Consider the following 226,879-nt stretch of genomic DNA (forward strand, 5'->3'; position numbering starts at 1 on the left):
CAGCCAGGATGCGCCCATGCCTCATCACTCCCGAATCGTCAGCCTGATGCTGCAAGTGGCCGTCTGGTTGGTGCTGCCGTTCGCCGCCCTGCAACTGGGCCTGGTATTGACCCGCGCCGTCGCCGCGCCCTTTGTCTCGGCGGTGGCGGTTCCCACCGGGGTCCTGTCCCTGGTGCTGATCCAGATCAGCCTGGTGTATGCCGCCGCCAAAGGCTGGCACGCCTGCGGCATGCCTACCCACTATCGCTGGCTGGGCCTGTGGCTGGGTTGCGTGCTGGTGCTGTATGCCGTGCCGCAGTTCATACCATCGGCGGGGAGCGGCCCATGAATCACAACGGATTCACTCGGGATGAGTGGCTCCGCCTGCTCACGGCCCTCTTCGCCCACTCGCTGGCGGTACTGGCCTTTCTCCTGGCCAATCGCTACGGCATTGCGCTCGATAACAGCCCGTAAGCCCGTTTCGAAACCCGCCCCCGCCTACTCCAGACCACGCGCCAATACCTCGATCAGATGGTCCATCACCCGCCGCACGGCCGCTGAGCGACGGACATCGGCATGCACCGAAAGCCATAGCTCGCGAGCATCGCCAGCACGCAGTGGCGCTACCCGGACCAACCCGGAGTCGGGGCTGGCGACAAAACAGGGCAACAACGCGACCCCAACAGCGGCCCGTGCAGCCGCCTGCTGGGTGTTGACGTCATTGCTACGCAGAACGATCGGGCGCCGGGCAGCGAAATCCACCAACCAACGGTGCTGCGGGATATGTTCCAGCGACTCGGCAAAGCCGATGAATTCCCAGTCGGCCGGCGGCGCCGAGGCATAGGCAGGACTGGCATAAAACCCGAACTGGACCTGACCGACCCGACGCACGACGCGCCCCGCTTCATCGGGGCGTACGTAGCCGATGGCGATGTCTGCCTCTCCGCGCTCCAGCGAAGCCACACTGGAGGTCGTATCCAGCACGATTTTCAGATCCGGATGGGCGGCACGCAGCGCCGGCAGGCTGGGTACCAGCAACATGCTGGCCAGCAATGCCAGGGTGCTGACGCTGACCGTACCGGACAGCCCCACGGCACCTCGGGCATAACGATCGACCTCGTCGACCAGCCTCTCCATAGGCTGAGCAATGGCCGCCAACGCTACCCCGGCTTCGGTCAAACGCGACGAACGTGGCAAGCGCTCAAGCAGTTTGAGTCCCAGGCTCGCTTCAAGACTGGACACCCGTCGCCCTACCGTTGCGTGATCGACGCGCAAGGCATTCGCGGCGGCGGTCAGGGAACCCAGCCGAGCAACGACGATGAAGTGATGTAGATCCTGCCAATCGGTCATGGGTGCATATTCGCAGCCTTGGTGTGCGCAAGCACGCGTTTTTTCCTTGATAGCGCCATCGTATCGTGATGTCTACCGCGGCTACATCGGCCAGCGATTGCTGAAGGAGAAACACGTCGATGATTCTGTTTTATGCCCCTGGAGCCAGTTCGCTCGCTCCGCATATTCTGCTTCAGGTCAGCGGGTTCGGCTTTACCCTGGAAAAGGTCGACCTCACGAACAAGCGCTGGGCAGGTGGTGACTTCAACCTGATCAATCCCAAATCCTACGTACCGGTGCTGCAACTGGAGAACGGCCAGCGACTGACCGAGTGCAGCGTCATCCTGCAGTACATTGCCGATACCGTGCCTGAACAGGCGCTGCTGCCAGCCGTCGGCAGCTTCGCTCGCTACGAAGCCCTGCAATGGCTGAGCTTCCTGGCCATGGAGGTACAGAAAAACTTCATCACCCCGGAACGTCACGGCGGCGTCAGCGCCAACTTCCTGGCCCGCACCGAGGCCGGCCAACAACAGACCCGGGAGCGGGTGAGCCCGCGGCTGGCGTTCATCGATCAACACCTCGCTGGCCGGGAACATGTGCTGGGCGACGGTTTTTCAGCACTGGACGCCTATCTGTTCACCCTGCTGACCTGGGCTCGGCGGCTGGCCATCGACCTCGGACAATGGCGCCAGCTGGATCGCTACTTTGCCAGCCTCAAGGCCCACCCCGCGATCCACCAGGTGCTTGAAACGGAAGGTCCACCACATGCCTTGCGTCCTGCCGAGTGATTATTTCTGCGGATGAGACTTGCCAAATGCGGGCCGGAACCCTCCTCGCCTGGCCGGCCTGGCGCAAAACCCGCTGAAGATCAGGCCAGCCTGAGGTACAGATGAATATCCTCGGGCTCCAGGCGATACAGCTCTGGATCGGGGGCCGCCAACAGCTCGCAGCCCAGGCGGCGGTAGAAATCCACGGTGTTGCGCGACGGCGTGGCCGAGACATACAGCCCCTCGCCGCCCATGCGCCGTGCCTGCTCGGCGGCCAGGCCGAACAACCGTTGGCCCAGGCCGCGCCCGCGATACGCCTGGCTGACATGCAGGAACTTCAGCTGCCGCAACCGCAGGCCGGCGTTGTGGATCACCAGGCAATCGACCACCGCCGCGGCCACCAGCCGGTGTTCGTCGAACACCCCATACAGCCAGCCGCCGCGCTGTTCACACGCCTGCAAGACCCGCGCGTCATGCTCGGCTTCGCCGGGCGGCCAGCCGGTCACCACCTCGCGCTGGGGATAACCCAGCAGTTGCCCGTCCTGCAGGCGGTAGAACGCCTCGATCAGCTCTGCACGGTCAATCAGTTTGAACAGCGGGATGTCTTGCGAGGTCAAAAGGCGTTCATTGAGCATGTGGGTTTTCCTGAAGCCGTCCGTGGTTTTACGTATCGGTACACGCCGGGCATTTTTTGCCTCGAGCGAACCGATTATTCTATCCGCCCGCTGTTAAAAGTCCGTTGTGTTTGGCCGAAGGCATGACCGAACCTCCATTTCCGATCCAGCGCAGCCAGGAAGGGCTGGGGATCTCCTGACAAGGTTCACTTATGCATCGCAGGCATCTTCTGAAAGCATCCATGGCGCTGGCCGCCTACACCGGCCTGTCGGCCACGGGTCTGCTGGCCTCCCGGGCCTGGGCGGGCGCCGCCGACGGCGAGGCGCAGGCTTTCGATTTCGAGATTCTCAAGGCCCGGGCCAAGCAGTTGGCCGGCAAGCCCTACGTGGACACCAAGCAGGTACTGCCGCCGACCCTGGCGACCATGACCCCGCAGAACTTCAACGCGATCCGGTACGACGGCAACCACTCGCTGTGGAAGGAGCTGAACGGCCAGCTGGACGTGCAGTTCTTCCATGTCGGCATGGGCTTCAAGCAGCCGGTGCGCATGCACAGCGTCGACGCCAAGACCCGGCAGGCGCGGGAAGTGCATTTCCGCCCGTCGCTGTTCAACTACCAGAACACCAGCGTCGACACCGCGCAGCTCAAGGGCGACCTGGGTTTTGCCGGCTTCAAGCTGTTCAAGGCCCCGGAGCTGGACAGGCACGATGTGGTGTCCTTCCTCGGCGCCAGCTATTTCCGCGCGGTGGACAAGACCGGCCAGTACGGCCTCTCGGCCCGTGGCCTGGCGATCGACACCTACGCCAAGAAGCGCGAAGAATTCCCCGACTTCACCCAGTTCTGGTTCGAGACCCCGGACAAGGACAGCACCCGTTTCGTGGTCTATGCCCTGCTCGATTCGCCCAGCGCCACCGGCGCCTACCGCTTCGACATCGACTGCCAGGCCGAGCGCGTGGTGATGGACGTCGATGCGCACGTCAACGCCCGCACCGCTATCGAACAGCTGGGCATCGCGCCGATGACCAGCATGTTCAGCTGCGGCACCCATGAGCGGCGCATGTGCGACACCATCCATCCGCAGATCCACGACTCGGACCGCCTGGCCATGTGGCGCGGCAACGGCGAGTGGATCTGCCGTCCGCTGAACAACCCGGCAACCCTGCAGTTCAACGCCTTCGCCGACAAGGACCCGAAGGGTTTCGGCCTGGTGCAGACCGACCATGAGTTCGCCAACTACCAGGACACCGTGGACTGGTACAGCCGGCGCCCGAGCCTGTGGGTCGAGCCGACCACCGCCTGGGGCGAAGGCTCGGTCGACCTGCTGGAGATCCCCACCACCGGCGAGACCCTGGACAACATCGTGGCCTTCTGGACCCCGAAAACACCGCTGGCCGCCGGGGATTCGCTGAACTACGGCTACAAGCTGTACTGGAGCGCCCTGCCACCGGTGGGCACGCCGCTGGCGCGGGTCAACGCCACCCGTTCGGGCATGGGCGGCTTCGTCGAGGGTTGGGCGCCGGGCGAGCATTATCCGCCGGTCTGGGCCCGGCGCTTCGCCGTGGACTTCAACGGCGGCGGGCTGGAGCGGCTGCCGGAGGGCACCGGCATCGAGCCGGTGGTCACCGCGTCGAATGGTCAGGTCAAGGATTTCCACGTGCTGAAGCTGGACGAGATCCAGGGTTATCGCGTGCTCTTCGACTGGTACCCGACCAACGACAGCGTCGACCCGGTGGAACTGCGGCTGTTCATCCGCAGCAACGATCGCACCCTGAGCGAAACCTGGCTGTACCAGTACTTCCCGCCGGCGCCGGACAAGCGCAAGTACAGCTGATGCAGCACCATCTGTAGCCGCTGCCGTAGGCTGCGATGGGCCGCGCAGCGGACCCAGGCTCTTCAGTCGATCCGCGTCGCCTGATTTGCGACCGGTTCCCGGTCGATCGCAGCCTGCGGCAGCGGCTACAGCTCGCGGCTGTACGCCACGGCACAAAAAAACCGGCCCTCACAGGCCGGTTTTTTTATGCCTACGCGCGGCTCACTCGCGCAGATCCGACTCGTGAATCGGTTGGTCGCGATGGGTCGCGCGCTGGTACTGCGCCGGCCAGATCGCCTTGTGCCCGCTCAGGTCGTCGTCGGCATGCAGCGGCCAGTACGGGTCGCGCAACAGCTCGCGGGCGAGGAAGATGATGTCGGCCTGACAGGTGCGCAGAATATGCTCGGCCTGGGCCGGCTCGGTGATCATGCCCACGGTACCGGTGGCGATCCCCGACTCCTTGCGCACCCGTTCGGCGAAGCGGGTCTGGTAGCCCGGGCCGGTGGGGATTTCGGCATTGACCGCGGTACCGCCCGACGAGACATCGATCAGGTCCACCCCCAGTGCTTTCAGGCGGCAGGCCAGCTCGACGGTTTCGTCCGGATTCCAGCCGTCCTCCACCCAGTCGGTGGCCGACACCCGGACGAACAGCGGCAACTCTTCCGGCCAGACCGCCCGCACCGCCTCACACACCTGCAGGACCAGGCGAATGCGGTTATCGAAGGAGCCACCGTACTGGTCGCGGCGCTGATTGCTCAGGGGCGAGAGGAATTGATGCAGCAGGTAGCCATGGGCGGCATGCACTTCGACCACCTTGAAACCGGCGACCAGGGCGCGTTTGGCCGAATCGACGAAGGCCTGGACGATCGCGGCGATCTGTCCTTCGTCGAGCTGGGTCGGCGGCGTATGTTGCGGGTCGAAGGCAATCGGCGAAGGGCCAACCGGGACCCAGCCGCCCTCCTCGGGCTTGACGCTGCCATGCTTGCCCAGCCATGGCCGATGGGTGCTGGCCTTGCGTCCGGCGTGGGCCAGCTGGATACCGGCGACCGCGCCCTGGGCGGTGATGAACCGGGTGATGCGTTGCAAGGGTGCGATCTGTTCGTCGCTCCACAGGCCGAGGTCCTGGGCGGTGATGCGCCCGTCGGCGGTGACCGCCGTGGCCTCGGTGAAAATCAGTCCGGCGCCGCCCACGGCACGACTGCCGAGGTGCACCAGGTGCCAGTCATTGGCCAGTCCATCTACGCTGGAGTACTGGCACATGGGCGATACCGCGATGCGGTTGAGTAAGGTCAGTTGACGAAGGGTATAGGGCTCAAGCAGCAGACTCATGGGGCACCTCTCGATCAGTGGTCAGGCTCCAGGGTTCTGTTTGAAAAGTCGACGAGTGACTGGAAAGGAACAGCGCCCGCCCCCGCGGGAGAAAAAGGACAAAACGTCACAAGGCCAATCAAGCAGTGTTTAGAGCCTAGTCGACAACGGCGCGACCAGCAGGGTTCCGACACATTTTGCCGAGGAAGGTAACGGTGGCCTGGCGTTCTTTCGCGAGCACGCTCGCTCCTGCAGAAGCAACACAATCCCTGTAGGAGCGAGCTTGCTCGCGATAGCGCCAGCAGCCTTAACGCGGTTCGATATGGGCGATCATCAGTTGCACCGTTTCCTGGCCACGGAACTCATTGAGATCCAGCTTGTAGGCCAGCTCCACCCAGCGGATGGTCGGGTTCGGCCAGATATCGCGGTCGATGCCGAAGGCGATGCCGTCGAGCTTCACCGAGCCGCATTCGCTGCGCAGGACCACCTTGAGGTGGCGCTCGCCGACCACGCGCTGCTCCACCAGCTGGAACACGCCATGGAACAACGGCTCGGGAAAGTGCTGGCCCCAGGGCCCGGCATGGCGCAGGGCGCGGGCCAGTTCGAGGTGGAACTCTTCCACCGCCAGGGTGCCGTCCGACAGCAGGCGCCCGGTCAGGTCTTCCTCGCGCAGCTGGCGGCGCACCTCGGCATCGAAGGCCTCGGCGAAGGCCGGGAAATTCTGCTCCGGCAGCGACAGGCCAGCGGCCATGGCGTGACCGCCGAACTTGCTGATCAGGTCCGGATGTTTGGCCGCCACCGCGTCCAGGGCATCGCGGATATGAAAGCCCGGCACCGAACGCGCCGAACCCTTGAGCATGCCTTCGCCGGCGTCGGCAAAAGCGATGGTCGGCCGGTGGTAACGCTCCTTCAGCCGCGAAGCGAGAATCCCGATCACTCCCTGGTGCCAGTCGGGCTCGAACAGGCACAGGCCGAACGGCATCGATTCCACCGGCAAGTCCTTGAGCTGGGCCAGGGCTTCGCGCTGCATGCCTTGCTCGATGGATTTGCGGTCCTGGTTCAACTCGTCCAGCTGGCTGGCCATTTCCCGCGCCAGGGCCATGTCATGGCTGAGCAGGCATTCGATGCCCAGGCTCATATCGTCCAGGCGACCGGCGGCATTCAACCGTGGGCCAAGGATGAAGCCCAGGTCGGTGGAGGTGATGCGCGACGCCTCGCGCTTGGCCACTTCGAGGATCGCCTTGATCCCCGGGCGCGCGCGCCCGGCGCGAATCCGCTCCAGCCCCTGGTGCACCAGGATGCGGTTGTTGGCGTCCAGCGGCACCACGTCGGCCACGCTGCCCAGCGCCACCAGATCCAGCAGCTCGCCGATGTTCGGCTGTGGCTTGGCTTCGTACCAGCCAAGGCTACGCAGGCGGGCCCGCAGCGCCATCAGCACATAGAAGATCACCCCGACCCCGGCCAGCGCCTTGCTGGGGAACTCGCAGCCGGGCTGGTTCGGGTTGACGATGGCATCGGCCGCCGGCAACTCGTGGCCCGGCAAGTGGTGGTCGGTGACCAGCACTTTCAACCCGGCCGCCTTGGCCGCCGCCACGCCCTCGACACTGGAAATGCCGTTGTCCACGGTGATCAGCAGCTGGGGCTTGCGCTCCAGGGCCACCGCGACGATTTCCGGAGTCAGGCCGTAGCCGTATTCGAAACGGTTCGGCACCAGGTAATCGACATGGGCCGCGCCCAGCAGGCGCAGGCCGAGCATGCCCACGGTACTGGCGGTGGCGCCGTCGGCGTCGAAGTCGCCGACGATCAGGATGCGTTCGCGCTGCTCCAACGCCGTCACCAGCAGGTCCACCGCCGCCTCGATGCCCTTGAGCTGCTGGAACGGGATCAGCCGCGCCAGGCTCTTGTCCAGCTCGGCCTCGGACTGCACGCCACGGGCGGCGTACAGGCGGGTCAGCAACGGCGGCAGATCACCGAGAAACGGCAGGGTGGCGGGCAACTCACGAGGTTCGATACGCATGGGGTGACAGAAGCTTCTCTTCGATACGGGGGATACGGCGAAACAACGCGGCGTGGCGAACTCAGCGTTCGCCCAACAGCCATTCCAGCTGGACTTCGTGCTGGCCGCGATCGTCGGTGACGAAGATCGTGCCTTCGCTGATCATCACGTCCCACTTGATAACGCGCGGCATGTCCTTGGCCAGGACTTCCAGGACGTCCTGGGGCACGCCGGCGATATTGAGGTTCTTCAGGTTCTTCACCGCGTCCACTACGCGGGTCTGCCACACGCGCAGGCTGCCGTAGGCCAACAGGCTGGTGCGCTCGGTACGGCGCGAACACCAGGTCAGGCGCTCGGCGTCCGGCTGGCCGACTTCGATCCAGTGCAGCACGCGGTCGTCCAGGCTTTTTTCCCACAGCGCCGGCTCATCCACTTCCGACAGGCCACGACCGAACGACAGGTGTTCGTTGTACCAAAGGGCGTAGGCCAGCAGACGCACGGTCATGCGCTCTTCGGTTTCCGACGGATGGCGGGCGATGGTTTGCTTGACGCTTTCGTACACCCCGCGATCGAGGTCAGTCAGGTTCAATTCAAACTTGTAGGTGGTAGACGGCTGGGCCATGGACGGGGCTTCTTGATACGAGGAAAGGCGGCAAGTCTAACCGATGCACGAGCCAATCCACGAATCGCGCACCATCATCCTTTGGCGAGGGAGCGCCGGGCTATGTTAAAACGCTCTACCGTCCAATCTTTGTCCTACAAGGATCTTCCATGCCGCTTACCGCCAAACCCCTTGCCGGCCTGAAAGTCGTCGAACTCGGCACCCTGATCGCCGGCCCGTTCGCCTCGCGCATCTGCGCCGAATTCGGCGCCGAGGTGGTCAAGGTCGAATCGCCGGACGGCGGCGACCCGCTGCGCAAGTGGCGCAAGCTGTATGAAGGCACGTCCCTGTGGTGGTTCGTCCAGGCGCGCAACAAAAAGTCCCTGACCCTGAACCTCAAGCACCCGGACGGCCTGGAGGTGCTGAAGAAGCTGTTGGCCGAGGCCGACATCCTGATCGAGAACTTTCGCCCCGGGGTCCTGGAAAAACTCGGCCTGGGCTGGGACACCCTGCATGCGCTCAATCCCAAGCTGGTGATGGTGCGCCTGTCCGGCTTCGGCCAGACCGGGCCGATGAAGGACCAGCCCAGTTTCGGCGCGGTCGGCGAGTCCATGGGCGGGCTGCGCTACATCACCGGTTTCGAGGACCGTCCGCCGGTGCGCACCGGCATTTCCATCGGCGACTCGATTGCCGCCCTGTGGGGCGTGATCGGCGCGCTGATGGCCCTGCGCCACCGTGAGGTCAACGGCGGCCAGGGCCAGGTGGTGGACGTGGCGTTGTACGAAGCGATCTTCGCCATGATGGAAAGCATGGTTCCGGAGTTCGATGTCTTCGGCTTCATCCGCGAACGCACCGGCAACATCATGCCCGGCATCACGCCCTCCTCGATTCACACCAGCGCCGATGGCAAGCATGTGCAGATCGGCGCCAACGGCGATGCGATCTTCAAGCGCTTCATGCAGGTGATCGGCCGCGACGACCTGGCCAACGACCCGGCCCTGGCCAGCAACGACGGCCGCGACAGCCGGCGCGACGAGCTGTATGGGGTCATCGATCGCTGGGTCAACTCGCTGGCGCTGGAGCGCGTGCTCGAATTGCTGAACCAGGCAGAAGTCCCCGCCAGCCGCATCTTCAGCGCCGAGGACATGTTCAGCGATCCGCAGTTTCTCGCCCGGGAAATGTTCCTCCAGGCCAAGCTGCCGGACGGCAAGGCATTCAAGATGCCCGGCATCGTGCCGAAACTCTCGGACACCCCGGGCTCGTCCGAATGGGTCGGCCCCGCGCTCGGCGAGCACAATGCCCAGGTGCTGGGCGCCCTGGGCTACGACGAGCAGCAGATCAAAAGCCTGCGTGACAACGGCGCGATCTAGTTTTGAAAAACGATGCCTTTTACCGACAAGGATCAGCAGCCTGATGACCCCATGCCGTAGCAGGCGAATGATTCGTGGCATACGCCTGTTGTCGATGCTGCTGGCGCTCGGCGCCTGGTCACCGGCCAGCCAGGCCCGGGACACGCTGATCTGGGTGTTGCGCGACCTGCCGCCAACGACGATTTTCGAAGGTCCGCAAAAAGGCCGTGGGGTGATCGATCAGGCCTTGCCTGTGCTGATGGCCAGCCTGCCGGAGTACGACCATCAGGTCGTGCACGTCAACCGCGCCCGTGGCATGCAGATGCTCCGGGAGCAACCCTTCGTTTGCGATCCGGCACTGATGTTCAACCTGCAGCGGGCGCAGTGGATCGCGTTTTCCATCACCAGTTTTCGCGTATTCAGCAACGGCCTGGCGGTGCGGCGCCAGGACGGTGACAGCCTGCAGCCGTTTATCCACGATGGCCAGATCGACTTGCGCGCACTCCTGGCCAGCGCCCCGCACAACGTTGGCGTGGTGGCCGAGCGCAGTTATGGCGAGCCGATCGACAGCCTGCTCGCACAGGCGCCGCCCGGAGCCCTGATGGCCCACTACGGCAACAGCGCCATCGGCAACCTGCTGCAGATGCAAAGGCGCGGACGCCTCAAAGCCCTGATCGGCTACCAGCCGGAGATTCGCTTCCAGGCACAACAGCAAGGGATCGACCCGAACGAGCTGGCGTTCTACCCGATCCAGGGCATGCCCAGGTATCAGTCAGTAAACGTCGGCTGTTCGAATACGCCGCAGGGTCGGCAGGCGGTGGAACGCATCAACCGGGCGCTGCTCGAACTGCGCCCGGACACCTTGCTCAAGCTTTATGCCCAGTGGCTGGAACCGTCGCTGCGCGAGCAATACCGCAGCGATGCCCTGGCATTTTTCCACGACGCGCCGCAGCGCTAAAAAATCCGGGCAAAAAGAAACCCCGAGCAGTGGGGAGACAACTCGGGGTTAAACGTGGTCTGCAACCAGACCCGTGCAACAAGCGACAAGCACCGGAGCACAATGCTCGATCCTGTTGCCAAGGGTCTGACCGATGGGCTGAAGCGAAGGTTCCCGAAATTTTCCAATCAGCGTGCGCTGTCGAACGCCTTCTCTTGGGCCACATTGCGCAAGGCCGCGATGACACAGGGTTCCAGGCGACCTTCGGCGATCAATACGTCGCGATGCAGACCGTCGACGACATCGGTCAACTGGCGCTTGTCGGTCAACTGGGCCTGGCTGAACTCGCGCTCGACCACGATGGCCCCCAAGGCATTCTTCAGGGTCACCAGGCATTCCCCCTGCGCGCGCGGGGTCAGAGTTACCTGATACGGGCTCAAAGCTTCACCCAACAATAGGCTGATACTTTCCATCTCGATCACCACTCAATAGCTGGAATTAAGGCTCGAATACACGAATGCCGGTAGCTTTCTGGCATTCAAGTGACCATCGCCCAGAGAAGAAAGTTCGCAACCGCTGGCGGTTGCCGACCTGAGTCGATCCAGCATGCCCGCAAAACATGACAGATAAAAAACAGCCCGGATCAGACTAGAATCGGCACTCAAACCAGAAACGAACGCGACGGTGCCGGCTGATCGATCAGCGCCTCGACTTTCTTGTAGCGCAATACCGCCTGTTGGCAGGAATAGCGCCGAGGGTCGATCCGGACCGGCATCGCGACCTGCTCCCGAGGCGGACTTTCAGGCCTGGCGCAGGTCTTTCTGGCAGGTGGGGGTGTGGCCATGGGGGCCCTCTCCTCGAGCGGTTGGCAAAGCCCGGCGGCGCAGCGATGACGGTTGCCCGGTTGCAGGGCCTGTCCGAAATGCTGCCTTCTCAGCGGAGCGAGTCTTGAATCAAACGTCCAATAAAAAACTGCGGATCGTCCTGGCCGACGATCACCCGATTTTCCTCATCGGCCTGCGGGCCGTCCTGGAGCGCGACGACAACCTGGAGATCGTCGGCGAAGCCAGCTCCCCGACCGCCCTCGGCGAACTGCTGCAAAGCTGTCCCTGCGACGTACTGGTCACCGACTTCATGATGCCAGGCGAACAGCAGAACGATGGCCTGCGCCTGATCGAGCAACTGCGCCGGCATCATCCCCAGCTGCCGATCGTGGTGGTAACCATGCTCAACAATGCCGGGCTGTTCCGTTCGATTCTCGACCTGGGCGTCTCGGGCCTGCTGAGCAAGGCCAGCCTGGCCGACGAGCTGCCGGCGGCGATCAGCCATGTGCGCCGCGACAAGGTATTTGTCGCCCAGGCCATCCAGCAGCTCCTCAGCCTGGCGGGCGAGGTCGGGCCGGATCGCTTGTTGTCCGGGGAACAGCTGTCGCCCCGCGAGCTCGAAGTCATCCGCCTGCTGGCGGCCGGGCTGACGGTCGGGGAAATCGCCGCGAAGCTCAGCCGCAGCAAAAAGACCGTCAGCACCCAGAAGGTCAGCGCCATGCGCAAGCTCGGCCTGTCCAGCGCCGCGGCGCTGTACATCTACGTGCAGGAACACGGGCTCGCCTGAGCCCGGCTCAGCCGGCCTGTTCGTCGAGGTCGTCATGCAAGCGCCGGGCGATCCACTGGCGCACGGCGACGGCGCTCATGGGCTCGGCGATGAAACAGCCTTGCAGGCGCGCCTGCCCCAGCTTCTTGGCCGCCAGGTAGTCGGCGGCGCTCTCGATACCCGCCAGCACCACGCCCAGCGACATGCGCCGGGCCATGCTCATGGCGCCGGCCACCACGGCCGCCTTGCGCTCATCGTCAGCCAGCCCGCAGACGAAGGCCGGCGGGATCTTCAGCTCGGTGAACGGCAATTCCAACAGGCGCTGCAGGCTGGTGCCGCCGATGCCGAAGTCGCCAATCGACAGCTTGCAGCCGATCATGCGCAGGCGCAGCAGGGCCTCCACATGGGCGATATCGGTTTCCAGGTCGGTGGTCTCGACGATTTCCAGGGTCAGCAGGCGTGCCGGCACTTCAAAACGCCGCAGCAGGGTTTCCAGCTGGCGCGCGAAGTTCGGCAGTTCCAGCATGCCCACCGGGATATTCACCGAGATCGCCAGCGAACGGCCCATGACCAGGCGCACCCCGGCCGACAGTTGCAGGGCCTGCTCCAGCATGAGCCAGGTGAAGGCTTCCTCCAGGCCGGCGAATTCGATCACCGGCAGGAACTCGGCGGGCAGCATCAAGCCGTGTTCCGGGTGCTGCCAGCGCGCCAGCGCCTCGACGCCCAGGACCTCGCCGTCCTGGCTGACCACCGGCTGGAAGTGCGCGACCCCATGGCGCAGTACCGCCGCCTGCCCTTCCTCGGCGGTCGGCACCTCCGGCTGGAACACATCCAGGGCCAGGGTTTCGCGCACCTGGGCCAGCGACAAGTCTTGCGGCCCCGGCTCGAAGCATTGCTGGTACAGGCCCAGCAGTTCATTGAGCAGGGTGACCGAGGCCGGCTTGGGCAGACAGCCCAGCACATTCAGGCCCTGCTGCCGGGCCATGGCCGCGGCGCCTTCACGGACATCCGCTTGCGCGTCGCTGAGAATGATCAGCGCCCTCGCCCGTTGCTGCTCTGCCAGGTAACGAATCAGCTCCAGCCCGTCGGCCTGCTCCAGGTACAGATCGCAGATGGCGATATCCACCGGCCCCTTGCTGTCCAGGGATTGCCGGGCGGCGGCAACGCTTTCGGCATTCAACACGTTGAACACGCCATTGGCGTTGAGCATCTGGTGCAGGGCCATCAACTGGAACGAATTGTCTTCAAGAACGAGCACTTTCAACCTGTGCATGGAACGACCTCCGATACGGCGAGAGCGGCGAGAATCCGCAGCGGGCCGGTACGTTAATCGCAGCGGGCAGGCCGCCCCATAAGACAAGTCTTAATCGCTACCCAGGTGCGGCTCGATATCGCTGCGCAAGCAGCCGATGGCCTCCTTCAGGCGCAGCCAGTGCTCCGCCAGCACCGCCGTCGAGCGAGCCCGGGCAACGGCCTCCAGGTCGATGCAGACCTGGGCCAGCGGCAGCGCATCGATCAGGCAGCACACCCCTTTGAGGCGGTGCGTGGACGCGCCGATACGCGCCCAGTCCTGCTCCAGCACCGCCGACTCCAGGGCCGCCTGCTCCTGCCCCAGGTTGCTCCACAGCTCGCGCAGCATGCGTTGCAGGATCGGCTCGTCGGCCTGGGTCATGCTGCGCAGGGTCTGGATGTCGAAGGACGGCGGCGGCAAGAAGCGCGCAAGCATCTGCGCCAGCCGGTCCAGGGTCACCGGCTTGACCAGCAGTTCATCCATGCCGGCCTGCTCGCAGCGCTGCTGCTCATCCTCGAAGGCATTGGCCGTGCAACCGATCAGCGGGCAGGCGTCACGCCCTTCCCGGGCCTCGATCTGCCGTATCGCTTCGCTCAGCTGATAACCGTTCATGCCCGGCATGTGGCAGTCGGTCATCACCAGGTCGAACGCCTCGCCCTGCCAGCGCACCAGCGCCGCCTCGGCGCTGTCGAGCGCCACCACCTTGTGCCCGAGGAACATCAGTTGCTGGCTGAGCACCATGCGATTGGCGCGCACGTCGTCGACCACCAGCACCGACATGCGACGGCTCTGCGGGCGCTCGCGGGTCACCTGGGGCGACTGGCTGAAAGCCTCGACCACCTGTTCCGGGTAAAGCTCAAGGGTCACGGTGGTTCCCATGCCGGGTTGGCTTTGCAGCAGAATGCGCCCGCCCATCAGCTCCACCAGTTGCTTGCAGATGCTCAGGCCCAGGCCGGTGCCGCCCTGCTCCGGCGTCGTCGGCAGATGGGCCTGAATGAACGGATCGAACAGGCTCGCCTGTTTCTCGGGGCTGATGCCCGATCCGGTGTCGGCCACGCTGATGCACAAGCGGTCGGCGCCATGTTCATCGGCCTGGCGCTCCACGGACACCCGCACCTCGCCGGCCTGGGTGAACTTCAGGGCATTGCTCAGCAGGTTGTGCAGCACCTGGCGCAGGCGCAGCGGGTCGAGCCAGTAGAAGCCGTCCGCCGCCTTGTCGAAGGCCAGTGTCAGGTGCAGCCCCTTGTTGCGCGCGGTGACCTCGAACAATTGCTGTATGTCTTCGAAGAAGCCTCGCAGGGCCACGGTCTGTGGCGCCAGCTGCATGTGCCCGGCCTCGATCTTGGCCAGGTCGAGGTTGTCGCCCATCAGGCCGACCAGCTCCTGCGCCGATTGGTAGGCCACGCGCAGCGCATCGGAAAACGGCATGCCGCGCAGGCGCGCCTGTTCCTTTTCCAGTTCCAGCAAACCGATGATCGCATTCATCGGCGTGCGTATCTCGTGGCTCATGGTCGAGAGAAAGGCGCTCTTGGCGTAGTTCGCCTGATCCGCCGCGCGACGCGCTTGCAGCAGCTCTTCCTCCAGGCGCTTGCGCTCGGTGATATCGATCCAGCCCCCCAGCAACCCCTGCAATTCACCCTGGGCGCTGTAGAACGGCACCGTCCATTGATAGACATGCACCGGGCCCCTTCTGGACTCGATCTGACGGTCGACGAACACCGACTCCTGGGATTCCAGCAGTTCCAGGAACTCGCGGTGCAACTGCCGAGCCGTGGCCTCGGGCAAGACATCCAGCTCGGTCAGACACAGCCCCTTGATCTGTTCCAGGCGCATGCCGGTCTGGATTTCATAGCTTTTGTTGCAGGTGATCAGGCGTCCGGCCAGGTCGCGGACGAAGATCGGGTTGGGGATACCGTCGAGCAAGGCGCGCTTGAACGCCAGCTGGTCGTTGAGCCTTTGCTCGGCTTGCAGGCGCTGGCGGATCTGCCCCTTGAGCCGGGTGTTCCAGGCCAGGGACAGCAGGCCGAACAGGATGGCGGTGAAGGTGACCCAGTAGATCCACACCGGCACCCGCTGCCACATGGGCACCGGCACCGGAGTCACCCCCAGCCACTTCAGGCGGATGGCGCTGAGCTCGGCCACCGGGAAAGCTTCCAGGGCCTTGTTCAGAATGCTCAGCAGCTCGGGCTGGTCCCGGCGCACCGACAACTCGTCGGCCGACCACTTGCCTTCGACGCTGCGGCCGATGCGCAGCCCGTTCGCCGGATACCCCTGCACCTCGACTTCATTCTGGATGGTCGCGTCGGCCTCGCCATTGGCCACCAGGGCCCGCGCCTCTTGGTAGGTAGCGACCGAACGCAGGCGGACCTTCGGGTAGTTCTGCCGGACGTAGCTTTCCAGCGCATGCTTGGCCGGCAGCGCCAGCACCCTGCCCGCCAACTGGCTGAAGGTGTTGAGCTGGATGTCCTCGGCGCGGACCACGAACACCCAGGCCGAACCGCCAAAGGGGTGGGTGAAATCGAGGAAGCCACAGCGCTCATCATTGGCCGACAAGGTGGTGTTCATCTGGGCCCGGCCCTTGAGCAGCAGGTCCAGAGTATGGGTCGTGGAAAAGCTTTCCTCCTGGATGAACTGCAGGCCGGTCATTCTCGAGATGCGGTTGAGCAGGTCGATGTTCAGCCCGGTCCACTGGCCGTCCTTGTCCTTGAACACATAGGGTGGGTACTGCTGGGAAGCCACTACCACATGCTGATGTTCGAGCAGCCAGGCGCGCTCCGCCTTGCTCAACTTGATCCGCTCGTCGCTGGTGCTGGCGCCCAGCCCGGTGGTCCAGCGGGCCAGGATCTCCCGATCCGTGGAGTCGTCGATGCTCTCCAGCGCTCGCTCGATCAGGCGGCTCAACAACGGGTCGCTCTGGCGCGTGGCGAAGGCAAAGCCGATCGGCGGCAGCCGGCTTTCGGTGCGGATCTGCAACCCCAGGTAAGGGCGCAGCGCCTTGTAGGCACGAACGATCACCTCATTGCCGATAAAGGCATCGACATCCCCCTGTTTCAGCGCTTCCAGGCCGCTGTACAGATTGGGCGAGAGAATGATCTGGCTGTGGGGATAGGCGGCGTGGGCGACCTTGGCGTCCGCATAGCCCTCCAGCAGCACCACTTTCTTGCCGGCCAGGTCTTCGGGAATTTCCGCCTCGTCCCGGCGCACCACCACGACCGCGCGGTCGGGCATGTAGTCGCTGGAAAAATGCAGCCCCGCGGCGCCACGTTCGTAGCCGTTGGCGCTGGTCAGGATGTCGATCGCCCCCGTGCGCAACGCCTCGACCGCCTGTTCACGCTCAGAGAACCCCAGGACTTCCAGGGACACGCCCAGGCGTTCGCCGACCAGGCTCAGGTAGTCGGCGCTGATGCCCTGGTAACGATTGCGGTCGCGCGTGATGTCGATCGGCTGGTAGTCATCGATCGAAATGCCCACCTTCAAGGTGCCCCGGCCCGCCAGCCATTGCCGTTCGGCCGGGGCCAGGGTGAGCGGCTCCAGTTCGACGAAGGCCGGCACCAGCTTGAAGGGCAGGTTCTGCGCCGCCATCAGGCACGGGGCCAGGGCCAGCGTCGCCAAAACCATCAATGTGCGCAAAACCGGGCGCAGCAACATAAGCATCCTGTGAATGATCCTCGACGCGTCGCCGCCCTGTCCTTGATGCTCCATCCTTGAGCTCCGTCATTGAAGGCACGCCGCGATAAACAGCCTGTGTATAAAAAGACAAGGCCCGTCAGAGACGGGCCTTGTTGACGATCGATGTCAGTAGATCAGAGCGGTTTGCCGCGATTGCCGTGCTGGCTGACAAAGGCCTGGACGGCCTTCAGGTCGTTGGCCAGGACGGTGCAACGCTCTTCGCGCTCGAACAGGTCGGACAGGTGCGCTGGCAATTCCAGGGCCTTGCCGACCCCGGCCTTTTCCACCGCTTCCGGGAACTTCACCGGATGCGCGGTGCCCAGCACCACCATCGGGATGTCCAGGCTGCGACGGCACTCACGGGCGGCCTTGACGCCGATCGCGGTGTGCGGGTCGAGCACTTCGCCAGTCTGGGCGAAGACTTCGGCGATGGTCTCGCAGGTCTGGGCGTCGTCCACGGCCAGGGAGTCGAACAGCTTGCGCGCTTCGGTCCAGCGCTCCTGCTCGACGCTGAAACCGCCACCCTGCTTGAAGGAGTCCATCAGCTGAGCCAGCGCGGCACCGTTGCGACCGTGCAGGTCGAACAGCAGGCGCTCGAAGTTCGACGAGACCATGATGTCCATCGACGGCGACAGGGTGGCGTGCAGGGTTTCCTTGACGTACTGGTTGCCGCTCATGAAGCGGTGCAGGATGTCGTTGCGGTTGGTGGCGACGATCAGCTGATTGATCGGCAGGCCCATGTTGCGCGCCAGGTAACCGGCGAAGATATCGCCGAAGTTGCCAGTCGGCACCGAGAACGCCACCGAACGCGCCGGGCCGCCCAGCTGCAGGGCCGCGTGGAAGTAGTAGACGATCTGGGCCATGATCCGCGCCCAGTTGATCGAGTTCACCGCCACCAGGCGGGTGCCCTTGAGGAAGCCCTGGTCGGCGAAGCTGGCCTTGACCATTTCCTGGCAGTCGTCGAAGTTGCCTTCGATGGCGATGTTGTGGATGTTCTCGCCGAAGATGGTGGTCATCTGCCGGCGCTGCACTTCGGACACACGGTTGTGCGGGTGCAGGATGAAGATATCGACGTTGTCGCAGCGCTTGCAGCCTTCGATGGCGGCCGAACCGGTATCGCCGGAAGTGGCGCCGATGATCACCACGCGCTCGCCGCGCTTCTCCAGCACGTAGTCCAGCAGGCGACCCAGCAGTTGCAGGGCGAAGTCCTTGAACGCCAGGGTCGGGCCGTGGAACAGCTCCAGGACCCACTCGTTGCCGTTGAGCTGGCGCAGCGGGGCGATGGCGTTGTGGGAGAAAGCGCCGTAGGTTTCCTCGAGGATCTTCTTGAAGTCGGCATCCGGAATGCTGCCGGTGACGAACGGGCGCATCACCCGGAACGCCAGCTCGTGATACGGCAGGCCGGCCCAGGAAGCGATTTCCTCCTGGGTGAAACGTGGCAGGTTTTCCGGTACGTACAGACCGCCGTCGCTCGCCAGGCCGGCCAGCAGGACGTCTTCGAAATTCAGGGCCGGTGCCTGGCCGCGGGTGCTGATGTAACGCATATAAGCAAACCTTTGGTGTGGAGCTGCAAGCTTCAAGTGACAGGCGACAAGTCAAAGCGAATCGGCTTTTACTTGCAGCTTGCGGCTTGGCGCTTGCCGCTGAATTAATTCAGATGTTCGACACGGATCCGCACGACCGGACCGACCACGCCCTGCAGGGCTTCCAGCGCGGTGATCGCATCGTTGATGCGCTGTTCCACCACACGGTGGGTCAGCAGGATCATCGGCACCAGGCCGTCGTGTTCTTCGACCTCTTTCTGCATGATCGACTCGATGTTGATGCCGCGCTCGGAGAGGATGCTCGCCACCTGGGCCAGTACGCCCGGGTGATCCTTGGCCTGGATCCGCAGATAGTAGGCGCTTTCGCAGGCCTCGATCGGCAGGATCGGGTGCGCCGACAGCGAGTCCGGCTGGAAGGCCAGGTGCGGCACACGGTTTTCCGGGTCGCTGGTCATGGCGCGAACCACGTCCACCAGGTCGGCGATCACCGACGAAGCGGTCGGCTCCATGCCGGCGCCGGCGCCGTAGTACAGGGTGGAGCCGACGGCGTCGCCATTGACCATCACCGCGTTGAACACACCATTGACGTTGGCGATCAGGCGATCGGCCGGGATCAGCGTCGGGTGCACGCGCAGCTCGATGCCGGCATCGGTGCGGCGGGCCACGCCCAGGTGCTTGATGCGATAGCCCAGGGCCTCGGCGTAGTTCACGTCGGCGGTGGTCAGCTTGGTGATGCCTTCGGTGTAGGCCTTGTCGAACTGCAGCGGGATACCAAAGGCGATAGATGCCAGGATGGTCAGCTTGTGCGCGGCGTCGATGCCTTCGACGTCGAAGGTCGGGTCGGCTTCGGCGTAACCCAGGGCCTGGGCCTCGACCAGCACGTCTTCGAAGGTGCGACCCTTCTCGCGCATTTCGGTGAGGATGAAGTTGCCAGTGCCGTTGATGATCCCGGCCACCCAGTTGATACGGTTGGCCGACAGGCCTTCGCGGATCGCCTTGATGACTGGAATACCACCCGCCACGGCGGCCTCGAACGCCACGATCACACCCTTCTCACGGGCCTTGGCGAAAATTTCGTTACCGTGTACGGCGATAAGCGCCTTGTTGGCGGTGACCACATGTTTACCATGCTCGATGGCCTTGAGTACCAGCTCGCGGGCAACGGTATAGCCGCCCATCAGCTCTATGACGATGTCGATCTCAGGGTTCGTGGCCACTTCGAACACATCGTTGGTAATCGCAATACCGGTCGTTTGGAACTGAGGCTTTGGCGTGCGCATGGCAATTTGTGCCACTTCGATTCCACGCCCGGCACGACGAGCAATTTCCTCGGCGTTACGCTGAAGTACATTGAAGGTACCGCCACCGACGGTACCCAGCCCACAGATGCCCACTTTGACCGGATTCACTCTGAACTCCCCATGAAACGGCCGACACTAGGTCGGCCGTGGAAAACAGCCGCAAACCACACGGCTCTCTATTAATGACGCGTCGGCCACAACCGCCGCGTCATGATCGTCAAAGGCTCGACGACGCAGGATTATTTCGCGCCCAGCGCCAGTTTGGCGACTTGTGGCGCAGGCTGGTAGCCCGGAATCACTTGGCCGTCGGCCAAAACGATGGCCGGCGTGCCGTTCACCCCGATCGACTGGCCCAGGGCGAATTGCTTGGAAACCGGGTTGGCGCACTTGGCGGCCTTGATTTCCTTGCCATCGACCATCTTGTCCATGGCCGCTTTCTTGTCGGCCGAGCACCAGACCGCCTGCAACTGCTCGTCGCCCGGCGAACCCAGGCCCTGGCGCGGGAAGGCGACATAACGTACTTCCACGCCCATCTTGTTCAGCTCGGGCACTTCGGCGTGCAGCTTGTGGCAGTACGGGCAGGTGGTGTCGGTGAAGACGGTGATGTGGGTCTTGGTTTCGCCGATGGCCGGGTAGACCACGGTTTCAGCGACCGGAATGGCGTTGATCAGCTTGGCCACGCCCAGGCGCTCGGTCTTTTCGGTCAGGTTGACCGGCTTGCCGTCCTTGAGCTGGAACAGGTAGCCCTGCATCACGAACTGGCCGTCGGCGCTGGCGTACAGCACGCGGCTGCCCTTGAGCTTGACTTCATAGACACCGGGCAGCGGGCTGGCGCTGATGCTTTCTACCGGGACTTCGAGCTGCAGGCCTTGGAGGCTTTTACGAATCGCTTTTTCGGCGGCGTCATCGGCCATAACAAAGGTACTGGCCAACGCAATGGCTGCGGCGGCGATTATCTGGGTCACGCGCATTGGGAACTCCTGAAGGCGGACAAATGGGACGGTCAGAACGCCCGTACTGGAACACCGGGTCATAACGGCCCACTTTGCAAACCGGCAAAGCCTACCACATAAGGCCCGCCTGGCGGGCTCCCGCTGAGCCAAGCCGGTCATTTGCCGATCGGCGCGGAACCTCTTCCGGGTCGCCTCAGCCGACGTTCGCGGCGACCGACACCCCACTCAACCGCGGGGATGGTGCTTGGCATGCAGCTCCTGCAAACGGGCCCGGGCGACATGGGTGTAGATCTGGGTGGTCGACAGATCGCTGTGGCCAAGCAGCATCTGCACCACCCGCAGGTCGGCACCGTGGTTGAGCAGATGGGTGGCGAAGGCGTGCCGCAAGGTGTGCGGCGACAGCGACTTGCCGATCCCGGCGACCTTGGCCTGATGCTTGATCCGGTGCCAGAAGGTCTGCCGGGTCATCTGCTCGCCACGCTGGCTGGGGAACAGCACATCGCTGGGCCGCCCGCCGAGCAGCTCGCCCCGGGCATCGCGCATGTAGCGCTCGACCCAGACAATCGCTTCCTCGCCCATCGGCACCAGGCGCTCCTTGCTGCCCTTGCCCATCACCCGCAACACGCCCTGGCGCAGGTTGACCTGCTCCAGGGTCAGGCTGATCAGCTCGGTCACCCGCAGGCCGCAGGCATACAGGACTTCAAGCATGGCGCGATCGCGCTGGCCGATAGCCTCGCTGAGGTCGGGAGCGGCCAGCAGGGCCTCGACATCGGCCTCCGACAGGGACTTGGGCAACGGCCGCCCCAGCTGCGGCATGTCGACTTGCAGCGTGGGGTCCACGGCGATCAGTTTTTCCCGCAGCAGGTAACGATAGAAGCCGCGCACCCCGGAGAGAAAACGCGCGGTCGAGCGTGGCTTGTAGGCCTGCTCCACCCGCCAGGCGAGGTGGTCGAGAATCAGCTCGCGGCCGGCCTCTTTCAGCTCCAGCCCCTTCTCTTGCAGCCAACCGTTGAACAACGCCAGGTCGCTGCGATAGGCCTCTCGGGTGTTGTCCGAAAGGCCTTTTTCCAGCCATAGCGCATCGAGGAAACGGTCTATCAGGGGATGGTCGATGGCAGGCATAAATACTCGAAAGGCGCGGCCTTGAGGCCGGGCGCAAATAAATAGTGAACTGTGCAGAGGGTCGCTAGTCTTTCATAGCCCGCTATTTCAAGGAACAGGGAGCTTCAATGAACGAACAACAGATTCTGTTGGCCTTTGGCGGCATAGGCGTGGCGGCAGTGGGCTGCCAATGGCTGGCCTGGCGCCTGAAACTGCCGGCCATTCTGTTCCTGCTGTTGAGCGGCATTCTCGCCGGCCCGGTCCTGGGCTGGCTCGACCCGCAGGAACTGTTCGGCCCGCTGCTGATGCCACTGGTGTCGCTGGCGGTGGCCTTGATCCTGTTTGAAGGCAGCCTGACCCTGCACCTGTCGGAGTGGCGTGAGATCGGCAAGGTGGTGCACCGGCTGGTGACCATCGGCGCCCTTTCGACCTGGGCAGTGATCACCCTGGCCACCCACTGGCTGCTGGGCTTCGACTGGCTGCTGGCGCTGCTGTTCGGCACCCTGACCCTGGTCACCGGGCCCACCGTGATCGTGCCCATGCTGCGGGTGGTGCGGCCCAAGGCGTCGATCGCCAACATCCTGCGCTGGGAAGGCATCGTCATCGACCCGATCGGTGCCCTGCTGGCGGTGGTGGTCTACAGCTTCATCATCGCCAGCGCCGAGGGCCAGGGCCTGCAGCACAGCCTGATGACCTTCGGCGGGGTGATCCTCTGCGGCAGCCTGTTCGGCATCGTCGGCGGCTGGGTGCTGGGCACCATCATGCGCCGCCAGTGGCTGCCGGAATACCTGCACAACCTGGCCACGCTGGCAGCGGTGCTGGGCATCTTCATCGGCGCCAACCAGGTGGTGCATGAATCCGGCCTGCTGGCCGTGACCCTGATGGGCATGTGGATGGCCAACATGAAGGACGTCGACGTCCGGCACATCCTGCACTTCAAGGAAAACCTCAGCGTGCTGCTGATTTCCGGGCTGTTCATCCTGCTGGCGGCGCGCCTGGACCTGCATGCCCTGATCGCCCTGGGGCCGCTGGTGTTGATTCTGCTGCTGGTGATCCAGTTCATCGCCCGGCCATTGAACGTACTGCTGTCCACCGCTGGCTCGAACCTGAGCTGGCGCGAGCGGGCTCTGCTGGCCTGGATCGCGCCCCGAGGCATCGTTGCCGCGGCGGTCTCGGCGATCTTCGCCATTCGCCTGGACCAGGCCGGTCATGAAGGCGCGTTGCTGCTGGTGCCGCTGACCTTTGCCGTGATCATCGGCACCGTGGTACTGCAAAGCGCCACCGCGCGGCCGCTGGCCCGCCTGCTGAAGGTCGCGGAACCGGCGCCAAGCGGTTTCCTGATCGTCGGCGCGAACGCTCCGGCGCGAGCCATCGGCAAGGCCCTGCAACAACTGGGCAGCCGCGTTCTGCTGACCGATTCGAGCTGGGAAAACATCCGTGCCGCGCGTATGGACGGCCTGCCGACCTATTTCGGCAACCCGGCATCGCAACATGCCGATGCCCATCTGGACCTGGTGGGGCTTGGCCATCTGCTGGCGCTGTCGCCTTCCGGCGAATTGAACACCTTGGCCTCCATGCGTTTTCGCCACGACTTCGGCCATCAGCGCCTGTTCGGCCTGGCCAACAGCCAGGAAAGCCGGCGCACCGACAAGCACCGGGCCAGCCATGAACATCGCGGACACCTGCTGGGTAACGAGACGCTGTCCTACAGCAAACTGGCCAGCCTGCTGGGACAGGGTGCGGAGCTGTACAGCACCAACCTGACCGAAGGTTTTGGCTGGGAGGATTACCAGGCGTTGCATGGTGAGCGGGCGACTCTGCTGTTCGCTCGCGACAACAGCGGCTGGGTGCATGTGGTAACGCCAGGCAGCGCCCTCAAGCCCTCCGCGGGATGGACCCTGGTGGCGTTGATTCAGAAGGATACGACGGCGGGCTGAAACATATCGCCGGCAAGCTCGCGCCTGTAACCGCGAGCTTGCTTTTGATCAATCCACTATCAGTCGACAAACCCCGGCAGCACCGGTACCGGGCGTTTGTCATCATCGATGGCGACAAAGCTGAACAGGCCATGGATGGCCTTCTCTCGCCCATCGCAGCTCATGCTCTCGACGAACACTTCAACCTCGACCTTGAGGCTGGTATTGCCGACCTTTACCACCCGTCCCACCAGCTCGACGATGGAGCCGGCGGCAATCGGGTGATTGAAGTCGATACGGTCGGTGGACACGGTCACCAGCGGCAACCGGCAGAAACGGGTCGCGGCGATGAACGACACTTCGTCCATCCAGGCCAGCGCCGTGCCGCCGAACAGGGTGTTGTGGTGGTTGGTGGTCGACGGGAATACCGCCTTGGTCACGCGGGTCACCGACAACTCGGTCCGGCGTTGGATCTCTTGCTCGCGGGGGCTCATGGTTCTACTGCCTGAAACACAATTCGGGGATAAATGACGGGCAACAAAAAAGCAGCCCGTAGGCTGCTTTTTTCTGCATCGGAAGCTGGACTTAAACCAGTTTTTCCTTGATGCGAGCTGCTTTACCCGACAGGTCGCGCAGGTAGTACAGCTTGGCTTTACGTACGTCACCGCGACGCTTGACAGCCATGCTGTCGATTTGCGGGCTGTAGGTCTGGAAAGTACGCTCTACGCCAACACCGTTGGAGATTTTACGAACGGTGAATGCACTGTTCACGCCGCGGTTACGCTTGGCGATTACAACGCCTTCGAACGCTTGCAGACGGGAACGATCGCCTTCCTTCACTTTCACCTGAACGACAATGGTGTCGCCCGGGGCAAAGGCTGGGATCTCTTTGGTCATCTGCTCTGCTTCGAGTGCAAGAATGATTTTGTTGGTCATGCTGTGCTCCTAAGGTAAATCGTCGGATCTACCATCGATACGTTGTTAACTATCGTCCCGCTCGCGGATGTATTCCTCGAGCAGCTTCTTCTCTTCTCCAGAAAGCGAGCGGCTTTCCAGAAGATCGGCGCGTCGTTCATAGGTCCGACCAAGGGACTGCTGTAAACGCCAACGCCGGATGTGTGCGTGGTTGCCACTCAGCAACACGTCGGGAACACGCTGATCCGCATACACCTCCGGTCGGGTGTAGTGCGGGCAATCCAGCAGACCATCCGTGAAGGAATCTTCCTCCGCGGAATCCGCATGCCCTAAAGCTCCGGGCAGCAGTCGCGTAACCGCATCAATCAGGACCATCGCCGGCAGCTCGCCACCGGAGAGTACATAGTCGCCAATCGACCACTCTTCATCGACATGAGCTTCAATAAAACGCTCGTCAATGCCTTCATAACGACCGGCAATCAGGATCAATGCATCCTCATTCGCCAACTCGCGTACCGCCGACTGAGTCAGTTTGCGGCCTTGGGGCGACAGGTAAATCACCTTCGCGCCCTCCCCGGCTGCCTGCCTGGCCTGAACCAGAGCATCTTCCAGGGGCTTGATCTTCATCACCATGCCCGGGCCACCGCCAAATGGGCGATCGTCCACAGTGTGATGTCGATCCGTGGTGTAGTCTCGCGGATTCCAACAGGTCAGCTGCAAGAGCCCCTGTTTCACCGCGCGGCTGGTTATGCCGTAGTCGCTGATGGCGGAAAACATCTCGGGAAACAAACTGATCACTTCTACGCGCAGGCTAGCCACGTTCAGAAGTCCGCGTCCCAATCCACCTTCATCTCGCCCGCTGCCAGGTCGACGGCCAACACGCATTGCTCGGTATAGGGCAACAGGCGTTCGCGATCATCCAGGCTGCCAGCGCAAGGCTTGACCACCATTACATCGTTCGAGCCGGTCTCCAGCAGGTGATCGATCTTCCCGAACAGTTGTCCGTGAGTGTCGATGACCTTGAGACCTTGCAGCTGGTACCAGTAGTACTCGCCGTCGGTCAGTTCAGGGAACAGGTTGCGCGGCACGCAGATCTCATAACCGGCCAGAAGACGCGCTTCTTCACGATCATCGAGACCCTTGAGCTTTGCGACCAGGAATTTTTCATTCCCGCGTCCGCTGACCAGCTCAACCTGTTTCACGCTACCTTCGCGCTTGAGCGTCCAGGTTTTGTAATCCAACAGGTTTTTAATCGGATCAGTAAAGGAATAAACCTTCACTTCGCCGCGAACGCCGTGAACAGAGTAGATTTTGCCGATAACGATCAAATCATCAGCAGGAGCAGGCGTCGCGTTCATAGGGTTCAGGCTGCAGCCTTAGCCGATTCCTTCAACAGCTGAGCAACGCGCTCAGACGGTTGTGCACCAACGCTCAGCCAGTAGGCTACGCGCTCTTGGTTCACGGACAGGCGGACTTCTTGACCACGAGCGATCGGGTTGAAGAAGCCAACTTGTTCTTTGTGCGAACCGTCGCGTGGGTTGCGGCTGTCGGTCACGGTCAAGTGGTAAAACGGGCGCTTTTTGGAGCCGCCAAGGGCAAGACGGATTGTTAGCATGTGAACATCGTTCCTGTAGTCGGTGCTGCAAATCTAAATGCACAGCGGGCATGGGTGCCCGAAAGGCCGCATATTCTAAGGAATATCCGGACTTTTGCAAATGACTTTTTCCGGCGCCTACCGGCTGCCATCCAGATTTGCTATAGGGCCGTTGGCAACAACGGCAAGTCAGCTCCCGCCAAGCGCGGGTTTGCTGGAGGTCCCGCGTCCCCGCGGGAAACGCCGGCATGGCTGCCGGCGTGGATTCTTCAGATCTTCGGCATGCCGCCGCCGGGCAACATTCCGCCCATGCCGCGCATCATTTTCGCCATCCCGCCCTTGGCGGAGAATTTCTTCATCATCTTCTGCATCTGCTTGTGCTGCTTGATCAAGCGACCGATGTCCTGCACCTGGGTGCCGGAACCCATGGCGATCCGACGCTTGCGCGAACCGCTGATCAGCTCAGGGTCGCGGCGCTCGGCCGGGGTCATGGAGTTGATGATGGCTTCCATCTGCTTGAACTGCTTCTCGGCCGCGCCCTGAGCATTGCCCATTTGCGCCAGGTTCACGCCACCGATATTCGGCAGCTTGTCCATCAGGCCACCGAGGCCGCCCATGTTCTTCATCTGTTGCAGCTGGTCGCGGAAGTCTTCGAGGTCGAAGCCTTTGCCTTTTTTCAGCTTTTTCGCCAGCTTGTCGGCTTTTTCCTTATCGAGGGTCTGTTCGGCCTGCTCGATCAGGCTGAGCACGTCGCCCATGCCGAGGATGCGCGAAGCGATACGCTCAGGGTGGAACGGCTCGAGCGCTTCGCTCTTCTCGCCCATACCGATGAACTTGATCGGCTTGCCGGTGATTGCACGCACCGACAGCGCGGCGCCGCCACGGGCATCGCCGTCGACCTTGGTCAGGATCACGCCGGTCAGCGGCAGTGCGTCGCCAAAGGCCTTGGCCGTATTGGCGGCGTCCTGGCCGGTCATGGCGTCGACCACGAACAGGGTTTCCACCGGCTTGACCGCCGCGTGCAACGCCTGGATCTCATCCATCATGTCGGCGTCGATGTGCAGACGACCGGCGGTGTCGACGATGACCACGTCGATGAACTTGAGCTTGGCTTCTTTAATAGCCGCTTCGGCGATCGCGACCGGCTTCTGGCTCAGGTCGGACGGGAAGAAGGTCACGCCAATGTCATTGGCCAGGGTTTCGAGCTGCTTGATCGCCGCCGGACGGTAAACGTCGGCGGATACCACCATCACGCTCTTCTTCTTGCGCTCTTTAAGGAAGCGCGCGAGCTTGCCGGCGGTGGTGGTCTTGCCGGCGCCCTGCAAACCGGCCATCAGCACGACGGCAGGCGGCACGGCGCTCAGGTTCAAATCTTCGTTGGCCGCGCCCATCAGGCTTTCGAGTTCGGCCTGGACGATCTTCACGAACGCCTGGCCCGGGGTCAGGCTGCGCGACACTTCAGTGCCGACCGCACGTTCCTTCACCGAGTTGACGAAATCCTTGACCACCGGCAGGGCGACGTCGGCTTCGAGCAACGCCATGCGCACTTCGCGCAGGGTGTCTTTGATGTTGTCCTCGGTCAGCTTGGCCTTGCCGGTGACATGGCGCAGCGTCTGCGAGAGACGGTCGGTTAGGTTTTCAAACATGCGCGATCCTTTCAGGCCCTAAGTAGACCGAGGTAATGGCGGCTCGGGGCCCCTATATAAAGAGGGGCTCCGTGGGCAGGTCGCGGATTATAGCGAAGACTGCGTGCGACGCACAGCCGCCGTCTGGTTGCACGGTCTTTCGTGTGATGGCGGTTCTATGCCAAACTCAACGACTTTCGGGCTTGCCTAACAGGATTTATGCTCCCCTTGTCACCCAGCTTGCTAACCACCCTCGCCGCCGCCTGTCTCTATGCCGCTGCGACCCTCTATCAAGGCACTCGTCTGGCTCAAGCCGCCAAGACGAACAAGCGCCTGCTGGTCTCGCTCGGCATCCTTGCCCTGCTTGCCCACAGCGCCAGCCTCCTGACCCACCTGATGACGCCCGTGGGCCTGGGCCTGGACTTCTTCAGCGCCGCCAGCCTGATCGCCGCCGCGGTGATTGCCCTGACCCTGCTGGCCTGCTCGCGCATTCCGGTGGAGAACCTGCTGGTCCTGCTGTTTCCGCTGGGGGCGCTGACCGTGCTGCTGGCGCAGTTCGTGCCCACCGGCACGGTGCCGGTGATCGACGAAGAGCCAGGCATCCTCGCCCATATCCTGCTGTCGATCCTCGCCTACGGCATGTTCACCATCGCCGTGTTCCAGGCCCTGTTGCTGCTGGTGCAGGACCACCAGCTCAAGCACAAGCACCCATCCGGGCTGATCAAGAACTTTCCGCCGCTGCAGACCATGGAAAGCCTGCTGTTCGGCTTTCTCTGGGCCGGCTGGACCCTGCTTTCGCTGTCGCTGATCTCCGGCTGGCTGTTCGTCGAGAACCTGTTCGCCCAGCACCTGGTGCACAAGACCCTGCTGGCCTGCCTGGCCTGGGTGGTGTTCAGCGTGCTGCTGTGGGGCCGCAACCGCCTCGGCTGGCGCGGACACAAGGCGATTCGCTGGACCCTGGCCGGCTTCTGCCTGCTGATGCTGGCGTACTTCGGCAGCAAGCTGGTCCGTGAATACATCCTGCATATCTGACGAGCGGCGATAATGGACAACCTGCCCATAGAGCCGATGCTCGTGGTCCTGGCCTTGCTGGTGCTGTGGTCGGGGCTGTTCACCGCCATCGAAGCCGCCCAGCAACACCTGCTGACCCTGCGCACCGCTTCGCGCTCCGGCGACAAACCGCTGGCGCGCCTGAGCTTCCCGCGCGACAGCCTGATTCTCTGCAACACCCTGTGCCGGGTGCTGGCGGTCATCATCAGTACCTTGCTGGCGCTCCTGCAGTGGGCGGAAAACGGCCCCTGGCTGGCCTGCCTGCTCGCCACCAGCGTGCTGCTGGTACTCGCCGACTACCTCCCGCGCACCCTGGCCACCCGTTATCCGGATGCGATCCTCAGCCTGGGCAATACCCTGCTGGGCGTGCCGCTGAAGATCATCTACCCCGCGGCCTGGCTGCTCGACAGCATCAGCCAGCTGTTGCTGCGCCCCTTCACCCGCAAGGCCGGCGCCGTCAAGCAGAGCGAAGACGAGCAGGCCGCCGACCCGGACGGCGCCGAGGAACATGCCAACGGCCGTCCGCACCCTGTGTCGGGCATCCATGCCCTGGACAACATCACCGTCAATGACATCCTGGTGCCGCGCAGCGAGGTCGACGGGATCAACCTCGACGACCCCATCGCCGACATCATCGAGCAGCTGCGCCTGTCCAAGCGCACCCGCCTGCCGGTGTTCCACAGCGATATCAACCAGGTCGAGGCGGTCCTCAACACCCGCCAGATCCGTCACCTGCTGGCGGATGCCAGCCTGACCCAGGAGGCGCTGCTGGCGGCCTGCCACGAACCTTACTTCGTGCCGGAAAGCACCCCGCTGCAGCTGCAACTGCTGAACTTCCACAAGCAGCAGCGCCGCCTGGGCATGGTGGTGGACGAGTACGGCGAAGTGCTGGGCATCGTCACCCTGGAAGACATCCTCGAAGAAATCGTCGGCGAATTCGAAAGCGAGCACAGCCTCGACAACCCGCATATCCATCCCCAGGCCGACGGACGTTTCGTGATCGAAGGCGCCGCCTCGATTCGCGAGCTGAACAAGAGCCTGGGCTGGCACCTGCCCTGCGACGGCCCGAAAACCCTCAACGGCCTGGTCACCGAAGCGCTGGAGACCATTCCCGACAGCGCCGTTTGCCTGAAGATCGGCCGCTACCGACTGGAAATCCTCGAAACCGAGGACAACCGGGTCAGTCGCGTGCTGATCTGGCACACCAAGCCGCTCACCGCGCCCGCCCTGTAGCCCTGTAGCCGCTGCCGAGCCCGCGAGGCTGCGATCGACCGCGAAGCGGTCGCAAACCCTGCATCCACCTTCTGCCTGACACACCGCGCAGGCAGACTTTGCGCTGGCTGCGCCGTCGATCGCAGGCTGCGCCAGCGGCTACAGGGCGGCAACTCCCGCTTGTTTGATCGTTAGGGGCCTTCCTATAATCGATCCGCTTACCCAAGCCCCGCAGAACCCGCATGCTACCCGCACCCAGCGGCTTCTGCCCTGCTCCGCCCGCTTCTGGCAGGCTTCGCTCCCACCCCGAGCCGCGCCTGTGCCAAACCCACATCCCTGGGTGTTCGACCATAATAATTCGCTCCCATGGAGCACATGACTGTCAGGGATAACCGCATGACGACCAGCACCACTTACAGCGCCTCCGTGCCTGCCCAGCCGACCAACTCCGCCAGCCGCGTGGCCACCGCCAGCTTTATCGGCACCGCCATCGAGTTCTACGATTTCTACGTGTATGCCACCGCCGCCGCACTGGTGATCGGCCCGGTATTTTTCCCGCAGACGTCCGGCACCGCCCAGATGCTCTCGGCATTCCTGACCTTCGGCATTGCCTTCCTCGCCCGCCCCCTGGGCTCGGCGCTGTTCGGCCACTTCGGCGACCGGATCGGCCGCAAGTCGACCCTGGTGGCATCGCTGCTGCTGATGGGCGTGTGCACCACGCTGATCGGCGTGCTGCCCGGCTATGACAGCATTGGCGCCTGGGCACCGATCCTGTTGTGCCTGCTGCGCTTCGGCCAGGGCCTGGGGCTGGGCGGCGAATGGGGCGGCGCCGCGCTGCTCGCCACGGAAAACGCGCCCAAAGGCAAACGCGCCTGGTTCGGCATGTTCCCGCAGTTGGGACCATCGATCGGTTTTCTTGCGGCCAACGGCCTGTTCCTGACCCTGGCCATGAGCCTGAGCGACGAACAGTTCCGCTCCTGGGGCTGGCGGATTCCGTTCCTGCTCAGCGCTGCGCTGGTGCTGGTCGGCCTGTATGTGCGCCTGAAGCTGCATGAAACCCCGGTATTCGCCAACGCCATCGCCCGCCAGGAGCGGGTCAGGATGCCGCTGGTCGAGCTGTTCAGCCAGTACTGGTTGCCGGTGCTGCTGGGCGCCTCGGCAATGGTGGTGTGTTACGCGCTGTTTTATATCTCGACGGTGTTCTCGCTGAGCTACGGCGTCGCGACCCTCGGCTACAGCCGCGAAACCTTCCTCGGCCTGCTGTGCTTCGCGGTGTTGTTCATGGCCGCGGCCACGCCGCTGTCGGCCTGGGCCAGCGACCGCTATGGACGCAAGCCGGTGCTGATCATCGGCGGCCTGCTGGCGATTCTCTCCGGCTTCACCATGGAACCGCTGCTGACCCAGGGCTCGACCTGGGGCGTGGCGCTGTTCCTGTGCATCGAGCTGTTCCTGATGGGCGTGACCTTCGCCCCGATGGGCGCCCTGCTGCCCGAGCTGTTCCCGACCCACGTGCGTTATACCGGCGCATCGGCGGCCTATAACCTGGGCGGCATCGTCGGCGCCTCGGCGGCACCGTTCTTCGCCCAGAAGCTGGTGGCGATGGGGGGATTGAGTTGGGTTGGCGGCTATGTGTCGGCGGCAGCGGTGCTCAGCCTGATCGCTGTGCTGTGCCTGAAGGAAACGCGCAATAACGACCTGGACCAGGTCGCCTGAAAGAATGCTTCGCGAGCAAGCTCGCTCCTACAGGTTCAGCGCAACCCTTGTAGGAGCGAGCGGACGGCGACCCGACTTGCCCGCGATGCTTTTTACAGTTCTACAACGACCGCCTGGGAAGCGCGGGTCGCCTTGGCCCGCGCAGCCTCGATCGACTCGTCGCGCGCCAGGGCCACGCCCATGCGGCGCTGACCGTTGACTTCAGGCTTGCCGAACAGGCGCAGGGCCGTATCCGGCTCGCTCAGGGCCGCGCCCAGGTTGGCGAAAGCGGTCTGGGTCGACTGGCCTTCCACCAGGATCACCGCCGAAGCCGACGGGCCGAACTGACGGATCAACGGGATCGGCAGGCCAAGAATCGCCCGCGCATGCAGGGCGAACTGCGACAGGTCCTGGGAAATCAGGGTCACCAGGCCGGTGTCATGGGGACGCGGCGACACTTCGCTGAACCAGACCTGATCGCCCTTGACGAACAGCTCGACGCCGAACAGGCCACGGCCTCCCAGGGCCTCGGTCACGGCCTTGGCCACGCGCTCGGACTCGGCCAGGGCTTTCGGGCTCATGGCCTGGGGCTGCCAGGACTCCTGATAATCGCCCTTCTCCTGACGGTGACCGACCGGCGCGCAGAAGGTGGTGCCGCCGACATGGCGTACGGTCAACAGGGTGATTTCGTAATCGAAATCGATGAAACCTTCGATGATCACCCGGCCCTTGCCGGCACGCCCGCCTTCCTGGGCGTAGTCCCAGGCCTTCTGCACGTCGTCGACGCTGCGCAGCAGGCTCTGGCCCTTGCCCGAGGAACTCATCACCGGCTTGACCACGCAAGGGAAGCCCAGGTCGTCCACCGCCTTGCGGTAGTCTTCGAAGGTGTCGGCGAAGTGGTAAGGCGAAGTCGGCAGGTCCAGCTCTTCGGCGGCCAGGCGACGGATGCCTTCACGGTTCATGGTCAACTGGGCGGCCCGGGCGGTGGGGATCACGGTGAACCCCTCGGACTCCAGCTCCACCAGGGTGGCGGTGGCGATGGCTTCGATCTCCGGCACGATGAAGTGCGGCTTCTCCGCCTCGATCACTGCGCGCAGCGCGGCGCCGTCGAGCATGTTGATCACATGGCTGCGATGGGCGACCTGCATCGCCGGCGCATTGGCGTAGCGATCCACGGCAATCACCTCAACGCCCAGGCGTTGCAGCTCGATCACCACTTCCTTGCCCAACTCACCACAGCCACACAGCAAAACGCGGGTCGCGGTTGGCGACAATGGAGTTCCGATACGGGTCATCTGAAGGTCCTCAAAAAGGAGCGGATCATCGAGGGTCGCGCACCAGGCGGGCGGCCCATGGGGAAGAAAGCGCGGCATTTTACATGAACCGCGCGCTTTGGCCTCAGCCGGCGCACGCCGCCTTGCGCAAACGCCAGGCCATGGCCAGCCAGACCACGGTCACGCCGGCGAACTTAGAACCCAGCGCGGTGAGGATCACGCCCGGGGTCAATGCATCGATCAGTCCGAAAAAGATAAAGGTGTCCAGGGGAATGCTCAACGCCGAACTTATCCACAGGCGGTCGTGCAGTGGGCGCTTGGTGATGCTGAACACCAGCCAGTCGATGCACTCGGAGACCGCGAACGCCGTGGCGCTGGCCAGGGCGATGGCCGGGTCGGAGGTCACGTAGGACAGTACCAGCGCCACCAGCATGGCGACGAGCGCGCCATGACCGAAGCGGGTTTGCACCATATCCCGCAGGACGAACACCAGCCCGCCCCAGGCCGACCAGATGATGTCCAGGTGCGGAGCGGTAGAAAAAGCGTAGTTGATCAGCACGACACTGCCGATATAGGCGATCAGGAAGAGCATGGGGCGAAAAGTACCTGTCAGTAAGGCGCACAGGGTACTTCAGGCGGGTGGGATGGGCCAGACGGGAGCTGGCCGGCGATAGCCGTCTAGCCGGGCTGGGTGCCGATCATCCACAGCAGCCCGCTGGACTTGGCGCGCTCATGACACAGCGCCAGCACCTCACGGCGCTCGGCGTTGTCCATGCGGCTCCAGCGGGTGATCTCGCTCACCGTGCGCTGGCAACCGGTGCAGATATCGTCATCGTCCAGCGCGCAAATGCTCACGCAGGGCGAACGGACGGGTTTTTCGGGTTCGGTCATTGTTCTTGCTCGGCCAGATCGCGGGCGTAACGTTGGGAATTATGCACATAGTGCGCGGCGCTGGCCTCGAGCATCTTCTTCTGCTGCTCGGTCAGTTCACGGACCACCTTGCCCGGCGAGCCCATCACCAGCGAACCGTCGGGGATCTCCTTGCCTTCGCCGATCAGCGAGTTGGCGCCGATGATGCAGTTCTTGCCGATCTTCGCGCCGTTGAGAATCACCGCGTTGATGCCGATCAGGCTGTAGTCGCCGACGGTGCAGCCATGCAGCATGGCGTTGTGGCCAATGGTCACGCCGGTGCCGATGGTCAGCGGAAAGCCCATGTCGGTATGCATCACCGTGCCGTCCTGCACGTTGCTGTTCCTGCCGATCAGGATCAGCTCGTTGTCGCCACGCAGCACCGCGTTGAACCAGACGTTGGCCCCCTCCTCCAGCTTGACCTTGCCCACCAGCGTGGCATTGGGTGCGACCCAGCTTTGCGGGTGGGTTTCGACACGGGCGTCGCCCAGGCGGTATTTCATATTGTTGTCCTCAAGGCCAGGCAGGTTCATATACACAGTGGGGTTCAGGCCATACGAGCGATGGCTTCAAATATTGATAAAGCTTTTGGGCGGCTGGTGCAGGCTGATCTGGGCGTCATACAGCAGGTTGATCAGCTCGACGATCATGATCGCCGTCAGGCCCCAGATCTTGAACTCGCCGAAGCGGTAGCTCGGCACGTACCAGCTGCGGCCCTGATAATCGATACGGTGGGTATGCTCGCGCGGATCCTGGCGGAAAAACTCCAGCGGCACGCTGAACACCGCGGCGATCTCGGCGTCATTGGCCAGGTACTCGACGTAATCGGGAATCACCCCGACATAGGGCGTGACCTTGATCCCGTGCAGGGAAATCAGCGGGCTCAGGGGGCCGATCACTTCCACCAGCCCTGGAGGCAGACCGATTTCCTCTTCGGCTTCGCGCAGGGCGGTAAAAATCAGGTCGGGATCTTCCGGGTCGCGGCGGCCGCCGGGGAACGCCACTTCGCCGCCGTGGGTGGACAATCCTTTGGCACGCAGGGTCAGCACCAGCTCAGGCTCGTCACTGCGGGTAATGGGCACCAGCACGGCGGCCTCGGGGAAACGTCGATCCGTCTCCAGCGGTCGCGGCGTATGGTTGCTTACCCGGTGCAGTAGCTCGTCCAGCATGAGTCTTCTCGATCTGTCGACTACCTTGCATCATGCACCAAACAAACCGACCGCCCAAGCCCCGATCCACGCCATGTCGCGTAACGACAACTTGCCGACAAAGCCCCGTGCACGCCAAGATAGGCGCAGCCTTTTCGGATACCCAGCATGAAATTCTGCAGCCAGTGCGGTCACCCGGTCACCCAGCGCATTCCCGAAGGCGATTCGCGCCTGCGTTTTGTCTGCGACAACTGCCAGACCATCCATTACCAGAACCCGAACATAGTCGCCGGCTGCCTGCCGACCTGGGGTACCCAGGTGCTGCTGTGCCGACGCGCGATCGAGCCGCGTCGTGGTTACTGGACGCTGCCGGCCGGTTTCATGGAGAACGGCGAGACCGTCGAACAGGCGGCAATTCGCGAGACATTCGAGGAAGCCTGCGCCCGGGTCCGCAACCTGAGCATCTATACCTTGATCGACGTCCCGCACATCAGCCAGGTGCATGTCTTCTTCCGCGCCGAGCTGGCGGACCTGGATTTCGCCGCCGGCGAAGAGAGCCTGGAGGTCCGGCTTTTCGAAGAAGCCGACATCCCCTGGTCCGAGCTGGCTTTTCGCACGGTCGGGCGTACCTTAGAATGTTTCTTCGCTGACCGGCGGAACGAGCAATACCCCGTGCGCTCCGAGTCCATTCCGCCCCTGGCTCAGCCGGCCCTCACTTAAACAACAAAACGTACGCGGCACCTGTGTACTCTTAGGGATATCGTTTCATGCGCTGGTTGCTCGCTCTTTTCTGCTGCTCGGTTATCGCGGTCTCCCACGCCTCCGCGACGGATACCCTGAACGGCAAGGTCATCGAAAAAGTCCTGGTCCTCAAGTCGGCCCATCAGTTGCAACTGATCAACGACGGCAAACCCATCAAGACCTACCGCATTTCCCTGGGTAAACGACCCAAGGGGCCGAAGCTCATGGAAGGCGACAAGCGCACTCCGGAAGGCTTCTACTGGCTGGACTGGCGCAAGACCAGCGACCGCTTCAACCTGGCCATGCATATCTCCTACCCGAACATCAGCGACTCCGCCCGTTCGCGCCGCGAGGGCGTGGAGCCCGGCGGCATGATCATGATCCACGGTACCCCGGACAGCGAAGACTACCCCGAGCAGTACTTCCATACCCTGGACTGGACCGACGGCTGCATCGCCATGCGCAACGTCGACATGCGCGAAGTCTGGGGCCTGGTCCCGGACGGCACGATGATCGAAATCCGCCCCTGATTCCTCGTTGAAACGCCGCTAAAACACCTCAGTTACAAAAAAAATCGCAGGCCGCGCCGGCTTCGAAAGGTGAATACCAATTCCCGCTCGAAAAACCGCCGCCCCTGCGATTTTCGCATTCACGGCCAGACCGCTCTAATACCACTTCCCCAAACCATCCCCACCAACGCCCATAAAGCGCCCGTTTTCGTGCGTCATCGTCACACTACTGGCGTTGACATGGTATTTAAGTGGTATTAGTTTTTTCCACATTACCGGGCGACAACAAACCAATAACGCATCGGAATCTCGACAGATGAACCACATCCTGGCCCTGCGCCCTGACGATACCCAGCCGACCCCGCTGTACCTGCAACTGGCGCGCAACCTTGAAGCTGCGATCCATGCCGGCCAGTGGAAAGCCGAACAGGCCCTGCCCTCGGAACGCAACCTGAGCGAGATGCTCAATATCTCCCGCGTGACCGCGCGCAAGGCCCTGGAAGTGCTGTTCGAACAGGGCCTGATCCGCCGCAGCCAGGGCTCCGGCACCTTCATTACCCCGCGCCTGGAACAACCGCTGTCGCGGCTGTCGGGCTTCAGCGAAATGCTCCGCCTCAAGGGCTTCGTGCCCGGATCCCAATGGCTGGAGCGGGAAATCACCACGCCGACCCACGAAGAACTGATCCGCCTCGGCCTGTCGCCGAACGACAAGGTGGCGCGCCTCAAGCGCCTGCGCAAAGCCGACGACACGGTGATGGCGATCGAAATGAGCACCCTGCCGGCCTCGATCATTGCCCAGCCGGACGCCATCGGCGACTCGCTCTACGCCTACCTCGATGGCATCGGCCGCCCGGTGGTCCGCGCCCTGCAGCACATCCAGGCGATCAACGCCTCCGCCGAGTTCGCCGCCCTGGTGGGCATCGCCCCCGGCACCGCGATGCTGCTGATGACCCGTGTCGGCTACCTCGAGGACAACACGCCGATCGAAGTCACCGACACCTATTGCCGCAACGACTACTACGACTTCGTCGCCGAGCTACGTCGCTAAACCCGACCGCTGAGCCAGGCCGCCGAGTCGCCAAGAACCCGTCCCAGAGAGCTGCCCATGTCCGAACACAACATCCTCACCCCGCAAGGCTGGATTCGCGGCCACCTGAACCACCGGGACGGCAAGGTCACCGGCATCGAAGGCAGCCCCTGCGACCCGGCGGACAACGACCTGCCCTATCTGCTGCCGGGCTTCATCGACCTGCATGTGCATGGCGGCGGCGGCAAGGACATCATGGAAGGCGCCCCGGCGTTCGAGACCATCACCCGCACCCACGTGCGTTTTGGCACCACCTCGTTGCTGGCCACCACCATGACCGCGCCGACCGAGGAGATCACCCGGGTCCTGGGCGCCATGGGCGAATACTGCGAACAGCGCCCCAGCGGCAGCGCCCGGGTACTGGGTGTGCACCTGGAAGGCCCGTACATCAACCCGGGCAAGCTCGGTGCCCAGCCCAATTTCGCCCATACCGCGCTGATGGCCGAAGTCGAGGCCTACCTGCGCCTGGCGCCGATCCGAGTGATCACCATCGCCCCGGAAATCGCCGGCCATGACGCGCTGATCCGCGCCCTCAGCGCCCGCGGCATTCGCATGCAGATCGGCCACACCCTGGGCAGCTACGAGGAAGGCGTGGCCGCGCTCGACGCCGGGGCCACCAGCTTCACCCACCTGTACAACGCCATGAGCCCGTTGCATCACCGCGAGCCGGGCATAGTCGGCGCCGCCCTGGCCCACGCCCAGTACGCGGAACTGATCCCCGACCTGCTGCACGTGCACCCTGGCGCCATGCGCGTGGCCCTGCGCTCGATCCCCTGCCTGTACTGCGTCACCGACTCCACCGCGGCGGCCGGCATGCCGGACGGCGAATACAAGCTCGGCAGCCACACCGTGACCAAATGCCTGGGCGGCGTGCGCCTGCCGGACGGCACCCTGGCCGGCAGCACCCTGACCATGGACCAGGCCTTGCGCAACCTGGTGAAGATCGGCCTGCCCCTGGCCGAGGCGTCGCAACGCTTGTCACAGTTTCCCGCCGATTATCTCGGCCTGGCCGAACGCGGGCGCTTGCAGGTCGGCAGCTGGGCCGACTGCGTGTGCCTGGACCGCTCACTCACACTGACCGCCGTGATGGTCGAAGGAGAAGACATTGACTTCAAAAATGCTTGAAGAGGCGCTGTCCGCCGCCGCGGCCGTCGAAGGCCAGTTGCAGCACCTGGACCCGCAACTGATCGAAGTCGCCGGGCGCCTGAACCGCCAGCCGCCGCAAGTGGTGATGACCGTCGCCCGCGGCAGCTCCGACCATGCCGCCAGCTATTTCGCCTATCTGACCATGCAGCAGCTGGGTTTCCCGGTCGCGTCCCTGCCGATGTCGGTGGTGACCATGCAACAGGCGCCGCTGCGGGTCAGCGGCCAGGCGGCGTTCGCCTTTTCCCAGTCCGGGCAGAGCCCCGACCTGGTCAACAGCATGCGCCTGCTGCGCAAACGCGGGGCCTTGAGCGTGGCCATGGTCAACGCCCAGGACACCCCGCTGGAAGCCGCCAGCGAGTTCTGCCTGCCGCTGCACGCCGGCGCCGAACGCAGCGTGGCCGCGACCAAGAGCTTTATCGCCACCCTCAGCGCCAGCGCCCGCCTGATCGCCCACTGGAAACAGGACGCGCAGTTGCTGGAAGCCGGCCTCGCCCTGCCCCAGGGCCTGCGCGAAGCCGCGACCCAGGACTGGAGCCCGGCCGTCGAGGCCTTGCGCGATAGCCAACGGTTGATGGTGATCGGCCGTGGCGCCGGCTTCGCCATCGCCCAGGAAGCGGCGCTGAAACTCAAGGAAACCTCGGCGATCCAGGCCGAAGCCTTCAGCAGCGCGGAAGTTCGCCACGGCCCGATGGCGCTGATCGGCGATAACTACCCGCTGCTGGTGTTCGCCCCACGGGGAGCGGAGCAAGCCGGCCTGATCAGCCTTGCCGCCGACATGCGCCAGCGTGGTGCCCGGGTGCTGCTGGCGGCGCCGGACGACATCGTCGAACGCAACCTGACCCTGGGCCGGGCCGAACACCCGGCGCTCGATCCGATCCTGGCGATCCAGAGTTTCTACGGCATGGCCGCGAGCCTTGCCGAGGCCCGGGGCATGGACCCGGACCAGCCACGGCACCTGAGCAAAGTGACCCGCACCCACTGAGCCTTTCCTTCAACGGATGAGTACTGCGCCATGCACAACAACAATAAAGACCTGACGCTCGGCGCTCCCTTGAGCGGCCCGGTGCTCACCCTCGCCAGGGTGCCCGACCTGGTGTTTTCCAGCGGCGCCATGGGCGACGGGATCGCCATCGACCCGCTGAACAACACCCTGCACGCCCCCTGCGCCGGCGTGGTGGTGCATGCCGCCCGCACCGGCCACGCGGTGACCCTGCGCGCCGACAATGGCGCGGAACTGCTGCTGCACCTCGGCCTGGACACCGTCCAGCTGCAAGGCGAGGGTTTCTCCATGCTGGTGCAGGAAGGCGCCCGGGTCAGCAGCGGCCAGGCCCTGCTGCGCTTCGATCTCGACCAGGTCGCGCGCAACAGCAAAAGCCTGATCAGCCTGATGATCCTGACCAACGGCGAACACTTCCAGACCCTGCCCATCACCCTGAAATCGGTGAAAGTCGGCGAACCGCTGCTGCACATCGTTCCACGCGCGGCCAATACGGCCCAGGCGGAAGCAGGCGACACCTCGACCGACGCGGTCGAAGGCCAGACCCGGGTCAATCATCGCGGCGGCCTGCACGCCCGGCCGGCCGCGCTGATACGCCAGACCGCCCAGGGTTTCAGCAGCAAGGCGCACCTGCATTTCAACGGCAAGTCGGCGTCCTGCGACAGCCTGGTCAGCCTGATGGGGCTGGGGGTCGGCGAGCAGGACGAGGTGCGGGTCAGTTGCCAGGGCAAGGACTGCAAGGCCGCCCTGCTGGCGCTACTGGACGCCCTCGCCACCCCGCTGGCCGAAGACGGCCATGCCGCGGCGCCAGCGGTGAAGGCCGTCGCGCCCCAGCGCCCCGCCGAAGCCGGGGTGATCCAGGGCGTTTGCGCCGCCCCCGGGCTGGTCTGCGGGCCGCTGTTTCAGCTGACCGCCATGACCCTGCCGGAAGACAGCGGCGGTCACCCGCCACAGGAACAACTGCAGGCGCTGGACCTGGCCCTGGACAAGGTTCGCAGCGACATTCGCGGCACGCTGGAGCACGCCCGGCAACGCAAGGACAACCAGGAAGAAGCGATCTTCGCCGCCCATCTGGCCCTGCTCGAAGACCCGGCGCTGCTGGACGCCGCCCGCCAGAGCATCGGCCAGGGACGCGCCGCCACCCACGCCTGGAGCGACGCCATCGGCGAACAGTGCGAGATCCTGCTGCAACTGGGCAATGCCCTGCTCGCCGAACGCGCCAACGACCTGCGTGACCTGCAACAGCGGGTGCTGCGCGCCCTGCTCGGCGAGGCCTGGCATTACCAGTTGCCGGCCGGCGCCATAGTCGCGGCCCACGAACTGACCCCGTCCGACCTGCTGCAACTGAGCGAGCAAGGCGCCGCCGGCCTGTGCATGGCCGCTGGCGGCGCCACCTCCCACGTGGCGATCCTGGCGCGCGGCAAGGGCCTGCCCTGCCTGGTGGCCCTGGGCTCGGAGCTTCTCGATGTGCCGCAAGGCCAGCAAGTGGTGCTGAACGCCGATCACGGGCGCCTGGAACTGACGCCGGACAGCGCGCGTATCGAACAGGTCCGGCAGAGCCATCTGCTCCGCCAGCAGCGCCGTGAGCAACAACAGCAACAGGCCCAGCTGCCGGCCAGGACCCTCGACGGCCAGGCGATCGAGGTCGCCGCCAATGTCGCCTCCAGCCAGGAAGCCCAGGCCGCCCATGCCAACGGTGCCGATGGCGTCGGGCTGCTGCGTACCGAGTTTCTGTTTGTCGACCGGCATACCGCCCCCGACGAACAGGAGCAGCGCCTGGCTTATCAGGCCGTGCTCGACGCCATGGGCGACAAGTCGGTGATCATCCGCACCATAGACGTCGGCGGCGACAAGCAACTGGACTACCTGCCGCTGCCGGTGGAAGCCAACCCGGTACTGGGCCTGCGCGGCATTCGCCTGGCCCAGGCCCGCCCGGAACTGCTCGACCAGCAACTGCGGGCCCTGCTGCAGGTCAGCCCGCTGCAACGTTGCCGCATCCTGCTGCCGATGGTCAGCGAGCTCGACGAACTGCTGCATATCCGCGAACGCATCGATTGCCTGTGCGCCGAGCTGGGAATCGGCCAGCGCCCGGAGCTGGGGGTGATGATCGAAGTCCCGGCCGCCGCCCTGCTCGCCGAGCAACTGGCCGAATACGCCGACTTCCTCTCCATCGGCACCAACGATCTGTCGCAATACACCCTGGCCATGGACCGTGACCATGCCGGCCTGGCCGCGCGGGTCGATGCACTGCACCCGGCGCTGCTGCGGCTGATCGCCCAGACCTGCGCCGGCGCGGCCAGGCATGGACGCTGGGTCGGCGTGTGCGGCGCACTGGCCTCCGACCCGCTGGCGACGCCGGTGCTAATCGGCCTGGGGGTCAGCGAGCTGTCGGTGAGCCCACCGCAAGTGGGCGAAATCAAGGAGCGGGTCCGCCAACTGGACGCTGCGCAATGCCGACGCCTCAGCCATGACCTGCTGAACCTGAGCAGTGCCTCGGCGGTGCGTCATGCCTGCCACCAACACTGGCCCCTGAGCTGAATAACAAGAACACCGGGAGACACGCCATGTACCAATTATTCATCGAAGGCCTGCAGCGCCTGGGCCGCGCCCTGATGCTGCCGATCGCGATCCTGCCGATCGCCGGCCTGCTGCTGCGCCTGGGCGACACCGACCTGCTGAACATCGCGATCATCCACGATGCCGGCCAGACCATCTTCGCCAACCTGGCGCTGATCTTCGCCATCGGCATCGCCGTGGGCTTCGCCAAGGACAACAACGGCACCGCCGGCCTGGCCGGGGCCATCGGCTACCTGGTGATGGTCGCGACCCTCAAGGTGCTCGATGCCAGCATCAACATGGGCATGCTCGCCGGGATCATCAGCGGCCTGCTGGCCGGAGCCCTGTACAACCGCTTCAAGGACATCAAGCTGCCGGAATACCTGGCGTTCTTCGGCGGGCGGCGCTTCGTGCCGATCGTCACCGGTTTCAGCGCCGTCGGCCTGGGGGTGGTGTTCGGCCTGATCTGGCCGCCGATCCAGCACGGCATCAACAGCTTCGGCCAGTTGCTGATGGAAAGCGGCAGCCTCGGTGCCTTCGTTTTCGGCGTGTTCAACCGCCTGCTGATCATCACCGGCCTGCACCACATCCTGAACAACATGGCCTGGTTCATTTTCGGCAGCTTTACCGACCCGGCCACCGGCGCCGTGGTCACCGGCGACCTGACCCGCTACTTCGCCGGCGACCCCAAGGGCGGCCAGTTCATGACCGGCATGTTCCCGATGATGCTGTTCGGCCTGCCGGCGGCGTGCCTGGCCATGTACCGCAATGCGCTGCCAGAGCGGCGCAAGGTGATGGGCGGGATTTTCCTGTCGATGGCCCTGACCTCGTTCCTCACCGGGGTCACCGAGCCGATCGAATTCGCCTTCATGTTCCTCGCCCCCATGCTGTACCTGGTGCACGCGCTGCTGACCGGCCTGTCCATGGCCCTGACCAACCTGTTGAACATCCACCTGGGCTTCACCTTCTCCGGCGGCGCCATCGACATGGCCCTTGGCTGGGGCCGCTCGACCAACGGCTGGCTGGTGTTCCCGGTGGGCCTGCTGTACGCGGTGATCTACTACCTGGTGTTCGACTTCTGCATCAAACGCTTCAACCTGAAAACCCCGGGCCGCGAAGACACCCCGGGCACCGAGAAAGCCGCCATGACCAACAATCAGCGGGCCGGCGCCTATATCCAGGCCCTGGGCGGCGCGGACAATCTGATCACCGTCGGTGCCTGCACCACCCGCCTGCGCCTGGAACTGGCCGACCGCAGCAAGGCGTCGGACAGCGACCTCAAGGCCCTTGGCGCCATGGCCGTGGTGCGTCCCGGCAAGGGCGGCAGCCTGCAGGTGGTGGTCGGCCCGCTGGCCGACAGCATCGCCGATGAAATCCGCCTGGCCATGCCCAGCGGCGGCAAGCCACTGGAACAGCCAGGCCCTGCCGCCGCGGCCTTCGAAACACCGCCAGCGGTGAACATTGCGCCCCAGGAAGCCGTGAAATGGCTGGACGCCTTCGGTGGCAGCGACAATGTGCTGCAACTGGACTGCGTGGCCATGACCCGACTGCGGGTGCAACTGGGCGACAACAAGGCGCTGTCGGAATGTCAGCTGAAGAGCCTCGGCTGCCAGGGTTCCAGCCAGCTCGACGATGGCGTCTGGCACCTGCTGATCGGCGAAAAGGCCGCAAGCCTGAGCCACGCCCTGGATAGCCTGATCAACCGCAGCGAGGTCAGCGCCAAGGTCTGACCCTCTCCTGCCGGAGAGCAGGCACAAAAAAGCCCGCTGACCGTTACCGGTTCAGCGGGCTTTTTCATGGGCGGGGCCTTAGAAGTCTTCCAGACGCCAGACTTCATAAGCCGGTGTCTCGTAGGGATGGCTCTGCTTGAGGGCCATCACCACGCTACGGATCAACTCGTCGGCCACCACCAGCTCGACTTTCCATTCCTGCACCTGCTCGACCAAGCCGGTCTGCCCGAGAAACGGCTGGCTGCCGTCCAACGGGCGAAACTGGCCCTGGCCCAGCACCTGCCACGCACACTGGTCGTAAGCGCCGATCCGTCCGCCACCGGCGGCGAATACGGCGTTCTTGACCACATCCACGTGGCTGGGCGGGACGAAAAAGCTGAGCTTGTACACGGGCCTTAGTTCACCCACACGCGAGCGTTACGGAACATGCGCATCCACGCCGCATCTTCGTTCCACTCTTCCGGACGCCAGGAGTTCTGCACGGCACGGAATACCCGCTCAGGGTGCGGCATCATGATGGTGACGCGGCCGTCGCGGCTGGTCAGGCCGGTGATCCCGCGCGGCGAGCCGTTCGGGTTGGCCGGATAGCTTTCGGTGACCTTGCCGTGGTTGTCGACGAAGCGCAGGGCCACGCAACCGGACAGGTCGGCTTCAAGCAGCGCTTCTGCGCTTTCGAATTCCGCATGGCCTTCGCCGTGGGCGATGGCGATCGGCATACGCGAACCGGCCATGCCCTGCAGGAAGATCGAGTTCGACTCCTGGACCTGGACCATCGCCACACGGGCCTCGAACTGCTCGGACCGGTTGCGCACGAAGTGCGGCCAGAACTCGCTGCCCGGGATCAACTCGTGCAGGTTGGACATCATCTGGCAACCGTTGCACACGCCGAGGGTGAAGGTGTCGTTGCGCTCGAAGAAGCCCTGGAAGGCGTCGCGGGCACGGCTGTTGAACAGTGCCGACTTGGCCCAGCCCTCGCCGGCGCCGAGTACGTCACCATAAGAGAAGCCGCCGCAGGCAACCATGCCCTTGAAGTCGTTCAGGTCGACGCGACCGGCGAGGATATCGCTCATGTGCACGTCGATCGCATTGAAGCCGGCACGGTCGAACGCCGCGGCCATTTCCACCTGGCCGTTGACGCCCTGCTCGCGCAGCACGGCAACCTGGGGACGCACGCCTTTCTTGATGTAAGGCGCGGCAATGTCCTGGTTAACGTCGAAGCTCAGCTTGACGCTCAAGCCCGGGTTGTCTTCTTCCAGCAGGACGTCGAACTCCTGCTCGGCGCAGTCGGCGTTGTCCCGCAGGCGCTGGATCTGGTAGCTGGTTTCAGCCCACTGGCGCTGCAGCAGGCGACGCTCGCCGGCGAAGATATTCTCGCCGTTGAAGCTGATGTTGATATGGCCGTTGTTGACTGGCTGGCCGATCACCGCCACGCAGTCGCCCAGGCCGGCGGCGCTGAACTGCGCCAGCACATCCGGGGTCGCGTCCTGGCGCACCTGGATCACCGCACCCAGTTCTTCGTTGAACAGGATGGCGGCGATCTCGGCCGAGCTCTCGGCCAGGGCGTCGAGGTTCAGGTTCAGGCCGCAGTGACCGGCGAAGGCCATCTCCACCACGCTGGTCAGCAGACCACCGTCGGAACGGTCGTGGTAAGCCAGCAGGTGACCGTCGGCGTTGAGGCCCTGGATCACCGCGAAGAAGGCTTTCAGGTCTTCGGCGTCATCGACGTCCGGGGCCTGCTTGCCGAGCTTGCCATGCACCTGGGCGAGGATCGAGGCGCCCATGCGGTTCTGGCCACGACCGAGGTCGATCAGGACCAGATCGGTGGTGCCCTTGTCCATGCGCAGTTGCGGGGTCAGGGTCTGGCGGATGTCCGCCACAGGCGCGAAACCGGTCACGATCAGCGACATCGGCGAGGTCACGGTTTTTTCTTCGCCGTTGTCGTTCCAGCGCGTGGCCATGGACATCGAGTCCTTGCCTACCGGAATGGTGATGCCCAGCTCAGGGCACAGTTCCATGCCGACCGCTTTCACGGTGTCGTACAGCCGTGCGTCTTCGCCCGGGTGGCCGGCGGCGGACATCCAGTTCGCCGACAGTTTGATGTCGGAGATCTTGTTGATGCGCGACGCGGCGATGTTGGTCAGGGTTTCGCCGATGGCCATGCGGCCCGACGCCGGAGCGTCCAGCAGCGCCAGCGGAGTACGCTCGCCCATGGCCATGGCTTCACCGGTGTAGACGTCGAAACTGGTGGCGGTGACGGCCACGTCGGCCACCGGAACCTGCCATGGGCCGACCATTTGGTCACGGGCCACCAGGCCGGTGATGGTGCGGTCGCCGATGGTGATCAGGAAGCTTTTGCTCGCGACGGCCGGGTGATGCAGGACGCGCTCGATGCTTTCGCCGATGTCGAGGTTCGACGGGTCGAAATCGTCGCCCAGCTCGGCTTCGCGAACCACCGAACGGTGCATGCGCGGCGCCTTGCCCAGCAGCACTTCCAGTGGCATGTCCACCGGGCTGTTGCCGAAGTGGCTGTCCGTGACAGTCAGATGCGGTTCGGCGGTGGCTTCACCGACGACGGCAAACGGGCAACGCTCACGTTCGCAGATGGCCTGGAAGCGCTCGAAGTCGGCCGGGCCGACGGCCAGAACGTAGCGTTCCTGGGATTCGTTGCTCCAGATTTCGTGCGGGGCCATGCCCGGCTCGTCGTTTGGAATGTTGCGCAGTTCGAAACGGCCACCGCGGTCGCCGTCGTTGACCAGTTCCGGGAAGGCGTTGGACAGACCGCCCGCGCCGACGTCGTGGATGAAGCTGATCGGGTTCTTGTCGCCCAGCTGCCAGCAACGGTCGATGACTTCCTGGCAACGACGCTCCATTTCCGGGTTTTCACGCTGAACGGAAGCGAAATCCAGATCCGCCGAGCTGGTGCCGGTGGCCATGGAGGAAGCGGCGCCGCCACCCAGGCCGATGAGCATCGCCGGGCCACCGAGGACGATCAGCTTGGAGCCGACGACGATCTCGCCTTTCTTGACGTGCTCTTCGCGAATGTTGCCCATGCCGCCGGCCAGCATGATCGGCTTGTGGTAACCACGAACCTCGTCACCGTGCGGGGTGGCAATCGACTGTTCGAAGGTACGGAAGTAGCCGGTCAGGGCCGGACGACCGAATTCGTTGTTGAACGCGGCGCCGCCCAGCGGGCCTTCGATCATGATGTCCAGCGCGGTGACAATGCGCTCAGGCTTGCCGTACGGCACTTCCCACGGCTGTTCGAAGCCCGGGATCTGCAGGTTGGATACGGTGAAACCGGTCAGGCCGGCCTTTGGCTTGGCGCCACGACCGGTTGCACCTTCATCGCGGATCTCGCCACCGGAACCGGTGGATGCGCCCGGGAACGGGGCGATGGCGGTCGGGTGGTTGTGAGTCTCGACTTTCATCAGGATGTGCACCGGCTCCTGCACCGCGCCGTACTGGCGGGTTTCAGGGTTCGGGAAGAAACGGCCGGCGACATTGCCGACGATCACCGAGGCGTTGTCCTTGTAAGCCGACAGCACACCTTCGTTGTGCATCTGATAGGTGTTCTTGATCATGCCGAACAGGCTTTTTTCCTGGCTCTGGCCGTCGATGTCCCAACTGGCGTTGAAGATCTTGTGACGGCAGTGCTCGGAGTTGGCCTGGGCGAACATCATCAGTTCGATGTCATGCGGGTTGCGCTTGAGGCCCTGGAAGGCGTTGACCAGGTAATCGATTTCGTCTTCGGCCAGGGCCAGGCCCAGTTCGGTGTTGGCCTGTTCCAGCGCGGCGCGGCCACCACCAAGGATATCGATGGCGGTCAGCGGCTTCGGCGTGGCATGGCTGAACAGGCCGGCAGCCTGCTCCAGGTTGCCCAGCACGATCTGGGTCATGCGGTCGTGCAGAGTGTCGGCGATCAACTGCGCTTGCGCGTCGCTGAATTCACCGGCCACGTAGAAGGCAATGCCGCGCTCCAGGCGCTGGATCTTGCTCAGGCCACAGTTGCGGGCGATATCGCTGGCCTTGCTCGACCAGGGCGAGATGGTGCCGAAACGCGGCAGCACCAGGAACAGACGACCGGTAGGTTCTTGCACCGGTACGCTTGGGCCGTACTTCAGAAGGCGCGCAAGCACCTGCTGTTCGTCGCCGGTCAGGACGCCGGTAACTTCGGCGAAGTGAGCGAATTCAGCATACAGGCCACTGACAGCTGGAACCTTCTGGCTCAGTTGCTCAAGGAGTTTGCTGTGGCGAAAGGCAGAAAGGGCAGGAGCGCCGCGCAGGATCAACATCTTCGGGACAGCCTCGGGAAGGGGGTGTGCTTTGAGGCCGTGCATTCTAGCCTAAACCGCCCGCGACGGCACCCGAAACGGCACGCCCGAGCGCGGCCAGACGTCGGCCCGCGCGCAGCCCCCTGTGACAAAGGCTCGTCAGGACCATTCAGCAGGGTTATTTCACCCCTCTCCACGGGCCGCGAAGGCCCATTCCCGAGGGCTCTGGCCGGGGGCTGGAACCTCTAGCAGACAAGCCCTTCGCTGTCGAGATATGGCGGTTGTTGTCCTTTGCGTATACTGCGCAGATGTTTTCCCCTATGGCTTTACGTCCGCGCTGTGCCCGATGGCTCATCGCAACCGGACTCTTCCTGATGCTCAGTGCCTGCGTTGAGAAACCCAGCACGCTCGAGCGAGTAAAGGAGGATGGCGTGCTGCGGGTGGTCACCCGTAACAGCCCGGCCACCTACTTCCAGGATCGCAACGGTGAAACCGGCTTCGAATACGAGCTGGTGAAACGTTTCGCCGACGACCTGGGGGTGACGCTGAAGATCGAAACCGCGGACAACCTCGACGACCTCTTCGACCAGCTGGGTAAACCTAACGGCCCGGTGCTGGCTGCTGCCGGCCTGGTCAGCAGCGAGAAACGCAAGCAGCAAGTCCGGTTTTCCCATACCTATCTGGAAGTCACCCCGCAGATCATCTACCGCAACGGCCAGTCCCGCCCCACCGATGCGGGCGACCTGGTCGGCAAGAAGATCATGGTGCTCAAGGGCAGCACCCACGCCGAGCAACTGGCCGAACTCAAGCTGAAATACCCCGGCATTCAATACGAAGAGTCCGACGAGGTCGAAGTGGTCGACCTGCTGCGCATGGTCGACGAGGGGCAGATCGACCTGACCCTGGTGGATTCCAACGAAGTGGCGATGAACCAGGTGTATTTCGCCAATATCCGCGTGGCCTTTGACCTTGGCGATGCCCGCAACCAGAGCTGGGCCGTGGCCGCCGGCGAAGACAACAGCCTGCTCAACGAAATCAACGACTTCCTCGACAAGGTGCAGAAGAACGGCACCCTGCAGCGCCTGAAGGACCGTTATTACGGGCATGTGGACGTCCTGGGTTATGTCGGCGCCTACACCTTTGCCCAGCATCTGCAGCAGCGCCTGCCCAAATACGAGAAGCACTTCAAGGCCTCGGCCAAGGAAGAAAAGGTCGACTGGCGCCTGCTGGCGGCCATCGGCTACCAGGAATCCTTGTGGCAACCGAGCGTTACCTCCAAGACCGGCGTACGCGGCCTGATGATGCTGACCCAGAACACCGCCCAGGCCATGGGCGTGTCCAACCGCCTGGACGCCAAGCAAAGCATCCAGGGCGGCGCCAAGTACCTGGCGTACATGAAGGATCAGCTGGACGACAAGATCGAAGAGCCGGACCGCACCTGGTTCGCCCTCGCCGCCTATAACGTCGGCAGTGGCCACCTGGACGACGCCCGCAAGCTGGCGCAAAAGGAAGGGCTGAACCCGAACAAGTGGCTGGACGTGAAGAAGATGCTGCCGCGTCTCTCGCAGAAGCAGTGGTACAGCAAGACCCGCTATGGCTACGCCCGGGGCGGCGAGCCGGTGCATTTCGTCGCCAACATCCGTCGCTACTACGACATCCTGACCTGGGTTACGCAGCCGCAGCTGGAAGGCGACCAGGTGGCCGAGGGCAACCTGCACGTGCCGGGCGTGGACAAGACCAAGCCGACCCAGGAAACCCCGCCGCTTTAAACCCTCTGTAGCCGCTGCCGCAGGCTGCGATCGACCGGAGGTCGTGGCGATTCCAAGAACGCCGAAGCTCCTTCGGAGCTTGTCGCAGCCTTCGGCAGCGGCTACAGGATCAGGCCTTGGCCGCCGCCAGGATCAGCGCCTTCATCTCCGCCACTGCGCCTTTGAAGCCGACGAACAGCGCATGGGCCACCAGCGCATGGCCGATGTTCAACTCGTTGATGCCCTTGATCGCCGCGACCGCTTCGACGTTGTGGTAATGCAGGCCGTGGCCGGCATTGACGATCAGGCCCTGGCCCAGGCCGAAAGCCACGCCGTCGGCCACACGCCGCAGTTCCTCGGCCACCTCGCTCGGAGTTTCGGCATCGGCATAACGCCCGGTGTGCAGCTCGATGGCGGGCGCGCCCACGCGGCGAGAGGCAGCGATCTGCCGCTCATCGGCGTCGATGAACAGCGACACTTCGGCGCCGATCTTCGACAGCCGCTCTACCGCCGCCTTGATCCGCGCTTCCTGCCCGGCGACATCCAGGCCGCCTTCGGTGGTCAGCTCCTGGCGGGTTTCCGGAACCAGGCAGATGTGCGCCGGACGGATGCGCTCGGCGAACGCCATCATTTCCTCGGTGACGCCCATCTCGAAGTTCATGCGGGTTTGCAGCACGTCCTTGAGCAGCAGCACGTCGCGCTCCTGGATGTGCCGGCGGTCCTCGCGCAGGTGCACGGTGATGCCGTCGGCCCCCGCCTCTTCCGCGTCCAGCGCCGCCTTGACCGGATCAGGGTAACGGGTGCCCCGGGCCTGACGCAGGGTGGCTACGTGGTCGATATTCACGCCAAGAAGAATGCGATTGCTGGTGGTCACGGAAGCGCTCCTGAGGAGTTAGAGATTCGGTGCACAGCATATAGTGTCCGCTGGCGAAAATAACTGCCGGCTTTCGGTCGCACGAGCAAGCCAGGCAGGATTCGAGCGTATTGGCGTAATGGGACGACTAGGGCTTGCGAAACAATTCGCGACTGACCAAGGGCCGACCGCCCAGGTGCACCGCCAGGGCCTGGCGCATCAGGCGCTTGGCCGCCGCCAGCGCGCCGGGGGCGCTCCAGTCGGCTTGCGCCATGGCCAGCAGCTCGGTGCCGTTGAACAGGCCCGGCTGCAGCAGCTGAACCTGCTCCAGGCCTGCATCCACCTGCAGGCGGTACATGCCCTGCGCCTCAATCGGCGCGCCATGGATATCCATGTCCAGGGCGAAGCCGTAGCCCAGGTCGTCCAGCAGGCGCCATTCGAACGCGCGCAGCAAGGGCTCAAGGGCCCTGCCCTCGGCCAAAGCCAGCAAGGTTGCCGCATAGTGCTCGAAGATCGCCGGATGCGGGTCTTCGGCGGGCAGCAGGCGAATCAGCAACTCATTGAGGTAGAGGCCGCTGAACAGCGCCTCGCCGTTGAGCCAGGTGGAGGTTCCCGCGCTTTCCATGCGCCCGACGTTTTTCAGCTCGCCGCGCCCACGAAATTCGACTTCCAGCGGCACGAACGGCCGCGCCAGGGTCCCGGCCTTGCCCCGCGCGCCGCGCAACACCGCGCGCAGCCGCCCCTGGGGCGTGAGGAAGTCCACCAATGCACTGCTCTCGCGATAGGCGCGACTGTGCAGGACATAAGCGGGCTGGCCGATGGGAACGTTACTGGACATAGGTGTCGGAGGGATCTCAAGGCTTGAGAAAGTGACAGGTCCACGGGAAGGCTCGTTGAACCTTTATCGCCAGCGGCTCGCTCCCTACACGTTGCAGGAACGAGGCGCCGGCGACGGGGCAGGATTACAGGTCGCCGTAGCCCAGCGAACGCAGGGCGCGCTCGTCGTCGGACCAACCGCCTTTGACCTTGACCCACAGGTTGAGCATGACCTTGGAGTCGAACAGCAACTCCATGTCCTTGCGCGCTTCCATGCCGATGCGCTTGATGCGCTCACCCTTGTCGCCAATGATGATTTTCTTCTGGCCGTCGCGTTCGACGAGGATCAAGGCATGAATGTGCAGGGTCTTGCCCTGCTGCTTGAACTCTTCGATTTCCACGGTGATCTGGTACGGCAGCTCGGCACCCAGCTGGCGCATGATCTTCTCGCGCACCAGTTCGGCAGCGAGGAAACGGCTGCTGCGGTCGGTGATCTGGTCTTCCGGGAAGAAGTGATCGTTTTCCGGCAGGTGCTTGGCGATCAGGCCTTCCAGGGCTTCCAGGTTGTGCCCCTGCTGGGCCGATACCGGGACGATCTCGGCATTCGGCAATTGCTCCTGCAACCAGGTCAGGTGCGGCATCAGCTCGGCCTTGTCCTCGATGCGGTCGGTCTTGTTGATCGCCAGGATCACCGGGCCCTGCACGTACTGCACACGCTCCAGCACCAGCTGGTCTTCGTCGGTCCACTTGGTGCGGTCAACGACGAAAATCACCACGTCGACGTCTTTCAAGGCCGCCGAGGCGGTCTTGTTCATGTAGCGGTTCAGCGCCTTCTCGTTGCTCTTGTGCATGCCCGGGGTGTCGACGTAGATCGCCTGGATGGCGCCTTCGGTCTTGATGCCGAGCATGTTGTGCCGAGTGGTCTGCGGCTTGCGCGAGGTGATGGCCAGCTTCTGCCCCAGGATATGGTTCAGCAGCGTGGACTTGCCCACGTTCGGACGGCCGACGATGGCAACATAGCCACAGCGTGTTGCGGTTGTATCAGTCATGGCCATTCTCCACGCCCAGGGCAATCAGTGCTGCGGCGGCCGCTACCTGTTCGGCAATGCGACGGCTCACGCCCTGACCTCGGCTTTTTTCGTTCAGTAGGGTGATTTCACATTCGACGAAGAACGTCCGGCAATGGGGCTCACCCTGGATATCCACCACTTCATAGCGGGGCAGTTCACAGGCACGCGACTGCAGGAATTCCTGCAGGCGGGTCTTGGGGTCCTTGTTGGTGTCGACCAGCGTCAGGCTGTCGAACTCGGACGTCAGCCAGGACAGCACGCGCTCGCGCGCGACCTCCATGCCGGCATCCAGGTAGATCGCACCAATCAGCGCTTCCAGGGCATCGGCGAGGATCGACTCACGACGGAAGCCGCCGCTTTTCAACTCACCGGAGCCCAGGCGCAGGTATTCGCCCAGATCGAAACCACGGGCCAGTACGGCCAGGGTTTCACCCTTCACCAGGCGCGCGCGCAGACGCGACAGCTGGCCTTCGCGAGCCTGGGGAAAACGCTCGAACAGCGCTTCGCCGGCGACGAAGTTGAGAATGGCATCACCGAGGAATTCCAGGCGTTCGTTGTTGCGCCCGGCAAAACTGCGGTGAGTGAGGGCCAGGACCATCAGTTCCTGGTCCTTGAAGGTGTAACCGAGCTGACGCTCGAGACGGCTCAAAGAAACGCTCACGGTTTACCCACGCTGAGTTCGTGGTTGAATTTCACCACCTTGGAGACAAGGCACGAGGTGCCTGTGGCAATTAACGCTGTGTTCAAATCCACATCCTGAATATCGTTGACTGCTGCTTCTGGTGACGCCTGGGAGGCTGCCGAACCTGGCGGGCCGGTGTTCTACAAGATCCAGAAAAGCATTCGGCGCTGTGTTCAACAGCGCCGTGTTTGATTACTTGATCAGGCCAACCCGCGAGAAATTCGGCAGGTGGCTGAGTTTCGGTTCGGGCCAGCTCATCCAGACTGCGAAGGCCTTGCCGACGATATTCTTGTCGGGAACCATGCCCAGCAGGTCCTTGGGAATGCTTGGGTCATCCCAGTAGCGGCTGTCGTTCGAGTTGTCGCGGTTGTCGCCCATCATGAAGTAGTGCCCGGCAGGCACGGTCCATTGACGATCCGGGGTGGCCCGGTAGCGGCTCATTTCCTTGCGGATCAGGTGCTCGGCGGCGCCGAGTTTTTCCTTGTAGAGCTCCGCACTGCCCAGGGTACCCGGCTCGGAGCCGACCAGTTGCTCGGCGACCGACTGGCCGTTGACCAGCAGGCGCTTGTCGCTGGTGTAGCGCACTTCGTCGCCCGGCAGGCCGACCACACGCTTGATGTAGTTGACGTTCGGATCGCTCGGGTAGCGGAACACCATCACATCGCCGCGCTGCGGATCACCGACCTCGATGATTTTCTTGTCGATCACCGGCAGGCGGATCCCGTAAGAAAACTTGTTCACCAGGATGAAGTCGCCCACATCCAGGGTCGGTTTCATCGATCCCGAAGGAATCTGAAACGGTTCCACCAGAAACGAACGCAGCACCAGCACGATGAACAGCACCGGAAAGAACGATTTGCCGTACTCGACCAGCATCGGCTCCTTGTTCAGTTTCTCGATGACCAGTCCATCCGGCTGGCTGACGCTGCCCTGATAGTTGGTAATGGCGGCACGCCGACGCGGCGCCAGAAAGACCAGATCGAGCAACGCCAACAGACCGCAGACGGCGACGGCGATGACCAGCAACAGCGGGAAATTTAGTGACATAGGACCTAACTATCCAACCTGAGCACAGCAAGGAAGGCTTCTTGTGGAATCTCCACGTTACCCACTTGCTTCATGCGTTTCTTACCGGCCTTCTGCTTTTCCAACAGCTTGCGCTTACGGCTAACGTCACCACCGTAGCATTTGGCCAGTACGTTCTTTCTGAGCGCCTTGACGGTTGTCCGCGCCACAATCTGCCCACCAATGGCGGCCTGGATTGCCACGTCGAACATCTGCCGAGGAATCAGTTCCTTCATCTTTTCGGTCAACGCACGCCCTTTGTAGTGCGCGTTGTCACGGTGCACGATCAATGCCAGGGCGTCGACCTTCTCACCGTTGATCAGCACATCCAGCTTGACCAGATTAGCCGATTGGTAGCGATCGAAATGATAATCCAGCGAAGCATAGCCACGACTGGTGGATTTGAGGCGGTCGAAGAAGTCCAGGACCACTTCGTTCATCGGCAGGTCGTAGGTCACCTGGACCTGGCTGCCAAGGAACAGCATGTCGTGCTGTATGCCGCGCTTCTCGATGCACAGGGTAATGACGTTACCCAGATGCTCCTGCGGCACCAGGATATTGGCCCGCACGATCGGCTCGCGCATATCTTCGATGGATGACAGATCCGGCAACTTCGACGGGTTATCGACGTAGATCGTCTCACCATTCTTCAGTTGCAGTTCGAAAATCACCGTCGGCGCCGTGGTGATCAGGTCCAGGTCGTATTCGCGCTCCAGGCGCTCCTGGATGATTTCCATGTGCAGCATGCCGAGGAAGCCGCAACGGAAGCCGAAGCCCAGTGCGTCGGAGCTTTCCGGGGTGTATTGCAGCGACGAGTCGTTCAGCGTGAGCTTTTGCAGGGCTTCGCGGAAGTCTTCAAAGTCGTCGGAGCTGACCGGGAACAGGCCGGCGTAGACCTGCGGCTGAATGCGCTTGAAGCCAGGAAGCACTTCGACGTCGGGGGTCGAGCTCAGGGTCAGGGTATCACCTACCGGCGCACCGTGAATGTCCTTGATGCCTGCGATGATAAAGCCTACTTCACCGGCCTTCAGGTCGGTGGTGGCGGTGTGTTTCGGGTTGAATACACCGACGCTGTCCACCAGGTGGATCTTGCCGGTGGATTTCACCAGGATCTTGTCGCCCTTCTTCACGCGACCATGGCGCACGCGAACCAGGGACACGACGCCCAGGTAGTTGTCGAACCAGGAGTCGATGATCAACGCTTGCAGCGGATCTTCGATGTTGCCGGTCGGCGCGGGAATGGTGGTGACCAGGCGCTCCAGCACCTCGTCGACACCCAGGCCGGTCTTGGCGCTGCAGGTCACGGCGTCGGTGGCATCGATACCGATGATCTTCTCGATCTCTTCCTTGACCCGGTCCGGATCGGCCTGCGGCAGGTCGATCTTGTTCAACACCGGCATGACCTCCAGGCCCTGCTCGATGGCGGTGTAGCAGTTGGCAACCGACTGCGCTTCCACGCCCTGGCCAGCGTCGACCACCAGCAAGGCGCCTTCACAGGCGGCCAGCGACCGGCTGACTTCATAGGTGAAGTCCACGTGGCCCGGGGTGTCGATGAAGTTCAGCTGGTAGGTGATGCCGTCGCGGGCTTTGTAATAGAGGGTAACGCTGTGGGCCTTGATGGTGATCCCGCGTTCCCGCTCGAGGTCCATGGAGTCCAGAACCTGGGCTTCCATTTCGCGCTCGGCCAGGCCGCCGCACATCTGGATGAAGCGATCGGCCAGAGTCGACTTGCCATGGTCAATGTGGGCGATGATGGAGAAATTGCGGATATGACTCAAATCACTCACGGATCAACACTCAAAAAGGCTGCAGGCATAGCCCGCCGAAAAATAGCCGGGAATTGTACCTGATAGACGACGCAAGCGTCACGTTCGCCTGTCAGTGGTGCATAAACGCAAAACGCCCCGGTATTTCGACAGGGGCGTTGCTCTTGCGCGTGGCGTCATTGGCGCCGGTCAGCCGGCCCGGCGCATCAGCCAGAACCCGGCCAGGGCACAGAAACCGGCGGGAACCAGCACCGCGAACAGCGGCGAGAAACCGAATACCAGGCTCGACGGCCCGAGCAGGTCCTGGGCAATGCGGAAGGTGAACCCCACCAGCACGCCGGTGAACACCCGCTGACCAAGCGTCACCGAACGCAACGGACCGAAAATGAACGAGATCGCCATCAAGACCAGGGCCGCGGTGACCAGCGGTTGCAGCACCTTGACCCAGAACGCCAGCCAGTAGCGACCGTTGTTCAGGCCCTGATCGGCCAGGTAGTGGATATAGCCCCACAGACCGCTGATCGACAGGGACTCCGGCGCCATCACCACAGTGCTCAGCAGTTGCGGGCTCAAGGCCACGTCCCAGCGTTCCTGAGGGGTGTTGATGACTTCGGTGTGGCCTTCACGGAAATAGGTGGTGGTGACGTCGCTCAGCTGCCAGTAGTTCTCTTCGAAACGGGCCTGGCGGGCGAAGCTCGAGGACAGCATGTGCCGCTGATCGTCGAAGTGATAACGGGTCACGCCATACAGCAAGCCGTTGGGTTGCACGGCGTTGATGTGGATGAACTCCTCACCCTGGCGGTGCCACAGGCCGCGCTTGGAACTTTGCGCATCGCCCGAACCCTGGGCCAGCGCACGACTGGCCTGCGCCTGGCTTTCCGTGGCGGGAGCGACGTACTCGCCGATCAGCACACCGGCCAGCATCAGGAACAGCATCGGCTTCATCACCGCCCAGACGATCCGACCGATAGACACGCCAGCGGCGCGCATGATGGTCAGCTCGCTGTTGCTGGCCAGGCTGCCCAGGCCGATCAGGCAGCCGATCAGGGCCGCCATCGGCAGCATTTCGTAGAGCCGGCGCGGCGCCGTCATGACCACGAAACTCAACACATCCATCACGGTGTAGTTGTCACTGACGCTGCCCATCTCGTCGATGAAGGCGAACAGCGACGCCAGGCCGAGAATGATCCCCAGTACCGCCAGGATGGCCAGCAGGACACTGTTACCGATGTAGCGATCGAGTTTAACCACGAGCCACCTCCTTCATGCTGCGGCGGCTCGCCAGTTTCAGACGCAAGGGTTCCCAGTACAGCAACCCGAGGCCAATCAATAGAAACAGTCCGTGCACCCACCACAGGCCCAGTGCCTGCGGCAGCTTGCCTTTTTCCAGCGAGCCACGGGCCGCGATCAGGATTGTCAGGTAAGCCATATAAAGAAGAATCGCCGGCAGCAATTTGAGGAAGCGGCCCTGGCGCGGGTTGACCCGGGACAACGGCACCGCCATCAGGGTCACGACAAACACCAGCAGCGGCAGGGAAATACGCCATTGCAGCTCGGCATGGGCGCGCAGGTCCGGGTTGCCGATCAGATCGCGGGTCGGCATGGCGTCGCGATCGGTGACTTCGTCGCTGACGTCCGGCTTGGCCAGCAATACGCCGTAGGTGTCGTACTTGATGACCCGGTAATCGGCCTGGCCCGGGTTACCGTCGTAGCGATAGCCGTTTTCCAGGATCAGGTAGCGATTGCCGTCCGGGCGAATGTCCTGGTGCCCCTTCTCTGCCACCAGCACCGAGATGCCCTGGTCCTTCTTGTCCTGGCTCAGGCGTTTTTCCGAGATGAACACGCCGCCCAGGTTGGCCCGGTCATCGGACAAGTGTTCGGTATAAGTCACCCGGGTACCGTCGTTGAGCGCCTGGAAGCGGCCCGGCACCAGGGTGTCGAATTCGGTCATGGCGTCCTGCTTGTTCAGCAGCAACTGGAACTGATTGGCCCCCTGCGGCGCCAGGCTCAGGCTCAGCCACGCCACCAGCAGGGCCACCAGCGCGGCCGGGATCATGGTCATGCCCAGTAGGCGCTGCTGGCTCATGCCGGTGGCCGACAGCACAGTCATTTCGCTTTCGAGGTACAGCCGGCCATAGGCCAGGAGAATGCCGAGGAACAACCCCAGCGGCAGGATCAGTTGCAAAAAGCCCGGCAGGCGAAAGCCCATGATCAGGAACAGCGAGCCCGGGTCCAGTGCGCCCGAGGCCGCTTGCGCGAGGTATTTGACGAAACGTCCGCTCATGATGATGACCAGCAGTACAGCGCTCACGGCGCTCAGGGTCAGCAACACTTCGCGGGATAGATAACGGAAGACGATCAAACCAGACACTCCAGGGTTGTCAGGCTAAGGCGGCCAAACAAGCAAACACGGCCCGTGAAGCCGAGCCGCCGAAAAAGATGGCGCATTATCCTGTGATTGCATGCGCCTGTCACTGCGCATGCTCACGCAGGCCTCTAAAGCGGCGAAGTTCGCTCATGGGAGGGTTGTCAGCCTCGACTGCCGGGGTTCAAACTGGCGGCCCTGTCGTTGGCCGCTGCCGACGCCTCTTCCTTATAAAAGCTGCATACATGACAAGCCTGGCGCACGGCATTGGCCCTGCGCTCTTTGACCATTAATTCAGGGACCCGGACATGGAACTGGTTGTAAAAAGCGTTAGCCCGGAAACGTTGAAGACCGCCACCCTGGTGGTCGCCGTCGGCGAAGGCCGCAAGCTCGGCAGCGTTGCCAAACAACTCGACGAGCTCAGTGGCGGCGCCATCGGCGCGGTACTCAAGCGCGGCGACCTGGACGGCAAGGTCGGCCAGAGCCTGCTGTTGCACGCCCTGCCGAACCTGAAGGCCGAACGTGTCCTGCTGGTCGGTACCGGCAAGGACGCCGAACTGGGCGACCGCCCGTTCCGCAAGATCGTCAGTGGCATCCTCACGACCCTCAAGGGGCTGGGCGGCAGCGATGCCGTGCTGGCGCTGGACGAAGTGGTGGTCAAGGGCCGCGACAGCTACGGCAAGACCCGCCTGCTGGCGGAAACCCTGGTGGACGGCGAATACAGCTTCGACCAGTTCAAGAGCCAGAAAGCCGAACCGCGCGCCCTGAAGAAAATCACCCTGCTGACCATCAAGGCCGCGCAGGCCGAAGTCGAGCGCGCCGTGGCCCACGCCAAGGCGATCGCCAACGGCATGGCATTCACCCGCAACCTGGGCAACCTGCCGCCGAACATCTGCCACCCGACCTTCCTCGGCGAACAGGCCAAGGCCCTGGGCAAGGAATTCAAGGCCCTGAAAGTCGAAGTCTTCGACGAGAAGAAGATCAAGGACCTGGGCATGGGCTCGTTCTATGCCGTGGGCCAGGGCAGCGCCCAGCCGCCGCGCCTGATCGTCATGCAATACAACGGCGGCAAGAAGTCCGAGAAGCCGTACACCCTGGTCGGCAAGGGCATCACCTTCGACACTGGCGGCATCAGCCTCAAACCTGGCGCCGGCATGGATGAAATGAAGTACGACATGGGTGGCGCCGCCAGCGTGTTCGGCACCCTGCGCGCCGTGCTGGAACTCAAGCTGCCGATCAACCTGGTGTGCATCCTGGCCTGCGCCGAGAACATGCCGAGCGGCACCGCTTCGCGTCCGGGCGACATCGTCACCACCATGAGCGGCCAGACCGTGGAAATCCTCAACACCGACGCCGAAGGCCGCCTGGTGCTGTGCGATGCCCTGACCTACGCCGAGCGCTTCAAGCCACAGGCGGTGATCGATATCGCCACCCTGACCGGTGCCTGCGTGGTCGCCCTCGGTTCCCACACCTCGGGCCTCCTGGGCAACAACGACGAACTGATCGGCCAGTTGCTGAGCGCCGGCGTTCAGGCTGACGACCGTGCCTGGCAGCTGCCGCTGTTCGACGAGTACCAGGAACAGCTGGACAGCCCGTTCGCCGACATCGCCAACATCGGCGGGCCGAAAGCCGGCACCATTACCGCTGCCTGCTTCCTGTCGCGCTTCACCAAGCAGTACAACTGGGCGCACCTGGATATCGCCGGTACCGCCTGGACCAGCGGCGGCAAGGACAAGGGCGCCACTGGCCGTCCGGTTCCCCTGCTGACCCAGTACCTGCTGGACCGTGCCAAAGCCTGAAACCTATGACCTCGGGGTGCGCCGCCCACACGCGGCGCACTCCCGGGTTCAGGAACCGCAATGACCAAAGTCGACTTCTATATCCTTCCCAGCGCGGATCCTTCGGCGCGCCTGGACTTCGCCTGCAAGCTCACCGACAAGGCCTGGCGCATGGGGCACCGCATCTACCTGCATTGCAGCGACGCGGCCCAGCGCGATGAGCTCGATGCCCGGCTGTGGCGCTTCAAGGGCGAAACCTTCGTGCCCCACGGCCCCGCCGAAAGCGAACCGGATGGCCTGATCGTTCTCGGCCTGGGCGAAGACCCCGGCGAACACCATGACCTGCTGGTCAACCTGGACCTGAAAGTCCCGGCATTTGCCCAGCGTTTCGCCCGCATCGCCGAAGTGGTGGTGGAAGACCCGACTATCCGCCAAGCCGCTCGCGAGAGTTTCCGTTTCTACCGCGAACAGGGCTATCCTCTGCAAGATCACCGTTTACAGCGACTCTGAGCCATCGATGGACACTCCCAAACCGCTGCAAAAGTCCGCGCACCTGCTGGATGACCTCGAGTCCATCCGCCAACTGCTCGGCGATGACGACCTGCAACCTCCGCTGCTGACCGAGACCGTCGACGGCGAAGTGCAGATTCCGCTGCTGTTCGATATGGTCGGCGGCAAGCCTGCCGTCGAAACCCACGAAGAGGCGCCGGCAGAACCACAACCGGCTCCCGCTCCGGTGGTCGAACCGCAACCTGCCCCCGTAGTTGCCGCGCCAGCGCCAGCGCCAGCCCCGACACCGACACCGACACCGAAACCCGCGCCAGCACCCAAGAGCCAGGATGCCCTGCTGCACCTGGACAGCGAACTGCGCGCCGCCGCGCAATTGATCATGCAAGACGTGATCGACGACTTCGCCCCGCACATCGAAACCGAGATCAAGCGCCGCCTCGATGCGCGAATGGATCGTTTGCTGAGCCAGTACGACGCCTGATCCCCTGCCATATTCAGCGGACAAACCTCGCAGCTACAGGCCACCCAGCGTCTGTAGGCGCGAGGCTTGCCCGCGATAACACCCTGGCGGCAAGCAAAAACCCCGCTCATTGGGCAACTTTCGCCCTCCCGCCGTCAGCCTGCTCTACGCGCATCGGCTCATCCCCGCTATACTTCCCGGCTTTTCCTGAATAAATGCCAATAGGGTCCCGCCGCGCATGGATAAGACCTACCAGCCGCACGCCATTGAAACTTCCTGGTACCAGACCTGGGAGTCAGAGAATTACTTCGCCCCGCAAGGCGCGGGCGACTCGTACACCATCATGATTCCGCCACCGAACGTCACTGGCAGCCTGCACATGGGCCATGGCTTCAACAACGCGATCATGGACGCCTTGATCCGCTTCCGCCGCATGCAGGGCCGCAACACCCTGTGGCAGCCGGGTACCGACCATGCCGGTATCGCCACCCAGATGCTGGTGGAGCGTCAGATCGAAGCCCAGGGCCAGAATCGTCACGATCTGGGCCGGGAAAAATTCCTCGAGAAAGTCTGGGAGTGGAAGGATCAGTCCGGCGGCAACATCAGCCGTCAGATCCGCCGCCTGGGCTCGTCCGTCGACTGGAGCCGCGAGCGCTTCACCATGGACGACGGCCTCTCCGAAGCCGTTAAAGAAGCCTTCGTGCGCCTGCACGAAGATGGCCTGATCTACCGCGGCAAGCGTCTGGTCAACTGGGACACCAAGCTGCACACCGCGATCTCCGACCTCGAAGTGGAAAACCACGACGAGAAAGGCTCGCTGTGGAACCTGCGCTACCCGCTGGCCGACGGCGCCAAGACCGCTGAAGGCCTGGACTACCTGATCGTTGCCACCACCCGCCCGGAAACCATGCTCGGCGACTCCGCCGTGGCCGTTAACCCGAACGACGAACGCTACCAGGCGCTGATCGGCAAATTCGTCGAGCTGCCGCTGGTGGGTCGTCGCATCCCGATCATCGGCGACGATTACTGCGACCCTGAATTCGGCACCGGCTGCGTGAAGATCACCCCGGCCCACGATTTCAACGACTATGAAGTCGGCAAGCGCCACAACCTGCCGCTGCTGAACATCTTCGACAAGAACGCCGAAGTGCTGCCGGCCGCCCAGGTGTTCAACCTGGACGGCACGCTGAACGAAAGCGTCGACGGCAAGATCCCGGCCGAATTCGCCGGTCTCAACCGCTTCCAGGCGCGCAAGGAAATCGTCGCCGCGTTCGACGCCGCCGGCCTGCTGGTCAGCGTCGACGACCACGCCCTGAAAGTGCCGAAAGGCGACCGCTCCGGCACCATCATCGAGCCGTGGCTGACCGACCAGTGGTACGTCTCCACCAAGCCGCTGGCCGAGCCGGCCATTGCCGCCGTGGAAGACGGCCGCATCGCCTTCGTGCCAAAACAGTACGAAAACATGTACTTCTCCTGGATGCGCGACATTCAGGACTGGTGCATCAGCCGCCAGCTGTGGTGGGGTCACCGCATCCCGGCCTGGTATGACGAGTCGGGCAAGGTCTATGTAGGCCGCGACGAAGCCGAGGTGCGCGCCAAGCACAACCTCGGGCCTGAGGTTGCACTGCAACAGGACAACGACGTCCTCGACACCTGGTTCAGTTCGGGCCTGTGGACCTTCTCCACCCTGGGCTGGCCGGAGCAGACCGAATTCCTCAAGACCTTCCACCCGACCGATGTGCTGGTGACCGGTTTCGACATCATTTTCTTCTGGGTCGCCCGGATGATCATGCTCACCATGCACCTGGTGAAGAACGAAGACGGCACGCCGCAGGTTCCGTTCAAGACCGTGTACGTACACGGCCTGGTACGCGACGGCCAGGGCCAGAAGATGTCCAAGTCCAAGGGCAACGTTCTTGACCCGCTGGACATCATCGACGGCATCGATCTGGAAACCCTGGTGCAGAAACGCACCACCGGCATGATGCAGCCGCAACTGGCGAAGAAGATCGAGAAGCAGACCCGCCAGGAGTTCGCCGACGGCATCGCCAGCTACGGCACCGACGCCCTGCGCTTCACCTTCTGCTCGCTGGCGTCCACCGGCCGCGACATCAAGTTCGACATGGGCCGCGTCGAAGGTTATCGCAACTTCTGCAACAAGATCTGGAACGCCGCGCGCTACGTGCTGGACAAGGGCGAGGACTGCGGTCAGAACGGCGAAGCCTACGAGCTGTCGCTGGCCGACCGCTGGATCATCTCCCAGTTGCAGCGCACCGAAGCCGAAGTGACCCGCCAGCTGGACCAGTTCCGCTTCGACCTGGCAGCCCAGGCGCTGTACGAGTTCATCTGGAACCAGTACTGCGATTGGTACCTGGAATTGTCCAAGCCAGTGCTGTGGGACGAAAACGCGCCGGTCGAACGCCAGCGCGGCACCCGCCGCACCCTGGTGCGCGTACTGGAAGTGGCGCTGCGCCTGGCCCATCCGTTCATGCCGTTCATCACCGAAGAAATCTGGCAGCGCCTGGCGCCGCTGGCCGGGGCCGAAGGCAAGACCATCATGCTGCAACCGTGGCCGGTGGCCAATGAAGCACGCATCGACCAGGCCGCCGAAGACGACATCGAATGGCTCAAAGGCCTGATGCTCGGCACCCGTAACATCCGTGCCGAAATGAACATCGGCCCGGGCAAGCCACTGGCGTTGTTCCTGAAGAACGTCAACGCCGAAGACCAGCGTCGCCTGAGCGAAAACGAGACCCTGCTGAAGAAGCTGGCCAAACTCGAATCGATCACCGTGCTGAAGGCCGGCGACGAAGCACCGCTGTCCGCCACCGCCCTGGTCGGCGAGATGGAAGTGCTGGTGCCGATGGCCGGGCTGATCGACAAGGGTGCCGAACTGGCGCGCCTGGACAAGGAAATCCAGCGTCTGCAAGGCGAAGTCCAGCGGGTCGGCGGCAAGCTGTCCAACGCCGCCTTCGTCGACAAGGCCCCGGCCGAAGTCATCGACAAGGAACGCGCCAAACTGGCCGAGGCCGAACAGGCCCTGGGCAAGCTGGCCGAGCAGCACGCACGGATCTCCAGCCTGTAACGGCGATTCGAGCGGTAAAAAAAGGGAGCCCTGCAAAGGGGCTCCCTTTTTTGTGCCCGACCGACAGGCTTGACGCTTCTGTAGGAGCGCAGCTTGCTGGCGATAAAGGTAACGCGGCGTGCCAGGAATAACGCTTCGCGGGCAAGCCTCGCACCTACAGAGGCCACGCGGCCCGGGCAGATATGGGACAATGCGCGCCACCTTGAGCCATACCCGAACCGATTTCGCCCATGACTGCCCCCCGCCCTCCCAAAGCTTCGCGCACCAAGCCTCAACCTGCAGCTCCGGCCAAGGCCGTCGCGCCACGGGAAAAGGCCAGCCTGCACCCGCGCAATCGCCATCAAGGCCGCTATGACTTTCCACAGTTGATCAAGAGCACCCCGGAGCTGGGGGCTTTCGTGATCATCAATCCCTACGGCAAGGAGAGCATCGACTTCGCCAACCCGGCGGCGGTGCGGGTGTTCAACCGGGCATTGCTCAAGGCGTTCTACGGCATCGCCCATTGGGATATTCCGGCTGACTTCCTCTGCCCCCCAGTCCCCGGTCGTGCCGACTATGTGCATTTCCTGGCCGACCTGCTGGCCGAGCGTAACGAAGGCGTAATTCCCCGCGGCGCGGCGGTGCGGGTGCTGGACATCGGGGTCGGCGCCAACTGCATCTACCCGTTGATCGGCCACTGCGATTACCGCTGGCAATTTCTCGGTTCCGACATCGACACCACGGCCCTCGCCGCCGCCAAGGCGATCGTCCAGGCCAACGGCCTGAACAAGGCCATCGGCCTGCGCCAGCAGAGCAAGCGCAAGCAGATCCTGCTGGGGCTGCTGGAGAGCGACGAACGCTTCGACCTGACCCTGTGCAATCCGCCCTTCCATGCCTCCCTGGAAGAAGCCACGCGCGGCAGCCAGCGCAAATGGCGAGCGCTGGGCAAGGCCGATCCCAAGCGCAAGCTGCCGGTGCTGAACTTTGGCGGCCAGGCGGCGGAGTTGTGGTGCGAAGGTGGCGAAGCGCGCTTCGTGACCCAGTTGATCGGCGAAAGCGCCCAGGTGGCGCAACAGGTGTTGTGGTTCAGCACCCTGGTGTCGAAAGCCTCGAACCTGCCGGCGATTCAGGTCGCGCTGAAAAAGGCTGGAGCACTGGAGAGTCAGGTGGTGGAAATGTCACAGGGGCAAAAACAGAGCCGCTTCGTCGCCTGGACCTTCAAGGACAAGGCACAGCAACAGGCCTGGCGCCAGGAGCGTTGGGTTCAAAAGGGATAGATACGAGGGGCAAAACGGCGATTTACCTTGCGTAAATCGTTGCGGCCTTAGAGCCTGAAAACCGTGCCTGGAAGTGTTCCGAGGCACGGTCTTACTGCAGTCTTACTTGTTGATCGAGTCGGTCAGGCCTTTAGCCACAACCAGCTTGATAACTTTCTTGGCAGCGATTTCGATGGCAGCGCCAGTCGATGGGTTACGGCCAGTACGGGCAGGACGCTCGGTCACTTTCAGTTTGCCGATACCTGGCAGAGTGATTTCGCCGCCATTTTCCAATTGATCAGCAACGATCTGGGCCAGTTGGTCCAGAGCGTTACGCGCGGTGGTTTTCGGCGCGTCGATAGCTTCAGCGATATCAGCGATCAGTTGGTCTTTAGTAATAGCCATTGTGGTGTTCCTTCCCTATCAAATTCATTTGGATTGCAGAGTGCAGTGTCAGCCATCGAGCCAGATCTTGTGGATCTGGCACCCCGGTCACAACCACGAAAGATCGGGGTTATAGATACCGAAATCAGGGTTTGGTTCGACCTGACAAATGCTGAATGCACGCTTAACGCCGAGACATCGCGTAAGACGGGGCAAAACTAGCACAGAGACGGGGAAATATCCGCCTCTACCTAGCCATTTGGTCAGCTTTATTGCTCTAAATCCGTAAAAAAATGCATAAGCTTGACCCAGGCCGCCTTCCACCCCCTTCAAACAGCGCCAAAACCAGCGGGTGCGGTACACTGGGCACTTTTTCGGGGAGTCACGCCCTCTCCCGCCAACCAGCCGAGAAGCCCATGCCGATCCGCCATTGCATCGTCCACCTGATCGACAAAAAACCCGACGGCACACCCGCAGTTCTGCACGCCCGCGATTCCGAACTGGTTGAATCCGCGGCCATCGAGAACATGCTCGCCGATCTCAACGAAAGCTATAACGCCAAACAGGGCAAAGCCTGGGGTCTGTTCCACCCGGAGTCCGGCGCTTTTCCCTTCAGCGGCTGGCTGAAGGAATACCTCGATGGCGGCCAGGACTTCACCGCCTTCAGCCGCGTCGCGGTCGAGCACCTGCAAAAGCTGATGGAAGAATCCAACCTGTCGGTCGGCGGCCACGTGCTGTTCGCCCACTACCAGCAAGGCATGACCGACTACCTGGCCATCGCCCTGCTGCACCACAGCGAAGGCGTGGCGGTGACCGACGAGCTGGACGTGACTCCGTCGCGCCACCTGGACCTGGGCCAGTTGCACCTGGCCGCGCGGATCAACGTCTCCGAGTGGCAGAACAACAAACAGTCGAAACAGTACATCTCGTTCATCAAGGGCAAGAACGGCAAGAAAGTCTCGGAGTACTTCCGTGACTTTATCGGCTGCCAGGAAGGCGTCGACGGCCCGGGCGAGACCCGTACCCTGCTCAAGGCATTCAGCGACTTCGTCGAAAGCGAAGACCTGCCGGAAGAATCCGCCCGGGAAAAGACCAAGGCCCTGGTGGACTACGCCAGCAGCCAGGCCAAGCTCGGCGAACCCGTGGGCCTGGAAGAACTCTCGGAACTGATCGACGAGGACCGCCCCAAGGCGTTCTACGATCACATCCGCAACAAGGACTACGGCCTGTCGCCGGAGATCCCGGCGGACAAGCGCACCCTCAACCAGTTCCGCCGCTTCACTGGCCGCGCCGAAGGCCTGTCCATCAGCTTCGAGGCGCACCTGCTGGGCTCGAAGATCGAGTATGACGAAGAGGCCGGGACCCTGATCATCAAGGGCCTGCCGACCCAACTGACCGATCAGCTCAAGCGTCGCAACTGATGCTGCAGGGCGTGCTGAAGAAATTCCTGCTGATCCTGCTGGTGGTCGTGGCGTACCAGAACTGGGGCAAGCTCGAGCACCTGTTCACCCCCTCGCAGGCCGCCTCGGAGCAGGTCCGGGCCAATGCCCGGGTGGTGCTCTACGCCACCGACTGGTGCGGCTACTGCAAGGCCACCCGGCGCTTTCTCGATCAGAAGGGCATTGCCTTTCGCGAGTTCGATATCGAGAAGGATGCCGAGGCGCGCAAGGCCTATACCGAGCTGGGCGGCGCCGGAATTCCGATCCTGGACGTCAATGGCACCTTGATCCGTACCTATGACCCCGACGGGATCATGGCGGCGTTGCAACGTTAAACGCATCGCGAGCAAGCTCGCTCCTACAAGGGGCCGAACAACCTCTGTCGGAACGAGCTTGCTTGCGATAGACCTGCCGCCTTATAGCACCTCGATACGGAACCCGAGACGCGGGAAGTGCACATGCACCAACCCGCCGCGCGGGTCTTCGCGACGCAGAATCAACTCCTCGCGCCCGACAAACAGCAACTCCCCCTCCACCGGATCGACGCCATAGTCGGTCGCCGCGATCCGCACCCGCTGGCCAGCCTGGAAACCGTTCGGGTCAATGAAGGCGTCATCCGGCAAGGCTGCCGGTGTAGCCCTGCGCGCCACTTCGAGTGCCTCTTCGGAAGTCATGACACTCGAAGCACCATGACCGAACCCCAGTACCCGGGCCAGCCACGCCGACACCGCCGGATAGGCGTCCACCAGCGGCGCAGTCACCGGCGTCCCCTTGAGGAACCACAGGGGGTGGGCCATGGCGAAGTCGGCAATCGACGGCTCACCGAACAGGAAGTCGCCCTCCTCACGCTGCAACTGCTGCTCCAGGCGCGCCATGAGCGTCGGCCATTGATGCTTGGCCAACTCCAGCGGCACGCGGGTGGAACTGCCGCCGCTGAACAGCCCGGCGCGGTCGGTCATGAAGGCCTTGATCGCTTCCGGCGGCAAATGGCCGAAACGCACGGCCGCCGACTCCGGCTGGAATACCAGGCTCACCGTATGCTGGAACACCACCGAATCGGCCCAGGCCGCAAAGGTCGCGCTGACCATTTCCCGGCCTTCGGGAAACAGTGCCGGCGAGGCCTTTTCCTGCTCCAGCCGCCGGGCGATCAGCGCCGTGTCGCAATAGATATCGGCACCGACCTGTAACACCGGAGTCTTGCGATAACCACCCGTGAGGGCGGTGAGATCGGGTTTGGGCATCACCGGCGAGATCTTCACCGAGCGCCAGGACAAGCCCTTGAAGCCTAGCAACAGGCGGGCTTTTTCCGCGAAAGGCGAGGTCGGGTAATGATGCAGAATCAACTCTGACATGCTGGAGTTCCACTGGATAAGTAGGAAGAACCAGCTTAGCGTGCAAACGCCTGGCAGCCCACCGCTCTGCCTGATGGCAACGTATCAGTCCGCTTGATAAGCCACGACGGCCGAGGCCACCAGGCACTCCTTGGCACTTTTGCGCAGCTTCTTGATCAGCCGTTCCTGGCGCAGGGCTTCGCTCTTGTCGCGGCAGGCTTCGGTGTAGACCAGCGCGACGGCCGGGCTGGAGAGGAAGAAGCGCGCGCCCTTGCCGCTCTGGTGCTTGGCGAAACGCTTGACCGGGTCGTCGCTGATGCCGCAGTACAGGGCGCCGTTGGCAGCACGCACCAGGTAGACAAACCAGGGTTTGCTCACCATGGGTACAGATTCTGCGTCGTTGACGGGGGATTGGCTGGGGCGGGTCACGGTGATCGCGGCGTGTGGATAACAAGCCGCGATCTTACCAGAGGCGAGGATTCAGCGGCCGGCCTGGAAGGCTTTCAGGCCTTTGCAGGCCTGGGCGCGCACGGCGTTTTTCAGCAGCGGGGTCCAGCCGAGGATCAGGCCCTTGGTGCCCAGGGCTTGGCGGGCCCAGCGCCACATATTGAAATGATCGTGGTGCTCGCAGATCTTGCCATCACGAAACACGAAACGCGCCTGGATATCGTTGACCACGGTATTGCCGGTCTGGCTGAACAGGTAAGTCGCCACCCAATGGGCCTCACCGCTGCGCTCGTCGGCGCGGACATTGTCGAAGACCAGGGAGAAGTCCTTGGCCCGGGTGGTGAGCATGCGCCACATGTCAGCGGCATCGCGGCCGCGCAGTTCGCCGAACGCCGGATCACTGAACAGCACATCCTCGGTGTAGCAGGCGGCCATGGCCTCGGCATCCAGGCTCTGGAAAGCGCTATAGAACTCAGTGATCAAGGCGCGGTGGGCGTCACTCATGAAACAGGCTCCGACTCAGGGAAAGATGCCTGCACGATAGTCTGCAAACCCGGGAAACACTATCGGCATTCGCCGCGCAAATACCGACAGTGGGTTGGCTCAGATTTTTTCGCTTTCGACCTGCACGTAGAGCGAGCGCCCGGCCCCCAGGCCGGCGATTATGGCCCCCAGGCCGATCACCGCGAAAATCCAGCCCAAGGCCGTCCAGCCGCCGGTCCAGTCGTGCACCAGGCCGACCGCGAACGGCCCCATGGAGGCCAGGGTGTAGCCAAAGCCCTGGGCCATGCTCGACAGATTGGCCGCCACATGGGCGTCCTTCGAACGCAGGACGATCAGGGTCAGCGCCAGACTAAAAGTACCGCCCTGCCCCACGCCCAGCAGGATCGCCCAGCCCCACAGGCCATCGAGCGGGGCATACAGGCAGCCGAACAGGCCGCCGAGGGTCAGCAGCATCACCACCACGATAGCCAGGCGCTGATCCTTGCCCCGCGTTGCCAGCCAGGGCGCGGCCAGCGAACTGGCGAGCTGGACGATCACCGAGCCGGACAGCACCAACCCGGCCTGGGTCGGGCTCAGGCCGCGACCAATCAGGATCGACGGTAACCAGCCAAACACGATGTAGGCCAGCGAGGATTGCAGGCCCATGTACAGCGTCACTTGCCAGGCCAGCGGGTCGCGCAGCAAACCGCGCACCCGATAGGCCACATGGTGCGCGCCCTGCCGCTTGCCGACCTGGGGCAGCCAGAACAGCGCCGCTACCAGCGCCGGCAGCACCCAGAAGCCGAGGCCCAGCGCCCAGCTGTTATCGAAGTGCTGGCTCAAGGGCACGGTCGCCCCCGCGGCCATCGCCGCGCCCAGGCACAGGGCCATGGTGTAGACGCCGGTCATGGTGCCCGCGTGTTTGGCGAAGTCGCGCTTGACGATACCTGGCAGCAACACCCCGATCACACCGATGCTCGCGCCACCGAGGATGCTGCCGGCGAACAGCCCGACGTCCCCCAGGGAACTGCGCAGAATGATCCCGCCCGCCAGCGTCAGCAGGATGCCAAGCACCACCCGCTCGGCACCGAAGCGCCGCGCCAGCACCGGGGCCAGGGGGGCGAACAGGCCCAGGCACAGCACCGGCAAGGTGGTCAGCAGGCCGGCCTGGGCCGCCGACAGCCCGAGACTGCGCGACACCTCGCTGAGCAGCGGCGCCATGCTCGACAGCGCCGGACGCAAATTCAGCGCCACCAGGATCAGCCCCAGCAGCAACAGCCACGGGCGACTTGGGGCCGGGTGGCTGTGCTGGACCTCGGCATCGTCGGCTTCGGCATCGATCAACAACTCTTCGAGCTCAGCCTCGCGTCGAGGGACAGCAATAGGTGGCGGGTTATTGGCCTGATGGCTGGACATGGCGCTCTCGGTCTCAAGGTTCATTGATCAGCTGCCGCGAAATGGCCTTGGCCCGCTCCGGATCGCGCTGCTCGACGGCGTCCAGCAGGTCGATGTGCAGATCGAACACCGCCTGGCGCCGAGGATGGATGTTCAGGGTCTGGCGCAGTTGCGCGCCGACCACGCTGGAGAAATAGCGGTACAGCTCGCTGAGGGTGGGGTTATGCGCGGCATCCACCAGGCGCCCGTGAAACACCAGGTCGCAGGCGATATAGCTCTCCAGATCGCCGTGATAGTGATCGCCGCTGAGGGCCAGGGCTTCGCGCAACGCCAGCAAGTCCTGGTCGGTACGCCGCAGAGCCGCCAGGCCAATGGCTTCGGTCTCGATGATCTGCCGGGTTTCGCGCGCCTGCTCCAGGGAGCACTGGGATAGGGCCTTGAGGGTGTCCAGCGGATCGACCACCGCACGCAGGTAACTACCGTCGCCCTGGCGAATCTCCACCAGGCCGGAAAACGCCAGGACCCGCATGGCCTCGCGCACGGTATTGCGGCTGATGCCCAGCTCCGCCGCCAGCTCCGGTTCGGTCGGCAGGCGCTGGCCGATGCTCCATACACCGTCATTGATGCGTTGGCGCAGCTGTTCCAGGGCCTGATCGACCAGGGAACGTTTAATCAAAGGAGAAGTTTCTGTCATATGCCGTCGCCTTTTCATCCAATCATCGGATGAATTTTTTTGGCATATTAGTCAGCTTCGCGTGGGTGAACAACAAAGCCGATGCATGCATGTAGCAAGCGGAAAGGAAATCCGATTGCCAAAAAAACCCTTTAAGGGTAATTTTATCTCGACTCCAGGTGTCTTATGGAAAAGCACACACCTCATTACGACCTGTCGGTGATCAAGGCGGATGTCGCCCGTCTGGGGGCAGCCGCCTTTACCCGAACCGCCCTGGTCAGCGGCCGGCACCTCGGCCTGACCTGCCGGGACATGCAGCAGGTGATTGCCGGGCTGCAGGGGAAAATGCTCTACAAGTCGATGACCAGCTATCTCGATCATCGAATCTGGCAGGACGTGTATTACACGCACATCGATTCCGTGGAGCTGTACATCAAAGTCACTTACCGCCCCGGCGGCGGTCCCCCAGTGATCTCCTTCAAGGAGAAACACCCATGAAACAAAGACAATGCGTCAGTTGTGGGGCCCCGGCCGGCATGCAGCCGTTCGAGAACCGCAGCGAGCTGATCGATTACAAGCACATGGTGCGTCAGGTTCATGGCCTGGCCGGCTGGGAATGCCAGGCCTGCGCAGAAATCGAGTTCGACGCCGCCAGCGCCGAACGCTACGCCAACGCCGGCGACCAATTGCTGGAAGATTGCCGGCAGTTCATGGCCAGCGAGATGAAACGCATCCGCCGCAAGCTGCACCTCTCGCAGAAGGATGCGGTAAAGCTGCTCTCCGGCGGCGGGCACAACGCCTTCTCCCGCTACGAACGCGGCGAGGTCGCCCCGCCCCAGCCGCTGTTCATGTTGATGCGCCTGCTCGATCGTCATCCGCAACTGATGGCCGACGTGCAGGCACTCAGCGAACAACAAGCGCCCGCGGCCGACGACGACCCGCACCTGGCTCGCGTCGCGACGTCATGAAATCCCAGGCAAAAATAAACCCGGCGCCAGGCCGGGTTCATTTTCAAGGCTGTACCTGGATCAGTGCAGGATCTGGCTCAGGAACAGCTTGGTCCGCTCGTTCTGCGGGTTGTCGAAGAAGTCGTTAGGCGCGGCCTGTTCGACGATTTCACCCTTGTCCATAAAGATCACCCGGTTGGCCACGGTGCGCGCGAAGCCCATTTCGTGGGTCACACAGAGCATGGTCATGCCGTCTTCGGCCAGGCCGATCATGGTGTCCAGAACCTCTTTCACCATTTCCGGGTCGAGGGCCGACGTCGGCTCGTCGAACAGCATGATCTTCGGCTTCATGCATAGCGCCCGGGCAATCGCTACGCGCTGCTGCTGACCGCCGGAGAGCTGGCCCGGGTACTTGTTCGCCTGCTCCGGAATGCGTACGCGCTCCAGGTAATGCATGGCGACTTCCTCGGCCTTGCGCTTGGGCATCTTGCGTACCCACATCGGCGCCAGGGTGCAGTTCTGCAGGATGGTCAGGTGCGGGAACAGGTTGAAGTGCTGGAACACCATGCCGACTTCACGGCGGATCGCCTCGATCTGCTTGAGGTCGTTGGTCAGCTCCACGCCATCGACCACGATGCGGCCCTGCTGGTGTTCTTCCAGGCGGTTCAGGCAGCGGATGGTGGTGGACTTGCCCGAGCCCGAAGGCCCGCACAGGACGATGCGCTCGCCCTGCTTGACGTTGAGGTTGATGTCCTTGAGCACGTGGAACTGGCCGTACCACTTGTTCACGCCCTGCATCTGAATAATGCCTTCAGGGCTCACAGGCTTTTTGATCGCTTCACTCATGGAGATACTCCTAACGCTTGTGGCCTGTGTCCAACTTACGCTCCAGATGCATGGAGTAGCGGGACATACCAAAACAGAAAATCCAGAACACCAGGGCCGCGAAGACATAGCCTTCGGTGGCCATGCCCAGCCATTTCGGGTCGGCGGCGGCTTGTTTCACGCTGTTGAGCAGGTCGAACAGGCCGATGATGATCACCAGGCTAGTGTCCTTGAACAGGGCGATGAAGGTGTTGACGATGCCGGGGATCACCAGCTTCAGGGCTTGCGGCAGGATCACCAGGCCCATGCTGCGCCAGTAGCCCAGGCCCATGGCCGCGGCCGCTTCGTACTGCCCCTTGGGAATCGCCTGCAACCCGCCGCGCACCACTTCGGCGATGTAGGCCGACTGGAACAGGATCACCCCGATCAGCGCCCGCAGCAGCTTGTCGAAGTTCATGCCTTCGGGCAGGAACAGCGGCAGCATCACCGAGGACATGAACAGCACGGTGATCAACGGCACGCCACGCCAGAACTCGATGAAGGTCACGCAGACCACACGAATCGCCGGCATGTTCGAGCGTCGCCCCAAGGCCAGCACGATGCCCAGCGGCAAGGCGCCGGCGATGCCGACGGTGGCGATCACCAGGGTCAGCATCAGGCCGCCCCACTGGCTGGTGGCGACGTTGGCCATGCCAAACAGGCCGCCATGCAGCAGGAAGTAGGCAATGATCGGGTACAGCACCAGGAAGCTCAGGCCATAAATGGCCTTGTGCGGAACCCGGGAGATGAACAAGGGCGCCACGCCAATCACCGCCAGCCACACGGTCAGGTCCACGCGCCAGCGCAGATCCGCCGGGTAGTAGCCGTACATGAACTGACCGAAGCGCTGCTGGATGAACACCCAGCAAGCGCCCTCCTTGGTGCAGTCGGCGCGGGTGGTGCCCACCCAGTTGGCGTCGAAAATCGCCCAGCTGAGGATCGGCGGCACCACCAGGTAGATCAGGTAGAAGGCAAACAGGGTCAGCAGGGTGTTGATCCAGCTGGAGAACATGTGTGCCCGCATCCACGCCACGATCCCGATGCTGCTGCTCGGTGGTGGCATGTCGGGTTTGAAAGTATGAGTGCTCATGCGCGTTTCCTCACCGCTCGATCAGCGCAATGCGCTTGTTGTACCAGTTCATCAGCAGGGAAATGCTGATGCTGATCGCCAGGTACACGCTCATGGTGATGGCAATGACTTCGATGGCCTGGCCGGTCTGGTTGAGCACGGTACCGGCGAACAGCGAAACCATTTCCGGATAACCGATACCCGCCGCCAGGGACGAGTTCTTCGCCAGGTTCAGGTATTGGCTGGTCAGTGGCGGAATGATCACCCGCAGCGCCTGCGGAATGATCACCTTGCGCAGGGTCGGGCCGTTGCGCAGGCCGAGGGAACGGGCCGCCTCGGTCTGGCCGTGGCTCACCGACTTGATCCCCGAACGCACGATCTCGGCGATGAACGCCGCGGTGTAGACGGTCAGGGCCAGGGTCAGGGCCAGCAGTTCCGGGATCAGCACCCAGCCGCCGACGAAGTTGAAGCCCTTGAGCTCGGGCATTTCCCAGTGCACCGGGGCGCCGAACACCAGCATGCACAGTGCCGGGATCACCAGGAACAGCGCCAGACCGGTCCAGAACTTGTGGAACGGCACGCCGGTGTCTTCGAAGCGCTTGTTGGCCCAGCGGCACATCAGCACGATGGCAACGATGGCTATCACCAGGCTGATCACGAACGGCCAGAAGCCGTCGGCCACCAGGGCGGCCGGCATGTTCAGGCCACGGCTGCTGACGAAGAAGGTGTCGCCGAAGTTGTGGCTGTTGCGCGGCCCCGGCATGGTCAGGAACACCGCGAAATACCAGAACAGGATTTGCAGCAGCGGCGGAATGTTGCGGAACACTTCCACATACACGGTCGCCAGTTTGCTGATGATCCAGTTCTGCGACAGGCGCGCCACACCGATGATGAACCCGAGGATGGTCGCCAGGATCACGCCGATGAACGTCACCAGCAGGGTGTTGAGCAGGCCGATCACGAACACCCGGGCATAGCTGTCCGCTTCGGTGTAGGAGATCAGGTGCTGAGCGATGCCGAAGCCGGCGCTGCGCTCGAGAAAGTCGAAGCCGGAGGTAATACCCCGGTGCTGTAGGTTGGTTTGCGTGTTATCGAACAAGTACCAGCCAAGCGAGATCACGGCCACAACGGTAATGATCTGGAATAGCCACGCACGCACTCGTGGATCGCTGAGACTGAGCCTCTGCTTAGGTGCGCCGATTGAGTTTTGCATGAAGTGCCCCGGAAATAATGGAACAAGAACATCACCCGGCGGTTGGCCCGCCGGGCGATAGAACCATCAGCGCACTGGTGGTGCGTATTGAATGCCGCCGTTGTTCCACAGCGCGTTCAGGCCGCGATCGATCTCCAGCGGAGTGCTCTTGCCGAGGTTCTTCTCGAACACTTCGCCGTAGTTGCCTACTTGCTTGACGATCTGTACTACCCAGTCCTTGCGCAGCTTCAGGTCCTTGCCGTATTCACCGTCGGCACCCAGCAGACGCGCAACGTCCGGGTTCTTGGTGGACTTGGCTTCGGCTTCGACGTTCTTCGACGTGATGCCGGCCTCTTCGGCGTTGAGCATGGCGTAGCCCGTCCAGCGGATGATGGCCAGCCACTCGTCGTCGCCGTTACGCACGACCGGGCCCAGCGGTTCCTTGGAAATGGTTTCCGGCAGAACCACATAGTCCTTCGGCGAAGCCAGCTTGCTGCGCTGGGCGAACAGCTGGGACTTGTCGGAGGTCAGTACGTCGCAACGACCGGACTCCAGCGACTTGGCGCTTTCATCGGAGGTGTCGAAGGTGATCGGGGTGTATTTCAGGCCGTTGCCACGGAAGTAGTCGGACACGTTCAGCTCGGTGGTGGTGCCGGCCTGGATGCAGATGGTCGCGCCGTCCAGTTCCTTGGCGCTCTTGACGCCCAGCTTGTTGTTCACCAGGAAACCGATGCCGTCGTAGTAGGTGATGAAGCCCGGGAATTTCAGGCCCATGCCCGCGTCGCGGGAACTGGTCATGGTGGTGTTGCGCGACAGGATGTCGATTTCGCCCGATTGCAGCGCGGTGAAACGCTCCTTGGCGTTCAACTGGCTGAATTTCACTTTGGTCGCGTCGCCGAATACCGCGGCGGCCACGGCGCGGCAGATGTCGGCGTCGATGCCGAGGATCTTGCCGGTGGCGTCCGGTACCGAGAAGCCCGGCAGACCGTCGCTCACACCGCACTGCACGAAGCCTTTCTTCTGCACTGCATCCAGGGTCGCACCCGCCTGCGCGAAGCCGCTCATGCCCAGTACCGCGGCGGCCGTGACCACAGCCAGGGTGGATTTCAACATCTTCATTCAAACCTCCAGTTTTGCTCTTGTTGTGTCGGAGCTTGAGTCCTGCCGCACCCTTATGAGGCACTGTTGACCCGTGTTGGCTTTTTATCGGGTCAAGCGGCGTAGGACTTTAGCTATGAGTCTAGTAGGAGAAAATCCATTTAAGAGAAAACCCATACTCACCAAGCGACCGAACGGGCTGTAGCCCTTGCATGTTCGCGAAGCCCGTAGCGGCCACTGGCGAACGTCCATCATCGGATCTTTGCTATCCCACACCCGCCAGTAGCCTGATAGTGTTACCGGCAGGGTGAACGCAATCACTTCACGCAACGGCTATAGCAAAGCCCGTACCAGAGTGCCGGCTAAAGCGGTTCAGCCCGGGGTCAAGAGCAAAACTTGCAGCCTTGCGACATCTTCTTCACTGATCAACCGACCGCGCACCTCGATCACGCACCGCTTGGGCGCGTGCGCACATATTTGGAGCAACCATGACCGAGCCCTTGATTCTTCAGCCCAGCAAGCCCGTCGATGCCTGTGTGATCTGGCTCCATGGCCTGGGCGCCGACCGCTACGACTTCCTGCCAGTGGCCGAAGCGCTGCAGGAAAGCCTGTTGACCACCCGCTTCGTCCTGCCCCAGGCACCGACCCGCGCCGTGACCATCAATGGCGGTTATGCCATGCCCAGCTGGTACGACATTCTGGCCATGAGCCCGGCGCGCGCGATCAACCGCGAACAGCTGGACGAGTCGGCAAAACGCCTGAGCGACCTGATCGAAGAACAGCGCGCCAGCGGAATAGACCCTTCGCGGATTTTCCTCGCCGGTTTTTCCCAGGGTGGCGCGGTCGTCCTGCACACCGCCTTCCTTAAATGGCAGGGCCCGCTGGGTGGCGTGCTTGCCCTCTCCACCTATGCCCCGACCTTCAGCGATGAACTGGAACTGTCGGCCAGCCAGCAGCGGATTCCGACCCTGTGCCTGCACGGCCAGTACGACGAAGTGGTGCAGAACGCCATGGGCCGCACCGCCTACGAGTACCTGAAACACCATGGTGTCACCGTGACATGGCAGGAATACCCAATGGGCCACGAAGTGTTACCCGAAGAAATTCGCGATATCGGCGCCTGGCTCGGCGAGCGTTTGCGCTGAATCGATAAGTTAGGTAGCCCGTTGAGCAATCCACTACGCCGCGCCCGATTCTTGCATTACACTGCCCGGCGTACATTCCTTAACCAATTGATGAGATGACCGTGCTCAAAGCACTCAAGAAAATCTTCGGTAAAAGCGAGGCTGAGCAGCTCGCGCCAGGCTCCAGCCCCTCTTCCTCCAGCCCCAGCAGCCGTACCGACGGCCATCAGCCGGAACGGACCGCGCCCGCCTCCGTGGCCAGGCAAGAGCCAGTGGCCCCAGCCGCCCCAGTGGCCCAGACCGCGCCGCGCAGCGACAAGCCCAAGGCCGAACAGCCGCGCCGCCCACGCGCGCCGAAACCACCGGTAAGCACCTGGAAACTGGAAGACTTCGTCGTCGAACCGCAGGAAGGCAAGACCCGTTTCCACGACTTCAAACTCGCGCCGGAACTGATGCACGCGATCCACGACCTGGGTTTCCCCTACTGCACGCCGATCCAGGCGCAGGTACTGGGGTTCACCCTGGCCGGCAAAGACGCCATCGGCCGCGCCCAGACCGGTACCGGCAAGACCGCCGCGTTCCTGATCTCGATCATCACCCAGCTGCTGCAGACCCCACCGCCGAAAGAGCGCTACATGGGCGAGCCGCGGGCGCTGATCATCGCGCCGACCCGCGAACTGGTGGTACAGATCGCCAAGGATGCGGCCAGCCTGACCAAATACACCGGCCTCAATGTGATGACCTTTGTCGGTGGCATGGACTTCGACAAACAGCTCAAGCACCTCGAAGCCCGCCATTGCGACATTCTGGTCGCCACCCCGGGCCGCCTGCTGGACTTCAACCAGCGCGGCGACGTGCACCTGGACATGGTCGAAGTGATGGTGCTGGACGAAGCCGACCGCATGCTCGACATGGGCTTCATCCCCCAGGTACGCCAGATCATTCGCCAGACCCCGCCGAAAAGCGAACGCCAGACTCTGCTGTTCTCCGCCACCTTCACCGACGACGTGATGAACCTGGCCAAGCAATGGACCACCGACCCGGCGATCGTCGAAATCGAGGCCGAGAACGTGGCCAACGCCAACGTCGAACAGCACATCTACGCAGTGGCCGGCGCCGACAAGTACAAGCTGCTGTACAACCTGGTCAACGACAACGGCTGGGAACGGGTCATGGTCTTCGCCAACCGCAAGGATGAAGTGCGGCGCATCGAGGAACGCCTGGTACGCGACGGCGTGAACGCCGCCCAGCTGTCCGGCGACGTGCCGCAGCACAAGCGCATCAAGACCCTGGAAGGCTTCCGCGAAGGCAAGATCCGCGTACTGGTGGCCACCGATGTCGCCGGTCGTGGCATCCACATCGACGGCATCAGCCACGTGATCAACTTCACCCTGCCGGAAGTGCCGGACGACTACGTGCACCGTATCGGCCGTACAGGCCGGGCGGGCGCCGACGGCGTGTCCATCAGCTTCGCCGGCGAGGACGACTCCTATCAGTTGCCGTCGATCGAGGCGCTGCTGGGTCGCAAGATCAGCTGCGAAATGCCGCCGACCGAGCTGCTGCGCCCCGTGGAGCGCAAGCACGCCCGAAAGCCTGATCGCGAGTGAACGAAGGAGGTTCCAATGGAACCTTCCGAACGAAAAACGCAGCCCGACCACAGGCTGCGTTTTTTTTCGCCTGGATATTGCCCGACAAAACTAAAAGTCCATAATAGACAAATTAGTTTATTTATTGGGAGCACCCGCATGTCCAGCACGCCGTCCGTGATGACCCAGCCTCAGGCCCGCCAGTTGCTGGCGCAGGTCGACGTGCCGCAGGTTTTGCGCAAGCTGTTCCACGACCTGGCCGCCGGGCTTGCCGTGCAGCCGGCGCAACAGCTGGTGGAGTTTCCCCAGGGCGCCGGGGACTTCATCAACTACCTGGGCGTGCTGGCCGAAGACCGGGTCTACGGGGTCAAGACCTCGCCCTATATCGTCCGTGCCGAAGGTCCGCTGGTCACCGCCTGGACCCTGCTGATGTCCATGGACAGCGGCCAGCCGCTGCTGCTCTGTGACGCAGGCGAACTGACCACCGCGCGCACCGCGGCCACCACCGCCGTGGCCGTCGACGCCCTGGCGCCGGCCGACGCCAGGCACCTGGCGATCATTGGCAGCGGCCCGGTGGCCCAGGCCCACCTGCATTACGTGAAAGCCCTGCGCGAGTGGCAATCCATCCGCCTGTACTCCCCTGGCCTGGCCGGCAAATCCGCCGAGGACATCGCGCGCCTGAAGGCCCTCGACCCGCGCCTGCAGGTCGCCAGCCAGCTCGATGACGCTCTGCAGGACGCCGACGTCATCATGCTCTGCACCTCCTCCGCCGGCCCGGTGATCGACCCGCGCACCTTGCGCAAGCCGGCGCTGATCACCTCCATCAGCACCAACGCGCCACGGGCCCACGAAGTGCCGCCCGCAGCACTGAAGGACATGCAGGTGTATTGCGACTATCGTCAGACCACCCCCGGCTCGGCCGGCGAGATGCTGATCGCCGGCGAACAGCATGGCTGGGACAAGGCGGCGATTCTCGGCGACCTGCCCGAACTGCTCAGCGAACTGGCGCAACGACCGGAGCCGGGGCGCCACGTGTTCTTCCGCTCCATCGGCCTGGGCCTGGAAGACATCGCCCTGGCCAATGCGCTCTATCACCTGCAACGCAACGCATGAACGAACCTGTAGGAGCGAGCTTGCTCGCGATAAAAAACTGAACACTACGCGGTGTCGTTGGCGGCCTCATCGCGAGCAAGCTCGCTCCTACAGGGATTTGCATTGACTCTTTTTCCGGAGGCTCGAATGACCCAGGCAGACTTCATCATCATCGGCGGCGGCATTGCCGGTGCCTCCACCGGCTACTGGCTGTCGCGCCATGGCCGGGTGCTGGTGCTGGAACGCGAATCGCATCCGGCCTACCACTCCACCGGGCGCTCCGCGGCGCTCTATACCGCCGCCTATGGCACGCCCCAGGTACGCGCCCTGACCCTGGCCAGCCGGGACTTTTTCGATGCCCCGCCGCAAGGGTTCTGCGAGCACCCGCTGCTGACCCCGCGCGGCGAAATGACCGTGGACTTCACCGGCGACCCCAGCGAGCTGAACAACCAGTACCTGAGTGCTAAGGCCACGGTGCCGGAGATGCAGCTGCTGAGCGCCGACGAAGCCTGCGCGCGCCTGCCGATCCTGCGTCACGAGAAGGTCCACGGCGCCCTCTACGACCCAAGCGCCAGTGATATCGACACCGACGCCCTGCACCAGGGTTACCTGCGCGGCATCCGGCGCAACCAGGGCGAGGTGCGTACCGACTGTGAAGTGCTGGGGCTGAGCCGCGACGAACAAGGCCAATGGCAGGTACGGACCGCCGGCCAGAACTTCAGCGCGCCCATCCTGATCAACGCCGCCGGCGCCTGGGCCGACCAGGTCGGCGCCATGGCCGGCGCCCGGCCCCTGGGCCTGCAGCCGAAACGCCGCGCAGCCTTTATCTTCGCCGGCCCCGAAGGCGTCGATATCCACCACTGGCCGATGCTGGTGAGCCTCGACGAATCCTTCTACATGAAGCCCGACGCCGGCATGTTCCTCGGCTCGCCGGCCAACGCCGACCCGGTGGAGCCCCACGATGTACAGCCGGAAGAGCTGGACATCGCCATGGGCATCTACCAGATCGAAGAGGCCACCACCCTGACCATTCGCCGCCCGACCCGGACCTGGGCCGGCCTGCGCAGTTTCGTCAGCGACGGCGACCTGCTGGCCGGCTTCGACCTCCAGGTACCGGGCCTGTTCTGGGTCGCCGCGCAAGGCGGCTACGGCATCCAGACCTCGCCAGCCATGGGCCAGGCCAGCGCCGCCCTGGTGCGTGGCGAAGCCTTGCCGGAGCAACTGGCGCGCTTTGGCCTGGACGCCGCCATGCTCTCCCCCGCACGCCTCGGCTGATCCCGCTCAGGTGACGCGCCCCAACGATTGCGGCACACTCGCAGCGCCCTGCCTCGCGGGGTGCTGACACCGCCTGGAGAACTACCCATGACCTCACCCGCGCAGGACCCTGTCCTGGATAACTTCCGGGCGATCGCCGATGCCATCGCCACGCTGTTCTTCCCCCATGCCGAGGTGGTCATCCACGATCTGCGCACGCAAAAGATCGACTACATCGCCAACAACATCTCCAAGCGCGAAGTGGGCGACGACTCCGCCCTCGAAGACATGCTCGGCGAGGATGCCAATGAGCGGAATATCGGCCCCTACGAAAAGCTCAACTGGGACGGCCAGAAGATCCGCAGCCTCAGCAGTGTGCTGCGCGACGGCAGCGGCCAGCCGCTGGCGGTGCTGTGCATCAACCTGAATATTTCGCTGTTCGAGAATGCCAAGGCGGCGCTGGACCTGTTCCTCTCGCCGAGCAAACTGATCCCGCAACCGGACTCGCTGTTTCGCGATGACTGGCAGGAGCGCATCAACACCTTCCTGCACAACTGGCTGCGCGAACGGCAGCTGGGCCTGAACCTGCTGACCCGCGAACACAAGCGCGAACTGGTGCTGGCGCTGCACGCCGAAGGTGCGTTCAAGGGCAAAAGCGCCGCCAACTATGTGGCCAACGTGCTGAACATGGGGCGGGCGACGGTGTACAAGCACCTGAAGGAATTGAAGGGCTGACGGCCCCCTGAAAAGCCTCGCTCCGACAAAACCGTAGGAGCGAGGCTTGCCCGCGATGGCGTCCTCACGAACGCCACGCGACATCAGTCGCCGTAGATGTCGGACTTGAAGTACTTCTCGGAAATCTTCTGATATTCGCCACTGGCGCGAATGCCATCGATGGCGCTATTCAACTGGCTGACCAGCTCGGTATTACCCTTGCGCACCGCGATCCCCGCGCCCTCACCCACGTATTTCGGGTCCTTCAACTCTGGCCCGACAAACGCATAGCCCTTGCCGCGCGGCATCGACAGGAAGTCATTCAGCGGAATGGTGTCAGCGAAAATCGCATCGAGGCGCCCGGCCGCCAGGTCCATGTAGATCTCTTCGTTGTTGCTGTAGCGCTTGACGTTGATGCCCTTGGGCTCGAACACCTCGGTGGCGTAGCGGTCGGTGGTGGTCGCCCGTTGCACACCGACGTTCTTGCCCTTGAGGCTGGCGTACTGGTCATCGACCGTGGCGCCTTCCTTCATCACCAGCCGCGAGGAAGTGAAGTAGTACTTGTGGGTGAAGTCGACCGACTTCTTGCGGTCTTCGTTGATGGTCATCGACGACAGCGCCATGTCGATCTTTTTCACTTTCAAGGAGGGAATCAGACCGTCGAATTCGCCCTCGACCCATAGGCACTTGACCTGCATCTGCGCGCACAGGGCATTGCCGATGTCGTAGTCGAAACCGACGATCTCGCCCTTGTCGGTTTTCGAGGCGAACGGCGGATAAGCCGCCTCGATGCCAATGCGCAGGGTTTTCTCGGCGGCGAACAGGCTGCTGCACGCCAACAGGCTCAGGGCCAGGCCACTGATGAGGGGGAGTTTCTTCATGTTCGTTCTCTCGCGGGTTGTTGTTGGTTTGGCAAGACAGAAGAAAGGAGTGAAACGGTGAAGCCTTGTTTGTACTTGTAAATCCATACTGGACTTTTACGTATATTTCGTCAACGCAGCGGACGCGGTTCAGCCGGCCTTTGGTCGAGAGGCAGAAATGGGAAAAAACAGGGAAATGGAGGGTGCAGTTGAGGACCTGCGGTCAAGACGGATGGATCAGGCAATCATTCTTTCCAACGGTCCGCCGCCGCGTGATCGCTGTCGCGACCTTCCACCCAGCGCGGCCCGTCGGCGGTGGTTTCCTTTTTCCAGAACGGTGCGCGGGTTTTCAGGTAGTCCATGACAAAGGCACAGGCGTCGAACGCCGCCTGGCGGTGGGCGCTGGCGGCGCCGACGAAAACGATCGGCTCGCCCGGCTCCAGCGCACCGATGCGATGCAGCACTTCCAGCTTGAGCAGCGGCCAGCGCTGTTCGGCCTCGGCGGCGATCTTGCCGAGGGCCTTTTCGGTCATGCCCGGGTAATGCTCGAGAAACATCCCGGCCACCTCCAGGCCATCGTTGAAATCACGCACGTAGCCGACAAAGCTCACCACCGCGCCGACGCCGACATTCGCCGCATGCATCGCGTTGACTTCCGCCCCCGGATCGAAGGCGCCCGATTGCACACGAATCGCCATATCAGCCCCCGGTCACAGTAGGAAAAAACGCCACTTCGTCGCCGTCGCTCACCGGCTCGTCGAGCTGGCACAGGTCTTCGTTGCGGGCGCACATCAGGTTCTGCTCGCTGAGCACCTCGGCGCCCTCGCGTTGGGCCAGCAGGGCGCGCACATCGTCGACCGTGGCGAAATCGCCGGCGACCCGCAGCGAATCCACGCCCAGCGCCTCGCGATAGCGGGCGAAAAACTTCACAGTCAGGTTCATTGTTCATCCGCCTGGTAATGACCGCTCTTGCCGCCCAGCTTCTCCAGCAAGCGCACGCCTTCGATGGTCATGCCCCGGTCCACGGCCTTGCACATGTCATAGATGGTCAGCGCGGCGACGCTGGCGGCGGTCAGGGCTTCCATTTCCACCCCGGTCTGCCCGGCCAGCTTGCAGCGGGCAACGATGCGCACGCTGTCCTCGCCTTCGGCGCTGAGCTCGACCTTGACGCTGGTGAGCATCAGCGGATGGCACAGGGGGATCAGATCGCTGGTCTTTTTCGCCGCCTGGATGCCGGCGATGCGCGCCACGGCGAACACATCACCCTTGGGGTGACCGCCGCTGACGATCATTTGCAGGGTTTGCGGGAGCATGCGCACCCGGGCTTCGGCCGTGGCTTCGCGGGACGTCACGGCTTTGTCGGTGACGTCGACCATATTGGCGCGACCTTGGGAATCGAGATGAGTCAGCACAGCCTTACTCCTGATCAGGAAAGGCGATTGTAAACCCGAGGGTCAAATTTCCGCACGCTTGATTACGCGATCCTTGTAGCCGCTGGCGCAGCCTGCGATCGGCCGCGTAGCGGACGTGATCCGGACTTCCCCAGGGTTACCGGTGAAACGCAACAGGTCCTCTGGCGTCTGCTGCGCAGCCGATCGCAGCCTGCGGCAGCAGCTACAGAAGTTTCATCCAGGCACAAAAAAACGGGCGGCCTCGCGGCCGCCCGTCTGGCGAGGGTTACAGATGGGATTCGGCGTATTCGGCCAGAATCGAGCGTGGAACCCCTTGCAGGGTGATGTGCACCCCGTTGGGGAAGTCCTTGAAGCGTTCAGTGAGGTAGGTCAGCCCGGAGCTGGTCGCGGACAGGTAAGGGGTATCGATCTGCGCCAGGTTGCCCAGGCACACCACTTTGGAACCGGCGCCGGCACGGGTGATGATGGTTTTCATCTGGTGCGGGGTGAGGTTCTGGCATTCGTCGATCAGGATCAGGCTCTGCTGGAAGCTGCGGCCACGAATGTAGTTGAGGGATTTGAACTGCAGCGGCACCTTGCTGAGGATGTAGTCGACGCTGCCATGGGTGCTTTCGTCATCCATGTGCAGGGCTTCGAGGTTGTCGGTGATAGCGCCGAGCCAGGGCTCCATCTTTTCCGCTTCGGTACCCGGCAGGAAGCCGATCTCCTGGTCCAGCCCCTGCACGCTGCGGGTGGCGATGATGCGCCGATAACGCTTGCTGACCATGGTCTGCTCGATGGCCGCGGCCAGGGCCAGGATGGTCTTGCCTGAACCTGCCGCCCCGGACAGGTTGACCAGATGGATGTCCGGATCGAGCAAGGCGAACAGCGCCAGGCCCTGATAGATGTCGCGCGGTTTCAGGCCCCAGGCTTCCTGGTGCAACAGGGGTTCCTGATGCAGGTCGAGAATCAGCAGCACATCGGCGCGAATCTCCTTGATCCAGCCGACAAAACCCTGTTCGTCGATGATGAACTCGTTGATGTGCACCGCCGGCAGGTTGTCGGTGAGTTGCACCTGGTGCCAGGTGCGGCCGTGATCCTGGCGGGTTTCCACCTTGCTCACGCGGTCCCAGAAGGAGCCGGTCATGTTGTGGAAGCCATTGGGCAGCAAGGCCACGTCGTCGACCAGCTGGTCGGTGCTGTAGTCCTCGGCGGCGATCCCGCAGGCGCGCGCCTTGAGGCGCATGTTGATGTCTTTGGTCACCAGCACCACGCGCAGCTCCTTGTCGCGCGCGTGCAGGTCGATCAACTGGTTGATGATGATGTTGTCGTTGAGGTTTTCCGGCAGCAGGCTGTTAGGCTCGGAGCGCTTGCTCATGAGGATCGACAGCAGGCCTTTGGGGCCGCTCTTGCCACGCTGAATAGGCACACCCAGCTCGACGTCTTCAGGCGAGGCCTCACCCAGGGTCTTGTCGATCAGGCGAATGGCCTGGCGGCATTCCGCTGCAACGCTGTGATGGCCGCTCTTGAGCTTGTCGAGTTCCTCCAGGACGATCATCGGGATCGCCACATGGTGTTCTTCGAAGTTCAGCAGGGCGTTTGGATCGTGAATCAATACATTGGTATCGAGTACATAAAGGATTGGCTGGTTGGAGGAAGGGCTACGTCCGTGGTCATCCATACTCGGTCACCTTATGTGGGGGCCAGTCGACGCAATACCATGGCGGTGCTGCGCCTCGAATTGACCGTCGAATTCACCCGCAGGGGTTCGAGTGAAGTGCACACAAAAGGAGTCTTGGGAGACGCCACCTGTGTTGCAGGTTTCGGCGGTCTGACTTCGTAATACTCCAAAACCTGTGACAGGAAAAAGCACTTTGACGCTTTTTTTAAGTTTATTTTGCAGAGTGACGAATAGCCCTTGGCGCGCTGCCCAAGCACCGTTAAAGTCGGAAGTCCGCCTGCCTCGAAATCCTGGCCAAAATCGGCAAAAACCTCCTCTCCCCCCGTAAATACGGACCTTTCGTCGTTTCTAGCGAAACGCGTCCTGACAATCCTCCCAACCGATTCCGCTCTGCGCCGTCTGCGTCAGCAACCAGGGCAATGCCGTCTTCACCGCGTCCTGCCGGGCGTTGAAATTGATCACCCCGTGTCGCCACAACAGCATCAGGGTCAGCACCCGCTGGCCGCTCTGCTCGCCCTTGAGCTTGCCGGCGCCGTCCTGCGGGTCGATGTCCCACAGCGCCACCTGCAAACCCTGTGCATTAAAGAAGGCCTGCGCATCCGCCCGGCGCTGGCCGTAGGGCGGGCGAAACAGCGGCACGTAGTTTTCCGGCAGCTTGCCCTTGGCCAGCTCGACGCTGCGCTCGATCGAATCCTGCCAGTCCTGCCAATGGCTGTGGGAACGATACTCCCAGCCCAGTACACCCACGCACTGCTGCGAATACAGGGCCTGCAGACTGGCCACCGAACGCTGCTCCAGGCGGCTCTGCAACTCGCTGCCAAGTACGAAGAAGGTGCCGTTCATATTCGACTTGCGCAGGTATTCGGTCAGCCACGGGGTGTTGTCCGGGGCGAGATTGGCGGCGCTGTCGAAGGTCAGCAAAAACAGCCGGTCATTGAGCTCGTCGCCATTGCGCTCGTAGTCGCCAAAACGCTCGATCTCGCTGGCGGTCTGGGGAAACAGCGCGGCCTTGCGCAGCAGCTCGTCCAGATACTGTTCATGGAAGATCCGGCTCGGCTCGGCCCAGCGGGCGTAATAGGAGTCGTCGCCCAACTGGAACTTGCCGGCCTGCTCGCGCAGGGTGTCCATGTCTTCCACCAGGAAACAGAAGGAAGCGTCCTGGTCGCAGCTCTGCTGGGCGAAGTTGTAGTTGCTCAGCAATTGCCGCCAGAGCCGCTGGCGGACGGCATCGATCGACGCCATGTTGATGATCCGCAGGCCCAGGCGCTGCTTCAACGAGGCTTCATCCCAGGCCTCGCTGTCCAGCAGGGCACGGGCGAAGGTGAGGATCTCCGCCCGCGACGCCACGTCGAACAGGGTCGGGTTGACGAGCTGTTCCGGCCAGGTGCTGCGATCCAGGGTCGCCACCTCGTTCGGCGCCGCCAGGGCGCCGAAACTCAACAGCCAGATCGAAAGAAAAAACGCGCTGCGCAAAGGGATGTCTCCATAACAAAACCCGCGCGGCACTATAGCCGATGCCGGCCTCTCGGCCCTATTGCCTAGGCTGCTCCCCTTCCCTTTATAGAGAGCGGACACGCGCCTCCCTGCAGCAGACCATCGCCGACCAACGGACGACCGGCGCCCCCCCTATTGCCTTCATAGGTGGAGTCAAAGCGCCCAAGCCCCTAGAATCCCCCGACGCTTACAGGAGACGACTTCATGCTGATGGTGATTTCACCCGCCAAGACCCTCGATTTCGAGACCCCGCCCGTCACTCAACGCTTCACCCAGCCGCAGTACCTCGATCACTCCCAGGAACTGATCCTGCAATTGCGCGAACTGAGCCCGGCGCAAATCAGCGAACTGATGCACGTCTCCGACAAGATCGGCGGCCTCAACGCCGCGCGCTTCGGCAGCTGGACCCCGGCCTTCACTCCGGCCAACGCCAAGCAAGCGTTGCTGGCGTTCAAGGGCGACGTGTACACCGGCCTGAATGCCGAAACCCTGAGCGAAGCCGATTTCGACTACGCCCAGCAGCATCTGCGCATGCTTTCCGGCCTGTACGGCCTGCTGCGCCCGCTGGACCTGATGCAGCCCTATCGCCTGGAAATGGGCACCAAGCTGGCCAACGCCCGCGGCAAGGACCTGTACGCCTTCTGGGGCACGCGCATCAGCGAATGGCTCAACGAAGCCCTGGCCGAACAGGGCGACGACCTGCTGCTCAACCTGGCTTCCAACGAATACTTCTCGGCGGTCAAGCGCACGGCCCTGAACGCCCGGATCATCAATACCGAGTTCAAGGACCTGAAGAACGGCCAGTACAAGATCATCAGTTTCTACGCCAAGAAGGCCCGGGGCATGATGAGCCGCTTCGTCATAGAAGAACGCATCAACGACCCGGCGGCCCTCAAGCAGTTCGATGTCCAGGGTTACCGCTACAGCGCCGAACAGTCGAAACCCGATAATCTGGTTTTCCTGCGCGATCACGCACCGGAATAACGCACGCGGTCGATGCACTGGTTTCGCGCAAACGAGTGCGTCGACGAGCGGTCACTTTCCTCTTTGACTCCCACCAAAACGCCAAACAATTGGCGCCAAAATATCTTCTTCTGAATTTATAACTTTTGTTTCACTCGACAGAGGTCATTTTTTTCAGTAGTGGCACACAATTTTTTTATCGGTAGTGGCATAAAAATATCCCCGCGCTTTAACTCCCCATAACTAAAGGCTGAAATGGTAAGTGCTATCAATATGAAAGCAGTGCCATCTTTTGCAATATTTCAAGAAATTTCAGAAAACAGGATCAGCGGTCTGGAACTATGTCCTGAACCACCGCTCATACCACCGGTAACGATTCTCAACGAGTTTGTAGGAGATGACTTACATGGGATCCAACGACAGTAGCGAAGTTGTCATATTATCCTGACCTACTGCTCAGGAACTCGAACTTAGGGTCAATACACAGGAGATAATGCACCATTACTATCCCCTACAAGGCCATGGCATAGCCCGCCTTAAAACGCTTCCGGGAGCGTGTAACTACCTGATTATCATGGGCCTGCTCCTATAAATCAGGATTATCGCCAACCTCGGAGCTGCCTTCCAGCAGGAAGGACGGCGACATTTAAGGGCAGCCCCTACAACAAGGCCAAGTTGCGCACAACTTGAGTGCACTTATTTAGACACTCGGAACTTAGTCTGCCTGCACTGGATATCTCAACGCCTGCTCGTTGAACTTCCGAGTGCGCAATTAAAGCTGGCAAACATTAACTCCGGCCATCTAATGGCGTGAATAACACAGAGGTAAATGCGATGCGCATCAGCATATTTGGTTTGGGTTACGTCGGTGCAGTATGTGCCGGTTGCCTGTCTGCACGGGGCCATGAGGTCGTTGGCGTCGATGTTGCCAAGGACAAGATCGATATGATCAACGCCGGTAAATCGCCGATCGTTGAACCGGGTCTGGGTGAACTTCTGGCGCAAGGTATTCAAACCGGTCGTCTGCGCGGAACCACCAACTTCGCCGAGGCGATTCGCGACACCGACTTGTCGATGATCTGTGTCGGCACGCCCAGCAAGAAGAACGGCGACCTGGAACTCAACTACATCGAAGCGGTATGCCGCGAGATCGGTTTTGTCCTGCGTGACAAGACCTCCCGCCACACCATCGTGGTGCGCAGTACCGTACTGCCGGGCACTGTCGCCAACGTGGTGATCCCGATCCTCGAAGACTGCTCCGGCAAGAAGGCCGGCGTCGACTTCGGCGTCGCGGTCAACCCTGAGTTCCTGCGTGAAAGCACCGCGATCAAGGACTACGACTTCCCACCGATGACCGTGATCGGCGAATTCGACAAGGCCTCGGGCGACGTCCTGCAATCGCTGTACGAAGAACTCGACGCACCGATCATCCGCAAGGACATCGCTGTCGCCGAGATGATCAAGTACACCTGCAACGTGTGGCACGCCACCAAGGTCACCTTCGCCAACGAGATCGGCAACATCGCCAAGGCCGTCGGCGTCGATGGCCGTGAAGTGATGGACGTGGTCTGCCAGGACAAGACCCTCAACCTGTCCCAGTACTACATGCGCCCGGGCTTCGCCTTCGGCGGTTCCTGCCTGCCCAAGGACGTGCGCGCCCTGACCTTCCGCGCCGGTTCCCTGGACGTCGAAGCGCCGCTGCTCAACTCGCTGATGCGCAGTAACGAGTCCCAGGTGCAGAACGCCTTCGACATCGTCTCCAGCCACGACAAGCGCAAAGTCGCCCTGCTCGGCCTGAGCTTCAAGGCCGGTACCGACGATCTGCGCGAAAGCCCGCTGGTGGAGCTGGCGGAAATGCTGATCGGCAAGGGCTTCGACCTGAGCATCTACGACAGCAACGTCGAGTACGCCCGCGTCCACGGTGCCAACAAAGACTACATCGAGTCCAAGATCCCCCACGTCTCGTCCCTGCTCAACGCGGACTTCGACTCGGTGATCGACAACTCCGACGTGATCATCCTCGGCAACCGCGACGAGAAGTTCCGCGCCCTGGCCGAAGACGTGCCGCATGGCAAGCAGGTCATCGACCTGGTCGGGTTCATGTCCAAGGCCACCAGCGCGAGTGGCCGGACCGAAGGTATCTGCTGGTAACCAGCGGTATCGGGGGCAGTCCCCCGTTCCTGTAGCCGCTGCCGCAGGCTGCGATCGAACCCGAAGGGTCGCGACGTACCTGCAACCGCCGGAGGTCCTGCGGACCTATCGCAGCCTCCGGCAACGGCTACAGGAATGTGCCCCCTTTGGCTTTTTTGCCTGCCTTAACCCCATCGGGCCACCCCACAGGCTCGCCCGAGATCGAGACGGATGCAGATTATGCACAGGCTAAAGCACGGCCTACTCCAGGCCGCAGGTTGGCTGTTTTTCTTGAGTTTACTGATGGGCCTCGCCCTGGCGTTGCCCGCGTCCACATTCGACTCCGAATCGAAGGACTTCATCTTCCTGATTGGCGCCGTGGGTATCTGGCGCTACTCGATGGGTGCCACGCATTTCGTGCGCGGCATGCTGTTTCTCTACGTGGTCTACCCGCACCTGCGCCGCAAGGTCCGCAAGCTGGGCAAGGCCGCCGATCCGTCCCACGTGTACCTGATGGTCACCAGCTTCCGGATCGACGCCCTGACCACCGCCCAGGTCTATGGCTCGGTGATCCGTGAAGCCATCGACTGCGGCTTCCCTACCACCGTGGTCTGCTCGATCGTGGAGATGTCCGACGAGCTGCTGGTGAAAAGCCTCTGGGCCCGCATGAACCCGCCGGCCCACGTCAAGCTCGACTTCGTGCGCATCCCCGGCACCGGCAAGCGCGACGGCCTGGCCTTCGGTTTCCGCGCCATCTCCCGCCACCTGCCGGACGACCGCGCCGTGGTAGCGGTGATCGACGGCGACACCGTGCTCGGCGAAGGCGTGGTGCGCAAGACCGTGCCCTGGTTCCAGCTGTTCGGCAACGTCGGCGGCCTGACCACCAACGAGTTCTGCGAAGTGCGCGGCGGCTACATCATGAGCGAGTGGCACAAGCTGCGCTTCGCCCAGCGCCACATCAACATGTGCTCCATGGCCCTGTCCAAGCGCGTGCTGACCATGACCGGACGCATGTCGGTGTTCCGCGCCAGCGTGGTCACCAACCCGGACTTCATCGCCGACGTGGAAAGCGACTCGCTGCAACACTGGCGCCTGGGCCGCTTCAAGTTCCTCACCGGCGACGACAAGTCCAGCTGGTTCAGCCTGATGCGCCTGGGCTACGACACCTTCTACGTGCCCGATGCGGCGATCAACACCGTGGAGCATCCGCCGGAGAAGAGTTTCATCAAGGCCAGCCGCAAGCTGATGTTCCGCTGGTACGGCAACAACCTGCGGCAGAACTCCCGGGCCCTGGGCCTGGGTCTCAAGCGCCTGGGCCTGTTCACCAGCGTGGTGCTGTTCGACCAGCGCGTGTCGATGTGGACCTCCCTGCTCGGCCTGACCGTGGCCCTGATCGCCAGCTTCAAGTACGGCACCGCCTTCATCCTGGTGTACCTGCTGTGGATCGGTATCACCCGCCTGCTGCTGACCCTGCTGCTGTCCTGTTCGGGGCACCGGATCGGCCCGGCCTACCCTTTGATCCTCTATTACAACCAGATCGTCGGGGCCCTGGTGAAGATCTACGTGTTCTTCCGCCTCGACCAACAGTCCTGGACCCGCCAACCGACTGCTCTGTCCCGTGACCTAGCCAGCTTTCAACGTTGGTTCAACACCTGGTCGTCTCGGACCATGACCTTCTCCGCCGGCAGCATTTTCGTCGCCGCGCTGCTGCTGATGGTCTGACCCGCCTTGCCTGAATTAACTAGGAAATCGCCCTTATGAACACCGCCGTGAACGTCAACGTAGTGCATGAATCCGAAGCCCAACGCCAACACGCCCGGGTCAAGATCCCGGCCAAGCTGCGCTTCTTCGGCCCCGACCGGACCCCGGTCGAAGCGCGGGTCATCGACCTCTCGGCCGGCGGCCTGAGCTTCAACTGCGGGCAGTTGCCGATCAAGGTCGGCGACGTGCACAAGGGTCGCCTGCAGTTTGTCATCGACAACCTCGGGCTGGCCATGGACGTGGAGTTGCAGGTGCGCTCCGTGGATCGCCAGAGCGGCCGGGTCGGCTGCCAGTTCCAGAACCTCGAGCCCCAGAACATCTCGACCCTGCGCCAGCTGATCACCTCGCACCTGGCCGGCGACATCGTGACCATGGGCGACGTGCTCGCCACCCTGCAGCGCGACAACTTCACCAAGGCGCGCAAGAACAAGGACGCCGGCCACGGCATGAGCGCCCTGGGCCGCCTGCGCGCGGTGACCTTCAGCGCCGGGATCTTCGTCGTCGGCCTGGCGGCCTTCGGCTTCATCCTCAAGTCGGTGTACGGCATGTACTTCGTCAGCCACGCCCAGGCCGGCCTGGTCAGCGCGCCGGGGATGAACGTCACCATGCCGCGCGACGGCACCGTGCAGAGCCTGATCCAGGCCGACGGCGTGGCCGCCAAGGGCGCCCCGCTGGCGACCTTCAGCACCAGCATGCTCGACGTGCTCAAGGGCCACCTGAACGAAGACCAACTGCAACCGGCCAAGGTCGAGGAGCTGTTCGGCAAGCAGATGACCGGCACCCTGACCTCGCCCTGCGACTGCACCGTGGCCCAGCAGATGGTTGCCGACGGCCAGTACGCCAGCAAGGGCGACGTGATCTTCCAGCTGGTCCCGCGCAACAGCCAGGCCAACGTCGAAGCGCGTTTCTCCTACCGCCAGTTCGCCGACGTGCGTCCAGGCACCAAGGTCAGCTTCCAGATCGCCGGCGAAGACGAGGTGCGCAGCGGCACCATCGTCAGCAGCACCAGCCTCAACAGCAGCGACCTGTCCTCGGACATTCGCGTGCAGATCAAGCCCGACGCCCCGCTGAGCAGCACCTTCGCCGGCCGCCCGGTGGAAGTCAGCAGCGACCGCGGCCCGTCCGTGAACTGGCTGATCGACAAAGCCATGGCTGCCGGTCTCTAACCATGACTATTCATACCCCACTCCCGATGACGAAAACGGCCCCTGTAGCCGCTGCCTCAGGCTGCGATCGAGTGCAACGCACTCGTGAAGGGGATGAATGCGGTCTGGCGAACACAGCGCGCCGTCCGGAACCCGTCCGCTACGCGACCGATCGCAGCCTGCGGCAGCGGCTACAGGGTTCGGCATTGCTGTTGCCTCTGGTGACCGCCATGGCCCTAGCCGGTTGCGCCGGCCTGCCCGACCAGCGCCTGGCCAACGAAGCCCTGAAGCGCGGCGACACTGTGCTCGCGGAGCAGAACTACCGGCAGTTGGCGGACCTGGGTTACAGCGACGCCCAGGTCGGCCTGGCCGATATCCAGATGGAAACCCGCGACCCGGCGAAGATCAAGCAAGCCGAGGCGACCTACCGCGCCGCGGCCGACACTTCGCCGCGGGCCCAGGCGCGCCTGGGTCGCCTGCTGGTGGCCAAGCCCGGCTCCACCGAAGCCGAGCACCACGAAGCCGAAGGCCTGTTGAAAAAGGCCTTCGCCAATGGTGAAGGCAACACCCTGATCCCGCTGGCGATGCTCTACCTGCAATATCCGCAGAGCTTCCCCAAGGTCAACGCCCAGCAGCAGATCAGCCAATGGCGCAGCGCCGGCTACCCGGAAGCCGGCCTGGCCCAGGTGCTGCTGTACCGCACCCAGGGTACCTACGACCAGCACCTGGCCGAGGTGGAAACCATCTGCAAGGCGGCGCTGAACGTCACCGATATCTGCTACGTCGAACTGGCCACCGTGTACCAGAAACGCGGCCAGCCGGAGCAACAGGCCGAGCTGCTCAAACAGCTGCAGGCCGGCCACGCCCGCGGCGTCATCAGCGCGCAACGGGTCGACAGCGTGGCCCGGGTGCTGGGCGACGCCAGCCTGGGCAAGACCGACGAGAAAACCGCGCAGGCGCTGCTGGAGCCGATCGCTCCCGGCTACCCGGCCTCCTGGGTCACCCTGGCGCAACTGCTCTACGACTTCCCTGAACTGGGCGATGTCGACAAGATGATGCAGTACCTGGACAACGGTCGCGCCGCCGACCAGCCCCGCGCCGAACTGCTGCTGGGCAAGCTCTACTACGAAGGCAAGATGGTCCCGGCCGACGCCAAGGTCGCCGAAGAACACTTCAAGAAGGCCCAGGGCAAGGAAGTCGCCGCCGATTACTACCTCGGCCAGATCTACCGCCGTGGCTACCTGGGCCAGGTCTATCCGCAAAAGGCCCTGGACCACCTGCTGACCGCCGCGCGCAACGGCCAGAACAGCGCCGATTTCGCCATTGCCCAACTGTTCTCCCAGGGCAAGGGCACCAAGCCCGACCCGCTCAACGCCTATGTCTTCAGCCAGCTGGCCAAGACCCAGGACACCCCGCAAGCCAACGAGCTTGCGCAACAACTCGAAGCCCAACTGCCGCCAGGCCAACGCGCCGAGGCCCAACGCCTGCTGCAACAGGAGCAGGCCGTGCGTGGCGCCTTGAGCCAGAACACGTTGGAACTGCACGCGTTGCAGGAAGAAGACGGTGAGGAATCCCTATGAAGTTCACTCCATCCAGCCACGCCAATCCTGTAGCCGCTGCCGCAGGCTGCGATCGAGCGCGTAGCGCTCGCCAACCGGGCGACCGAGATCTGTCAGTGGCACCGCGTGCGCAGGTTTTGCGGCTGCTGCGCAGCCAATCGCAGCCTGCGGCAGCGGCTACGGGAAAACTGTTCAGCCTGTCGAAGCTGGGTGTGGCCCTGGGTTTTGCCCTGCTCTGGTCCAACCCGACGCTGGCGGCCGTCACCGACACCAAGAACTTCGGCCTGGAAGTGAAGATCACCGGCCAGTCCGAAGACGACCGTGACCTCGGCACCCTGGGCGGCGGCGACGTCAATGGCGTCGGCCTCGACCTGCGGCCCTGGGTGTACGGCGAAAGCGGCAACTGGAGCGCCTACGCCATGGGCCAGGCGGTGACCTCGACCGATATCATCGAGACCGACACCCTGCAGCAGTCCGACGGCGCCAGCACCGAAAGCAGCAACAACAGCGACCGCAAGAGCAAGAAGAACTACCTGGCGATGCGCGAGTTCTGGATCGGCTACAGCGGCCTCACCCCCTACCCGGGCGAGCAGTTGAAGTTCGGTCGCCAGCGCCTGCGCAACGACGACGGCCAATGGCGCGACACCAACATCGAAGCCCTGAACTGGACCTTCGACACCACCCTGCTGCGCGCCAACGTCGGCATCGCCGAGCGCTTCAGCGAATACCGCACCGACCTCAAGGAGCTGGCTCCGGAAGACAAGGATCGCCTGCACGTCTACGGCGATGTGGCCTACCAGTGGACCCCGGGGCATTGGGCTGGCGTGCGCGCGCATCACAGCCACGACGACGGCAAGCTCGACTACCCGGTTCCGGGCGAAGCCACCGACTCTCTGGACAAGCGCCAGAACGGCGACCTGACCTGGCTCGGCCTGGAAGCCAACAGCGACGCCTACAACTGGCGCAACACCAACACCGTCAACTACTGGGCGAGCATCACCGGCATGAGCGGCGACCGCGACAAGGTCAACGCGCTGAACGCCGACGGCACCCGCCCGGCCCAGGCCAAGAGCGGCGAGAGCCTCGACGGCTGGGCCACCGACCTCGGCGTGCGCCTGCGCCTGGACCCGAAATGGCAGGTCGGCGCGGCCTACGCCCGCGCCAGCGGCGACTACGAACAGAACGGCCTGGAAAGCAACCGCTCGAACTACACCGGGACCCGCTCGCGGGTGCACCGTTTCGGCGAAGCCTTCCGCGGCGAAATGAACAACATGCAGACCGCCACCCTGTTCGGTTCCTGGATGCTCGCCGACGAATACGACGCCAGCCTGATCTACCACAAGTTCTGGCGCGTGGACGGCAACAAGCCGGTGGGCAGCAACGGTATCAACGCCGTGGAAAACAACTACGACGACGCCACCGGCGCCCTGCTCTCCAGCTCGTCCCTGCCGCTGCGCGATGGCGAGAAAGACCTTGGCCAGGAAGTGGACCTGGTGGTCACCAAGTACTTCAAGCAAGGCCTGCTGCCGGCCGCGCTCAGCCAGTCGATCGACGAGCCTTCGGCGCTGGTGCGCTTTCGTGGCGGCGTGTTCAAGCCGGGCGATGCCTATGGCAAGAACGTCGACTCGTACATGCACCGCGCCTTTGTCGACGTGATCTGGCGCTTCTGATGCGAGCCGCCAAGGGAGTGCCTGAGATGAACAGCCCGATGAACAGCCCAGCGATCAGAGGCTCGATCAGCCTGTTGGCCGGCGCCATGCTGCTGGCCAGCAGCGCCGCCTTCGCCAACGTCGAACCGGCCCCGGCCGCCGCGCCCGGCAAGCAGCCGACCGTGGCCAAGGAGCTGCAACAGGCCAAGACCTACACCGTCAGCAGCGCGCCCACCGCGCCGCTGAACCTGGCCAAGCCGGCCCTGCCCGACCTCTCCGGCTACACCGCCGAAGCGGCGGCGGCGAAGATCGTGCGCAGCAAGCCCGGCAAGATCAGCGTGCGCCGCATGATGCAGGAAGACGCGCTGAAGGACTTTATCGGCGGTGACAACAAGATGGCCGAATGGGTGGTGCGCCAGCATGGCATCCCCCAGGCGATCTTCATCGACGACGGTTACGTCAACCTCAAGGAGCTGGCGAAGAAGCTGCCCAAGCAGTACATCAGCGAAACCTCGCCGGGCGTGTACCTGGCGCGGCTGCCGATCGTGGTCGGGCGCAAGGGCATCCTGGAAATCGACCAGCAGACCCAGGAACTGCGCCTGTCCCAGGAAGGCGGTTCGTTCCTGGTCAACGACGGCCAGCTGTTCGTGCGCGACACCAAGGTCACCGGCTGGCGCGAGAAGGACAACGGCCCGGCGACCTTCAACTCGCCCAAGGAATTCCGTCCGTTCCTGCTGGCCTGGGGCGGCACCGAGACCTACATCGTCAACAGCAAGATGGCCAGCTTCGGCTACGCCAACAGTAAGTCCTACGGCGTGAGTATTTCCCAGTACACGCCGAACATGGCCAAGGTGCTCAAGCGCCCCGAACCCACCGGCTGGATCATCGGCTCGGAGTTCTCGGACATGTGGTACGGCTTCTATTGCTACGAGACCCGCGACTTCGTGGTCAAGGGCAACACCTACAAGGACAACATCGTCTACGGCATCGACCCCCACGACCGTTCGCACCGGCTGATCATCGCCGACAACACCGTCTACGGGACCAAGAAGAAGCACGGGATCATCATTTCCCGGGAAGTGAACGACAGCTTCATCTTCAACAACCGCAGCTACGAGAACAAACTTTCGGGCCTGGTGATCGACCGTAACAGCGTGAACAACCTGATCGCCGACAACGAGATCTACCGCAACCACACCGACGGCATCACCCTCTACGAGAGTGCCGACAACCTGCTGTGGGGCAACAAGGTGATCAGCAACCGGCGCCACGGCATCCGCATTCGTAACAGCGTGAACATCCGCCTGTACGAGAACGTCGCCATGGCCAACGGCCTGACCGGCGTCTACGGCCACATCAAGGACCTCTCCGACACCGACCGCGACATCAAGCTCGACCCGTTCGACGCCCAGGTGTCGCTGATCGTGGTCGGCGGCGAGCTGGCCGCCAATGGCAGCGGCCCGATGTCCATCGACTCGCCGTTGAGCGTCGAGCTGTACCGCGTGTCCATGCTCGCCCCGACCAAGAGCAGCGGCATCAGCTTCTCGGGGATCCTCGGCGAGCGCCAGGACGAAATTCTTGACCTGCTGGTGCGCCAGCAGAAAGCCGTGCTGATCGACCCTGTCGAACGCCAGACCGAAATGCGCGATTGAGGATGACTGTCATGCGCCCACACCTGATCAAACTCTTGAGCCTCTCGGCATTGACCGCGGGCATTCTCGCCGCCAGTAACAGCGCTCGCGCCGATGAAACCCAGGCACCGAAGTTCACCGCCGAGCCCTGCTGCAACCTGTGCCCGGCGGCCCACGACGCGAAGAACTACACCACCCGCTACCAGCAGAACTTCACCACCCTGGTGCAAGCCCAGGGCGACTGGCTGTTCCGTACCCAGGAAGACCTGCGCACCGAATTCAACACCACCCCGGAAGGTTATCGCCGCCTGCAACAGCTGCACGACGCCTTCAAGAGCAAGGGCGTGGAGCTGGTGCTGGTCTACCAGCCGACCCGTGGCCTGGTGAACCGCAACAAGCTCAACCCGCAGGAGAAGGCCAGCTTCGACTACGACAAGGCACTGAAAAACTACCAGGGCATGCTCGGCCGTTTCGCCCAGATGGGCTACGTGGTGCCAGACCTGTCGCCGCTGACCAACGAGCAACTGCCGGAGACCCTGCCGGCCCACGACTTCTACTTCCGCGGCGACCAGCACTGGACCCCGTACGGCGCCCAGCGCACGGCGAAGATCGTGGCGCAGAAGGTCAAGCAGTTGCCGGCCTTCGCCGACATTCCCAAGCGTGAGTTCGAGACCCACAAGTCCGGGCGCATGGGCAAGACCGGCACCCTGCACAACATGGCCGGCCAGCTCTGCGGCACCAGCTATGCGATCCAGTACATGGACCAGTTCACCACCGAACCCAAGGGCGAAGCCGGCGACGGCGACCTGTTCGGCGATTCCGGCAACCCGGAAATCACCCTGGTGGGCACCAGCCACAGCGGCAAGAACTACAACTTCGCCGGCTTCCTGCAGGAAGAGATCGGCGCCGACATTCTCAACGTCGCCTTCCCCGGCGGTGGCTTCGAAGGCTCCATGCTGCAGTACCTGGGCAGCGAGGAATTCCAGACCAAGCCACCGAAGATCCTGATCTGGGAATTCTCGCCGCTGTATCGCCTGGACCAGGAAACCATCTACCGACAGATGATGGCCCTGCTCGACAACGGCTGCGAAGGCAAGCCGGCGCAAATGAGCGCCAGCGCCACCCTCAAGCCCGGTAAGAACGAGCTGATGGTCAACAGCAAGAACATGGACCTGCGCAACAGCAGCCACCAGGTCGATATCCGCTTCGCCGACACCTCGGTGAAAACCCTGCAAGCCACCCTCTGGTACATGAACGGGCGCCACGAGGACATCAAGATCGACAAACCGGAAACATCCGACACCGACGGGCGTTTCGCCTTTGAACTGCGCACCGACGAAGACTGGGCCTCGCAAAACCTGCTGGCGGTCGAAGTCCAGGGTCCGGAAGCCGGTGCCGCGGCACAGAAAGTCGAAGCGAAAATTTGCAAACGCAACGTATTCCCGGACGCCGGTCAACGCACCGCGCAAATCGGGCAATGAGGTTCCTATGCAAAGCAAAACGCTGAAACAGTTACTGGCACCGAGCCTGTTGAGCCTGGCGATGTTCGCAGGCCTGACCCAGGCCGCGGCCCCACTGCGCCCGCCCCAGGGTTATTACGCGCCGGTGGATAAATTCAAGAGCGGCGACCACAGCGAAGGCTGCGACGCCATGCCCGCGCCTTACACCGGCTCGCTGCAATTTCGCAGCAAGTACGAAGGGTCGGACAAGGCTCGCGCGACCCTCAACGTGCAATCGGAAAAGGCCTTTCGCGACAGCACCGCCGACATCACCAAGATCGAGCGCGGCACCAGCAAGCGGGTGATGCAGTTCATGCGCGACGGCCGTCCGGAACAATTGGACTGCACCCTGAGCTGGCTGAGCGCCTGGGCCCAGGCCGATGCGTTGATGTCCAAGGACTTCAACCACACCGGCAAGTCCATGCGCAAATGGGCCCTGGGCAGCATGGCTTCGGCCTACCTGCGCCTGAAGTTCTCCGACTCCCATCCGCTGGACACTCACCAGCAGCAGGCGCAGCAGATCGAGGCCTGGTTCAGCAAGATGGCCGACCAGGTGGTCAGCGACTGGGACAACCTGCCGCTGGAACAGACCAACAACCACTCGTACTGGGCCGCCTGGTCGGTGATGGCCACCGCCGTGGCGACCAACCGCCGCGACCTGTTCGACTGGGCGGTGAAGGAATACAAGGTCGGCGCCCACCAGGTCGACGCCGACGGCTTCCTGCCCAACGAACTCAAGCGCCAGCAACGCGCCCTGGCCTATCACAACTACGCCCTGCCGCCGCTGGCGATGATCGCCAGCTTCGCCCAGGTCAACGGCGTCGACCTGCGCCAGGAAAACAACGGCGCCCTGAAACGCCTGGGCGAGCGGGTGCTGGCCGGGGTGAAAGACCCGGACGAGTTCGAGGAAAAGAACGGCAAGGAACAGGACATGACCGACCTCAAGGTCGACTCGAAATTCGCCTGGCTCGAACCCTTCTGCAGCCTCTACACCTGCGCCCCGGATGTACTGGAGCGCAAGCACAAGATGCAACCGTTCAAGACCTTCCGCCTGGGTGGCGACCTGACCAAGGTCTACGACCCCTCGCATGAGAAGGGCAACAAAGGCTCGTAAGAAACGCGCCAGACCTGTAGCCGCTGCCGAAGGCTGCGATCGACTGCGAAGCGGTCGTGCTTTTGAGGCCGAGGGAAGGCCCTTCGGGCCTTATCGCAGCCTACGGCAGCGGCTACAGGGAATGATGTGAATGCAATACGCCGCCCCCGGTTTTTCACGGGGGGGTTTGGGGGGGCTCTGGCCCTTTACTGTTGGTCAAACATGGAGAGATCGGGATGGTTTTCTCATCCAATGTGTTCCTGTTCCTGTTCTTGCCGATCTTTCTCGGCTTGTACTACCTGAGCGGGCAACGCTATCGCAACCTGCTGCTGCTGATCGCCAGCTACGTGTTCTATGCCTGGTGGCGGGTGGACTTCCTGGCGCTGTTCGCCGGCGTCACCCTGTGGAACTACTGGATCGGCCTGAAAGTCGGCGCCGCCGGTGTACGCACCAGGCCGGCCCAGCGCTGGCTGCTGCTCGGCGTGGCGGTCGACCTGTGCATCCTCGGCTACTTCAAGTACGCCAACTTCGGCGTGGACAGCATCAACGCGATCATGACCTCGTTCGGTCTTGAGCCGTTCATCCTGACCCACGTGCTGTTGCCGATCGGTATCTCGTTCTACATCTTCGAGTCCATCAGCTACATCATCGACGTCTACCGCGGCGACACCCCGGCCACCCGCAACCTGATCGACTTCGCGGCGTTCGTGGCGATCTTCCCGCACCTGATCGCCGGCCCCGTGCTGCGTTTTCGCGACCTGGCCGACCAGTTCAACAACCGCACCCACACCCTGGACAAGTTCTCCGAAGGCTGCACGCGCTTCATGCAGGGTTTCATCAAGAAAGTGTTCATCGCCGACACCCTGGCGGTGGTCGCCGACCATTGCTTCGCCCTGCAGAACCCGACCACGGGCGACGCCTGGCTGGGCGCCCTGGCCTACACCGCGCAGCTGTACTTCGACTTCTCCGGCTACAGCGACATGGCCATCGGCCTGGGCTTGATGATGGGTTTTCGCTTCATGGAAAACTTCAAGCAGCCCTACATCAGCCAGTCGATCACCGAGTTCTGGCGGCGCTGGCACATCAGCCTGTCCACCTGGCTGCGCGACTACCTGTACATCACCCTGGGCGGCAACCGCAAAGGCACGCTGATGACCTATCGCAACCTGTTCCTGACCATGCTGCTCGGTGGCCTGTGGCACGGTGCGAACATCACCTACGTGGTCTGGGGCGCCTGGCACGGCATGTGGCTGGCGATCGAGAAGATGCTCGGCATCAACACTTCGCCGCGCAGCCTGAACCCGATCCGCTGGGCGCTGACCTTCCTGCTGGTGGTAATGGGCTGGGTGATCTTCCGCGCCGAGAACCTGCATGTCGCCGGGCGCATGTACGGCGCCATGTTCAGCTTCGGTGACTGGTCGCTGTCGGAACTCAACCGCGCCAGCCTCACCGGCCTGCAAGTGGCGACCCTGGTCGTGGCCTACGCCACCCTGGCGTTCTTCGGCCTGCGTGACCTGTATCGCAACCCGACGCCGGTCAAGAGCAAACCCGAAATCAACACCGAGGCCGACGGTCCGGCCACCGCCCAGCCGGGCCTGATCAAGGCCGTACCGGGAGACAAGCCAGGCAGCATCCACCAGCCGGGCTACACCGTGGGCGTCGAAGCCCAGGTCCAGCCGGCCTACTGGGTCGCCGACTGGCCGCGTTACGTGATGCGCGCCCTGGTGCTGCTGCTGTTCATCGCCTCGATTCTCAAACTCTCGGCGCAAAGCTTCTCGCCGTTCCTTTACTTCCAGTTCTGAGGGATCTGACCATGACCCGCTCATTACGCGTCTTCTATATCGCCCTGTTCCTGGTGACCCTGATGGTCCTGGGCCTGTGGTCGGTGCGCAGCTTCTTCGGCTTCAGCACCAGCAACGACGCCACCGTGCTCAACGGTCGCTGGGCCAAGGCCGTGGAAACCCACTACGACGACGAGTTCCCGATCAAGCGCCTGGGCACCAACCTGTGGGCGGCCCTGGACTTCAAGCTGTTTAACGAAGGTCGTCCGGGCGTGGTGCTCGGCCGCGACCAGTGGCTCTACAGCGATGAAGAGTTCCACCCGATCGTCAACGAAGAACTCAACCTGCAAGGCAACTACGCGCTGGTCGAAGGCGTGCGCCAGGCCCTGAAAGAGAAAGGCGTGAAACTGGTGATGGCGATCGTGCCGGCCAAGGTGCGCCTGTACCCGGAACACCTGGGCGACGTCCAGCCGGCCAGCATCCACGCCAACCTCTACCAGGACTTCCACGCCCGGGTGGCGGCCGACAAGATCCTCGCCCCCGACCTGCTGGGCCCGTTGCAACAGGCCAAGCAGAACGGCCAGCAAGTGTTCCTGCGCACCGACACCCACTGGACCCCGGACGGCGCCGAAGTCGCCGCCAACCAGTTGGCCAAGGCGATCGCCGACAAGGCACCCCTGATGGGCCAGCCGCAACGCTTCGTCACCGAAGCCGAGCAGACCGTGGTGCACAAGGGCGACCTGCGCCTGTTCCTGCCCCTGGACCCGCTGTTCGAGAACCTGATGCCGGCCAAGGAGCCGCTGCAAAAACGCGTGACCCGCGCCGCCGACGATCAGCCGGCCGCCGACGACGCGCTGTTCGCCGACAACGAGGTGCCGGTGGCCCTGGTGGGCACCAGCTACAGCGCCAACCCGAACTGGAACTTCGTCGGCGCGCTCAAGCAGGCCCTGCACAGCGACGTGGTCAGCTACGCCGAAGACGGCCACGGCCCGGTGTTGCCGATGCTCAGCTACCTGAAAAGCGATGCCTTCAAGAACAGCCCGCCCCAGGTGCTGATCTGGGAGTTCCCCGAACGATATCTGCCGGTCAATAACGAAATCGGCGACGCCGACCCGCAGTGGGTCGCAGAGCTCAAACAAGCCGGCGCCCGCCAACAGAACGTAGCTGCACTCAACAAATCCGAGACGCCCGATCGGGCGCAAAACTGAAAGAGAGGTGACACCCATGACTTTCACTATCACTCCGCGTCGTCTCGCCAAGGCAATCACACTGGCTGCCGGCATGAGCGTCCTGTCCCTGCCCGCCTTCGCCGGTGGCGACGCCGCGCTGTACGGCCCGACCGCGCCCAAAGGCTCGTCCTTCGTGCGTATCTACAACGCCAGCAACCAGGAAGTCAGCGCCACCGTCGGCAGCACCAGCCTCAGCGACGTCGCGCCGCTGGCCAGCAGTGACTTCAGCTTCATGCCCGGCGGCGACTACACCGCCAAGGTCGGCAGCCAGAGCGTGCCGGTGAAACTCGCCGCCGACCACTATTACACCCTGGTCAACAACGCCAGCGGCCAGCCGCAACTGATCGAAGAACCGCCGTTCAAGAACAAGCAGAAGTCCCTGGTCCGGGTGCAGAACCTGAGCGACAAGGCCCTGACCCTGAAGACCGCCGACGGCAAGACCGACGTGGTCCAGTCGGTGGCCGCCAAGGGCCGTGGCGAACGTGAAATCAACCCGGTGAAAGTCAGCTTCGCGCTGTACGAGGGCGAGAAAAAAGTCAGCGACCTCAAGCCAGTCGCCCTGGAGCGCGGCGAAGCCGCGGTGCTCTACGTCACCGGCAATGGCAGCAGCCTGTCGCCAGTCTGGGTCAAGCGCCCGGTCTCGACCCGCTGATGAATCGATCGGGCAGGTGAAGGCCATTTCTGTAGCCGCTGGCGAAGCCTGCGATCGGTTGCGCAGCAATCGTGAAAACGGCTCACGCGGTCTTTCAGCAAGACCGTAGCGCCTGAATCACGACCGCTTCGCGATCGTTCGCAGCCTGACGGCAGCGGCTACAGGGATCGGCATACACCGCCCGGCAAGCAACAAAAACAAGAGAGTGAAACGACAGAACTTTCGTGGCTCTAACCCAAACGGTATTTGAAGGAGTAACAACATGATTCCGGTGATCTTGTCAGGTGGTAGTGGCTCACGTCTTTGGCCGCTTTCGCGTAAGCAATTCCCCAAGCAGTTCCTCGCCCTGACCGGCGAACACACCTTGTTCCAGCAAACCCTCGAGCGCCTGGTGTTCGAAGGCATGGACACGCCGATCGTGGTCTGCAACAAGGACCACCGCTTCATCGTCAACGAGCAGCTGGCGGCGCGCAAACTCGAAGCCCAGCGCATCCTGATGGAGCCGTTCGGGCGCAACACCGCGCCGGCCGTGGCCCTGACCGCGATGATGCTGGTCAACGAAGGACGTGACGAGCTGATGCTGGTGCTGCCGGCCGACCACGTGCTGGAAGACCAGAAAGCCCTGCAACGCGCCCTGGCCCTGGCCACCGTGGCCGCCGAGCGTGGCGAGATGGTGCTGTTCGGCGTGCCGGCGACCAAGCCGGAAACCGGTTATGGCTACATCAAGTCGACCAACGATGCGCTGCTGCCGGAAGGCGTGAGCCGCGTCTCGCACTTCGTCGAGAAACCCGACGTCAAGCGTGCCGCCGAGTTCGTCGAGGCCGGTGGCTACTTCTGGAACAGCGGCATGTTCCTGTTCCGCGCCAGCCGCTTCCTCGAAGAGCTGAAAAAGCACGACCCGGACATCTACGACACCTGCCTGCTGACCCTGGAACGCAGCGCCCAGGACGCCGACACCGTGGACGTCGACCCGGCCACCTTCGCCTGCTGCCCGGACAACTCCATCGACTACGCGGTGATGGAAAAGACCCAGCGCGCCTGCGTGGTGCCGCTGAGCGCCGGCTGGAGCGACGTGGGCTGCTGGTCGTCGCTGTGGGACGTGCATGAAAAGGACGCCAACGGCAACGTCAGCAAGGGCGACGTGGTGATCCAGGACAGCCGCAACTGCATGATCCACGGCAACGGCAAGCTGGTGTCGGTGATCGGCCTGGAAAACATCGTGGTCGTGGAAACCAAGGACGCCATGATGATCGCCCACAAGGACAAGGTCCAAGGCGTCAAACAGATGGTCAACACCCTCAACGAACAGGGCCGCAGCGAAACCCAGAACCACTGCGAGGTCTACCGTCCGTGGGGCTCCTACGACTCGGTGGACATGGGCGGGCGCTTCCAGGTCAAGCACATCTCGGTCAAGCCGGGCGCGTGCCTGTCCCTGCAGATGCACCACCACCGCGCCGAACACTGGATCGTGGTCAGCGGCACCGCCGAAGTCACCTGCGACGAGAACGTGTTCCTGCTCACCGAAAACCAGTCCACCTACATCCCGATCGCCTCGGTGCACCGCCTGCGCAACCCGGGCAAGATCCCGCTGGAGATCATCGAAGTGCAATCGGGCAGCTACCTGGGCGAAGACGACATCGAACGTTTCGAAGACATCTACGGCCGCTCCACCCCGGTGGAACGCGGTATCTCGGTGAAAACCATCGCCCAGTAATCACAGCGACAAGTTTCAAGCGGCAAGCTGCAAGTAAAAGCAGGGAGTCGTTGCCAGCAAGTCCTTGCCCCCCGTCCGACCGACTGCGTCCCCTATCCGCAGCTGGTTGGGCGGGGGATTTTTTATGTCCGCGCGCCTGAACGAGGACCTCCTGTAGCCGCTGCCGCAGGCTGCGATAAGGCCGAAGGCCTTCAGCGATCTCATGACCCTGCGCCCGCTTCGCGGTCGATCGCAGCCTGCGGCAGCGGCTACAGTCGTTTCACCAATTCCTACCCGACATTTCGAAAACACCGCAGGGCGTTTCAGATAGCTCTCAACGACTCCATCCATACCGCTCATTAGTGTTTCGCAAGGCTAGAACACACAGCGAAAACAGCGATGGCTGAGCAACCCTCCGGCAACAAATACACCACCGACTCCCGTGGCGAACCGACCCCAATGCCTCGCGTGCTGCGCCCTGCCAACCCGAATCCACCGCTGCCGGGCGCACGTACAAAGAACACCTCGATACTGGCCACGCCTCAAGGCCTCGACACTCCTGCGAAACCTTCACAGGTCCAGCCCTCTACGCCTGTCGCCCCAGGCTTCTACATCGTGCCCCGGAGCATTCCGCTGAGCGAGTTGCAGCGCCGCCTGTTCGACAGCCCCTCATCCGACGTCCTGGCCAAATACCTGGCCCTCAATCCGGGCCTGGGCGATACGGTCAAGGCCGGCAGCCTGATCGTGCTCAGCGATCCGGCCAACCACGCCTGCACCTACGAGGAAGCGCAACTCATGCAGGCCGCCGAACAGGTTAAGATCGCCCTCGAACCGCTGACGCCCGACGAAGCCGACTTTATGGTCCGCCATCAGGCCGAGATAGCCGGCTTTACCGGCCAGGCCTCGACCTGGCTGGGCATCGGCACCGCGACGATGGGCAAACACCTGGACAAACTGCGCGAGACCCTGCAAGACATAGAACGTCTGCATCAAGCCAGCTACCGCCAACACGGCCACCTCAAATCCCCCGAGTTCTTCGCCCGGCACCAGCAATTGCTCAGGCAACTGGACGCCCAACTGCTGAACTCCACCCGCCTGCGCGGCTACACCACCCTGGGCGGCCACCCCAAGCTGAAAACCGCCCTCGGCCTCTCCAGCCGCAGCCTGGTCCATCAATGGGACAAGGCCGGTGGGCCCGGGCAGATACCGGGCTATGTCGCCCACGTAAAATCGGTCAGCCGTGCGGCGAAGTACATGCAGATGGGTGGGTATGTGGGGATTGCGCTGGGTGGGGTTTCGTCGGTGTTGAAGGTTCAGGAGGTTTGTCAGGCGGGGGCGGGGGATGAGAGTTGCAGGAAGGTTATGTTTACTGAAACGGGCAACTTCACAGGTTCAACAATGGGAGGAAGCCTGGGAGCTTATGTCGGGTACGCCAGTACTTCCATCTGTGCGGCAATCGGAGCGTCTACCGGAGTCGGTGGGGTTATCTGTGCAGCGCTAATCGTAGGTACCAGCTCATGGGTAGGCTCAACAGCAGGTGGCGCTACAGGAAAAGTCTTTGGAGAAGTGCTTTATGAAATGGACGTCCAATGATCTATAAATTCCCTCCCCTGATAATCCTGATTCTGACTGGAGGCTTGCTTCTGCTTGCCCTCATCAGTCTCCTCTTCAGCTACTACATGAGTCGACGCTACCTCGACGGGATGCTGGGGGCGCTAAAGGGGAGTAACTATTTCGCAGGCTGGACAACCTACCTACCTCATCTGGGATGGCATCCTCGCTATCTGATGTTCGCGAAACTCAGAGGTATGATGTTCTGGCCTGGGCCGGGAATACGCAGGGGAATAATTTCCCCAGACGATGTGCGCAACTTTCCGCCGCAGTACAAGCGCCTTTTAAAAACACAGAACGTGCTCGATGGCGTGATTATCGTGTGGGGGGCGTTTGTGTACCTGCTGATAAAGCTGTAGTCACTCATCTGCGACCACTGATCAGTGCACCTTCCCAACTGTCCATGGAAAGCATTTATGCATGCACAAGATTTTTGCGAACTGACATCGCCATGACAGGGCAACAGTTCTGGCATTCCTGGCTCGCCCTCATCCTTTTGTTATGTCCATTTCTGCTGGCCGTAATAAACCTCTCGCTCAGCTACTACCTGAGCCGCCGCTACCTTAAAGAGATGCTGGAGGCCCTACGGCGAAGCCAGCACTTTTATCGCTGGACCGACAGCCTTCTCCACGAGGGATGGTTCACGCATTTTGTAATGCTCGCCGCCGTTCGAGGATCGATGCTTTGGCCCGGCCCTGCGGTTCGCAGAGGCTTTCTTTCCTCGGAAGACATAGACAACTTCCCTCCCCATCTGCAACGTCTGCTGACCATCAGAAACTGGATGGATGTTGTGCTTCTGGTCTGGGGTTCGATCATGTATGCGCTGTTGAAACTGACTAAGCACTGACAGATGGCAGAACAACAATTCTGGAGTTCCTGGCTCGCTTTTGGACTTTTGGCATGTCCGATTCTGTTATGCACTGTAAGTCTCGCGTACAGCTACTATCTGAGCCGACGCCATCTGAGGGAAATGTTGGAGGCCCTACAGCGGAGTAAATACTTCTATCGATGGACTGAAAAGCCTCAATATCGTGGATGGTTCGAGCATTTTCTGATGTTCGCCAACGTACGAGGAATGATGTTCTGCCCCACTCCCGGGTTACGTAGAGGGTTACTTTCGGCGGAAGATGTACACAACTTTCCACCCCGGTTCAAACGCCTTCTGAGCATACAAAACAGGCTGGATGGTGTTCTCTTCGTCTGGTCCGCGATTATGTATGAGCTGTTGAAGCTCACTGGCTAGAGCTTCCCCAAATCCCTGTAGCCGCTGCCGAGCCCTCGAGGCTGCGATAGGACCGGAGGTCCTCCTGCGGTCTCAAAATCCGGCGCCCGCTTCGCGGTCGATCGCAGCCTTCGGCAGCGGCTACAGATGGTAGCGTCACGCTACAAATATCGAGTTGACCACCTATTCATCGCTCCCTATCCTCGCGCCTGTCACGACTCATTCGTGATCGGGTTTGACGGCTCGGTTGTTTTCTCAGGAACGCAGTTTTTTCAACTCTGTTTTCTTTTGGAGCCTCCCATGACCGACCGCATAGCCCTCACCAGTAACGAATCCTCCACCCCCACCCTGTTCATCGACACCCGCGCGCCCTTGGACGAACTTCATGCCAGCGCCGCCTACCGCATCCTCGCAGTGACCCAGCTGATGGAAAGCCTGAGCCACATGGACACTCGCGACGCCGATGCCACAGACCTCACGCAAATCGCCCATGCCAGCGCCATCTTGCTGCGTGACGGTTGCGACCTGCTGGACGTGCTTGGCCGGCGTATTCGTGGCAGCCAGTACTTGAGCTGACGAGCACCTCAATCCCTGTAGCCGCTGCCGAGCCCGCGAGGCTGCGATAGGACCGAAGGTCCTCCAGCGGTTTCAAAATCCCTGCGCCCCCTTCGGGGTCGATCGCAGCCTCGCAAGCTCGGCAGCGGCTACAGGGGTTAGCGCCGACCGGTAGGTCGCGCCAGGCTTTAGCTTTTGATCTTGATCCACCCGCCCCATCGGGAGGCCGAGTGGAGGCGTTCATCAGGGGACAGGCGCGCAGCGCCCCTCGACGTAGTCGAGGACATCGTATGGAGGTCGAAGCGAAGCCGACCGGAGTCGATGCCCCCTGATGGACGCCGGAGCGAGGGAACCTGAGCGCAGCGAAGGCCGTACGCAGGGGCAAGCGTTTTTTGGTTACTTTTTGCTGGGCCGGCATTCCGGCGTTTGAAAAAAAGTGACTCGCCGTAAGGGCGGAACCGCCAGCAGTCGTGACCGCAGAAACGGATATGTACTCCGTCCAACATCACCACCGCCATCGCGGGCAATCGAGCGTCGACCGGCCGCTCCTACAGAAGCAGCCGCAGCCCACCACAACCATGGCCAATCCCACCTACGCTTAGGTAGGATGACTGCTCTATTTCCCCCGAGGTTCACCTCATGTTCATCGGCGTTCTGCTGGTTATCACCTGGCTGATCCTGCTGGTCCGTTACCCCGCCAAGGCCTTGCCGGTGTCCATGGCCGCCGCTGTCGGCCTGGGCCTGGTGGCGGTGTGGGTGGTCTGGCTGGACAACCGCGAAGCCCAGCAACTGGCGCGCCTGGAATTGCGCATCAGCTATGCCCCCGAGCATTGCCCGGCGGATCGCCCGCTGCTGCTGAAGATGAACAACGGCAACGATGTGCCACTGACCGAACTGCGCTGGCGCGTCGCCGCCTACGCCCCGGGCGACACCGTGAACCTGGCCGACAACCAGTACAGCGCCCCGCGTTATCGCGGCCCCGGCGAGTTGCAGGCCGGCGCCAACTGGGAAGACTGCCTGCCCCTGCCGCCGCTGCGCCCCGGCTACCGCCCGCAAACCCTGGAGTTTCGCGCCGAACGCTTGCAGGGCAGTTTCTCCGACTGATTCCCCCCTTCCCTCTTTTTGTACAAGGACCGCGCCATGCCCGTTGCGCTGATCACCGGTTGTTCCAGCGGCATCGGCCGCGCCCTGGCGGATGCTTTCAAGACCGCCGGTTTCACCGTCCTGCCCACCGCCCGCAGGGCCGAGGACGTGGCCATGCTGCGAGCCGCGGGTTTTGACGCGGTGCAGCTGGACGTCAACGACGGCCCGGCGCTCACCGCCCTGGGCGAGCGCATCAACCAGCAATATGGCGGCCTCGACCTGCTGATCAACAACGCCGGTTATGGCGCCATGGGCCCGCTGCTCGATGGCGGTGTCGAGGCCATGCAACGACAGTTCGAAACCAATGTGTTCGCCCTGGTCGGCGTGACCCGGGCCATGTTCCCGGTGCTGCGCCGCAGCCGCGGGCTGGTAGTGAATATCGGCAGTGTGTCGGGCGTCCTGGTGACGCCTTTTGCCGGTGCCTACTGCGCCTCCAAGGCGGCGGTGCATGCCTTGAGCGATGCGCTGCGCATGGAGCTGGCGCCGTTCGGCATCCGGGTGATGGAGGTCCAGCCCGGCGCCATCGCTTCGAGCTTTGCCAAGAATGCCGGGCACGAAGCCGAACAGCTGTTGACTGAACGATCGCCCTGGTGGCCGTTGCGCGAAGGCATCCGCGCACGGGCCAGGGCCTCCCAGGACCACCCGACGCCCGCCAGCGAATTTGCAGCCAGGCTGCTCAGGGCCGTGCAGCAGGACAAACCGCCACGCCTGGTTCGGATCGGTAATGGCAGCCGGGCCTTGCCCTTGATGGCCAGTCTGTTGCCCAAGGGTTTGCTGGAGAAGGCGCTGATGAAGCGTTTTGGCCTGGGCGCAAAACTGTAACGGCCGATCACCGGCAGCGGAGCGTCGCCCGGCTGTTCCCACGGGTTCCAGAAAACGTCTTTTAGTAGCCTAGGTTGTACCCTCTCCCAATCCCAGTAGAATGCGCGCACTCGAGGCTCCCAGGGCCTCGATCAGGCCGCATGGATCGCTGGCGAACCGCTGAAACGCCCCCTCTTCCATGCTCGCCGTCACTCAATCGTCGATCAGGGAATATCCATTGAAACCTCAACACTTGCTGCCGCTGGTATTGGCCACCGTGCTCATCGGCTGCGCGCCATCGCCAGACGAGGAGCTGAACGCCACCCTGCCCCAGCTCAGCCTCAAGGAGCTGTTGCCGCCAGCCGTCGCCAACGAGTACTGCACCCCCAAGCTGGACAGCGATCTGCTGTATGGCATCGGCTACCAGCTGTACAACGACGATAAACCCGAGCAGGCGCGCAGCTGCCTGATCATGGCCGCGCCCACCCACGACCGGGCCCTGTGCTACCTGGCGAGCATCGCGGAACAGGACAGCAGCAAGGACAGCGCCAAGCGCGACCGCGAAGCCTTCGGCTACATGGCCTATTCCGCGCTGAAGAACGACTCCTGCGCCGAATTCGGCATGTTCCAGAACTTCACCTACGGCATGCGCGGGCAGACCCCGGACAGCGACCTGGGCCTGCGCTGGCTGGAGCGTTCCGCGCGCCATGGCGATGCGGACGCGCAACAGACCCTGGTGCGCCTGCATAGCAACAAGAACAACCTGCCGCTGGCCTACAGCTGGGCCAGGGTCCTGGATGACAGCGCACAGATCGACGCCTTGAAACAGCGGATGAACCCGCAGCAAATCAGCGAAGGCGAGCAAGGTTTCGAGCAACTGGGCAAGCGAGTCACCAGCAAGGACGCGGTGCGCAAGGAAGCCCGCGAGGAAAACATCGCGGTGTACTCGGCGAACATCCATATGGAATACCCCGAGACCTTCAAGGGCCTGTCGGTGGCCGAGCGTCATGCCCTCATGGAGCAGGCCGTGGCCACGGTGAGCGCCCGTCCCGAGTTCAGCACCCGTGGCCAGCTGTACGCCTATGTGATCATCGCGCGGCAGGCGCAATTGAAGCAGGCCGGCGTCGATGTACTGCAGAACCCACAGATCGTGGAACTGCTCAGCGATAAAGAACTGGACGTGAGCGAGGCGGTGAAGAAAGCCGACGTGATCCTCGGCCAGGCCGCCCTGTAACAGCGGGAACACCGCCGGCCGCGCCTACAGGGGCCTTATACATGGCCGCTGTCTTGTAGGTGCCGGCTCCTGCAAGGGGGCGGGGTCAGGTTGTTCACCCAGGCAATCCCAGTAGAATGCCCGCACTCCAATCGCAAGGAAGCGGCACCTCAAGCACGGAACGGCTGCACCGTCGCCCCTGCTCATGCCCTCTTGGCGTCCTCCCTTTTACGATTGAACCTCAGGGACTCTCCATTGAAATCTCGTAGCCTGCTGCCCTTGGCTATCTTCACTCTGCTGCTGGGCTGCAATGCCTCGTCACCGGACGAAAAACTCAATAATTCCCTGCCGGACCTGAGCCTCGAACAGATCCTGCCCAAGGTCGAGGCCAACCAGTACTGCACGCCGGAGATGGACAGCGAATTGCTGCTCGGCCTCGGCATCCGCCTGATCGATGAGGACAAGGTGCTGTATGGCGCAGGCCGTACCTTGCTGGCGAGCAAGGAAATAAAAATGGCCCGCAGCTGCCTGATCATGGCCGCTCCCCGCTACACCACGAGCTTGTGCATCCTGGGCAGCATTGTCGGCGCCAGGCAAAACGACTATGACAAAAGCGAAGCCTTCGACTATATCGCCTACGCCGCCAAGCACAATGAATCCTGCGCGGAAGCAGGCCTGTACGACATCTACAGCGTTGGCAAGCTGGGCCATCCACCGAACAAGGAATTGGCCATGGGCTGGCTTGAGCGCGCCGCTCGGCACGGCGACCAGGAGTCGCAACAGGACATGGTGCGCTGGAGCAGCGAACAGGACAATTTCCCGGTGGCCTATGCCTGGGCCAGGGTCCTGAATGAGGCAAAAACAATCGAGGCAGTGAAGCGCAAAATGAGCCCTCGGCAAATGGCCGAGGGCGAGCAGCACTACACCCAACTGCTCAGCCAACTCACCCCCGAAAAGGATATCAACCAGGCGCTGCGCAAGGACATCATCGCCCTGAGCTCAGGGGATCTTTACTACAGCCACCCGGAGGTGTTCGAGGGCATGTCCCCTATGCAACGGCGTGCTTTCGTGGCCCAGTTGGTGGACATGCAGGACCTCTACCCGAAGTTCCACACGCGCGGCCAAGTGGTGGCCTACGCCTTGATTTCCCGCCTTGTGCAAAGTACCGGGCCGGCCGTGGACCTGTGGCAGGACCCGGCACTGCATGCCTTGCTGGTTAATGATGACCTGAGCGTGGAAGACACCGTGGCCAAGGCCAAAACCATCCTGGCCAAGCGCAAGCAATAGCTTGAGAGGCTGGCGCTAGTTCTTTTGAAGCGCCGCCGAGGTGTCGCGTGCGCAAGGCCCAAGAGCCCTTTGCCGTGGCCAAACAGATGCTGCGGTTTCGGTTGTGCCCCCTCGCAATCCCAGTAGAATGCGCGCTCTTGAGCGCTTGCGCTCAACACAGCATGGAATCGCTGGCATCGACACTGAAAGCACGGAACTGCTCAAGCTCCCCCTCTCCCGTCCTGTCCCTGCTTCATTCCATGCGCCTCTTCATTCAATCGCAGATCAGGGAATATCCATTGAAACTGTTCAACGTGCTGCCAATGGCATTGGTTGTGTTGCTGGCCGGCTGTACTACCGCATCCGATAAAACCGCCGATAAAGAATCGTCCCTCAACGACACACTGCCCAAGTTGACCCTGCAAAACGTATTGCCAACTGTGGCCAGCAACGAACAGTGCAATGCACAAATGGACAGCGACATTCTGTTCGGCGTCGGCTTCCTGCTGTACGAAAACCAGGAGCTCGATGCTGCGAAAACCTGCATGGTACTGGCCGCGCCGAAACACCCTCGCGCGTTCTGCTACCTGTCGATGATTGCCGGTCAGGATGAAAGCAAAACCGATGAACAGCGCAATACCGAAGCCTTCAACTACATGGCTTACTCGGCGCTGCAGAACGACTGGTGCGCCGAATATGGCCTGTACCAGGCCTACAACTACGGCCATACCAGCGCCAAACAGGACACGGCCCTGGCCCTGCGCTGGCTGGAGCGCTCGGCCCGGCACGGCTACCCCGAAGCGCAAAAGGACCTGATCGAAAAGTACGAGGAACAAGGCAACCTGAGCGCCGCCTATGCCTGGACCCGAATCATGGCCAAGGCCGATGACACCAGCGCAGCCGATGCCTTGAAAGCCAGAATGAGCGCCGCACAGATCGCCGACGGTGACCAGCGCTACATCCAACTCACCGGCCAGGTCACCAGCAAACAAGCCCTGTACGCCGAAGCGCGGGAAGAAGACGTCGGCCGTTACTCTGCCGAGATCTATCAGGACTACCCGGACACCTTCAAGGGCCTGTCGTCCGCCGAGCGTTACAACTACGTCAAGCAAAGCATGTTCAAGGCCATCGACCTGCCGTTCGTCAAGGGTCGTGGCCATGTCCTGAGCTACATCGTGGTGAATCGCCAGGCTCAACTGAAAAAGCCCGGCGTGGACATCGCGCAGGACAAGAAAATCGTCGCGGTAATGAAAGACGACGAACTGTCCGTCGCCGAAACCATCGAGCAGGCACTGTCGATCGTCAACAAAACCTACCGCTAACCAGGCCTGTGGCGAGGAGCTTGCCTGCTCGCCACAACCCGGCCTTGGCCACAAATACCCCTGTGAGGCGGGCTATTCCCCACCCTCTTTCACCACCACCGTGCAGGTAATCCCCGCCGCCAGCAGCACGCCTTCCGGCACCTCGTCGATATGGATGCGCACCGGCACGCGCTGGGCCAGGCGCACCCAGTTGAAGGTCGGGTTGACGTCGGCGATCAGCTCGCGGCTTTCCGGGTTGTCGCGGTCGTAGATGCCGCGGGAAATACTCTCCACATGGCCCTTGAGCACCTCGCCGCTCATCAACTGCATCTCGGCCTTATCGCCGACGCGTACATGGGGCAGCTTGGTTTCCTCGAAGAAGCCGTAGACCCAGAACGAATGCCTGTCGACCACCGCCATCTTCGGCTCGCCGATGCGCGCGTAGTCGCCGCGGTGCACGTTGAGGTTGGTCACGTAGCCATCGACCGCGGCGCGCACCTGGGTGCGCTTGAGGTTGAGCTCGGCGGCCTCCAGTTGCGCCTGGGCCTGCTGGTAGTCGGCCAGGGCCGAGTCGGCGATGTTGCTGGCGTCGTCGCGGTTCTCCTTGGAAATCACCAGGTTGTCCAGGTCGGCGCGGCGGTGGGCGTTGACCTTGCGCATCTCCCAGGTGGCCTTTCTCGAAGCCACCAGCGACTGCGCCTGCTTGACCGCGATCTGGTAGTGCTCGGGGTCGATCTGCATCAGCAGGTCGCCCTTTTTCACCAGTTGGTTGTCGCGCACCGGCACGTCCACCACTTCGCCGGTGACGTCGGCGGCGACGTTGATGATGTCGGCGCGCACCCGGCCGTCGCGGGTCCACGGCGTGTTCATGTAATGCACCCACAGGGTGCGGCCGATCCACAGGGCCAGGGCCAGCACCAGCAGGGTCGCGAGCAGGCTGAAAAACTTTTTCATCAAAGGACTCTCAACGGTAGACAGTCAGCGCCATGGCGCCGAACAGACAACAGAACAGGCTCAGGCGCAGCAGCGCCGGGTGCCAGAAAAAACGGTACAGGTCATAACCCGAGATGAAACGGTCCAGGGCCCAGGCCAGGGCCGCGGCAATGAAGAACATCAGGGTCATGGTCGGCATGTACACGCCGTGGAAGGCGATTTCACGAGGCATGTTCAAGTCCTTGGGGCGGGGCCTGTACGGCTGGCGGCGCGGCATAGGCGGCCAGCGGCGATTGCGGGTCGAGCAATGAGCTGCGGATGAAGTGCAGGTAGCTCTTCACCCGGCGCAAGACCGAAGTATCGAAGTGCGGGGCGAAGGGTTCGTCGCTGGCCTGGACCCGGCCGATCGCGTGATCGACCGCGACCAGCGCGCGCGCAAGGTTGCTCTGGCTCGGTTGCAGGAACAGCCGCACCAGCGAACGGCCCATGACCCGGATCGCCTGGCGCCACGGCTGGGATTCGGCGTAGGCCGGGTGCACCGGGAGGATCGCCTGCTCCTTGCGCAGCTCGATGATGGCGTGGCCCACCTCCAGCACCACGAACATCCAGCGCAGCAGCTCGCGCTGCACCTGTGGCTGCCCCGCCGCCAGGCCATAGGCCTGGTGCAGCAGGTCGCGGGTGCGGCTTTCGAAGCTCGACGCCAGGCCCTTGAGCTTGCCGCTGATGGCGTACACCACCTGGCCGCGCAGGTCCTGCTCCAGGCGGCGCCACAACCAGCGGCTGTTGGGCGGCAGGATGATCGCCCCGGCGGCGGCGCAGACCAGCATGCCCATGACCATGGCGATGTAGTCGTTGATGAAGGCGTAGGGGTTGTAGACGGTCAGGTTGTCCGGCACCGAACCGGTGCTGAAGAAGATCAGCAGCCCCAGGCCGACCCCGGCGTACTGCGGGCGTGAAGCGAGGAACGAACCGAACACGATCACCGGCGCCAGCATCACGCACAGCAGTGGAAAACCGTCGATCCAGGGGAACACGAAGAACATCTCGACGAAGCCGACCACGGCCCCGATCAAGGTGCCGCAGGCCATCTGGAAGGCCATGCGTTTCGGGTTCGGCGTGGCGGCCGAGAGGCCGACGGTGGCCGCCGCGATCAGGGTCATGGTGGCGCCGCTGGGCCAGGCGGTGGCGACCCAGTAGCTGCCGAGCACGATCAGGATGAACGAGGCGCGGATGCCCGAGGCGGCCGAGGCCAGCCAGTTGGTCTGCGGGGTGAAAGGTTCGTCCCAGCGCTCGCGCTCATGGCTGTGTTCGGCCAGGGACGCGTGGGTCTGGGCATAGCTGTGCAGCTCGTCGACGAAGCGATAGAGCAGCTCATAGGCGGTGTGGAAATCCAGTTGCTCGGCATCGCTCGGCTCGTGTTCCTGGAACAGCGCGCGCATGCTGCGCACCTGCGCTGGCAGCTCGGCCTTGTAGCTCGCCAGTTGCTCGGCCAGGCGCGCGGCATCGGGGCTGGTCAGGGCACGGCCGGAGAAACCGTCCAGCAGTTCGGCGAGGTCCTGCAACCCCGGTTTGGTCGCCGCCAGCACATACTCGGCGGCACTGTTGCGCAGGCGTTCGAGCAACTGGTGCAAGGCGTTGAAACGGGTGGTGATGCCCATGAACTCGCTGTTCAAACGGCTCAGGCGACCGTTGCGCCGACGCATGTGCGGGTCTTCGAAGACGGTGACGCTGCGCAGGCCTTCCAGGCCCACCGCCTCGGCGATGAAACGCACGTTGCCGCTCTCGAACGCGTCGCGCTGGCTGCGGCCGCGCAAACCGTCGGTGACGAACAGGGCGAACACCCCGAAGCGCTGGTACAAGGCGTTGCGCATCGCCGCGCTGGCGGTCTGCGGCAGGATCGCGGCGCTGACCAGGGTCGAGCAGAGAATCCCCAGGGAGATTTCCAGCACCCGCCATACCGCCGCCATAAAGGCCCCGTCCGGATGGGCCAGGGCCGGCAAACCGACCATCGCCGCGGTATAGCCGGCCAGCACGAAGCCGTAGGCGCGGAAGTTGCGATAACGCGCGGCACCGGCCGAACAGATGCCGACCCAGATCGCCAGCGAACCGAGGAACAGTTCGGTGTTCTGGGCGAACAGGGCGATCAACGCCACCATCACCGCCGACCCGGCCAGGGTGCCGAGAAACCGATAGAAGCTCTTGGCGAACACCTGGCCGCTCTGCGGCTGCATGACGATGAACACGGTGATCATCGCCGTGCGCGGTTGCGGCAGCTCCAGGCGCATGGCCAGCCACAGGGTGAGGAACGCGGCGGCCAGGACCTTGAAGATATAGACCCAGGTCACGCCGTCGCTGCGTGCCCAGTCGAAGAAACCCCGGCGCCATTCAAGGGAGTACAGCCAGCGCAAGGGAGCAGACAAGGGAGTCATCGGATCTTACTCAGTGATCAGCACTTGGGGGTCGGCTTTTAATGGTCAGCTTTTAATGGTCAGCTTTTAATGGTCAGCTTTTAATGGTCAAAGATGGCCAGCGCCGCCGGGGTCTTGCTCGGTTGGGTCCGGCTGTCCTCGGGCACATCGCGCCCCGCCTCCAGGCCGCCGCCCAGGGCCGTCACCAGCTCGGCATGGGCGCTCAGGCGCGCGGCCTGGACCTGCTGCTGGATCTGCTGCTGGCGGAACAGCATGCCCTGGGCATTGAGCACATTGAGGTAGTCGGTGAGGCCGCGCTGGAAGGCGACCATGGCGATGTCGTAGGTCTTCTGCGCCGACGCCACCGACTCGGCGGCGAACTCGGCCTGCTTGTCCATGGACTCGCGGCGGATCAACTGGTCGGAGATGTTCTTCAGGGCGTTGACCAGGGTCTGGTTGTAGTGGGCCACGGCGATGTCATAACCGGCCGCGGCCTCGCCCAGCTCGGCGCGCAGGCGGCCGCCGTCGAAGATCGGCAGACTGATGGCCGGGCCGACGTTGTAGTTGAGCTTCTTGCCGGTGAGGAACTCCAGCGCTCCACCACCGGTGGCCATGTAGCCGAGGCTGCCCACCAGGTCGACGTTGGGGTAGAAGCCGGCGTGGGCGACATCGATGCCGCGGGCCTGGGCCGCCACCTGCCAGCGGCTGGCGACCACGTCCGGGCGCTGGCCGAGCAGTTCGGCGGGCAGCGCCGACGGCAGTTTCAGCGGCGCGGCCAGGGACAGGCTCGGCCGTTGCAACTGCGCGCCCGCCCCCGGTCCCTTGCCGGCCAGGGCGGCGATCTGGTTGCGGCCCAGGGCGATTTCTTCGTCCAGGGCGTCCAGCTGGCGATGGGTTTCCGGCAGCGGAGTCTGCGCCTGGCTGACTTCGAAGTGGGTGCCGATGCCGCCGGCCAGGCGCTTTTGCGCCAGCTCGAGAATCTGTTCCTGCTGCTTCAGGGTGGCGAGGACGATGTCGCGCTGGGCGTATTGCAGCGACAGCTGGATATAGGCGCGCACGACATTGTTCTGCAGTTCCAGCCGGGCCAGGCGCGCCTCGGCGGCGCTCATGTGCGCCAGGTCCACGGCACGCTCGCTGGCATTGCTTTCCCGGCCCCAGAGGTCGAGGGCGTAGCTGAAGCCGAGCGCGGCGTTGTTGTCCCAGGTGGTGCTGTTGGCCAGTTCGCCCGGGCCGTAGAACTGATCGGTGGGCCAGTTGTGGCGCTTGAGGGTGGCGTCGCCCTTGATCTGCAGCGACTCGGCCGACTCGGCGATGCCGGCCATGGCACGCGCCTGGCGCACCCGGGCGGCGGCCATGGCCATGCTCGGGCTGCCCTGCACGGCCAGGGTCACCCAGTGGTTCAGCTGCGCATCGCCATAGGCCTGCCACCATTGGGCGGCGGGCCAGCGGGCGTCACGCGCGGCGCTCTGGATCGCCTCGTCGGTGGCCAGTGTATTGGCCGGTAGTGCCTTGCCCTGTGGGGCAATGCCCCCGGTTCCGATGCAGCCGCTGATTGCTAACGATAAAGCCCAAACACTGAGAGTCTTCAGCTCTCTGCTGATGCGACGCGGCACTGCTGCGAATTCCTGAAATAGGGAGAAGGCGGATCCCTGTAGGAGCGAGCTTGCTCGCGAGACGGTGTCACTGACCCACCGCATTGCACGGGTTCCGGTAACCGGCCCCTACAGATCGGCGCAATTCTAGGCGGCGGGCTTTACGGCGATAAGCTGGGATTCCTGTGAATCTTTATTACCGTTCGCGCGATAATCCCTTGGTGCAATAGCCAACAATCTGTTACTTCGTGTCACAATTTGCCATCTCCCCAGAGAGCACCCCATGGACACTTTGCAAAACATGCGTGCCTTCAGCTGTGTCGCCGAAGCCGGCAGCTTCACCGCCGCCGCCGTCCAGCTCGACACCACCACGGCGAATGTCTCGCGCGCGGTCTCCAACCTGGAGGCCCATCTGCAAACCCGCTTGCTCAACCGCACCACTCGCCGCATCGCGCTCACGGAGGCCGGCAAGCGCTACCTGCTGCGCTGCGAGCAGATCCTGGCCTACGTCGAAGAAGCCGAGGCCGAGGCCAGCGATGCCCACGCGCGGCCGTCCGGGCAGTTGAAAGTGCACACCATGACCGGCATCGGCCAGCACTATGTGATCGACGCCATCGCCCGTTACCGCAAGTCGCACCCGGACGTGACCTTCGACCTGACCCTGGCCAACCGCGTGCCGGACCTGCTGGACGAGGGTTACGACGTGTCCATCGTGCTGGCCAGCGAACTGCCGGACTCGGGTTTCGTCTCCCAGCGCCTGGGCATCACCTACAGCATCGTCTGCGCCTCGCCGGCCTACGTGAAAGCCAATGGCTGCCCGAACAGCCCCAGCGACCTGTCGAACCATGCCTGCCTGCGCCTGGTGAGCCCGGTGATCGCCCTGGACAAATGGCTGTTCGACGGCCCCGAGGGCCAGGAAGGGGTCACCCTCAACGGCTCGCCGTTCCTGGTGAACTCCGCCGACGCGCTGAAAACCGCGATCACCAGCGGCATGGGCCTGGGCGTGCTGCCGGTGTACGCGGCCATCGAGGGCCTGCGCAACGGCACCCTGGTGCGGGTCATGCCCAAGTACCGCTCCCAGGAGCTGAACCTGTACGCCATCTACCCGTCGCGCCAGTACCTGGACGCCAAGATCAAGACCTGGGTCGAGTACCTGCGCAACACCCTGCCGGAGATTCTCGCCGCCCATCAGGCGGAGCTGACGGCCTATGAACTGAGCGGCGGCCTCAGCGGCGTGCGCCTGGCCCCTTGATCGGGGCTTTCTCATGTATCCCCTGTAGCCGCTGCCGCAGGCTGCGATAAGGCCGAAGGCCTTCGGCGATCTCAAGAGCACGTCTCCTGCGGAGCCGATCGCAGCCTTCGGCAGCGGCTACATTCGCAGAACCTTCTCGCCCCCACGGCCTGCCGCAGCCGCTACAAAAAGCCCGTGGGGAATGTTAGCTTGCTTGGCATTCTCCTCTGCCTGACGAGCTTTCCCGCGATGAAAAAGACCGTACTTGCCTTCAGCCGCATCACTCCGGACATGATCGAGCGCCTGCGCCAGGACTTCGAGGTGATAGTGCCCACCCCCAAGCTGGGCGATATCGGCGCGCAATTCAACGAAGCCCTGCCCCACGCCCACGGCCTGATCGGCGTCGGTCGCAAGCTGGGCCGCGCGCAGCTGGAAAACGCCAGCCGGCTGGAAGTGGTCTCCAGCGTCTCGGTGGGCTACGACAACTATGACCTGGCCTACTTCAACGAACGCGGGATCATGCTCACCAACACCCCGGACGTGCTCACCGAAAGCACCGCCGACCTGGCCTTCGCCCTGCTGATGAGCAGCGCCCGGCGTGTCGCCGAACTGGACGCCTGGACCAAGGCCGGGCAATGGCAGGCCAGCGTCGGCGCGCCGCTGTTCGGTTGCGATGTGCATGGCAAGACCCTGGGGATTGTCGGCATGGGTAACATCGGCGCGGCCATCGCCCGACGCGGGCGCCTGGGCTTCAATATGCCGGTGATCTACAGCGGCAACAGCCGCAAGGCCGCGCTGGAACAGGAGCTGGGCGCGCAGTTCCGCAGCCTCGAGCAGTTGCTGGCCGAAGCGGATTTCGTCTGCCTGGTGGTGCCGTTGAGCGAAAAGACCCGGCACCTGATCAGCCACCGCGAACTGGCGCTGATGAAGCCAAGCGCGATCCTGGTGAACATCTCCCGCGGCCCGGTGGTGGATGAGCCGGCGCTGATCGAAGCCCTGCAGAACGGCACGATTCGCGGCGCCGGCCTGGACGTCTACGAGAAGGAACCGCTGGCCGAGTCGCCGCTGTTCCAGCTGAAAAACGCCGTGACCCTGCCGCACATCGGCTCGGCCACCCATGAAACCCGCGACGCCATGGCCAACCGCGCCCTGGCCAACCTGCGCAGTGCCCTGCTCGGCGAACGCCCGCAGGACCTGGTCAACCCGCAGGTGTGGAAAGGCTGATACCACTGCCTATCACCGCCTGTGGCCGCCTGTCCGCCTGCCCCCCTGTAGCCGCTGCCGAGCCTGCGAGGCTGCGAAAAGGTCCGCAGGACCTTCAGCGATAGACCTGCAGAATCAGGTCGCCTGGTTTTGCGACGGCTGCGCCGCCGTTCGCAGCCTCGCAGGCTCGGCAGCGGCTACAGACTCAGATTCAAATCCGGATGCAGATGCAGGCACAAGTCTGGGCTTGCGGAACACCAGCACGTTGCCCAGCATCACCAGGACCAGCCCGGCCAGCGCCGGGGCGGTCCACTGGTAACCTTCGGCGAAGGCCGAGACATTCAGCGCCACCACCGGGAACAGCACGGTGCAGTAGGCCGCCCGCTCCGGGCCCATGCGGCCGACCAGGGTCAGGTAGGCGGTGAAGCCGATCACCGACCCCGGGATCACCAGATACAGCAAGGAGCCGATGTAGCGCGTGTTCCACTCCATATCGAAAGGGATGCCCTTGACCAGGCAATAGCCCGCCAGCATCGCCGCGCCATAGGCCATGCCCCAGGCGTTGGTGGTCAGCGGCCTGAGGCCGGCTTTCTGTTGCAGGCTGGACAGCATGTTGCCCGCCGAGAAACACAGGGTGCCCAACAGCGCCAGCCCCAGGCCGAGCAGGGTTTGCGGGCTGGCGCTATGGCCGGCCAGCTCCGGCCAGAACAGCAGGCCCAGCCCCAGCAGCCCCAACGCCCCGCCCAGCAGCACGTTGCGGGCGATCTTCTGGGCAAAGAACACCCGGGCATTCAGGGCGTTCCACAGGGTCGCCGTGGAAAACACCACCGCCACCAGGCCGCTGGGAATCCACTGGCTGGCGTACAGGAAACACATGAAGTTGATACAGAACAGGCACAGCCCCTGGGCCAGGCAGATCAGGTGCCCGCGGCGGTTCATCACCTGCAGCTTGCGGCTGAGCAGCAACATGACGAACAGCACCAGGGCCGCCAGGGCGAAGCGATAGACGATGGACACCGGAATCGCCACCACTCCCAGCTGCCACTTGAGGGCAATCCAGGTGGTGCCCCAGATCAGGACGGTGAGCAGATAAAGCGAAAGGTTCATGGCGCGGGACTCCTGTGCAGGGCAACCCAGTCTCAGACCATTGCGTGCCCGGGCGCTTGCATAAACTTGCGCTTTTATCGGTTGCCGGGCTGGCAGCGCGCCGCCCACGGAGTAGGATGCAAAACATCGTGTAGCCGCTGCCGACAGGCTGCGATCGGCTCCGCAGGAGACGTGCTCTTGAGATCGCTGAAGGCCTTCGGCCTTATCGCAGCCTATCGGCAGCGGCTACAGAATGCCGTTCAATTTCAGACCTGACCGCCATGCCCGCACTGGAAACCCTGCAAGTCTTTCAAGCCCTGAACCGCTCGCCCAATGCTCGCCTGGAGCACAGCGCCGAGCTCGGTGACGGCCTGGCCGCAGCCTTGTGGAGCAACCATCACGACGCCCAGGACTACGAAGCGCCGAGCCATCACACCCTGTCGTGCTACATCGACGGCGGCACCGGGACCTTTCGCCGCGGCCAGCCGGGGACCAAGGGCGGTCCGGACAAGCTGTGCATCCTGCCCGCCGAACACCAGTCAGCCTGGGTGATCAATGGCGGGATCCGCCTGGCCCACCTGTATTTCAGCCCTGAGCAATTCGCCCTGGGCTGCGTGACCCTGCTGGACCGCGAACCCCGCGAGCTGCAATTGCAGGAAACCACCTTCCTCGACGACCCGCAGCAGGCCAGGCGCTTTCGGCAACTGATCCAGCTGAACTGGGACGAACCCGGTGAGCGCCTGCTGACCAGCAGCCTGGCCCACGAGATGCTCAGCCACGCCCTGCTGACCCAGGTCGGCCAGCGCCAGGGCCTGCGCCTCAAGGGCGGGCTGGCGGCGCATCAGCGCCGGCAACTGGTGGAGTACATCGACAGCCAGTTGGCCGAGCCGATCAGCCTGGGGCAACTGGCCGCGCGCTGCGCCTTGTCGGAATACCACTTCGCGCGGATGTTCCGCGCAAGCTTCGGCCTGCCGCCCCATCAATACCTGCTGGCGCGACGCCTGAAGCATGCCCGCGACCTGCTGCGCGGCACCCGCCTGCCCCTGGGCGAGATTGCCCTGGCCTGCGGCTTCGCCAGCGCCAGCCACTTCACCAACCGCTTTCGCCAGGCCCTGGGCGGCACGCCCGGGGAGTATCGCCAGGCGTTTCTGGGCTGAGCGCAACCGTCAGTTACAGCGCGTCGCCTTTATCGCGAGCAAGCTTCTCCTACAGAAAATGAACGCTGCTTCTGTAGGAGCGAAGCTTGCTCGCGATGGCGATGTGTCAGGCAAACCCGGTCCCCAACTTATTGCAGCAGCACCCGCGTCACCCGGTCTTCCAGGGCCTTGATCTGCGCGCCGTCGGCGCGGTAGTTGTTCGACAGCATCACCAGCACCAACCGGCGGCCATCGGCCGCGCGCAAGTAACCGGACAGCGACGACACGCCCTGCATCGAGCCGGTCTTGGCGTGCAGGTTATCCACAGCCCCGGTGCCTTGCAGGCGATAACGCAGGGTGCCGCCGGTCATGCGCTGGGCATCGCCGGCCACCGGCAGCGCCGCGTACCAGGTGGCGAACCAGGGCTGCTTGCGCGCCACCAGCAGCAGGTCGCTGAGGCTCTGGCTGGAAATCTGGTTGCGCCGCGACAGCCCGGAACCGTCCACCTGCACCAACCCCTGCGGGCTCAGGCCCTGGCGTCGCAGGAAGCCCTCGATGGCCGCCACCCCGGCAGCGGCGGTGCCGGCATTGGCGGTCTTGCGGCCCATGGCCTTGAGCAGCACCTCGGACATGTTGTTGTTCGACAGCTTGAGCAAGGGCGTGATCAGGCCCGCCAGCGGCATCGACGAGTGGCTGGCCAGCACCCGGGCGGCGGGCGCCGTGGGCTGGCCGAGGCGCACCTGGCCCTGCACCGTCACTCCCTGCTCGGCCAGGGCCTGCTGGAACACGTCCGCCACCAGGCGGGTCGGCTCCCACACGCTGACCCAGTTGCGCCGCGACTGCCCCGGCGGCAAGGCGCCGCTGACCAGCAGCAGGTTGCTGCCATGCTCACGGCCGACCTGCAGGCTGTCCGCCGCCCCGACCCGCCCCTGATTGCGCAGGCCCATCAGCCGGTTTTCCGGGCTGACGCGAACCGCCAGCGGCGCTCCCGGCACCGTCGGTGCGGTTACCGCAACCAGTACGCTGCCGGCGTCAAAGTCATCGTTGGGGGAGATATTGAGCGCGGAAATCTGCGCCGCGTAATACAGGCTTTCATCGTCGCTGGCCCAATCGACACCGAGCCGCTGATCATCGAAAGCGGTGTCGTCGAGCACCAGGTCACCCGCGACCTGACGAATGCCGGTACGCGCCACCGCCGCCGCCAGCGCCTGATAATCCTTGGCCTGCATGCTCGGGTCGCCGGAGCCGCGCAGGTAGAGATTGCCGTGCAGGCGCTCGCCCTGCTGCGCGCCGTCGCCCAGTACCTCGGTGGCGAAACGGTAGTCGGGGCCGAGGACGTCCAGCGCGGCGGCGGTGGTCAGCAGCTTGAGGCTCGAAGCCGGGATCAGGCGGCTGTCGGGGTTGTGCTGATACAAGGCCGCACCGCTCTCGGCATCGCGCACCGTCAGCGATACCGTGGCGCCCTGGAGCGCCGGGTCGGCCAGGACCTGATCCAGGTTGGCGGCGTACCGGGCGCCGGGATGGCTGGCGCAAGCCGCCAGCGACAAGGCCAGGAACAATCCCAGCCCGCGAGTGTAAAAACGATGTACTGAACCCATGAGAAAGGTATTTCCTTGATGACCTCGAACCCACCGCCGACAGCCTTGCGGCTGTGGCGGGCGCCCAGATAACGATTGGCGAGGGGCGCGTGTCAACGAACAATCGAAGCCGGCGCCTCAGGCCGGGCGTTGCGCAACGCTCATTGCGCCAACGCGGCCAGCGGACTGACCAGCAGCCCCAGCCCGGCCGCCAGCAATGCCAGGCGCGGCTGATAGGGCAACAACAGCACCAGCGACAAGGCGCTGAGCATCAAGGCCGCGCACCACTGCACCAGGCCAAAAGCCCAGCCAGCCGCCGCGATCGCCGCCCACAGCGAACCCGCCAGCAGCAACCAGCCGCCGAGGCGCAGGCCACTGCGGCGCCGGGCCGTGGGTTTGTAGCCCAGGAGTTCGGCGTGGTGACGGTCCATCGACAGGCACAACCCGGCAAAACCGGGGTAACACAGCAGCAGCGCCAGGAGCATTCAGTTCACCTCGGTTTCAAGGGCGGCCCGTCGCGAGCGGGCGGCAACGGCAGGCTGGGCGACAGGACGCGACATCTTCCAGGCCGCCCAGGCCAGGAACAGCCCCGCCGCCAGGCAGGTCAGGTCGAACCCGGCCCGGACCCAGTCGCCGTGCACCAGGAAACCATCCAGCACATCGGGCACCGTCAGCGCATCGAGCAGCGGCACACTGGCCAGCAGCAACGCCGCCGCGCCCAACTGCTCGACCCAGGCCTTGCGCCCGCGACGCAGTGCGGCGTGCAGCAGGCTCAGGCCCCAGACGATAAAGAAGCTGTTCACTTCCCAGTCCGCCCGCCCGGCGAGGCTCACCGGCAATAGACGGTTGGCCCAGAAGAAGGCGGCGACAGCCAGCACCAGGCCGGACATGCTGGCGATGTTCAGCACTTCCACCAGCCGCAACTCGAAGGGCGTCACGCCGCTCTTGGCATGCTTGAGCTGGCGCTTGCCGAGCCAGATCACCAGCCCGGTGCCGATCATCGCGGTGGCGGCCAGGCCGCAGATAAAGTACAGCCAGCGCAGCAGCGGCCCGGCGAAGAGGCCCATGTGCAGCCCGTAGAAACCGCCTCGGATAGCAACGATCGACGACTGCGGCGGGGCAACCTGCAGCAGCTTGCCACTGACGCCGTCGAACGAAACCGCACTGCCAAAATCGCGAACCACCTGGTCGCCACCGTGGCGCATGACATTCACCGAGGCATTGGCATCCCCGGGATTGTTCACCGTGATACGCCCCACGCGGCCGCCCGGCCACTGCTCGCGGGCCTGCTGCAACAGCGGTTCGAGCTGCACCAGCGGCGCCGGCCGGCCCGCGGCCGGTGCGTTGCTGGTGGCGGGAAACGCTTCATTGAACAGTGCCCGGCTGTCTTCGCCGTAGGTGGCCAGGATGCTCGCCGGCATGACCATCGACATGAAGATCACCAGGCTGCTGTAGGTGATCATCAGGTGGAACGGCAGCACCAGCACACCCACCGCGTTGTGCCCGTCGAGCCAGGAGCGCTGGCCCTTGCGAGGGCGGAAGGTGAAGAAGTCCTTGAAGATTTTCTTGTGGATGATGATGCCGCTGATCAAGGCGACGAACATCAGCATGGCCGCCGCGGTGGACAGCCAGCGGCCCCAGGGATAGGGCATCTGCAACTGGAAATGGAAGCGGTAGAAGAATTCGCCGCCGCGGGTATCGCGGACCTGCAGCTCGGCGCCGGTGGCCGGGTCCAGCAGTTTCTGGGTGAAGGCGCCGCGCTCGCCGGGCTTGCCCGGAAATTGCCACATCACCGACAACACCGGCTCGCGGGCATCGGGCAAGTTGATGAACCAGCGCGAGGCGCCTTGGGCGTGCTGCTGCAAGTAGCTCTGGGCGAGGATCACGCTGGTCTCGTTGCTGACCGAGCGCGACGGCACTTCGGGCTGCATCCAATGACTGATTTCATCCTTGAAATAGGCCAGGGTGCCGGTCAGGAAAATCGCCAGCAGCAGCCAGCCGAATACCAGTCCGACCCAAGTGTGCAACCAGGCCATGGACTGGCGAAATCCCTCCTTCATGAGAGATTCATCCAATACGCCAACGCAGAAATCGCCGCCAATACCAGCGCCGGCAGCAGCAACCCGAACCAGGCCTGCCAGGCCGTGCGGCAGGCGAAGCACCAGAGCACCGCCACCAGGTAGAACAGGAAGGACGCCATCATGCCGCCGAATACCGCATCGGCGCGGGACACAGGGAGCAGCAGGGTCAGGCAAATGCTGGACAACGCCGCCAGCAGGTAACCGCCAAACACCGCGGCCAGCACCCGCGAAGTCACGGCCAGACGATAGGAAAAAGGGATCGCAGCAACTTTGCTTTTCATGTTTCGACCTTGAAACCAGGACAGCCCGGCATTGGCAAATACCTCACGCGGGCTCAAGTCGGCGCAATATTAATGATAAATATTCTCATGTGCAAAAAATCACCAATCCACCGAGGGCTCTTCCGTCGGTCCGGGTTGATTGCCCAATGCCATGTCAGGCCACTACAATGCGAACAATTCTTGTTCTCTTAAGCATTTTCATGCTGCCGGAGCGTTCGGCTTGGCTCACTCCTCTACCGTCGAAGTCCTCTATCACGCCCATCACAGCTGGCTGAACGGCTGGTTGCGGCGCCGACTCGGCTGCCCCGACAGCGCCGCCGATCTGGCCCAGGACACTTTCATGCGGGTGCTCAGCGCCCGGGAAACGCCGTCGATCGTCGAGCCACGGGCGTTCCTCACCACCATCGCCAAACGGGTGCTGTGCAACCACTACCGGCGCCAGGACCTGGAACGGGCCTACCTCGACACGCTGGCGCAGATGCCGGAACTGCTGGCGCCGTCCGAGGAGGACAAGGCGATCATCCTGCAGACCCTGATGGAGCTGGACCAGTTGCTCGACGGTTTGCCGCGCCTGGTGAAACACGCGTTCCTGCTGGCCCAGGTCGATGGCCTGAAACACGGCGAGATCGCCCGCGAACTGGGGATCTCCATCGCCACGGTCAAGCGCCACCTGCACAAGGCAGCCCTGCGCTGCTACTTCGCCCTGTGAACGCTGCACTCCCCCGCCCGCCGGACATCGGCGCCCAGGTCGCCGAACAGGCCGTGCACTGGCTGCTCGAAATGCAGGCGGGGCCGCTCAGCCCGCGCCAGCAACTGGCCTGGCAGCAGTGGCACGACGCCCACAGCGAACATCAACGGGCCTGGGAACATATCCAGCGGGTCAATTCGCGGCTGCGCGGCCTGTCTTCGCCCCTGGCCCATGCCGCGCTCAACGCGCCGAAGTCCTCCAGCCGGCGCCAGGCGCTGAAGCTGCTGCTGATCCTCGGCGCCGGTTCCGCCGCGGCCTGGGGCTTGCGCGAACACAATCCGCTGACCCCGCTGATGGCCGACTACCGCAGCCCGGTGGGCCAGCGGCGCACGCTGCAACTGAGCGACGGCAGCCAGCTGCAGCTCAATACCGACAGTGCGGTGGACGTGAGTTTCGATGGCCAGCAACGGCTGATCCGGCTGTTGGCCGGGGAGATCCTGCTGACCGCCGCGGCCGACCGCCGGCCGCTGCTGATCCAGAGCGCCCACGGCCTGCTGCGCCCACAAGGCGCACGCTTGAACCTGCGCCAGTTCAGCCAGCGCACCCAGCTGGCGGTGTTCGAGGGCAACGTCAGCCTCAGCCCGTCGGATTATTCGGCAGCGCCATTGCAGGTAAGCAAGGGGCAACAATTGAGCTTCACCCGCAGCGCCTGGGACAACCCGCGGCCGCTGGACGCCGGCAGCGGCGCCTGGAGCGAGGGCATGCTGGTGGCCGCCCATATGCGCCTGGCGGACTTCCTCGACGAATTGGGCCGTTACCGTCGCGGCCAGCTCAACTGCGATCCACGGGTCGCCGACCTGCTGATCTCCGGCAGTTACCCACTGGACGACAGCGAACGGATCCTCGACCTGCTGGAAATCAGCCTGCCGGTGAAGGTCCGGCGCTTCACCCGTTATTGGGTCACAGTCGAGGCCCGCGCCTGAACCTGTAGCCGCTGCCGCAGGCTGCGATAAGGCCCGAAGGACCTTCGAGGACCTCAAGAGCACGTCCCCTTCGGGGCCGATCGCAGCCTGCGGCAGCGGCTACCAATCGGCACCGATTCAAGGTTTTTTCCGACGCGCAGATTTTTTTTCATTTTGTGTGAGCCGTTTTCCAGCACTCGCGTGACAGAGAAGGAAAGCCCCCTTGACTGCAACCTTCTCAGGATCGATGTCCATGCCCCAGCGCCCCACTCGCCTTACGCCCCTTGCCCGTACCCTGCGCCAGTTGCTGCTGGGCGCCAGCCTGAGCTTTTCCGCCCTGCCGCTGGCCATCGCCGCCGACGGCCCGACGCGCGATTACCACATCGCGGCGGCGTCGCTGGAAAACGCCCTGAACCAGTTCGGCCGTGAAGCCGGGGTGCTGATTTCCTTCGGCTCCCAGGTCACCAGCGGCGTGCAAAGCCAGGGCCTGGAAGGCCGCTACACCACCGAAGAAGGTCTGAATACCCTGCTCAAGGGCACCGGCTTGCAAGCCCGCGCCGAAGGCGGCAATGCCTTCAGCCTGCAACCGGTGAGCGCCGAGGGCGCACCGGCGGCCCTGGAGCTGGGCGCCTCCAGCGTGGTCGGCGACTGGCTGGGCGACGCGGCGCAGACCAACGTCTTCGAGCATCCAGGTGCGCGGGACGTGATCCGCCGCGAAGAATTCGAACGCCAGGGCGCGACCCAGGCCCGCGACGTGCTCAACCGCATCCCCGGGGTCAACGCCCCGGAAAACAACGGCACCGGCAGCCACGACATGGCGCTAAACTTCGGCATTCGCGGGCTCAACCCGCGCTTGGCCTCGCGCTCCACGGTCCTGATGGATGGCATTCCTGTGCCCTTCGCGCCCTATGGCCAGCCGCAGCTGTCCTTCGCCCCGGTCAGCATGGGCAACATGGACGCCGTGGACGTGGTGCGTGGCGGCGGCGCGGTGCGTTACGGGCCGCAGAACGTCGGCGGCATCGTCAACTTCGTGACCCGCGCCATTCCCGATGCACCCACGGTCAAGGGCGGCTTCCAGACCGAGACCAGCCCGTCCTCCAGCCACGACGGTTTCAAGACCACCGGCAACCTGCTGGCCGGCGGCACCGCCGACAACGGCCTGGGCGGCGCCCTGCTGTACTCCGGCAGCCGTGGCGGTGATTGGCGCGAACACAGCGACACGCAAATCGACGACCTGATCCTCAAGGGCCATTACCAGCTCGACGACGCCAACAGCTTCAACGCCATGGCCCAGTACTACGAGGGCGAGGCCGACATGCCCGGCGGCCTGAACGTCGCCGACTACAAGGCCGATCCCTATCAGTCGACCCGCCCGTACGACAAGTTCTGGGGCCGCCGCACGCTGATCAACTTCGGTTATCGCTACCAGGAAGATCGTCGCGAATTCACCGTCAACAGCTTCTTCACCAAGACCCTGCGCAGCGGCTACCTGGACCAGGGCAGCTTCCTGTCGCTGTCGCCGCGCGAATACTGGGTGCGCGGCATCGAAACCCGCTTCGCCCAAGGCTTCGACCTCGGGCCGACCAGCCATGAGCTGGGCATCGGCTACCGCTACATCAACGAGGCCGGCCACGAGCTGCGCTACCGCACGCCGACCAGCACCAACCAGCAACTGCCCAGCACCAGCAGCCGCAACGACCGCGATACCCGCGGCGGCACCGAGGCCAATGCATTCTTCGTCGACGACCGCATCGACATCGGCAAGTGGACCCTCACCCCGGGCATCCGCTACGAGATGATCGAGTCCCAGCAGACCAACAACCTGACCAACGTCAAATACAAGGGCGACTACAACACCGCGCTGCCGGCGCTGAACGTGATGTACCACCTGACCGACAGCTGGAACCTCTACGCCAACACCGAGGGTTCGTTCGGCAGCGTGCAGTACAGCCAGATGCCCAACCGCGTGAGCAGCGGCGAAGTGAAACCGGAGAAGGCCCGCACCTGGGAACTGGGCACCCGCTATGACGACGGCAGCCTGCGGGCGGAGATCGGCGCATTCCTGATCAACTTCGACAACCAGTACGACAGCAACCAGACCAACGACTCGGTGATCGCCCGTGGCGAAACCCGTCACCAGGGCATCGAGACCAGCGTCAATTACGCGCTGGACGGCCTGAGCCCGGCGCTGGCCGGTTTCGATCTGTACGCCACCTACGCCTATGTCGACGCCACCATTCGGGAAGACGGGCCGAACAAGGGCAACCGCGTGCCGTTCTCGTCCAAGCACAAAGGCACCCTCGGCATCGGCTACACCGAAGGCCCGTGGAAGCTGAACTTCGACAGCAGCTATCAGAGCAGCCAGTTCGCCGACAATGCCAACACCTGGGCCGAAAGCGCCGACGGCAGCACCGGGCGGATTCCCGGCTACATGCTGTTCAGCAGCCGCGCCGCCTACGACTTCGGCCCGCAACTGTCGGACCTGAGCGTGGCGGTCGGGGTGAAGAACATCTTCAACCACCAGTACTTCACCCGCTCGTTCGACGACAACAACAAAGGCAAGTACGTGGGCGAACCGCGGACCCTGTACGTACAGACCTCCGTGGCGTTCTGATCCACGGCATCGCCTGGCAGTAGGAGCGAAGCTTGCTCGCGATAGCGTCCGGCCTGACACACCGCGCCGCCTTCATCGCTGGCAAGTCGGATCGCCGCCCGCTCGCTCCTGCAGAAACGTGGCGCACAAAAAAGGGCCTGCAATTGCAGGCCCTGTCTGTGGAGAAATCAGCCATCAGCTATTGAGCGCGGCCTGTTCGTTTTCCAGGAATTCCTCTTCAAGCAAGGCGTCGGCCTGGCCTTCGCGGGCGCTTGGCGCTGCCGCGGCGCGCTTGTTGCGCAACCGGCCGAACAGGTGTTCCAGGGAATTCTCCAGCTTGGTGGCCGCTCCTTCGATGGCCAGTTCCAGGGATTCGGCTTTGTGGGTCACGGAAATCGGTTGATGGCCTTTTGGCCGCGCCTCCAGTTGGCAGCGTAAATCGTGGGGACCGGGCTTGTCGCCGTTCTCGTCCCGCAGGTGAACCTCGACTCGGGTCAGGTCCTCCTCGTAGCGTTCGAGCGTGCTCTCAATGGTAGTACGTACCCACTCCTCCAGTCGGATGCTGCTTTGAATATGGTTATCGCTATTGACCTGGATTTGCATAGTTCTTCCCTTATTTCAGCTAGCTCGCGAGAGGAACCGCGTGCCCCTGAGGGCGTACTTTTTGCGGCCTCTTGGTTACAGAGTTGGGCAGAGCGCGGAACAATTCAAGCCCTTAAAAAAGATAAATATCTATTCGCAAATAAAGCCGGACAAGGAGCAAAAGCGCTGTTAATGTCGGGAGTTAGGTCGCCCCTGTCCCTGGCCTTTTTCACTCATAACTGCCCCTCTCCCAGAGGGTGCTGGCTGCGAAAAATCCCCGCCTCCTCCACCAGCCAGTCGTGCACCGCGCGCACGCCCGGATGGCTCAGCGCACCCGGCGCATACAGCAGCACATAACGCTTGTGATTGGGCACCGCGAGGCCGAACGGCACGATCAGGGTGCCGCGCTCCAGTTCGTCGTTGAGCAGGGTACGCCGGGCAATCGCCACCCCCATCCCGGCGATCGCCGCCTCGATGGTCAGGTGATTGCGATTGAAGGTGTGCCCGCGCCGCACATCCGCGCCCTCGCAGCCGATGGCATTGAGATAGAACTCCCACTCCGCGTACTCATAGCTGCCGCGCCAGGCGGTGATGTCGTGCAGCAACGGGAAATGCACCAGGTCCGCCGGGCCGTGCAACGGTGGCCGCCCGCGCAACAGGCCCGGGGCACAGACCGGAAAGATCTGTTCATCCAGCAGGGCTGTGGATAACAGCCCCGGATAGCTGCCGTCGTTGAGGTCGATGGCCAGGTCGAAATCGCCTTCGTGCAAGGCCACGCTGCTGTCCTCGGCCACCAGCCGCAGCTGAATGTCCGGAAAACGCTGCTGCAGCCGGGGCAAACGCGGGGTCAGCCATTTGCCGAGAAACGACGGGATCGAGCGCAGGCGCAAGGTGCCGCTGATCATCCCGGCATCCAGCCGGCGCAATTCGGCGTCGATGCTGCCGTAGGCCTCGTTCACCGTAATCGCCAGCCGCTGCCCCTCGGCGCTCAGCTCCACCCCACGGGCGCGCCGATGAAACAGGCGAAAGCCGAGCCGCTCTTCCAGCAGGCGGATCTGCTGGCTGACCGCCCCCGGGGTGATGTGCAGTTCTTCCGCGCAACGGGTGAACGACAAGTGCCGCGCGGCACAGGAAAACACATGCAGCCAGACGTAGGTCTGGGCATGAAACTGACGACTCATCGTTTAGTCCTGCTAAAGGCTGTCTTAGGAAAATTCGTTGGTCAGTCTTGACCGAGCTAGGCAGTATCGCCGACCTAACGCTCGGCCTACAAAAAATGGCAGCGATTTCTCTTCCATTGCTTGTAAGGCTTTAGCATGGCTATCAGTGTTTTCGATCTCTTCAAAGTCGGTATCGGTCCATCCAGCTCCCACACCGTCGGCCCGATGCGCGCCGCCGCGACCTTCGCCCAGGGGCTGTTTGAGCAAGGGTTGCAGGAGCAGGTGCAGCGGGTGGAAATCCGCCTGTACGGCTCCTTGTCCGCCACCGGCGTCGGCCACGCCACCGACCGCGCCTGCGTCATGGGCCTGATGGGCGAATGGCCCGACAGCATCGACCCGCGCAGCATCGGCCCGCGCATCCAGCAACTGCGTGAAAGCGGCGAGTTGAGCCTCGGCGGTCGCTCGACCATCGCCTTCGACTGGCAGCGCGACCTGCTGCTGCTCGACGAGAGCCTGCCCTACCACCCCAATGCCATGTCGCTGTCGGCCTTCGGCGCGGACGGTCTGCTATGGCGGCAGACCTACTACTCGGTGGGCGGCGGTTTTATCGTCGAGGAAGCCGAAGTGGCCGAAGGCGCCCCGACGGCCAACGGCGTCGAACTGCCCTACGACTTCAACAGCGCGGTGGAACTCCTGGCCCTGTGCCAACAGCACCAGTTGCGAGTCTCGGAACTGATGATGGCCAACGAACGGGCCTGGCGTAGCGACGCACAAATCCGCAGCGGCCTGCTGCACATCTGGTCGGTGATGCGCGAATGCGTCGAGCAGGGCCTGCGCCACGAAGGCACCCTGCCCGGCGGCCTGGATGTGCCGCGCCGCGCGGCCAAGCTGCATCGCAACCTGCTGGAAATCGGCAAGCCCAACGTCATCAGCTCGACCCTGTCGGCCATGGAGTGGGTCAACCTGTTCGCCCTGGCGGTGAACGAGGAAAACGCCGCCGGCGGGCGCATGGTGACGGCGCCGACCAACGGCGCGGCGGGGATCATCCCGGCGGTGCTGCATTACTACATGAAGTTCAACCCCGAAGCGTCGGACGACGACGTGGTCGACTTCTTCCTCGGTGCCGCCGCGGTGGGCATCCTCTGCAAGAAAAACGCCTCGATCTCCGGCGCCGAAGTCGGCTGCCAGGGCGAGGTGGGCTCCGCCTGCGCCATGGCCGCCGCCGGCCTGGCCGAGGTGCTTGGGGCTACCCCGGAGCAACTGGAAAACGCCGCCGAAATCGGCCTGGAACATAACCTCGGCCTGACCTGCGACCCGGTCGGCGGCCTGGTGCAGGTGCCTTGCATCGAGCGCAACGCGATCGCCGCGGTGAAAGCGATCAACGCCACCCAGATGGCCCTGCGCGGCGACGGTAAACACTTCATTTCCCTGGACCGGGTGATCCGCACCATGCGCGATACCGGCGCCGACATGCACGACAAATACAAAGAAACTTCACGGGGCGGCCTGGCCGTGAGTTGGGTGGAGTGCTGAGGAGCGCTCCCTGACTGTCCGCCCCACGTGAGCCCGAGCAAAAATAATAACGAGGCGATACCGATGACCGATGTACGAACACCCGCTGCCGAAAACCCTGCCGTAGAAACTGCCCGCGACACCACGACCGCCAGCCAGGGCTGGAGCAAGCACGACACCACCTGGATGCTCGGCCTGTACGGCACCGCCATCGGCGCCGGCACCCTGTTCCTGCCGATCAACGCCGGGGTCGGCGGCTTCTGGCCGCTGATCGTGCTGGCGCTGCTGGCCTTCCCGATGACCTTCTTCGCCCACCGCGGGCTGACCCGCTTCGTGCTGTCCGGGCGCTCCGGCGACATCACCGAAGTGGTGGAAGAGCACTTCGGCATCGGCGCCGGCAAGCTGATCACCCTGCTCTACTTCTTCGCCATCTTCCCGATCCTGCTGGTGTACAGCGTGGCGCTGACCAACACCCTGGGCAGCTTCATGGAGCACCAGTTGCACATGACCCCGCCGCCACGGGCGATCCTGTCGCTGGTGCTGATCCTCGGCCTGATGGCCATCGTGCGCTGCGGCCAGGGCGTGATCGTGCGGGCCATGAGCGTGCTGGTCTATCCCTTTGTCGCCGCGCTGTTGCTGCTGGCCCTCAGCCTGATCCCGAACTGGAACGGCGCCTTCTTCGCCTCGGCCAATGACGGCATGTCCATGCCGCTATTCCTCAAGACCCTGTGGCTGGCGATCCCGGTGATGGTGTTCTCGTTCAACCATTCGCCGATCATCTCGGCCTTTGCCGTCGACCAGAAGCGCCACTACGGCGCCCAGGCCGAAGGCAAGAGCAGCGGCATCCTCGCCGTGGCCCACGGCATGATGGTGCTGACGGTGATGTTCTTCTGCTTCAGCTGCGTGCTGGCCCTGTCGCCGGCCGACCTGGCCGCGGCCAAGGCGCAGAACATCTCGATCCTGTCGTACCTGGCCAACCACTTCCAGACGCCGGTGATCGCCTATGCGGCGCCGCTGATCGCGCTGGTGGCCATCACCAAATCCTTCCTCGGCCACTACATCGGCGCCAGCGAAGGTTTCCAGGGGCTGATCGTGAAAAGCCTGCGCAGCCGCGGCCGGAGCCTGTCGTCGCGCTGGCTGGAGCGTTGCACCGCGCTGTTCATGGTCCTCACCTGCTGGGCCGTGGCCACCTTCAACCCGAGCATCCTCGGCATGATCGAAACCCTGGGCGGACCGGTGATCGCCTGCCTGCTGTTCCTGATGCCGATGTACGCGATCCGGCGGGTGCCATCGCTGCGCCAGTATTCGGGCCAGCTGTCGAATCTGTTCGTGGTGCTGATCGGTCTGATCGCACTGTCAGCGATCATTTATTCGTTCATGCCCTGAAACGGGTAGCCAAAGAAAAACGGACCTTTTGGTCCGTTTTTTTTCGCCCCCGGGTTTATTGGTCGGCGCTTTTCCCGGCATGCCCTTTGCTTTGCAAGACCTGAGGAATACGGACGTTAATAAACCTTAGCGAACGGCCTGCCAGTGGTCTGGAGATGCGAACTAATCCCGATCCCGGCCGGTCAATGACTGCACGATACAATCAGGCGGTGACGCACATGGATAACCCCTTTCAACTGATTACCGATGCCTTCGCCCCGGAATACCGGGTCAACCTGAGCATCCAGGGCCTGGACGGCAGCATCATGCTGACCCTGTCCAAGGCCGGCCGGGTCGTAGCCAAGCGCATGATCAGCGCCGAGCAGCGCAACGATCCGCAGCGGCTCAAGCGCCTGGTGCAAAGCATTCAGTTCGGTATCGCCATCGAGCAGGGCCACAGTGCCATGGCCATCCTCGAAGCCATGACCAACAGCGACAGCTTCAAGCTGCCGCTGCCGGCCACCAAGGGCCGGCCGCCCCTGAGCGTGGCGATTTAAAGCTCGCCCTTCTCGACTTCCGGGTGCTCGCTGGAACCCGCGCCGACTTTGCGTTGCGGGTGTTCGATCTTCACCGAGGGGAACTGCGATGAGGCGTAGCGCACCACCAGGATCGAGAACGCCAGCAGCAGGATACCGCCGCACAGGTAGATGATCCCCAGGTCCGGCGGGTTGTGGTGCGACACGTTGGAGATCAGCAGGCGGGTCAGCGCGGTGATCGCCACGTAGATCAGGAAGCGCACCGGCATGTGGTTGGTCTTGAAGTAGATGCCGACCATGGCGCCCAGTTCGAGGTAGATGAACAGCAGGAGAATGTCATCGATCTTGATATGACCTTCTTCGAGCATCCCGAGAAACTCCATCACCGCCGCCCAGGCCGTCACCGCGCCGATGGCGAACAGCGCCAGGTAGTGAAAGGTCTCGACGAACAGGTTGCCCAGGGACTCGGCCAACTGATGGACGTTCTGCCGCAGTTTCTCGGCCCAATTGATTTTCACGATGGTTTTTCCTTAGGTCGACTCGACCGGATGATGCGGGTTGGACGTGACGGTTGTTCTGCATGCAGAAAAAAGGCCAGCGTCGGGGGTGAGATGGTGGCTGATGCAGACAAGGCACGTTCAGGCCGGCGGCAAATCTGTAGGAGCGAGCTTGCTGGCGATAGCGTCTGTTCAGACAAGGTGCTGAATGGCCGCTGCGCGGATCGCGGGCAAGCTCGCTCCTACAGGGGGGCTGACAAACCCGGAAACCCGTCTAGATTAAAAAGCCACTATTCAAAGCAGCAGGATTCGCTTATTCTTCGCACCTGTATATAAATACAGTAGTAGCAAATACCCATTATCGTGAAGGCATGTGAGGTGGTGAATGGCCGTCGAAGTGGTATACCGCAGCAGCCGAGATCTGGAGCGCTTGTTCATGGATAAAGCCGAAGCTGACCGTCATGACAAAATGCTCGAACTGGCTGAATTGCTGGCGCAAGTGTTGCAAAAAGCCGTGCCGTCCCTGAGTGAGCAGCAGGTGGAAGAAGCCGGGATCTACATGGCGAAGAACCGCGATGTGTTCGCCAAGGCTTTCAAGAGCCAGCCGGACGCCCTGTCCGAACTGCTCAGCGCGCCGGTTGCGGCGGCCGAGCCAGAAGCTCCGCTGGCAGCGCCGGAAGCCGCGGAACCCGCAGCACCGGCCAAGCCCGCCAAGGCGAGCAAAGCCGCCAAGTAAGCAGGCTCGAATTGAACAGGCCCTGGGTTAGCGCCCAGGGCCTTTTTCATGCCTGTGGAAAACTAAGGGTCCGTACGAAAAGTCGGCGAGCGAAGGTCAGGCAAGGCAAAAATAGGCGAGGAACGGCCGGGGTCGCGTTCGACTGTAGGGACCTACATGAGCATTCCGATCGGACTCGCGCACGAGCCTGTTTCTGCGTAACGCCGCAGGCGTCTAGCGCGCAGCATGGCCCGCGTAGCGCCGAAGGCGCCCAGCGCGCAGCCACTTTTCGTACAGACCCTAGGGTTGCTCCAGCGCCTCTACCAGCGCCTTGAAGAAGCGCGCCGCCTCGCCGCCGGTCACCACCCGATGATCGAAGGTCAGGGACAGCGGCAGCAGCGGATGCACCACCACCGCGCCGTTCAGGGCCACCGGTTCGTCGCGGATCACCCCGGCGGCGAGGATCGCCACTTGCGGCGGCACCACCACCGGGTTGGCGTAACGGCCGAACAGGGTGCCGAAGTTGGACAGGGTCAGGGTCGCGCCCATCATCTCCTGGGGCGGAATCGAGCGTGCCTGCACGTCGGCGCGCAGGCGCGTCACCCCGGCCTTGAGGTCCGCCGCGTCGCGCTGGCCGACATTGCGCAGCACCGGCACGAACAGGCCGTCGGGGGTGTCCACGGCAATGCCCAGGTCGAGGTGCTGGTGCTGCTTGATCGACAGGCTCTTGCCATCGAACGCGCTGTTGAGCACCGGTTCCACCGCGCAGGCCGCCGCCAGCGCCTTGGCCAGGCGGATCAACGGATCGCGGGCCTGACCCCAGCGGTGCAGGTCGGCATCGCCATAAATCGTCACCGGCACCACCTCGGCGTGGGAGCGAGCCATATTCAGCGCCATGCTCCGGCGTACCCCGCGCAGCCGGTCGCCGCCGAACCGCTCGCGCGCCTGCTGCGCGGCGTTTTCCACATCGCCGCGGCTGATCAGCCCGTCCTTGGCCGAACCGCTCAAGGCATTCACGTCCACGCCCAATTGCCGGGCCAGTTGGCGCACCGCCGGCGTGGCGCGGACCGCCATATGCTCGCGGGTCGAAGGCGCGGCGCCGACAAAAAACCGGTCTTCCTGGCTGGCCCCGCCACCTTCGAGGCGCCCGACCACGGTGCCGGCATCCGCCTCGCCTTCGTAGCCGAGCAAGGGTTCGCCGACATGCAGGATGTCGCCCGGCGCGCCATAGGTTTTCGCCACCACGCCGTCATAGGGCGCGGGAATGTCCACCAGGGCCTTGGCGGTTTCCACCGACACCAGCAACTGATCGGCCTTGACCGTATCGCCGGCCCTGACGTGCCATTCGACAATCTCCGCTTCCTGCAGGCCTTCGCCCAGATCGGGCAGTTTGAAATATTTCATCGCAGCCTCCTCAGGCGAAGTTCAGGGTGCTGTCGCAGGCGTGAAGAATGTCTTCGACGCCGGGGATGTACAGCGACTCCAGGCGATACAGCGGCGGTGGAATGTCCGGCGCGGTGACCCGCAGGATCGGCGCCTGCAACTCCAGCAACACCCGCTCGTAAAGGCTGGCGGCGATTTCCGCGCCGACGCCGCAGGTGCGTGGCGCCTCGTGCACGATCACGCAGCGTCCGGTCTTGCGCACCGAGGCTTCCAGGGTGTCGAGGTCCAGCGGCTTGATGCAGGCGACGTCGATTACCTCCGCCGACACGCCCTGCTCGGCCAGCGCGCTGGCGGCCTGCAAAGTCTCGACGATGCTCGCGCCCCAGCTGACCAGGGTGATGTCGCTGCCTTCGCGCAGGGTGAAACAACTGTCCAGCGGCAGGCGCTTGCCGTCGTCCACCAACGGTTGCGGGTTCATGCGGTAGAGGCGGGTCGGCTCGAGGAACAGCACCGGGTCGGGATCGTCGATGGCCGCCAGCAGCAGGCCGTAGGCCCGCGCCGGCGAGGACGGCACCAGCACCCGCAGCCCCGGAATATGGGCGAACAAGGCTTCGGTGCTTTCACTGTGATGTTCCGGTGCGCGAATGCCCGCGCCCATGGGCGTGCGCAACACCATCGGGCAGGTGATGCGTCCGCGGGTGCGGTTGCGCATGCGACTGGCATGGGACACCAGGTGCTCCATGGTCGCGTAGATAAAGCCCATGAACTGGATTTCCACCACCGGTTTCAGGCCCTGGGCGGCCATGCCCACGACCAGCCCACCAAGCATGGTTTCAGCCAGCGGCGAGTCGATCACCCGCTTGAAGCCAAAACTGTCGCGCAGCCCCAGGGTGGCGCGGAACACCCCACCGTTCACGCCGACGTCCTCCCCCAGGACAATCACGTTCTCGTCCTCGGCCATGGCCCGGTGCAACGCCAGGTTCACCGCTTCCAGCAGGCTGAATGTGCCGTTACTCATGGTCCGCACCTCCCGCACGCCGCGCCAGCCGTTCGAGGAACACCTCGCGCTGTTCGGCCAGGGCCGCCGGCCACTGTGCGTAGACATGGTCCAGTACCGACTCGGGGGCCTGGGTGCCCGCCGCCTCGAAGTTATCCACAGCACGCTGCACCAGCGCCTGGCATTCCACCATCAGCGCCTGCTCGCGGTTTCCGTCCCAGACGCCCTCCCCGACCATGAAGCGTTGCAGGCGCTTGACCGGCTCTTCCAGCCAGGCCTGCTTGACCTCATCCGCGGCCCGATAGCGCGTGGCATCGTCGGCGGTGGTGTGGTCGCCCAGGCGATAGCTCAGGCACTCCAGCAGCACCGGTCCCTTGCCATGCCGGGCACGCTCCAGGGCGGCCTGCACCCGGTCGTACACCGCGAGCATGTCGTTGCCATCGACCTGCTCGCCGTGGAAGCCGGCGCCGATGGCCTTCTGTGCCAGGGTCGGCGCGCCGCACTGGATGCGTCGCGGCACCGAGATCGCCCACTGGTTGTTGTTGACCACGAACACCACCGGCAACTGCCAGGTGCCCGCCACGTTGAGGGCTTCGAGGAAGTCGCCCTTGCTGGTGGCGCCGTCGCCACAGGTGGTCACCACCACACGGTGCTCGCCACGGATCTTGAACGCGCTGGCCACGCCGCAGGCATGCAGGGCCTGGGTGGCGATCGGCACACAGATGGGGAAATCCTCGGCCACCGCCGGGTCGGCGAAATCGCTGCCGCGCTCGTCGCCGCCCCAGTACAGCAGGATCTCCTCCATGCGCACCCCGCGCATCAGTTGCACGGCGGTGTCGCGGTAATAGGGCACCAGCACGTCTTCGGGCCGCATCAGGCTGCCGATGGCCACGCCAATGGCTTCCTGGCCGAGGGTCGGCGCATAGGTGCCGATGCGTCCGGTACGTTGCAGGGCCACGGCTTTCTGGTCGAACAGGCGGGTCAGGACCATCTGCCGGTAGAGCCGGGTCAGCAGATTGAAGTCGTCGGCCCAGGCCGGCAGGTCGCCGAGCAACTGGCCGTCCGGGGACAAATAGCGGGTATAGGGAAGTGCAACCTTGTGCGGCATCACATGGCTCCTGGCACGCCGGGTCAGCGTGCAGTTGTTGCGCCCCGCGCTTGTGGCTCGGGGCTTACAGGGCGAAATGGCCGGGTAAGGCCCTCGCGCCTAGCGGTACAGCACGCGCTCCGCCAAGTCGTCGGCCACCCGCGCCGGGGAGCGCTTTTCAGCCTGGGCGTGAGCGAAGACTTCGGTGAGCCGCTGGCTGATCTTCGACAGGTGGGCGGTGATGGTCGCCAGGTCTTCACCGCGATGCTTGAGCGAAACGTAGATCAGCCCGCCGGCGTTGATCACGTAGTCCGGCGCGTAGAGGATGCCGCGGTTTTCCAGCTGGTCGGCGACCTGCAGGTTGGTCAGCTGGTTGTTCGCCGAGCCAGCCACCGCCGAGCAGCGCAGTTGCGCCACGCTGTGGCTGTTGAGCACGCCGCCCAGCCCGCAGGGCGCAAGGATGTCGCACGGGGTGCTGAGCAAGGCTTCGTTGGCGATCGGATGGGCGCCCAGTTGCTCCATGGCCAGTTGCACCTTGCCGGAATCGATATCGCTGACCAGCAATTCGGCGCCCGCGGCATGTAGCTGTTCGGCGAGGGCGAAGCCGACATTGCCCAGGCCCTGGATCGCCACCCGCAAGCCTTCGAGGTTGTCGCTGCCCAGGCGGGCCATGGCGGTGGCGCGGATGCCGGCGAACACCCCCATGGCGGCATGCGGCGCCGGGTCGCCGGAGGCGGTGGTGCTGGTGACGTGCTGGGTGGTTTGGGCGATGCAGTCCATGTCGGCGACCGAGGTGCCGCTGTCGATGGCGGTGATGTAGCGGCCATCGAGTTGCTCGACGCAGCGCCCGAAGGCTTCGAACAAGGCGGCGCGGCTTTCGACGTGTGGCGGACGGATGATTACCGCCTTGCCGCCGCCGTGGGGCAAGCCGGCCAGGGCGGCCTTGTAGCTCATGCCCTGGGCCAGGCGCACGGCATCGACCACGGCACTTTCGTCGTCGGGGTAGGCAAGGTAACGACAGCCTCCCAAGGCAGGCCCCAGGCGGCTGCTATGAATGGCAATCACCGCCTTCAACCCGGTGGCCGGGTCGACGCTCAGGTGCAGCGATTCAAGGCGAGTGCTTTGCATGAGAGCGAACATCGTCGGGCTCCCGAATCACTTCTTGTAGTCGCCAGTATAGGCTTGTGCATGAAAATTGCTGGAGCGCGCGGGAATAAGCCCGGTGCCTTTCCGGGCTTTAGGAAATAACCTGCTACGGCATGTGTGCGGCACTGGACGAACGCCCGCGACGGGGCTAAAACGAGGCATTCGCCGGAGATTTCGATGAACCCGCGTCAAGCTTTTTTCGCCTGCCTGCAACAGTCCCCGCCCGCCCTTTTCGAGGCGGCGCTGTGGATCGCCGCCGAGCACGACAAAGAGGTGGCGCCCGAGCAGTTGCTACAGGACTTCAAGGAGCTGCAACAGCGGGTCAGCGCAGGCTTGCCGCTGCTGCCGGTCAGCGAACTGGGCCAGCCGCTGCTGCGGCGCATGAACGACCTGGGGTTCCAGCAGGACGAGTTCTTGCCGCTGCGCCCGCAGGCGGCGCTGCTGGACAAGGTGCTGCACACCCGGCGCGGGCAACCGCTGGCGCTGGGGCTGATCGCCCTGGAGCTGGCGCGGCGCCTGGAAATCCCCATGGTCGGGGTCAACTTCCCCGGGCACTTTCTATTGCGCGTGCCCGGTGCCGATCACCTGCTCGACCCTTGCGGCGGGCGCCGCCTGTACCCCAACGACTGCCGTGAGCTGCTGGAGCGCCAGTACGGGCCGAACATCAAGCTGGCCGCCGAGCACCTGGCCACGGCCAGCCCGCAGCAGATGCTCCAGCGCCTGTCGCGCAACCTGCGCCAGTTGCACCTGAGCCACGACGACCACCTCAATGCGCTGATCGATGCCGAGCGGGTCCTGGAACTGGGCAATGGCAGCGCCTCCGACTACCTCGCCCGCGCCAGCCTCTACCAGCACCTGGACTGTCCCAACGCCGAACGCTTCGACCTGGAGCACGCCCTGCTGCTCAGCGAAGACCCGATCCAGCGCCTGCGCCTGACCGAACGCCTGGGGCACCTGCCGCCCAATACCATCGTGCACTGATGGGGCGCTCTGCCTCCCATGCCACAATGCCCGGCGACAACTCTCCGTTTGCTTCAAGGATGAACAGCATGAACAGCGCCGAACGCTTTCTTCAGGACTTTCACCAACGTCGCCCCGGCACCACGCCGCCGGCTTTTTCCGGGCTGAGCCTGCCGGGGCGCGGTTCATCCTACGAGATGCTGGCAGCCACGCTCGCCGCCGCTCAGCCTCGTGCACGGGTGCTGGACCTGGGCTGCGGCGATGGTTTCCTGCTGGATCTGCTGGCCAGGAAGTATCCCGGTGCCCGGTTGACCGGCGTGGACATGAGCGCAACCGAACTGCAGGCGGCCCGCACCCGCCTCGCGGAGCGCAGCGTGCTGCTCAATGAGCGGGCCCAGTGCCTGTCGATGGCCACCGGCAGCGTCGATGCCGTGGTATCGCACCTGGCCCTGATGCTCATGAGCGATATCGAACAGGTGCTGGGGGAAATCCATCGGGTCCTGGCCAAGGGCGGGCAACTCTCGGCCATCGTCAGCCGGGCCTTTCTGTTGGGCGAACCGGGCCAGCACTACTTGCAGGCCTTTTGCACCGCCGCCCGACGCGACCAGCTCCGTCCCCTGCCCCTGGTGGATCCCCGTACTCAGTCACGGCGTGGATGGCGGGCGCTGTTGGACCACAGCTTCACCTCGCTGCACTTCGAGGAACTGGACCTTGAGTGGACGCCCACCTTCGAGGAACTCTGGGACTCGTTGGCAGAAACCTACGACCTGGATCGCCTGACACCCGCCAATCGCGCGTTGATGAAGAGCGAACTGCGCACGGCCACACAACCCTTGCTGCGGGCGGACGGCACGCTGCTGACCGGCTGGGGGTTGCTGCTGATCCAGGCCAGGGCGGCATGACAGCCCCGTCCGGGCTCTGGCAGGATGCTCGGCTCACACCAGGGAATGGGCACAGCATGCTGATCAGAAAAGCTCATGGCGACGACGCGCAACGCGTCTTCGTCATTCGCAACCAAGCCATCAACCACCAGTGCAGCGGCCATTACCCCGCCGCCGACCTGCAGGTCTGGACCGCCGGCAGCCTGGGGGACTACTTCATCGAAGTCCTGGAGAAGACCGGGCACGTAGCCGTCATCGACGACCAGATCGCCGCCAGCGGCATGCTCGATCCGGAGTCGGGGCAGGTCGATGCGGTGTTTGTCGATCCGGCGTACATGGGCCGCGGGATCGGCCGGCAGATGATGGACTACCTCGAACAGCTGGCACTGCAGGCCGGCCTGCCGCACCTGATCCTGGACTCGACCCTGAACGCCGCAGACTTCTATCGCCACTGTGGCTTCGTCGGCGAGCAGGTTGCCCAGTACCATTCGCCCCGGGGCCTGACCCTGGCCTGCGTGCCGATGATTAAGCATCTGGCACGCTGAGCCCGCGCTCGTTCAGGGTTTGAGCGGCGCCTGCAGTTCTGGGGCAGGCCCCGCGCCTGCCGAAGACGCCTCGGACGGCGAGCGCACCTGGATGATCAGCAGCGCCGCAATCACCGCCGGAATCGCGCAGAAGAAAAAGATCTGCTGCACCGGGATGTGCATCGCCAGCAGCAGGCTGCCCAACAGCGGGCCGAGGATCGAGCCGAAGCGGCCGACGCCCAGGGCCCAGCCGGTGCCGGTGGCGCGGACATGGGCCGGGTAGAAGTTGCTGGCGAAGGCGTTGAGGGTCAGCTGGCCGCCGATGATGCAGAAGCCGGCGGCGAAGACGAAGGCCACCAGGTAACGCGGATTATCGTGGTTCAGGCCCAACAACAGGGTGCACAGCGCCGCCCCGGCCAGCACCGCCGAGAGCAGCCGTACCTTGCGTTGCAGGCGGTCGGCGAACCAGGCCATGCAGATCGCCCCCAGGGTGCCGGCGAACAGGAACATCGAGGTCACCAGGTTCGCTTCGTTCAATCCCAGGCCACTTTCCAGCAGCAGCGACGGCAACCAGCTGATCATGAAATACAGCAGGATCAGGCTGACGAAAAAGGTCGACCAGATCAGCAGCGTCGGGCGCGCATAACCGTGGCGGAACAGCTCGATCACCGTGAGCTTGCTGCCCTGCCCGGCTTGGTTCTGCGCGGCCGAGGCGGCCGGTGGTTGCCAGTCCGGCAACATGCGCGCGGTGACCCTGCGCAGGCGCGCATAAGGCGGCTGATCGCGCAGCAGGCGCGGCAGCGATTCGGGGAGGAACCAGGCCAGGAAGGGAAACAGCAGCAACGGCGTGACGCCGCCGGCGAGGAATACCGCCTGCCAGCCGAAGCGGTCGATGAAACCCGCGGCGACAAAACCGCCGGCCGCGCCGCCGAAAGAGAAACCGCAGGCGGCCAGGGTCACCATCAGGGTGCGCAGGCGGGGTGGCGAATATTCCGACATCAGCGCCATGGCACTGGGCATCGCCCCGCCCATGCCGATGCCGCAGATAAAACGCGCGACCATCAGGCTGTTCAGCGAATCGGCGAACACCATCATCACCGTGAGGCTGGCGTAGATCAGCACGCAGGCCAGCAGGATCCGCCGCACGCCAAACCGGTCCGCCAGCGGCGTCACCGCCAGCGAGCCCAGGGTCAGGCCCAGCAGGTTGGCACTGAACACCGGGCCGAACGCGGCCTTTTCCAGGCCCCAGTCCTGGGCCAGGGCCGGCACCACATAACCCAGCACCTGGGCGTCGTAGCCGTCGGTGACCAGCAACAGGGCCAGGAGCAGAAGAAGCAACCACTGATAACGCGACACCGGACGGGCGTCGAGCGCCGCCCGAAAGCTGGCAATCTGATTGTGCATCGCAAGGTACCTGCTGTTTTTTATGGTTATGGAAGCCGGCAGACCGTCATTGCTCTTGGGCGGCAAGGATCGGTCTTGTGTACGTCTTCAGGCGCGGGAGCACGCTGCTCCCGCGGACCTGTCCCCTGTAGCCGCTGCCGCAGGCTGCGATGGTCCGGGCCACGCTGGTCGCGGGACCGCCAGCGCCCTCAGGAGCGGCGCCCGCTGCGCGGTCGTGCGCAGCCTCGCGTTGCTCGGCAGCGGCTACAGGAGTAAACCCACGCAACGCGATCGATGTAGCCGCTGCCGCAGGCTGCGATCGCCTCAAAGAGGCGTGGACCTTCAGACCGCTGAAGGCTTTCGGCCTTATCGCAGCCTGCGGCAGCGGCTACACAGGTCAGGCGGGCGTATCGGGCTGGTTGGCCGGATGGGCCTTCTGGAACGCCGGATGTTCGGCGGCCAGGGCGGCGACCCGGCGAATCCGCGGGTAGGCGTCCAATGGCACCTTGAAGCGCTCGGCCGCGTACAGCTGGGGAATCAGGAAGGTGTCGGCCAGCCCCGGTTGCTCGCCAAAGCAATACCCCTGCTCGCCGATCAACTGCTCGACCGCCGCCAGGCCGTTGCTGATCCAGTGGCCGATCCACTCCAGCACCCGGGCCTCGTCGTAGCCCCACTGGCGCAGCAGGTTCTGCGTGCTGGAGTTGTGCAGCGGATGGATATCGCAGCCGATCAGCAACGCCACCGCCCGTTCGTGGGCGCGGGCCGCCAGCTCCTGGGAGAGCAGCGGCACCTGTGGATAACGTTCTTCCAGGTATTCGACGATGGCCAGCGACTGGATCAGCAGCTCGCCGTCATCGGTGCGCAAGGCCGGCACGCGGCCTTGCGGGTTGATCTGCAGGTATTGCGGCTGGCGGTTCGCACCGCCGCCGGCCGCCAGCAGGTTGACCGGCAGCGCCTGGTAGTCCAGGCCCTTGAGCGCCAGCGCGATGCGCACCCGGTAGGAGGCGGTCGAACGGTAGTAGGTATAGAGCTCCATGACGCGCACCTCTTCTTAACGGGCAGGCAGGATTTTGCCGCGGCATTCGCCGAAACCGATGGACGCGAAACCCTCGCGGCGGCAGCGGCCGCGCAGGATGATTTCATCACCGTCCTCAAGAAATTTACGCACTTCGCCGGACGCCAGTTCGATCGGTTTCTTACCGCCTTCGGTGATTTCCAGCAGGCTGCCGAACTGGTTGCTTTGCGGGCCCGACAGGGTGCCCGAACCGAACAGGTCGCCGGCCTGCAACTGGCAGCCGTTGACGCTGTGGTGGGCGACCATCTGCGCCACGGTCCAGTACATGTACTGGGTATTGCTCAGGGTCAGGCGGTGGGCCGGCAGGCCTTGCTCGCGCATCGCTTCGGTGAGCAGCAGCACTTCCAGCTCGATGTCGAAACCACCGGCGGCCTGGTCGCGCTTGTCCAGCAGGTACGGCAGCGGCTGCGGGTCGCCTTCGGGACGTGGCGTCTGGGCGCGGCGGAACGGCTCCAGGGCCTCGGCCGTCACCACCCAGGGCGAGATGCTGGTGATGAAGCTTTTCGACAGGAACGGGCCCAGCGGCTGGTATTCCCAGGCCTGGATATCCCGCGCCGACCAGTCGTTGAGCAGGCAGAAACCGGCGATGTGCTCGGCGGCGTCGCCAATGGCGATCGGCTCGCCCAGCTCATTGCCCTGGCCGATCCAGATGCCCAGCTCCAGTTCGTAGTCCAGCCGGGCGCATGGGCCGAAGGTCGGCTCGCTCTGGCCGGCGGGCAGGGTCTGGCCCTTGGGCCGGCGTACATCAGCACCGGAAGTACGGATGGTGGAAGCGCGGCCGTGGTAACCGATCGGCACGTATTTGTAGTTCGGCAGCAGCGGGTTGTCCGGGCGGAACAGCTTGCCGACGTTCTGCGCGTGCTCGATGCCGACATAGAAGTCGGTGTAGTCATTGATCCTTGCCGGCAGGTGCATCTGGCAATCGGCGGCCAGGGGCAGCAGCTTTGCGCCCTGGGCCTCGACCTTGCCACGCAGGCTGCTGCCTTCGCCGAGCAATTCCAGCAGGCGCTCGCGCAGGGCCACGCGGGCCGGACGGCCCAGTTCGAAAAAGGCATTCAACTGGCCGCCACGGGTGGCTTGCGCCGCGGCCTTGGCCGGGCCCTCGAACAACCCGGCGTCGAGCGCCGCTTCCAGGTCGAAGATGTGCTCGCCGATGGCCACGCCGCTACGTGGCGCCGCCCCCTTGTGACTGAACACCCCCAGCGGCAGGTTCTGCAGCGGGAAGTCGGCGTGATCGTTGGCGGAGGCAACCCAGCTGCGGGTGATGGTTGGCTGATTCATGGGTTATTTCCGATTCGGGTTGAAGGTGGCGGGCAACGAGGCCCAGCAAGCATCGTAGTCGTTCTGCAATTGCGGGCACTGCAGGGCGAACTGGCTCGGACGCAGCACCTGGCTGGTCTCGAACATGAAGGCCATGGTGTTGTCGATCTTGGCTGGTTGCAGCTCGGCGTTGATGGCCTTGGTGCAGCTTTCGCCATCCGGACCGTGGGCGCTCATGCAGCTGTGCAGCGAAGCGCCGCCGGGCACGAAGCCTTCGGCCTTGGCATCGTAGGCGCCCTGGATCAGGCCCATGTATTCGTTCATCAGGTTGCGGTGGAACCACGGCGGACGGAAGGTGTTCTCGGCCACCATCCAGCGCGGCGGGAAGATCACGAAGTCGAGGTTGGCCAGGCCGTGCACGCTGGTGGGCGAGGTCAGCACGGTAAAAATCGACGGGTCCGGATGGTCGAAGCTGACGGTGCCAATGGTGTTGAAACGGCGCAGGTCATATTTGTACGGCACGTTGTTGCCGTGCCAGGCCACCACGTTCAGGGGCGAATGATCCAGCTCGCAGCCCCACAGCTCGCCGAGGAATTTCTGCATCAACGTAGTGGGCTGCTTGAGGTCTTCGTAACAGGCGACCGGGGTCAGGAAGTCCCGCGGGTTGGCCAGGCCGTTGCTGCCGATAGGCCCCAGGTCGGGCAGGCGCAGGGGCGCGCCGTGGTTTTCGGCTATATAGCCGCGCGCCTGCGGGTCGAGCAGTTCGACGCGGAATTTCAGGCCGCGGGGCAATACCGCGATCTCCAGCGGCTCGACCTCCAGCACCCCAAGCTCGGTGGCGATGCGCAGGCGGCCCTGTTCGGGTACCAGCAGCAACTCACCGTCGGCGTTGAAGAACACCCGCTCCATGGAGCGGTTGGCGCGGTAGGTGTAGATGCTGATCCCGGCGGGTTTCTGCGCTGCCGAGTTGGCGACCATGTTCACCAGGCCGTCGATGAAATCAGTGGGCTCGCTGGGGATCTCCAACGGGTTCCAGCGCAGCCGGTTGGGGGTGATCTCACCCAGCGGCCCGCCCGCCAGCTGGCGATCCAGCTTGACGAAGGCCGGGTGGTTGGCCGATGGCTGGATGCGGTACATCCAGGTGCGCCGCGCTTCGCTGCGGGCCATGGTGAAGGCCGTGCCGGAGAAGAGTTCGGTGTAGAGGCCGTAAGGGGCTTTTTGCGGGGAGTTCTGACCGACGGGCAAGGCGCCTGGCAGGGCCTCGCTGGAAAACTGGTTGCCGAAGCCCGACTGGTACGCAAGCCCGGACGCCGTGGAATCGAGGTTCATGGAGCCTCCTGGAAGTGGAGTTGGCAGCGGCCTGCGACTCCATGGGGAGAGCTCTCGGCACGCCAGCGTTATTTTTATCGTAATTCAATTACGGATAACGTAATTTGATTGGTATTGACCGTCAAGCTATAAAGACGCCCATTCGTCTCGGGATCACACCGCCTCCATGGAAAAGCCGCGCAGCACCAGCGACAGCAACGGTAAACAGAAAGTCCGCTCGGCCGAGGTCGGCACCGACATCCTCAAGGCCCTGGCCGAGCTGTCGCCGGCGACCTCGCTGTCGCGCCTGGCCGAACATGTGCAGATGCCGGCGAGCAAGGTCCACCGTTACCTGCAGGCGCTGATCGCCAGTGGTTTCGCCGAACAGAACACCGCCACCAACCACTATGGCCTGGGCCGCGAGGCCTTGCGGGTCGGCATGGCCGCGCTGGGCAGCATGGATGTACTGAAGGTCGCCGCCCTGCCCCTGGCCGAGCTACGCGATGAATTGAACGAGACCTGCTTCCTCGCGGTATGGGGCAACCAGGGCGCGACCGTGGTGCATATCGAACCGGCCGTGCGCGCGGTGACGGTGGTGACCCAACTGGGTTCGGTGCTGCCCTTGCTCAGCTCGTCCACCGGTCTGGTGTTCGGCGCCTACCTGCCGAATCGCGAAACCGTCGATTTGCGCGAGCAGGAACTCAAGGCCCACGCGCCCCATGCGCTGGCGGACGAGCAGGCCTATGCCGCCCTGTGCGAGCAGATCCGCCAGCGCGGCCTGCACCATGTGCACGGCCTGCTGATGCCCGGCGTGGATGCCTTGTCGGCACCGGTGTTCGACGCCACCGGCAAGGTCGCCGCCGTGCTGACGGTGGTCGGCCCGACCTCGCTGTTCCACGCCGACGAAAACGGCCCGGCGGCGCAGCGCCTGCTGGCCGCGTCCCAGGCGGTGAGCTGGCGCATGGGGTACCAGCCCTAGACGCGAATACACCAAAGTCGTCAGGTTGGCGGCCGCTGCGCGACCGATCGCAGGCTGCGCCAGCGGCTACAAAACCCTGTAGCCGCTGCCGAAGGCTGCGATCGGCGGCGTAGCCGTCGTAAAAAGACCCACGCCATTTAATGAAACACCGCGTCGCCAGGGGTTGCGGCCGCTGCGCGACCGATCGCAGGCTACGCCAGCGGCTACACACCCCTGTAGCCGCTGCCGAAGGCTGCGATCGGCGGCGTAGCCGTCGTAAAAAGACCCACGCCATTTAATGAAACACCGCGTCGCCAGGGGTTGGCGGCGTAGCCGTCGTCAAAGCGGGCTGCGCGGTTTGGCGGGAGGCCGCGTTGTCAGGTTGGCGGCCCTGATCTCTGTCCGACCACTACATCAATCCCAACGCCTTGGCCTTGGCCACGGCCTGGGTGCGGCGCTCCACCCCGAGCTTGCTGTGAATGCGCCGCGCATGGGTCTTCACCGTGTGCAGGGAAATGAACAATTGCTCAGCGATCTGCTGGTTGGAGCTGCCCAGGGCGATCAGTTGCAGCACCTCCAGCTCCCGCTGGCTCAGCGGGCTCTCCCCTGCCGCCGGCAGCGGCATGGGCGCTTCGGGTTCGGCCACCGGCTGGACGTCAAATATCCGCGGCTGACGCAGACGCAATTCATGCAGCGCCTGCTGCAGGTTGCACCGCGCCCCAAGCTCCAATCCCTCCTGCAAGGCATGGGCGGACAACGCCCGATCCCCCAGCACAAAAGCGACCTCGGCCAGGGCCAGCTGCAACTCGGTCTGCAGGCACAGCATGCCCCGTTGCCGGGCCTGTTCGAGCAGGCGCTGCAAGCTTGCCACCGGTGCCTCGGCGCGCTGCAGGTACACCTCCGCCAGTACCAGCAGGTACTCGATACGCGGAATCAGTTCGAGGCTGGCCGGTGGCGCCTGGCGCGCCTGGGGCCCGCGGTAGTGACGCAGCACCCGGCTCAAGGCCTCCCGGGCCAGTTCCGGCCGCCCCTGCTGCAACCAGAACACGCTGCTGACCTGCAGCAGCACGGCGCGGTACACCGTGTCCGGGATCTGCCGTTGCTGCATCAGCCGCTCGGCATCGCGCAGGCGCACAAACGCGTGGGCATAATCGCCCTGGTTGGCGGCCAGGAACGCCTGGCCGAGAAACCCGTACAACGCGCGTTTGTCATGACTGAGCAGACAGCGTTCGAGCCCCATCTGGAAATGCCCGGCGGCCTGTTCCGCCTGCCCCTGGCGCAAGGCCAGGCGCCCTTGGCGCAAGGCGATACGACCGAGCAGCGGGCCGACCCGATAAGCCTGGCGACTCAACAATTGCTGCACATCGTCCAGCAGGCTCTGCGCCCTGTGGGGCGCCCCACGCTGCTCCAGCAGTTGGGCATGGTCCAGTTCCAGCAGCGCTTCGAACAGCAATGAATCCTGGGCCCTGGCCAGGCACAGCGCCTCGCGGTTGAACATCTGCGCCACGTCCAGTTCGCCCCGGAGCAAGGCCTGCTGGGTCAGGCCCGAAAGGCACAATAGGCGGGTCGGCCAGGCATGGGCCGGCAGTTCGCTCAGCGCCTCGAGAAAATGCATTCGCGCCGGTTCCATCAACCCTTGCAGATGCAGCAACCAGCCCTGCTGCGCCTGCCAGCGCGCCACCAGTTGCCGCTGCCCGGAGGCCGTCGGCTGCGGCGTAAAACGCGCCATCTGCGCCACGCAGTGTTGCGCCTGGTCGAAACGCCCGGCGAACAGCAAGGCCGCCGTCAACAGCCCTACCAACTGCGGGCTGCCGAGCAGCAGTTCCTCGCCCTGCTGCTCATGCAGGCGCAACAGCAACACCACATTCTGCTGCTCGAACAGGTGCTCGAAACTGAAGTGCTGCAACAGGCTGACCGCCACTTCGTATTCCTGCGCCAGCAACGCCTGCTCGAACGCCGCCTGCCAGTCCTCCTGCGCGGCGAACCACTGGCAGGCGCGACGATGCCAGGAGCGTCCCGCCGGCCAGGGCTCGTCGCGCATCAGCCGGGCCAGGGGCGCGAACACTTGCAGCCACTCCGGCGCAGCCTCCCAGGGTTCGATGAAGCAGCCCAGTTCCTGCAATGTCCGCAGGTACCGGGCGCCCTCCCCGGCGCCGAACAGGTGCTCGCACAACGCGGCATTGAAGCGCGGCAGGTGCGCCAGCACATGCCAGACCTCGGACAGCTCCGCCGGCAACACGCTGAACAGTTCGTGCTCCAGGTATTCCAGCAGGGTATTGGGCCGCCCTTGCCGGCACGGCGTGGCCACCAGCTCGCTGCCTTCGAGCAGGGCGATGCGCACCCCGGCGCACCAGCCGGCACTGCACTGGAAAATCCGGCTGGCGGTGTGGATCGACAAAGGCTGCGGCAATTGTTGCAGCAGTCGCTCGATGTCCTCCTGGGTGAACGCCAGCTCGGGCCCCGTGCATTCGTAGAGCTGGTCGTCGAGCAGCAGCCGCGGCCAGTTGCATTGCGGCCGGCGGCGCCCGCCCAGCCACCAGGTCAGCGCCGGGTTGCTGATCGCCAGCAGGCGGTCGAGCAGCAGGTCCAGCGGCGGCGCGGCGACCCGGCAGTAATCATCGAGGAACAGCCAGGTCGGGGTCTGCACCTGCGCCAGATGGTCCAGCACGGCGGCCTCGTCCGATGCGGCCAGGCCCAACGCCCGCGCCAGCTCGCCGCACAATTGCAGCGGTGTCTGCGCCGCCCCGGCCTGGGGCAACCAGCACACCCGGCACCCGGCCGGCGCCTGCAACAGGCATTCGGCGAGCAGGGCCGTCTTGCCGCTGCCGGCCGGCGCACAAAGCAGTTTCACCCGGGCGGGCGATGCCAGGAGCGGGGCACTCAGACGGCTGCGGGACAGGTGATGGGACGACAAACGGGGCAGGAATCCAGGACAGGGGGTCATGGCGGTCATGGCGGCGTGCCTTTTTATAGTTTTAGCCTGCGTGCCCCCACCCTAGCCTTGTCGCCGGTGCTTGTTGAGAAGTATTCAGCGCGCTGATCCGCGCCCATAAAAAAGGCGACCGATCGGTCGCCTTTTGCCATCGTTTGTATCCCGGGCCTTACCGGACGCCGGTTGCGCGCAGGGCTGCCGGGGTGTAGTCGGCGGCCTTGGCGGCGAAACCGAACTCGAAGCTGTGCTTCTCTTCGTTCTTCATCCCCAGGGCGAGGTAGCGCCCGGCGATGATGTCGTACAGCGCTTCGAGGGTGTAGGCCGGCACCTGGGCGTTGTAATAGAACTGCGCATGCCCTTCGGCCACCCGCCACAGCTGGCCGCGCCCGTCGTAGTGGTCCACCAGCGCCACCTGCCAGCTGTCCTCGTCGATGTACATGTGGCGCTTGGCGTAGATATGCCGCTCGCTCGGCTTGAGCGTGCCGACCACTTCCCAGACCCGGTGCAGCTCGTAGCGGGTCAGGTCCTGGTTGATATGCCCGGCCTTGATGATGTCGTCGTACTTGAGGCTCGGCGAATCCAGCTTGTAGCTGTTGTAGGGGATGTACATCTCCTTCTTGCCCACCAGCTTCCAGTCGTAGCGGTCCGGCGCGCCGGAGAACATGTCGAAGTTGTCCGAGGTGCGCAGGCCGTCGGCGGCGGTACCCGGCCCGTCGTAGGCCACTTGCGGGGCGCGACGCACACGGCGCTGGCCGGCGTTGTAGATCCACGCCAGGCGCGGTTCCTTCACCTGGTCGAGGGTTTCGTGCACCAGCAGCACATTACCGGCCAAGCGCGCTGGAGCGGTCACCGCCTGCTTGAAGAAGGTCAGCACGTTGGCGCCTTTCTCCGGGTCCAGGTCGGGGATCTGCTGCGGCACCGCCACCTCTTCCTCGAAGCGGATCGGCGTGTAGCTGCCGTTGGTCTGCGGCGTGGCCTGGGTGATGATCCGGCGCAGGTTGCCGCCGTGATAACGGGTGACGTGGTTCCACAGCACTTCCACGCCGGTCTTCGGAATCGGGAAGGCGTAGTAGCGGTTGCCGGTGAAATTGGCCAGGCCGTTGCCTTCGTTGATCGAGGTGACGGTCAGCGCGCTGCGCTTGGCCGACTCGTAGATGTCCGCCGGCAGGCCGACCGTGCGGTGGGTCGGGTAGACTGGGATCTTGTAGGTTTGCGGATAGCGCTTGAACATCGCCACCTGGCCGTCGGACAGCTTGTCCTTGTACTTGTCGACCGTGGCCGCGGTGATGGTGAACAGCGGCTTCTCGCTGGCGAACGGGTCGGCGAGGAAGCCCTTGGCATCCACCGCCCCGGCGTTCTTGCCGATACCGCCGGTCCAGGCCGGGATCGAGCCGTCGGCATTGCCGGCCTTTTCCGCGCCGAGCGGGGTCAGGCTGGTGCCGAGCTTGTCCGCTTCCTGCGGGGTGACCGCCGCCATCACGTTGACCGCCAACAGGGTCAAGGCCAGGGCACCGCATTGCAAAATCGTCTTGCGCATAAAGTTGTCCTTCTTGAGGCCGGGTCAGAAGTTCACGCCAAAGCTCAACGCGAGGAAGTCGCGGTCTTTGAGGGTGTTGTAGTCACCGCCGAAAAAGTCGGTGTAACTGAGGCTGGCGGTGTAGGTGTTGCGGTAGTCGGCATCGACCCCGAGGCTCACCGCCTTGGCGCCCTCGTTGAACAGGCCGTTGGGCCCGTAGCCGTTGACGTCGTGGGACCAGGACAAGTTGGGCTTGAGGTTGATCCCGGCGATCAGGTTGTTGTAGTCGAGGATCGCCCGGGCGCGATAACCCCAGGACGTGGCCGTGACGAAACCGTCGGTATCGCCGCCGAAACCGTACTGGCCGTAGACCGAATCGCGGCCGTAGCGCAGCTGGCTTTTCGACTCCAGGCCACCGACATGCACGATCGCCGCCTCGCCCACCAGGGTCAGGCGGTCGGCGCCCAGCACCTGATCGAAGAACTGGGTCAGGGTGCTCTGGACCTGGGTGATTTCCTTGCGCCGGTAACCGGTGTTGTCGGCCCCCGCCGAGGTCCGTACCGGCGACGCCAGGCCACCGGCGATGGGGTTGACCAGGGCCAGGGTCAGGTCGTTGGTGTTGATCTGCACCGGGGCGTTGGGCCGGTAGCTGATCTCGCCGGTCCAGGCGGTGCCGGTGGGCAGCGTGGTGGAGAAGCTGGCGCCGTACAGGCGGATGTCTTCCGGATATTCGAGGTAGTACTGGCCGCGACCGAGCATCACGCTCTGGGCCAGGGCCGAACCGGTGCCCGGGGCGATGCGGTTGGCGGTGCTGACGATCCCCGGAATGCTCGCCAGGGTGCTGCTCCCGGCGGTGATGGTGCCAACCGTCGGGGTGCGCGCATGGTAGTTCATGAAGTACAGGCCGTACTCGGTGTCGTCGCCCAGCCAGCGCAAGGCGGTGCCCCACTGCCCGGAGTCGCGGGCATCGCGGTCGCCGGCGCGGCCGATCACCACGCCTTCGGGGGCCACGGTGAAGCCCTGGCCGAACGCCGCGGCAATCGGTTGCAGCGGGCGGATCGCCGGGCTGCCGACGGTGTAGCCAGTGGTGCAACCGTCCGCCACCACGTCGTTGCCGAAGAAGGTGCCGCAGTTGTCGACCACGGTCTGGTCCCACTCCAGCTGATAGAAACCTTCCACAGTCAATTGGTCGGTCAGGCCCTGGGAAGCGAACAGCATGTTCACCGGGATCAGGCCTTCCTTGATCTCGGCACCCGGGCGGCGAAACGCCGAGACGTCGATCGGGTTGATGCTGTTGATCGAGTTGCCGATGAAGGTGCTTTCGCCCCAGCTGACCACCTGCTTGCCGGCGCGCACGGTGCCCGGCAGGTCGGCAATGGAATAGTTGTGATAGATGAAGGCGTCGAGGATCTGCCCGCCGGACGACTTGGCGCCCTCCTTGCGGTTGTGGTCGCTGATGGGCTTGAACTCGCGGTCTTCGTCCTTGAGTTCGAAGTCGTACCAGTACTTGCCGCGGACGAAGACGCCGGTGTCGCCGTACTTCAGTTCAAGATCGTGGATGCCCTTGAAGATCTTCGAAAAGGTCTCGCCCTTCTTGAAATTCAGACGCCCGTCGTCGCCGGTGGAAGACTGCCCGCGACCGCCGTTGGACACACCCACCAGGTCCTTGTCGGCATCGCGCATGCCCCAGCTGGCGCCGATGGACAGCGAAGAATCGAACTGCCCCTCGATCTCCCCGATGTTGAATGAAACGGCCTGCGCCTGGGCGCAGCCCCCCAAGGCCACCGCGACGGCCAGCGCCCGCGGTGTGAAGATGGCGCGCATTGTTGTTTTTGTCATGCGTCTTCCCCGGTGAGTGACAGAAGGCCTCACCCTACTGCCGGCGCACAGGAGCGATAAGCGCACCAAGGAGGTATTCGCGCTGTCGCTCGAAAGGATGAATGCCCCCTCCAGCCGGGCCTTTGCGCGATGCATCGACGGGCTGGATGGACGGGTATCAGGTGGATGGATTGCGCCCTTGCAGGGCATATCCCCACGGCGTGCACTACTATTGCCCAGGCTGTAACAGTCCTTGTCCACAATCGCTATTTTTCATTGAGCAGCCAGCCCTTATTCTGGCCTCGCTCTCACGGCAAACAGCCACGCAGAGTCGCCCAGAGGTGTGATCACGCCACCTTGGGGGCAAGAGGATTCAGAAGGTTTGAAGCAACGATATTCAGATCTTCACCGGGTGTTCACTGACGTTGATTTGTTGCTCCTTGATCTAACGTCTTCCTTCGGCCGCTGCCTTGCAGCGGCCTTTTTTATGCCCGGTAGAAAGCCAGGTCGATGCTCAAGGTATCTGCTCGCCGTGACAATGGAAACGCTGCAACAGGCGATGGGCTAACGGCGCCAGGATCAGGCCGAAGGCAGTGATGAAGGCATAAGGCAAACAGCCGCGCAGGCCGCGGCTGTTCGGGTTGGCGGGCGCTGCTTCAGATCGTGTATTTCTGCAGGTTCTGCATCATCTCTTTCAAGGCTTCGATGTTGTCCTTGGGGTGCGCCGCGCCCTCGAAGTCGCAGATCTGCTGCCAGTGCGCCGCGACATCTTCCGGGGAGAAGCCTTCGCGCGGATCGAAGCCCAGGCCCAGGCTGCGCTCCCAGCGCACCTTGCCCATCCAGCCGCCACCAACCTCGAACAGGCCGGAGGTCTCTTGGCAGTTCTCGCTGCCCAGGTACACCACCAGCGGGCTGACCAGCTCCGGCTTGAGCTGCTCGAACACCTGCGGCGGGATCAGCCCTTCGGTCATCCGCGTGCCGCCGGTTGGTGCGATGGCGTTGACCAGGATGTTGTTCTTGCGGCCTTCGATGGCCAGGGTGCGGGTCAGGCCATAGAGGCCGAGCTTGGCCATGCCGTAGTTGGACTGGCCGAAATTGCCGTAGATGCCGGAGGTGGACGCGGTGAAGATCACCCGGCCATAACCCTGCTCGCGCATGTGCGGCCAGGCGGCGCGGGTCACCTTGTAGGCGCCTTCGACGTGGACGCGGTACACCAGGTCCCAATCGGCGTCTTCCATCTTGTGGAAGGTCTTGTCGCGCAGGATGCCGGCGTTGTTCACCACCACATCCACCCGGCCGAAGGCATCCAGGGCGTTCTGCACGATCTTGTCGCCGTCGGTCACCGAATCGTGGTTGGCCTCGGCGATGCCGCCGGCTTCGCGAATCTGCGCCACCACCCGGTCGGCCGCCGAGGCATTGGCGCCCTCGCCCTGGGTCGAACCGCCCAGGTCGTTGACCAGGACCTTCGCCCCGTGCCGGGCGAACAGCAATGCATGAGCCTGCCCCAGACCGCCGCCGGCACCGGTGACGATCACGACTTTATTCTCGAAGCGTACAGACTCACTCATACCGAACTCCCACAGGCCAGATGGACAACAGACGGACAATGGCTTCGAGTGTCAGGTACGCGGCTGGCGGTCACAATAAACACGGCTGGAGCTGAATGGTGCGCAATAAGGCAGGGGGATGATCGAGGGGTAACGACGGCGCGAGGCACATCGGCGCCTGGCGTGCACAGGCCAAGGTCGCAGCATCGTGATAGCTGCGGACAGCGGGTGTCTCAGGAGCAGGCCAGTTTGCGCGGTGGAAACTCCAGGCTGTCGCGAAAGGCCAGATAGTGCTTGAGCACCTGGCCCGGGGCCTCGGTCTGCGGGTAGTGACCGATCCCGGCCAGCAGCACGGTATCCGGTGCAGGGATCAGCTGGCAGTAGCGCTCGACCATGTGCGCCCCGGAAATCGGGTCCACCGCGCCGTCGATCACCCGTAGCGGCACCTCGCCGCGCTGCATCGCACTCACCCAGCGGTCGCGCTGTACCCGGCGCTCGGGAATGTAGCCGATCAACTTGTGCAGGATCCGCGGGCCGTTATTGGCCTCCACCAGGCTCCAGAAGTCATCCAGCACGCTTTCGCTGGGCCGGGTCTGCGGGCCGAAAATCTGGCTGAAACTCTTGGCCAGGCCCTCACGGCTGAAGACGCGGCCGAGCATCCAGCCCAACGGGCTGAGCAGCAGCTTCTGCGTCAGCACCGGGCGATGGGTTTCCGGGAACAGGCCGCCGTTGAGGAACACACAGCTGGCCATGTTGCAACGCTCTTCGTAGTGCCGGGCGAGCATTTCCTGGGCGACGCTGTCGCCATAGTCGTGGGCCAGCAGATGCACGGGGCCATCGACCCCCAGGTGCTCGAGCAAGGCCTGCTGCAGGTCCGCCTGTTCCAGCAGGCTGTACTCGTGGTCCCGCGGTTTGGCCGAATCGCCAAACCCCAGCATGTCGCAGGCGATCACTCGATAGCGCTGCGCCAGGGGTTGCCACAGGTAGTGCCAGTCCCAGGCGGCGGTGGGAAAACCATGGATCAGCAGCAGTGGCTCGCCCTGCCCCGCGGTCCAGTAGCGAATGGCATGGCCGCGAAACGCGAAGCTATGTCCGCGCTTGCGCCACACGCACAGAGGAATCTCGGCCATAGGCATCAGAGTTTATAACCCGCGTCTTGTTTATCGAGTTTGCGCAGCAGTGCCGGCCATGCCAGCGCGCCGCCCATGCCTTGAGCGCTTTTGGTGACCCCGGCGATCATCGCCTTGGCCCCGGCCAGAATCTGCGGCTCGATGGCGATCAGTTGCGCCGCCCCGTTCTGCGCCAGCACCTGGATCTCGCAGGCGCGCTGGAAGGTGAACATCATCAGGAAGGTGTCGGCGATGGTGCCGCCACAGGTCAGCAGACCGTGGTTGTGCAGCATCAGGAAATTGCTGTCGCCCAGGTCGGCCTGCAGCCGGGCCTTTTCCTCGTGGTTCAGGGCCACGCCCTCATAGGCGTGATAGGCCAGGCTCGACAGCACGAACAGCGACTGCTGGCTGATGGGCAACACTCCCTGCTGCTGCGCGGACACCGCGACCCCGGCCGCGGTGTGGGTGTGCAGCACGCAGGCCACATCGTGCCGCACTTCGTGCACGGCGCTGTGGATGGTGTAGCCGGCGGGGTTGATCTCGTAGGGGCTGTCCATCAGCTTGTTGCCGGCCTGGTCGACCTTCACCAGGCTGGAGGCGGTGATCTCATGGAACATCAGGCCGAACGGGTTGATCAGGAAATCTTCGGTGCCAGGGACCTTGGCGGAGATGTGGGTGAAGATCAGATCGTCCCAGCCATGCATCGCCACCAGGCGGTAGCAGGCGGCCAGGTCGACGCGGGTCTGCCATTCGGCGGCGCTGACCTGGTCTTTCACACTCGATGTCGATTGAACGGAGGATAGGCTCACGGCAAGGACCTCAGTGACGGCAGTTTTTTATTATTTTTTGGACGTGGGGATCAGTCTAGTCAGCCCCTCGGGTTCAGGTAGTTGCCTTGGCAGCCAGCTTACTGACCGAGCGGGTCAGTGGTCATTTTAGTTGCAATCGGCACAGGTCAAACGTCAAAGCAACGACGCCAATAAAGGGGCGGCGAACAGGTTCAGCAGGCCCGTGAGAACCATCACCAACCCAGCCACCGAGCCCTCTTCGCCACCGACTTCATGAGCGCGGCTGACCCCGGCGCCGTGGGCGCCGACCCCGAACAAAGCACCGCGAGCCAGGGCACTGCGCAGCGGCAGCCACTTGAGCAGGACACCGCCGAGCATGGCGCCGAACACCCCGGTGAACATCACGAACACCGCCGTCAGTTCGGGCACGCCGCCCAGGTCATGGGCCAGCGGCATGGCGAAGGGCGTGGTGATCGAACGCGGCACCAGCGACATAGTCACCGAGCTGTCCAGGGCCAGCACCCGCGCCAGTCCGAAGGAGCTGGCGATGGACGCCGCGCTGCCCGCCAGCATGCCCAGGAGCAACGCCGACCAATGCCGCACCAACAGCTGCCGCTGCTGCCAGATCGGCACTGCGAAAGCCACGGTGACCGGCCCCAGCACCAGCATCAGCCAATGGGTATTGGCGGCGTATTCGGCATAGGCGGTGTGCAGCGGCACGGCGATCGCCAGCAACAGGGCCGGCACCAGGATCAGCGGCGACAGCAGGTAGCGCCCGGTGCGCCGGTAGATCCAGCGGCTGAACAGATAGGCCGCGAGCGTCAGCAACAGCCAGAACACCGGCATGGGCTCAAGCGTCATGGCGCATTCTCCAGCGGCACACCCATTCCACCGTGAACGCGGTGACCAGCATCACCATCAGCGTACTGACGCCAATCACCAACAGGATCCGCCAGCCGTCCTGGCGCAGCAGACCGCCGTAGTCCAGCAGGCTCATCAGGGCCGGAATGAAGAACAGCAGCATCTCGGCCATCAGCAGGCCCGCGCCCATTTGCAATGCCGCCGGCTTGACCCAGCCCAGGGCGAACGCCAGCAATAGCAGGGCCAGGCCGATCACCCCGCCAGGAATCGGCCACGCCAGCCACCCGGCCAACTGGCAGCCGAACAGATAAATAGCCAGCAACACCGCCAGTTCGGATAACAGGCGACCCAGGTGTTTCAAGGTGGAAGCGTTCATGGAATTCGGTCCTCGCAGGCCTGCATTTTAGGCAAGCGCCTGCCATCACCGAAGCGAATTGTTAGACTGGAAGCCATTCCAGAATGGAATTAAGAACACGGACCCAAACATGGACTTCAAACAGCTGCGCAGCTTTGTCGAAGTGATTCACCAGGGCGGCTTCACCCAGGCCGCCAAGACCCTGCACATCAGCCAGTCGGCGGTGAGCAAGCAGATCGCCCAGTTGGAACAGAGCCTGGGTACGCCATTGCTGGATCGCCAGGGCTCGCACATTCATCTCACCGCCGCCGGCACTGTGGTGCTGCAACGCGCCGAAGGCATGCTGCGCCTGCGCAATGAGTTGCTCAGCGAGCTGGACGACCTGAGCCTGTTGGCCCGCGGGGAATTGCGCCTGGGCCTGCCCCTGCTGGGCAGCGACGCACTGTTCGCCGGCCTGTTCGCCGAGTACCGCCGGCGCTACCCGAACATCAGCGTGCAGCTGCTTGAAGGCGGCAGCCTGAATATCGAGCAGGCGGTGCTCAACGGCGAACTGGAGATCGGCGGCAGCCTGACGCCCAAGGATCCGACCTTCGCCTACCAGCCTTTCTGCGACGAACCGCTGGATGCCTTGCTACCGGCCGATCACCCACTGGCGATCAAGGCCCAGGTGCGCCTGGAGGAACTGGCGGACACGCCGTTCCTGCTTTATCAGCGCAGTTTCGTGCTCAACGACCGGCTGCTGCAGGCCTGTCAGCAGGTGGGGTTCACCCCGAAGGAAGGTGGGCGCAGCGGCCAGGCGGACTTTCTCGCCGCCCTGGTGGCCGCCGGGCAAGGCGTGGTGCTGTTGCCCAGCGTGGTGGCGCGCGGCCTGGTGCGGCCCGGCGTGGTACGCCTGACGCTGCAAGCGCCCGACTACCTGCGTTGGGACATCGCCTTCATCTGGCGCCAGGGCGCCTATCTGTCCAAGGCCGCGCAAGCCTGGCTGGCGCTTTTGCGCGAGCGTCCGGTCAGCCGCGCAGAGCGCTGATCAACTCGGCCAGCCAAGGCTCGGCGTCGGTTTCCGGAGTCACACTTTCACTGGCGTCCAGGCGCAGCATTGCCAGCACTTCACGCACGCCCAGCTCGGCGAACAGCTCGCGCATCTGCTCGCCACCGCCACAGAAGGTGTCGCCATAGCTCGAATCGCCCAGGCCGATCACCGCGCCGGGCAAACCGCGCCAGGCCGCCGGCAGTTGGTCGCGAATGGCCGAATACAGCGGCAGCAGGTTGTCCGGCAACTCGCCCATGCCGGTGGTCGAGGTCACGGCCAGGAACGCCTCGGGGCCGAACGCCTGGACATCCGCCAGGGTCGCGCGCGGGTTGTGCCAGGCCTCGAAACCTGCGGCATTGAGGAGCTTGGCGGCGTGCCGGGCGACTTCTTCAGCCGTGCCGTACACCGAGCCGGAAAGGATGGCGACTTTCATCAATCTGATCCTGAAGCTGAGTAAAAGACTGGGATATTAACAGTTGCGCGAAAAAATCCAGCCTTGTAGCGCGATTTACCCATCATGGCCAGTGGACAGCTTCGCGCCATGTCTTAGAATTGCCGCCACCTGCCGATCGACTGCGGAAAGCCTCCGATGATCAACGCCCATCTGCTGCAATTGGTGATCAACGCCTCCAACGACGGGATTGTCGTGGCCGAACAGGAAGGCGAAGACAACATCATCATCTACGTCAACCCAGCGTTCGAACGGCTCACCGGCTACAGCGCCGACGAGGTGCTGTATCAGGATTGCCGCTTTCTCCAGTCGGGCGACCGTGACCAACCGGGAATCCCGCTGATTCGCCAGGCCTTGGATAGCGGCCAGCCCTGCCGCCAGGTGCTGCGCAACTACCGCAAGGACGGCAGCCACTTCTGGAACGAACTGTCGATCACCCCGGTGTTCAACGAAAGCGACCAGTTGACCTATTTCGTCGGGGTGCAGAAAGATGTGACGGTCCAGGTCAAGGCCCAGCAACGGCTGGCGCAGGTGGAAAAGGAGCTCGCCGAAACCCGCGCGGAACTCGCCGCTTTCCAGGCGACGAATGGCGCTAACAAGATGTCGAATTAGTTGTCAGTACGCTTAATCACCAATGATTTTGTCACCTTCTCCTTCGAGCAACATCATGCGCCGTGACGCTCTCCTCACCCAGGATGAACTGGACTTCATTCAGACCATGCAGCACAACCCGCAACTCAACGTGCGGGATGCGAACTCGAGCCTGCTGGTGAATGGAGGCTCACAGATCCGCGACCTGCTCACCCGCCTGGCGGCCAATGAGCAAGTGACTATCCAGGCGCACTTTGAAAACCAGCAGATGACCTTTCCCCTGCACCTGGTGGAAGACGAGTTCCACGCGCTGCATCTGCGCCTGGGCGTGCCAAGCATCTTCGAGGACGGGCCGAGGGTCCGCCCCTGGCGCCTGACGCTGGCGGAGCCGGTGGCCTTGGAAAACGCCAAGGGGCAGCCCATTGCGCTGTGGGTGCATGAGGTGTCGTTCAACAGCGTGTTGCTGGAAATCCGCAACCGGGCCAAAGCGCCAAAGCAGTTCGCCCAGTGGTTCAGCCCGTCGGGTTACGAGCGCATCGCCCTGCGCGGCCGCCTCGAACGCCAGACCGACGCCGGCTTCTATGCCTATCGGTTGAATCAGAGCGACACGGATGAAACCGAGCGCCTGCGCCAGTTCATCCTGCAACAGCACCGCCTGGCACACCCCAATCTGCACATCTGAAATCGCAGCTTTTGGCTGCCTGGGTATCAGCTCAGGTATCGAGCGTACCGCTGAGAAACTGCCGCAGGCGCTGCATCATCAAACGCCCGTCACTCCCCAGGCAGCCCACCGGCGAAGCGCTCAGGCTGTCCTGGGCCAGCTCGGCGACATCTCCCGCCAGCATCAGCGGACACTCCAGGGTCAGCGCCAGGCGGTTCAAGCGTCGAGGCAGCTCCGACGCCGGCGCGTGATTGGAAAACAGCACCAGCGCCTGGGGTTTGATCTTCTCGCAGACCAGGGTCAGCTCGTCGAACGGCTGCCCCAGCGCCAGCACCCGGACTTCCAACTCGGCACTGCCCAGCATCAGCGCCGCCACCAGCAATTCCAGTTCCCGGCATTGCCCGGCAAGCGCCGCCAGCAGCACCGGGCGCAGCGGTTGGCCGCGCTGTAACAACAGGCGCTGGGAGACCCGCGAACGCAGGAAGTGATCGAAGAACAGCCATTCGCTGGTGTGGCCGTAAGGTTCCTGGTGCTGCGCCAGCTGCCGCCAGAACGGCATGAGGATGTCCTGGAACACCACCGACAATGAATAGCTGGCGAAGATCTGGCCGTACAGCCGCTCCAGGTGCGGCTCGTCGAAGCCGCCGACCGCCCGCTTGAGTTGCCCCTGCCACTGCCGGTAATCGCCCGATGCGCTATCGCCCGGCATGGCTTGCGGCGCCTCGCGGGCGGCCCGGGTCTTGGCGAGGATCTTGCCGACCTTGCCGACCGCGACACCTCGATCGATCCAGCCGAGGATCTCGCGGACCGTCTCGACATCGTGCATCGAATACAAACGGTGCCCACTCTCGGTGCGCGTCGGCTGGATCAATCCATAACGACGCTCCCAGGCCCGCAGGGTCACCGGGTTGATCCCCGTGAGCCGTGAAACTTCCCGGATTGGAAACAGATCGTCCTGCGAGGGTTGGTCGAGGGGCTGTGTCGGGCGGGAAAGTTCAGTAATAACGGGCATCTGGGCAGAAAACACCGATGGATAAAGTGACGGCCATTCTACTCCCCATCGGTGACAGTTCTTCAACACAGGGCAAAGCGACCGCTGCCTCTGGTGTATTTGTCACAATCAGGAATAATCCTTGCTTGCTTTCAAGACGCAGCCCAACACCCCGGTGCTGCGTCCGGCGTACGGCCTTACCCAGGCAGCGCATTGGTTTTACGGAGATACATAATGTCTACCTCACCCGTCACCCTGATGGTCGCCCGGCGTGTCGCCGATGGCCGTTACCAGGACCTGATCGCCTGGCTGCGCGAAGGCGAACAATTGGCCACCGACTTCCCCGGTTATCTCGGCTCCGGCGTGCTCGCTCCGCCGCCCGACGATGACGAATTCCAGATCATCTTCCGCTTCGCCGACGAGCAGACCCTGCACGTCTGGGAGCACTCCGCCTCGCGCACTGCCTGGCTGGCCCGTGGCAGCGACCTGTTCGCCCATCCCCATGAACACCGGGTCAGCGGCATCGACGGCTGGTTCGGCGCGGCCGGCCAGCGCCCTCCGCGCTGGAAGCAGGCGGTGGCCATCTGGCTGGCGTTCTTCCCGGTGTCGCTGATCTTCAACTTCATCCTCAGCCCGTTGCTGGGCGAACTCAGCCTGGCGCCGCGGGTGCTCGTCAGCACCCTGGCCCTGACGCCGCTGATGGTCTACTGGTTCATTCCGCTGTCCACCCGCCTGCTGTCCGGGTGGCTGAACAGCACGCCAGCCCGTCCGCTGCCGACAGCACCCTCCCCGCAGAGCCACCGGTAGGAACCGGCTCGCCGGCGATGAACGATAACGCGGTCTGCCAGACAGACCGCGGCGCCATCGTCGCGGGCAAGTCGGATTGCCGCCCGCACGCTCCTGCAGCGGCTTGGGCGAACCCCGCCCCGCGCTGGTATAGTTTTGCTCTACCTGCGACGCGAGCCGTTCATGACTACTTCCCCTGCCCCGATCCTGATCACCGGCGCCGGCCAGCGTGTCGGCCTGCATTGCGCATTGCGCCTGCTGGAAGACGGTCACCGGGTGATCATCAGCTATCGCACCGAGCGCCCGGGCGTGCAGGCCTTGCGCGAGCGTGGCGCGATTGCCCTGTTCGCTGACTTCTCCAGCGAAGCCGGGATCCAGGCCTTCATCAGCCAATTGCACGAGCACACCGACAGCCTGCGGGCGATCGTGCACAACGCCTCGCAATGGCTGGAGGAAACGCCCGGCCAGGAAAGCGCGGCCTTCGCCGACATGTTCAGCGTGCACATGCTCGCGCCCTACCTGATCAACCTGCATTGCGCCGACCTGCTGCGGCGCTCCAGCCCCGCCGACATCGTGCACATCGGCGACGACGTCACGCGCCGCGGCAGCAGCAAGCACATCGCCTATTGCGCCACCAAGGCCGGCCTCGACAGCCTGACCCTGTCCTTCGCGGCGAAATATGCCCCGACGATCAAGGTCAACGGCATCGCCCCGGCTCTGTTAATGTTCAATCCCGACGACGACGCGGCATACCGCGCCAAGGCCCTGGCCAAGTCCGCCCTGGGCATCGAACCCGGTTGCGAGGTGGTCTACCAGAGCCTGCGTTATCTGCTCGACAACCCTTATGTCACCGGCACGACCCTGACCGTCAACGGCGGGCGGCACCTCAAGTAAGGCTTCCCGCGAGGACGTTGCATGACGCTTTCCCTGCCCCAGCACTACCGCGAGATCCTCAAGGGTCTCGGCGAAGACCCCGAGCGCGAAGGCCTGCTCGACACCCCGCAACGCGCGGCCAAGGCCATGCAGTACCTGTGTCATGGCTACAGCCAGTCGGTGGACGAGGTGGTCAATGGCGCGCTGTTCGCCTCCGACAACGATGAAATGGTCATAGTCGCCGACATCGAACTCTATTCCCTGTGCGAACATCACCTGCTGCCCTTCATCGGCAAGGCCCATGTGGCTTATATTCCCACCGGCAAGGTGCTGGGCCTGTCGAAGATCGCCCGGATCGTCGACATGTTCGCCCGCCGCCTGCAGATCCAGGAAAACCTCACGCGGGAAATCGCCGACGCGGTGCAGCGGGTAACCCAGGCCGCCGGCGTCGCGGTGGTCGTCGAAGCGCAGCACATGTGCATGATGATGCGCGGTGTCGAGAAGCAGAACTCGACCATGCACACTTCGGTGATGCTCGGCGCCTTTCGCGATTCGAGCACCACGCGCCAGGAATTCCTGCAATTGATCGGACGGAGCAAGTAGCAATGCCACAACTTCAGCCAGGAATGGCTCGCATCCGGGTCAAGGACCTGTGCCTGCGGACCTTCATCGGAATCAACGAGGACGAGATCCTCAACAAGCAGGATGTGCTGATCAACCTGACCATCCTGTATGCCGCGCAAGAAGCCGTGCGCGACAACGACATCGACCATGCGCTGAACTACCGCACCATCACCAAGGCGATCATCGCCCACGTGGAGGGCAACCGCTTTGCCCTGCTCGAGCGCCTGACCCAGGAAATCCTCGATCTGATCATGGCCAACGAATCGGTGCTGTACGCCGAGGTCGAAGTCGACAAACCCCACGCCCTGCGTTTTGCCGAGTCGGTGTCGATCACCCTCGCGGCCAGCCGCTGATATCATCCGCGCCACATTTGATCGCACAGAGCCGAACATGACCGAGCAACAACGCCTGGAACTCGAAGCCGCCGCCTTCCGCCGCCTGGTCGCGCACCTGGACAGCCGCAAGGACGTGCAGAACATCGACCTGATGAACCTCGCTGGCTTCTGCCGCAACTGCCTGTCCAAGTGGTACAAGGCCGAGGCCGACGAGCGCCAGATCGAGGTCAGCCTCGATGACGCCCGTGAAGTGGTGTACGGCATGCCCTACGCCGAGTGGAAGAACCTCTACCAGAAAGAAGCCAGCGCCGAGCAGCAAGCGGCGTTCGCCAAAGGAAAACCCCATGACTGACCTGAACACCCTGCGCGCCAGCCTCAAGAGCGGCGAGCATGTCTTCGCCGACACCCTGGCCTTTATCGCCGCGGGCTACGACTACCAGCCGCAGGCCTTCAACAACGGTGGCGTGGAAAACGCCGCCGGGCAGAACGAAGGTTCGTGCAAGACCCTGGGCCTGGCCCTGCTGGAAGGCTTGAGCGACGAAGAAGCGCTGCTGGCGTTCGGCGAACATTACCGCTCGGTACTGGCCACCCCTGAAGGCAGCGACCACGGCAATATCCGTGCGCTGATCGCCCATGGCCTGGCGGGTGTGAAGTTTGCCCAGCAGCCACTGACCCGCAAGGCCTGAGTCTAAACCCTGTAGCCGCTGCCGCAGGCTGCGATGGTCGCAGGACCTCCTGCGCCCTCAAAAGTGGCGCCCGCTTCGTCGGAATACTGCCCAAATCGCTCGCAGCCTCGCGCTGCTCGGCAGCGGCTACAAGTTTCAATGATCCATAAAAAAACCGGCCTGGGCCGGTTTTTTCATTGCAACAGTCTGAGAATCAAGCGTTCTGCAGGCCGTCCAGGTAGCGCTCGGTGTCCAGCGCAGCCATGCAGCCGGCGCCGGCCGAGGTGATGGCCTGGCGGTACACGTGGTCGGCCACGTCACCGGCGGCGAAGATGCCCGCGATGCTGGTGGCGGTGGCGTTGCCTTCACGGCCGCCCTGCACGACCAGGTAGCCGTCCTTGAGCTCCAGCTGGCCTTCGAACAGCGAAGTGTTCGGGGTGTGGCCGATGGCGATGAACACGCCGTCGACCTTGATTTCGTCGAAGCTGCCGTCGTTGTTCTTCAGGCGCGCGCCAGTGACACCCATGTTGTCGCCCAGCACTTCGTCCAGGTTGGCGTTCAGCTTGAGCTCGATCTTGCCTTCGGCAACCCGGGCATTGAGCTTGTCGATCAGGATCTTCTCGGCGCGGAAGGTATCGCGACGGTGGATCAGGGTGACCTTGCTGGCGATGTTGGCCAGGTACAGGGCTTCTTCGACAGCGGTGTTGCCGCCACCGACCACGGCCACTGGCTTGTTGCGATAGAAGAAACCGTCGCAGGTCGCGCAGGCCGACACGCCCTTGCCCATGAACGCTTCTTCCGAAGGCAGGCCCAGGTAACGGGCGCTGGCGCCAGTGGCGATGATCAGGGCGTCGCAGGTGTAGGTCGCGCTGTCGCCGGTCAGGGTGTATGGCTTGGCGGCGAAGTCCACGGCATTGATGTGATCGAAGACGATTTCGGTCTCGAAACGCTCGGCGTGTTCACGCATGCGCTCCATCAGCGCCGGGCCGGTCAGGCCGTGGACGTCGCCCGGCCAGTTGTCGACTTCGGTGGTGGTGGTCAGCTGACCGCCGGCCTGCATGCCGGTAATCAGCAGCGGCTTCAGGTTGGCGCGTGCAGCATAGACCGCGGCGCTGTAACCGGCAGGGCCGGAACCGAGAATAATCACACGCGAATGACGTACATCAGACATGACTCACTCCTATCGACCGGCCCGGATCACTGGCGCGGAACGCCGGATTGCCGGCTGGAATAAAAAAGGACGGCGAAAGCACTTGGGGAAGGCTTCAGGTTCGCCCGTCCGAAAAATAATGGGTGCAGCGTATAGAGGGGGCGAAGATTAAGGAAATACGGTTTAACAATCCAGCTCATAGGAGGTCTCTATCCGGTATCGGCGTATTTACCGGCGCCTTTGTTACAGTTGATGTCGACCTAACGACCGCGCTTTCGCCGGTGGGGCAAAGCCGGTAAGGTCGGCGCGTTTTCCCCCTAGGAGCTCCCTATGCCCGCCCCTGTTCTGTCCGGCCCGCAATACCTGCGCGAAGGCCTCAAGCTGGTGCTCAGCCCCGGCTTGCGTCTGTTCGTCCTTTTGCCCCTGGCCATCAACCTGGTGCTGTTCGTCGGATTGATCTATTTCGCCGGCCACCAGTTCAGCCTGTGGGTCGACACCCTGATGCCTTCCCTGCCGGACTGGCTGAGCTTTCTCAGCTACATCCTCTGGCCGCTGTTCGTGGTGCTGGTGCTGCTGATGGTGTTTTTCACCTTCACCATGCTGGCCAACGTGATTGCCGCGCCCTTCAACGGGTTCCTCGCGGAAAAAGTCGAAGTGGTGGTCCGCGGCACCGACGATTTCCCGCCCTTCAGCTGGGCCGAACTGCTGGCCATGATCCCGCGCACCCTGGCCCGGGAAATGCGCAAGCTGGGTTACTTCCTGCCGCGGGCCATCGGCCTGTTCATCCTGTCCTTCATTCCGGTGGTGAATCTGGTGGCCGCGCCGCTGTGGCTGCTGTTCGGCGTGTGGATGATGGCGATCCAGTACATCGACTACCCGGCGGACAACCACAAGCTGGGCTGGAACGAGATGCTCGCCTGGCTGCGGGAAAAGCGCTGGCAGAGCATGAGCTTTGGCGGGATCGTCTATCTGGTGCTACTGATCCCGGTGGTCAACATCCTGATGATGCCGGCGGCGGTGGCCGGGGCGACGCTGTTCTGGGTGCGTGAGCGCGGCGCGGAAAGCCTGGTGACCCAGCAACGCTGAGCGGGTCACAAATCCATCATCGCAACGTCACAATGACGACATGGCCTCGGCTGACACTGAGGCCATGACGACAGCTCTGCATATCACTCTGATCACCGAAACCTTCCCACCGGAAATCAATGGCGTGGCCAATACCCTTGGCCGCCTGTGCGATGGATTGCGCGCCCGTGGACACCAGGTGGAACTGATCCGCCCGCGCCAGGGCAGCGATCAGAGCCGGATCAGCGACGACGGCCTGCTGCTGTGCCGCGGCTGGCCACTGCCGGGTTATCCGGGGCTGCAGTGGGGCCAGTCGTCGATGCACAAGCTGCTGCGGCGCTGGAAACGTCATCGCCCGGATGTGCTGTACATCGCCACCGAGGGCCCGCTGGGCCTGTCCGCGCTGCGGGCGGCGCGGCGCCTGGGGATCTCCGTGGTCAGCGGTTTCCACACTAACTTCCAGCAGTACTCCAGCCAGTACGGCCTGGGTTTGCTGACGCGCCTGCTGACCCACTACCTGCGCTGGTTCCACAACCGCTCCAAGCTGACCCTGGTACCCAGCGCCAGCCAGCGCCTGGAGCTGGAGCGGCGCAACTTCGAACGCCTGGCGCTGCTGTCGCGCGGGGTCGACAGTCAGCTGTTCCACCCGGCCAAGCGCCTCAACGAACTGCGCCAAGGCTGGGGCCTGGGTAACGACGATATCGCGGTGATTCACGTTGGCCGCCTGGCGCCGGAGAAAAACCTGGGCCTGCTCAAACGCTGCTTCGCCCAGCTACAGAGCACTTATCCACAGCAGTCCATGAAATTGATCGTGGTGGGCGATGGCCCGCAACGCGCGGTCCTGCAGAAGGAGTTGCCGGACGCCGTGTTCTGCGGCTCGCAACGCGGCGAAGCGCTGGCCAGTCACTACGCGTCGGGGGATCTGTTCCTGTTCCCGAGCCTGACCGAAACCTTCGGCAATGTGGTGCTCGAGGCCCTGGCCTCGGGGCTGGCCGTGGTGGCTTACGACCAGGCCGCGGCGGCCCAGCATATTCGCCATGGCTACAACGGTGTGCTGGCGATGCCCGGGGACGAATGTGCGTTCTGCGATGCCGCCAGCTGGCTGCTGGAAGATCCCGAGACCTTGCGCCGGGTGCGCCTCAATGCCCGCCAGCACGCCAGCCGCCAGGGCTGGGCGGCAATCATCGAGCAGTTTGAAAGCCAGCTGCGCGGCGCTTGCACGGAAGAAGTGGTGATGCCTGAGGGGCGGTTGTTGCCCTAGCGTTGAAAACATCAGGGCCAAAAGCATCGCGGGCAAGCCTCGTGATCCTGTAGGAGGCTTGCCCGCGACGGTGTTTCCGGGGCCGCGCTCAGACCAGCGTCATCAACGCCTCACGGCTGAACGGCAGGATGTCCTGCTCGCGACCGTCCCGCACCTTCTGCGCCCAGTCCGGGTCAACCAGCAACGCGCGCCCTACCGCTACCAGGTCGAACTCATCGTTGTTCAAGCGCTCCAGGAGCTTTTCCAGGCTCGCCGGCTGCGCCACCTTGTCGGTGTTGACCATGAACTGCAGGAACTCGCCGTCGAGGCCGACGCTGCCCACGGTGATGGTCGGCTTGCCGGTGAGCTGACGGGTCCAGCCGGCCAGGTTCAGCTCGGAACCCTCGAACTCCGGCTCCCAGAAACGCCGGGTGGAGCAGTGGAAAATGTCCACGCCAGCGTCCGCCAGCGGCTTGAGGAACTCGCCCAGGGCCTCGGGGGTTTGAACCAGGCGGGCGCTGTAGTCCTGCTGCTTCCACTGCGAAAAGCGGAAGATGATCGGGAAGCCAGGGCCCACCGCGGCGCGCACAGCCTGGATCAGCTCGATGGCAAACCGCGAACGCTGGGCCAGGTCGCCACCGTACTCGTCGGTACGCTGGTTGCTGCCCTCCCAGAAGAACTGGTCGACCAGATAGCCGTGGGCACCGTGGATCTCCACGCCGTCCATGCCGATGTCCTGGGCATCCTTGGCGGCCTGGGCGAAGGCGGCGATCACTTCGTCGATGTCGTGCTGGGTCATGCCGTGGACCACCACCTGGCCATCCTTGAGCTTTTCCGACGGGCCGTAACCCGGCACGCTGGCGTCCGGCTCGGTGCCCAGGCGGCGCACATTGCCCACATGCCACAGCTGCGGAACGATCTTTCCGCCTTCGGCGTGCACCGCGTCCACCACCTTCTTCCAGCCGGCCAGGGCCGCTTCGCCATAAAAGCACGGAACGTTCGGATAGCCGTTGGAGGCCTTGTGCCCGACCGTGGTGCCTTCGGTGATGATCAGGCCGACCCCGGCCGCGGCGCGACGACGGTAGTACTCGATGACTTTCGAGTTCGGCACGCCACCTGGGGAAAACGAACGGGTCATCGGCGCCATCACCACCCGGGTCGACAGCTCCAGGGCACCCAGCTGAAAGGGTTTGAACAAGGCTTGAACGGGCATGCGGTACTCCAGGGCTGACGGTCTTAATCGCGGAAAATGGCAAGTCGGGCGGGTACACCGACGGCCTTATGATGGCGATAATATTCCGTGCTCCCGGCAACGCCCAGCACTATTGATCGGGGTGATTAAGGTGCCAAAGCGGAGGAAAGCGAAGGTGCGCGAATGCGCGGTAAAACCGGCCGGGCAGCAGGGCCCGGCGTGCAGATTCAGCTCAAGGCTTTTTCGATGGCCTGGATGACCGTCGAATCATCGGGCGCGGTGCGTGGCGAGAAACGCGCCAGGACGCGGCCGTCCTTGCCCAGCAGGAATTTCTCGAAATTCCAGGTGATGTCGCCCGGAAATTCCGCTCCTTCGCCCGCCAGCAGACGGTACAACTGATGGCGCTCCGGACCGTTGACGTCCAGCTTGCTGCTCAACGGAAAGGTCACCCCGTAGTTGAGACTGCAGAATTCCTGGATCTCCTGCTCGGAGCCCGGCTCCTGCCCGGCAAACTGATTACACGGCAGGCCCAGCACGCTGAACCCCTGGCCTTTGTATTGCTGGTAGAGGTTCTCCAGCGCCGCGTATTGTGGTGTCAGACCACACTTGGAGGCGACGTTGACCACCAGCACGACGTGCCCCTTGAAAGGCGCGAGCGGTAGCTCCTGACCATCCAGGGCTTTCAATTTAAGGTCGTGAAAAGCACTCATGACGAACTCCAAATTCCCGTGTTCTTGCAGAAAACAGCCACTCGACAGTACCGCCTGTTGTCCGGCGATAAAAGCCGCCGACTAAAAAGGCGCCCTCGGGCGCCTCTCCAGTCAGATTTGAGCTTAGCGCAGAAATCAGTGGTGATGGCCACCTTCGCCATGGACGTGACCATGGGCGATTTCTTCCTGGCTGGCATCACGGATGTCGACAACCTTGACCTTGAAGTTCAGGCGCTGGCCGGCCAGCGGGTGGTTGCCGTCGACAGTCACGTCGTCGCCGTCCAGGTCGCGGATGGTGACGATCTGCATCTGGCCGTCCGGAGCGGAAGCGTGGAACTGCATGCCCACTTCCAGTTCGTCGACGCCTTCGAACATGCTGCGGCTCAGGGTGCTGACCAGTTCGGCGGCGTATTCGCCATAGGCATCTTCCGGCTCAACGGCAACGCTCAGCTCGTCGCCGACGTTCTTGCCTTCCAGGGCCTTTTCCAGGCCTGGAATAATGTTCCCTGCGCCATGCAGGTAGACCAGCGGTGCGCCGCCGGCGGAGCTGTCGATGACCTCACCAGCGTCGTTGGTGAGGGTATAGTCGATGGAGACAGCCTTGTTGGCGGCGATCAGCATGGGGCGAGACCTTTTGCATAAGAATGAAGAACGTCCAAGTTTAGCGAAGCAATCGCCCGAAAGCGAACGGAACCCGGACAAACGGAACCTGACGCCAGTCTCGACGATCGTCGGCTTTCATCAGGATGAAGACGGCCACTGGGTCGTCGAGCTGTCCTGCGGCCATACCCAGCACCTGCGCCACCAGCCGCCCTGGCAATCCCGGGCCTGGATCCTGGATCCGCTCAAGCGTGCGGAAAAAATAGGCCAGCCCTTTGCCTGCGGTTGGTGCGCACAAGGCTCGGTTAGCGCTAACCTTGGCGCCTGAATTTCCGGTAGAGCAGTAGACATAAGCGACTCACCGTGGCCATGCACCCGTCGAGAATCCGCATGCAAACTTTTTTTATCGCGCCCACCGATTTTGGTGTGGGTCTGACCTCCATCAGCCTCGGGCTGGTGCGTACTCTGGAACGGGCCGGCCTCAAGGTCGGCTTCTTCAAACCCATTGCCCAGCCTCACCCAGGCGATACCGGCCCTGAACGCTCGACCGAGCTGGTGGCCCGCACCCATGGCCTGAAACCACCGCAGCCGCTGGGCCTGGCCCATGTCGAACGGATGCTCGGCGACGGCCAGCTGGACGAACTGCTGGAAGAAATCATCACCCTGTACCAGCAGGCGGCCGTCGGCAAGGACGTGCTGGTGGTCGAAGGCATGGTGCCGACCCGCAGCGCCAGCTATGCCGCGCGGGTCAACCTGCACCTGGCGAAAAGCCTGGATGCCGAGGTGATCCTGGTGTCCGCCCCGGAAAACGAAGTGCTCACCGAGCTGTCCGGGCGCGTGGAGTTGCAGGCCCAGTTGTTCGGCGGCCCGCGCGACCCAAAAGTGCTGGGAGTGATCCTCAACAAGGTGCGGACCGACGAAAGCATGGAAGCCTTTTCCGCTCGTCTGAAAGAGCATTCGCCCCTGCTGCGCAGCGGCGACTTCCGCCTGCTCGGATGCATCCCCTTCCAGCCGGAACTGAACGCGCCGCGCACCCGCGACGTCGCCGACCTGATGGGCGCCCAGGTGCTCAACGCCGGCGATTACGAAAGCCGGCGCATGACCAAGATCATCATCTGCGCGCGCACCATGCGTAACACCGTGGAGCTGCTCAAGCCCGGCGTATTGGTAGTGACGCCCGGCGATCGCGACGACATCATCCTCGCCGTGAGCCTGGCGGCGATCAACGGCGTGCCCCTGGCCGGGCTGCTGCTGACCAGCGACACCCTGCCCGACCCGCGGATCATGGAGCTGTGCCGCGGCGCCTTGAATGCCGGCCTGCCGGTGCTGTCGGTGAGCACCGGCTCCTACGACACCGCCAACCAGTTGAACGGCCTGAACAAGGAAATCCCCATCGATGACCGCGAGCGCGCAGAGATCATCACCGACTTCGTCGCCAGCCACCTGGACGCCAAGTGGCTGCACCAGCGCTGCGGCACGCCGCGGGAAATGCGCCTGTCGCCGGCGGTGTTCCGCTACCAGTTGATCCAGCGCGCCCAGGAAGCCAACAAGCGCATCGTCCTGCCCGAAGGCAGCGAGCCGCTGACCGTGCAGGCCGCGGCGATCTGCCAGGCGCGCGGCATCGCCCGTTGCGTGCTGCTGGCCAAGCCGGCGGATGTCGAGGCGGTCGCCCGGGCCCAGGGCATCGAGCTGCCGCCGGGCCTGGAAGTCATCGACCCGGACCAGATCCGCGAGCGTTACGTCGAACCGATGGTGGCGCTGCGCAAGAGCAAGAGCCTCAACGCGCCGATGGCCGAACAGCAACTGGAAGACCCGGTGGTGATCGGCACCATGATGCTGGCCCTGGACGAAGTCGATGGCCTGGTGTCCGGCCTGATCCACTCCACCGCCAATACCATCCGCCCGGCCCTGCAGTTGATCAAGACCGCGCCGGGCTGCACCCTGGTGTCGTCGGTATTTTTCATGCTGTTCCCCGAGCAGGTGCTGGTCTACGGCGACTGCGTGATGAACCCGCACCCGAGCGCCAGCGAGCTGGCCGAGATCGCCCTGCAAAGCGCCGACTCGGCGGCCGCGTTCGGCATCACCCCACGGGTGGCGATGATCAGCTACTCCAGCGGCGAATCGGCCAGTGGCGAAGAAGTGGAGAAGGTCCGCGAAGCCACCTTGCTGGCCCATGAAGCCCAGAGCTCACTGCTGATCGACGGCCCGTTGCAATACGATGCCGCGGCCAACGAGGCCGTGGCCCAGCAACTGGCGCCCAACAGCCTGGTCGCGGGCAAGGCCACGGTCTTCGTGTTCCCCGACCTGAACACCGGCAACACCACCCACAAGGCCGTGCAGCGCAGCGCCGACTGCGTCAGCCTCGGGCCGATGCTGCAAGGCCTGCGCAAGCCGGTGAACGACCTGCCGCGCGGCGCCCAGGTCGACGACATCGTCTACACCATCGCCCTGACCGCGATTCAAGCCGCCAACCGACCCCTGGATGTGTAAATGCTGGATTTTCTACCTGCACCGCTGCGGGGCGTGATCGCCTCGCTGTTGTTGGCGCTCAACACCATCGTCTGCTGCACCCCGCTGTTCGTGGTGGCGATCTTCAAGTTGCTGCTGCCCTTCCCGGCGGCCCAGCGCTTCACCGACTGGCTGATGAGCCACATCCATGAAGCCTGGATCAGCAACAACAAGGCCTGGATGAGCCTGCTCGGGCACACCCGCTGGCACCTCAGCGGGCTCGACAGCCTGGACTACCGGCACTCGTACCTGATCACCAGCAACCACCAGAGCTGGGTCGACATCATGGTCCTGCAATACGTGCTCAACCGGCGTATCCGCCCTCTGAAGTTCTTCCTCAAGCAGGAGCTGATCTGGGTGCCGGTGATCGGCCTGGCCTGGTGGGCCCTGGGCTTCCCGTTCATGAAGCGCTACTCCAAGGCCTACCTGGAAAAACACCCGGAGAAAAAGGGCAAGGACCTGGAGACCACCCGCAAGACCTGCGCGAAATTCCGCGACAACCCGGTGGGCATCTTCAACTTCGTCGAGGGCACACGCTTCACCCAGGCCAAGCACGCGCAACAGGCCTCGCCGTTCCGCTACCTGCTCAAGCCCAAGGCCGGCGGCATCGCCTTCGTGCTGGACGCCATGGGCGAGCAACTGGAATCCATCGTCAACGTCACCATTCATTATCCGGCGGGCCAGCCGGGTTACTGGGACCTGCTGTGCGGCAAGGTCAACGAGGTGGTGGTGCATTTCGAGGAGCTGCCGATCCCGCCGCAGTTCATCGGCAAGAACTACGACCAGGATGGCGTGTACCGCCTGGAGTTCCAGGGCTGGATCAACCAGCTGTGGCAGAACAAGGATGCGCTGCTGGAACAGATGCATCGGGAATATCCGGGCAAATAATGGAACGCCCGCGATAGCTTTCTCAAGGCCACAAAAAAGCCCGCCATCGATCACTCGACGGCGGGCTTTTCATTGGCCGCTAAAGCTTAGATCGCGCCACGCTTGCGCAGCAGTTCCAGTACTTGCTTGACGCCCTCTTCCAGCGACACGGACTGGGTGTCGATCACCAGATCGGCATCCAGCGGCACGTCGTACGGGAAGGACTCGCCCGGGATGTTATCCCCGCCCGCGGCGTACAAGCCCTGCGGATCACGCTCGGCGCAGGCCGCCGGCGAAGCCTGGACGTAGACGGTCAGCAGACGTTCCTTGCCGATCAGGTCCCTGGCTTGTTCACGACCCTCCGCACTCGGCGCAACGAACGCCGCCAGGGTCAGCAGGCCAGCTTCGTTGAACTGGCGCGCCACATGCGCAGCACGCCGCCAGTTCTCGGTACGCCCGGCGCGATCCTGGGGCAGGCCCTTGTTCAGGTCGTGACGCAGGTTCTGGCCGTCGAGGACGAACACCGCTCGGCCCAGGTCGAACAGCTTGCGCTCGACCGCATAGGCCAGGGTGCTCTTGCCGGCGCCGGACAGGCCACTGAACAGCACGGTGGCCGGTTGCTGGCCGAAGCGCTGGGCACGCTCCTCAGTGGCGACATGGGCCAGCTTGCCATGATGCGTGCTGCTGCCATGCACGACGGGCTGGGCGACGATCATGCCGGCGCCGACGGTGCCGTTGGTCAAGCGGTCGATGACGATGAAGGCACCGGTGGTGCGGTTGCTGTCGTAACCGTCGAGGGCAATCGGCGCGTCGAGGGCGATCTTGACCTTGCCGATCTCGTTCAGTTGCAGGGCGCTGGCCGGACCTTCTTCAAGGGTGTTCACGTCGACCCTGTTGACGATGCTGGCGATGGAGCCCGGCACGTAGCTGGTGGCGCGCTTGATGTCGTATTTCTTGCCCGGCAGCATCGGCTCTTCGGCCATCCAGACCAGCATGGCTTCGAAGCTGTCGGTCACCGGCGGTACGTTGTCGGCATGCACCAGCAGATCGCCACGGGAGATGTCGATCTCGTCTTCCATGGTCAGGGTCACGGCCTGGCCCGGGCCGGCATGCTCCAGCTCGCCTTCGAAGGTGACGATGGATTTCACCCGGCTGCTCTTGCCCGATGGCAGCACCACGACTTCGTCGCCCTTGTGCACGATGCCACTGGCCAGGGTCCCGGCGAAACCACGGAAGTTCAGGTTCGGACGGTTCACGTACTGCACCGGGAAGCGCAGGTCGCTGAAGTTGCGGTCGCCCGCCACTTCCACGGTCTCGAGGATTTCCATCAGCGACTGGCCGGTGTACCACGGCGAGCGCTCGGACTTGTTCACCACGTTGTCGCCCTTGAGGGCCGACATCGGCACGAAGTGCAGGCTGGTGGGCTTCATCTTCAGGCCTTCGGCGAACTTCAGGTAATCGGCCTTGATCGACTCGAACACGCCCTGGTCGAAGTCCTTGAGGTCCATCTTGTTGATGGCCACGACTATGTGCTTGATGCCCAGCAGGGAGGCGATGAAGCTGTGGCGACGGGTCTGGGTCTGCACGCCGTAGCGGGCATCCACCAGGATGATCGCCAGGTCACAGGTGGAAGCACCGGTGGCCATGTTGCGGGTGTACTGCTCATGGCCGGGGGTGTCGGCGATGATGAATTTGCGCTTGGCGGTGGAGAAGTAGCGGTAGGCGACATCGATGGTGATGCCCTGCTCCCGCTCGGCCTGCAGGCCGTCGACCAGCAACGCCAGGTCGATATCGTCGCCGGTGGTGCCGACTTTTTTCGAGTCGCGGGTAATGGCTTCCAGATGGTCTTCGTAGATCATCTTCGAATCGTGCAGCAGGCGCCCGATCAGGGTGCTCTTGCCGTCGTCGACGTTACCGCAGGTCAAGAAGCGCAGCAGTTCTTTGCGTTCGTGCTGGGCCAGGTAGGCGAGGATGTCCTCGCTGATCAATTCGGATTGATGGCTCATTGCATTCAAGCTCCAAGCTGTAAGCTTCAAGCGGCAAGCTTGTCGGCGTACAGCTAGTCAGAAATTTTGTTGATCAGGCCGCAGAGCATTTTTGAGAGCTCGCGAGTTTCTGTAATCCAGTTTTCAGCCAGTGGACCGGCTATGTAAGCAATGTCACGACCAATGAGGATCTGGGTACGTAGCTCCCCGCAAGAAGCCTTTGCGATCCAAAGAAAGTAAACTTTTTCTTTAGCGCTGTGACGTTCCATGCCTTCTGCAATATTGGAAGGCACCGAAAGTGCAGACCGGGTAATTTGATCCTTGAAACCAAAATTCCCACATCCTGCAAGCTCTCTATAAATCCCCACCGCTAAACATCTGCTTCTCTGCCAAACAACCAGTTTCTCGAAGTCCATTGCGAGTCACTCGATAGCGGCTCGCAACAACCAGCTGCAAGCACCAAGCTGCAAAATTACGCATACCGCCTTTAACTTGCAGCTTGCCGCTTGTAACTCGAAGCTTAAAAGTAGCCCTGACGTTTCTTGTCTTCCATGGAACCGGCGCCATCGTGATCGATGACCCGGCCCTGGCGCTCGGAAGTTCGCGTCAGGAGCATTTCCTGAATGATGTCCGTCAGGCTTTCGGCCTCGGACTCCACCGCGCCCGTCAACGGGTAGCAGCCAAGGGTACGGAAACGCACCTTCTTCTTGACGATGCGGGCCTTCTCCTCGTCGGAGAGGTGCTCGAGGATGCGCTCGTCGTCGATCATGATCAGGGTGCCGTTCTTCTCGATCACTTCGCGCTCGGCGGCGAAGTACAGCGGCACGATCGGGATGCCTTCCAGATAGATGTATTGCCAGATGTCCAGCTCGGTCCAGTTCGACAGCGGGAAGACGCGGATCGACTCGCCCTTGTTGACCTTGCCGTTGTAGACGTTCCACAGCTCGGGGCGCTGGTTCTTCGGGTCCCAGCGATGCTTGCTGTCGCGGAACGAGTACACGCGCTCCTTGGCGCGGGATTTCTCTTCGTCACGCCGGGCACCGCCGAACGCTGCATCGAAACCGTACTTGTCCAGCGCCTGCTTGAGGCCCTCGGTTTTCATGATGTCGGTGTGCTTGGCACTGCCGTGGGTGAAGGGGTTGATGCCCTGCGCAACGCCTTCTGGGTTGACGTGGGTGATCAGTTCCAGGCCCAGCTCTTCGACCATGCGATCGCGGAACTTGTACATCTCCTGGAATTTCCACTGGGTGTCGACGTGCATCACCGGAAACGGCAGCTTGCCCGGGAAGAACGCCTTGCGCGCCAGGTGCAGCATCACGGCGGAGTCTTTACCGATGGAGTACAGCATCACCGGGTTGTCGAACTCGGCGGCCACCTCGCGGATGATGTGGATGCTTTCCGCCTCCAGCTGTTTCAGATGCGTCAGTTTGTCGACCATGGCTACTCACGAAAGCTTTCTTATGGACGGCCTGCGGGCCGTGTTCGAGCGGGGCATGCTAGCACAGCGACCTCTTCTAATCAGGACGCCAGCTAGATCGAAACGGTATATGAATATACCCGCCTGTTTGTTGTGTTTACGCCTCTCTGTAGCCGCTGCCGCAGGCTGCGATCGACTGCGCAGCAGGCGTGCTCTCGAAGGTCACGAGAAGCCCCTGCGGGCCTTGTCGCAGCCTGCGGCAGCGGCTACAGGACAAGGCTTTATATAGGGTTCGGGCAGTCGATGAACAAGTGTTCGAGGGCGAAGCGTCGGGCCAGGTAGTCCCCCAGCGCCTGCACGCCGTAACGCTCGGTGGCGTGATGGCCGGCGGCGATGAAACTGATGTCATTTTCCCGGGCGCTGTGGAAGGTCTGCTCCGAGGCCTCGCCGCTCAGATACAAATCGACGCCGGCCAGCACCGCCTGGTCGATGTAGCCCTGGCCGCCGCCGGTGCACCAGCCGACACGCCGGATCATCTTGCTGCCTTCGACCACCAGTGGCTCGCGCCCCATCACCTCCTGGACCTTGCGCGCGAAGTCCCGCGCGGTCATGGGCTCGGCAAGGGAGCCGACCAGCCCGACGATCTTCAGGTTGTCCGGGTCCAGCGGACCTTCCACGGTGATATCCAGCTGCCGCGCCAGCTGCACGTTGTTGCCGACATCCGGGTGCAGGTCCAGCGGCAGGTGATAAGCCAGCAGGCTGATATCGTGCTTGAGCAGGGTTTTCAGCCGGCGCTGCTTCATGCCGGTGATGCAGGGGTTCTCGCCTTTCCAGAAATAACCGTGATGCACCAGCACCAGATCGGCATTGGCCTCCACCGCGGCATCGAGCAACGCCTGGCTGGCCGTGACGCCGCTGACGATGCGCATCACCTGTGGCCGGCCTTCGACCTGCAGGCCATTGGGGCAGTAATCGGCGATTCGCGAACTGCCCAGGTAGCGGTCCGCTTCCTCTACCAGAGTGCTCAGGGCAACGGCCATAAAAGACTCCTAAATATCCCGTTCAGAGGCGCGCGCGGCCTCGTATAATGCGCGACATTATGGGCCGTCCCGGGCGGCCTGCAACCTCTCAGGACTTGCTCAATGCTCAAGGCTCTGCGTTTTTTTGGCTGGCCACTGTTGGCCGGCGTGCTTATCGCGTTGCTGATAATTCAGCGCTACCCGCAATGGGTCGGCCTGCCCAGCCTGGACGTCAACCTGCAGCAAGCCCCACAAACCAAGGCGCTTCGACAAGGCCCAGTGTCCTATGCCGATGCCGTGGCGATCGCCGCGCCGGCGGTGGTCAACCTGTACACCACCAAGGTCATCAACAAACCGGCGCACCCGTTGTTCGAGGACCCGCAGTTCCGCCGCTTCTTCGGCGACAACCTGCCCAAGCAGCAGCGCATGGAATCGAGCCTGGGTTCCGGGGTGATCATGAGCCCCGAAGGTTATCTGCTGACCAACAACCACGTGACCGCCGGCGCCGAACAGATTGTGGTGGCGCTCAAGGACGGTCGTGAAACCCTGGCCCATGTGATCGGCAGCGATCCGGAAACCGACCTGGCGGTCCTCAAGATCGATTTGAAGAACCTGCCTTCGATCACCGTCGGACGCTCCGACAGCATCCGCATCGGCGACGTGACCCTGGCCATCGGCAACCCGTTCGGGGTCGGCCAGACCGTGACCATGGGCATCATCAGCGCCACCGGGCGCAATCAGCTGGGCCTGAACAACTACGAAGACTTCATCCAGACCGACGCGGCGATCAACCCGGGCAACTCCGGCGGCGCGCTGGTGGATGCCAACGGTAACCTGACCGGGATCAACACGGCGATCTTCTCCAAGTCCGGCGGTTCCCAGGGCATTGGCTTCGCCATCCCGATCAAGCTGGCCATGGAGGTGATGAAGTCGATCATCGAGCACGGCCAGGTGATTCGTGGCTGGCTGGGTATCGAGGTGCAGCCGCTGACCCAGGAACTGGCCGAATCGTTCGGCTTGTCCGGGCGCCCGGGCATCGTGGTGGCGGGGATTTTCCGCGACGGTCCAGCGCAAAAAGCCGGCATGCAGTTGGGTGACGTGATTCTCAGCATCGATGGCGAACCGGCCGGCGATGGCCGTCGCTCGATGAACCAGGTGGCGCGGATCAAACCCAGCGACAAGGTCAGCATCCAGGTGATGCGCAACGGCAAGGAGCTCAAGCTTACCGCTGAAATCGGCCTGCGCCCGCCACCGGCGCCGGTCAAGGAAAAAGAGTAAAGGCATCGCGAGCCAGCTCCCTCCTATTGGAGCGAGCTGGCTCGCGATAGGGCTTACAGCTCGCCCAGGCCGTCGATCAGGGCCTGGTTCTGCTCCGGCGTGCCGATACTGATCCGCAGGAACTGGGCAATCCGCTCCTGCTTGAAGTGCCGAACAATCACCCCCTGCTCCCGCAGCTTGGCCGCCAGGCCCGCCGCATCGTGTTGCGGATGACGGGCAAAGATGAAGTTGGCGGCCGACGGCAGCACTTCAAAGCCCTTGGCGCGCAACTGCGTCACCACCTGCTCGCGGCTGTCGATCACCAGCTGGCAGGTCTTGGCGAAGTACTCGCGATCGTCGAACGCCGCCGCAGCACCGACGATCGCCAAGCGATCCAGCGGGTAGGAGTTGAAGCTGTTCTTGATCCGCTCCAGCGCTTCGATCAGGTCCGGGTGCCCCACCGCCAGGCCGACCCGCAGGCCAGCCAGCGAACGGGACTTGGACAGGGTCTGGGTCACCAGCAGGTTCGGATAGCGATCCACCAGGCTGATGGCGGTTTCACCGCCGAAGTCGATGTACGCCTCGTCCACCACCACGACCGAATCCGGGCTGGCCTTGAGGATCTGCTCGACGGCCTCCAGGGCCAGCAGGCAACCGGTCGGCGCGTTCGGGTTGGGGAAGATGATCCCGCCGTTCGGCCTGGCGTAATCGGCTGGGCGGATCTGGAACTGCTCATCCAGCGGCACCGCCTCGAAGTCGATGCCGTACAGGCCGCAATACACCGGATAGAAGCTGTAGCTGATGTCCGGGAACAGCAGCGGCCGCTCGTGCTGCAGCAAGCCGTGGAAGATGTGCGCCAGCACTTCGTCGGAACCGTTGCCGAGGAACACCTGATTGCTCTGTACCCCGTAATAGCGGGCCACCGCCTGCTTGAGCAGGTCGCTGTTGGGGTCCGGGTACAGGCGCAGGTTGTCGTTCAGTTCGCCCTGCATCGCGGCCAGCGCCTTGGGCGACGGGCCGTAAGGGTTTTCGTTGGTGTTGAGCTTGACCAGCTTGGTCAGCTTCGGCTGTTCGCCCGGCACGTAGGGCACCAAGTCCTTGACGAACGGACTCCAGAATTTACTCATGCTTATTGCCCCTGTTCCTGGTCAGCGATGATCCGGTATTCCGCACTGCGGGCGTGGGCGCTCAGCGACTCGCCACGGGCCAGCACCGAGGCAGTCTTGCCCAGTTCGGAAGCGCCCTGCTCCGAGCAGAAAATGATCGACGAACGTTTCTGGAAGTCGTACACCCCCAGCGGCGAGGAAAAACGCGCCGTGCCGGAAGTCGGCAACACGTGGTTCGGGCCCGCGCAGTAGTCGCCCAGGGCCTCGGAAGTGTGACGACCCATGAAGATCGCGCCAGCGTGACGGATCTGCGGCAACCAGGCCTGCGGATCGGCGACGGACAACTCGAGGTGCTCCGGAGCAATGCGGTTGGCCACGTCGATGGCCTGCTGCATGTCGCGCACCTGGATCAGCGCGCCACGGCCGTTGATCGAGGTATTGATGATTTCCGCGCGTTCCATGGTCGGCAGCAACTTGGCAATGCTGGCGGCGACCTGGTCGAGGAACGCGGCGTCCGGGCTGACCAGGATCGCCTGGGCGTCTTCGTCGTGCTCGGCCTGGGAGAACAGGTCCATGGCGATCCAGTCCGGGTCGGTCTGGCCGTCGCATACCACCAGAATCTCCGAAGGACCGGCGATCATGTCGATGCCCACCTGACCGAACACGTGGCGCTTGGCGGTGGCCACATAGATGTTGCCCGGGCCGACCACCTTATCCACCTGCGGCACGCTCTCGGTACCGTAGGCCAGGGCGGCAACGGCCTGGGCGCCACCGATGGTGAACACCCGGTCGACGCCGGCGATGCAGGCCGCGGCCAGCACCAGCTCGTTAACCTCGCCACGCGGGGTCGGCACCACCATCACCACTTCGGTGACGCCCGCCACCTTGGCCGGGATGGCATTCATCAACACCGAGGAGGGATAAGACGCCTTGCCACCCGGCACATACAGGCCGGCGCGGTCCAGCGGCGTGACCTTCTGGCCCAGCACCGTGCCGTCGGCCTCGGTGTAGCTCCAGGAGTCCTGCTTCTGTTTTTCGTGGTAACTGCGCACCCGCGCCGCGGCTTTTTCCAGGGCTTCGCGCTGGGCCAGGGTGATCCGGGTCAGGGCCAGTTCCAGGCGCTCGCGCGGCAGGATCAGGTCGGCCATGGATGCCACTTGCAGGCCGTCGAAACGCTGGGTGAACTCCACCAGCGCCGCATCGCCGCGCTCGCGCACCGCCTTGATGATGTCCAGCACCCGCTGATTGACCGAGTCGTCAGACACACTTTCCCAGCTCAGCAGATGATCCAGATGATGCGCGAAATCCGGGTCAGCAGCGTTGAGTCGGCGAATTGCAGTGGGAGCGGTCATAGCGAGGGCCTCATTGAATGGCTAATGCTCAGGCACCCTAAGCTACCAGTCCATTCGCGCGGGCACCTGAGAAAATTGGCTATGACACGGATAGACGGGCGCGGCTCGCGCCGCGCGAGTGAATCAACCGCGGTGTCGCGACTCCACTGCTTTGCGCAGGGTGTCGATCAGTGCCTGGATGCGGGCGTGCTGCATTTTCATGGAGGCCTTGTTGACCACCAGACGGGAACTGATCATGGAAATCAGCTCCTGGGGCTCCAGGCCGTTGGCCCGCAGGGTGTTGCCGGTGTCGACCACGTCGATGATCTTGTCCGCCAGGCCGATCAGCGGCGCCAGCTCCATCGAGCCGTACAGCTTGATGATGTCGACCTGACGGCCCTGCTCGGCGTAGTAGCGCTTGGCAACGTTGACGAACTTGGTGGCGACGCGCAGGCGGCCCTTGGGCTCTACCGCGCCGATGGCACCGGCGGTCATCAGCTTGCACTGGGCGATCTGCAGGTCCAGTGGCTCGTACAGGCCTTGGCCGCCGTATTCCATCAGCACATCTTTGCCGGCAACGCCGAGGTCGGCGGCACCATGTTCGACATAGGTCGGCACGTCGGTGGCACGCACGATCAGCAAGCGCACGTCGGCCTGGGTCGTGGGGATGATCAGCTTGCGGCTCTTGTCCGGATTCTCGGTGGGCACAATGCCGGCTTCAGCCAGAAGCGGCAAGGTGTCATCAAGGATGCGGCCCTTGGACAGTGCGATGGTCAACATGGGAAACGTAAGTCCTTATCAGGATACTCATGCCCGGTCGCAAATGGCGCCAGACACGCATCGAGCCTGAACACAGGCTCGACTTGGAACGAAACCTTGGGGCACGTCCCTGTGCCCATCACGCAAACTAGCCCGGTACGCGGCGGATCTTGGCGCCGAGCATCTGCAGCTTCTCTTCGATGCACTCGTAACCACGGTCGATGTGGTAGATGCGATCGATCAGGGTGTCGCCTTCGGCCATCAGGGCCGAGATCACCAGGCTGGCCGAAGCCCGCAGGTCGGTGGCCATCACTGGAGCACCCTTGAGGATTTCGGTGCCGGTGACAATGGCGGTGTTGCCTTCGACCTGGATCTTCGCGCCCATGCGGTGCAGTTCGTAAACGTGCATGAAGCGGTTTTCGAAGATGGTCTCGATCACCGCGCCAGTGCCTTCGGCAATGGCGTTGAGGGAGATGAACTGGGCCTGCATGTCGGTCGGGAACGCCGGGTACGGCGCGGTACGCACGTTGACCGCCTTCGGACGCTTGCCGTGCATGTTCAGCTCGATCCAGTCCTCGCCAGTGGTGACTTCGGCGCCGGATTCCTTGAGTTTCTCCAGGACGGCTTCGAGGATGGTCGGATCGGTGTCCTTGACCTTCACGCGACCACCGGTCACGGCGGCGGCGACCAGGTAGGTGCCGGTCTCGATACGGTCCGGCATGACCTTGTAGGTCGCCGAGTGCAGGCGCTCGACACCGTCGATGGTGATGGTGTCGGTACCGGCGCCGGAAACCTTGGCGCCCATGGCGTTGAGGAAGTTCGCCAGATCGACCACTTCCGGCTCGCGGGCGGCGTTCTGCAGCACGCTGCGGCCCTTGGCCAGGGCCGCTGCCATCATGATGTTCTCGGTACCGGTCACACTCACGGTATCGAAGAAGAAGTGTGCGCCGCGCAGGCCGCCTTCAGGCGCCTTGGCCTTGATGTAGCCGCCTTCGACGTCGATCACCGCGCCCATGGCTTCCAGGCCGCGGATGTGCAGGTCGACCGGACGCGAACCGATGGCGCAACCGCCAGGCAGCGCGACTTCGGCTTCACCGAAACGGGCAACCATCGGGCCCAGCACCAGGATCGAGGCACGCATGGTCTTGACCAGTTCATACGGCGCGACCAGGGTCTTGATGGTGCGTGGGTCGATTTCGACGCTGAGCTTTTCGTCAATCACAGGCTCAATGCCCATGCGACCGAACAGCTCGATCATGGTGGTGATGTCGTGCAGGTGCGGCAGGTTGGCGACCGTGACCGGGCCATCGCACAGCAGGGTTGCAGCCAGAATCGGCAGGGCAGAGTTCTTTGCCCCGGAAATGCGGATTTCGCCATCAAGACGAACGCCGCCGGTAATAATCAATTTATCCATAAGAATCTCGACGCCCTTGGGCTCAGGTGCGCTCGGCCCAAGCCGCGCTGCTGAAAAATTTCATAGTGACCGCATGGATGCTGCCATCGGCGATCCACGGGTTCAAATGGGCATAGATGCTCTGCTGACGCTTGACCGGACTCAAGGCCACCAGTTCGTCACTGATCACATTCAGCTGAAAGTTGCAGCCTTCGCCCTCAACTTCTACCTGAACGGATGAAAGAGTCTCGGACAGCTTTCCTTCAAGGAAGCTCTTCACTTCGTTGGCCTGCATGCTCAACCTCAATCGGCGCCCTGTGCGCGCGGGTCGGACATCATACAAAAAAGCCCCGCGCCTGCGAACCCCGCATAGCAGGACTCTGACGGGGGGCTTGCTTGTCGATGGTTACTAAGGCTGCGCCAGCAGCTCGGTCAAACCGGAAACCTCGGCGATTTCGCGCATGTCTTCAGGTAACGCACGGATGCTGACGGCCTTGCCGGCTGCCGCGGCGTCGCGCATGAAGGCCAGCAGCAACGACAAGCCGACGCTGCTGGACTTCTCCACCGCAGAACAGTCGAGCACCAGCGCCGCCGCGGTGCTGGAGGCGATCAGGGCCTGCCCCTGCTTGCGCAGGCCCGGGCCGGAACGATAGTCCAGCACACCGCTGATCAGCAGTTCGCCGGCTTCACCCAGACGGACGGCCGACTCACTCATTTCACGACCTTCTCTGGAGAGTTTTCGGTCGATTCCTTGGCCTTGGCCACTTCGCCAGCCCAGTTGTTGATGGTCTTGTCCAGGTCATTGCCGTTGCGCTGCATGGCATCGGCGAACTGATCGCGGAACAGCTTGCCGATATTGATGCCGTTGATGATCACGTTGCGCAGCTTCCACTCACCGCTGATCTTCTCCAGCGTGTACGACACAGGATAGATCGCACCGTTGCTGCCCTTGACCGTCATGCCGACGCTGGTACGGTCACCCGACTCGTCCCTGGCAGGGTCAACGACGATGCCCTGGTTGTTGTACTCCAGCAAGGCGTTGCCATAGAACTGGAACAGGCCCTTCTTGAAGTTCTCTTCAAAGGTGCGCATCTGTTCCGGCGTGGCTTTACGCGAGTACTTGACCGTCATGATGCTCTTGGAAATGCCTTCGGCATCCACGACCGGCCCCACGATGCTGTTCAGCGCCGCATAAAAGTCCTGCGGGTCCTGCTTGTACTTTTCTTTGTTGGCGGCCAGGTCGGCCAGCAGACGGTTGGTGGTGTCCTGTACCAGATCATGCGCGGAAGGCGCCGCCACGGCGTGAGCCATCAACGGCAACGCCGCCAGTAATACCAACAGGCTACGTCGCAAGGTAGAGATCATGAAAAAATCCTCATTTGGCGTCTTTGCTAACGGTATTGAGCAGGAATTTACCGATCAGGTCCTCAAGCACCAGTGAAGACTGGGTGTCGTGGATGGTCCCGCCATCCTTGAGCAACGTGTCTTCGCCGCCGACGCTGATACCAATGTATTTCTCGCCGAGCAACCCAGCGGTCAGGATAGATGCAGTGGAGTCGGTTGGCAGGTTATCTACGCGTTTTTCCAACTGCAGCGTGACCCGACCGGTGAAACTGTCGCGGTCCAGATCGATAGCCGTAACCTTGCCGATGGTCACACCGGCCATGGTCACTTTAGCTCTGACCGTCAAACCGGCGATATTGTCGAAATATGCGTAAAGTTTATAAGTATCGGTGCTCGAGGTCGGGGACAAGCCACTGACCCGCAAGGCAAGCAACAGCAAAGCCAGGATGCCAGCCAGCAGGAAAAGGCCGACACCGATTTCCAGGGTGCGGTTTTGCATCAGAAATCTCCAAACATCAAGGCGGTCAGAATAAAGTCCAGGCCGAGTACAGCCAACGAGGCGTACACAACGGTCTTGGTAGTGGCACGACTGATCCCCTCTGAAGTGGGCTCGCAGTCATAGCCTTGGAATACGGCGATCCAGGTCACGACAAAGGCGAAAACGATGCTCTTGATGATGCCATTGAGCACGTCATCGCTGAACGTCACGCTGTTTTGCATGTTCGACCAGTAGGAACCTTCATAGACTCCCAGCCAGTCGACGGCCACCCACGAACCGCCCCAGATGCCCACCACGCTGAAAATGATCGCCAGCAACGGCAGGGAAATGAAACCGGCCCACAGCCGTGGCGCGATAATGTATTTGAGCGGGTCGACACCGATCATCTCCAGGCTGGAGAGCTGCTCGGTGGCTTTCATGTTGCCGATTTCCGCGGTCAGCGCCGAACCGGCCCGGCCGGCGAAGAGCAATGCCGTGACCACCGGCCCCAACTCACGCAACAAGGTCAGGGCCACCATCTGCCCCACCGCTTGCTCCGAACCGTAGCTGGACAGGATATTGAAGCCCTGCAGCGCCAGTACCATGCCGATGAATATCCCGGAGACCACGATGATCACCAGGGACATCACGCCCACCGAATGCAGCTGCTTGACCAGCAGGCCGAAGCCGCCGCCGATACTGCCGCGGCCGAACAACACATGAAACAGCATCAGGCTCGAACGCCCGAGCACCGCGAGAACGTCGATGCCCGAGTGACCGAACAGACGAATTCGCTCCAATAAAGATACTTTGCGCATCAGCGCTTCCCCAGAAGATCTGCGCGGTAGTCCGGCGCTGGAAAGTGAAAGGGTACCGGACCGTCGGGGTCGCCTTTCATGAACTGGCGGATCCGCGGGTTATCGGAATCCATCAGCTCGTCGGGCGTGCCCTGCCCCAGCACCTGGCCATCGCCCACCACATAGATGTAGTCGGCGATGCTCGCGGTTTCCGCCAGGTCATGGGAAACCACGATGCTAGTGATACCCAGCGCGTCGTTGAGCAGACGGATCAGGCGTACCAGCACACCCATGGCAATGGGGTCCTGGCCTACGAACGGCTCGTCGTACATGAGGATCTGCGGGTCCAGGGCGATGGCCCGGGCCAGGGCCACGCGACGCTTCATGCCACCGGACAGCTCGTCGGGCATCAAGTCGATGGCTCCGCGCAACCCGACCGCCTGCAACTTGAGCAGGACGATATCGCGGATCATTTCATCCGGCAGCTGGGTATGAACGCGCAGCGGAAAGGCGACGTTCTCGAACACATCGAGATCGGTGAACAGCGCGCCGCTCTGGAACAGCACGCCCATCTGCTTGCGGGCGTCGAACAGATCGCCGCGCGACAATTTGGGCAGGTTCTGGCCATTGACCCAGACTTCACCGCTGCTGGGACGCAATTGCGCGCCCATCAACCGCAGGAGCGTGGTCTTGCCGCAACCGGAAGGCCCCATGATGCCGGTGACCTTGCCCCGCGGAATACGGATATCGACATTATTGAAGATGCTGCGCGCACCGCGCTTGAAGGACAGTCCCTTCAGCTCGACCGCGTAGGCGTTATCGGCACTCATCTAAACTCCTTGCGATGCAGCCTCTCACTCGGACGCTTGGCTCCCTGCCGGGAGTACATGCACCCAGGGCAGGCCGAACTGGCGGCGAACTATATCACTGCTGATACGGAGCCCCCAAGGCCGAAGCCATCCGCATTCAGGACCACGACAGCCTAAAACAGGCTTTACAGGACAATTCCTGCCTATAGAAGGACAAAGGCTGACGAACTTGCGTGAGGGAATCGATCATTACCGCTATAATCGCCGCCTTTTCATCAGGCTATACGATTTCTGACATGAGCCAATCCAGCGACCTGATTCAATCGGCACAACGCACCATCCGCCTCGAGATAGAAGCCGTACAAGGCTTGCTGCCACATATCGACGCAGATTTCGTACGCGCTTGCGAGATGATTCTGGCCAGCAAAGGCCGCGTAGTAGTGGTCGGCATGGGCAAGTCCGGGCACATCGGCAACAAGATCGCCGCCACCCTGGCCAGCACCGGCACCACTGCGTTTTTTGTCCATCCGGCCGAAGCCAGCCATGGCGACATGGGCATGATTACCCGGGACGACGTGATCCTGGCCCTGTCCAACTCCGGCTCGACCAATGAAATCGTGACCCTGTTGCCGCTGATCAAGCGCCTGGGCATCCAGTTGATCAGCATCACCGGCAACCCTGATTCGCCACTGGCCAAGGCCGCCGAGGTGAATCTCAACGTCCAGGTCGAGCAAGAGGCCTGCCCGCTGAACCTGGCTCCGACCTCCTCGACCACCGCCGCCCTGGTCATGGGCGACGCCCTGGCCGTGGCGCTGCTGGAAGCCCGCGGCTTTACCGCCGAAGACTTCGCCTTCTCCCATCCGGGCGGCGCGCTGGGCCGGCGCCTGCTGCTGAAAGTCGAGAACGTCATGCATGCCGGCGAGCAACTGCCGCAGGTCCAGCGTGGCACGCTGCTCAAGGACGCCTTGATGGAAATGACCCGCAAGGGCCTGGGCATGACCGTCATTGTCGAGGCCGACGGGCGCCTGGCGGGGGTCTTCACCGATGGCGACCTGCGCCGCACCCTGGATCGCACCATCGACATCCACCACACCACCATCGATGAAGTCATGACCGTTCACGGCAAGACCGCCCGCGCCGAAATGCTGGCGGCCGAAGCCCTGAAGATCATGGAGGACAATCGAATCAACGCACTGGTCGTAGTGGACAAGGACGATTGCCCGATCGGCGCCTTCAACCTGTCCGACCTGCTGCGCGCGGGAGTCATGTAATGAGCACGGATCTGCTGCAACGCGGCAAGAACATCAAGCTGGCGGTATTCGACGTCGACGGCGTACTGACCGACGGTCGCCTGTACTTCCTCGAAGACGGCAGCGAATTCAAGACCTTCAACACCCTCGACGGCCAAGGCATCAAGATGCTGATGGCCGCGGGCGTGCAGACGGCGATCATCAGCGGCCGCAAGACGCCGGTGGTCGAGCGTCGGGCGAAAAACCTGGGAATTCCCCACCTGTTTCAGGGTCGCGAAGACAAACTGGTGGTGCTGGACGGGCTTCTTGCCCAACTGGGCCTAAGCTATGAGCAGGTCGCCTACCTGGGCGACGACTTGCCCGACCTGCCAGTGATCCGCCGGGTCGGCCTGGGCATGGCCGTCGCCAATGCCGCCAGTTTTGTCCGTGAACACGCCCATGGCGTCACCCAGGCCCGTGGCGGCGAAGGCGCCGCCCGCGAGTTCTGCGAGTTGATCCTGCGCGCCCAAGGCAGCCTTGAAGCAGCCCACGCCGCCTACTTATAGAGCCTCCCATGCTGAGCAAAAAGATTCGCAACATCCTGATCTTCGGCATCATCACCGTGCTGTTCCTGGCGGTGGGGTACTGGAACATCAGCCCGGAACGCTTCCTCGACAAGCCGGTCGCGCAGGTCGACGAAAGCGCCATCGACTACTACGCCATCAACGCCCGTAGCGTGCAGTACCTGCCCGACGGCAAGCTGCAGTACGAAATGACTTCCGACAAGGTCGAGCACCTCAAGGCCACCGAGGTGACCCTGCTGACCAAGCCGGACCTGCAGATGTATCGCGGCACCGCCTTCCCTTGGCATGTCCAGAGCGAGCGCGGCGAAGTCAACCCGGACGGCACCGAGGTCGAGTTGATCGATTCGGTACGGGTTTCGCGCACCGACGAGAAAAATCGCAACCTGCTGATCACCACGACCCGCATGACAGTATTCCCGCAGAAGCAATATGCGCAGACCGATCAAGACGTTAGAATCGACGGCGCCGGCGGCGTGACGACTGGCAAGGGAATGAAAGCGTATTTGAAAGACGGCAGGATGAACCTGCTATCGAACGTAAGAGGACAGTATGAGGCTCGTTAAAACCCTCCCTATTTTGCTCGGTCTGGGCGCAGCACTGGGAAGCGTGAGCGCCTGGGCTCTGCCGAACGATAGCCAGCAACCAATCCGCATCCAGGCCGACGACGCTCAACTGGACGACAAGAATGGCGTAGCCACCTACAGGGGCGACGTGATCATCACCCAGGGCTCGATGAAGGTCACCGGCAATACCGTGACCATCACCCGTACCCAGACCGGTGATATCGACGTGGTGACCTCGGTGGGCAACCTGGCCTACTTCGAGCAGATTCAAACCCAGGGCGACACCAAGCCGGTCCAGGGCTACGGTGTGACCATCCAGTACCACGCCGCGCAGAACCGCGTCGTACTGATCGACCGCGCCAAAGTCGTCGACAAGGACGGCAACATCACCCAGGGCGAGAAAATCGTCTACGACACCAACAAGAAGCTGGCCAGCGCCGGTCGCGCCACCGGCAGCAAGGTCACCGAGTCGCGCCCACGGATCGACATGGTCATCCAGCCGAAAAAGAAAACTGACGAGCAAAAGGCCCAGTAATGGCAACTCTGAAAGCTCAGCACCTGGCCAAGAGCTACAAGAGCCGCCAGGTCGTGCGTGACGTCAGCCTGTCCATCGACAGCGGCCAGATCGTCGGCCTGCTCGGCCCCAACGGCGCCGGCAAGACCACCTGCTTCTACATGATCGTCGGCCTGGTCCAGGCCGATCAGGGACGCATCCTGATCGACGACCTGGATGTCAGCCATCAGCCGATGCACGGCCGCGCCCGCGCCGGGATCGGCTACCTGCCGCAAGAAGCCTCGATCTTCCGCAAGCTTTCGGTGGCCGACAACATCATGGCCATCCTCGAGACCCGCAAGGAACTCGACAAGGCCGGCCGTCGCCAGGAGCTGGAAAGCCTGCTGCAGGAGTTCCACATCAACCACATTCGCGACAACCTGGGCATGAGCCTCTCCGGCGGTGAACGTCGCCGCGTGGAAATCGCTCGCGCCCTGGCCACCGCCCCCAAGTTCATCCTGCTCGACGAGCCCTTCGCCGGCGTGGACCCGATCTCGGTAGGCGACATCAAGCAGATCATTCATCACCTGAAGGCCAAGGGTATCGGCGTGCTCATCACCGACCACAACGTCCGTGAAACCCTGGATATCTGCGAAACCGCCTACATCGTCAACGACGGTCAACTGATCGCCGAAGGCGACGCCGAAACCATCCTCGCCAACGAGCTGGTCAAGGAAGTTTACCTGGGCCATGAGTTCCGCCTGTAAGCCCTGAGGTGTTTGGCTGGTCGCCAGAGCGCCCGCCCCAATAAAACCCTGCCGTTTTTATTGTTACAGCGCTCTAGGCAAACACTTCAGTTTCAGGCATATAATTTGCTTATGTTTGGCGCTCACGCGCCCTGTAGTGGATGGCGCATGTGCGCCGGCGAATAAGGTGTTAAGCCCCTGCCATGAAACCATCGCTAGTCCTCAGAATGGGCCAGCAGCTGACGATGACACCGCAGCTGCAACAGGCCATCCGCCTGCTCCAATTGTCGACCCTGGACCTGCAACAGGAAATCCAGGAGGCCCTGGAGTCCAACCCGATGCTCGAGCGCCAGGAAGAAGGCGACGACTTCGATAACACCGATCCGCTGGCCGACAACGCCGAGCAGAAACCCAATACCGATATCCAGGAACCCTCCTACCAGGAAACCGCCCCGACGGTGGACAACCTCGAGGACGGCGAATGGAACGAACGCATTCCCAACGACCTGCCGGTCGACACCGCCTGGGAAGACGTCTACCAGACCAGCGCCAGCAGCCTGCCCAGCAACGATGACGACGAGTGGGATTTCACCACCCGCACCTCGGCCGGCGAAAGCCTGCAGAGCCATCTGCTCTGGCAGTTGAACCTGGCGCCCATGTCCGATACCGATCGCCTGATCGCCGTGACCCTGATCGACTGCATCAACAATCAGGGCTATCTGGACGAAACCCTCGAGGAAATTCTCGAAGCCTTCGATCCGGAACTGGACATCGAACTCGACGAAATCGAGGCCGTCCTGCACCGTATCCAGCAATTCGAGCCCGCCGGCATCGGCGCCCGCAACCTGGGTGAGTGCCTGCTGCTGCAACTGCGCCAACTGCCTGCCAAGACCCCTTGGCTGACTGAAGCCAAGCGCCTGGTCAGCGACTTCATCGACCTGCTCGGCAGCCGCGACTACAGCCAGCTGATGCGGCGCATGAAGCTCAAGGAAGACGAACTGCGCCAAGTCATCGAACTGGTACAGAGCCTCAACCCACGGCCGGGCTCGCAAATCGAGTCCACCGAAGCCGAATACGTGGTCCCCGACGTCATAGTGCGCAAGGACAACGAACGCTGGCTGGTGGAGCTGAACCAGGAGTCCGTGCCGCGCCTGCGCGTCAACCCACAGTACGCCGGCTTCGTGCGGCGCGCCGACACCAGCGCCGACAACACCTTCATGCGCAACCAGTTGCAAGAAGCCCGCTGGTTTATCAAGAGCCTGCAGAGCCGTAACGAAACCCTGATGAAAGTCGCCACCCAGATCGTCGAGCATCAGCGCGGCTTCCTCGAGTACGGCGATGAGGCGATGAAACCGTTGGTCCTGCATGACATCGCCGAAGCAGTCGGCATGCACGAGTCGACGATTTCACGGGTGACCACGCAAAAATTCATGCATACCCCACGGGGTATTTATGAACTGAAATACTTTTTCTCCAGCCACGTAAGTACCTCCGAAGGCGGTGAATGCTCGTCCACGGCGATCCGCGCGATCATCAAAAAACTGGTCGCCGCGGAAAATCAGAAAAAGCCGTTGAGTGACAGCAAGATCGCTGGTTTACTGGAGGCACAAGGCATTCAGGTAGCCCGTCGTACCGTCGCCAAGTACCGTGAATCCCTGGGGATCGCGCCTTCCAGCGAACGGAAGCGGTTGATGTAGCCGCCGGGCTCGCCACAGCGTTCCAGTGGCAGGTCAATCGACCTGCCGCTTTATGCACTGGCAACGAAGGAGAAGCTGTATGCAAGTCAACATCAGTGGACACCAACTGGAAGTGACCGAACCTCTGCGCGCTTACATCGGCGAAAAACTCGACCGACTTGAGCGGCACTTTGACAAGATTACCAATGTGCAGGTAACGCTGGCCGTCGAAAAACTGAAGCAGAAAATCGAGGCCACGCTGCACATCCATGGTGGGGAAGTCGTCGCCAATGCAGAACATGACGACATGTATGCCGCAATCGACTTGCTCACGGACAAGCTTGACCGCCAACTGAAAAAGCATAAGGAAAAGCAACTCCACCTTCTCCAAGGCACGGGTCGCTAACACTCCCCTCCCATGATCCGACTTGAAAGCATCCTGACCCCCGGCCGTTCCCTGGTGAACGTGCCGGGCGGCAGTAAAAAACGCGCCCTCGAACAAATTGCCAACCTGATCAGCCGCGAAGTGCCCGATCTGGAGATGCAAGATGTCTTCGAAAGCCTGATTGCCCGTGAAAAACTGGGCTCTACCGGTTTTGGCAACGGCATCGCCATTCCACACTGCCGCCTCAAAGGCTGTGAGTCGCCCATCAGTGCCCTGATGCACCTGGACGCTCCCATCGATTTCGACGCCATCGACGGCGCACCGGTCGACCTGCTGTTCGTACTGCTGGTCCCGGAAGCCGCCACCGATGCGCACCTGGAACTGCTCCGGCAGATTGCCAGCATGCTGGACCGCAAAGAAGTGCGCGACAAGCTGCGCAGCGCCACCAGCAACGAAGCCTTGTACAAGGTTGTCCTGGACGAACAGAACGGTCAGTAATCATGCGCTTGATCATCGTCAGCGGCCGGTCCGGCTCAGGTAAAAGCACCGCCCTCGATGTACTCGAGGACAATGGTTATTACTGCATCGACAACCTGCCGGCCGGGCTGTTGCCCGAACTGGCCGAGCGGGCGCTGATCCATACCGAACTGACACAGCCACTGGTCGCCGTGTCGATCGACGCCCGCAACCTGCCAAGCCACCTGTCGCGCTTTCCCGAACTGCTCGAGGAAGTCCGCAGCCGGCATATCCAGTGCGATGTGCTGTACCTGGACGCTGACGAAGAAACCCTGCTCAAGCGCTTTTCCGAAACCCGCCGCCGCCACCCCTTGAGCAGCAACAATCGCTCGCTGGCCGAGGCGATTCAGGATGAAAGCCACCTGCTGGGACCGATCGCCGACCTGGCCGATCTCAAGGTCAACACCACCAACCTGAACCTGTATCAACTGCGCGATACCATCAAGTTGCGCCTGCTGAACCAACCGGAGCCGGGCACCGCCTTTCTGGTGGAGTCTTTCGGATTCAAGCGTGGCATGCCGGTCGATGCCGACCTGGTGTTCGATGTGCGCTGCCTGCCCAACCCGTACTGGAAACCCGAGTTGCGCGCCCAGTCCGGGCTCGACCAGCCGGTTGCCGAATACCTGGCCGCCCAGCCGGACGTCGAGGAAATGTTCCAGGACATCTCCAGCTACCTGCTGAAATGGTTGCCCCGTTTCGCCGCCAGCAACCGCGCCTACGTCACTATTGCCATTGGCTGCACGGGCGGCCACCATCGCTCGGTCTACCTGACCGAACGCTTGGGCCAAGTCCTGCAAAAGTCCCTGAAGAACGTCCAGGTTCGCCACCGCGACCTTAGCTGAAAGGATCTACCCCGCGATGCCTGCTCTGGAAATTGAAATCATCAACAAACTGGGCCTGCATGCCCGTGCCTCTGCAAAGTTCGTCGGCGTGGCCGGTCAGTTTCCTTGCCAGATCCGCGCAGGGAGAACGCCGGAGTCGATGGTCGACGGCAAGAGCATCATGGCAATGATGATGCTGGCCGCCGGCAAGGGCACCAGGATTCATCTGAAGACCGAAGGCGAACAGGAGCAGGAGGCGCTGGAAGCGCTGGTGGCACTGATCAACAACTTCTTCGACGAAGGCGAGTAAGGTCGGCAGGGCAAACCTGCCGAAAGGCACTCAAGCGAGTGCCGTATCCATGACCATCATCAGGCAAAAGCCGACACACAAGCCCAGGCTGGCCAGCTTCTCATGACCGTTGCGTCGGGATTCGGGAATCACTTCGTGGGTCACCACCAGCAGCATCGCCCCCGCCGCCAACGCCAGCCCGAGCGGCAACAGCATCTCGGCCAGGCTCACCAGCCACGCACAAAGCAACGCGAATACCGGCTCCACCAGGCCTGAAGCGGCACCGATCAGGAACGCCTTGACCCTGGACATGCCGGCGCCAGCCAGCACCAGGGCAATCACCAGGCCTTCCGGCACATCCTGCAAGGCAATGCCCATGGCCAGGCTATCAGCCTCCGGCATGCCGCCACCCGCGGAAACGCCCACGGCCATTCCTTCGGGAATGTTGTGGGCGATGATGGCAAACACAAACAGCCAGATTCGCGGCGGGATGACCGGATGCTCAAGGGTGCCCACCAGTTTCTCCGGGCTGCCCCCCGAGACTTTGCGGTCCACCAGAAACAACCCCAAGGCACCGAGCATAATGCCGAAGCTGATCAGGCCACTCGAAGCCCAGGGCGACAGTCCGATTTTTTCCGCCGCGGCGATCCCGGGCACGATCAACGAAAAGGCCGTAGCCGCCAGCATCACCCCGGCGCCGAATCCCAACAGGGTGTCACTCAGCGCCAGCGGCATCTTGCGAATGACCAACACTGGCACTGCCCCCAGCGCGGTTCCCAGGGCACAGACCGCCCCACCCTGCAATGCACGCAGCAAGCGCGGCTCTAGGTCCAGCCAGGACAAGCCCTGGGCAACCAGCAATGCAGTACCCGCCAACAGCAACAGCGAACCGAATGCGTAACGAAACATCCGCCCGCTGCCGATCGTCAGTGTTTCAGTGCCCATAGTCAGCCTTAGGTCTTTTTATAGGAGGGGGCTCAAACCAGTGCGGCCTGATAGCGCTGGGCTACTTCAGGCCAATTGATCACGTTGTAGAACGCATTGATGTATTCCGGCCGCCGGTTCTGGTAACGCAGGTAATAGGCGTGCTCCCACACGTCCAGGCCGAGAATCGGGGTATTGCCGTTCATCAACGGGCTGTCCTGGTTGCCGCTGCTCTCGACGACCAGGGTCTTTTGCGGGGTCACGCTGAGCCAGGCCCAACCGCTGCCGAAACGCGTGAGCGCGGCCTTGGTGAAGGCCTCCTTGAAACTCTCGAAACCGCCCAGCTGCTCGTCGATCGCCTGGCCCAGCGCACCGTTCGGCTTGCCTCCGCCGCTCGGCGCCATCACCGCCCAGAACAACGAATGGTTGGCATGGCCACCGCCCTGGTTGATCACCGCTGCACGCAGTTTCTCCGGCAGCTGCTGGACCCCGGCCACCAGCTTTTCCACCGACCAGTCGGCCCATTCGGTGCCTTCCACGGCCGCGTTGAGGTTGTTGATGTAGGTCTGGTGATGCTTGGTGTAGTGAATTTCCATGGTCTGCGCATCGATGTGCGGTTCCAGGGCGTCGTAGGCGTAGGGCAATGCAGGCAAGGTAAAGGACATATCAATGTGCTCCGTAATGAGGGGCATTCGGGGTCGCGGTGCCGGCAGTCGATTGCACGACATTGCTCTCCAGCAGGCGATGCGTACGGGGGTATTCACCGTGCTCACCGATGAAGTTGAGCAACTCGACGTAAGTCTTGCTGCTCTGGCGCAGCGCGGCTTCCCGCAGCGCCGGCGCCAGGCGGCTGTCCTGCATGGTCTGCAACAACCGCTGATGGATGGCGCAGAGGTACTCCGCGCTCTCCTCCGGCTGGTTCAGGCGCAGGTGCAGGTCCGCCAGGTTGTGATGGGAGATGACACAGGCCGCCACCGCTTCGTCGGCATCGCTCCAGCGCTCGAACAACACCTGCGCCAGGGCCAGGGCCTGCAAGTAATACTCGCGGGCATCCACCAGATCGCCCTGCATGAAGAAACGGTTTGCCCTTTCGATCGTGCGTTTCCAGTGCTCCATGGTGAACCTCCAAAGCGATGTCGGGATTTACACGCCGCCCGCGGTGAGTTTTTCCGGGTCGAGCAGGATCTCCAGCTGGCTGCGTGACAGATCAGTGTGTTCAAGGGCGACATCGATCACCGGGCGCCCCTGCTTGTAGGCGGTCTTGGCGATTTCAGCGGCCTTCTGGTAACCGATGATCGGGTTAAGCGCCGTGACCAGGATCGGATTGCGCGACAGCGCCTCCTTGAGCTTGGGCTCGTTGACCTTAAAGCTGGCAATCGCCTTGTCCGCCAACAGGCGGCTGGAATTGGCCAGCAACTCGATGCTGCTCAACAGGTTCTGGGCGATGATCGGCAGCATGACGTTCAGCTCGAAGTTGCCCGACTGCCCCGCCACCGTGATGGTCATGTCGTTACCGATCACCTGGGCCGCCACCATCGCCGTGGCCTCCGGAATCACCGGGTTGACCTTGCCGGGCATGATCGAAGACCCCGGCTGCAATCCTTCCAGTTCGATTTCGCCGAGGCCGGCCAGCGGCCCGGAGTTCATCCAGCGCAGGTCGTTGGCGATCTTCATCAAGGTGACCGCAATGGCCTTGAGCTGGCCCGAGACCGCCACCGCGGTGTCCTGGGAACCGATCAGGGCGAACAGGTTCTTGCCTGGGGTGAACTGCACCTGGGTCAGGCTGCTCAGCTGCCGGCTGAAACCCGCGGCGAACTGCGGGTGAGCGTTGATCCCAGTGCCCACGGCCGTGCCACCCTGCGCCAGGGATTGCAGGCTCGGCAGCAGATCCTGAAGGTGACCGATATTGGCCTTGAGCTGCTGCGCCCAGCCTTCCAGCACCTGGCTCATACGCACCGGCATCGCGTCCATCAAGTGAGTGCGGCCGGTCTTGATGAAGGGATGAACCTCGACCGCCTTGCGCTCGATGACGTGCACCAGATGCACCAGCGCCGGCAGCAGTTGTTCGTGCAAGCCCAGCGCGGCGCTGACGTGGATGGTGGTCGGGATGATGTCGTTGCTGCTCTGTCCGCAGTTCACATGGTCGTTGGGGTTGACCGGCTCGCCGAGCAGGCGGCTGGCCAGGGTGGCAATGACTTCGTTGGCGTTCATGTTGGAACTGGTGCCGGACCCGGTCTGGAAGATATCCACCGGGAAATGCTGCATGAAGTCGCCTTCCAGCAGGCCCTGGGCAGCGTCGACTATGGCCTTGCCCTGGGACTCGCTCAGTTGCTTGAGCTCGACGTTGGCCTTGGCCGCGGCCGCCTTGGCCAGGATCAGCGCGCGGATGAACTGCGCCGGCATGCGCTGGTGGCTGATGGGAAAGTTATCCACCGCGCGCTGGGTTTGCGCGCCATACAGCGCCTGCTCCGGAACATGCAGTTCGCCCATGCTGTCGCGTTCGATACGGGTATTACTCATCGGGAAATCCTTGCACCAGTTCGATAAGGGGAATGGATGGCAGCAACGAGCAAGTCGCCAGTTGCCAGGCATGGCTTTGCCAGCGCTTGAGCCGGCACTTGCAGAAAGACAGGCGTTCCAGGTCACGCAACGGGCGCCAGGCCTGGTCCAGGCACTGGCTGCGCCAATGCCAGGGCAGCGCGGTATCGGTGGCGGTATCGAGCAGCAGGCGGAATGAGGTTTCAGCGATCAGCCAGGGCGAGGTGGCGGTGCAACACGCCAGATAGCGCCCTTCGGCCAGGTAATGCTCGATCAGGCGCGGCTCGTCCGGATCGAGGGCACAACGGATCTGGCGACTCATCCAGCGCCAGCTTTCGAGGTAAGGCTGCTCGTGCAAGGCAGAACTCATGACCTGGGCTCATTCGATAATGAGATTTATTATTATATGATATTGAGAATCAAAACAAGACCGCAACCCCCCTCCCCTTTGTAGGAGCGAGCTTGCTCGCGATCGGCTGCGTGCCAGGCAAAACGCTATCGCGAGCAAGCTCGCTCCTACAGACAAGACGATTGATAAACAAAGAAAACCCGGGCAATAAAAAAAGCGCGCGCCCCGGACAGGACGCGCGCTTTGGTTGATGTCGTCGCAGCTTAGCTGCCAGCGACCATCATGCGTTCGATCAATACCGAACCGGTGCGGATGTTGCTGCGCAACTCCAGATCGTTACCGACGGCGATGATCTGCTTGAACATGTCACGCATGTTGCCGGCAATGGTCACCTCCTGGACAGCGAACTGGATTTCGCCATTTTCGACCCAGAAACCGGCCGCGCCCCGGGAATAATCGCCGGTGACCATGTTCAAGCCGTGCCCCATCAACTCGGTGACCAGCAGGCCCCGGCCCATGCGACGCAGCAAGGCCGCCTGGTCTTCCTCGCCATGGGTCACGAACAGGTTGTGCACGCCACCGGCGTTGGCGGTGCTGGGCAGGCCGAGCTTGCGCCCGGAATAAGTCCCCAGCACGTAGGACACCAGTTCGCCGTTCTCGACGAAAGGCTTGGCGTAAGTAGCCAGGCCATCGCCATCGAAGGCCGAGCTGCCCAAGGCGCGCATCAAGTGCGGGCGCTCATCGATGGTCAGCCACTCGGGGAACAACCGCTGCCCCAGAGCGCCCTCGAGGAAGGACGACTTGCGGTACAGGTTGCCGCCGGAAATCGCCCCCAGGAAGCTGCCGAACAGGCCGCCGGCCAGTTCCGCGGAAAACAGCACCGGCACTTCGCAGGTCGGCACCGGGCGCGCGCCCAAGCGGCTCGCAGCACGTTGCGCGGCGCGCTGGCCGATGGTCACCGGGTCCGTCAACAGATGGCCCTGGCGATTGACGTCATACCAGTAGTCACGCTGCATCTGGCCGTCGGCCTCGGCGATCATCACGCAACTCAAGCTGTGCCGAGTCGACGCATAACCGCCGATAAAACCGTGGCTGTTGCCGTACACGCGGCAGCCCTGGTGGGTGCTCAGGGTGGTGCCGTCAGCGTTCTTGATCCGGCTGTCGGCGGCAAAGGCCGCGGCTTCACAGGCCAGCGCCCGTTCGATGGCTTGCTCCGGGGTAATGTCCCAGGCATGGAACAGGTCGAAGTCCGGCACGTCCCGGGCCATCAGGGCGGCATCGGCCAACCCCGAGCTTTCGTCTTCCGAGGTGTGCTTGGCGATGGCCAGGGCCGCGGCAACGGTTTCGCGAATCGCCTCGGGACCACTGGCCGAGGTGCTGGCCGAGCCTTTGCGCTGGCCGACATACAACGTGATGCCAAAACCCTGGTCGCGATTGAACTCGACGGTTTCCACTTCCCGCTGGCGAACCGAAGTCGACAGGCCCTGCTCCAGAGAAACCGCCACTTCGCAGGCACTGGCGCCCTGGCGCTTGGCCTCGGCGATGATCTGCTCGACTTGTTCCTGCAGTGCCGGCAAAGCCTGCGGGCCGACGCTTTGTGCTGCACTCATGGTTTTCTCCACTCAAATTCTGCTTTCGGTTAAGGCCTTCGAGCGACCGGGCCGGACAAGCGGCCCCCGACTGGTTATCATGGCGGCGTTTCTTTGCGGACTGCCACCATGGTTGATTCTTACGACGACTCCCTCGATGGGGAGAAAAGCAAATCCCAGGTCAAACGCGAGCTGCATGCTCTGGTTGACCTCGGCGAGCGCCTTACAACACTCAAGCCCGACTTGCTGAACAAACTGCCGTTGACCGACGCTCTGCGCCGGGCCCTGGCGGATGCGCCCAAGCATGTCGCCCATATCGCGCGCAAACGCCACCTGCAATTCATCGGCAAGCTGATGCGCGATCAGGACACCAGCGCGATCCTGGTGCTGCTGGACCAACTCGACGCCTCAACTCGCCAGTACAACGAACGTTTCCATGGCCTGGAGCGCTGGCGCGATCGCTTGATCGCGGGCGATGACGCGGTCCTGGAAAAGTTCGTCACCGACTATCCAGAAGCGGATCGTCAGCAGCTGCGCTCCCTGATCCGTCAGGCCCAGCATGAGGTGGCCCATAACAAGCCGCCTGCCTCCAGCCGTAAAATCTTCAAATACATCCGCGAGCTGGACGAGACTCAACGCGGCCTGCGCTGAGCCTCGACTCGGGTGGGTTGCCCGGCAACTCACCCGCCGCTTCACTTCTTAAGCGCCCGTGCCACCCACGGTGATCGCATCGATCTTCAAGGTCGGCTGGCCAACACCCACCGGCACCGACTGCCCATCCTTGCCACAGGTCCCCACACCACTGTCCAGCGCCAGGTCGTTACCGACCATCGACACCCGGCTCATGGCTTCCGGCCCGTTGCCGATCAGGGTCGCGCCCTTGACCGGGGCGGTGATCTTGCCGTCTTCGATCAGATACGCCTCGCTGGTGGAAAACACGAACTTGCCACTGGTGATGTCCACCTGACCACCGCCCAGGTTGGCGCAATAGATGCCCTTTTTCACCGAGGCGATGATTTCCGCCGGATCGCTTTCGCCACCCAGCATGTAGGTGTTGGTCATGCGCGGCATCGGCAGGTGCGCATAGGATTCACGACGGCCGTTGCCGGTGCGGGCCACGCCCATCAGGCGGGCATTGAGTTTGTCCTGCATGTAGCCCTTGAGCACACCGTTCTCGATCAGGGTGGTGCATTCGGTCGGGGTGCCTTCGTCGTCGATGCTCAGCGAGCCGCGCCGCCCGGCCAGGGTGCCGTCGTCGACGATGGTGCAGAGTTTCGAGGCCACCATTTCGCCCATGCGGCCGCTGTAGGCCGAGCTGCCCTTGCGGTTGAAATCGCCTTCCAGGCCGTGACCCACCGCTTCGTGCAACAGCACGCCGGACCAGCCCGAACCCAGTACCACCGGCAAGGTGCCGGCTGGCGCGGGGATGGCTTCCAGGTTGACCAGGGCCTGGCGCAATGCCTCACGGGCGTACCCCATGGCGCGGTCTTCACTGAGGAAATAACGGTAGTCGGTACGCCCGCCGCCGCCATGACCGCCACGTTCGCGGCGACCGTTCTGCTCGACGATCACGCTGACGTTGAAGCGCACCAAAGGCCGCACATCCGCCGCCAGGCCACCATCGGTGGAGGCCACCAGGATGCGCTCCCAGACCCCGGCCATGCTGACGCTGACCTGCTGGATACGTGGATCGAGAGCACGGGTCGCGGCGTCGACTCGCTTGAGCAGCTCGACCTTTTCCGCGCGGCTGATGACTTCCAGGGGGTTGTCCGGCGCATACAGCTGGGCCACGTCCTGGGTGGTAAAGGCCTGCACGGTACCGTTCTGCCCGGCGCGGGAAATCGAGCGCGCGGCCCGGGCAGCCAGGCCGAGCGCTTCGAGGGTGATGGCATTGCTGTAGGCAAAACCGGTTTTCTCACCCGACTGCGCCCGCACGCCAACGCCCTGGTCCAGATTGAAGCTGCCTTCCTTGACGATGCCGTCTTCCAGCGACCAGGACTCGGAAATCTGCCCCTGGAAATACAGGTCGGCGGCATCGATACCCGGGCCGGCCAGATCGCCGAGCACGCCCTGCAGGCTTTCCAGGGTTACGCCACCGGGCGCCAGAAGGTGTTCACTGACTGAAGATAACAACCCGCTCATATGCTTTACGCCTTAAATTCGTCGTTCTTAAGCAAGTCGCTGCGCGCCTTGCGAGAAAAAGCGCCGGTGACTGGCCACCGGCATGCGCGCCCGGATGGACGCCTGTTCGCTGCTGTCGCGCTCGGCCAGCAGCACGGCCTCGCCTTGATCCTGCTGCGCCAGCACCCGGCCCCAGGGGTCGACGATGGCCGCATGACCGAAGGTCTCCCGGGGTCCCGGATGAATGCCGCCCTGCGCCGCCGCCAGCAGGTAGCACTGGGTTTCGATGGCCCGGGCGCGGATCAATACGTCCCAATGCGCCGCGCCAGTCACGGCGGTGAACGCCGAAGGAGCGCTGATCAGCTCCGCCCCGGCGGCTCGCAATTCGCTGTACAGCTCGGGGAAACGCAGGTCGTAGCACACGGTCAGGCCAACCCGGCCCACCGGCGTATCCGCCACCACCACCTGTTCTCCATGAGCATAGTCATCCGACTCCCGGTAACGGCCGCGATTGTCGGCCACATCCACGTCGAACAGATGCAGCTTGTCGTAGCGCGCCACTTGCTCGCCGTGCTCGTCGATCAGCAGCGAGCAGGCACGGGCCTTGACCTCCGGCTGGTCCACCGGGGGCAGCGGCAAGGTGCCGGCCACTATCCATAACTTGAGGTCGCGGGCGGCCTGTTTCAACCAGGGCAGGATCGGGCCTTCGCCCCGGGCCTCGGCCCGACCGATGGCCGCCGCATCGCGGCGCCCCATGGCGGCGAAGTTCTCCGGCAATACAGCCAGCCGCGCACCGCCGGCAGCGGCCTGCTCCAGCAGTTGGCGCGCCTGCTGTAGATTGGCCAGAACGTCGCTCTGGCTGACCATTTGAATCACCGCAAGGGACATGGCGCACTCCAGGTTGGATATGTGGCCATGCTACTCCATAGGCTCGGGCCGCGGTTTTTCAAAAAGGTTTGTCGAAGGTGATTTTCGGGTCCTTCCAGGGACCCTTGACGCTGTACTGGACGCTGGCGAAGCGCGACACCCGGTCGCCGATCAGCTTGTCGATCAGGAACAGCGCCCCGCCGACCGCCGGCGCACCGACAATCAGCGCGGCGATCGGCAGGTTGTTGGTCACGGGCAGCGTCACCAGCAGCTTCGAATCTACCTGGTCGGCCACCAGGTCCAGGGTGCCATTGAGCTCCAGGTTGCTCGACGGCCCGGTCAGGGTGATGGGCTCACGGGTCACGTAGACACCGTTGCTGGCCACCAGCAAACCCTTGACCCGGTCGTAGCTCAGGCCCTTGCCGAACAGGTCGGAGAAGTCCAGGCGCAAGCGCCGGCCGATGGAATTGAAGTTCAGCAGGCCGAATACCCGCAAGGCCTGCGCCCCGCCTTCGACTTCCACGAACTGGCCTTTGCGCAGGGTCGCATCCAGGCTGCCCGAGAACCGCTTGAGCCCGACCCAGGCCGGCGACCCGGGCCAGCGCCCGTCCACATCCATATGGAACTCTTCGCTGGTCACGGTCGGCGCAAAGCCCCAGCCCTTGAGCACGTCCGCCAGGTTCTTGCCGCCCAGGCGGCCCTTGTACCAGCTGGTGGCCGCGCCGGGTTCGCCTTCCCAGCCGCCGGAGCCTTGCAGGACCATGCCCTTGAGGCCCAGGTCGAGGCTGTTGAAAGCCATACCCTTGGCGGTCGGGCGCACTTTCAGCGACCAGGCGCCGATCAGGTCGTTGCCCTGGTACAGCTGTTTGATCGAGAGATCCAGCGCCGGGACTTTCTTCGGGTCGACCGAAGCCAGCGGGTCCGGCGCGTTTTCGTCGGCCTGCACCGTCGGATCGGCGGCCGGTAGGCGCACATACTGCAGATTGATCGCCATCGGCGCCGTCTTGGCATCGGGAATCGCCACGTTGCCCTTGGCTTGCTGGCTGTCGAGCTGCAGGGCCCAGGAGGACGGCTTGCGCGTCAACTGCACACGGGCCTCGTCCAGGGTGGTGCCGAAACCGCTGAGCTTGCCGACCCTGAAGTCGGCGCCACCGAGCAGTTGCTTGGCGCTACCGCCCGTGTCCTGCCCGGCATACCGATCGACCAGCGCCTTCCACGGCTCCACATCCAGTTCCGAAAGCACACCGCGCACCCGCAGGCCCTTGCCCCCCGGCAACACGGCATCGCCTTCGCCGAGGAACAACTCGCCACGGCCATCGGCAAAATTTCCGCTCGGCGCGGCGAAAGTAAAGTTGGCCAGATCGCCATAATCGAACCAGTAACGCCGCTCGGCGCCCTGCAAGGTCATGCGCAATACGCTGTCACGCCCCTGGCTCGCCGCCATGCCGAAAGGCGCAGGCAAGTCGACGGCAACCCCCTTGAGGCTGGAGCTGACCATCAGTTGGCTGTCCGCGCCATCGAGGTTGAGCTGCAGCTGGTAGGGAATGTCACCGGAAACCGGCAGCGGCTGGTTGTATTTCAGCCACTCCGTGAGCTTCTTGACCGACACCTGGCCCTTGGCGACGACCCGGGTATCGAGCTTGCCAGGGCGGCCGTCGGCAAAAATCTGTGCGGTCACCGGGCGCTCGAAGGCCTGGGCGCTGATGCCCTGGCCGCTCAGCCCCTTGCTGCTGTCGAAGCGGAAATCGCCCTTGAGCTGGCTCAATTCCAGCTCCGGTTCGCTCAACTTGAGCCGTGCCTTGTTGGTCTTGAAGTCCACCAGCACCTTCGGTTCTTCGCCCTTGACCAGCGGGATATCCAGCTTCAACTTGCCCTGCAGGTCGCCATCGCCCTGCCAGCCGGCAAAGGTCGGGCCTGTGCTGATCGGCGCTTCCTGAAGGATCTTCAAGCCATCGCCCAGGCCGCCGGCGAACTCGCCGTCGATAAACATGTGGGTGCTTTGCCCGGCGGGCACATGGGGAATATTGACGTAGACATCCTTCACCTGGGTGTCGAGCAACTGCCCCTGGCTGGCCAGGATGCGCACACCGCTGTCTTCGATGAACACATCGCCGCTGACCTTGCCGATGTGCGGCCAGCCCGGCTGGAAGGCCAGCTCGGCATCGTGCACCTTGAAGAACAGGCTGATGCTGCGCGCGGTGTCGGCTGCGCCATGGTTCAGCGAACCCTGGTACTGGAAGAAACCTTCATCCACCGCGCCCTTGAGGATTGCCGTGCGCAGCCACTCGTCCAGGGCCGGGCTGAGCACCTTGGGCAGGTACTTGGCGGTGTAACGACCGTCGCCATCGACCAGCCCGACCCGCAGGTCCATATAGTCTTCCTGGGTGTGATCGAAATGCAGGCGGATCAGGAAGTCACCGGCAATCTTGCCCTCCTCGCCCAGGACCTTGAGGTACGGCGCGATCAGGGTGAACCCCTGCTGGTCGAGCTTCCAGGTCAGCCGGGCATTGGCCTGCAGGTACTGCCAGGGCTTGGCGAAGATCGGGTCCAGGTGCAAGGCAAAGTCCTTGCTGTCCATGCGCAGCTCGCCCTGCCCAAGGTCGCCGCTGATACTGCCGCTGACGTTACGGGCCGCCGGCGCGCCGCGATAGGCGTTGAACCCGACCTGCTCCAGGTTGGCGGCAAAACTCAGGCGCTGATCGCCGCTGACCTGCGGCCGGAAGTCGAACAGGATGTTGCGCAGCGCGCCCGTGACCTTGAGGTTGTCGATGATGGTCGCGACCTTTTCCGGCAACGGCGCCCAGGCATCCAGGACCGGCGTGATCGGCGTCAGGTCGAGGCGGTCGGCCTGCAAGTGCCAGAGTTCTTCGGCACTGTTGACGGTACCGGTCTGTTGCAGGTGCAGGCGGGACTCCCAGCGCGTCTCGCCGATGTTCATGGCCAGCGAGTCGAAGGCGACGCTGAGGCCCTGCTCGTTGCGCTGGAAATAGGCATTGAGCGCCAGGTTCTTCACGGTGGCCGGTTTGCGCCCGTCATAGGCCCCGCTGACCTGCGGCGCGTTCAGGCGTGCGACCATGCTCTGCAGCAGGCCATCGCCCCAACTGAGCCAGAACTCGCCACCGGCCTTGAGTTCGGAGAACGTCCACTGTTGGGTCACGCGCGGCGGCAGCCATTTCGCCCAGTCGCTTTGCGGCAAGCTCAGGTAGGCGTCGGCCTGCCCTTCGCGCCAGGCGCTGGCGCGGATTCGCGTGCGCAAGCTGACAGCCAGAGGCTGACCGTCCGGCAGGGTCAGGCGCGCATCCAGGCGTTGACGGCTGGGGCCAACACGCAGATTGAGGCCGACGTAGGTCAAGGCAATCGCGGGATGATCGAGCGGTTGCAGGGTCACCTGGCTGTCGATCACCGACAGCTCACTGAGCATCTGCATGCGGTTGAGCAACTGCTCGGGGTCGAGAGGCTGGTTATCCTGCACCGGCAGGCCTTCGAGCGCCCAGCGCCCATCCGGACCTTCCTTCAGGCTCAGGTTGAGGCCGCTGAATTCAAGGTGTTTGACCCGCAGTTGGCGCGCCAGGGCACTGCCGGGCAGGTCGGGCGCCACCCGTACCTGATCCAGGCGCAAGGCGTTGGCGCCCTCGCCGACTGTCACATCGTGGGCCAGCAGGATGGGCGAGAAACCGCTCCAGCTGCCTTCCAGCCGGCCGATCTGCACCGGCATGCCCAAGGCTTCCTGAGCCTTGGCCTGGACCTCGGCCCGATATTCAGCCACCAGCGGGGTCAGCTCCCGACCCAGGCTGACGTACAAGGCCGTCAGCACCAGCAGTAATGCACAAAGCCCCAGCCCCCAGCGGGTCAGAGCAGCGAGAAAACGCATCAGACGCTCCATGTCAGTTGGCCCCCGTGGCAAGAGTCATGTGAAAACCGGGGCCAGCTGTATCCGGTAAATGTAGGGTACGCGGACTCAGAGCAGCACCACGTCGTATTGTTCCTGGGAATACATGGTTTCGACCTGAAAACGGATGGTCCGGCCGATAAAGGCCTCAAGCTCCGCGACGTTGCCCGACTCTTCGTCGAGCAGCCGGTCGACCACTTTCTGGTTCGCCAGGACCCGATAACCTTCGGCCTGATAGGCCCGCGCCTCCCGCAGGATTTCCCGGAAGATTTCGTAGCAGATGGTTTCCGGGGTTTTCAGCTTGCCGCGGCCCTGGCAGCTGCTGCAGGGCTCGCACAGCACCTGCTCAAGACTTTCCCGGGTACGCTTGCGGGTCATCTGCACCAGGCCCAACTCGGTAATGCCGATGATGTTGGTCTTGGCGTGATCGCGCTCCAGCTGTTTTTCCAGGGTGCGCAGCACCTGGCGCTGGTGTTCTTCATCTTCCATGTCGATGAAGTCGATGATGATGATCCCGCCCAGGTTGCGCAGGCGCAGCTGGCGGGCAATGGCGGTCGCCGCTTCGAGATTGGTCTTGAAGATGGTTTCTTCGAGGTTGCGGTGACCGACGAAAGCCCCGGTGTTGACGTCGATGGTGCTCATGGCTTCCGCCGGGTCGACCACCAGGTAACCGCCGGACTTGAGCGGTACCTTGCGTTCCAGGGCTTTCTGGATTTCGTCTTCGACGCCATACAGGTCGAAGATCGGCCGCTCGCCCGGATAGTGTTCCAGGCGATCGGCGATTTCCGGCATCAGTTCGGCGACGAACTGCGTGGTTTTCTGGAAGGTTTCCCGGGAATCGATGCGGATCTTCTCGATCTTCGGGCTGACCAGGTCACGCAGGGTACGCAGGGCCAGGCCCAGGTCTTCGTAAATGACACTGGGGGCGCCGATGGTCTTGATCTGCGCGCCGATCTGATCCCACAAGCGGCGCAGGTAACGGATGTCCATCATGATTTCGTCGGCGCCCGCGCCCTCGGCGGCGGTACGCAGGATGAAACCACCGGCTTCCTTGATGCCTTCCTGGGCCACGCAATCGCTGACCACCTGTTTCAGGCGCTCGCGCTCGGCTTCGTCCTCGATCTTCAAAGAGATGCCGACATGGGCGGTGCGCGGCATGTACACCAGGTAGCGCGAAGGGATCGACAGCTGGGTGGTCAGGCGCGCGCCCTTGGAACCGATCGGGTCCTTGGTCACCTGCACCACCAGGCTCTGCCCCTCATGGACCAGGGCGCCGATGCTTTCCACCGCCGGCCCTTCGCGCAGGGAGATTTCCGAGGCATGAATGAATGCCGCGCGATCCAGGCCGATATCGACGAACGCCGCCTGCATGCCGGGCAGAACCCGGACCACCTTGCCTTTATAGATATTGCCGACAATCCCGCGACGCTGGGTCCGCTCGACATGGACTTCTTGCAGCACACCGTTTTCGACCACCGCCACGCGCGACTCCATCGGCGTGATGTTGATCAGAATCTCTTCACTCATGGCAGGGTCTCGTTCAGGCATATTCACTATGGATGGCCGCATCGGTAGGTACGGCGCTTAGCGCACTGCAAGGTTTTGCCAACAGGGTATGCCGAAATGGCCAAGTAGTTCTGCGGTTTCGCATACCGGCAAGCCGACGACAGCGGAATAACTGCCATTGAGCCCTGCCACGAATACCGCCGCAAGCCCCTGGATGCCATAGCCGCCAGCCTTGTCGCGGGGCTCGCCGCTGGCCCAGTAGCGGGCCGCCTCGTCATCGCCGATCGCCCGGAAGCGCACCAGGCTGCGGACCACCCGCGACTCGCAGCGCTGGCCATCGAGCACGGCAATGGCGGTCAGCACTTCATGTTCGCGATTTGACAGGGCCATGAGCATCGACTGCGCATCGGCCTGGTCCAGGGGCTTGCCCAGGATCTGCCCATCAAGGACCACCGCGGTGTCGGCGCCCAGGACACAGGCTGCAGCCTGGCCGTCGGCGATCAGCGCATACCCGGCCGCCGCCTTGTCGCGCGCCAGGCGCTCGACATAGGCCGCTGGGTTTTCATCGGGGAGAGGGGTTTCATCGATATCCGCGCTGATGGCGGTAAAAGGCACGCCGATCTGCGTGAGCAGTTCCCGTCGACGCGGCGAGCCTGAGGCGAGGTAAAGCGATTTCATCAAGACATCTCCCTGTCGAGGTACGGGCAAATGCCTGACCGAATCAGTTGATTTTGAAACGTCGGCGCAACCCACGCAAACCGAAGCTGACCCAAGGCCAGAGCAAGGCACTGACCAATGCCGGCAACACCAGTGCAAGGGTCGGTTGACGGTTGCCGGTCAAGGCGCTGAGCCACAGCTGGACCAGTTGCGCCAGGCCGAAGATCACCAGAATCACCAGGCTTTGCTGCCACATCGGGAACATGCGCAAGCGCTGTTGCAACGACAGCACCAGGAAGGTGATCAGGGTCAGGATCAGCGCGTTCTGCCCCAGCAATGTGCCGTACAGCACATCCTCGGCCAGCCCCAGGCACCAGGCCGTGACCATGCCGACCTTGTGCGGCAGGGCCAGGGCCCAGAACGCCAGCAGCAAGGCCAGCCAGAGCGGGCGCAGGATTTCCATGAATTGTGGCAAAGGCGACACGCTGAGCAGCATGCCGATGGCGAAGGTCAGCCAGACCATCCAGCCGTTTCGGGACATTATTCTCTTCCTCCCGTGGAGGCCGGGGCCGCTGCAGGCGGCTTGGGCGCGGCGGGCCTGGTGGCGGCGGGCTTGACCGGAGCCGGATGGGCCACGGGCTTGACCGGCGTGGCGGCGGCTGGCGTCGCAGGTGCAGTTGCCGGTGCGGCAGGAGCGGTCGCGGTGGCCGGTGTTGCGGGCACGACAGGCTTGGGCACAGTCGCCGGGACCACTGGCGTGACGGTGCCGCCCTGCTGGTCCTGCGCTTCCTGAGCCTGGGCGGCGTCGTTGGCACGCTCTTCGGCGGTGCGGTTATCGCTGAACACCAGCAACAGGTAACGGCTGCGGTTCAAGGCGGCCGTCGGCACGGCGCGCACTATGGCAAACGGCTGGCCGGAGTCATGGATCACTTCCTTGACCGTCGCCACTGGGTAGCCTGCGGGGAAACGCTGGCCCAGGCCGGAACTGACCAGCAGGTCGCCTTCCTTGATGTCCGCAGTGTCGGCCACATGACGCAGCTCAAGGCGTTCCGGATTGCCGGTACCGCTGGCAATCGCCCGCAGACCGTTGCGGTTCACCTGGACAGGAATGCTGTGGGTGGTGTCGGTGAGCAGCAGCACGCGGGAGGTATAAGGCATCAGCTCGACCACCTGCCCCATCAGGCCGCGGGCATCGAGCACCGGTTGCCCGAGCACCACGCCGTCGCGCTCACCCTTGTTGATGATGATGCGATGGGTGAAAGGGTTGGGGTCCATGCCGATCAGCTCGGCCACTTCGACCTTCTCGTTGACCAGCGCGGAGGAGTTGAGCAACTCGCGCAGGCGAACGTTCTGCTCGGTCAAGGCGGCGAGCTTTTGCATGCGGCCCTGGAGCAACAGGTTTTCGGTCTGGAGTTTTTCGTTTTCGGCGACCAGTTCGGTGCGGCTGCCAAACTGGCTGGCCACACCCTGCCATAGCCGTTGCGGCAGGTCGGTGATCCAGTAGGACTGCATCAGCACCAGCGACATTTGGCTACGCACTGGCTTGAGCAGTGTGAAGCGGGCATCGACCACCATCAGCGCGACCGATAGCACGACCAGCACCAACAGGCGTACGCCCAATGAGGGGCCTTTGGCGAAAAGCGGTTTAATAAGCCGCTCCTCCCAGGCAAATGTTCTCTTTATTCATACGGCTTCAAACCGGCCTGGAGCAGAATGACAGAAGATAAACGCCAACAGGCAGCACTGCAAAGTGCTGCCTGCGAGCGGAACACATGGATGCACCCGGCGCGATTATTCGCTGGAGAGCAAGTCCATGGTGTGTTTGTCCATCATTTCCAATGCACGGCCACCGCCGCGGGCTACGCAGGTCAGCGGGTCTTCGGCGACGATCACCGGCAGACCGGTTTCCTGGGCCAGCAACTTGTCCAGGTCACGCAGCAGGGCGCCACCACCGGTCAGCACCAGACCGCGTTCGGCGATGTCCGAAGCCAGTTCCGGAGGCGATTGCTCCAGCGCGCTTTTCACGGCCTGAACGATGGTTGCCAGGGACTCTTGCAGAGCTTCCAGCACTTCGTTGGAGTTCAGGGTGAATGCGCGTGGCACGCCTTCGGCCAGGTTACGGCCACGAACGTCGACTTCACGGACTTCGCCGCCCGGGTAGGCAGTACCGATTTCCTGCTTGATGCGCTCGGCGGTGGATTCGCCGATCAGGCTGCCGTAGTTGCGACGCACGTAGGTGATGATCGCTTCGTCGAAACGGTCGCCGCCGACACGTACGGATTCGGCGTAAACCACACCGTTCAGGGAGATCAGGGCAATCTCGGTGGTACCGCCACCGATATCCACGACCATCGAACCGCGGGCTTCTTCGACCGGCAGGCCGGCACCGATCGCGGCCGCCATCGGCTCTTCGATCAGGAACACTTCACGGGCACCGGCACCGAGGGCCGATTCACGGATGGCACGACGCTCGACCTGGGTGGACTTGCATGGAACGCAGATCAGCACACGAGGGCTGGGCTGCAGAAAACTGTTTTCGTGAACCTTGTTGATAAAGTATTGCAGCATCTTTTCGCAGACACTGAAGTCGGCGATCACGCCGTCCTTCATCGGACGAATGGCAGCAATGTTGCCTGGAGTACGACCGAGCATGCGCTTGGCTTCGGTACCGACAGCCACGACACTTTTCTGATTACCGTGGGTCCGAATGGCCACAACCGATGGTTCATTCAGGACAATACCGCGCTCGCGCACGTAAATAAGGGTGTTGGCAGTGCCCAGGTCAATGGAAAGATCGCTGGAAAACATGCCACGCAGTTTCTTGAACATGGGAAAGGGACCCTAGGCAACGCGTGGGTAAAAAAGTGCGGCAAACTCTAACAACGACAGGGATTTTGGGCAAGGCGCCAATATGTTAAATTGGCCGCTTTTCTGTGCACCAACCCCCACAATCGCGGCCTTATGACCGTAGAAATGCGGTAGTGTTCCGACAATCTAACACACGGACGAGATCCGTTCTGTTTTCCACTGGAGAATCCCATGGCGCTTGAACGCTCCGACGTGGAAAAAATCGCTCATCTGGCCAGCCTTGGCCTCAATGAAGCCGATCTTCCACACATCACCTCCGACCTGAACAGCATTCTCGGGCTGGTGGATGCAATGCAGGCAGTCGATACCGACGGTATCGAGCCCCTGGCCCACCCGCTGGAAGCCAGCCAGCGCCTGCGTGCAGACGTTGTGACCGAGTCCAATCATCGCGAGGCCTATCAGTCCATCGCACCAGCGGTCGAAAACGGCCTGTACCTGGTTCCGAAAGTCATCGACTAAAGGGAAAGAGCCTGCAATGCATCACATGACCCTGGCCGAGATCGCCCGCGGACTCGCCGACAAGAAGTTTTCCTCCGAAGAGCTGACCAAGACCCTGCTGGCGCGTATCACCCAGCTCGACCCGCAGCTCAACAGCTTCATCAGCCTCACCGAAGATCTCGCGCTGCAGCAGGCCAAGGCCGCTGACGCCCGTCGCGCGAACGGTGAGAGTGGCGCCCTGCTCGGCGCGCCGATCGCCCACAAGGACCTGTTCTGCACCCAGGGCATCCGCACCAGTTGCGGCTCGAAGATGCTCGACAATTTCAAGGCGCCCTACGACGCCACCGTGGTCGCCAAGCTGGCCGCCGCCGGGACCGTGACCCTGGGCAAGACCAACATGGACGAATTCGCCATGGGCTCGGGCAACGAGACCAGCTATTACGGCGCGGCGAAAAACCCGTGGAACCTGGAACGCGTTCCGGGCGGCTCGTCCGGCGGTTCGGCGGCCGCGGTTGCTGCGCGCCTGCTGCCTGCCGCCACCGGCACCGACACCGGCGGCTCGATCCGCCAGCCGGCTGCATTGACCAACCTCACCGGCCTGAAACCGACCTACGGTCGCGTTTCGCGCTGGGGCATGATCGCCTACGCCTCCAGCCTCGATCAGGGCGGCCCGCTGGCGCGCACCGCCGAGGACTGCGCGATCCTGCTGCAAGGCATGGCCGGCTTCGACCCGCAGGACTCCACCAGCATCGACGAACCGGTACCGGACTACAGCGCCAGCCTCAACGGCTCGCTGCAGGGCCTGCGCATCGGCGTACCCAAGGAATACTTCAGCGCCGGCCTCGACCCGCGCATCGCCGAGCTGATCCACAACAGTGTCAAGGAGCTGGAAAAGCTCGGCGCCGTGATCAAGGAAATCAGCCTGCCGAACATGCAGCACGCCATCCCGGCGTACTACGTGATCGCGCCGGCGGAAGCCTCCTCCAACCTGTCGCGTTTCGACGGCGTGCGCTTCGGCTACCGCTGCGAGAACCCGGCAAACCTGGAAGACCTGTACAAGCGCTCCCGTGGCGAAGGTTTCGGCAGCGAAGTGCAGCGCCGGATCATGGTCGGTGCCTACGCCCTCTCGGCCGGTTACTACGACGCCTACTACCTGAAGGCGCAGAAGATCCGTCGCCTGATCAAGAACGACTTCATGGCTGCCTTTAATGAAGTCGACATCATCCTTGGCCCGACCACGCCGAACCCGGCCTGGAAAATCGGCGACAAGAGCAGCGACCCGGTCGCTGCGTATCTGGAAGACGTTTACACCATCACCGCCAACCTCGCGGGTCTGCCGGGCTTGTCCATGCCCGCCGGCTTCGTCGAAGGCTTGCCGGTCGGCGTGCAACTGCTCGCCCCGTATTTCCAGGAAGGCCGTCTGTTGAACGTTGCCCACCAGTATCAGTTGAACACTGACTGGCACACCCGCACACCAACCGGCTTCTGAGGAGAAACACATGCAATGGGAAGTCGTGATCGGGCTGGAGATTCACACCCAGCTCACCACCAAATCGAAGATTTTCTCCGGTAGCTCCACCGCCTTCGGTGCCGAGCCCAACACCCAGGCCAGCCTGGTGGACCTGGGCATGCCTGGCGTACTGCCGGTGCTGAACCAGGAAGCAGTGCGCATGGCGGTCATGTTCGGCCTGGCCATCGACGCCGAGATCGGCCAGCACAACGTGTTCGCCCGCAAGAACTACTTCTATCCCGACCTGCCCAAGGGCTACCAGATCAGCCAGATGGAGCTGCCGATCGTCGGCAAGGGCCACCTGGACATCCCGCTGGAAGACGGCACGGTCAAACGCGTCGGCATCACCCGCGCGCACCTGGAAGAAGACGCCGGCAAGAGCCTGCACGAAGAGTTCAACGGCGCCAGCGGCATCGACCTGAACCGCGCCGGCACCCCGCTGCTGGAAATCGTTTCCGAACCGGACATGCGCAGCGCCAAGGAAGCCGTGGCCTACGTCAAGTCGATCCACGCCCTGGTGCGTTACCTGGGGATCTGTGATGGCAACATGGCCGAAGGCTCCCTGCGTTGCGACTGCAACGTCTCGGTACGCCCCAAAGGCCAGGCCGAGTTCGGCACTCGCTGCGAGATCAAGAACGTCAACTCGTTCCGCTTCATCGAGAAAGCCATCAACTCGGAAGTCCAGCGTCAGATCGAACTGATCGAGGACGGCGGCAAGGTCATCCAGCAGACCCGCCTGTACGACCCGAACAAGGACGAGACCCGTCCGATGCGCAGCAAGGAAGAAGCCAACGACTACCGTTACTTCCCCGACCCGGATCTGCTGCCGGTGGTCATCGAGGACTCGTTCCTCGACCAGGTACGCGCCACCCTGCCCGAGCTGCCACCGCAGAAACGCGAGCGCTTCCAGGAACAGTTCGGCCTGTCGGTCTACGACGCCAGCGTGCTGGCCTCGAGCCGCGAACAGGCGGACTACTTCGAGAAAGTCGCGAGCATCGCCGGTGATGCCAAGCTCGCCGCCAACTGGGTCATGGTCGAGTTGGGCAGCCTGCTGAACAAGCAGGGCCTGGAAATCGACGAGGCACCGGTCTCGGCCGAGCAACTGGGCGGCATGCTGCTGCGCATCAAGGACAACACCATCTCCGGCAAGATCGCCAAGACCGTGTTCGAAGCCATGGCCAATGGCGAAGGCAACGCCGACGAAATCATCGACAAGCGCGGCCTCAAGCAGGTCACCGACACCGGCGCCATCTCCGCCGTGCTGGACGAAATGCTGGCGGCCAACGCCGAGCAGGTCGAACAGTATCGGGCCGCCGATGAGGCCAAGCGCGGCAAGATGTTCGGCTTCTTCGTCGGCCAGGCGATGAAGGCTTCCAAAGGCAAGGCCAACCCGCAGCAAGTGAACGAATTGCTGAAAAGCAAACTCGAAGGCTGACTGCAGTGTTGATGGCGGAGTTCGAATATTCCGCCCCTGTAGGAGCGAGCATGCTCGCGATTGCGTTGTCTCAGACAGGACGCTATCGCGAGCAAGCTCGCTCCTACTCTTGTATCTGGGGTCCCGTATTGATGAAACGCTTGCTGGGCTGCCTGGCCCTTTTCTCACTCCTGGCCGGCTGCGCCAGCCATGTCATCGATCCGCGGGGTTACGACAAGACCGGCGTCGCCTCCTATTACGGCACCAAGCACCATGGCAAACGCACCGCCAGCGGCGAACCCTTCAACCAGCACGGCATGACCGCCGCGCACCGCGAGCTGCCGTTCGGCACCCGGGTCAAAGTCACCAACCTCAATAACGACAAGAGCGTCGTGGTCCGGATCAACGACCGCGGCCCGCATACCCGTGGCCGCCTGATCGATTTGTCGCGTGCCGCCGCGCAACAGTTGGGTATGATCAGAAGCGGCACCGCCAAGGTGCGCGTGCAAGCCATCAGCGACTGACCCACGGAGCCCTGATCATTTTCGGATTAACCGATTTACCGCTGCTCAGCGTCCTTCAATTGTTCAGCGGCCTGGTCCTGCTGGTCGCCGGCGCCGAATTGCTGGTACGCGGCGCGGTCCGCCTCGCCGCCCGCCTGCGCGTACGAGCGCTGATCATCGGCCTGAGCATCGTCGCCTTCGGCAGCAGCGCCCCGCAGATGGCCGTCAGCCTGCAAGCCACCCTGGCGGAAAACACCGACATCGCCGTCGGCAGCGTGATCGGCAGCGGCATCTTCAACATCCTGGTAACCCTCGGCCTGTCCGCCCTGATCATTCCGCTGCGGGTATCGCGCCAGCTGGTGCGGCTGGATATCCCGTTGATGATCCTCGCCAGCCTGCTGGTGTTCACCCTGGCCTACAACGAAGAACTGACGCCCCTCGACGGCCTGATCCTGCTGGCGACCCTGATCCTCTACCTGGGATTACTGCTGCGCCAGTCGCGGCACTCGGCGCGCCCACAGTCCCAGCAAGGTTCCGACGCCCCCCGCGCGCACTGGCTGAGCAGCCTGCTGTGGATGATCGGCGGCCTGCTCCTGCTGGTGTTCGCCGGCCATCTGCTGGTCGAGGCGGCGGTGGAAGTCGCCACCGACCTGGGGCTGTCCGAGCGCATCATCGGCCTGACCATAGTCGCCGTCGGCACCTCCCTACCGGCCCTGGCCACCTCGCTGATCGCTGCCCTGCGCGGCCAGCGCGACATTGCCGTGGGCAACGTCATCGGCAGCAACCTGTTCAATCTGCTGGGGGTCCTGGGTTTCACCGCCCTGGTGGCGCCGACGCCCTTGTCGGTATCGCCCAATGCCGTGGACTTCGACCTGCCGGTAATGCTCGGCGTCGCGGTGCTGTGCCTGCCGGTGTTCTATTCGGGTTATCGGGTCACCCGCGCCGAAGGCCTGCTGTTTCTCGGCCTGTACCTGGCCTATGGGCTGCACGTGGTGTCCTTCACCACCGGCATGCCGCTGGCCGGCAAGCTGGAAAACTTGATGCTGTTTTACGTCCTGCCAGTGCTGGTGGCGTTCCTGCTGTTCAGTTCGCTGCGGGCCTGGCGCCGCCAACATAAAAAAGGGGAAACGCAATGACCGAGAAAAAGCAGGGCGTGGAGATGCGCCGCCAGGTGATGGGCGATGCCTTTGTCGATCGCGCCCTGGGCAATGCCACCGAGTTCAGCCAGCCGTTGCAGGACTTCGTCAACGAACATGCCTGGGGCGGAGTCTGGAACCGCGAAGGCCTGCCGCTGAAAACCCGCAGCCTGATCACCCTCGCCGCCCTGACCGCGCTCAAGTGCCCGCAGGAGCTCAAAGGCCATGTCCGCGGCGCCCTGAATAACGGCTGCACAGTGGAAGAGATTCGCGAGGCGCTGCTGCATTGCGCGGTGTATGCCGGCGTACCGGCGGCGATCGACGCGTTCCGCGCCGCCCAGGAAGTGATCGACACTTACCAGAAGCCGGAATAACCCTTCCCGCTGTAGGAGCGAGCCTGCTCGCGATTGGCCAAGGGCCACTGGTGGATTCACTGCCACATCGCGGGCAATCGAGCGTCGACCGGCCGCTCCTACAAGAGCACTAGATCCACCCGCCCCACTGCAGCAGAAAGATCCCGATATTGGTGGTCACCGCCGCCATCAGCGTGGTGATGACGATGATTGCCGCCGCCAGCTGATGATTGCCATTGGCCGCCCGGGCCATGACAAAACTCGCCGCCGCAGTCGGGCTGCCGAAATACAGGAACAGAATCCCCAGTTCCGCCCCGCGGAATCCGCAGAGCCAGGCCCCCAGGGTGGCTAGGATCGGCAGGCCGACCATTTTCACCAGGCTCGAGCTCAAGGCCAGGTCGCCGCTCTCGCGCAGCGCCGCCAGGGACAGGGTGCCGCCAATGCAGATCAAGGCCAGCGGCAGGGTCATCTGCGCCAGGTACTGGCCAGACGTCTCCAGCCAGGTCGGCAGGCCGATCTGGAAGACGGCGAAAGGCGCTGCCGCCAGGACGCTGATGATCAACGGGTTGCTGACCACGCTTTTGCAGATGCTCCACGGATCGGACTTGATCACCGGGCTGTACACCGCCAGGACGATGGTCGACAGGGTGTTGTAGAACAGGATCACCAGCGCCGCGAGAATCGCCCCGAGGGAGATCCCGTAGTCGCCATACATGCTCGCCGCGAGCGCCAGGCCGATGACCCCGTTGTTGCCGCGAAAGGCGCCCTGGGTGTAGATACCCCGGTCTTCCCGCGGGCAGCGCCAGATCGCCCAGCCCCAGGCGAAGGCAAAGCTGGCCAGGGTGGCCACGGCGAAATAGATCAGCAGCCCGGGCTTGAGCGCCGAATGCAGGTCGGCATGCAGAATCCCGAGAAACAGCAGCGCCGGCATGGTGACGTTGAACACCAGGGCCGACGCTGTGTGGATAAAACCGTCGTTGATCCAGCCGATGCGCTTGAGCAGCACACCGAGAAACAACATGGCGAATACCGGCGCGGTGATATTCAGCGTTTCGAGAAAAATGGCCAGCATGCCGGGTCAACCTTGAACCTGTCGTTAGGCGGCTAATGATAAGCCAGCCCGCGCGCTTAAGCCCGATGGATTTGCCCTAACCACAAGCAGATCCATCGGGCCGCAGGCGTTCGAGGCCATCAAACGCCACGCCCGCGCTACGGTCGATCGCAGCCTGCACAGCACCACCATCCACCCACGCCCAGCACAACCCTGTAGCCGCTGCCGAAGGCTGCGATAGGCCCGCAGGACCTCCAGCGATTTCAAAAGCCACGCCCGCTCCGCGGTCGATCGCAGCCTGCGGCAGCGGCTACCCGGATTGCGACCTGCCATTCAACCGTGCCCAGCACAAACCCTGTAGCCGCTGCCGAAGGCTGCGATCGACCCGAAGGGGCGCTGGCATACTCAGCCACGCTGGATATCGCCTCCTGCAGCAACCATTACGGCTCAGGTAATCGGCGCCGGATTGAACAAGGTGATGTCGTTGTGCAGCTTGTGCCGTTCGGCCCAGGTCTGCTGCTTGCCACTGGCCACGTCCAGGTAGAAGTGGAACAGCTCCCAGCCCAGCTCTTCGATACTCGCCCGCCCGGTGGCGATGCGCCCGGCGTCGATGTCGATCAGGTCCGGCCAGCGCTGGGCCAGTTCGGAGCGGGTCGAGACTTTGACCACCGGCGCCATCGCCAGCCCGTAAGGCGTGCCACGCCCGGTGGTGAACACATGCAGGTTCATCCCCGCCGCCAGCTGCAAGGTGCCGCAGACAAAGTCGCTGGCCGGCGTCGCGCAGAAGATCAGGCCTTTGCGGGTAAAGCGCTCGCCCGGCCCCAGCACGCCATTGATCGCGCTGCTGCCGGACTTGACGATGGACCCCAGGGACTTCTCGACGATGTTCGACAACCCGCCCTTCTTGTTGCCCGGCGTGGTATTGGCGCTGCGGTCGGCCTCGCCCTTGGCCAGATAGCGGTCGTACCAGTCCATCTCGCGCACCAGCTCCCGGGCCACGTCTGTGGATTCGGCGCGGGAAGTCAGCAGATAGATGGCATCGCGCACCTCGGTGACTTCGGAAAACATCACCGTCGCGCCGGCCCGCAGCAACAGGTCCGAGGCATAGCCCAGGGCCGGATTGGCGGTGATCCCGGAAAAGGCATCACTGCCACCACATTGCATCCCAAGGACCAGCTCCGAGGCCGGCACGGTTTCCCGGCGCCGCTGATCGAGCTTCTGCAAACGCACCTCGGCCAACTGCATGATCTGCTCGATCATCTCGGTAAAACCGTGGCTGGAGTCCTGCAGTCGGTACAGCCAGGGCTCGCTGAGGTCCACCGAGCTGTCGCCTTCGTGCATCACCTGCCCGGCCTGCAACTTCTCGCAGCCCAGGCTGATTACCAGGGCTTCGCCCCCCAGGTTCGGGTTACGCGCCAGGTTGCGCACGGTGCGGATCGGGATA

214 protein-coding genes and 1 pseudogene (1 of these 215 only partly in view) are annotated in these 226,879 nt (G+C 63.3%); 102 read left to right on the forward strand and 113 right to left on the reverse strand.

Features of this window, described 5'->3' with window-relative positions:
- The first annotated feature begins 16 nt into the window (after positions 1-16).
- Both BM019_RS06860 and BM019_RS31150 read left to right on the forward strand, forming a co-directional pair.
- On the forward strand, positions 17-328 hold the full coding sequence (locus BM019_RS06860) for a hypothetical protein (RefSeq protein ID WP_092417898.1): 312 nt from the start codon (positions 17-19) through the stop codon (positions 326-328).
- Entirely contained in the window at positions 325-453 is a 129-nt protein-coding gene (locus tag BM019_RS31150; RefSeq protein ID WP_256596229.1) for a hypothetical protein, read from the forward strand. Before BM019_RS06860 ends, BM019_RS31150 begins: the two co-directional genes overlap by 4 nt.
- 24 nt (positions 454-477) lie before the next feature.
- Here the strand turns inward: BM019_RS31150 and BM019_RS06865 are convergent, their stop codons facing one another.
- Positions 478-1,329 carry a LysR family transcriptional regulator gene (locus BM019_RS06865; protein WP_092417899.1) on the reverse strand — a complete coding sequence of 284 codons (852 nt, stop codon included), beginning with the start codon at positions 1,327-1,329 and terminating at the stop codon, positions 478-480.
- A 119-nt stretch (positions 1,330-1,448) separates the two neighbouring features.
- Between BM019_RS06865 and BM019_RS06870 the strand changes: the two genes are divergently transcribed.
- Positions 1,449-2,096, forward strand: coding sequence for a glutathione S-transferase C-terminal domain-containing protein (locus BM019_RS06870; RefSeq protein WP_092417900.1), 648 nt, complete (start codon positions 1,449-1,451; stop codon positions 2,094-2,096).
- Between the two features lie 80 nt (positions 2,097-2,176).
- Here the strand turns inward: BM019_RS06870 and BM019_RS06875 are convergent, their stop codons facing one another.
- Positions 2,177-2,710, reverse strand: coding sequence for a GNAT family N-acetyltransferase (locus tag BM019_RS06875; protein ID WP_092417901.1), 534 nt, complete (start codon positions 2,708-2,710; stop codon positions 2,177-2,179).
- Positions 2,711-2,901: 191 nt separating this feature from the next.
- Here BM019_RS06875 and BM019_RS06880 point away from each other — a divergent pair, with 191 nt between their 5' ends.
- On the forward strand, positions 2,902-4,521 hold the full coding sequence (locus tag BM019_RS06880; protein ID WP_009042334.1) for a glucan biosynthesis protein D: 1,620 nt from the start codon (positions 2,902-2,904) through the stop codon (positions 4,519-4,521).
- A 201-nt stretch (positions 4,522-4,722) separates the two neighbouring features.
- Here BM019_RS06880 and BM019_RS06885 read toward each other — a convergent pair whose 3' ends face one another.
- The 3 genes from BM019_RS06885 to BM019_RS06895 form a co-directional block, all read right to left on the reverse strand.
- A complete protein-coding gene (locus BM019_RS06885; protein ID WP_092417902.1) occupies positions 4,723-5,829 on the reverse strand; it encodes an NADH:flavin oxidoreductase/NADH oxidase in 1,107 nt (368 codons plus the stop codon).
- 286 nt (positions 5,830-6,115) lie between these two features.
- Complete coding sequence (recJ, locus tag BM019_RS06890) at positions 6,116-7,825, reverse strand: single-stranded-DNA-specific exonuclease RecJ (RefSeq protein WP_092417903.1); 1,710 nt, start codon at positions 7,823-7,825, stop codon at positions 6,116-6,118.
- Between the two features lie 61 nt (positions 7,826-7,886).
- Positions 7,887-8,426, reverse strand: a complete 540-nt coding sequence (locus BM019_RS06895) for a YaeQ family protein (protein WP_007923023.1) — start codon at positions 8,424-8,426, stop codon at positions 7,887-7,889.
- Positions 8,427-8,575: 149 nt separating this feature from the next.
- Here BM019_RS06895 and BM019_RS06900 point away from each other — a divergent pair, with 149 nt between their 5' ends.
- Both BM019_RS06900 and BM019_RS06905 read left to right on the forward strand, forming a co-directional pair.
- Positions 8,576-9,775, forward strand: a complete 1,200-nt coding sequence (locus tag BM019_RS06900) for a CaiB/BaiF CoA transferase family protein (RefSeq protein WP_092417904.1) — start codon at positions 8,576-8,578, stop codon at positions 9,773-9,775.
- A gap of 94 nt (positions 9,776-9,869) precedes the next feature.
- Positions 9,870-10,712 (forward strand): TIGR02285 family protein, encoded by an 843-nt coding sequence (locus BM019_RS06905; RefSeq protein ID WP_092418012.1) that lies wholly within the window; start codon positions 9,870-9,872, stop codon positions 10,710-10,712.
- Positions 10,713-10,879: 167 nt separating this feature from the next.
- Here the strand turns inward: BM019_RS06905 and BM019_RS06910 are convergent, their stop codons facing one another.
- Entirely contained in the window at positions 10,880-11,164 is a 285-nt protein-coding gene (locus tag BM019_RS06910) for a DUF3509 domain-containing protein (protein WP_037004520.1), read from the reverse strand.
- Between the two features lie 475 nt (positions 11,165-11,639).
- Between BM019_RS06910 and BM019_RS06915 the strand changes: the two genes are divergently transcribed.
- Positions 11,640-12,302 carry a response regulator gene (locus BM019_RS06915; protein ID WP_007923029.1) on the forward strand — a complete coding sequence of 221 codons (663 nt, stop codon included), beginning with the start codon at positions 11,640-11,642 and terminating at the stop codon, positions 12,300-12,302.
- Positions 12,303-12,309: 7 nt separating this feature from the next.
- On the opposite strand, the gene BM019_RS06920 is transcribed toward BM019_RS06915, so the two are convergent.
- From BM019_RS06920 to xerD, 6 genes are all read right to left on the reverse strand, one after another.
- A complete protein-coding gene (locus tag BM019_RS06920) occupies positions 12,310-13,554 on the reverse strand; it encodes an EAL domain-containing response regulator (protein ID WP_092417905.1) in 1,245 nt (414 codons plus the stop codon).
- A gap of 90 nt (positions 13,555-13,644) precedes the next feature.
- A complete protein-coding gene (locus tag BM019_RS06925; protein WP_092417906.1) occupies positions 13,645-17,220 on the reverse strand; it encodes a transporter substrate-binding domain-containing protein in 3,576 nt (1,191 codons plus the stop codon).
- Between the two features lie 155 nt (positions 17,221-17,375).
- Positions 17,376-18,785: a threonine synthase gene (thrC, locus tag BM019_RS06930; protein WP_092417907.1), complete on the reverse strand. Its 1,410-nt coding sequence runs from the start codon at positions 18,783-18,785 to the stop codon at positions 17,376-17,378.
- A gap of 104 nt (positions 18,786-18,889) precedes the next feature.
- Complete coding sequence (locus tag BM019_RS06935; RefSeq protein ID WP_007927672.1) at positions 18,890-20,194, reverse strand: homoserine dehydrogenase; 1,305 nt, start codon at positions 20,192-20,194, stop codon at positions 18,890-18,892.
- Positions 20,195-20,325: 131 nt separating this feature from the next.
- On the reverse strand, positions 20,326-21,057 hold the full coding sequence (locus BM019_RS06940; RefSeq protein WP_007927673.1) for a thioredoxin fold domain-containing protein: 732 nt from the start codon (positions 21,055-21,057) through the stop codon (positions 20,326-20,328).
- 207 nt (positions 21,058-21,264) lie between these two features.
- Positions 21,265-22,161: a site-specific tyrosine recombinase XerD gene (gene xerD, locus BM019_RS06945; protein WP_092417908.1), complete on the reverse strand. Its 897-nt coding sequence runs from the start codon at positions 22,159-22,161 to the stop codon at positions 21,265-21,267.
- A 107-nt stretch (positions 22,162-22,268) separates the two neighbouring features.
- On the opposite strand from xerD, the gene BM019_RS06950 reads away from it, so the two are divergent.
- Positions 22,269-24,077 (forward strand): cation:proton antiporter, encoded by a 1,809-nt coding sequence (locus BM019_RS06950; RefSeq protein WP_092417909.1) that lies wholly within the window; start codon positions 22,269-22,271, stop codon positions 24,075-24,077.
- Between the two features lie 59 nt (positions 24,078-24,136).
- Here BM019_RS06950 and BM019_RS06955 read toward each other — a convergent pair whose 3' ends face one another.
- The 6 genes from BM019_RS06955 to ffh form a co-directional block, all read right to left on the reverse strand.
- On the reverse strand, positions 24,137-24,550 hold the full coding sequence (locus BM019_RS06955; RefSeq protein WP_007927676.1) for an acyl-CoA thioesterase: 414 nt from the start codon (positions 24,548-24,550) through the stop codon (positions 24,137-24,139).
- Between the two features lie 91 nt (positions 24,551-24,641).
- Positions 24,642-24,992, reverse strand: coding sequence for a 50S ribosomal protein L19 (gene rplS, locus BM019_RS06960; RefSeq protein ID WP_007927677.1), 351 nt, complete (start codon positions 24,990-24,992; stop codon positions 24,642-24,644).
- A gap of 45 nt (positions 24,993-25,037) precedes the next feature.
- Complete coding sequence (gene trmD, locus BM019_RS06965) at positions 25,038-25,790, reverse strand: tRNA (guanosine(37)-N1)-methyltransferase TrmD (RefSeq protein ID WP_007927678.1); 753 nt, start codon at positions 25,788-25,790, stop codon at positions 25,038-25,040.
- 2 nt (positions 25,791-25,792) lie between these two features.
- Positions 25,793-26,329: a ribosome maturation factor RimM gene (rimM, locus tag BM019_RS06970; RefSeq protein WP_007927679.1), complete on the reverse strand. Its 537-nt coding sequence runs from the start codon at positions 26,327-26,329 to the stop codon at positions 25,793-25,795.
- Between the two features lie 5 nt (positions 26,330-26,334).
- Complete coding sequence (gene rpsP, locus BM019_RS06975) at positions 26,335-26,586, reverse strand: 30S ribosomal protein S16 (RefSeq protein WP_007927680.1); 252 nt, start codon at positions 26,584-26,586, stop codon at positions 26,335-26,337.
- 248 nt (positions 26,587-26,834) lie between these two features.
- The gene (ffh, locus tag BM019_RS06980) at positions 26,835-28,211 is read right to left on the reverse strand and encodes a signal recognition particle protein (RefSeq protein WP_007927681.1); all 1,377 of its coding nucleotides are present in this window, start codon (positions 28,209-28,211) and stop codon (positions 26,835-26,837) included.
- Positions 28,212-28,409: 198 nt separating this feature from the next.
- Between ffh and ccsA the strand changes: the two genes are divergently transcribed.
- The 3 genes from ccsA to BM019_RS06995 all read left to right on the forward strand — a co-directional run bounded on the left by ccsA (position 28,410) and on the right by BM019_RS06995 (position 32,165).
- Positions 28,410-29,222, forward strand: a complete 813-nt coding sequence (ccsA, locus tag BM019_RS06985) for a cytochrome C assembly family protein (protein WP_007927682.1) — start codon at positions 28,410-28,412, stop codon at positions 29,220-29,222.
- 12 nt (positions 29,223-29,234) lie between these two features.
- Positions 29,235-30,473, forward strand: coding sequence for a transporter associated domain-containing protein (locus BM019_RS06990; RefSeq protein WP_009042321.1), 1,239 nt, complete (start codon positions 29,235-29,237; stop codon positions 30,471-30,473).
- Between the two features lie 375 nt (positions 30,474-30,848).
- Positions 30,849-32,165, forward strand: coding sequence for an MFS transporter (locus tag BM019_RS06995; RefSeq protein WP_092417910.1), 1,317 nt, complete (start codon positions 30,849-30,851; stop codon positions 32,163-32,165).
- Between the two features lie 92 nt (positions 32,166-32,257).
- Here BM019_RS06995 and purT read toward each other — a convergent pair whose 3' ends face one another.
- The 5 genes from purT to BM019_RS07020 all read right to left on the reverse strand — a co-directional run bounded on the left by purT (position 32,258) and on the right by BM019_RS07020 (position 35,496).
- Positions 32,258-33,439 (reverse strand): formate-dependent phosphoribosylglycinamide formyltransferase, encoded by a 1,182-nt coding sequence (gene purT / locus BM019_RS07000; RefSeq protein WP_009047140.1) that lies wholly within the window; start codon positions 33,437-33,439, stop codon positions 32,258-32,260.
- Positions 33,440-33,542: 103 nt separating this feature from the next.
- On the reverse strand, positions 33,543-34,010 hold the full coding sequence (locus BM019_RS07005) for a VUT family protein (RefSeq protein WP_009042319.1): 468 nt from the start codon (positions 34,008-34,010) through the stop codon (positions 33,543-33,545).
- 86 nt (positions 34,011-34,096) lie between these two features.
- The gene (locus BM019_RS07010; RefSeq protein WP_092417911.1) at positions 34,097-34,309 is read right to left on the reverse strand and encodes a DUF1289 domain-containing protein; all 213 of its coding nucleotides are present in this window, start codon (positions 34,307-34,309) and stop codon (positions 34,097-34,099) included.
- The gene (locus tag BM019_RS07015) at positions 34,306-34,830 is read right to left on the reverse strand and encodes a gamma carbonic anhydrase family protein (protein ID WP_007927713.1); all 525 of its coding nucleotides are present in this window, start codon (positions 34,828-34,830) and stop codon (positions 34,306-34,308) included. The genes BM019_RS07010 and BM019_RS07015 overlap by 4 nt, the downstream gene beginning before the upstream one ends.
- A 66-nt stretch (positions 34,831-34,896) precedes the next feature.
- Positions 34,897-35,496 carry a CoA pyrophosphatase gene (locus BM019_RS07020; protein WP_092417912.1) on the reverse strand — a complete coding sequence of 200 codons (600 nt, stop codon included), beginning with the start codon at positions 35,494-35,496 and terminating at the stop codon, positions 34,897-34,899.
- A gap of 147 nt (positions 35,497-35,643) precedes the next feature.
- Between BM019_RS07020 and BM019_RS07025 the strand changes: the two genes are divergently transcribed.
- The 7 genes from BM019_RS07025 to nagE all read left to right on the forward strand — a co-directional run bounded on the left by BM019_RS07025 (position 35,644) and on the right by nagE (position 44,241).
- Complete coding sequence (locus BM019_RS07025; RefSeq protein ID WP_009042316.1) at positions 35,644-36,195, forward strand: NUDIX hydrolase; 552 nt, start codon at positions 35,644-35,646, stop codon at positions 36,193-36,195.
- A gap of 47 nt (positions 36,196-36,242) precedes the next feature.
- Positions 36,243-36,746: a L,D-transpeptidase family protein gene (locus BM019_RS07030; RefSeq protein WP_009042315.1), complete on the forward strand. Its 504-nt coding sequence runs from the start codon at positions 36,243-36,245 to the stop codon at positions 36,744-36,746.
- A 295-nt stretch (positions 36,747-37,041) separates the two neighbouring features.
- Positions 37,042-37,773: a GntR family transcriptional regulator gene (locus BM019_RS07035; RefSeq protein WP_016702727.1), complete on the forward strand. Its 732-nt coding sequence runs from the start codon at positions 37,042-37,044 to the stop codon at positions 37,771-37,773.
- A gap of 57 nt (positions 37,774-37,830) precedes the next feature.
- Positions 37,831-38,937, forward strand: a complete 1,107-nt coding sequence (nagA, locus tag BM019_RS07040; RefSeq protein WP_009042313.1) for an N-acetylglucosamine-6-phosphate deacetylase — start codon at positions 37,831-37,833, stop codon at positions 38,935-38,937.
- On the forward strand, positions 38,918-39,940 hold the full coding sequence (locus tag BM019_RS07045) for an SIS domain-containing protein (protein ID WP_092417913.1): 1,023 nt from the start codon (positions 38,918-38,920) through the stop codon (positions 39,938-39,940). Before nagA ends, BM019_RS07045 begins: the two co-directional genes overlap by 20 nt.
- A 30-nt stretch (positions 39,941-39,970) precedes the next feature.
- Positions 39,971-42,493: a phosphoenolpyruvate--protein phosphotransferase gene (gene ptsP, locus BM019_RS07050; RefSeq protein WP_092417914.1), complete on the forward strand. Its 2,523-nt coding sequence runs from the start codon at positions 39,971-39,973 to the stop codon at positions 42,491-42,493.
- Positions 42,494-42,519: 26 nt separating this feature from the next.
- Positions 42,520-44,241 (forward strand): N-acetylglucosamine-specific PTS transporter subunit IIBC, encoded by a 1,722-nt coding sequence (nagE, locus tag BM019_RS07055; protein WP_092417915.1) that lies wholly within the window; start codon positions 42,520-42,522, stop codon positions 44,239-44,241.
- A 78-nt stretch (positions 44,242-44,319) separates the two neighbouring features.
- Here nagE and BM019_RS07060 read toward each other — a convergent pair whose 3' ends face one another.
- Positions 44,320-44,631 carry a YqfO family protein gene (locus tag BM019_RS07060; RefSeq protein WP_007927731.1) on the reverse strand — a complete coding sequence of 104 codons (312 nt, stop codon included), beginning with the start codon at positions 44,629-44,631 and terminating at the stop codon, positions 44,320-44,322.
- Positions 44,632-44,636: 5 nt separating this feature from the next.
- The gene (gene purL / locus BM019_RS07065; protein ID WP_092417916.1) at positions 44,637-48,533 is read right to left on the reverse strand and encodes a phosphoribosylformylglycinamidine synthase; all 3,897 of its coding nucleotides are present in this window, start codon (positions 48,531-48,533) and stop codon (positions 44,637-44,639) included.
- 287 nt (positions 48,534-48,820) lie between these two features.
- On the opposite strand from purL, the gene mltF reads away from it, so the two are divergent.
- Entirely contained in the window at positions 48,821-50,281 is a 1,461-nt protein-coding gene (mltF, locus tag BM019_RS07070) for a membrane-bound lytic murein transglycosylase MltF (protein ID WP_009042308.1), read from the forward strand.
- 109 nt (positions 50,282-50,390) lie between these two features.
- Here mltF and pdxJ read toward each other — a convergent pair whose 3' ends face one another.
- The 8 genes from pdxJ to lptF form a co-directional block, all read right to left on the reverse strand.
- The gene (pdxJ, locus tag BM019_RS07075; protein WP_007932164.1) at positions 50,391-51,134 is read right to left on the reverse strand and encodes a pyridoxine 5'-phosphate synthase; all 744 of its coding nucleotides are present in this window, start codon (positions 51,132-51,134) and stop codon (positions 50,391-50,393) included.
- Between the two features lie 127 nt (positions 51,135-51,261).
- Positions 51,262-51,951: a DNA repair protein RecO gene (gene recO, locus BM019_RS07080; protein WP_092417917.1), complete on the reverse strand. Its 690-nt coding sequence runs from the start codon at positions 51,949-51,951 to the stop codon at positions 51,262-51,264.
- Positions 51,952-52,075: 124 nt separating this feature from the next.
- Positions 52,076-52,978 (reverse strand): GTPase Era, encoded by a 903-nt coding sequence (gene era, locus BM019_RS07085; RefSeq protein WP_007932155.1) that lies wholly within the window; start codon positions 52,976-52,978, stop codon positions 52,076-52,078.
- Complete coding sequence (rnc, locus tag BM019_RS07090; protein WP_009042306.1) at positions 52,971-53,660, reverse strand: ribonuclease III; 690 nt, start codon at positions 53,658-53,660, stop codon at positions 52,971-52,973. The genes era and rnc overlap by 8 nt, the downstream gene beginning before the upstream one ends.
- A 213-nt stretch (positions 53,661-53,873) precedes the next feature.
- Positions 53,874-54,728: a signal peptidase I gene (gene lepB, locus BM019_RS07095; RefSeq protein WP_007932153.1), complete on the reverse strand. Its 855-nt coding sequence runs from the start codon at positions 54,726-54,728 to the stop codon at positions 53,874-53,876.
- 5 nt (positions 54,729-54,733) lie between these two features.
- Positions 54,734-56,533 (reverse strand): translation elongation factor 4, encoded by a 1,800-nt coding sequence (gene lepA, locus BM019_RS07100; protein WP_007932152.1) that lies wholly within the window; start codon positions 56,531-56,533, stop codon positions 54,734-54,736.
- 168 nt (positions 56,534-56,701) lie between these two features.
- The gene (gene lptG, locus BM019_RS07105) at positions 56,702-57,763 is read right to left on the reverse strand and encodes an LPS export ABC transporter permease LptG (protein WP_016702720.1); all 1,062 of its coding nucleotides are present in this window, start codon (positions 57,761-57,763) and stop codon (positions 56,702-56,704) included.
- Complete coding sequence (gene lptF / locus BM019_RS07110; protein ID WP_092417918.1) at positions 57,756-58,874, reverse strand: LPS export ABC transporter permease LptF; 1,119 nt, start codon at positions 58,872-58,874, stop codon at positions 57,756-57,758. Before lptF ends, lptG begins: the two co-directional genes overlap by 8 nt.
- A gap of 311 nt (positions 58,875-59,185) precedes the next feature.
- Between lptF and BM019_RS07115 the strand changes: the two genes are divergently transcribed.
- The 5 genes from BM019_RS07115 to rlmF all read left to right on the forward strand — a co-directional run bounded on the left by BM019_RS07115 (position 59,186) and on the right by rlmF (position 65,966).
- Positions 59,186-60,676: a leucyl aminopeptidase gene (locus BM019_RS07115; RefSeq protein WP_009042302.1), complete on the forward strand. Its 1,491-nt coding sequence runs from the start codon at positions 59,186-59,188 to the stop codon at positions 60,674-60,676.
- Between the two features lie 60 nt (positions 60,677-60,736).
- Positions 60,737-61,165, forward strand: a complete 429-nt coding sequence (locus tag BM019_RS07120; RefSeq protein WP_092417919.1) for a DNA polymerase III subunit chi — start codon at positions 60,737-60,739, stop codon at positions 61,163-61,165.
- A 7-nt stretch (positions 61,166-61,172) separates the two neighbouring features.
- On the forward strand, positions 61,173-61,646 hold the full coding sequence (locus tag BM019_RS07125; RefSeq protein ID WP_092417920.1) for a DNA polymerase III subunit chi: 474 nt from the start codon (positions 61,173-61,175) through the stop codon (positions 61,644-61,646).
- Positions 61,647-61,863: 217 nt separating this feature from the next.
- Positions 61,864-64,710 carry a valine--tRNA ligase gene (locus tag BM019_RS07130; RefSeq protein ID WP_092417921.1) on the forward strand — a complete coding sequence of 949 codons (2,847 nt, stop codon included), beginning with the start codon at positions 61,864-61,866 and terminating at the stop codon, positions 64,708-64,710.
- Between the two features lie 230 nt (positions 64,711-64,940).
- Complete coding sequence (gene rlmF / locus BM019_RS07135) at positions 64,941-65,966, forward strand: 23S rRNA (adenine(1618)-N(6))-methyltransferase RlmF (protein WP_092417922.1); 1,026 nt, start codon at positions 64,941-64,943, stop codon at positions 65,964-65,966.
- 102 nt (positions 65,967-66,068) lie between these two features.
- On the opposite strand, the gene BM019_RS07140 is transcribed toward rlmF, so the two are convergent.
- A complete protein-coding gene (locus BM019_RS07140) occupies positions 66,069-66,350 on the reverse strand; it encodes an HU family DNA-binding protein (protein WP_007932138.1) in 282 nt (93 codons plus the stop codon).
- 395 nt (positions 66,351-66,745) lie between these two features.
- On the opposite strand from BM019_RS07140, the gene yejK reads away from it, so the two are divergent.
- Positions 66,746-67,750 (forward strand): nucleoid-associated protein YejK, encoded by a 1,005-nt coding sequence (yejK, locus tag BM019_RS07145; protein ID WP_092417923.1) that lies wholly within the window; start codon positions 66,746-66,748, stop codon positions 67,748-67,750.
- Positions 67,750-68,103 carry a glutaredoxin family protein gene (locus BM019_RS07150; RefSeq protein WP_092417924.1) on the forward strand — a complete coding sequence of 118 codons (354 nt, stop codon included), beginning with the start codon at positions 67,750-67,752 and terminating at the stop codon, positions 68,101-68,103. The genes yejK and BM019_RS07150 overlap by 1 nt, the downstream gene beginning before the upstream one ends.
- 81 nt (positions 68,104-68,184) lie before the next feature.
- On the opposite strand, the gene BM019_RS07155 is transcribed toward BM019_RS07150, so the two are convergent.
- The 5 genes from BM019_RS07155 to BM019_RS07175 form a co-directional block, all read right to left on the reverse strand.
- A complete protein-coding gene (locus BM019_RS07155) occupies positions 68,185-69,120 on the reverse strand; it encodes a glutathione S-transferase family protein (protein WP_092417925.1) in 936 nt (311 codons plus the stop codon).
- 84 nt (positions 69,121-69,204) lie between these two features.
- On the reverse strand, positions 69,205-69,480 hold the full coding sequence (locus BM019_RS07160) for a GIY-YIG nuclease family protein (RefSeq protein WP_063428495.1): 276 nt from the start codon (positions 69,478-69,480) through the stop codon (positions 69,205-69,207).
- A gap of 99 nt (positions 69,481-69,579) precedes the next feature.
- Entirely contained in the window at positions 69,580-70,050 is a 471-nt protein-coding gene (locus BM019_RS07165) for a nuclear transport factor 2 family protein (protein ID WP_092417926.1), read from the reverse strand.
- A 99-nt stretch (positions 70,051-70,149) separates the two neighbouring features.
- On the reverse strand, positions 70,150-71,469 hold the full coding sequence (locus tag BM019_RS07170) for a CynX/NimT family MFS transporter (RefSeq protein WP_092417927.1): 1,320 nt from the start codon (positions 71,467-71,469) through the stop codon (positions 70,150-70,152).
- Positions 71,459-72,118 (reverse strand): FadR/GntR family transcriptional regulator, encoded by a 660-nt coding sequence (locus BM019_RS07175; RefSeq protein WP_092417928.1) that lies wholly within the window; start codon positions 72,116-72,118, stop codon positions 71,459-71,461. The genes BM019_RS07170 and BM019_RS07175 overlap by 11 nt, the downstream gene beginning before the upstream one ends.
- Before the next feature lie 165 nt (positions 72,119-72,283).
- Between BM019_RS07175 and BM019_RS07180 the strand changes: the two genes are divergently transcribed.
- Entirely contained in the window at positions 72,284-72,595 is a 312-nt protein-coding gene (locus BM019_RS07180; RefSeq protein WP_009042289.1) for a type II toxin-antitoxin system MqsR family toxin, read from the forward strand.
- Positions 72,592-73,065 (forward strand): type II toxin-antitoxin system MqsA family antitoxin, encoded by a 474-nt coding sequence (locus BM019_RS07185; protein ID WP_092417929.1) that lies wholly within the window; start codon positions 72,592-72,594, stop codon positions 73,063-73,065. The genes BM019_RS07180 and BM019_RS07185 overlap by 4 nt, the downstream gene beginning before the upstream one ends.
- 60 nt (positions 73,066-73,125) lie before the next feature.
- On the opposite strand, the gene BM019_RS07190 is transcribed toward BM019_RS07185, so the two are convergent.
- The 4 genes from BM019_RS07190 to BM019_RS07205 all read right to left on the reverse strand — a co-directional run bounded on the left by BM019_RS07190 (position 73,126) and on the right by BM019_RS07205 (position 77,288).
- Positions 73,126-73,890, reverse strand: a complete 765-nt coding sequence (locus BM019_RS07190; protein ID WP_092417930.1) for an amino acid ABC transporter ATP-binding protein — start codon at positions 73,888-73,890, stop codon at positions 73,126-73,128.
- Between the two features lie 10 nt (positions 73,891-73,900).
- Entirely contained in the window at positions 73,901-74,998 is a 1,098-nt protein-coding gene (locus BM019_RS07195; protein WP_009042287.1) for an amino acid ABC transporter permease, read from the reverse strand.
- A 10-nt stretch (positions 74,999-75,008) separates the two neighbouring features.
- Positions 75,009-76,190 (reverse strand): amino acid ABC transporter permease, encoded by a 1,182-nt coding sequence (locus BM019_RS07200; RefSeq protein ID WP_092417931.1) that lies wholly within the window; start codon positions 76,188-76,190, stop codon positions 75,009-75,011.
- 66 nt (positions 76,191-76,256) lie between these two features.
- Positions 76,257-77,288, reverse strand: coding sequence for an amino acid ABC transporter substrate-binding protein (locus tag BM019_RS07205; protein ID WP_007932108.1), 1,032 nt, complete (start codon positions 77,286-77,288; stop codon positions 76,257-76,259).
- A 467-nt stretch (positions 77,289-77,755) separates the two neighbouring features.
- Here BM019_RS07205 and BM019_RS07210 point away from each other — a divergent pair, with 467 nt between their 5' ends.
- From BM019_RS07210 to BM019_RS07230, 5 genes are all read left to right on the forward strand, one after another.
- Positions 77,756-78,412, forward strand: a complete 657-nt coding sequence (locus BM019_RS07210) for an alpha/beta hydrolase (RefSeq protein ID WP_087091316.1) — start codon at positions 77,756-77,758, stop codon at positions 78,410-78,412.
- 95 nt (positions 78,413-78,507) lie between these two features.
- Positions 78,508-79,998, forward strand: coding sequence for an ATP-dependent RNA helicase RhlB (rhlB, locus tag BM019_RS07215; RefSeq protein ID WP_092417932.1), 1,491 nt, complete (start codon positions 78,508-78,510; stop codon positions 79,996-79,998).
- Between the two features lie 138 nt (positions 79,999-80,136).
- Positions 80,137-81,090: an ornithine cyclodeaminase family protein gene (locus BM019_RS07220; RefSeq protein ID WP_092417933.1), complete on the forward strand. Its 954-nt coding sequence runs from the start codon at positions 80,137-80,139 to the stop codon at positions 81,088-81,090.
- Between the two features lie 126 nt (positions 81,091-81,216).
- A complete protein-coding gene (locus BM019_RS07225) occupies positions 81,217-82,344 on the forward strand; it encodes an NAD(P)/FAD-dependent oxidoreductase (protein WP_092417934.1) in 1,128 nt (375 codons plus the stop codon).
- Between the two features lie 87 nt (positions 82,345-82,431).
- Positions 82,432-83,058 (forward strand): helix-turn-helix transcriptional regulator, encoded by a 627-nt coding sequence (locus BM019_RS07230; protein ID WP_009042281.1) that lies wholly within the window; start codon positions 82,432-82,434, stop codon positions 83,056-83,058.
- 83 nt (positions 83,059-83,141) lie between these two features.
- On the opposite strand, the gene BM019_RS07235 is transcribed toward BM019_RS07230, so the two are convergent.
- From BM019_RS07235 to BM019_RS07260, 6 genes are all read right to left on the reverse strand, one after another.
- Positions 83,142-83,918 carry an ABC transporter substrate-binding protein gene (locus BM019_RS07235; protein WP_009042280.1) on the reverse strand — a complete coding sequence of 259 codons (777 nt, stop codon included), beginning with the start codon at positions 83,916-83,918 and terminating at the stop codon, positions 83,142-83,144.
- A 224-nt stretch (positions 83,919-84,142) separates the two neighbouring features.
- Positions 84,143-84,595 carry a molybdopterin synthase catalytic subunit MoaE gene (gene moaE / locus BM019_RS07240; RefSeq protein WP_009042279.1) on the reverse strand — a complete coding sequence of 151 codons (453 nt, stop codon included), beginning with the start codon at positions 84,593-84,595 and terminating at the stop codon, positions 84,143-84,145.
- Position 84,596: 1 nt separating this feature from the next.
- Entirely contained in the window at positions 84,597-84,839 is a 243-nt protein-coding gene (gene moaD / locus BM019_RS07245; RefSeq protein ID WP_007932097.1) for a molybdopterin converting factor subunit 1, read from the reverse strand.
- Entirely contained in the window at positions 84,836-85,309 is a 474-nt protein-coding gene (moaC, locus tag BM019_RS07250) for a cyclic pyranopterin monophosphate synthase MoaC (protein ID WP_009047097.1), read from the reverse strand. The genes moaD and moaC overlap by 4 nt, the downstream gene beginning before the upstream one ends.
- 265 nt (positions 85,310-85,574) lie before the next feature.
- The gene (locus BM019_RS07255; RefSeq protein ID WP_007929389.1) at positions 85,575-86,969 is read right to left on the reverse strand and encodes a PhoH family protein; all 1,395 of its coding nucleotides are present in this window, start codon (positions 86,967-86,969) and stop codon (positions 85,575-85,577) included.
- Positions 86,970-87,317: 348 nt separating this feature from the next.
- Positions 87,318-88,442 (reverse strand): polysaccharide deacetylase family protein, encoded by a 1,125-nt coding sequence (locus BM019_RS07260; RefSeq protein WP_092417935.1) that lies wholly within the window; start codon positions 88,440-88,442, stop codon positions 87,318-87,320.
- Positions 88,443-88,667: 225 nt separating this feature from the next.
- Here BM019_RS07260 and yaaA point away from each other — a divergent pair, with 225 nt between their 5' ends.
- From yaaA to BM019_RS07380, 23 genes are all read left to right on the forward strand, one after another.
- Entirely contained in the window at positions 88,668-89,447 is a 780-nt protein-coding gene (gene yaaA, locus BM019_RS07265; RefSeq protein ID WP_009047094.1) for a peroxide stress protein YaaA, read from the forward strand.
- Between the two features lie 813 nt (positions 89,448-90,260).
- Positions 90,261-91,577, forward strand: a complete 1,317-nt coding sequence (locus BM019_RS07270) for a nucleotide sugar dehydrogenase (RefSeq protein WP_009042275.1) — start codon at positions 90,261-90,263, stop codon at positions 91,575-91,577.
- A 216-nt stretch (positions 91,578-91,793) separates the two neighbouring features.
- Positions 91,794-93,278 carry a mannuronan synthase gene (alg8, locus tag BM019_RS07275; protein WP_172833405.1) on the forward strand — a complete coding sequence of 495 codons (1,485 nt, stop codon included), beginning with the start codon at positions 91,794-91,796 and terminating at the stop codon, positions 93,276-93,278.
- Between the two features lie 35 nt (positions 93,279-93,313).
- On the forward strand, positions 93,314-94,483 hold the full coding sequence (locus BM019_RS07280) for an alginate biosynthesis protein Alg44 (protein WP_092417936.1): 1,170 nt from the start codon (positions 93,314-93,316) through the stop codon (positions 94,481-94,483).
- 26 nt (positions 94,484-94,509) lie between these two features.
- Positions 94,510-96,042 (forward strand): alginate biosynthesis TPR repeat lipoprotein AlgK, encoded by a 1,533-nt coding sequence (algK, locus tag BM019_RS07285; protein WP_239691055.1) that lies wholly within the window; start codon positions 94,510-94,512, stop codon positions 96,040-96,042.
- A complete protein-coding gene (locus BM019_RS07290) occupies positions 96,039-97,691 on the forward strand; it encodes an alginate export family protein (protein WP_239691049.1) in 1,653 nt (550 codons plus the stop codon). Before algK ends, BM019_RS07290 begins: the two co-directional genes overlap by 4 nt.
- A gap of 26 nt (positions 97,692-97,717) precedes the next feature.
- Entirely contained in the window at positions 97,718-99,322 is a 1,605-nt protein-coding gene (gene algG / locus BM019_RS07295) for a mannuronan 5-epimerase AlgG (RefSeq protein WP_092417937.1), read from the forward strand.
- 11 nt (positions 99,323-99,333) lie between these two features.
- Entirely contained in the window at positions 99,334-100,782 is a 1,449-nt protein-coding gene (locus BM019_RS07300; protein ID WP_007932828.1) for an alginate O-acetyltransferase, read from the forward strand.
- Positions 100,783-100,789: 7 nt separating this feature from the next.
- Positions 100,790-101,914: a mannuronate-specific alginate lyase gene (locus BM019_RS07305; protein ID WP_092417938.1), complete on the forward strand. Its 1,125-nt coding sequence runs from the start codon at positions 100,790-100,792 to the stop codon at positions 101,912-101,914.
- A 215-nt stretch (positions 101,915-102,129) separates the two neighbouring features.
- Positions 102,130-103,695: an MBOAT family O-acyltransferase gene (locus BM019_RS07310; protein ID WP_092417939.1), complete on the forward strand. Its 1,566-nt coding sequence runs from the start codon at positions 102,130-102,132 to the stop codon at positions 103,693-103,695.
- Between the two features lie 11 nt (positions 103,696-103,706).
- On the forward strand, positions 103,707-104,882 hold the full coding sequence (locus BM019_RS07315) for an alginate O-acetyltransferase (protein WP_092417940.1): 1,176 nt from the start codon (positions 103,707-103,709) through the stop codon (positions 104,880-104,882).
- Between the two features lie 16 nt (positions 104,883-104,898).
- Complete coding sequence (locus tag BM019_RS07320) at positions 104,899-105,555, forward strand: alginate O-acetyltransferase AlgF (protein WP_053259711.1); 657 nt, start codon at positions 104,899-104,901, stop codon at positions 105,553-105,555.
- Between the two features lie 262 nt (positions 105,556-105,817).
- Positions 105,818-107,269 (forward strand): mannose-1-phosphate guanylyltransferase/mannose-6-phosphate isomerase, encoded by a 1,452-nt coding sequence (locus BM019_RS07325; RefSeq protein ID WP_009042265.1) that lies wholly within the window; start codon positions 105,818-105,820, stop codon positions 107,267-107,269.
- 378 nt (positions 107,270-107,647) lie between these two features.
- Positions 107,648-108,841 carry a hypothetical protein gene (locus BM019_RS07335; RefSeq protein ID WP_092417941.1) on the forward strand — a complete coding sequence of 398 codons (1,194 nt, stop codon included), beginning with the start codon at positions 107,648-107,650 and terminating at the stop codon, positions 108,839-108,841.
- Entirely contained in the window at positions 108,838-109,218 is a 381-nt protein-coding gene (locus BM019_RS07340; RefSeq protein WP_062823615.1) for a hypothetical protein, read from the forward strand. The genes BM019_RS07335 and BM019_RS07340 overlap by 4 nt, the downstream gene beginning before the upstream one ends.
- 92 nt (positions 109,219-109,310) lie before the next feature.
- Positions 109,311-109,706 (forward strand): hypothetical protein, encoded by a 396-nt coding sequence (locus BM019_RS07345; RefSeq protein ID WP_085530493.1) that lies wholly within the window; start codon positions 109,311-109,313, stop codon positions 109,704-109,706.
- Positions 109,707-109,709: 3 nt separating this feature from the next.
- On the forward strand, positions 109,710-110,102 hold the full coding sequence (locus BM019_RS30985; RefSeq protein WP_092417942.1) for a hypothetical protein: 393 nt from the start codon (positions 109,710-109,712) through the stop codon (positions 110,100-110,102).
- Between the two features lie 279 nt (positions 110,103-110,381).
- Complete coding sequence (locus tag BM019_RS07355) at positions 110,382-110,657, forward strand: hypothetical protein (protein WP_009042260.1); 276 nt, start codon at positions 110,382-110,384, stop codon at positions 110,655-110,657.
- A gap of 618 nt (positions 110,658-111,275) precedes the next feature.
- Positions 111,276-111,740, forward strand: a complete 465-nt coding sequence (locus BM019_RS07360) for a hypothetical protein (protein WP_009042259.1) — start codon at positions 111,276-111,278, stop codon at positions 111,738-111,740.
- Between the two features lie 36 nt (positions 111,741-111,776).
- Positions 111,777-112,601, forward strand: a complete 825-nt coding sequence (locus BM019_RS07365; RefSeq protein WP_092417943.1) for an SDR family oxidoreductase — start codon at positions 111,777-111,779, stop codon at positions 112,599-112,601.
- A gap of 217 nt (positions 112,602-112,818) precedes the next feature.
- Positions 112,819-113,814, forward strand: a complete 996-nt coding sequence (locus tag BM019_RS07370) for an SEL1-like repeat protein (protein ID WP_239691050.1) — start codon at positions 112,819-112,821, stop codon at positions 113,812-113,814.
- 234 nt (positions 113,815-114,048) lie between these two features.
- Positions 114,049-115,080, forward strand: a complete 1,032-nt coding sequence (locus BM019_RS07375) for an SEL1-like repeat protein (protein WP_092417945.1) — start codon at positions 114,049-114,051, stop codon at positions 115,078-115,080.
- Between the two features lie 278 nt (positions 115,081-115,358).
- On the forward strand, positions 115,359-116,381 hold the full coding sequence (locus tag BM019_RS07380) for an SEL1-like repeat protein (protein ID WP_239691051.1): 1,023 nt from the start codon (positions 115,359-115,361) through the stop codon (positions 116,379-116,381).
- Between the two features lie 72 nt (positions 116,382-116,453).
- Here BM019_RS07380 and BM019_RS07385 read toward each other — a convergent pair whose 3' ends face one another.
- From BM019_RS07385 to BM019_RS07400, 4 genes are all read right to left on the reverse strand, one after another.
- Positions 116,454-117,314 (reverse strand): efflux RND transporter periplasmic adaptor subunit, encoded by an 861-nt coding sequence (locus tag BM019_RS07385; protein WP_092417947.1) that lies wholly within the window; start codon positions 117,312-117,314, stop codon positions 116,454-116,456.
- Between the two features lie 10 nt (positions 117,315-117,324).
- Positions 117,325-117,525 (reverse strand): DUF1656 domain-containing protein, encoded by a 201-nt coding sequence (locus tag BM019_RS07390; RefSeq protein ID WP_007930063.1) that lies wholly within the window; start codon positions 117,523-117,525, stop codon positions 117,325-117,327.
- Entirely contained in the window at positions 117,515-119,722 is a 2,208-nt protein-coding gene (locus BM019_RS07395; RefSeq protein WP_092417948.1) for an FUSC family protein, read from the reverse strand. Before BM019_RS07395 ends, BM019_RS07390 begins: the two co-directional genes overlap by 11 nt.
- Before the next feature lie 80 nt (positions 119,723-119,802).
- A complete protein-coding gene (locus BM019_RS07400) occupies positions 119,803-121,314 on the reverse strand; it encodes an efflux transporter outer membrane subunit (protein ID WP_092417949.1) in 1,512 nt (503 codons plus the stop codon).
- A gap of 262 nt (positions 121,315-121,576) precedes the next feature.
- On the opposite strand from BM019_RS07400, the gene BM019_RS07405 reads away from it, so the two are divergent.
- Together BM019_RS07405 and BM019_RS07410 are read left to right on the forward strand one after the other, a co-directional pair.
- Positions 121,577-122,545, forward strand: coding sequence for a LysR family transcriptional regulator (locus tag BM019_RS07405; RefSeq protein WP_009042251.1), 969 nt, complete (start codon positions 121,577-121,579; stop codon positions 122,543-122,545).
- A gap of 228 nt (positions 122,546-122,773) precedes the next feature.
- Positions 122,774-123,748 (forward strand): 2-hydroxyacid dehydrogenase, encoded by a 975-nt coding sequence (locus BM019_RS07410; protein ID WP_092417950.1) that lies wholly within the window; start codon positions 122,774-122,776, stop codon positions 123,746-123,748.
- Positions 123,749-123,862: 114 nt separating this feature from the next.
- Here the strand turns inward: BM019_RS07410 and BM019_RS07415 are convergent, their stop codons facing one another.
- The gene (locus BM019_RS07415; RefSeq protein WP_092417951.1) at positions 123,863-124,834 is read right to left on the reverse strand and encodes a DMT family transporter; all 972 of its coding nucleotides are present in this window, start codon (positions 124,832-124,834) and stop codon (positions 123,863-123,865) included.
- Between the two features lie 260 nt (positions 124,835-125,094).
- Here BM019_RS07415 and BM019_RS07420 point away from each other — a divergent pair, with 260 nt between their 5' ends.
- Complete coding sequence (locus BM019_RS07420) at positions 125,095-125,970, forward strand: helix-turn-helix domain-containing protein (RefSeq protein ID WP_092417952.1); 876 nt, start codon at positions 125,095-125,097, stop codon at positions 125,968-125,970.
- A 128-nt stretch (positions 125,971-126,098) separates the two neighbouring features.
- Here the strand turns inward: BM019_RS07420 and dacB are convergent, their stop codons facing one another.
- The 4 genes from dacB to BM019_RS07440 form a co-directional block, all read right to left on the reverse strand.
- Positions 126,099-127,547: a D-alanyl-D-alanine carboxypeptidase/D-alanyl-D-alanine endopeptidase gene (gene dacB, locus BM019_RS07425; protein ID WP_092417953.1), complete on the reverse strand. Its 1,449-nt coding sequence runs from the start codon at positions 127,545-127,547 to the stop codon at positions 126,099-126,101.
- A gap of 140 nt (positions 127,548-127,687) precedes the next feature.
- Positions 127,688-128,011: a DUF3325 domain-containing protein gene (locus BM019_RS07430; protein WP_007929380.1), complete on the reverse strand. Its 324-nt coding sequence runs from the start codon at positions 128,009-128,011 to the stop codon at positions 127,688-127,690.
- Positions 128,012-129,586, reverse strand: coding sequence for a PepSY-associated TM helix domain-containing protein (locus BM019_RS07435; protein WP_092417954.1), 1,575 nt, complete (start codon positions 129,584-129,586; stop codon positions 128,012-128,014).
- A complete protein-coding gene (locus tag BM019_RS07440) occupies positions 129,583-129,888 on the reverse strand; it encodes a DUF3649 domain-containing protein (protein WP_053260044.1) in 306 nt (101 codons plus the stop codon). Before BM019_RS07440 ends, BM019_RS07435 begins: the two co-directional genes overlap by 4 nt.
- 220 nt (positions 129,889-130,108) lie before the next feature.
- Between BM019_RS07440 and BM019_RS07445 the strand changes: the two genes are divergently transcribed.
- The 3 genes from BM019_RS07445 (at position 130,109) to fecA (ending at position 134,152) form a co-directional block, all read left to right on the forward strand.
- The gene (locus BM019_RS07445; RefSeq protein ID WP_092417955.1) at positions 130,109-130,597 is read left to right on the forward strand and encodes a sigma-70 family RNA polymerase sigma factor; all 489 of its coding nucleotides are present in this window, start codon (positions 130,109-130,111) and stop codon (positions 130,595-130,597) included.
- On the forward strand, positions 130,594-131,559 hold the full coding sequence (locus tag BM019_RS07450; protein ID WP_092417956.1) for a FecR domain-containing protein: 966 nt from the start codon (positions 130,594-130,596) through the stop codon (positions 131,557-131,559). Before BM019_RS07445 ends, BM019_RS07450 begins: the two co-directional genes overlap by 4 nt.
- 232 nt (positions 131,560-131,791) lie before the next feature.
- Positions 131,792-134,152 (forward strand): TonB-dependent Fe(3+) dicitrate receptor FecA, encoded by a 2,361-nt coding sequence (gene fecA, locus BM019_RS07455; RefSeq protein WP_092417957.1) that lies wholly within the window; start codon positions 131,792-131,794, stop codon positions 134,150-134,152.
- Positions 134,153-134,326: 174 nt separating this feature from the next.
- Here the strand turns inward: fecA and BM019_RS07460 are convergent, their stop codons facing one another.
- Together BM019_RS07460 and BM019_RS07465 are read right to left on the reverse strand one after the other, a co-directional pair.
- Positions 134,327-134,734: an HPF/RaiA family ribosome-associated protein gene (locus tag BM019_RS07460; RefSeq protein WP_007932409.1), complete on the reverse strand. Its 408-nt coding sequence runs from the start codon at positions 134,732-134,734 to the stop codon at positions 134,327-134,329.
- A 212-nt stretch (positions 134,735-134,946) separates the two neighbouring features.
- Complete coding sequence (locus tag BM019_RS07465; RefSeq protein ID WP_009042241.1) at positions 134,947-135,894, reverse strand: LysR substrate-binding domain-containing protein; 948 nt, start codon at positions 135,892-135,894, stop codon at positions 134,947-134,949.
- Between the two features lie 135 nt (positions 135,895-136,029).
- Between BM019_RS07465 and BM019_RS07470 the strand changes: the two genes are divergently transcribed.
- The 3 genes from BM019_RS07470 (at position 136,030) to BM019_RS07480 (ending at position 139,307) form a co-directional block, all read left to right on the forward strand.
- Positions 136,030-137,406 carry an L-serine ammonia-lyase gene (locus BM019_RS07470; RefSeq protein ID WP_092417958.1) on the forward strand — a complete coding sequence of 459 codons (1,377 nt, stop codon included), beginning with the start codon at positions 136,030-136,032 and terminating at the stop codon, positions 137,404-137,406.
- 63 nt (positions 137,407-137,469) lie between these two features.
- Positions 137,470-138,771 carry a serine/threonine transporter gene (locus BM019_RS07475; protein WP_053259686.1) on the forward strand — a complete coding sequence of 434 codons (1,302 nt, stop codon included), beginning with the start codon at positions 137,470-137,472 and terminating at the stop codon, positions 138,769-138,771.
- Positions 138,772-138,989: 218 nt separating this feature from the next.
- Positions 138,990-139,307, forward strand: coding sequence for a DUF3509 domain-containing protein (locus tag BM019_RS07480; protein WP_092417959.1), 318 nt, complete (start codon positions 138,990-138,992; stop codon positions 139,305-139,307).
- On the opposite strand, the gene BM019_RS07485 is transcribed toward BM019_RS07480, so the two are convergent.
- Positions 139,304-139,804 (reverse strand): phosphate-starvation-inducible protein PsiE, encoded by a 501-nt coding sequence (locus BM019_RS07485; protein WP_009042237.1) that lies wholly within the window; start codon positions 139,802-139,804, stop codon positions 139,304-139,306. The two genes, BM019_RS07480 and BM019_RS07485, sit on opposite strands and share 4 nt — an antisense overlap.
- A gap of 364 nt (positions 139,805-140,168) precedes the next feature.
- Here BM019_RS07485 and BM019_RS07490 point away from each other — a divergent pair.
- Positions 140,169-140,408, forward strand: a pseudogene (locus tag BM019_RS07490) (YebG family protein); the annotation flags it as partial.
- A 390-nt stretch (positions 140,409-140,798) separates the two neighbouring features.
- On the opposite strand, the gene BM019_RS07495 reads toward BM019_RS07490, so the two are convergent.
- The 4 genes from BM019_RS07495 to BM019_RS07510 all read right to left on the reverse strand — a co-directional run bounded on the left by BM019_RS07495 (position 140,799) and on the right by BM019_RS07510 (position 145,105).
- Positions 140,799-141,902, reverse strand: coding sequence for a dihydrolipoamide acetyltransferase family protein (locus tag BM019_RS07495; RefSeq protein ID WP_092417960.1), 1,104 nt, complete (start codon positions 141,900-141,902; stop codon positions 140,799-140,801).
- 10 nt (positions 141,903-141,912) lie between these two features.
- Positions 141,913-142,899 (reverse strand): alpha-ketoacid dehydrogenase subunit beta, encoded by a 987-nt coding sequence (locus tag BM019_RS07500; protein ID WP_053259683.1) that lies wholly within the window; start codon positions 142,897-142,899, stop codon positions 141,913-141,915.
- Positions 142,892-143,989 (reverse strand): pyruvate dehydrogenase (acetyl-transferring) E1 component subunit alpha, encoded by a 1,098-nt coding sequence (gene pdhA, locus BM019_RS07505; RefSeq protein ID WP_175510594.1) that lies wholly within the window; start codon positions 143,987-143,989, stop codon positions 142,892-142,894. Before pdhA ends, BM019_RS07500 begins: the two co-directional genes overlap by 8 nt.
- A gap of 96 nt (positions 143,990-144,085) precedes the next feature.
- Positions 144,086-145,105 (reverse strand): Leu/Phe/Val dehydrogenase, encoded by a 1,020-nt coding sequence (locus BM019_RS07510; protein ID WP_007932382.1) that lies wholly within the window; start codon positions 145,103-145,105, stop codon positions 144,086-144,088.
- 183 nt (positions 145,106-145,288) lie between these two features.
- Here BM019_RS07510 and BM019_RS07515 point away from each other — a divergent pair, with 183 nt between their 5' ends.
- The 3 genes from BM019_RS07515 (at position 145,289) to BM019_RS07525 (ending at position 147,497) form a co-directional block, all read left to right on the forward strand.
- Complete coding sequence (locus tag BM019_RS07515; RefSeq protein WP_009042234.1) at positions 145,289-146,092, forward strand: SirB1 family protein; 804 nt, start codon at positions 145,289-145,291, stop codon at positions 146,090-146,092.
- A gap of 68 nt (positions 146,093-146,160) precedes the next feature.
- Positions 146,161-146,973 carry a class I SAM-dependent methyltransferase gene (locus BM019_RS07520; RefSeq protein WP_175510596.1) on the forward strand — a complete coding sequence of 271 codons (813 nt, stop codon included), beginning with the start codon at positions 146,161-146,163 and terminating at the stop codon, positions 146,971-146,973.
- A gap of 56 nt (positions 146,974-147,029) precedes the next feature.
- Complete coding sequence (locus tag BM019_RS07525; RefSeq protein WP_092417963.1) at positions 147,030-147,497, forward strand: GNAT family N-acetyltransferase; 468 nt, start codon at positions 147,030-147,032, stop codon at positions 147,495-147,497.
- A gap of 12 nt (positions 147,498-147,509) precedes the next feature.
- On the opposite strand, the gene BM019_RS07530 is transcribed toward BM019_RS07525, so the two are convergent.
- The 4 genes from BM019_RS07530 to hmgA form a co-directional block, all read right to left on the reverse strand.
- Complete coding sequence (locus BM019_RS07530; RefSeq protein ID WP_092417964.1) at positions 147,510-148,880, reverse strand: MFS transporter; 1,371 nt, start codon at positions 148,878-148,880, stop codon at positions 147,510-147,512.
- Positions 148,881-149,256: 376 nt separating this feature from the next.
- Complete coding sequence (maiA, locus tag BM019_RS07535; RefSeq protein WP_092417965.1) at positions 149,257-149,895, reverse strand: maleylacetoacetate isomerase; 639 nt, start codon at positions 149,893-149,895, stop codon at positions 149,257-149,259.
- A gap of 15 nt (positions 149,896-149,910) precedes the next feature.
- The gene (gene fahA, locus BM019_RS07540; RefSeq protein WP_092417966.1) at positions 149,911-151,215 is read right to left on the reverse strand and encodes a fumarylacetoacetase; all 1,305 of its coding nucleotides are present in this window, start codon (positions 151,213-151,215) and stop codon (positions 149,911-149,913) included.
- A gap of 3 nt (positions 151,216-151,218) precedes the next feature.
- The gene (hmgA, locus tag BM019_RS07545) at positions 151,219-152,523 is read right to left on the reverse strand and encodes a homogentisate 1,2-dioxygenase (protein ID WP_092417967.1); all 1,305 of its coding nucleotides are present in this window, start codon (positions 152,521-152,523) and stop codon (positions 151,219-151,221) included.
- A 166-nt stretch (positions 152,524-152,689) separates the two neighbouring features.
- Here hmgA and BM019_RS07550 point away from each other — a divergent pair, with 166 nt between their 5' ends.
- Entirely contained in the window at positions 152,690-153,481 is a 792-nt protein-coding gene (locus BM019_RS07550) for an IclR family transcriptional regulator (protein ID WP_007930806.1), read from the forward strand.
- Between the two features lie 388 nt (positions 153,482-153,869).
- On the opposite strand, the gene BM019_RS07555 is transcribed toward BM019_RS07550, so the two are convergent.
- From BM019_RS07555 to BM019_RS07590, 8 genes are all read right to left on the reverse strand, one after another.
- The gene (locus BM019_RS07555) at positions 153,870-156,413 is read right to left on the reverse strand and encodes a LuxR C-terminal-related transcriptional regulator (protein ID WP_092417968.1); all 2,544 of its coding nucleotides are present in this window, start codon (positions 156,411-156,413) and stop codon (positions 153,870-153,872) included.
- Positions 156,414-156,561: 148 nt separating this feature from the next.
- Positions 156,562-157,929 carry a DUF1329 domain-containing protein gene (locus tag BM019_RS07560; RefSeq protein WP_053259675.1) on the reverse strand — a complete coding sequence of 456 codons (1,368 nt, stop codon included), beginning with the start codon at positions 157,927-157,929 and terminating at the stop codon, positions 156,562-156,564.
- A gap of 24 nt (positions 157,930-157,953) precedes the next feature.
- Positions 157,954-159,747, reverse strand: a complete 1,794-nt coding sequence (locus BM019_RS07565; protein ID WP_009042224.1) for a DUF1302 domain-containing protein — start codon at positions 159,745-159,747, stop codon at positions 157,954-157,956.
- A 635-nt stretch (positions 159,748-160,382) separates the two neighbouring features.
- On the reverse strand, positions 160,383-161,294 hold the full coding sequence (locus BM019_RS07570; protein WP_092417969.1) for an SDR family oxidoreductase: 912 nt from the start codon (positions 161,292-161,294) through the stop codon (positions 160,383-160,385).
- A gap of 212 nt (positions 161,295-161,506) precedes the next feature.
- Entirely contained in the window at positions 161,507-162,409 is a 903-nt protein-coding gene (locus BM019_RS07575; protein ID WP_009042222.1) for an alpha/beta fold hydrolase, read from the reverse strand.
- A complete protein-coding gene (locus BM019_RS07580) occupies positions 162,409-163,191 on the reverse strand; it encodes a class II aldolase/adducin family protein (protein ID WP_009042221.1) in 783 nt (260 codons plus the stop codon). The genes BM019_RS07575 and BM019_RS07580 overlap by 1 nt, the downstream gene beginning before the upstream one ends.
- Positions 163,192-163,344: 153 nt before the next feature.
- Positions 163,345-164,031: an LrgB family protein gene (locus tag BM019_RS07585; protein WP_085529852.1), complete on the reverse strand. Its 687-nt coding sequence runs from the start codon at positions 164,029-164,031 to the stop codon at positions 163,345-163,347.
- Positions 164,021-164,407 carry a CidA/LrgA family protein gene (locus tag BM019_RS07590; RefSeq protein ID WP_007929806.1) on the reverse strand — a complete coding sequence of 129 codons (387 nt, stop codon included), beginning with the start codon at positions 164,405-164,407 and terminating at the stop codon, positions 164,021-164,023. Before BM019_RS07590 ends, BM019_RS07585 begins: the two co-directional genes overlap by 11 nt.
- Before the next feature lie 109 nt (positions 164,408-164,516).
- Here BM019_RS07590 and BM019_RS07595 point away from each other — a divergent pair, with 109 nt between their 5' ends.
- Positions 164,517-165,413, forward strand: coding sequence for a LysR family transcriptional regulator (locus tag BM019_RS07595; protein ID WP_092417970.1), 897 nt, complete (start codon positions 164,517-164,519; stop codon positions 165,411-165,413).
- Here the strand turns inward: BM019_RS07595 and BM019_RS07600 are convergent.
- Positions 165,394-165,849 (reverse strand): flavodoxin, encoded by a 456-nt coding sequence (locus BM019_RS07600; RefSeq protein ID WP_053259670.1) that lies wholly within the window; start codon positions 165,847-165,849, stop codon positions 165,394-165,396. The genes BM019_RS07595 and BM019_RS07600 overlap by 20 nt on opposite strands.
- A 156-nt stretch (positions 165,850-166,005) precedes the next feature.
- On the opposite strand from BM019_RS07600, the gene BM019_RS07605 reads away from it, so the two are divergent.
- Together BM019_RS07605 and BM019_RS07610 are read left to right on the forward strand one after the other, a co-directional pair.
- The gene (locus tag BM019_RS07605; RefSeq protein ID WP_009042217.1) at positions 166,006-166,479 is read left to right on the forward strand and encodes a PAS domain-containing protein; all 474 of its coding nucleotides are present in this window, start codon (positions 166,006-166,008) and stop codon (positions 166,477-166,479) included.
- Between the two features lie 55 nt (positions 166,480-166,534).
- Positions 166,535-167,140, forward strand: a complete 606-nt coding sequence (locus BM019_RS07610; RefSeq protein ID WP_092417971.1) for a hypothetical protein — start codon at positions 166,535-166,537, stop codon at positions 167,138-167,140.
- A gap of 31 nt (positions 167,141-167,171) precedes the next feature.
- On the opposite strand, the gene BM019_RS07615 is transcribed toward BM019_RS07610, so the two are convergent.
- Positions 167,172-168,131 (reverse strand): MerR family transcriptional regulator, encoded by a 960-nt coding sequence (locus tag BM019_RS07615; RefSeq protein ID WP_092417972.1) that lies wholly within the window; start codon positions 168,129-168,131, stop codon positions 167,172-167,174.
- 213 nt (positions 168,132-168,344) lie between these two features.
- Between BM019_RS07615 and BM019_RS07620 the strand changes: the two genes are divergently transcribed.
- From BM019_RS07620 to BM019_RS07645, 6 genes are all read left to right on the forward strand, one after another.
- Entirely contained in the window at positions 168,345-168,917 is a 573-nt protein-coding gene (locus BM019_RS07620) for an antibiotic biosynthesis monooxygenase (RefSeq protein ID WP_009042214.1), read from the forward strand.
- 162 nt (positions 168,918-169,079) lie between these two features.
- Positions 169,080-169,790 (forward strand): dihydromonapterin reductase, encoded by a 711-nt coding sequence (gene folM / locus BM019_RS07625; RefSeq protein ID WP_007929827.1) that lies wholly within the window; start codon positions 169,080-169,082, stop codon positions 169,788-169,790.
- Between the two features lie 21 nt (positions 169,791-169,811).
- Positions 169,812-170,372: a GTP cyclohydrolase I FolE gene (gene folE / locus BM019_RS07630; RefSeq protein WP_007929828.1), complete on the forward strand. Its 561-nt coding sequence runs from the start codon at positions 169,812-169,814 to the stop codon at positions 170,370-170,372.
- 2 nt (positions 170,373-170,374) lie between these two features.
- The gene (folX, locus tag BM019_RS07635; RefSeq protein ID WP_007929829.1) at positions 170,375-170,746 is read left to right on the forward strand and encodes a dihydroneopterin triphosphate 2'-epimerase; all 372 of its coding nucleotides are present in this window, start codon (positions 170,375-170,377) and stop codon (positions 170,744-170,746) included.
- Between the two features lie 37 nt (positions 170,747-170,783).
- Positions 170,784-171,080, forward strand: coding sequence for a DUF1244 domain-containing protein (locus BM019_RS07640; RefSeq protein ID WP_007929830.1), 297 nt, complete (start codon positions 170,784-170,786; stop codon positions 171,078-171,080).
- The gene (locus tag BM019_RS07645; RefSeq protein WP_092417973.1) at positions 171,073-171,414 is read left to right on the forward strand and encodes a HopJ type III effector protein; all 342 of its coding nucleotides are present in this window, start codon (positions 171,073-171,075) and stop codon (positions 171,412-171,414) included. Before BM019_RS07640 ends, BM019_RS07645 begins: the two co-directional genes overlap by 8 nt.
- 193 nt (positions 171,415-171,607) lie before the next feature.
- On the opposite strand, the gene trxB is transcribed toward BM019_RS07645, so the two are convergent.
- Complete coding sequence (trxB, locus tag BM019_RS07650; protein ID WP_009042210.1) at positions 171,608-172,564, reverse strand: thioredoxin-disulfide reductase; 957 nt, start codon at positions 172,562-172,564, stop codon at positions 171,608-171,610.
- Positions 172,565-172,873: 309 nt separating this feature from the next.
- Here trxB and cysZ point away from each other — a divergent pair, with 309 nt between their 5' ends.
- Together cysZ and BM019_RS07665 are read left to right on the forward strand one after the other, a co-directional pair.
- Positions 172,874-173,629 (forward strand): sulfate transporter CysZ, encoded by a 756-nt coding sequence (gene cysZ, locus BM019_RS07660; RefSeq protein WP_053259664.1) that lies wholly within the window; start codon positions 172,874-172,876, stop codon positions 173,627-173,629.
- 40 nt (positions 173,630-173,669) lie between these two features.
- Positions 173,670-174,869, forward strand: a complete 1,200-nt coding sequence (locus BM019_RS07665; RefSeq protein WP_092417974.1) for a glycosyltransferase family 4 protein — start codon at positions 173,670-173,672, stop codon at positions 174,867-174,869.
- Between the two features lie 88 nt (positions 174,870-174,957).
- Here BM019_RS07665 and BM019_RS07670 read toward each other — a convergent pair whose 3' ends face one another.
- The 3 genes from BM019_RS07670 to BM019_RS07680 all read right to left on the reverse strand — a co-directional run bounded on the left by BM019_RS07670 (position 174,958) and on the right by BM019_RS07680 (position 177,371).
- Positions 174,958-176,061 (reverse strand): NADH:flavin oxidoreductase, encoded by a 1,104-nt coding sequence (locus BM019_RS07670; protein WP_092417975.1) that lies wholly within the window; start codon positions 176,059-176,061, stop codon positions 174,958-174,960.
- A gap of 206 nt (positions 176,062-176,267) precedes the next feature.
- Positions 176,268-176,750, reverse strand: a complete 483-nt coding sequence (locus tag BM019_RS07675; protein ID WP_009042206.1) for a glutathione peroxidase — start codon at positions 176,748-176,750, stop codon at positions 176,268-176,270.
- A gap of 135 nt (positions 176,751-176,885) precedes the next feature.
- Positions 176,886-177,371 carry an FKBP-type peptidyl-prolyl cis-trans isomerase gene (locus BM019_RS07680; RefSeq protein ID WP_007929845.1) on the reverse strand — a complete coding sequence of 162 codons (486 nt, stop codon included), beginning with the start codon at positions 177,369-177,371 and terminating at the stop codon, positions 176,886-176,888.
- Here BM019_RS07680 and BM019_RS07685 point away from each other — a divergent pair.
- From BM019_RS07685 to BM019_RS07695, 3 genes are all read left to right on the forward strand, one after another.
- Complete coding sequence (locus BM019_RS07685) at positions 177,340-177,678, forward strand: DUF3565 domain-containing protein (protein ID WP_088019079.1); 339 nt, start codon at positions 177,340-177,342, stop codon at positions 177,676-177,678. The genes BM019_RS07680 and BM019_RS07685 overlap by 32 nt on opposite strands.
- 62 nt (positions 177,679-177,740) lie before the next feature.
- On the forward strand, positions 177,741-179,840 hold the full coding sequence (gene pta, locus BM019_RS07690) for a phosphate acetyltransferase (protein WP_009042204.1): 2,100 nt from the start codon (positions 177,741-177,743) through the stop codon (positions 179,838-179,840).
- Positions 179,841-180,746, forward strand: coding sequence for an acyltransferase (locus tag BM019_RS07695; RefSeq protein WP_092417976.1), 906 nt, complete (start codon positions 179,841-179,843; stop codon positions 180,744-180,746).
- Between the two features lie 86 nt (positions 180,747-180,832).
- Here the strand turns inward: BM019_RS07695 and cysN are convergent, their stop codons facing one another.
- The 4 genes from cysN to BM019_RS07720 form a co-directional block, all read right to left on the reverse strand.
- Entirely contained in the window at positions 180,833-182,731 is a 1,899-nt protein-coding gene (gene cysN / locus BM019_RS07700; RefSeq protein WP_053259659.1) for a sulfate adenylyltransferase subunit CysN, read from the reverse strand.
- 53 nt (positions 182,732-182,784) lie between these two features.
- Positions 182,785-183,126, reverse strand: coding sequence for a four helix bundle protein (locus tag BM019_RS07705; protein WP_092417977.1), 342 nt, complete (start codon positions 183,124-183,126; stop codon positions 182,785-182,787).
- 104 nt (positions 183,127-183,230) lie between these two features.
- The gene (gene cysD / locus BM019_RS07710; protein WP_007929849.1) at positions 183,231-184,148 is read right to left on the reverse strand and encodes a sulfate adenylyltransferase subunit CysD; all 918 of its coding nucleotides are present in this window, start codon (positions 184,146-184,148) and stop codon (positions 183,231-183,233) included.
- 260 nt (positions 184,149-184,408) lie between these two features.
- Entirely contained in the window at positions 184,409-185,167 is a 759-nt protein-coding gene (locus BM019_RS07720) for a Nif3-like dinuclear metal center hexameric protein (protein ID WP_009042201.1), read from the reverse strand.
- A gap of 102 nt (positions 185,168-185,269) precedes the next feature.
- On the opposite strand from BM019_RS07720, the gene algW reads away from it, so the two are divergent.
- On the forward strand, positions 185,270-186,424 hold the full coding sequence (gene algW / locus BM019_RS07725; protein ID WP_007929855.1) for a Do family serine endopeptidase AlgW: 1,155 nt from the start codon (positions 185,270-185,272) through the stop codon (positions 186,422-186,424).
- A gap of 53 nt (positions 186,425-186,477) precedes the next feature.
- Here the strand turns inward: algW and hisC are convergent, their stop codons facing one another.
- The 10 genes from hisC to BM019_RS07775 all read right to left on the reverse strand — a co-directional run bounded on the left by hisC (position 186,478) and on the right by BM019_RS07775 (position 194,441).
- Positions 186,478-187,530 (reverse strand): histidinol-phosphate transaminase, encoded by a 1,053-nt coding sequence (hisC, locus tag BM019_RS07730; protein WP_085529842.1) that lies wholly within the window; start codon positions 187,528-187,530, stop codon positions 186,478-186,480.
- Between the two features lie 2 nt (positions 187,531-187,532).
- Entirely contained in the window at positions 187,533-188,861 is a 1,329-nt protein-coding gene (gene hisD, locus BM019_RS07735) for a histidinol dehydrogenase (RefSeq protein ID WP_009042199.1), read from the reverse strand.
- 123 nt (positions 188,862-188,984) lie between these two features.
- Positions 188,985-189,620, reverse strand: coding sequence for an ATP phosphoribosyltransferase (hisG, locus tag BM019_RS07740; protein ID WP_007929858.1), 636 nt, complete (start codon positions 189,618-189,620; stop codon positions 188,985-188,987).
- A 127-nt stretch (positions 189,621-189,747) separates the two neighbouring features.
- Complete coding sequence (gene murA, locus BM019_RS07745) at positions 189,748-191,013, reverse strand: UDP-N-acetylglucosamine 1-carboxyvinyltransferase (RefSeq protein ID WP_007929859.1); 1,266 nt, start codon at positions 191,011-191,013, stop codon at positions 189,748-189,750.
- A 22-nt stretch (positions 191,014-191,035) separates the two neighbouring features.
- Positions 191,036-191,287, reverse strand: a complete 252-nt coding sequence (locus BM019_RS07750; protein ID WP_007929860.1) for a BolA family protein — start codon at positions 191,285-191,287, stop codon at positions 191,036-191,038.
- Positions 191,288-191,401: 114 nt separating this feature from the next.
- Positions 191,402-191,707, reverse strand: a complete 306-nt coding sequence (locus BM019_RS07755; protein WP_007929861.1) for an STAS domain-containing protein — start codon at positions 191,705-191,707, stop codon at positions 191,402-191,404.
- Entirely contained in the window at positions 191,704-192,357 is a 654-nt protein-coding gene (locus tag BM019_RS07760; RefSeq protein WP_009042198.1) for an MlaC/ttg2D family ABC transporter substrate-binding protein, read from the reverse strand. Before BM019_RS07760 ends, BM019_RS07755 begins: the two co-directional genes overlap by 4 nt.
- A gap of 10 nt (positions 192,358-192,367) precedes the next feature.
- Complete coding sequence (gene mlaD / locus BM019_RS07765) at positions 192,368-192,835, reverse strand: outer membrane lipid asymmetry maintenance protein MlaD (protein WP_007929863.1); 468 nt, start codon at positions 192,833-192,835, stop codon at positions 192,368-192,370.
- On the reverse strand, positions 192,835-193,632 hold the full coding sequence (mlaE, locus tag BM019_RS07770) for a lipid asymmetry maintenance ABC transporter permease subunit MlaE (protein ID WP_007929864.1): 798 nt from the start codon (positions 193,630-193,632) through the stop codon (positions 192,835-192,837). Before mlaE ends, mlaD begins: the two co-directional genes overlap by 1 nt.
- On the reverse strand, positions 193,632-194,441 hold the full coding sequence (locus tag BM019_RS07775) for an ATP-binding cassette domain-containing protein (protein ID WP_009042197.1): 810 nt from the start codon (positions 194,439-194,441) through the stop codon (positions 193,632-193,634). Before BM019_RS07775 ends, mlaE begins: the two co-directional genes overlap by 1 nt.
- Positions 194,442-194,716: 275 nt before the next feature.
- On the opposite strand from BM019_RS07775, the gene BM019_RS07780 reads away from it, so the two are divergent.
- The 10 genes from BM019_RS07780 to BM019_RS07825 all read left to right on the forward strand — a co-directional run bounded on the left by BM019_RS07780 (position 194,717) and on the right by BM019_RS07825 (position 201,743).
- Positions 194,717-195,691, forward strand: coding sequence for a KpsF/GutQ family sugar-phosphate isomerase (locus tag BM019_RS07780; RefSeq protein WP_092417978.1), 975 nt, complete (start codon positions 194,717-194,719; stop codon positions 195,689-195,691).
- Positions 195,691-196,215, forward strand: a complete 525-nt coding sequence (locus tag BM019_RS07785; protein ID WP_092417979.1) for a KdsC family phosphatase — start codon at positions 195,691-195,693, stop codon at positions 196,213-196,215. The genes BM019_RS07780 and BM019_RS07785 overlap by 1 nt, the downstream gene beginning before the upstream one ends.
- Before the next feature lie 8 nt (positions 196,216-196,223).
- Complete coding sequence (lptC, locus tag BM019_RS07790; protein ID WP_007929868.1) at positions 196,224-196,796, forward strand: LPS export ABC transporter periplasmic protein LptC; 573 nt, start codon at positions 196,224-196,226, stop codon at positions 196,794-196,796.
- Entirely contained in the window at positions 196,783-197,331 is a 549-nt protein-coding gene (gene lptA / locus BM019_RS07795) for a lipopolysaccharide transport periplasmic protein LptA (protein WP_009042195.1), read from the forward strand. Before lptC ends, lptA begins: the two co-directional genes overlap by 14 nt.
- Positions 197,331-198,056 carry an LPS export ABC transporter ATP-binding protein gene (gene lptB / locus BM019_RS07800; RefSeq protein ID WP_007929870.1) on the forward strand — a complete coding sequence of 242 codons (726 nt, stop codon included), beginning with the start codon at positions 197,331-197,333 and terminating at the stop codon, positions 198,054-198,056. The genes lptA and lptB overlap by 1 nt, the downstream gene beginning before the upstream one ends.
- Positions 198,057-198,238: 182 nt before the next feature.
- The gene (locus BM019_RS07805) at positions 198,239-199,732 is read left to right on the forward strand and encodes an RNA polymerase factor sigma-54 (RefSeq protein ID WP_009042194.1); all 1,494 of its coding nucleotides are present in this window, start codon (positions 198,239-198,241) and stop codon (positions 199,730-199,732) included.
- A 79-nt stretch (positions 199,733-199,811) separates the two neighbouring features.
- Positions 199,812-200,117, forward strand: a complete 306-nt coding sequence (raiA, locus tag BM019_RS07810; protein ID WP_007929872.1) for a ribosome hibernation-promoting factor, HPF/YfiA family — start codon at positions 199,812-199,814, stop codon at positions 200,115-200,117.
- A 12-nt stretch (positions 200,118-200,129) separates the two neighbouring features.
- Complete coding sequence (ptsN, locus tag BM019_RS07815; RefSeq protein WP_007929873.1) at positions 200,130-200,594, forward strand: PTS IIA-like nitrogen regulatory protein PtsN; 465 nt, start codon at positions 200,130-200,132, stop codon at positions 200,592-200,594.
- Between the two features lie 2 nt (positions 200,595-200,596).
- The gene (rapZ, locus tag BM019_RS07820) at positions 200,597-201,454 is read left to right on the forward strand and encodes an RNase adapter RapZ (RefSeq protein ID WP_007929875.1); all 858 of its coding nucleotides are present in this window, start codon (positions 200,597-200,599) and stop codon (positions 201,452-201,454) included.
- A gap of 16 nt (positions 201,455-201,470) precedes the next feature.
- Positions 201,471-201,743 carry an HPr family phosphocarrier protein gene (locus BM019_RS07825; RefSeq protein ID WP_007929877.1) on the forward strand — a complete coding sequence of 91 codons (273 nt, stop codon included), beginning with the start codon at positions 201,471-201,473 and terminating at the stop codon, positions 201,741-201,743.
- Positions 201,744-201,773: 30 nt separating this feature from the next.
- Here the strand turns inward: BM019_RS07825 and BM019_RS07830 are convergent, their stop codons facing one another.
- The 6 genes from BM019_RS07830 to pmbA all read right to left on the reverse strand — a co-directional run bounded on the left by BM019_RS07830 (position 201,774) and on the right by pmbA (position 207,143).
- A complete protein-coding gene (locus tag BM019_RS07830; protein ID WP_062823662.1) occupies positions 201,774-202,667 on the reverse strand; it encodes a ZIP family metal transporter in 894 nt (297 codons plus the stop codon).
- 32 nt (positions 202,668-202,699) lie between these two features.
- Complete coding sequence (locus tag BM019_RS07835; protein ID WP_009042191.1) at positions 202,700-203,311, reverse strand: superoxide dismutase; 612 nt, start codon at positions 203,309-203,311, stop codon at positions 202,700-202,702.
- A gap of 1 nt (position 203,312) precedes the next feature.
- Positions 203,313-203,762: a hypothetical protein gene (locus BM019_RS07840; RefSeq protein ID WP_009042190.1), complete on the reverse strand. Its 450-nt coding sequence runs from the start codon at positions 203,760-203,762 to the stop codon at positions 203,313-203,315.
- 27 nt (positions 203,763-203,789) lie between these two features.
- On the reverse strand, positions 203,790-205,166 hold the full coding sequence (locus tag BM019_RS07845) for a class II fumarate hydratase (protein ID WP_009042189.1): 1,377 nt from the start codon (positions 205,164-205,166) through the stop codon (positions 203,790-203,792).
- A complete protein-coding gene (locus BM019_RS07850; RefSeq protein ID WP_007929895.1) occupies positions 205,159-205,554 on the reverse strand; it encodes a hypothetical protein in 396 nt (131 codons plus the stop codon). The genes BM019_RS07845 and BM019_RS07850 overlap by 8 nt, the downstream gene beginning before the upstream one ends.
- 242 nt (positions 205,555-205,796) lie before the next feature.
- Positions 205,797-207,143 carry a metalloprotease PmbA gene (gene pmbA / locus BM019_RS07855; RefSeq protein WP_092417980.1) on the reverse strand — a complete coding sequence of 449 codons (1,347 nt, stop codon included), beginning with the start codon at positions 207,141-207,143 and terminating at the stop codon, positions 205,797-205,799.
- Between the two features lie 108 nt (positions 207,144-207,251).
- Between pmbA and yjgA the strand changes: the two genes are divergently transcribed.
- Positions 207,252-207,773 carry a ribosome biogenesis factor YjgA gene (yjgA, locus tag BM019_RS07860; RefSeq protein ID WP_025806420.1) on the forward strand — a complete coding sequence of 174 codons (522 nt, stop codon included), beginning with the start codon at positions 207,252-207,254 and terminating at the stop codon, positions 207,771-207,773.
- A 48-nt stretch (positions 207,774-207,821) separates the two neighbouring features.
- Here the strand turns inward: yjgA and tldD are convergent, their stop codons facing one another.
- The 8 genes from tldD to mreB all read right to left on the reverse strand — a co-directional run bounded on the left by tldD (position 207,822) and on the right by mreB (position 218,991).
- A complete protein-coding gene (tldD, locus tag BM019_RS07865; protein WP_007929903.1) occupies positions 207,822-209,264 on the reverse strand; it encodes a metalloprotease TldD in 1,443 nt (480 codons plus the stop codon).
- 27 nt (positions 209,265-209,291) lie between these two features.
- Complete coding sequence (locus BM019_RS07870) at positions 209,292-210,131, reverse strand: carbon-nitrogen hydrolase family protein (RefSeq protein ID WP_092417981.1); 840 nt, start codon at positions 210,129-210,131, stop codon at positions 209,292-209,294.
- Between the two features lie 58 nt (positions 210,132-210,189).
- A complete protein-coding gene (locus BM019_RS07875; RefSeq protein WP_092417982.1) occupies positions 210,190-213,993 on the reverse strand; it encodes a YhdP family protein in 3,804 nt (1,267 codons plus the stop codon).
- Between the two features lie 75 nt (positions 213,994-214,068).
- On the reverse strand, positions 214,069-215,526 hold the full coding sequence (rng, locus tag BM019_RS07880; protein WP_007929907.1) for a ribonuclease G: 1,458 nt from the start codon (positions 215,524-215,526) through the stop codon (positions 214,069-214,071).
- Between the two features lie 57 nt (positions 215,527-215,583).
- Positions 215,584-216,183 carry a Maf family protein gene (locus BM019_RS07885; protein WP_092417983.1) on the reverse strand — a complete coding sequence of 200 codons (600 nt, stop codon included), beginning with the start codon at positions 216,181-216,183 and terminating at the stop codon, positions 215,584-215,586.
- 43 nt (positions 216,184-216,226) lie between these two features.
- Entirely contained in the window at positions 216,227-216,703 is a 477-nt protein-coding gene (gene mreD / locus BM019_RS07890) for a rod shape-determining protein MreD (RefSeq protein ID WP_009042183.1), read from the reverse strand.
- Positions 216,703-217,812, reverse strand: a complete 1,110-nt coding sequence (mreC, locus tag BM019_RS07895; protein WP_092417984.1) for a rod shape-determining protein MreC — start codon at positions 217,810-217,812, stop codon at positions 216,703-216,705. The genes mreD and mreC overlap by 1 nt, the downstream gene beginning before the upstream one ends.
- 141 nt (positions 217,813-217,953) lie before the next feature.
- Positions 217,954-218,991, reverse strand: a complete 1,038-nt coding sequence (gene mreB, locus BM019_RS07900; protein ID WP_002555108.1) for a rod shape-determining protein MreB — start codon at positions 218,989-218,991, stop codon at positions 217,954-217,956.
- A 210-nt stretch (positions 218,992-219,201) separates the two neighbouring features.
- Between mreB and gatC the strand changes: the two genes are divergently transcribed.
- From gatC to BM019_RS07930, 6 genes are all read left to right on the forward strand, one after another.
- Positions 219,202-219,489, forward strand: a complete 288-nt coding sequence (gene gatC, locus BM019_RS07905) for an Asp-tRNA(Asn)/Glu-tRNA(Gln) amidotransferase subunit GatC (RefSeq protein WP_009042181.1) — start codon at positions 219,202-219,204, stop codon at positions 219,487-219,489.
- A 16-nt stretch (positions 219,490-219,505) separates the two neighbouring features.
- Positions 219,506-220,957 carry an Asp-tRNA(Asn)/Glu-tRNA(Gln) amidotransferase subunit GatA gene (gene gatA / locus BM019_RS07910; protein WP_092417985.1) on the forward strand — a complete coding sequence of 484 codons (1,452 nt, stop codon included), beginning with the start codon at positions 219,506-219,508 and terminating at the stop codon, positions 220,955-220,957.
- Between the two features lie 10 nt (positions 220,958-220,967).
- Positions 220,968-222,413: an Asp-tRNA(Asn)/Glu-tRNA(Gln) amidotransferase subunit GatB gene (gatB, locus tag BM019_RS07915; RefSeq protein WP_009042179.1), complete on the forward strand. Its 1,446-nt coding sequence runs from the start codon at positions 220,968-220,970 to the stop codon at positions 222,411-222,413.
- Positions 222,414-222,544: 131 nt separating this feature from the next.
- Positions 222,545-222,916 carry a septal ring lytic transglycosylase RlpA family protein gene (locus BM019_RS07920; RefSeq protein ID WP_092417986.1) on the forward strand — a complete coding sequence of 124 codons (372 nt, stop codon included), beginning with the start codon at positions 222,545-222,547 and terminating at the stop codon, positions 222,914-222,916.
- A 41-nt stretch (positions 222,917-222,957) separates the two neighbouring features.
- Complete coding sequence (locus BM019_RS07925; RefSeq protein WP_259679375.1) at positions 222,958-224,031, forward strand: calcium/sodium antiporter; 1,074 nt, start codon at positions 222,958-222,960, stop codon at positions 224,029-224,031.
- Positions 224,028-224,405 carry a carboxymuconolactone decarboxylase family protein gene (locus BM019_RS07930; protein ID WP_092417988.1) on the forward strand — a complete coding sequence of 126 codons (378 nt, stop codon included), beginning with the start codon at positions 224,028-224,030 and terminating at the stop codon, positions 224,403-224,405. Before BM019_RS07925 ends, BM019_RS07930 begins: the two co-directional genes overlap by 4 nt.
- A gap of 109 nt (positions 224,406-224,514) precedes the next feature.
- Here the strand turns inward: BM019_RS07930 and BM019_RS07935 are convergent, their stop codons facing one another.
- Both BM019_RS07935 and garD read right to left on the reverse strand, forming a co-directional pair.
- Positions 224,515-225,456: an AEC family transporter gene (locus BM019_RS07935; protein WP_009042175.1), complete on the reverse strand. Its 942-nt coding sequence runs from the start codon at positions 225,454-225,456 to the stop codon at positions 224,515-224,517.
- A 426-nt stretch (positions 225,457-225,882) separates the two neighbouring features.
- On the reverse strand, positions 225,883-226,879 hold the 3' portion of the coding sequence (gene garD / locus BM019_RS07940; protein WP_092417989.1) for a galactarate dehydratase. Its footprint extends 557 nt past the window's final position; only the last 997 of its 1,554 coding nucleotides appear in the window; its start codon lies off the right edge, out of view; its stop codon occupies positions 225,883-225,885.

Source organism: Pseudomonas sp. NFPP07 (assembly GCF_900115645.1).
GTDB classification, from domain to species: Bacteria; Pseudomonadota; Gammaproteobacteria; order Pseudomonadales; family Pseudomonadaceae; genus Aquipseudomonas; species Aquipseudomonas chlororaphis.

What these genes read in the sequence shown, in the direction of transcription:
- BM019_RS06860 (WP_092417898.1), top strand. Translation starts at nt 17, where the DNA reads ATGCCTCATCACTCCCGAATCGTCAGCCTGATGCTGCAAGTGGCCGTC.
- BM019_RS31150 (WP_256596229.1), top strand. Translation starts at nt 325, where the DNA reads ATGAATCACAACGGATTCACTCGGGATGAGTGGCTCCGCCTGCTCACG.
- BM019_RS06865 (WP_092417899.1), bottom strand. Translation starts at nt 1,329, where the DNA reads ATGACCGATTGGCAGGATCTACATCACTTCATCGTCGTTGCTCGGCTG.
- BM019_RS06870 (WP_092417900.1), top strand. Translation starts at nt 1,449, where the DNA reads ATGATTCTGTTTTATGCCCCTGGAGCCAGTTCGCTCGCTCCGCATATT.
- BM019_RS06875 (WP_092417901.1), bottom strand. Translation starts at nt 2,710, where the DNA reads ATGCTCAATGAACGCCTTTTGACCTCGCAAGACATCCCGCTGTTCAAA.
- BM019_RS06880 (WP_009042334.1), top strand. Translation starts at nt 2,902, where the DNA reads ATGCATCGCAGGCATCTTCTGAAAGCATCCATGGCGCTGGCCGCCTAC.
- BM019_RS06885 (WP_092417902.1), bottom strand. Translation starts at nt 5,829, where the DNA reads ATGAGTCTGCTGCTTGAGCCCTATACCCTTCGTCAACTGACCTTACTC.
- recJ (WP_092417903.1), bottom strand. Translation starts at nt 7,825, where the DNA reads ATGCGTATCGAACCTCGTGAGTTGCCCGCCACCCTGCCGTTTCTCGGT.
- BM019_RS06895 (WP_007923023.1), bottom strand. Translation starts at nt 8,426, where the DNA reads ATGGCCCAGCCGTCTACCACCTACAAGTTTGAATTGAACCTGACTGAC.
- BM019_RS06900 (WP_092417904.1), top strand. Translation starts at nt 8,576, where the DNA reads ATGCCGCTTACCGCCAAACCCCTTGCCGGCCTGAAAGTCGTCGAACTC.
- BM019_RS06905 (WP_092418012.1), top strand. Translation starts at nt 9,870, where the DNA reads ATGCTGCTGGCGCTCGGCGCCTGGTCACCGGCCAGCCAGGCCCGGGAC.
- BM019_RS06910 (WP_037004520.1), bottom strand. Translation starts at nt 11,164, where the DNA reads ATGGAAAGTATCAGCCTATTGTTGGGTGAAGCTTTGAGCCCGTATCAG.
- BM019_RS06920 (WP_092417905.1), bottom strand. Translation starts at nt 13,554, where the DNA reads ATGCACAGGTTGAAAGTGCTCGTTCTTGAAGACAATTCGTTCCAGTTG.
- BM019_RS06925 (WP_092417906.1), bottom strand. Translation starts at nt 17,220, where the DNA reads ATGTTGCTGCGCCCGGTTTTGCGCACATTGATGGTTTTGGCGACGCTG.
- thrC (WP_092417907.1), bottom strand. Translation starts at nt 18,785, where the DNA reads ATGCGTTACATCAGCACCCGCGGCCAGGCACCGGCCCTGAATTTCGAA.
- BM019_RS06940 (WP_007927673.1), bottom strand. Translation starts at nt 21,057, where the DNA reads ATGCGCGTGACCCAGATAATCGCCGCCGCAGCCATTGCGTTGGCCAGT.
- xerD (WP_092417908.1), bottom strand. Translation starts at nt 22,161, where the DNA reads ATGCCTGCCATCGACCATCCCCTGATAGACCGTTTCCTCGATGCGCTA.
- BM019_RS06950 (WP_092417909.1), top strand. Translation starts at nt 22,269, where the DNA reads ATGAACGAACAACAGATTCTGTTGGCCTTTGGCGGCATAGGCGTGGCG.
- BM019_RS06955 (WP_007927676.1), bottom strand. Translation starts at nt 24,550, where the DNA reads ATGAGCCCCCGCGAGCAAGAGATCCAACGCCGGACCGAGTTGTCGGTG.
- rplS (WP_007927677.1), bottom strand. Translation starts at nt 24,992, where the DNA reads ATGACCAACAAAATCATTCTTGCACTCGAAGCAGAGCAGATGACCAAA.
- rimM (WP_007927679.1), bottom strand. Translation starts at nt 26,329, where the DNA reads ATGAACGCGACGCCTGCTCCTGCTGATGATTTGATCGTTATCGGCAAA.
- rpsP (WP_007927680.1), bottom strand. Translation starts at nt 26,586, where the DNA reads ATGCTAACAATCCGTCTTGCCCTTGGCGGCTCCAAAAAGCGCCCGTTT.
- ffh (WP_007927681.1), bottom strand. Translation starts at nt 28,211, where the DNA reads ATGTTTGAAAACCTAACCGACCGTCTCTCGCAGACGCTGCGCCATGTC.
- ccsA (WP_007927682.1), top strand. Translation starts at nt 28,410, where the DNA reads ATGCTCCCCTTGTCACCCAGCTTGCTAACCACCCTCGCCGCCGCCTGT.
- BM019_RS06990 (WP_009042321.1), top strand. Translation starts at nt 29,235, where the DNA reads ATGGACAACCTGCCCATAGAGCCGATGCTCGTGGTCCTGGCCTTGCTG.
- BM019_RS06995 (WP_092417910.1), top strand. Translation starts at nt 30,849, where the DNA reads ATGACGACCAGCACCACTTACAGCGCCTCCGTGCCTGCCCAGCCGACC.
- purT (WP_009047140.1), bottom strand. Translation starts at nt 33,439, where the DNA reads ATGACCCGTATCGGAACTCCATTGTCGCCAACCGCGACCCGCGTTTTG.
- BM019_RS07005 (WP_009042319.1), bottom strand. Translation starts at nt 34,010, where the DNA reads ATGCTCTTCCTGATCGCCTATATCGGCAGTGTCGTGCTGATCAACTAC.
- BM019_RS07010 (WP_092417911.1), bottom strand. Translation starts at nt 34,309, where the DNA reads ATGACCGAACCCGAAAAACCCGTCCGTTCGCCCTGCGTGAGCATTTGC.
- BM019_RS07015 (WP_007927713.1), bottom strand. Translation starts at nt 34,830, where the DNA reads ATGAAATACCGCCTGGGCGACGCCCGTGTCGAAACCCACCCGCAAAGC.
- BM019_RS07020 (WP_092417912.1), bottom strand. Translation starts at nt 35,496, where the DNA reads ATGCTGGACGAGCTACTGCACCGGGTAAGCAACCATACGCCGCGACCG.
- BM019_RS07025 (WP_009042316.1), top strand. Translation starts at nt 35,644, where the DNA reads ATGAAATTCTGCAGCCAGTGCGGTCACCCGGTCACCCAGCGCATTCCC.
- BM019_RS07030 (WP_009042315.1), top strand. Translation starts at nt 36,243, where the DNA reads ATGCGCTGGTTGCTCGCTCTTTTCTGCTGCTCGGTTATCGCGGTCTCC.
- BM019_RS07035 (WP_016702727.1), top strand. Translation starts at nt 37,042, where the DNA reads ATGAACCACATCCTGGCCCTGCGCCCTGACGATACCCAGCCGACCCCG.
- nagA (WP_009042313.1), top strand. Translation starts at nt 37,831, where the DNA reads ATGTCCGAACACAACATCCTCACCCCGCAAGGCTGGATTCGCGGCCAC.
- ptsP (WP_092417914.1), top strand. Translation starts at nt 39,971, where the DNA reads ATGCACAACAACAATAAAGACCTGACGCTCGGCGCTCCCTTGAGCGGC.
- nagE (WP_092417915.1), top strand. Translation starts at nt 42,520, where the DNA reads ATGTACCAATTATTCATCGAAGGCCTGCAGCGCCTGGGCCGCGCCCTG.
- purL (WP_092417916.1), bottom strand. Translation starts at nt 48,533, where the DNA reads ATGTTGATCCTGCGCGGCGCTCCTGCCCTTTCTGCCTTTCGCCACAGC.
- mltF (WP_009042308.1), top strand. Translation starts at nt 48,821, where the DNA reads ATGTTTTCCCCTATGGCTTTACGTCCGCGCTGTGCCCGATGGCTCATC.
- recO (WP_092417917.1), bottom strand. Translation starts at nt 51,951, where the DNA reads ATGTCCAGTAACGTTCCCATCGGCCAGCCCGCTTATGTCCTGCACAGT.
- era (WP_007932155.1), bottom strand. Translation starts at nt 52,978, where the DNA reads ATGACTGATACAACCGCAACACGCTGTGGCTATGTTGCCATCGTCGGC.
- lepB (WP_007932153.1), bottom strand. Translation starts at nt 54,728, where the DNA reads ATGTCACTAAATTTCCCGCTGTTGCTGGTCATCGCCGTCGCCGTCTGC.
- BM019_RS07115 (WP_009042302.1), top strand. Translation starts at nt 59,186, where the DNA reads ATGGAACTGGTTGTAAAAAGCGTTAGCCCGGAAACGTTGAAGACCGCC.
- BM019_RS07120 (WP_092417919.1), top strand. Translation starts at nt 60,737, where the DNA reads ATGACCAAAGTCGACTTCTATATCCTTCCCAGCGCGGATCCTTCGGCG.
- BM019_RS07125 (WP_092417920.1), top strand. Translation starts at nt 61,173, where the DNA reads ATGGACACTCCCAAACCGCTGCAAAAGTCCGCGCACCTGCTGGATGAC.
- BM019_RS07130 (WP_092417921.1), top strand. Translation starts at nt 61,864, where the DNA reads ATGGATAAGACCTACCAGCCGCACGCCATTGAAACTTCCTGGTACCAG.
- rlmF (WP_092417922.1), top strand. Translation starts at nt 64,941, where the DNA reads ATGACTGCCCCCCGCCCTCCCAAAGCTTCGCGCACCAAGCCTCAACCT.
- BM019_RS07140 (WP_007932138.1), bottom strand. Translation starts at nt 66,350, where the DNA reads ATGGCTATTACTAAAGACCAACTGATCGCTGATATCGCTGAAGCTATC.
- yejK (WP_092417923.1), top strand. Translation starts at nt 66,746, where the DNA reads ATGCCGATCCGCCATTGCATCGTCCACCTGATCGACAAAAAACCCGAC.
- BM019_RS07150 (WP_092417924.1), top strand. Translation starts at nt 67,750, where the DNA reads ATGCTGCAGGGCGTGCTGAAGAAATTCCTGCTGATCCTGCTGGTGGTC.
- BM019_RS07155 (WP_092417925.1), bottom strand. Translation starts at nt 69,120, where the DNA reads ATGTCAGAGTTGATTCTGCATCATTACCCGACCTCGCCTTTCGCGGAA.
- BM019_RS07160 (WP_063428495.1), bottom strand. Translation starts at nt 69,480, where the DNA reads ATGGTGAGCAAACCCTGGTTTGTCTACCTGGTGCGTGCTGCCAACGGC.
- BM019_RS07165 (WP_092417926.1), bottom strand. Translation starts at nt 70,050, where the DNA reads ATGAGTGACGCCCACCGCGCCTTGATCACTGAGTTCTATAGCGCTTTC.
- BM019_RS07170 (WP_092417927.1), bottom strand. Translation starts at nt 71,469, where the DNA reads ATGAACCTTGAGACCGAGAGCGCCATGTCCAGCCATCAGGCCAATAAC.
- BM019_RS07175 (WP_092417928.1), bottom strand. Translation starts at nt 72,118, where the DNA reads ATGACAGAAACTTCTCCTTTGATTAAACGTTCCCTGGTCGATCAGGCC.
- BM019_RS07180 (WP_009042289.1), top strand. Translation starts at nt 72,284, where the DNA reads ATGGAAAAGCACACACCTCATTACGACCTGTCGGTGATCAAGGCGGAT.
- BM019_RS07185 (WP_092417929.1), top strand. Translation starts at nt 72,592, where the DNA reads ATGAAACAAAGACAATGCGTCAGTTGTGGGGCCCCGGCCGGCATGCAG.
- BM019_RS07190 (WP_092417930.1), bottom strand. Translation starts at nt 73,890, where the DNA reads ATGAGTGAAGCGATCAAAAAGCCTGTGAGCCCTGAAGGCATTATTCAG.
- BM019_RS07195 (WP_009042287.1), bottom strand. Translation starts at nt 74,998, where the DNA reads ATGAGCACTCATACTTTCAAACCCGACATGCCACCACCGAGCAGCAGC.
- BM019_RS07200 (WP_092417931.1), bottom strand. Translation starts at nt 76,190, where the DNA reads ATGCAAAACTCAATCGGCGCACCTAAGCAGAGGCTCAGTCTCAGCGAT.
- BM019_RS07205 (WP_007932108.1), bottom strand. Translation starts at nt 77,288, where the DNA reads ATGAAGATGTTGAAATCCACCCTGGCTGTGGTCACGGCCGCCGCGGTA.
- BM019_RS07210 (WP_087091316.1), top strand. Translation starts at nt 77,756, where the DNA reads ATGACCGAGCCCTTGATTCTTCAGCCCAGCAAGCCCGTCGATGCCTGT.
- rhlB (WP_092417932.1), top strand. Translation starts at nt 78,508, where the DNA reads ATGACCGTGCTCAAAGCACTCAAGAAAATCTTCGGTAAAAGCGAGGCT.
- BM019_RS07220 (WP_092417933.1), top strand. Translation starts at nt 80,137, where the DNA reads ATGTCCAGCACGCCGTCCGTGATGACCCAGCCTCAGGCCCGCCAGTTG.
- BM019_RS07225 (WP_092417934.1), top strand. Translation starts at nt 81,217, where the DNA reads ATGACCCAGGCAGACTTCATCATCATCGGCGGCGGCATTGCCGGTGCC.
- BM019_RS07230 (WP_009042281.1), top strand. Translation starts at nt 82,432, where the DNA reads ATGACCTCACCCGCGCAGGACCCTGTCCTGGATAACTTCCGGGCGATC.
- BM019_RS07235 (WP_009042280.1), bottom strand. Translation starts at nt 83,918, where the DNA reads ATGAAGAAACTCCCCCTCATCAGTGGCCTGGCCCTGAGCCTGTTGGCG.
- moaE (WP_009042279.1), bottom strand. Translation starts at nt 84,595, where the DNA reads ATGGCGATTCGTGTGCAATCGGGCGCCTTCGATCCGGGGGCGGAAGTC.
- moaD (WP_007932097.1), bottom strand. Translation starts at nt 84,839, where the DNA reads ATGAACCTGACTGTGAAGTTTTTCGCCCGCTATCGCGAGGCGCTGGGC.
- BM019_RS07255 (WP_007929389.1), bottom strand. Translation starts at nt 86,969, where the DNA reads ATGGATGACCACGGACGTAGCCCTTCCTCCAACCAGCCAATCCTTTAT.
- yaaA (WP_009047094.1), top strand. Translation starts at nt 88,668, where the DNA reads ATGCTGATGGTGATTTCACCCGCCAAGACCCTCGATTTCGAGACCCCG.
- BM019_RS07270 (WP_009042275.1), top strand. Translation starts at nt 90,261, where the DNA reads ATGCGCATCAGCATATTTGGTTTGGGTTACGTCGGTGCAGTATGTGCC.
- BM019_RS07280 (WP_092417936.1), top strand. Translation starts at nt 93,314, where the DNA reads ATGAACACCGCCGTGAACGTCAACGTAGTGCATGAATCCGAAGCCCAA.
- algK (WP_239691055.1), top strand. Translation starts at nt 94,510, where the DNA reads ATGACGAAAACGGCCCCTGTAGCCGCTGCCTCAGGCTGCGATCGAGTG.
- BM019_RS07290 (WP_239691049.1), top strand. Translation starts at nt 96,039, where the DNA reads ATGAAGTTCACTCCATCCAGCCACGCCAATCCTGTAGCCGCTGCCGCA.
- algG (WP_092417937.1), top strand. Translation starts at nt 97,718, where the DNA reads ATGAACAGCCCGATGAACAGCCCAGCGATCAGAGGCTCGATCAGCCTG.
- BM019_RS07300 (WP_007932828.1), top strand. Translation starts at nt 99,334, where the DNA reads ATGCGCCCACACCTGATCAAACTCTTGAGCCTCTCGGCATTGACCGCG.
- BM019_RS07305 (WP_092417938.1), top strand. Translation starts at nt 100,790, where the DNA reads ATGCAAAGCAAAACGCTGAAACAGTTACTGGCACCGAGCCTGTTGAGC.
- BM019_RS07310 (WP_092417939.1), top strand. Translation starts at nt 102,130, where the DNA reads ATGGTTTTCTCATCCAATGTGTTCCTGTTCCTGTTCTTGCCGATCTTT.
- BM019_RS07315 (WP_092417940.1), top strand. Translation starts at nt 103,707, where the DNA reads ATGACCCGCTCATTACGCGTCTTCTATATCGCCCTGTTCCTGGTGACC.
- BM019_RS07320 (WP_053259711.1), top strand. Translation starts at nt 104,899, where the DNA reads ATGACTTTCACTATCACTCCGCGTCGTCTCGCCAAGGCAATCACACTG.
- BM019_RS07325 (WP_009042265.1), top strand. Translation starts at nt 105,818, where the DNA reads ATGATTCCGGTGATCTTGTCAGGTGGTAGTGGCTCACGTCTTTGGCCG.
- BM019_RS07335 (WP_092417941.1), top strand. Translation starts at nt 107,648, where the DNA reads ATGGCTGAGCAACCCTCCGGCAACAAATACACCACCGACTCCCGTGGC.
- BM019_RS07340 (WP_062823615.1), top strand. Translation starts at nt 108,838, where the DNA reads ATGATCTATAAATTCCCTCCCCTGATAATCCTGATTCTGACTGGAGGC.
- BM019_RS07345 (WP_085530493.1), top strand. Translation starts at nt 109,311, where the DNA reads ATGACAGGGCAACAGTTCTGGCATTCCTGGCTCGCCCTCATCCTTTTG.
- BM019_RS30985 (WP_092417942.1), top strand. Translation starts at nt 109,710, where the DNA reads ATGGCAGAACAACAATTCTGGAGTTCCTGGCTCGCTTTTGGACTTTTG.
- BM019_RS07355 (WP_009042260.1), top strand. Translation starts at nt 110,382, where the DNA reads ATGACCGACCGCATAGCCCTCACCAGTAACGAATCCTCCACCCCCACC.
- BM019_RS07360 (WP_009042259.1), top strand. Translation starts at nt 111,276, where the DNA reads ATGTTCATCGGCGTTCTGCTGGTTATCACCTGGCTGATCCTGCTGGTC.
- BM019_RS07365 (WP_092417943.1), top strand. Translation starts at nt 111,777, where the DNA reads ATGCCCGTTGCGCTGATCACCGGTTGTTCCAGCGGCATCGGCCGCGCC.
- BM019_RS07385 (WP_092417947.1), bottom strand. Translation starts at nt 117,314, where the DNA reads ATGAAAAAGTTTTTCAGCCTGCTCGCGACCCTGCTGGTGCTGGCCCTG.
- BM019_RS07390 (WP_007930063.1), bottom strand. Translation starts at nt 117,525, where the DNA reads ATGCCTCGTGAAATCGCCTTCCACGGCGTGTACATGCCGACCATGACC.
- BM019_RS07395 (WP_092417948.1), bottom strand. Translation starts at nt 119,722, where the DNA reads ATGACTCCCTTGTCTGCTCCCTTGCGCTGGCTGTACTCCCTTGAATGG.
- BM019_RS07405 (WP_009042251.1), top strand. Translation starts at nt 121,577, where the DNA reads ATGGACACTTTGCAAAACATGCGTGCCTTCAGCTGTGTCGCCGAAGCC.
- BM019_RS07410 (WP_092417950.1), top strand. Translation starts at nt 122,774, where the DNA reads ATGAAAAAGACCGTACTTGCCTTCAGCCGCATCACTCCGGACATGATC.
- BM019_RS07415 (WP_092417951.1), bottom strand. Translation starts at nt 124,834, where the DNA reads ATGAACCTTTCGCTTTATCTGCTCACCGTCCTGATCTGGGGCACCACC.
- BM019_RS07420 (WP_092417952.1), top strand. Translation starts at nt 125,095, where the DNA reads ATGCCCGCACTGGAAACCCTGCAAGTCTTTCAAGCCCTGAACCGCTCG.
- dacB (WP_092417953.1), bottom strand. Translation starts at nt 127,547, where the DNA reads ATGGGTTCAGTACATCGTTTTTACACTCGCGGGCTGGGATTGTTCCTG.
- BM019_RS07430 (WP_007929380.1), bottom strand. Translation starts at nt 128,011, where the DNA reads ATGCTCCTGGCGCTGCTGCTGTGTTACCCCGGTTTTGCCGGGTTGTGC.
- BM019_RS07435 (WP_092417954.1), bottom strand. Translation starts at nt 129,586, where the DNA reads ATGAAGGAGGGATTTCGCCAGTCCATGGCCTGGTTGCACACTTGGGTC.
- BM019_RS07440 (WP_053260044.1), bottom strand. Translation starts at nt 129,888, where the DNA reads ATGAAAAGCAAAGTTGCTGCGATCCCTTTTTCCTATCGTCTGGCCGTG.
- fecA (WP_092417957.1), top strand. Translation starts at nt 131,792, where the DNA reads ATGCCCCAGCGCCCCACTCGCCTTACGCCCCTTGCCCGTACCCTGCGC.
- BM019_RS07460 (WP_007932409.1), bottom strand. Translation starts at nt 134,734, where the DNA reads ATGCAAATCCAGGTCAATAGCGATAACCATATTCAAAGCAGCATCCGA.
- BM019_RS07465 (WP_009042241.1), bottom strand. Translation starts at nt 135,894, where the DNA reads ATGAGTCGTCAGTTTCATGCCCAGACCTACGTCTGGCTGCATGTGTTT.
- BM019_RS07470 (WP_092417958.1), top strand. Translation starts at nt 136,030, where the DNA reads ATGGCTATCAGTGTTTTCGATCTCTTCAAAGTCGGTATCGGTCCATCC.
- BM019_RS07475 (WP_053259686.1), top strand. Translation starts at nt 137,470, where the DNA reads ATGACCGATGTACGAACACCCGCTGCCGAAAACCCTGCCGTAGAAACT.
- BM019_RS07480 (WP_092417959.1), top strand. Translation starts at nt 138,990, where the DNA reads ATGGATAACCCCTTTCAACTGATTACCGATGCCTTCGCCCCGGAATAC.
- BM019_RS07495 (WP_092417960.1), bottom strand. Translation starts at nt 141,902, where the DNA reads ATGAAATATTTCAAACTGCCCGATCTGGGCGAAGGCCTGCAGGAAGCG.
- BM019_RS07500 (WP_053259683.1), bottom strand. Translation starts at nt 142,899, where the DNA reads ATGAGTAACGGCACATTCAGCCTGCTGGAAGCGGTGAACCTGGCGTTG.
- BM019_RS07510 (WP_007932382.1), bottom strand. Translation starts at nt 145,105, where the DNA reads ATGTTCGCTCTCATGCAAAGCACTCGCCTTGAATCGCTGCACCTGAGC.
- BM019_RS07515 (WP_009042234.1), top strand. Translation starts at nt 145,289, where the DNA reads ATGAACCCGCGTCAAGCTTTTTTCGCCTGCCTGCAACAGTCCCCGCCC.
- BM019_RS07520 (WP_175510596.1), top strand. Translation starts at nt 146,161, where the DNA reads ATGAACAGCGCCGAACGCTTTCTTCAGGACTTTCACCAACGTCGCCCC.
- BM019_RS07525 (WP_092417963.1), top strand. Translation starts at nt 147,030, where the DNA reads ATGCTGATCAGAAAAGCTCATGGCGACGACGCGCAACGCGTCTTCGTC.
- BM019_RS07530 (WP_092417964.1), bottom strand. Translation starts at nt 148,880, where the DNA reads ATGCACAATCAGATTGCCAGCTTTCGGGCGGCGCTCGACGCCCGTCCG.
- maiA (WP_092417965.1), bottom strand. Translation starts at nt 149,895, where the DNA reads ATGGAGCTCTATACCTACTACCGTTCGACCGCCTCCTACCGGGTGCGC.
- fahA (WP_092417966.1), bottom strand. Translation starts at nt 151,215, where the DNA reads ATGAATCAGCCAACCATCACCCGCAGCTGGGTTGCCTCCGCCAACGAT.
- hmgA (WP_092417967.1), bottom strand. Translation starts at nt 152,523, where the DNA reads ATGAACCTCGATTCCACGGCGTCCGGGCTTGCGTACCAGTCGGGCTTC.
- BM019_RS07550 (WP_007930806.1), top strand. Translation starts at nt 152,690, where the DNA reads ATGGAAAAGCCGCGCAGCACCAGCGACAGCAACGGTAAACAGAAAGTC.
- BM019_RS07555 (WP_092417968.1), bottom strand. Translation starts at nt 156,413, where the DNA reads ATGACCGCCATGACCCCCTGTCCTGGATTCCTGCCCCGTTTGTCGTCC.
- BM019_RS07560 (WP_053259675.1), bottom strand. Translation starts at nt 157,929, where the DNA reads ATGCGCAAGACGATTTTGCAATGCGGTGCCCTGGCCTTGACCCTGTTG.
- BM019_RS07565 (WP_009042224.1), bottom strand. Translation starts at nt 159,747, where the DNA reads ATGACAAAAACAACAATGCGCGCCATCTTCACACCGCGGGCGCTGGCC.
- BM019_RS07570 (WP_092417969.1), bottom strand. Translation starts at nt 161,294, where the DNA reads ATGAGTGAGTCTGTACGCTTCGAGAATAAAGTCGTGATCGTCACCGGT.
- BM019_RS07575 (WP_009042222.1), bottom strand. Translation starts at nt 162,409, where the DNA reads ATGCCTATGGCCGAGATTCCTCTGTGCGTGTGGCGCAAGCGCGGACAT.
- BM019_RS07585 (WP_085529852.1), bottom strand. Translation starts at nt 164,031, where the DNA reads ATGACGCTTGAGCCCATGCCGGTGTTCTGGCTGTTGCTGACGCTCGCG.
- BM019_RS07590 (WP_007929806.1), bottom strand. Translation starts at nt 164,407, where the DNA reads ATGAACGCTTCCACCTTGAAACACCTGGGTCGCCTGTTATCCGAACTG.
- BM019_RS07595 (WP_092417970.1), top strand. Translation starts at nt 164,517, where the DNA reads ATGGACTTCAAACAGCTGCGCAGCTTTGTCGAAGTGATTCACCAGGGC.
- BM019_RS07600 (WP_053259670.1), bottom strand. Translation starts at nt 165,849, where the DNA reads ATGAAAGTCGCCATCCTTTCCGGCTCGGTGTACGGCACGGCTGAAGAA.
- BM019_RS07605 (WP_009042217.1), top strand. Translation starts at nt 166,006, where the DNA reads ATGATCAACGCCCATCTGCTGCAATTGGTGATCAACGCCTCCAACGAC.
- BM019_RS07610 (WP_092417971.1), top strand. Translation starts at nt 166,535, where the DNA reads ATGCGCCGTGACGCTCTCCTCACCCAGGATGAACTGGACTTCATTCAG.
- BM019_RS07615 (WP_092417972.1), bottom strand. Translation starts at nt 168,131, where the DNA reads ATGCCCGTTATTACTGAACTTTCCCGCCCGACACAGCCCCTCGACCAA.
- BM019_RS07620 (WP_009042214.1), top strand. Translation starts at nt 168,345, where the DNA reads ATGTCTACCTCACCCGTCACCCTGATGGTCGCCCGGCGTGTCGCCGAT.
- folM (WP_007929827.1), top strand. Translation starts at nt 169,080, where the DNA reads ATGACTACTTCCCCTGCCCCGATCCTGATCACCGGCGCCGGCCAGCGT.
- folE (WP_007929828.1), top strand. Translation starts at nt 169,812, where the DNA reads ATGACGCTTTCCCTGCCCCAGCACTACCGCGAGATCCTCAAGGGTCTC.
- folX (WP_007929829.1), top strand. Translation starts at nt 170,375, where the DNA reads ATGCCACAACTTCAGCCAGGAATGGCTCGCATCCGGGTCAAGGACCTG.
- BM019_RS07640 (WP_007929830.1), top strand. Translation starts at nt 170,784, where the DNA reads ATGACCGAGCAACAACGCCTGGAACTCGAAGCCGCCGCCTTCCGCCGC.
- BM019_RS07645 (WP_092417973.1), top strand. Translation starts at nt 171,073, where the DNA reads ATGACTGACCTGAACACCCTGCGCGCCAGCCTCAAGAGCGGCGAGCAT.
- trxB (WP_009042210.1), bottom strand. Translation starts at nt 172,564, where the DNA reads ATGTCTGATGTACGTCATTCGCGTGTGATTATTCTCGGTTCCGGCCCT.
- cysZ (WP_053259664.1), top strand. Translation starts at nt 172,874, where the DNA reads ATGCCCGCCCCTGTTCTGTCCGGCCCGCAATACCTGCGCGAAGGCCTC.
- BM019_RS07665 (WP_092417974.1), top strand. Translation starts at nt 173,670, where the DNA reads ATGGCCTCGGCTGACACTGAGGCCATGACGACAGCTCTGCATATCACT.
- BM019_RS07670 (WP_092417975.1), bottom strand. Translation starts at nt 176,061, where the DNA reads ATGCCCGTTCAAGCCTTGTTCAAACCCTTTCAGCTGGGTGCCCTGGAG.
- BM019_RS07675 (WP_009042206.1), bottom strand. Translation starts at nt 176,750, where the DNA reads ATGAGTGCTTTTCACGACCTTAAATTGAAAGCCCTGGATGGTCAGGAG.
- BM019_RS07685 (WP_088019079.1), top strand. Translation starts at nt 177,340, where the DNA reads ATGGAGACAGCCTTGTTGGCGGCGATCAGCATGGGGCGAGACCTTTTG.
- BM019_RS07680 (WP_007929845.1), bottom strand. Translation starts at nt 177,371, where the DNA reads ATGCTGATCGCCGCCAACAAGGCTGTCTCCATCGACTATACCCTCACC.
- pta (WP_009042204.1), top strand. Translation starts at nt 177,741, where the DNA reads ATGCAAACTTTTTTTATCGCGCCCACCGATTTTGGTGTGGGTCTGACC.
- BM019_RS07695 (WP_092417976.1), top strand. Translation starts at nt 179,841, where the DNA reads ATGCTGGATTTTCTACCTGCACCGCTGCGGGGCGTGATCGCCTCGCTG.
- cysN (WP_053259659.1), bottom strand. Translation starts at nt 182,731, where the DNA reads ATGAGCCATCAATCCGAATTGATCAGCGAGGACATCCTCGCCTACCTG.
- BM019_RS07705 (WP_092417977.1), bottom strand. Translation starts at nt 183,126, where the DNA reads ATGGACTTCGAGAAACTGGTTGTTTGGCAGAGAAGCAGATGTTTAGCG.
- cysD (WP_007929849.1), bottom strand. Translation starts at nt 184,148, where the DNA reads ATGGTCGACAAACTGACGCATCTGAAACAGCTGGAGGCGGAAAGCATC.
- BM019_RS07720 (WP_009042201.1), bottom strand. Translation starts at nt 185,167, where the DNA reads ATGGCCGTTGCCCTGAGCACTCTGGTAGAGGAAGCGGACCGCTACCTG.
- algW (WP_007929855.1), top strand. Translation starts at nt 185,270, where the DNA reads ATGCTCAAGGCTCTGCGTTTTTTTGGCTGGCCACTGTTGGCCGGCGTG.
- hisC (WP_085529842.1), bottom strand. Translation starts at nt 187,530, where the DNA reads ATGAGTAAATTCTGGAGTCCGTTCGTCAAGGACTTGGTGCCCTACGTG.
- hisD (WP_009042199.1), bottom strand. Translation starts at nt 188,861, where the DNA reads ATGACCGCTCCCACTGCAATTCGCCGACTCAACGCTGCTGACCCGGAT.
- hisG (WP_007929858.1), bottom strand. Translation starts at nt 189,620, where the DNA reads ATGTTGACCATCGCACTGTCCAAGGGCCGCATCCTTGATGACACCTTG.
- murA (WP_007929859.1), bottom strand. Translation starts at nt 191,013, where the DNA reads ATGGATAAATTGATTATTACCGGCGGCGTTCGTCTTGATGGCGAAATC.
- BM019_RS07750 (WP_007929860.1), bottom strand. Translation starts at nt 191,287, where the DNA reads ATGCAGGCCAACGAAGTGAAGAGCTTCCTTGAAGGAAAGCTGTCCGAG.
- BM019_RS07755 (WP_007929861.1), bottom strand. Translation starts at nt 191,707, where the DNA reads ATGAGTGAGTCGGCCGTCCGTCTGGGTGAAGCCGGCGAACTGCTGATC.
- BM019_RS07760 (WP_009042198.1), bottom strand. Translation starts at nt 192,357, where the DNA reads ATGATCTCTACCTTGCGACGTAGCCTGTTGGTATTACTGGCGGCGTTG.
- mlaD (WP_007929863.1), bottom strand. Translation starts at nt 192,835, where the DNA reads ATGCAAAACCGCACCCTGGAAATCGGTGTCGGCCTTTTCCTGCTGGCT.
- mlaE (WP_007929864.1), bottom strand. Translation starts at nt 193,632, where the DNA reads ATGCGCAAAGTATCTTTATTGGAGCGAATTCGTCTGTTCGGTCACTCG.
- BM019_RS07775 (WP_009042197.1), bottom strand. Translation starts at nt 194,441, where the DNA reads ATGAGTGCCGATAACGCCTACGCGGTCGAGCTGAAGGGACTGTCCTTC.
- BM019_RS07780 (WP_092417978.1), top strand. Translation starts at nt 194,717, where the DNA reads ATGAGCCAATCCAGCGACCTGATTCAATCGGCACAACGCACCATCCGC.
- BM019_RS07785 (WP_092417979.1), top strand. Translation starts at nt 195,691, where the DNA reads ATGAGCACGGATCTGCTGCAACGCGGCAAGAACATCAAGCTGGCGGTA.
- lptC (WP_007929868.1), top strand. Translation starts at nt 196,224, where the DNA reads ATGCTGAGCAAAAAGATTCGCAACATCCTGATCTTCGGCATCATCACC.
- lptA (WP_009042195.1), top strand. Translation starts at nt 196,783, where the DNA reads ATGAGGCTCGTTAAAACCCTCCCTATTTTGCTCGGTCTGGGCGCAGCA.
- lptB (WP_007929870.1), top strand. Translation starts at nt 197,331, where the DNA reads ATGGCAACTCTGAAAGCTCAGCACCTGGCCAAGAGCTACAAGAGCCGC.
- BM019_RS07805 (WP_009042194.1), top strand. Translation starts at nt 198,239, where the DNA reads ATGAAACCATCGCTAGTCCTCAGAATGGGCCAGCAGCTGACGATGACA.
- raiA (WP_007929872.1), top strand. Translation starts at nt 199,812, where the DNA reads ATGCAAGTCAACATCAGTGGACACCAACTGGAAGTGACCGAACCTCTG.
- ptsN (WP_007929873.1), top strand. Translation starts at nt 200,130, where the DNA reads ATGATCCGACTTGAAAGCATCCTGACCCCCGGCCGTTCCCTGGTGAAC.
- rapZ (WP_007929875.1), top strand. Translation starts at nt 200,597, where the DNA reads ATGCGCTTGATCATCGTCAGCGGCCGGTCCGGCTCAGGTAAAAGCACC.
- BM019_RS07825 (WP_007929877.1), top strand. Translation starts at nt 201,471, where the DNA reads ATGCCTGCTCTGGAAATTGAAATCATCAACAAACTGGGCCTGCATGCC.
- BM019_RS07830 (WP_062823662.1), bottom strand. Translation starts at nt 202,667, where the DNA reads ATGGGCACTGAAACACTGACGATCGGCAGCGGGCGGATGTTTCGTTAC.
- BM019_RS07835 (WP_009042191.1), bottom strand. Translation starts at nt 203,311, where the DNA reads ATGTCCTTTACCTTGCCTGCATTGCCCTACGCCTACGACGCCCTGGAA.
- BM019_RS07840 (WP_009042190.1), bottom strand. Translation starts at nt 203,762, where the DNA reads ATGGAGCACTGGAAACGCACGATCGAAAGGGCAAACCGTTTCTTCATG.
- BM019_RS07845 (WP_009042189.1), bottom strand. Translation starts at nt 205,166, where the DNA reads ATGAGTAATACCCGTATCGAACGCGACAGCATGGGCGAACTGCATGTT.
- BM019_RS07850 (WP_007929895.1), bottom strand. Translation starts at nt 205,554, where the DNA reads ATGAGTTCTGCCTTGCACGAGCAGCCTTACCTCGAAAGCTGGCGCTGG.
- pmbA (WP_092417980.1), bottom strand. Translation starts at nt 207,143, where the DNA reads ATGAGTGCAGCACAAAGCGTCGGCCCGCAGGCTTTGCCGGCACTGCAG.
- yjgA (WP_025806420.1), top strand. Translation starts at nt 207,252, where the DNA reads ATGGTTGATTCTTACGACGACTCCCTCGATGGGGAGAAAAGCAAATCC.
- tldD (WP_007929903.1), bottom strand. Translation starts at nt 209,264, where the DNA reads ATGAGCGGGTTGTTATCTTCAGTCAGTGAACACCTTCTGGCGCCCGGT.
- BM019_RS07870 (WP_092417981.1), bottom strand. Translation starts at nt 210,131, where the DNA reads ATGTCCCTTGCGGTGATTCAAATGGTCAGCCAGAGCGACGTTCTGGCC.
- BM019_RS07875 (WP_092417982.1), bottom strand. Translation starts at nt 213,993, where the DNA reads ATGGAGCGTCTGATGCGTTTTCTCGCTGCTCTGACCCGCTGGGGGCTG.
- rng (WP_007929907.1), bottom strand. Translation starts at nt 215,526, where the DNA reads ATGAGTGAAGAGATTCTGATCAACATCACGCCGATGGAGTCGCGCGTG.
- BM019_RS07885 (WP_092417983.1), bottom strand. Translation starts at nt 216,183, where the DNA reads ATGAAATCGCTTTACCTCGCCTCAGGCTCGCCGCGTCGACGGGAACTG.
- mreD (WP_009042183.1), bottom strand. Translation starts at nt 216,703, where the DNA reads ATGTCCCGAAACGGCTGGATGGTCTGGCTGACCTTCGCCATCGGCATG.
- mreB (WP_002555108.1), bottom strand. Translation starts at nt 218,991, where the DNA reads ATGTTCAAGAAACTGCGTGGCATGTTTTCCAGCGATCTTTCCATTGAC.
- gatC (WP_009042181.1), top strand. Translation starts at nt 219,202, where the DNA reads ATGGCGCTTGAACGCTCCGACGTGGAAAAAATCGCTCATCTGGCCAGC.
- gatA (WP_092417985.1), top strand. Translation starts at nt 219,506, where the DNA reads ATGCATCACATGACCCTGGCCGAGATCGCCCGCGGACTCGCCGACAAG.
- gatB (WP_009042179.1), top strand. Translation starts at nt 220,968, where the DNA reads ATGCAATGGGAAGTCGTGATCGGGCTGGAGATTCACACCCAGCTCACC.
- BM019_RS07920 (WP_092417986.1), top strand. Translation starts at nt 222,545, where the DNA reads ATGAAACGCTTGCTGGGCTGCCTGGCCCTTTTCTCACTCCTGGCCGGC.
- BM019_RS07930 (WP_092417988.1), top strand. Translation starts at nt 224,028, where the DNA reads ATGACCGAGAAAAAGCAGGGCGTGGAGATGCGCCGCCAGGTGATGGGC.
- BM019_RS07935 (WP_009042175.1), bottom strand. Translation starts at nt 225,456, where the DNA reads ATGCTGGCCATTTTTCTCGAAACGCTGAATATCACCGCGCCGGTATTC.